Origin of the sequence: Streptomyces sp. NPDC098781, from assembly GCF_044759995.1 — a bacterium.
GTDB lineage: Bacteria > Actinomycetota > Actinomycetes > Streptomycetales > Streptomycetaceae > Streptomyces.
This window is the reverse complement of record NZ_JBIWAK010000003.1, coordinates 1-230,686: the sequence shown is the minus strand read 5'-3', so window position 1 is coordinate 230,686 and position 230,686 is coordinate 1. Positions and strand designations below refer to the sequence as shown.

The following is a 230,686-nucleotide window of genomic DNA, read 5'->3' as shown; positions in this document are numbered from 1 at the left end:
CCGTGTCCTTCGACGCCGGCAACGCCGACATCGGCGCGGCGCTGGTGTCCGGCGCGGACCTGATTCTGGCCACCGACGCGCAGCGCCGCGACCCGGCACTGCTGGCTCCGCTGCTGACCGCCGAGCCCGGCCTGAGCGCGCTGTTCGGGACTCCCAGCGCCGTGCACGCCGCGCTGGCCGACGTCGCCCCCGGCTCCGGCCGGGTACGGCACGTCATCATGGGCGGCGAGGTGCTCACCGGCGCCCGGGTCCGTGAGGCCCGCGCCAAGCTCGGCTGTCGGGTGACCAACGTCTGGGGCGTCACCGAGGCCCCGGCCATCACCACGACGCACACCGCCGACCCGGACACCGACCCGGAGCTACCCGGCATCGGTACGCCCGTCCCGAACACCCGGGTCCACCTGCTCGGCCCGAATCTGGAACCGGTGCCGGACGGAGCGGTCGGCGAACTCCACATCGCCGGCGTCGGGGTCGCCGCCGGATACTTCGGCAGCCCCTCCTTGACCGCGCGGCGCTTTCTGCCCGATCCGTGGTCCGAGATCCCCGGCGCCCGCATGTTCGCCACCGGCGACCTGGCGGTCCTGCGGCCGGACGGCGGCCTCGAATACCGCGGCCGGGCCGACCGGCAGGTCAAGGTGAACGGGAACCGCGTCGAACTGGGCGAGGTCCAGGCGCTCCTGGAGGCGGTGCCGGGCGTGCGAAGCGCGGCGGTGCTCGCCGACCGCGACGGCGACCGCGACCGGCTCGTCGGCTACGTCGAAGTCGACGAGTCCGCCGAGCCGACCGCCGGGCAGGTCCGCACCGCCCTGCGCCGATGGCTGCCCGCGGCCGTCGTCCCCACGTCGGTCCGAGTAGTCGCGGCCATGCCGCGCTCCGCGCACGGCAAGCTCGACGTCGCCGCGCTGCGCTCGGCCCCATGGCGGGAGCCGGCAGCCGCGGCGGACGAGAACGGTCCACACCCGGCGAACCGTTCCGCCGACCACGACCTGTCCGTGCGCCTCTTCGCCCGAGCCCTGGGCCGGGACGAGGAGACCGCCGACTTCGCGGCGGACGCCGACTTCTTCGCCCTCGGCGGCACCTCGATGGTCGCCGCACGGATGATCACCGAGGCCCAGACCCCGGACCGCCCCACCCTGGCACTGCGGGACTTCCTCGCCGATCCGACGGTCGGCGGATTAGCCAAGGCACTGGCCGCCGCGGCCTCCCCGGCACCGGAGGCCGCCGCATCGGGAACCGCCTCGCCCCTCTCTGCCGCGTCGCACGCCGGACACCCCGACGGAGCCGACGACACCTTCCGGGCCGACAGCGCCCAGCGGCGGCTCTGGATCCTCAACCAGGTTCCCTCCTATCGGACCGCCTACCTGATTCCCGCTGTGCTGGAGCTGACCGGACCGGTGGACCCGGAGACGGTGTGCGCGGTGGTGGGGCGGGTGCTGGAACGGCATCCCATGCTGCGCGCCCGCTTCCGTCTCGCCGCCGACGGCCGCGGCGTCGAAGGCCGGCTGGGGCCCCCGCCCGAGGTCGGCCGCCTCGATGCCACAGACCTGGACGACGCGGCGCTCGCCGCCCACATCGACGCCCTGTGCGGCGACCCGTTCGACCTCCGGAACCAGGCGACGGTGCGGGCCGAGGTGATCACCCACGGGACCCGGCAGCTCCTGGTGCTGTGCGCGCACCACATCGCCGTGGACGGGGTGTCACTTCGCCTGCTGCTCGGGGAGATCGCCGCGACCTACCGGGCCCGTCGATCCGGCGCGCCGGACGTGGCGCTGCCCCCGACCCGGCTGCCGGCGCTGTCGACCACGACCCCGGAGCGCACCGACGACCTGCTCGCGTCGCTGCGCGGCGCGCCGACCGACGTGCTGCTGCCGCACGACCGGGTGCGGCCGCAGACCGCCGACACCGCCGCCGCCTCCTGTCCGGTACCGCTGGACGCCGCGGTGTCGGCCCGGATCGCCGAGTTCGCCGCCGCCCACGACGTCAGCGTGTTCATGGTGCTGGCGGCGGCGGTGGCGGTCGCCCTGGCCCGCCGCTCCGGACAACGCGACTTCCTCCTCACCTCACCGTGGGCCGGCCGGGAGGACGCGGACCGGGCCGAGGTGATCGGCATGCTCGTCAACACCCTGGTCCTGCGGGCGGATCTGAGGGGCGCACGGACCTGGACCGACGTCCTGGCCCGCGTGCGAGCCTCGGCGCTGACCGCGTACCGGTACGCCGACGTGCCGTTCGACGACGTCGTGGCCCGCCTCCAACCGGAACGGGACCTGAGCCGGCCGCCGCTGACCCCCGTCGAGATCTCACTGTCCGATGGCGTCCTGCCGCCGATGGACCTCGGCGCCGATGTCACAACCCGCTGGCTGCCCACCGGGTTCGCGCGGGCCAAGTACGAACTCGTCGTCGACGCCCGGACCACCGGCGCCGGACTGGACCTCGCCCTGGGCTACGTGACCGCGCTGTTCGACGACGCCACCGCCGCCCGGATCGCCACCGACCTCGGCGGTGCGCTGACCGACCTGGTCACCGCCCCGACCGCCGGACTCGGACTGCCCGAGATGGGCCCGGCCCTGCCGGTGGCGCTCGGCGCGCTGCCCGGCGCCCCGGACGGCACGGTGCTCATCCACCGCGCCACGCAGCTCACCCGCGCCGAACTCGACGCCTGGGCCTGGGGCGTTGCCGCGCGGCTGCGGGCGGCCGGCATCGGTCCCGGCGACGTGATACCGGTCGTGGCCGGCCGCGGCCCCGCGATGGTGGCCGGCTGGCTGGGCGTGCTGCGCGCCGGGGCCGCCTACACGCCGGTCTCCGCCGACGTCCCGCCGCCCCGGCTGGCGTACATCGCCCGGGAGGTCCGAGCCCGCGTGGTGCTCGTCGACCACGGCGATCGCGTCGCCGTCGACGACCTGGCGACCATCGACATCACCGGCCTGAGCGGTCCGGCGACCGCGCCGCCGCCGGTCACCGGCGCCGATCCGGCCGCGGTCCTGTTCACCTCGGGCACCACGGGCAACCCCAAGGGCGTCGTCGTCACCCACGGAAACCTGACGTCGTACATCGCGGCCATGCACGGGACCTACCCGCGCCTGATCGGCACCCGGCACCTGCTGGCCAGCACCGCCGACACCGACTTCTCCGGCACCGTGGTCCTCGCCCCGATCACCACCGGCGGGTCCACGGTGATCGCCGATGACGCCGAGTGCCTCGACGGCCGTCTGCTGGCCGACCTGATCCGCCGGCACCGGATCGAGGTCGTCAAGCTCACGCCCTCACACGCGGCGCGGCTGCTCGACACGCCGTTCGGCGCCGCGCTGCGCGATGCCGACGTGCTGGTGCTCGGCGGCGAGCCGATCACCGCCCCCCTGGTCGGGGCGCTGGCCGCGGCGCGTCCGCCGGGCACGCTGACGATCAATCACTACGGCCCGACCGAGACCACGATCGGCGCCGTGACCCACGTCCTGGACCCGGGCGTCCCCGAGACGCCGCCGGTGGGACGGCCGCTGCCGGGTGTCAGGGTCCTGGTCCTGGACGAGGACCTGCGTCCGCTGCCGGACGGCGAAGCCGGGATGCTCTGGATCGGCGGCCCCCAGGTGACCGCCGGTTACCTGCGCCGTCCCGCCGAGACGGCGCGCGCCTACCGCCTCCTGGCCGCCGACGCCGGCGCCGGGCCCATGTACCGGACCGGCGACGTGGCGGTCCGGTCGGCCGATGGCACCATCCGCCTGCACGGACGCGTGGACGACCAGGTCAAGATCCGGGGCTTCCGGGTCGAGCCGGGCGAGGTCCGCGCCGCGCTGCTGGCCCTGCCCGAGGTACGGCAGGCCGAAGTGTTCGGCCACGACGGCCGGTTGGTCGCGTTCGCCGTGCTGGACGGCGACCCGGACGCGGGCGGGGCGGACCTCCGGGTCGCCCGCGAGTCGGGTCCCGGGGAGAACGGCGGGTCCGGCGCCGCAGCCGGTCGCCACGTCCTCGACCGGCTGCGCTCGACACAGCCCAACCACCTGGTTCCCGAACTCCTGGTGCCCGTCCCGTCGATCCCACTGGCCCGGACCGGCAAGGCGGACCGGACGGCTCTGCGGTCCCTGCTGACCGGCGAACCGGGCGCGGCGCCCGGGGTGGAGCATCCGGCCTCTGGTTCGCCCAGGACAGCCGCCCCGGCCATCGGCGAATCCGATCCGGAGCAGCAGATCCGCGCCATCTGGTGTGCCCTCCTCGACCGGCCGGACGTCGGGCTCGACCAGCCGTTCTTCGAGGCCGGTGGCAACTCGCTGCTGCTGATCGCGCTGCTGGAGCGGTTGCGCGGACTGGGTGCCCGGGAGGTGGCCGTCGGCGACTTGTTCTCGCACGTGACCGTGCGAACGCAGGCCGCGCTGCTGGCCGAGGGCGACCTTCGGGCCGAAGGCGACCTCCGGGCCGAGGGCGACCTTCGGGCCGATGGCGGGCGACCCGCCACGGCGAGGCGGCGCGACGGCCTGGCGGCCCGGCGGAGCCGGGCGCGAGCGGGGACGAGTCAAGACAACGGGGTGCGAGAGTGACGACTTCACAGACCGACATCGCCGTGACCGGCGTCGCGGGCCGGTTCCCGGACGCCTGGTCGCCGGCGCAGTTCTGGCAGAACGTCCAGGACGGACGGGTCTGCGTCCGCGAACTCGACGACGAGGAACTCCGCACGGCCGGAGTGAGCGAGGACATGATCGCCGCGCCGGACTACATCCGGTTCGGTACGCCGCTGCCCGGCTACGACCAGTTCGCGGCCGACTTCTTCGGCATCACCCCGGCCGAGGCCGAGGTCACCGATCCCCAACAGCGACTGTTCCTCGAAGCCTGCTGGGAAGCGCTGGAGGCGGCCGGGCACGCCGGCCGAAGCCGCGAACGGCTGATCACCGGCGTCTACGCCGGGGCGAGCTTCAGCACCTACGCGATGGCCCAGTACCTGGCACGGGCGCGGGAGTCCGGGTTCTCGGCCTTCTCCGACGGGGACATCCGGCGCGGCAGCCTCCCCGACTTCCTGCCCGCGGTCGTCGCCTACCGCCTCGGCCTGCGCGGCCCGGCGATCTCGGTCCAGACGGCCTGCTCGTCGTCGCTGACCGCTGTGCACCAGGCGGTGAACGCGCTGCTGGCCGGGGACTGCGACCTGGCGCTGGCCGGCGGCACCTCGACGGTGCACCCGCCCGACGGCCACCGGCGCGACCCGGCCGGGATCATGTCGGACGACGGACAGTGCCGCAGCTTCGACGCGGCCTCGACGGGCACGGTCGCCGGCGCGGCGGTGGGTGTCGTGGTGCTCCGGCGACTGGAGGACGCACTCGCCGACGGCGACCCCGTCCTCGCGGTCGTCAAGGGCAGCGCGGTCAACAACGACGGCCCCGACCGCCCGGGGTTCACCGCGCCCAGTCCCGCCGGGGTGGCCGACGTGGTGTCGACCGCGCTGCACACCGCCGACGTCCCGGCCGACCGCCTGATCTACGTCGAGGCGCACGGCTCCGGCACTCCGCTGGGCGACCAGGTGGAACTCCTCGGCCTGACCCGCGGGTTGGGCCGGACCACCGCGCGCTCCGGGTTCTGCGGCCTGGGCTCGGTGAAGGCGAACATCGGCCACTGCGGCTCGGCGGCGGGGATCGTCGGCATGATCAAGGCCTTGCGCATCGTGCAGACCGGCGACATCCCACCACTTCCGCACCTGCGCACTCCCCGCGATCCGGGCCTGCTGGCCGAGAGCCCGTTCGTACTGGACACCGTGGCCCGGCGGAACGCCGTCGGCGACAGGGCCGTACTGGTCCACTCGATGGGACAGGGCGGGACCAACGTCGCCGTGGTGCTGGAGCCGGCGCCGGAGGCGGTCCGGACCGATCCGTCAGGCGCGGCCGACACGGTCGAGCCACCGGTTCGGCTGATCCTCTCGGCGCGCAGCCGGGCCGCCCTGGACGCGGCATCCCGCGAACTGGCGGACGAGTTGGCGGCCGGCCGGCACCGGCTCCGGGAGGTCGCGCACACCCTGCGGGTGGGGCGCCGGTCCTTCGAGCACCGCCGCGTGGTCAGCGGCGACCGGCCGGGACTGATCGCCGCGCTCCGCGTCCCCCGTCCGCCCGCGGCGCGGACCGCGCTGGTCGAGCCACGCTCGGCCCTGGTGGTCCGGACCGGCGACGGCGCCCGGCCGACGCTCATCGCCGACGCCGTGGCCGGGGCGCTGGGCTGTCCGGTGACCGTCGCGGACGCGGCCGCGGAGCAGTTGCCGCCTACCAAGCGCGAGTTCGTGATCGTCGTCGGTCCCGGCGTGGCCGCCGCGCACCGTCACGTCATCCAGTCGGCGACCGACGCGTACGACGACGAGATCGCCGACCTCGTCGACGCGGCCCTCACCGCCGCGTGGCTCGACGGCGTCGATGTCGACTGGTCGACGTCGGCTGAAGCCGGTGCCCGGCGGGTGCCGCTCCCCACCTATCCGTTCCAGCGGCGGCGGTTCTGGGCGCTCGACCGCATCCGACACGTCTTCGCCGCCGGCGGGACGACCGTGCCCGGCGGTTCCGTCGAAGGCGGCGTCCCGGCCGCGGCCGACGGAACCCGCCCCGAGCACCTGGCATCCGCCGTGCCCGCCGCCGACGACGTCGAAGCCGATCTGGTCGGGCTGTGGCAGGAGATGTTCGGCTTCGCCCCGGTCGGCGTGACGGACGAGTTCTCCGCCCTCGGCGGGACCTCCCTCACGGCGACCCGGATGGCGCTGGAGATCGCGCAGCGCCACGACAACTTCCAGGTGAACCTGCACCGCGTCGGCGGAACCCGGACGACGGTGCGTCGTATCGCCTCCGTACTTCGCGCACGCGGGCTCGGCTCCGCCGCCTACGGCTCGACCGACGCCGAAGGCGCCCTGATCGACACGGACCTCGACCTGCCGCTGGGCACGGTGCGCCCGACCCGGCCGGATCCGCGCCGCGCGCTGCTGCTGACCGGCGCGACCGGATACGTAGGCGCGTTCCTTCTGCACGAAGCGCAGATCGCGGGCCACGACGACATCCGCTGCCTGGTGCGCGCCCGCGACGAGGCGTACGCCTGGGAGCGGGTCCGAGCCGCGGCCGCCGACTACGACCTGCCCGCGCCGGATCCCGAACGGGTCCGGATGGTGCCCGGCGACCTGACCGACGTCCGGCGGGCGCTGGCCGGGCCGGGCAGCGGGCCCGACGGTGAGCTCGGGCGGGCCGTCGGCCAGATCCTGCACTGCGCGGCGAGCGTCGTCTTCACCGAGACCTACCGGACGTTGCGCGCGGAGAATTCGATCGCCACCGCCGAACTGCTGCGCTGGGCCCGGGAGAACGGGGTCCAGGACTTCGGCTACGTCTCCTCGCTGGCGGCGTGCTCGCCGACCGGCCCCGGCATGGCGATCGCCGAGACCCGCGCCCAGCCGCTGGCCGAAGGAGCCGGCGGGTACGGCACCGGCAAATGGGTCAGCGAGCGGCTGGCCGAGCGCGCCGAACGGGACGGGATGCGGGTCCGGATCTGGCGACCGGGGCTGATCCTCGGCGACTCCCGTAGCGGCGCCTGCAATCCCAAGGACATGACATGGCGGCTGATCGTCGCCGGCCTGGCCGTGGGAGCGCACCCTGCCGACGACCGGCTGCTGTACTCGGCCCCGGTGGACGTGGTGGCCAAGGCGATCGTGGCCGGGCTGACCGAGCCCGGCGCCGTGGGCCGGGCCCAACACCTGGTCCACCACGAGCCGCTGTCCATCCGCGGCCTGTTCGCGGCGTTGTCCGCAGCCGGGCTGCCCACCGCGCCGCTGCCGCCCGCACGGTGGCAGCAACTGGTCCGCGAGCGGGCACTGGACGTCGGCGACGACGTACTCGCCCCGGTCGCGTTGCTCGGCTTCGACGAGGAACTGGGCGACGTCGTCCGGGTCGAGGCGGAGGCGTGGCGGGGCTGGCTGACCCGGAGCGGACTGAGCTCCGCCGTGGACGGCTCGGCGCTGGCCCGCAGCATCCGGTGGCTGGCCGGCACCGAGGGCGGGATGTACCGGGAACTGCTGGCGGGCGTCATCGGGCACGGAGATTCCCCGCGCCACCCCGTCGGCGCCGCGCTCGGAAGGAAGGTCGTGTGATGGGCACCCCCATCGGTATCGGCGACATCGGCGTTCTGCTGCCGGACCGCTTCGTCACCCCCGCCGAGCTGGCCGAGGCCGAGCAACTGGACAGCGGACACCGGGAGTTCGTGGAACGCACGGGTATCCGGACCGTCGGCGTGCTGGACGAGGAGGCCCGCGTCCTGGCCGCCCGAGCGGTCCGGACGCTGGTCGCGGACACCGGCGCCGATCCGGACGTGCTGGTGCTGGCCGCACCGCGGTCGCCGGACGTGCTGCTGGGATCCGACGTAGCCGCCGTCCAGGCCGCCGCGGGACTGCGCCGCGCCTTCGGCCTCACGGTCGACGGCCTGGGCTGTGTCGGGTCCAGTGCGGCCTGGGCACTGGGCGCCGACCTGCTGCGCGCCGACCCCTCCCGGTCGTCGGTGGTGATCGCGCACGCCAGCCGGCCGACCGGCCTGGACCGGGTCCGGTTCCCGGTCACCGTCGTCGGCGACGGTGCGTGCGCGATGACGCTGGTGCCCGGCGGGCGCCCGGTGCTGCGGGCCCACCGCGCCGAGATGGACGGGCAGTTCCACGACCTGTTCCGGGTGGACTACAAGGCCGGCCCTGCCTACGAGTGGCGCGAGGTCTGCGACAACGTCGACCGGTACCAGTTCCAGCTCGCGCTGCACAGCCGGGACAGGCTCAAGCGGCTGGTCGACCAGGTCCTCGTCGACGCCGGCGTGGACGCCGGGCGGATCGCGGCGACCCTGATGCAGAACATCACAGCGGGCGCCTTCGACTTCTACGAAAGCCTGCTCTCCCTGCACATCGACGACGTCTGCCGCGAGAACCTGCGCCGCTACGGCCACCTCGGCGCCATGGATGTGGTGCTCAACCTGCGCGATCTGCTCGCGGGCGGCGACCTTGCGCGCGGTGACCTCGTGCTGGTCCTGAACAACAGTCAGGTCGCGGCCTGGGCCGTGACCCTGTGGGAGGTCTGATGCGGCCGGATGGTCCCGGTGACGGTCCCGCGACCGCAGAGGAGAACGCGGTGAGCGACGTGGACGACCCGGCGGGCTCGCCCCCGGACACCCCGGACGTCGCCGATGCCGCGGCAACCCCGGCTGACGCCGAGCATGGTGCCATACGGAAACGGGCGCGCGCCAAGGACGGCGGAAACCGGCTGATCGCGGCGGCCGGCGTCTCAGCGCTCGGCGACGGGCTGCGGGCCACCGCGCTACCGCTGTTGGCGGTCACCTACACCACCGATCCCGCGCTGCTCGCGCTGGTCACCGTGGCCGGCACCGTGCCGATGCTGCTGTCGCCGCTGGCCGGGGTGGCCGCCGACCGCTGGCCGCGCCGCGCCCTGATGGTGTGGCTGGACGTGGGGCGAGCGGTGATCGTCGGGCTGGTCGCCCTCATGATCTGGACCAAGTCCGACGACCTGGCCATGCTGTACGCGGCCGCCTTCCTGCTGGGCGTCGGCGAAACGGTGTTCGGCATCACCGCGCAGGCCTACCTGCCGCAGGTGGTGCCCGAGGCGCGGCTGACGTCGGCCAACGGGCGGCTCCAGGCCGTGCAACTGATCTTCCTCGACACCGTCGGGCAGCCGCTGGGCGGCCTGTTGTTCGCGGTGTCCGCGGCGCTGCCGTTCCTCCTGGACGCCGCGTCGTTCGCCATCGGTGTCATGGTCCTGCTGACCGTGCACTCGCTGTCCGCCGCCCCCGCGACCTCCGCGGCGACACCTGCTGCCGGCACCGGCACCGGCCCGGCCCCGAAGCCGCCGGGCTGGGGCGAGATGGTCCGGGACGGATTCCGCTACCTGCGCCGCGACCGGCTGCTGATGCTGCTGGCCCTGATGCTCGGGTGGCTCAACTTCTTCTTCGCCGGGGTCAGCGCGATCCTGGTGCTCTACGTCCTGGAAGTCCTGGACCTGGGCACGACCGCGTACGGCTTCTTCCTCGCCGTCGCCGCGCTCGGCGGGCTGGTCGGCGGGCTGGCCGCGTCCCGGCTGCGGGAGCGGTTCGGGACGTTCCCGGTGGTGTCCACGGCGCTGGCCGCGCTCGGCGCGGCCTGCCTGCTCATGGGCCTGGTGCACCACCCGGTGGCCGGTGTGGCGGGCTTCTTCGCCCTCAACCTGGCCGCGGTGGTGTACCAGGCGCTCACCGTCGCGTTCCGTCAGACGACGGTCGCCCGCGAGGTGATCGGCCGCATCAACGGTGTCTACCGGCTGATCGGCACCGGCGGCGCCCCGCTCGGCGCGGTCTGCGCCGGCCTGGTCGCCGGTCAGGCCGAGATCTGGACGCCGTTCGTGGTCAGCGGGGCCGCGCTGCTGCTGCTCGCGGCCGTCACGTGGCGGCCGCTGCGGCGCCTGGGCGGGCCGCGCGGCGCCGAGGCGGAGGGCTGACCCGATGGCGATGATCACCACGAACTGGTGGAGTCCGGACGACGTGGCCGCGCCGGACCAGCCCCGCGCGCTGCTGTTCCCGTTCGCCGGCGGAGCGGCGCACTCGATGCGGGAGTGGATCGCGGAACTCGCCCCCGAGTGGCGGCCGTTGGTCATGCAGTACCCGGGCCGGGGATCGCGCTCGCGGGAGCCGTTCGCCGCCTCGGTGGCCGACCTGGCCGCCGCCGCGTTCGCCGAGTTCCTCGCCGTCGACGACGGACGACCGCCGCTGGTGCTGGGACAGAGCCTGGGCGGCCACGTGGCCCAGGCGTTCACCGCGGCCCTGGAGACGGCCGGGATCACACCTCGGGCGCTGGTCGTGGTGTCGGTACGGGCGCCGGGCGACGCCGTCGGTCCGCACGGTGCGGACGCCGGCCCGCTCGGACGGGACCGGTGGCACGAGCAGTCGGACGATGACCTGATCGCCCGCCTCCGCGAGCTCGGCGGCGCCGACCTGGACGTGTTCGAGCATCCGGAGCTGCGCGAGGCCCTGCTGCCGATCGTGCGAGCGGACCTCGCGATCGGAGACGACCACATCGCGCACGCCGAGCCGCACCGCGTCCGCTGCCCGGTGCTCGCGGTGCACGGCATCGGCGACCGGCAGGTGAGCGCGGCCGAATCGGCGGCGTGGGCCACCTGGACCACCGGCCCCTTCCAGGCCGTCTCCCTGCCCGGCGGCCACTTCCTCCAGCAGCGGGGCCCGGTCGGTCTGCGCGGGATCCTCGCCGGCCTACCGACTTGACGACGGGAGCACAACGATGACCGACACACCGACCGACGATCAGCGGATGCGGGTCCTGGTCAACGACGAGGAACAGCACGCGATCGTCCCCGAGGACTTCCCCGCCCCGGCCGGCTGGCGGGAGGCGGGATTCGCCGGCGGCGTCGACGCCTGCGAGCGCTGGGTCGAGGAGCACTGGCCGGACATCCGGCCGCGGTCCGTCCGGGAGGCGATCGTGGCCGCGCGGACAGGAACCACGGGGGCGGTATGACCACTGGACACGGGGAGGCCGGGGTGGGCGGGTCGGCCGCGGCGGCAGAGGGCGTCGCGACCGGCGGGTCCGGCCCGGCTGGGGCTGACGCATCCGCCGCGGAACCCGGAACCGGCTCCGGGCTCGACCTGACCCGGCCGCTGGCCCACGTCACCGGCGAGCTCGACCCCTACTTCGCCGAGCGGCGACGGGACCGTCCGCTGGTCTGGCACGAGCCGCCCACCGCCGGCGGGCGGGGCTTCTGGGTGGCCGGCCGGCACGCCGATGTCGCGGTCCTGGCCCGGGACACCACCCGGCTGTCCTCGGCGCGCGGCAACATGCTGGAGACCCTGCTGGACGGTGGCGATCCCGGCGGCGACCGCATGCTCGTGGTCAGCGACCCGCCGCGCCACACCGCGCTGCGCGGTCTGATGAAGTCCGGGTTCATGCCGGCCGCGCTGGAGTCGCTCGCCGAGCGGATCCGTCGCGTCGCCCGTGACCTGTGGATCCGGGCCGCACTGGACGGACGCTGCGACGTGGCGACGGACATCGCCGCGAAGATCCCGCTGGCGGCGATCTGCGACCTGCTCGGAGTCCCGGAGACGGACCGTGCCTACGTGGGCGAACGGACCACCGCGGCGCTCGGCTCGGACCTCGCCACACCCGTGCAGGACGCGTCGCGGCTGGCGCAGGCCGAAATCCTCCTGTACTTCTCGCGGCTGGCCCGGAACGACCCGAGCGCCATGCTGCGGGTGCTGGCCGAGGGGTCGCTGGACGGCGTCCCGCTGACCCGCGACGAACTCGTCCTCAACTGCTACAGCCTCATCCTCGGCGGCGACGTGACGACCCGGCTGTCGATCGTCGGCGGGGTCGCCGCGCTGGCGGCCGACCCGGCGCTGTGGGAAGGGGTGCGCGACGGCGAGTTCGAGATCGGGTCCACGGTCGAGGAGGTGCTGCGCTGGACCACGCCGGTGGTCCACCTGGCGCGCACCGCGGTCGCCGAGATCGACCTGCACGGCCGGCGCATCCGGCCCGGAGACATCGTCACCCTCTGGCCGCGGTCGGCGAACCGTGACGAGCGCGAGTTCGCCGACCCCGGGCGCTTCGATCCGGCGCGCCGCCCCAACCGGCACCTGACGTTCGGGTTCGGGCCGCACTTCTGTCTGGGCGCGCACCTTGCCCGGATCGAGGTGACGGCGGTGCTGGAGGGCATGCGCCATGCCGTCGAGCAGATCAGGCCCGACGGTCCGCCGTCGCCGGTGTACTCCGCCTTCGTCGCCGGCTATTCCGCACTGCCGGTCCGCCTGACGCCCAGCGTCGACGCCTTGCGATTCGCCGCCGGCCGAGCCGGCTGACCGCGCTGCCGCCAACGAGCCTTGCGAAGGTTGCCCATGGACACCCCGGATATACCGGACATCCCGGCCCGCCCGACGACGATCATCGCCCACCCGACGACGGCCACGGCCCGCCCGACGACGATCACCGCCCGCTTCGACGCGGTCGCCACCGCGCACGCCGACCAAGTCGCGCTCCAGGACCGCACCGAGATCGTCACCTACGTCGAGCTGCGGCGGCGGGCCGAGGCGCTGGCGGCGTCGTTCGACCGCGACCTGGCGCCGGAGACCCGGGTCGCGCTGTACCTTCCGCGCTCCGTCGACCTGATCGTCGCGATGCTGGCGGTGCTGAAGGCCGGCGGGACGTATGTGCCGGTCTCGCCGGAGTACCCGGCCGAGCGTGTTCGCCTGCTGCTGGCGGACAGCGGCGCGTCGCTGGTCCTCACCTCCGACGCGCTCCGGCACGACCCGGCGCTGGCCGGGCTGGCCACGGTCGCAGTCGCGGTCGACCATCCGCCAAGGGACGCGACGCCGACGCCGCGCGCCTTCGCGAGCGGAGCCGCCGGTCCGCTGTCGGCCGCATACGTCATGTACACCTCGGGCTCGACGGGACGACCCAAGGGTGTCGTCGTCACCCACCAGGGCGTGCTGAACCTGGTGCTGGACCAGGACTACGTCGCCTTCGGCCCGGACCGGACCGTGCTTCAGATGTCGCCCACGGCCTTCGACGCCTCGACGTTCGAGATCTGGGGTGCGCTGCTGCACGGGGCCCGGCTCGTGGTCGCCGCGCCGAGCTATCAGGCCGTCGACGAACTCGGCCTGACAATCAAGGAGTTCGGCGTCAGCACCCTGTTCCTGACGCCGGCGCTGTTCCACGAGCTGGTCCGCGGCCGTACCGAGGTCTTCGACGGCCTGGCCGAGCTGGTGGTCGGCGGCGATGTGCTGTCCCCGGCGCGCGGGGCGCGGTTCCTGGAGTACGCCGCCCGGACCGGGGGACCGAGGCTGGTCAACGGGTACGGCCCCACCGAGACGACCACGTTCGCGCTGACCCACCAGGTCCGCAGCGCGCCCGCCGAGGGCGGCTCGGTCCCGATCGGCACCCCGCTGCGCAACGTCCGGGTGCACTTGCTGGACGACCGGCTGCGGCCGGTCGGGCCCGGCGAGGTCGGTGCCATCTGGATCGCCGGCGACGGGGTGTCCCGCGGCTACCTGGGCCGGCCCGGCCAGACCGCGCGCAGCTTCCTTCCCGAGCCCGAGCCGGCCCCGCCGGGCGCCCGGATGTACCGCTCCGGTGACCTGGGCCGCCTGTCACCCGACGGGACCGTCGAGTTCCTGGGCCGCCAGGACGACCAGGTCAAGATCCGTGGCTTCCGCGTCGAGCCCCGGGAGACCGAGCACGCGCTGCTGTCTCTGGCCGATGTCGCCGACGCCGCGGTCCTGGTGGTCTCCGACGCGGACGGCGCCAAGCGCCTGTCGGCGTTCGCCGTGCCGCGCTCCGGAACCGGGCTGACGGCGGAGCGGATCAGGACGCTGCTGGCAGACGTCCTGCCCGCGCACCAGATCCCGGCCAAGGTCGCGTTGCTGGACGCGTTGCCGCTGAGCCCGTCGGGGAAGATCGACCGCACTGCCCTGGCCGGAGGCACCGAGCCGGGGCAGTCCGCCGCTCCCGGCGCGGCCGCCTCCGGTCCGACGACGGATCAGCGGCTGCTCGCCGAGATCTGGGCCGAGGTCCTGGACGTGCCCGAAGTGGGGCTGGACGACGACTTCTTCGGCCTGGGCGGCGACTCCATCCTGGCGATCCGGGCGATCGCGGACGCCGAGGTCCGCGGTCTGGAGATCTCGCTGACCGACATGTTCGCCACGCCGACCGTCAGGGATCTCTGTCCGGGCTCGGGCGGTGCCGGCGACAGCGGCCCGGCGACCAACAGCACCGCAGATGACACGACCATCGACGGCGGCCGGCGCGACAACATCGCCGCTGACGGCCTCGCCGCCGGCGCCCCCGAGACGCCCGGCATCGCCGAATCGGCCCACGCCGACGCCGCCGAGAGGCCCGCCGCCGAAACGCCCGACGCCGCCGAAGCCGCTACAGCCATCGAGCCGTCCGACGACCTACCCGCCGACATCGCCCGCGCCTATCCCGCGACGCTCCTGCAACTCGGCCTGGTCTACGAGGCCGCCGGCAGCTCGGACGAGTCGCTCTACCACGACGTGGCCGCGTACCGCGTCGAGACCGCTCTGGACCCGGAGGCGCTGCGGACCGCGCTGCACCACGTCGCCGCCGCGCATCCGACGCTGCGCACCCGCCTGGATCTGGCCGACCCGGCCGGTCCGCGCCAGCTCGTCGAACGCGAACCGCGGCTGCCGCTGACCGTGCTCGACTGGCGCGACCACGACGGCGCCACGCTCACCGCGGCGTTGGAGGAGCTGGCCGCCGAGGCGGGCCGGCCCTTCGACGTCGAGGCCGGACCCATGATGCGGGTGTACGCGGCAGCGGTCGACGACACGTCCTTCTGGCTCGTCCACGGCTTCCACCACGCGATCATCGACGGCTGGAGCGAGTCCGTCTTCCTGGTCGACCTGCTCGCCGCCTATGCCCGCGCCCGCGACGGCGCCCCGCCGCCAGAGCGCCCCGCGTGGGCCGACGGCGGACGGCATGCCGAGTTCGCCCGGCTCCAGGCCGCCGCCATGGAGTCGGAGGACACCCGCGAGTTCTGGCGCGGACGCCTGGCGCGGATCGGCTCGGACTCCCCGCCCCCGGCGCAGCCGCACTTCCGGAGCGTCGAGCGGGTCCGGGTCGGCGCGGATCTGCCCGTCGGCCTGCGCCCCCGGCTCGAAGCGGTCGCGGCCGAGCTCCGCCTCCCGGTGAAGTCCCTGGTGCTGGCCGCCCACCTCGCGGCGCTCGGCCGACACCGTGACACCGCGCGGCCGGTGACCGGGATCGTGCTCAACGGCCGTCCGGAGACCGCCGACAGCGATCGGCTGATGGGCCTGTTCCTCAACGTCATGCCGCTGGACGCGGACCTGGACGCGCCGAGCTGGGCGGTGCTGGCCCGCAGGCTCTTCGAGGCCGAGACGGCGATACTCCCGCACCGGCGCTACCCGTATCCCGCGCTGCGCCAGATGGCCGGGCGGCCGCTGTTCGACACCGTCCTCAACTACGCCCACTTCCATGTCCGCAACCGGCTCGCCGACACCGGCCTGCGGGTCGGCGATTCCCGCATGTGGGACAAGTCCAGCCAACCCCTGCTGGTCGAGGTGATCGCCGACGCGGCGTCCCGCGAGCTGAGGCTGGACCTGGCCGGCGACGCCGGCGTCTGGGACCAGGCCGAGCTGACCCGCTTGTGGGGTCACCACCACGACGCCCTGGTCGCGCTGGTCGCCGATCCGTCCGGCGCGGTGCTGCCCGCCGGGTCCGAGGACGGCGTGCCGCTGACGCCGATGCAGCGGTCGATCTGGACCCAGCAGCACATCACCGGCGACCCGACGCTGTACCGGGAGCACATCGGCTACGAGATCCGAGGACCGGTGGACGCCGACGACCTCGGCCGTGCCGTGGAACGCGCGCTCGCCGAACACCCGGGCACCGGCGCGACGCTGGCCCTCGACGGCGGCGTCCCGGCGCTGTTGCCGGGCCGGCACACCATCAGGGTCGAGCACGTGCTCTGTGACGGTCCGCCGGACCCGGTCCGTCTCACCGCCCTGGTCGAGGAGCAGATCGAGGCCGGAGTCCGGGTGCCCGACGGACCGCTGTTCCGCTGTGTGCTGATCACCGTGAGCCGCGAGCGGCACCTGCTGCTCTTCGTCTGGCACCACCTGGTGATGGACGGGTTCTCCTTGCGCGTCCTGCTCGACGACGTCGCCGCGCACTTCGCCGATCCGGCCCGCGGACCACGGGAGCCGGGTGTGAGCCTGGCCGAGGTGCACCGCCGCCATCTCGCGCACGCCGCAGACCCCGAGGTCGACGACCGAGCCGCGGCCCTGGCCGAGCGTTACTCCGGTCTCGACCCGGTGCCGCTGGGCGCCCGGGTCGACGGCGCCGGGCGGGCCGAGGTCGTCGTCATCTCCGACCGGCGCGGCCGGCTGCCCGGCCTGCGCGCGGCGGCGCGGGCGGCCCGGGTGACCGAGCCGGCGGTGCTGGCCACCGCCTATCAGCGCGCCGTCGGGGAAGTGCTGGGCCTGCGCGAGTTCCTGATGGGGTGTGTGGTCGCCGGGCACACCGCCGAGGACGAGGAGCGCGTGGTGTCCTGTCTGCTGAACACCGTCCTGATGCACGGTAGTGGAGCGGCCGAGACGGAAGCCGCCGACGCCGCGGAGCTTATGACGACCGCCAAACGCCTCGTGGGCGCGGTCACGGACCAGGACATCCCGTTCTCGGCGGTGGCGAACCGCCTGCTCCAGGACGTGCGGCCGAGGCCGCGCCAGTTCCCGCAGCTGTACCTGAGCATGGACGCGCTGACCCCGCTGGACCTGCCCGGCCTGGACTGCGCGGAGTACGTGATCCGGCTGCCGCAGCCCAAGTTCGACGCGGCGCTCATCGTGCACTACGGCGAGGCCGGGGTCCGCGGCATGTTCCAGTACCACACCTCGGTCCTGCCCGCCGCCGTCGCGCACGACCTCGTCGACTCCTTCCTCGATCACCTCGCCGACCTGTGCCGGGAGCATCCATGAACAGTCCTGACTCGGACCGTCACGTCACCACATCGGAGAACGAAAAGACCCGGGACGGCAGGGATTTGATTCGATGAGGAATCTGCTCACCACCGAACAGTCCGCGGGGCGGCAGCGGTTCCACGCCTTCGCCGCCGACGCGATCCGACCCCGGGCGGCGGAGGCGGACGCCCGGCAGGCGCTGTCCCGTGACGTCATCAAGGCGTTGGCGGCCGAGGGACTGCTGTCCGCGATGATCCCGGGCCCCGGCGGCGAACCGGCCCTCGATGCGGTCGAGTACGGACTGTTCACCGAAGAGATCGGCTGGGCCTGCCAGAACGTCCGCAACTTCGTCGCCGTGTCGGACATGGTGGCGCACTCCGTGTGGCGGTGGGGCACCGACGCCCAGCGTGCCCGCTGGCTCGCACCGATCGCCGCCGGCGAGGTGATCGCCGCGTTCGCGCTCACCGAGCCCGACGTCGGCAGCGACGCCAAGAGCGTCACGACCACGGCGGAGCCGGCGGGCGACGAGATCGTGCTGCGCGGCCGCAAGAAATGGATCAGCTTCGGCGCGATCGCCGACGTGTTCCTGGTGTTCGCGCAGTACGACGGGAAGCACACCGCGTTCCTGGTGGAGCGTGATGCGCCGGGCCTGGACATCAGCCCGATCGTGGACCTTCTGGGACTGCGCGGCTCACAGCTGGCGGAGCTGACGTTCACCGGCTGCCGCATCCCGGCCGCGAACCTGGTCGGCCGGCCGGGGACCGGTCTGACCTTCGTCGCGTCGTCCGCCTTGGACGTGGGGCGGTACAGCACCGCCTGGGGCTCGGTCGGTCTGGCGCGCGCCTGCGCCGAGGATTCCGCGGCCTATGCGACCCGGCGCTCGCAGGGCGGCGGGCCGATCCGGGACCACCAGCTCGTCCAGGCGATGCTCACGGACATGCACGTCGACACCACAGCGGCCCGGCTGCTGTGCCACCGCGCCGGCCTGGCCCGCGCGGCCCGCGATCCCGAGGCCATCAACCAGACCCTGGCGGCGAAGTACTTCGCGTCCAGGGCGGCGATGCGGGCGGCCACGGACGCCGTGCAGATCCACGGCGCCGTCGGCATCGGGAGCGAGGCTGCGGTCCAGCGCCATCTGAGGGACGCCAAGGTGATGGAGATCATCGAGGGCACCAGCCAGCTCCTCCAGTCCATCCTGGGCGCCGCCGCGACCGGGGCGGGCTTGTGATGCCCCGTGAAGAAGGGAGGCCGACACCATGACAGGGGATGACCACAACCACATGAGCATGCGAACGATCGGCGTCGTCGGCGCCGGAACCATCGGGCGCGGCGTCGCGCACACCTTCGCCGAGCACGGCTTCGACGTCGTCCTGGCGGACATCTCGGAAGCGCAGCTCGCCGACGCTCGCAAGTCGATCGCCGACCTCCAGCGCCTTCAGCGGTTGTACACCCAGCGCGAGACGGTCGCCGACCCGGCCGCCGTGCTCGACCGCATCACCTTCGACACCGGTCTGGAGCTGCTGGAGCGCGCGGACTTCGTGGTGGAGAACGTCACCGAGGACTGGGACGTCAAGCACGACGTCTACCTCCGCCTCGACCGGATCTGCAAGCCGGACGCCCTGTTCGCGGTCAACACCTCGGCGATCTCGATCACCAGGGTCGCCGCCGCGACCGGGCGTGCGGAACGGGTGCTGGGGATGCACTTCATGAATCCGGTCCCGCTGATGCCCATGGTGGAGGTGATCAAGGGGTTCCACACCTCCGAACAGACCATGGCCGCGGGCCTGGAACTGCTGGGCCGGATCGGCAAGGAGGGCGTGGTGGTGGCCGACCTCCCGGGCTTCATCACCAACCGGGTCCTGATGCTGACCGTGAACGAGGCCGTGTTCTGCGTCCAGGATCAGGTCGCCACGGCGAAGGACGTGGACCGGATCTTCAAGGGCTGCTTCGGCCACAAGATGGGTCCGCTGGAGACCGGCGACCTGATCGGCCTGGACACCATCCTCAACTCTCTGACGGTGCTCTTCGAAAGCTACCGGGATCCCAAGTACCGACCGGCTCCGCTGCTTCAGAAGATGGTCCACGCCGGGCTGTTGGGCGTGAAGAGCGGCCGAGGGTTCTACGAGTACGCACGCTGAGACGCCCGATCTGTCCCGCAAGGAGGCCTACATGTCGCGCAACGACGTCATCGCCCGTATCCGCACCTTCCTCGCCCCGCACATGGGCGAGCACGTCCTGGCCGACGAGGAGGACATCTTCGCGGCCGGCATCGTCAATTCGCTCTTCGCCATGCAGCTCGTCGTGTTCATCGAGGGGGAGTTCCAGGTGACGGTGGCGCCCGAAGACCTGGACATCGACCGCTTCCGGTCGATCTCGGCGATCGCGGATCTGGTGCTGGCGAAGACCGGTGCCGTACGCCATGCCTGAGGCGAACCTGATCCTGCCGACGCCGTTGCCGGTGGCGCTCGCACCGGAGATCGCGCGCCGGGTCCACTTCGTGGACTCGCGGATCTCCGACTTCTCGCTGGTGGAGCAGGACGGGCTGATCACGTCGATCGAGGTGAGGACCGACACCGCGGTCGACGTGGAAGAGCTCGCGGCGCGTGCCGCCGCGGTCGTCGAATCCGAGGTGCTGCCGCACGGGGTGCTCCGGCAGAAGGTCATCTGGGAGTCGGGCGTACGGCGCCCGGCGCGCCCCGAGGTGTTCGACGATCTGGTCGTCGCGGGCGAGGCCTGCTCGCTCGGCGAGGGTCAGGTCGGCATCGGCGGCAACCTGCTCGCCCTCATGGACTGCCTGGACGACCTGATCCGGGACCTCGTCGTCGGGGAGTTCGGGGCCGTGGAGTTCCGGTATCCGACCCTGATACCCACCCGCGTTCTCGAGAAGTGCGACTACTTCGCGTCCTTCCCGCAGTTCCTGATGTTCGTGACGAGGCTGCACAGCGACTCACGCACCTACGGAGCGTTCCGCGAGTCCTACGCGGCGCGCCGCCGGGTGTCGGCCGACATCCTGGCCGACTGCGACAACGTCGACTACTGCCTCCCGCCCACGATGTGCTTCCACACCTTCAGCCAGTACGAGGGGACACGACTGCCCGGCTCGGGAGACGGGGTCGTCACAGCCAAGGGGAAGTCCTTCCGCTTCGAATCGCGTTACGCGACGACGCTGGAACGCCTGTGGGACTTCACGATCCGCGAGATCGTCTTCATGGGCACCCGCGACTTCGTCACCGAATCCCGCCGCCGCTTCATGGACCTGGCCTTCGAGCTCATCACCGACCTGGGCCTCGAAGGCCACGCCGAGGTGGCCAACGACCCGTTCTTCGCCGCCGAGGACGGGATCGCGAAGACCGTGTCCCAGCGGCTTCTGGAGCTGAAGTACGAACTGAGACTCAAAACCGGCCCCGACCGAACCGTCGCGGCCGCCTCCTTCAACTTCCACGACAAGTTCTTCACCGAGCGCTTCGACATCCGCGAACCCGACGGCGCCACGGCCCACAGCGGCTGCGTCGGCTTCGGCCTCGAACGGCTGATGTTCGCCTTCCTGTGTCAGCACGGCACTGATCCGACGGCGTGGCCGGACCGCGTGCGCGAGCGGCTGGGCGGGGCGAGGCCTTCGCCGAGGGGCCGGTGACCGTGGGGCGCCGTTGAGTCCGGGGCACGTTCCCTCGCGTCGTCCCAAAACCGCGCGCACGATGCGACCGGGGCCGCCCGATCAGGGCATCCCCGGCCGAGAGCCCGGCCGTAGCGCCCCGCCGACTCCTTCCGTACTCTCCCGCAGCACCAACCGATGCGCCACCACAAGATCCTGAGGCGACCGCACACCCGTCGAAGCGGCGTCCGCCGACGCGGACCCCGCGGCCTCGTCCATCCGGCGCTGGAGGAGTGCCACGGCGACCTGGGCGACCGCGGCCTTGTCCGGGGCGACCGTGCTGAGCGTGGGGACGCTGAAGCGCCCGGCCTCCACGTCGTCGAAGCCGACGACGGCGACGTCCTCCGGAACCCGGATGCCGTGTTCGTGCAGGGCGCGCAGCGCGCCCAGCGCCAACTGGTCGTTGAGGCACAGCAGGGCGTCCGGGCGGGCGCCCGCGCTCAGTGCACGGGCCACCGCCTCGGCGCCGTCGGGCATCCGGAAGGACTCGACGGCGAGGAGGGCGGCCGGGTCGTAGGCGATGCCGGCCTCCGCGAGGGCGGCGCGGTAGCCGCGGGTACGGGCCTCGGCGGTGCCCAGGCCCGCGTCGTCGCGTCCGCCGATGACCAGGATGGAGCGACGGCCGAGGCCGAGCAGGTGTTCGGTCGCCTCCCGCGCGGCCTTCTCGTTGTCGATGGCGACGTGGTCGGCGCCTTCCTCCAGCAGTTCGCCGATCAGCACAGTGGGCGGGGAACCCGCACGGTCGCGCAGGTCGTCGGGGGAGAGGGCGAGCGGGCTGAGGATGACGCCGTCGACGAAACTGGAGCCGAACCCCGTCAGCGCCGCCAGCTCGTGCTCGCGATCCGCGCCGGTCTGGTGGATCAGCACCGTCAGGGAGCGCCGCTCCGCCTCGCGGATGACGTGCCGGGCGAGTTCGGCGAAGTACGGGACGTCCAGTTCGGGGATGACGAGGGCGATGATGCCGGTGCGGCCCTGGCGCAGATGCCGGCCGGCCAGGTTCACCTTGTAGCCGAGTTCCTCGATCGCGTCGCGGACGGCGCGTCTGGTCCGGTCGGAGACGTGCGTGTAGTCATTGATGACGTTGGAGACCGTCTTCTCCGACACGCCCGCGAGCCGCGCGACGTCCTTGATCCTGGGTCGTGCCACCGGAACCTCCCTGCCCCTCAGCGCTGCTGAGTTTATGTCCCGGCAGGTCGCGGACCCGCAGCGAGTCGTCCCTGCCCGTCGGCCCTCGTTCTCCACCTGCGATTCGCCCCTGCCCGTGGGCCTTCGTTCTCCACCTGCGAGTCGACCTCCTGCCCGTGGGCCCTCGTTCTCCGGCAGCGAGTCGTCCCTGCCCGTGGGCCTTCGTTCTCCGGCAGCGAGTCGTCCCTGCCCGTCGGCCCTCGTTCTCCGGCCGTGCCTCCTGGCTCTTTACAGCCAATGTACATCGATGTAAAAACTAGCCATCGCATCGGCCCGACCGGTGCGCCCCCGCCTGACCCAGGCGGTGGACCACCCTCCCCGTGGGCGGTCCACCGTCGGTCCGGCATGCGTGTCCGGCCGTCGGAAGGTCCGCGATGTTCACCCGCTTCTCCGCCTCACCACCAGCGCCCGCACCGGGCGCGGCACCTGGTCTCACCCGCCGCCGACTGCTCGGGCACGGCACGGCCGCCGCAGGTGCGCTGCTCGCCGCCGGCCCGCTGACCGGCTGCGCCTCACCGGCCGCCGCCGACGCCTCGGCGCTCAGCGTCTGGGACCTGTTCCAGGGCGGCGACGGCATGCTGATGGACGACATGATCAAGGCCGTCTCCCAGGGCCCGCAGGGCTTCGAGGTGGAACGGACGATCCTGGACTGGGGCCCGTCGTACTACACCAAGCTGGCCATGTCGGCCGCCGGCGGCCGGGCCTCCGACGTGGCGATCCTGCACCTGTCCCGGCTGGCCGGCTACGCGCCCGGCGGCCTCCTCGACCCCTTCGACCTGGACCTGCTCGCCGAATTCGGCGTCACCCAGAAGGACTTCGCACCGGCCGTCTGGAGGCGGACGCAGCACGACAGGACCGTCTACGCCATCCCGCTCGACGTCCACCCCTTCATCGTCTTCTACGACAAGGAGGCCGCCGACAAGGCAGGCCTCCTCGACTCCTCCGGTGAACTCGCCCCGATGGGCTCCCCGGAGGCCCTGCTCGACGCCGGCAAGGCACTCGCCGAGGCGACCGGGCAGAAGGGCATCCTGTTCGGCCACGTCACCGACACGGCCCAGACCTGGCGGCAGTTCGCCGCCTTCTACGCCCAGACCGGCGCCGCCTTCACCCTGCCGGACGGCGGGCCGCCGCAGATCGACGTCGACGCCGCCGTCCGCGTGGTCACCTTCATGCAGCAGCTGTTCGACGGCCGCACCAACCCCAACAACCTGGACTACAACGGCGCGATGGCCGGCTTCATAGGCGGCCGCGGCGGCATGATCATGCTCGGCGAGTGGGAGCTGCCGACGCTGAAGAAGTCCGGCATCCCGCTGGGCGCCGCCCCCTTCCCCCAGGTCTTCGACCAGCCCGGCGTCTACACGGACAGCCACAGCTTCGTCCTCCCGCATCAGGACAACCCCGATCCGGCGAGGCGCCGCCAGGCCCACCGGTACGTCGCCGAGATGGTCAAGCAGAGCCTCACCTGGGCCACCGCCGGTCACCTCCCCGCGTACCAGCCCGTGCTCGCGGAACCGGAATACGCCGCCCTCGACCCGCAGTCCTCCTACGCGGACGCCGGAGAGGTAGCGGTGCTCGACCCGCCGAACTGGTTCGCCGGCGCCGCCTCGAACTTCCAGAACCGGATGTGCCAGCCCCTCCAGGCGGCACTGCTCGGCAACACCTCCGCAGAGAAGGCGGTCCGCCAGATGGTCCGCGAGGCGGACACGCTGCTCCGGCAGCCCAACCCGGTGGCCTGACGAGCAGAAGGAGTGACCCACGTGACCACCACCGCACCCCCCGGCACCGACACCGTGACCGGCCCGGCCGCAGACCGCCCCGCAGGCCTGCGCCGGATCGGCCTCAAGGGCAGCCGGACGACCCAGGGCCCCGGGCTCGTCTTCGTGCTGCCGTTCCTGCTCGTCTTCGCCCTGTTCCTGGTGTGGCCCATCGTGCACGGGCTCTGGATGAGCTTCACCGACAGCTCACTCGCGCTGCGCGACACCGCCTTCGTCGGCTTCGACAACTACGCCGAGGCGTTCGGCGATCCGGACGTCTGGAGCAGCCTCGGCAACACGGTCGTCTTCACCGCCATCTCCAGCGTTCCGCTGGTGCTGATCGCACTGGCGATGGCCCTGCTGGTGCACAGCGGCCTCGCCGGGCAGTGGGCGTGGCGGCTGGCCTTCTTCGCCCCCTACCTGCTGCCCGTCACCGTGGTGACACTCATCTGGACCTGGCTCTACCAGCCCGAACTCGGCTTCGCCAACCAGCTCCTGGACACCCTCGGTATGGCGCCCGTCGGCTGGCTCTCCGACGAAGCCGTCGCGATGTGGGCGATCGCCGCCCTCACCGTCTGGTGGACGGTCGGCTTCAACTTCCTGCTCTACCTCGCCGCGCTCCAGTCCCTGCCCTCGACCTACTACGAGGCGGCGGCGCTGGACGGCGCCGGCGCCTGGCGGCGGCTGTGGTCCATCACCCTGCCCCAACTGCGCCGGACCACCGCGCTGGTCGCGATGCTCCAGATCCTCGCCTCGCTCAAGGTGTTCGACCAGATCTACATCCTCACCAAGGGCGGCCCCAACGGCTCGACCCGCCCGGTCCTGGAATACGTCTACGACGTCGGCTTCACCGGCTACCGGCTCGGCTACGCCTCCGCGGTCTCCTACCTCTTCTTCGCCCTCGTCATCGTCGTGTCGCTCGTGCAACTGCGCCTCTTCCGCCAGGAGGACTGACCGTGTCCGCCACCGCAACACCCCTCCGTCCGCGGCGCCGTCCTCTCTTGGCCGCTCCCGGACCCTCCCTCGTCCTCGGCCACGGCCGGCTGCCGCGCGTCCTGGCCGGCACCGCCCTGGCCGTCCTGGCGGCCGTCTGGCTGCTGCCGTTCGTCTGGGCGGTCGCCACCTCGGTGCAGAGCGAGCAGGACGCGGCCTCACCGGGCCTGTCCCCGATCAAGGGCGCCTTCACCACCGAGGCGTACCGGCAGATCCTGGAACGCGGCAACGTCACCGTCTGGGCCTTCAACAGCTTCCTCATCGCCGGCCTGGTCACCCTGATCACGGTCGCCGTCTCCACGCTGGCCGCCTACGGCTTCTCGCGCGGCACCTTCCGCGGCCGGCGGGCCCTGCTCGCCGTCACCGTCGCCGCGATCCTGGTGCCGCCGCAGTTGCTCGTCGTACCGCTCTTCGAACAGATGCTGCTGTTCAACCTCGTGGACACCTACGCGGCGGTCATCCTGCCGCAGGTCGTCGCGCCCATGATGGTCTTCATCCTCAAGCGCTTCTTCGACGGCATCCCCCGTGAACTGGAGGACGCGGCACGGATGGACGGGGCTTCGGAGTTCCGGGTGTTCCTGTCGATCGTGCTGCCCCTGTCGCGCCCGATCGTCGCCGCCGTCGCGATCTTCGTCTTCATCGGGGCGTGGAACAACTTCATGTGGCCGTTCATCGTCACCAACGACCCCGACCTGATGACGCTCCCCGTCGGCCTGGCCACCGTGAAGGACGCCTTCGGCATCCAGTACGCCCAGTCCATGGCGTCCGCGCTGCTGGCCGCGCTGCCCCTGATCGTGGTGTTCCTCTTCTTCCAGCGCCGCATCGTCGACTCCGTCGCCACCACCGGCCTCGGCGGCTCCTGACCTCACCCCCTCGCCGTACTCACAGGCCCGCGTCACCTCGCGGGCCCCCGATCGACTGGAGCATGTGTGCCCACCCCCTCCGTACCGCGCCCGGAGTACCCGCGACCGCAGTTCGTGCGGCGCGACTGGCTCAACCTGAACGGCGCCTGGCAGTTCGAGACCGACCGAGGGGACAGCGGGCTCGAACGCGGCCTGCTCGGCCGCGCACTGCGCGACGAGATCCTCGTCCCCTTCCCGCCCGAGTCCGAGCTCTCCGGCATCGGCGACACGGACTTCCTTGAGGCCGTCTGGTACCGACGCGCCCTCACCCTGCCCGCCGAATGGGCCGGTCGCCGCGTCCTGCTGCACTTCGGAGCCGTCGACCACGACACCACCGTGTGGGCCGACGGCCGCGAGGTCGCCCGGCACCGCGGCGGCTTCACCCCCTTCACCGCCGACCTCGGCGACATCGCGGGCAGGGGTGAGGAGGTCGTCCTCACCGTCCGGGCCCGCGACCCCAGGTCCGGACCCCAGGCCCGCGGCAAGCAGGCGATCCAGTACGCCAACCACGACTGCAACTACACGCGGGTGACCGGCATCTGGCAGACCGTCTGGTTGGAGCCCGTCCCCGAGCTGCACCTGCGCCGCCCCCGCATCACCCCCGACCTCGCGGGCTCCGCCTTCCACCTGGAGCTCCCGATCTCCGGCAACCGCCCCGGCCACCGGGTACGGGCCGTCCTCAGCGACGCCGACGGCGAGGTGAGCCGCGCCGAGGCGCGGGCCGACCTGGACCTGGCCCCGCGCCTGCACCTGCCCGTCCCCGACGACCGGTGCCGCGAGTGGAGCCCGCAGGACCCGCACCTGTACGACCTGCGCCTTGAACTCCTCGACGCGAACGGGCAGATCGTCGACACCGCCGAGAGCTACGCCGGTCTGCGCGCCGTCGGCCTGCGCGGCAAGGCCGTCCTGCTCAACGGGCGCCCCGTCTTCCAGCGGCTGGTGCTGGACCAGGGCTGGTACCCGGACGGGCTGATGACCGCCCCGACCGACGATGGTCTGGTGCGCGACATCGAACTGGCCATGGCGGCCGGCTTCAACGGAGCCCGGCTCCACCAGAAGGTGTTCGAGGAGCGCTTCCTCTACCACGCCGACCGCCTCGGCTACCTGGTCTGGGGCGAGTTCGGCGACTGGGGCTGCGAGGTCGGCGGCTCCTCGGGCGACAACCAGCGGCCCCACGCCTCGTACGTCGCCCAGTGGCTGGAGGCCGTCGAACGGGACTACTCCCATCCCTCGATCATCGGCTGGTGCCCGCTCAACGAGACATACCAGAAGCTCCACGACCGCATCACCCAGCTCGACGACGTCACCCGGGCGATGTTCCTGGCCACGAAGGCGATGGACACCACCCGCCCGGTGATCGACGCCTCCGGCTACTCCCACCGCGTCGCCGAGACCGACATCTACGACTCACACCACTACGAGCAGGACCCGGCAGCCTTCCGTGAGCTGATGTCGGGGCTGGCGAAGGACGACCCCTTCGTCAACGCCCATGAAAGCGGCGTCCCTTACTCGCTGCCGTACGGCGGTCAGCCGTACTTCGTCAGTGAGTTCGGCGGCATCTGGTGGGACCCCGAGGCGGCCGCCGCCCAGTCCGGCGAGGACCGCACGAAGTCCTGGGGCTACGGCGAACGCGTCCGCGACGAGGAGGAGTTCCACGCCCGCTTCGCCGGGCTCACCGGCGTACTGCTCGAGGACCGTGACATGTTCGGCTACTGCTACACCCAGCTGACCGACGTCTTCCAGGAACGCAACGGCATCTACCGCTTCGACCGCGGCACGAAGCTCGACATCGACCGCGTCCGCGCCGCACAGCGGCGTCCGGCGGCGATCGAGCGCACGGACGACTGAACACCGGGACGACTGACCACTGGTGGGAATTGATGCCGTAGAGACGGGTGCGCTTTCCGTCAATTCCTGGTGCGGGAAATCCGCGGACGGTAGTGAAGTTACCCACAGGTTTCTCGTGACTTATTTCACGCTTCTCAGTAGAACTCGTTTCCATTGTGTGAATGGAAGGAGATCTACATGGACTCTAGACCCCCTAGCACGCAGGAAGGAAGAAATCTTTCCCGTCGTCGCTTCATTGCTGGAACAGGTTCTATTTTTGGTGCCGCCGCACTGGGTGCGATCGACCTTCCGCACGCCGCCGCGCTCCCGCAACAGGCCGAGGTGATCGAACCCGGCGCACAGGTCACCGCACTCGTCATAGGCACCGGATACGGCGGTTCCGTCACCGCACTGCGGCTCGCCCGGGCCGGCGTCGACGTCCACATGGTGGAGATGGGCATGGCCTGGGACACCCCGGGATCCGACGGCAAGATCTTCGCCAACACCACCACCCCCGACTACCGGTCCTTCTGGCTCCGCACCCGCACCAAGCAGCCCCTCAGCAATTTCCTCGGCTTCCCGATCGACAAGGACGTGCCCCGGTACACGGGCATCCTGGACGCCGAGGAGATGGGCGGCATCGTGGTGTACCAGGGGCGGGGAGTCGGGGGTGGCTCCCTCGTCAACGGCGGCATGGCCGTGACACCCGAGCGCAGCCGCTTCCCCGCGGTGCTCCCGTCCGTCGACGCCGACGAGATGTACGACGTCTACTACCCGCGGGCCAACAGCACCCTCGGCGTCACCACGATCGATCCGGCCTGGTTCGAGACCGCGGAGGCCTACAAGTACGCGCGTGTCGGCCGCAAACACGCCCAACGCTCCGGCTTCCGCTTCATGTTCGTCCCCAACGTCTACGACTGGGACTACATGAAGCAGGAGGCCACGGGGGCGGTGACCAAGTCGGCGCTGGCCGGCGAGATCCTCTACGGCAACAACCACGGCAAGAAGTCCCTGCCCAAGACCTATCTCGCGCAGGCCCGCGCCACCGGGCGGGTCACCATCTCACCCCTGCACCGGGTCACCACGGTGACGCCCGCCGCCGGCGGCTACTCCGTCACCATCGAGCAACTGGACACCGGCGGAGCCGTCACCACCACCAAGACCGTACGGGCGCAAAGGGTGTTCTTCGCCGCGGGCAGCGTCGGCACCAGCAAGCTCCTGGTCCGGCTGAAGGCGACCGGCGCGCTGCCCGGCCTCAACGGCGAGGTCGGCAACGGCTGGGGCGAGAACGGCAACGTCATGTGCGGCCGGGCCAACCACCTGTGGGACCCGACCGGAGCGCTCCAGTCGTCCATCCCGACGGCGGGCATCGACAACTGGGCGGCGGGCGGAGCGTTCGCCGAGGTGGCGCCGCTGCCGACCGGAATCGAGACCTGGGCGTCGTTCTACCTGTCCATCACCAAGAATCCGCACCGCGGCCGGTTCACCTGGAACGCGGCGACGGGGAAGGTGGAGCTCGACTGGCAGACCGCGTGGAAACAACCGTCGATCACCATGGCGAAAACGATCTTCGACAAGATCAACGCCACCGAGGGAACCATCTACCGCACCGACCTGTTCGGCATCTACAAGATCTGGGGCGACCACCTCACGTACCACCCGCTGGGTGGAGCCGTCCTCGACAAGGCCACTGACAACTACGGTCGCCTGCACGGCCATCCGGGCCTGTACGTGATGGACGGCGCGCTGATCCCCGGCAACGTCAGCGTCAACCCCTTCGTCACCATCACCGCGCTCGCCGAGCGCAACATCGAGAAGATCATCGCCGAGGACTTCTGACAGTCGCCGCGTCCCTCGGCACGCCGTGCGAACTACTGTGGGCCGTGGCCGACACGCGCCCCGGCCCGCAGCCCTAGGCCCGCCTCATCAGGACCCCTGCGACGACGGCAGCACACACACGCTGTCGAGCCCCAGCACATGATTGAGGCGTCCGAACGCCAGCCACGAGCCGATGCTCATGCTCAGCTCCACGATCTCCGCCTGGCTGTAGTGCGCCTTCATTCGTCCCCAGAACGCGTCGTCCAGGTTGTGATGGTCGACCGCGTAACGCTCCGCGTACTCGGCGGCCAGCCGCGTCCGCGCGTCGAAGGAGTCCGTCGTACGCCACTGCGTGACCGCGTCCAGGAACCCCTCCTCGACCTTCTCCCCGTCCCGTTCGGTGCGCCAGTCCAGACAGAACAGGCATCCGTTGATCTGCGCGATACGCAGTCGGGCCGCCTCGAACTCGCGCAGTCCGAGGGTCGTGTACTGATAGACGGACAAGGAGAAGTTGCTGGCCGCCCGGCCGATCTCGGGGACCAGGTCGCCCCAGACGTACGGGATGGGCTCGGCGCCCGGCGGGATGTCGATCTGCATGATCACTTCTTTCCCAGTCTGCCCACCGCGGGGCGCAGCGGGACGTCGAGTGCGTCGTAGAGACCCGGTCCGGCCTCCACGAGCCAGTCGATCGCGTTCACCAGACGGCCGGCCGCCGTCGCGTTGCCGCCGGCGGCCCGGTTCTCTCCCTCGTCCGTGGCCTCGACGGTGACCTCGATACGGGGGCGGCCTTCGATGATCACTCGGTGCGCGCCCGCTCCGCCGTCCGGCGGTGCCGGCCAGTCCGCGGCGCAGGTGGCGTGGATACGGGTGATGTGCTCGACGACGATGCGCGGCTCGCCCGCCACCACGCCCTGCACCTCCAGCCGCACCGCGCCCTGGGTGCCGGCCGCGAACTCGCCCATCGTCTCGGTGACGACGGACGTTTCGAGAGGGCGGCGTTCCAAGGTCTCCTCGATACCGTCCAGTTCGACGCCCAGGGCCCGCGCCATCATCCGCAGCTGTCCGCCCCAGATCATCGTCGGGATGCCCTCGGCGAGCATCAGCGGTTGGTAGTCCAGCGGATGCCCCATACCGATCAGGTCGCGTACGGCCTCCTCCTGGTCGTACGTGGAGTAGTCGAAGATCTCCTGGCACCGGACCGCGTCGATCTCCGAGCCCAGCCCGCTGACCAGCAGCGGGAGCACGTCGTTGGCCCAGCCGGGGTCCACACCCGACACGAACAGCGAGCCGCCCCCGGCCCGCGCCGCCTCGGCCAGGACGTCTCGGATGTCGTCGGGGGCGTTCGTGCAGTCGTACATGCCGTACACGGAGGGCGTGACGACCACCGCGCCGGCGCGGAGCGCGCGGCCGATGTCCTCGATCGCGCCGTCCGGGCGGACGTCACCGGACGCCGCGTACACGACCGCGCGCGGGCCCGCGGACAGAGCGGACAGAACCGCGTCCACGTCGTCCGTCGCCGCCACCCCGAGGCGCCGGCCGAGATCGCCGAGTTCGCCCGCGTCCCTGCCGACCTTGGCGGGACTCGACACCAGCACGGCCACAAGGCTGAGCATCGGATGCGCCACGACAGCCCTGATGGCCGCACGCCCGACGTTGCCTGTGCCCCAAACAACCGTGGGAATCATGGGCGGAGGGTAACGATGCACCCCAAAACTTCCCATAGCCGTGCACGAGGAATGCCGTGGCATGAGCGGACGGGCGGCGCGGGTGGTCCACGGCGTGACATGACATAGATCACGCCAGATCACGGCCCGATCTTGGAATGCGCGCTGTCCCGGCACTGCTGCACTGTTCATGGGCTCGCCCTGTGTGGGGGTGCGCTGGGCAACGGTGCTCGACGCGGCCGGCCGAGGTGGGTGTCCCCACGACCTCGGCCTTCTCTGCTCCCTCGTCCCCGGACCGCTGTCTTCGAAAGGTTCTTCCGCACCATGCCTCTGGCTCTGTTGGCCCTGGCTGTCGTCGCCTTCGGCATCGGCACGACCGAGTTCGCCACGATGGGGCTGCTGCCCCAGATCGCCGACGGGATCGGGGTGTCGGTACCCCAGGCCGGCAACCTCGTGTCGGCCTACGCGCTCGGTGTCGTCGTCGGTGCCCCGGTGCTGACCGGCATCGGTGCACGCGTACCGCACAAGAAGCTGCTGCTGCTGTTGTCGGGACTGTTCGTGATAGGCAACATCGCCTCCGCGCTCGCCCCGAACTTCGGCCTGCTGTTCGCCGCGCGCTTCCTGGCCGGACTGCCGCACGGCGCCCTGTTCGGCGTCGGCGCCGTCGTCGCGTCCCGGCTGGTCGCCCCCGACCGGGCGGCACGCGCCGTGTCGAAGATGTTCCTCGGTCTTACGGTGGCGAACATCATCGGCGTCCCCGCCGGCACCGCGCTCGGCCAGCAGTTCGGCTGGCGCTCCGCCTACGGCGCCGTGGCCGTCATCGGGCTCGTTGCCCTCGCCGCGCTGGCCGCGTTCGTTCCGCACCAGCCGCGCGGACAGCAGTCCGGCATCCGGCACGAGGTGCGGGCCATGCGCAACCGGCAGGTCGTGATCGGCCTGGCCACGGCGGTGGTCGGGTTCGGCGGCTTCTTCGCCGTCTACAGCTACCTCGTGCCGATGCTGACGAACCTGACCGGCATCTCGGACACCTCGACCACCCTGGTCCTCGCGCTGTACGGCGTCGGCATGACGGCCGGCACGCTCATCGCCGGCCCCCTCACGGACCGCGCCCTGCGCCCGACGCTCTACGCCGGACTCGCCCTGCTCGCGGCCGGGCTGGTGACGTTCTACTTCACCGTCCACAGCACCGTTCCGGCCCTGGTCACCGTCACCTTCATCGGCGCCATGGGTGCCCTCATCACCACCCCCGTCCAGATGCTGCTGATGGCGAAGGCCAAGAACGCCCCGACGATGGCCGCCGCCTCCAACCACTCCGCCTTCAACCTGGCCAACGCGGGCGGCGCCTGGCTCGGCGGACTGGCCATATCGGCCGGCTGGGGCTGGGCCTCACCGAATCTCGTCGGCGCCGCCCTCGCCGTGGCGGGCCTCGCCCTGGCCGTCACGGGCGGCCTCATGGACCGGGGTGGCCGAGGTTCCGAGAGCTCCGAAGTGATCACGTCGTCCGCCTCGGACCCGTTGCCGGAGGCGGCACCCAGCACCTCGGCCCAGGGGTGACCACTGCCCTCGCGGCGAAGGTGGCCTGTGTGAGACACACAGGCCACCGGATCGGGTCGCCCCTCTTCGGTCGTCGAGGAGTCGAGGCGGGGACTCACGCAGCGGGGAAGTCGTCCTGCGACCTGACGCGCTCGCGAATCCAGACTCCCGCGGGCTTCAGCGGCGAGGTGCCGGTCCAGGGGCCGGACCTGTCGCACGTCCCGGTCTTGAAAACGGCCCCGGTGCGGTTGTCGTCGGAGAAGTTCCAGTTCGTCCAGCTGATCTTCTTCGACGCCATGAGGTCGAGGTAGCGCTGCGACATGGCGAAGTCGTTGCTGCCCTCGCCGGCGTAGTTCTGGGTGCCGAACTCGGTGACGAACACCGGGAGCTTGTCGGCCGCGCGGGAGAGGGTCGCCAAGTACTCGTCGCGGTGCGAGTACGCGTAGAAGTGGAAGGTGTACATGATGTTGGACGCCCTGACCGGGTTGTTCACCACCTCCGACTCGTCGGCGCCCTCCGAGACCCCGAACGAGGACCACGCGCGGGTGCCTACCAGCACGGGAGCGTCGGAGTCGATGCCGCGGATGGTCGGGATGATCTGCTCCGCGTAGCTCTTGATCCGCGACCAGCTCACGCCGCTGGGCTCGTTGGCGATCTCGTAGAGGATGTTGTTCTTGTTCTTGTTCCGGTTGGCGATGTCGGTGAAGAACTGACGGGCCTTGCTCAGGTTGGCGTGGGGGTCGCCGGGAGTGAGCATGTGCCAGTCGACGATCACGTACATACCGCGGTCGGTCGCCTGCTGGATGAGGGAGTTCGCGAGGTTGGTGAAGTGCTGGGGGTTCGTCTCGTAGCCGCCCTCCTGCACATAGGTGGAGACGCGCAGGACGTCGGCCTTCCAGTCGCCGGCCAGGGCGTCGAGCGAACCGCCGGTCAGGCAGTGCGGATACCACTGGGTGCCATGGGTGCTCATGCCCCGTAGCTGGATGGGGTTCCCGCGGCTGTTGCACAGCTTGGTGCCACAGACCTTCAGCTGTCCGTTGGCGGAGACCGGCGTGGCGGCCGCGGCACGCTGATGGGCGGTGCTCGCCTGAGCCGAGCCGGTCGGGAGGACGCCGAGGAGCAGCAGCAGGACGCTGCCGAGCACGGTGGCCACCGCACCCTGCCGTAACGACGGAAGGGAAGCCTTCATTCTGCTCATATGAACCTCGTTCACGTGAGTGATTGATAGGAAACTTTCCTATTGGAGGGAAGCAGAGGCTCTCTGGGCCCACAAGAGGCCTGTCGCCATCCACACTCGTGCGGGCATTCACAGGGAGGCGGTTCACCTATGTGACCGGGCCGCGCATCAGGCAGGGGCTTCCGTGGCGCGAGCGCACATGTTCCGCTTTGTCCTCTGGCCAACGCGCGTAGACCGGGCCACTATTCATCCGGCACATCTGAACCACCTGCACAGCCGCCCCACAGGAACCGTGGCCCACCGCAGGAAGGTCCCCACATGAAGGTCACCAAGACCTTGAAGCTCCGCTCGGTCCTGACCGCTCTCGCCCTCTGCGTCGCCCCCGGCGCCGTCGTCATCGGCACCGCCGGCGAGGCGTCCGCCGCCACCAAGATCAGTCACGCCACCGCGACATCGATGTTCCGGCAGGTCGGCATCACCTGGTCGTCGTCAGGTGGCTGCTCCGACCGCAACAACCCGACCTGTACGTCCTTCGAGCAGCTCAACCTGGCCACCGCACAAGGCGCGCAGACCCTCAAGAGCGCCAGTGGCTGCGCCCTGAACATCACGGGCGGCACCGAGACCGGACACGCCTCCGGCACGTACTCGCACTGGAACGGCTACAAGCTCGACTACAGCAAGTACACCTGCCTCGGGAACTACATCAAGAACAACTTCACCTACATCGGCCCGCGCGGTGACGGTGCTCTCCAGTGGCGTTCCGGCTCGGGCAACATCTACGCCGACGAGGGGAACCACTGGGACGTCCTCTACTACAACTGCGGTGGCTGCTGACGGACGGCCAGGTCACTCCGCAGCCGTCAAGGCCTCCAGAGCGCTGGCCTGAGTGCGCCAGTCCGACGGGTTGGGAGCGGCGCCGGACCAGCGCTGGCCCAGGCGGTTGAGGGAGTCCCGGTCGTCGGCCCAGACCGAATCGGCCTGCCTGCCGGCGTACCCCCGGTAGGCGGCCGATCCGGTGGCGTCCGCCAGATCAGCCAGGTTGCGCATGAAGATGCCCTTGAACTGCTTCTGGTTGTCGTCGCAGGTGCCGGCTCCGATGTCGCAGGACTCGGTCAGGACGCCGTCACGTGTGAGGACCGGCGAGGAGATCGCGGCGTCGGCGAGGCGCGTGGCCGTGTCCAGGTAGCGGGCGCTGCCGGTGGATCGCCACAGTTGGGTGAAGGCGCCGATCGCCAGGCCCTGGTTGTAACTCCACACCGTCTGCCCGTTGTTGGCACATCCGCTGGTAAGCCCGTCGTTGACCAGACCCGCCGAGTTGATCATCCCGCTGGCGAGGTACCAGTCGGCCGCCGTGAGCGCCCGGCCGCCCCACACGGTGTCGCCACCGACGCGCTGGTGCAGTGACGTGGCGAGCCACAGATACAGCCCGTTGGTCACGGCGTTCTTGTACGTGCGTTCCCGGTCCCACCACACCCCGCCACCGCAGGTGCCGGGATCCCAGAACTCGTGGACGTAGTCGGTGATGATGACAGCCTCGTCCAGATAGCGGCGCTCGCCGGTGTGGTCGTACGCCCTGATCCAGGCCATCGCCCACCAGGCCGCGTCATCGACGGCGCGGCTGATGAAGTGGCCCTCGACCGCATCCGAACTGCGAACGCCGGCCGGGAAGACGCCACGGTTCTGCTCGAAGGTGCGAGCGATCACCCAGTCGTAGTCGCGCCGACCGGTCCGCTCGGCGAATTCGACGATCGAGGTCAGCGCGACGGCCGAGTTCCACCAACTGCTCCGCCACCAGCCCTCGTTGGTCTGGTACGACGCCACCAGCGCGTCCGCCGCCCCGCGCGCCCGGGTCGGCGCGGGCCTCGCCCAGTCCGTACAACTGCCCTCCTGATGGGCGGCCTCACGGCCGCAGGCGCGGACCGCCCCGCCGTACAACAGGCCGCGCGGGTCCTTGGTGGCGAACATCGCGGTCCTGGTCGAGGCAGCCCCGGACGGCACGCTCCGGCGGCCGAGGGAGGAGCCCTCGGGCCAGCTCGCGCCGGCGTCCCAGGAGCGGTCGAGCCAGATCTCGTCGCCCGCGCCGCCGCTCTCGATCACGCCCCAGGCCATGCCGTTGCGGTGGTCGACGTGCAGGCTGATGCTGCGGCCGAAGAGAGTGGTCGAGGGGACCGGGGTGTCGTCGCCGGACGCGGCGGCGGCGTCGGCGCCGTCGCAGGACGTTCCGTCGCAGACCTGCGGGTACACCCAGTCGGTACAGGAGACGCCACCGGCGTCGCCGCAGGCACGGATCCAGCCGCGCCGGTGCCCGACCGGGTCGGAGATGTTGTACATGAGGGTGCGGGTGCCGGTCCAGGTGTCGGGGATGCTCGCCCTGCCGAGCAGCGGCTCCCAGGTGGCGCCACGGTCCCAGGACCGGTCGAGCCAGACCGAGTCACCGCGCACTCCGTCGTCGATGCTCGCCCAGGCCATGTTGTCGGGGTCGGAGACGTGCAGTCGCAGCACGCGACCGTTGATGTTCCGCTCCGGCACCGGGAACGTGTCCTGCTGCGCCCTCGCCGGGTCCAGGGTGTCGCAGGCCAGCGCGCAGACCACCGGCGCCGCCTGCGAGGGGGTGGGCAGGGCGACCAGCCCGGCCAGGCTGAGCGCCAGGACCAGGAGGCCGTTCCATATGCGGTGTCCGCGTGCTGACATGACGACGTACCGCCCTTTCTCCGTGAGGGTCGGTCGCGCCGGCTACGGCGCGGCGTTCAGCAGGTCGAGGGCGCTTTGCTGGCGTGCCGCGTCCACCTTGTCGATCGGGCCGGACCAGCGCAGTCCGTACTGATCGAGGGCGTTGCGGTCGCCGATGTGGGCACGGTCCGCCTGGCGGCGCAGATAGGCGCTGTATGGACGGTCCGGCAGGGCGGCGTTGAGTGTGCCCAGGCCACGTACATGCGCGCCCTTGAAGGACGGCCCGTCGGCGCCGCAGTCGCCACCCTCGCACGGGTCGCGCAGGATGCCCTCGGCGGTGTGCAGGGAGGGGGCCGTGGTCGCGGCGTCGGCGATCTGCCGCGCCCGGCTGAGCAGTGCTCCGTCCCCGGTTGCCCGGTGCAGCTCGGTGAGGGCGCCGAGCAGGACCCCTTGGTTGTACGACCACACCGGCTGACCGTTGTTGCGGCAAGTGCCCAGATCTATGCCGTCGTTGACGAGATTCGAGCCGTTGATCATTCCGGTGCCCCGGAACCACGACCATCCGGCCGTCGCCCGCTCCCGATACGTCGTGTCATCCGGGATCCGGTTGTGCAGGGCCGCGTTGAGCTGGATGTAGAGGGAGTTGGCGATGGCGTTCTTGTACGTCTTCGCCGTGCTCCACCACACTCCGCCGCCGCAGGTGCCGTCCCAGTACGCCGCCATGTGGTCGGCGTCGGTGCGGGCGGTGTCGAGGTAGCGGCTGTCGCCGGTCAGGTCGTACGCGGCGACCCAGGCGAGCCCCCACCAGCCGGTGTCGTCGATGTAGTCGTTGCGGAACTGCCCGCCCTGGGCGTGGAGGTTCAGGTCGTAGGTGCGGGAGATCGCGTAGGAGTAACTGCCCATCCCCGACACCCGGATGTTGTCGATGACGGCGGTGAGCGCGTTGGCGGAGTTCCACCACCCGGTGGTGTCGAACAGGCCGGTGGAGTTGTTGTAGAGGGTCATCAGCCCGGTGGCCGCCGCGGTGCGTCGGTCGCCGGCGTTCCAGGTCGTGCGTGCCCACGGGGTGCAGGCGATCTCGGCGCGATCGCCTGCTCTGCCGCAGGCGCGCAGGGCGCCGACCCCGCGGTTGTTCCAGTCGTCCACGTTGAACATCAGCGTGCGCCGGCCTCGTTGACCCGAGGGCACGGTGGTGTCGCCGAGCTTGCTGCCGGAACTCCAGGTGCGGCCACCGTCGAAGGAGCGGTCGAGCCACACCTCGTCGCCCGGGTCGCCGTTGGCGATGGACGCCCAGCCCATCGCGTCGGCGTCGTCGAAGTGCAGCGCGATCGACCGTCCGTGGACGGTGGACGTCACGGGGATGCGGTCGCCTGGGGAGAGGGCGGGGTCCCGGGCATCGCAGTACTTGTTGCAGATGGTCGCCGCGGTCGTGGCAAGGCCGGCAGCGGACGCCGACGGCGATGCGACACCCGTGAGGAGCACGAGGGCGAGCGCTGCCGCCGACCCTCCGACGGTGGGGGGACTCGGTCTGCGGAATCTTCGTGCGGGAGCCATGGGGCCTCCCCGTCAGGGCAACGCCCCCAAGCTTCGCAAAGGGTCTGCGGACGCCGGTCGAGGCGACAGCCCGGGGACGTGCTGTGAGTGAAAGAGAGCGCTCTCGGAAGGTAATGACGGGATGACGGGCCGTCAATGGTGCAGGAGGTGCAGCCGGTTGTGGATCGTGATCGTCCGGCACGCCGTCGAACGGCAGCCCAGAGAATTTGGAATTGTTCCATTCCGGCAATTGGCGCGTACATGCTATACAATGCGCCCGGGTAAATCTACAAGAAGAGGAATCGTGAAGAAAGCGCGCATATGTCTCGTGGTGGTGGCGTGCACTCTCTTGGCCGCCTCATGCGGGGGAGGTGACACGTCCGTTGACACATCCCGCCTGACCGACCAGGAGAGGGAATGGGTCGAGTTCTCCTACGCGCACGAGAAGAACAACGAGACCAAACGGGCGTGGGAACAACTCACCGCTGAAGGTGTCAAATCCTATCTTGACCAGCAGCGTCCTCGCCTGTGCGGCGACACGGCGGCACTGATGAAGAGCCTGAAGGAGGCGGGCTACGAGGCAGGTGAAATGCAGGAGTACAAGGAGAAGACCGCAGAGCTCGTCTGCTGAGCCCTTTACAGCGGATTGTCGTCAAGGCGTTCCAGGGCGGAACAGATGCTTTCAGAACGAAGGTCCCTGCCGTCACCAGCAGGGACCTTCGCGTGGGGAAGCCGGCTACTGGGTCCGCGCCACCGCTCCGCCCAGGATTCTCAGTGAGTATTTGTCGTACGCCCGGTGCAGAACCATCGTCACCGGCCCGCCGGCAAACACCCCGCTGACGACGTACTCCTTCTTGTTCCCTGTCTTGGCGACCTGCTTCTCATACAGGGAATCGGTTTCCTTCTTCGCCTGCTTGAGCCAAGACGTCGCCTTGCTGTGGTCGACTCCCGCCACGTCCAGTCCAGTGCAGGCCGCGAGAAAGTCGAAACCATCGGAACGTTTCGTGCTGGTTCTGCACAGCAGAGACGACATGTCCTCGTGATCGGCGTATCCAGCCGAAACCGTCGTCCCGTTCCCGCCGCGCCCGTGGATATAGGTTCTCTTCTTCCCGTCGGGCATCTCCTGATCAACCGGCTTGTCCAGCTTCAGCTTCCAGTCTTTCGCGAGCCCGGCGAGGAAGTCCTTCCCCGTGTATCCGGTGGCCATCGTGTCCGCCGCGCCGAGACCGGGCCGTTTGTCGGCGACCACCGCGTGCTTCGGCAGATCGGCGGCACGCGGCGCAGTCCGCGTCTTGGACGGCTGAGGATGAGGCGCTGCGGCCTCGGGGCGCTCGGACGCTGCCGACCGAGGGCTGTTCTCGCTACAGGAGGCGGCTCCCGCCGTGCCGATGACGACAGTCATCAGCACGGCGGGAACACGGAGCGCGGCGCGCATCACAGACCACCGTCGACGAGGGCACACGGACCGGGATCCTCGTAGTTGAACGGAACGAAGGCGATCGCGTCGAACACCACGTTGTCGTCCCCGGTGCCCCCCTTGTGGATGTTGTCCATCTCGATCCGGCCACCCTTCCAGAAGGAGAAGGTGCCCATCTCGAACCAGGTGTCCTTGCCCGCGCTACGGGTTTTCTGGTTGACGTTGCAGTAGTCGGGCTTGGCGCCCGATGTGTTGTCGCCCGGGATGAAGTCGTACCGGACGACCGCTTCCGCGCCATGGGAGGGCAGGTGGACCCACACCTTGTAGCGCTGGCCGGGCTGGTCTCCGGAGGGGAGCTTGGCCTGGTTGACCTGCCATCGGCCGGTGACCTTGTGGAAGGGCTCGGTGTATTCGTAGCTGTGCGTGAAGTAGACGTGGTGGTCGTACCCGGCGCCGAGCTGGTGGAGGTCGAGGCCGGCGATGTAGGGGGTCGCACGGAACGTGCCGTCGCCCCGATCCATGGTGATGTTGTCGCCCACCTGGAGGGTGAACTTGCCGTCGTCGGCTCCCTCGAAGTCCCCGCATCCGTAGGTTTCCTCGTGCTGGCCGAGGTTGTCGACGATGATGGCGTTGGAATAGACGCTCGGGTGGTCGATGCACGGGCCGTGACCGTACTTGCTCTGGAGTTCGGGCTCTCCTGAGCCGAGCTCGTAACTGAGCTTCTCGGTGCTGGAGTTGGAGGTGTTCTGCGAGTCGCCCATCCAGTTCACCCAGCCGTCCCAGCGGCACTGCTCGTCCCAACTCGGGCACGGGTCGGCCGCGCTCGGGTTGCACGCGTTGATGGCCGGGTCGCAGAACGCGGTGCGCGGGGCAACCTTGATGTTGCCGAGCGGCATGTTCGGCTCGGAGTACGACTCTTCCGCGTTCCAGGTCATCTGCGGGTTCTCGGCCCAGCCGAAGATCTTCTCCGAGTAGTTCCACTCGCCGGGGCGGGAGGCGTCGTCATAGCTGTAGCGCAGGAAAGGCTGCCGGTCGGCGGGGTAGCTCGGGTTGATCGGATTGTTGAAGAACCCGACACCGACGGCCCCGTCGGTGTAGACGCCGGAGTTGTAGCCCCACAGCGCCATGTACCAGTTCTCGATGTAGGCCGGGCTGCCGTTGTTGGTGTTCATGCCCAGCGCCTTGAGCTGGTTCCACTTCTCGGCCAGGATCTGGAGACCGGCGGCGATGTTCGCCGCGTAGTCAGTGGTGACGGCGCCGGCGCGCACAGCGTCGTACTGCGAGTCGTGCTCCCAGGACATGCCGGTCGTCACCTGCGCGATGCCGTAACCGCAGTCGGCCTTGGACCGGTTGGGGTAGCCGTGGATGCCGTTCTCGTTGCCGAACCAGTCCGACCTGGTGACGTTGCCCGAGTCGCCGTTCATGGAGTGCCAGGACGCCTGCTTGAAGTTGGACTCCTGGGCGAGAATGCCCAGCATGACCTGTGCGGGAATCTCGCCTCCGCCGGTCAGTGCCGGCTTGGGGAACAGGCCCTGCGGGGTGTAGGCGGAAAGCCCGGTGTCGTGCCAGTTCTGCGGGCGGGTGACCGTCAGATTGCCGTGAACGGCCTGGTCCACGGCCCACTCGACCTGGTTCGCGCTGGCCTGGAGCGCCTGGCGCTTGGGGTCGTTGCGCTTGACGAGGCAGGGGGTCTCCATCTGCCCGATCAAGCCGTAGACGTCCGCACCGGATCCGGACAGACACTGCGATTCCGGCGCGCCCTCACCGCAGTTGCGAGGATCGTCGTCATCGGCCATGACGAACGCGGCCGGGTCCATCGGCAGCGAGGAATCCGGCTTCGGCCGCTTGCGGTCGGCGTCCACGAGCGTGGTGGCCTCCGCACCGGTCTTGAGCGCGGTCGCCTTGACGGTCAGCGTTCCGGCACCCTTGTTCGAGGGCGAGCCGATGCGGGTGGTGATGCCCTTCATCTGCTCGGAGAACACGGAATGGGTCACCAGGTGGCCGTGGCGCGAGATCCCGGTCACACGCCCGTCCACCGCGTGCTTGGAAAGCCCCGGGGTGTCGCTGGTGTCGATTCCCTTCACGTCGCCGACGACCGCGGCGCCATCGGCCACCGGGAGCAGTTTGACCTTCCCCTTCGGGGCACGGCCCAGCTCGGTGAAGTCCTTGCCGTCGAAGCGGGAGATGACGCTGCTGTTGCCGTCGACCGTGCCGACGTCCACGGTGCCGTTCTTCGTGGCGGTCAGCGCGAACATCGGGCCGGGTACGTCGGCGAGCTTGCGGGCGGACAGCTTCTTGCCGTTGCCCTTCAGGTCGACGAGATCGCCGCCGAGCACGCCGACGGTGCCCTTCTGTGTGGGCGTGACGTGTGTCAGGTAGCCCTTGACCGTGCGGCGGGAGGACACCGATCCGGTGGCAGCGTCGACCGAGATCACCGTCGTCGAGCCGGCGGACCTGTCGGTGGCCGAACTGGAGGTGAACGCCACCTCGTCGCCCGTTCCGCAGCCGGGCGTGAAGTACGCCAGTTTCACCCGGTCGGGAATTTCGGTGACCTTGCCGTCGGAGAGTCGGATCACCGCGGCGAACGCGCCTCTCTCGTACGCGCCGGGCTCGTTGGCCCACATCGACGGGGCGTAGACCGCCGCCGCGTAGTCCTCCGATCCCGTGGTGCAGACGTAGCCCGTCCACGGACCGATGCCCGACAGTTCCTTGCGGTTGAGGCGGGCGATCTCATAGAAGGAGAAGCCGTCGCTCTCCTTCGCCGAGAGGATGTGCAGTCCCTCGGCGTCGCCGGTGGCCTGCACGATCGCGTCCGACGAAGAGGCGTAACCCGATCCCAGGTCCTTGCCGGGTGTCGAGAACAGGCGGGGCGCCGTGCTGTCCGCTGCGGCAGGGGCCGTCTGCACCGTGGTGTCCGAGGAAGCCAGCGGGACCAGGGCGGTGGATGCCGCGACCAGGCTCAGAGCCATCAGCGGGGTCATGGAGAAGTATCTCCTGAGACCTCTTCTACGCATGGTCTTCCTCACAACCAATCCGTGCAGCTGCCGTGTGTGGTCGGGAAGCTCGCGTCAACCGGCTTGTCCTCGGCGGCGGTGGGGTTGTTGATGATGTACCTCAACGGCATGGGGTCGAACAGCGGCCCGACGTCGTTCCAGCACGCCTTCGCCGTCGTGGTCTTCCAGTTCTCCATCACGGTGTAGGCGCCTGCCACACCGTCGGGCAGAACGCTTGTCGTGGTGGGCCGCTGAATGCCGCCGTCCGGATCACGGGTCGCCCACAGCGTCAGGTACACGTAGTCGGGTGAGGTGTCGAGATCGCGTGCGACCTTCGCCCATACACCCTGACACTTCGGTGACCACATCAGCCGCACCACGACCGACGCGTCCGGCTCGGTCACCTGCTGGAGAATCTGGGCGTCGTCGTCACACCCCATCTGAATGGGGTCCTTGCCCGAGCAGCTGGCTCGCCAGCAGTCGGCCGCCACTGCCGGAGATGCCTGGAGTCCCTGAAAGGCTCCCGCCAGCAGCGTCAGGGCAGCCGCCGCCGGCCCCCATCTGCGTATGCCGTGCACACACACCACCTCGGATCCTTCTTCTCCGTGCCGCATCGAGCGCGGCATATCTCGCCATTCGGGTACGGATGTCTACGCCGAGTTGACCGATACATGGCACGCTTGGTCACATGACGTCCGCAGGCCGCCCATCAAGATCCCACAGGAACTTCCAAACTGGTAGCGGATTTGATCAAGGCCTCCGCGGACCATGGCCTGAAAGCAACGGGCTTACGCAGCCTCGTAGTTGACGTTTCGGCATGAAGTGGGAGCGGAGGGCATGTCGCCGGAAACGGACGACAGGGCTCACTCTGCCGGCTTCGACGGTCCGGCCTGCGTGGCCAGCACCTGCCGGCGGGCTTGCTCGACCGCCTGTGTCAGGGCCGCGACGTCATATGCGCCTTTGTGACGCCGTCCGTTGATGAAGAACGTGGGCGTACCCGACACCCCGCTCAAGTCCGCGGAATCCACGTCCTCGGCGACGCGCCGCGCGCCCCGGCGCCGCTCCAGGTCGGCTCGGAACCGCGCCACATCCAGGCCGAGTTCCCGCGCGTACCGCACCAGGTCCTCGCCGCTGAGGGCGTCCTGCCGTGCGAGCAGCAGATCGTGCATCTCCCAGAACTTGCCCTGCCGCGCGGCTGCTTCGGATGCCTCGGCCGCGAGTTCCGCGTCGGGGTGCACATCCGTCAGTGGCAGGTGCCGCCACACGTAACGGACGTCGGAGTCCGTGCCCAGCAGTTCCCGCACGGCCGGTTCGGCCAGTCCGCAGTACGGGCACTCGAAGTCGCCGTACTCCACCACCGTGACGGCCGCGTCCTCGGGCCCGCGGATCCGGTCGTGGCGGACGTCGACGGCCACCGCCAGATCCGTGAGGGTGCCGCTCGTGCCCAGCAGGGCCCGTGCCCTGCGGGCCTCGGGCAGCAGTCTGATGACGCCGGAGACCGCCCAGCTCAGCGCGAACGCGGCGACCAGGGTGGCGAGGACACCGATCCGCGCCTGATCCAGTTCCTCACCCTCGAAGGCATGGGACGCGATCAGCAGCGAGACGGTGAAGGCCGCCCCCGCGATGGCTCCGCCCGCGGTGACGGAACCCCAGCCCACGTTGGGGCGCAGACGACCACCCGTCAGCAGCCGCGCTCCCGCCATGGAACCCACGATCCCGATCACCTTGCCCGCCGCACAGCCGCACAGAATGCCCAACGTGATGGGCGAGGTGAACGCTTCTTCCAGCTTGGCGGCACTCAGCTCGATGCCCGCGTTGGCCAGCGCGAACAGCGGCACGATGCCGTAGCTCACCCAGGGCAGGAACTTCTGCTCCAGGCGCTCGTTGGGGGAGATCGCCGCGGCAAGTCCCTGTACCGCGGAGCGCTGCAACTCCGCGGTGGGCTGTTCGCGGAAGAGACGGAACAGACGGCTCGCCCGTTCCAGGTCGCCGCGCGGCGCCGGATAGGCGACGACCAGGGCCCCGACGGCCAGCCCCGTCACCACGGGATCGACCCCGGCCTCGTACAGCGCCACCCACACCACCACGGACAGCACGGCGCAGTAGGCGCCCTTCCGGATGCCCGCCAACCGCACCACACCGATGAGCAGCAGCCCGCCCAGCGCCACCAGCAGAGCCGCCACCCGGATGCCCTCGCTGTAGAAGACCGCGATCACCAGCAGCGCGAGCAGATCGTCGACCACGGAGATCGACAGCAGGAAAGCGCGCAGGGAGGCCGGCAGCCGTGAGCCGAACACGGCCAGGATGCCCAGGGCGAAGGCGGTGTCGGTCGACATCGCCGTGCCCCAGCCGTGCACCGAGTCACGACCGGCGTTGATCGCGATGTAGATCGCCGCGGGTACGACCATGCTGCCGACGCCGGCCACGGCGCTGAGCATCACCCAGCGGCGGTCCCGCAATTCCCCCATGTCGAACTCGCGCCGCGCTTCCAGACCGACCACGAAGAAGAACAGACTCATCAACCCCGCGTTGATCCACTCGTGCAGATCCAGCGAGAGGTGGTGGGTGTCGAAGCCGATGGTGAAGTGCGCTCCCCACACCGCTTCGTAGGAATGCGCATCGACGTTGGCCCACAGCAGGGCCGCGGCCACGGCTGCCAGCAGCAACGCGGCGCTGCCCGTCTCGGTCTGCACGAACGTCCGCCAGCGGGCCCGGGTCTGGCTGGACAGCGGCTGACTCGACTCGCCGCGGTAGTCGCTGCTCACCTGGCCGATTATCGCCGCCCGCCCGACAGCGGCCGGCCGACAGGTTGCCTCCGCCACCGCTTTCCCCGGAAGGCCCACCCGGACGGCAGACGACACGTACCCCCTCCTGGCGGCGCAGGAGGGCGGTGGCCCGTCAGTCGATGAACAGATCGCCCGTGAGGTACTTGAGCCCGGTGTCCGGGGCGACGGTCACCACGACGTGCCCTTCTCCGACCTCGCGGGCCAGGTGAAGCGCCCCGGCGACGTTGAGCGCGCCGGAGGTGCCGGTGAAGACGCCTTCCCGACGAGCGAGCGGCAAGGCCAGCCGACGGGCCTCCTCTTCGTCGACGGCGCGGGCCTCGTCGTAGGAGCCCTCCGTGAGCAGCGGCGGGACGATTCCGGTGGCGATTCCTTCCACCCGGTGCGGTCCGGCCGTACCGGCGGTCAGCATGGGCGAAGAGGTCGGCTCAAGAGCGACGGTGCGTACCGGACCACCCTCACGCAGCGATGCGGCGACGCCGGCGAACATTCCGGCTGTGCCGACGCCGGCGCAGAACACGTCCACGGTCACACCGTCGCCGCCGGTCTGCTGGAGGATCTCGCGCCCGAGGACCGCATAGCCCGTGAGGGCGTCCACGTTGTGGAACTGATCGGTCCAGAAGGCGCCCTCGCGCTCGATGATCCGGTCGACCTCCTCGCGCATGCGCACGAAGAGGTCGGACGTGATCCGGCCCCCGTCGCTGGGCACCACGGTCACGTCCGCGCCGAACGCCCTCATCGTGCGCAGCTTCTCCGGTGCGAACGCATCCGAGGTCACCACCGACAGCGGATACCCCTTCACCGCGCAGACGAAGGCCAATGAGGACCCCGTACTGCCGCCGGTGAACTCCACGACACGCTGCCCCGGCTCCAGCACCCCACGGTGTTCCGCGCCCTCGATCATGGCCAGAGCCATCCGGTCCTTGTAGCTCCCGGTGGGGTTGCCTCCCTCCACCTTGACCAGAACGTCGGCCGCCCCCTCGGGCACGACACGGCGCAGGCGCACCAGCGGCGTCCCGCCGATCGTCTGAAGGGACGAGGACTGAATACCGGGCAAACCCATGGGCCCCTCACTCACCTCGGTCACCTCGCGACCCGGACGCCGGACCGGCCGTCTCGGCAGCGGCCGTGCACAAGCCAAGGCTAAGGCCGTCCCGTGACGATCGACGGGAGCGCCGTGGGCCGGGCGGCGAGCCTGGCAGGATCGTGCTCATGGGTGGGAGAGACGGGGCAGTCGAACTGCTGGCGCGGGCCGGGTTGTCGGTCGTGGGGGAGTGGCCGGTGCAGGAGGTGGTGCCGCCGTCGTTCGCGTGGCGGCACGTCGTCGCCGGCGGGGAGGAACCGACCGTGGTCGTCGCGGCGGAGCGGCACGATCTCGCGGCGGAGGTCAACGCGCAGTGGTACCGGTCGGCGTCCGAGGTGGGGATCTTCGGTGCGGACGAGGTGTTCCTCATCGACTTCCCCGCCAACCGCACCGGCCGCTGGTTCAGGGTCCGGCTCACCGACAGCTGGGACCTGGCCGGTGCGCTGGGGGAGAGGCGTGGGCAGCCGGAGTTCGTCACAATGTCGCAGGACGGGCACTGCCTGGTGGGGGCCACCACCGGGGACGGTGAGGTGTCGCTCGTCGCCGTCGACCGGCTGGGGGAACGGCGGGAAAGGGAGGCGCGGGCGGCGGCCGCGGAGACTGCCGAGGAGCGGGCGGCCGCCTGGGGATCGTTGTTCGAGGGCCGGGAGCCCACGCACAGGCTGTTGGAAGCCTGGGCACTCGGCCTCTCGCTCAACAAGGCCATCCCGGCGGACCTGCTTCCGCGGCTGCTGGAGAGATCCCACCACGCCATGTACCGCCCCATGCCCGCGGAGGTAGTGGAAGCGATCCTGGCTCACCCGAACTGGAAACTGCGGGCGTTGGCGGCCGAGGTGCAGCCCGACATCACCTCGCAGCAGTGGTCCCGCGTGATCCTCGGCGAGGAGGACGAGCGGCGTCGCTGGGTGCTCACCCTGCTGGCCGCGGACCGCCGGGCCGAACTCGACGAGGACACCTGCCGGAGACTCGCGGCCGACCCGTCCCCCCGCATCCGTTCCGAAGCCGCCCGCCTGAGGGATCTGCCCGTCTCCTCGGTGGCCGCACTGACCGCCGACCCGGACGCAGGTGTCCGCTACGTCGCCTGCCACGCCGCCTGGCCGTACCTCGACGCCCGAGCACGCGAGGCGCTGATGGCCGACCCGGACGCCAAGGTGCGCGGCGCGGCCCGACTACGGCATCACCGGGAGCACCCGATCTCCCGCTCGGCGTACGACACCCTGGATGTCGAACCCCGGACACTGGAGGACTGTCGACTGGAGCACGATCTCGCCGCACACCTGGCGCGCCACGGCGAGGACGACGTGCGCCGGGCACTCGCCCGCAACCACAGCCTCGACGCGGACCTGGTCGCCCTGCTCGGCGATGATCCGGACCCGGCGGTCCGGTTCGAAGTGTCGATACGCGCCGACCTGACGGAGGACCAACGGGCGGCCGTCCGGATCGACTTCGACCCCGGCATCCACCACCACGAGCTCACCTGGATCGTGGCGCTGCACGACGACCCGGATGCCATGCGCCGCCTGGCGGCCTCCTCCCACCCGCTCGTCCGCAGAAGCGTGGCTCGCGCCCGACGCCTTCCGCCGGACGTCGTCGATCGCCTCGCCCGCGACGAGGATCGCGTCGTACAGCTCTTCCTGGCCGAGTCCTGCGACGACGCGCCGGCCGACATGCTCATGCGGGTGTGGCAGTGGTGGACCGGCAGCCTGAGCACCCCCGACCGCCCGCGCGGCCACCCGAACTTCCCCCGCCAGGGCCTGCTGCGGTACGCCGATGACCCGAACCCGCGCATGCGCAGACTGGCCCTCGACGACCCGTTGTCCACACCCGAACTGGTGGAACGGCTCAGCCGCGACCCGAGCGACGAGGTCCGCCACCGGGCCGCCACCGACCCGCGACTGTCACCGATGACCGCGGCACTGCTGCTGGACGACCCGCACGACCGCGTCCGCCATGCCGCCGCCGTGCATCCCCGGCTGCCGGTACGGATCCTCACCCGGCTGCTGCTGGACGCCGACGAGGCGGAGACCGCCGCCCGCAATCCGGCGCTGCCCGGGGAGGTCGTGCAGCGGATGGTGGAGCTGATCAGCGTCCCTGCCGCGGGGGAGGCGTTGTGAGCCGTTCCCGCTGACAGGGCGCTCGCCCTCTCACCCCCTCACACGAATCGCCACAGGTGATCGGCGGTCCCGTTGTCCTCGAACTGGACCACCTGCGCGCTGTCGGCGGTCGACATGCGGTCCACGCCCAGCACCTTGTCGCTGTTCTTGTTGAGGACGCGGTACCAGCCGTCGCCGTTGTCGATCAGCCTCCAGAGATGATCCGCTGTGCCGTTGTCCTCGAACTGCACGACGACGGCGCTGTTCTCGGTCGACATGTGGTCGACGCCGAGGACCTTCCCGCTGTGGCCGTTGCGGATCAGGTACCAGCCGTCGCCCTTGTCGATGAGCTGCCAGGCGTGGTCGCCGGTACCCGTGTTGGCGAACTGCACGACACGGGCGCTGTTCTCCGTGGACATCCCGTCCACCGCGAGGACCTTGCCGCTGTGCTTGTTCGCGAGACGGCGGAAGGGCGGCTCCGGGATCCATTGCCTGCCGTCGGGGGCGGCCGTGGGGAAGGACGTGATGCGAAGCCGGGCCGCACCCGAGGGGATGAGGGTGACCGTTTCCACGGTGGCGGAGCTGCGGGCCGGGCTGTCCTGGAGCGGGGCGACGACGTGTTCGTCGTCCGCGATCCATTCCGGAATGCGCCGGGCCTGCGCCGAGATCCGCACGGGCGCGGCCTCGGGAGTGAAGGGTTGGTCCGGCACACCGGAACCGGCCCGTGTGACGGTGAGGTGTGTGTCCGGGACCAGGCCGTAGTTCCACGGAACCGTCGCGTGGACGTCGTAGGCGGGGAAGGTGTCCGTTCCACCCGTGCGCTCGTAGCGTTCGCCGAGGTCCAGGGAGTAGGTGAGCGGGCCTCGCTCGACGCTCACGGCACCGTGCTGACCGGGCCGGCCGCGCAGCCGGGTCCGCTGCGGGAAGCGGACGCGGACGACGTCTCCCTCGCGCCAGGTCCGTTCCACGCGCGCCCAGGAGGGGCCGTCCGAGGCCGCGATCGCGGCGCCGTTCACGCGGACATCGGGGCCCTGGCACCAGCCGGGGATGCGCAGGTGCAGGGGGAAGCGCACCGGGCGCGGCGTGGAGACGGTGAGGGTGACCGTGTCCCCGAAGGGGTAGTCGGTGGTCTCGGTGACGGTCACGGTCGTACCGTCGGCGACCTGGGTGCGGACCGAGTTGGGTGCGTACAGCGCGGCGGCGAGGCCTCCGTCGGGGGTGGCGAGCCAGAGTTCCTCGGTGAAGTACGGCCAGCCCATGCCGTAGTTGTGGGGGCAGCAGCGGTACTGGTCGACGCCGGCCTGGAAGGCCTGCATGGCGAAGCCGTTCTGGAACTGGCCCTGCGTCTTGGTCCGGTTGTCGAGGTCGACGCTGTTGGCGCTGGTGATGTAGTGGATGGATCTGCCGTGCGGGTCGAGGGACGCGGGGAGCATGTTGAACGCCAGTTCCTCGCAGCGGTCCGCCCACACGGGATCACCGGTGATCCGGGTCAGCAGCTCGTGGCTGGCCATGAACTCGACGATGCCGCAGGTCTCGAAGCCCTGGCGGGGGTCCGTGAAGCCGGGCCGGAAGTTCTCGTCACCGGCCATCCCGCCACCGGGGAACCTGCCGTACTCGGCCATGACGGAGTCGTAGGCACGGTACGTCGCCCGGGTGAGGTCCGCCGAGTCGATCAACTGGGCGTACTGGGCGGGCTCACGGAACCCCTGCGCGATGTTGACGTTGTGCCGGCTCGGGGTGACGCCGGTCCAGTCGGCCCCGTGGGTGTGCATCTTGGCCGCCAGGTCGAGCAGGAACGTCTCCCCCGTACGGCGGTAGAGCCATACGGCGATGTCCAGGCCGTCGCCCCAGCGATAGGACACCCAGCTCGTGTTGAAGGCGCCGGGCCCCTGGGCGTTCATGAAGCGGAGGAAGCGGACGAGGAAGGGCACCACGCGCTGATCGCCGGTGTACTCCTCGTGGCTGCGCAGGGCTTGCAGCAGCGGCAGGAAGGGCCAGAAGTCGGGGCCGCCGTTGAGGGACGTGCGCAAGGCGCGCGGTCCGAAGAACCCGTCGCTCTGCTGTGTGGCGAGGATGGCGTCCACCCACTCGCGCGACCTGGCCAGCGCGCCGGGATCACGCGTGGCGACGGCCAGCGGAATGTAGCCCCGCAACCAGTAGGGAACCTCCTCCCAGGCATTGCGCTCGGGGTGCACCCAGCCGGTCGCCGAGAAGTCCAGGAAGTGGGACCCGGCCTCGAAGCGACCGCACAGACCGTCGAGTTGCAACCGGAGCTGCCCGGCGAGCCAGCCACGGGCGGTGACGCTGCCGGGCCGAAGCCTGCGGAACCTGTCGGGTACGCGCGTCTCCGCCGACGGAGAGGGTGCCGCGGCCGCGACCGCGGCGAACGGGGAGCCGAGAGCGGCGGCTCCCAGCGAGAGCGAGCCCGCGCCGAGCAGTGCCCGTCTGCTGAGGGACATGGGGAACGCCTGCCTTCCGGAAGGGGACCAAGGGCCCGGACAACGTTGTCGTCCTACCGTCTTTCCATCTCTACAACGTTAGAAATTCGGGTCGTTGGCATGACAGCACGCCCGCGCGAACCTGTCCAGGGGTCCTGCCGTCAGTCGAGGATGCCGTGGCCGGTCCGAGGTGTGAGGGTCACGGCCTGGGCGCGCCGCGGCTCGGGTGGCCGGGCCGGGACGCGTTCGAGCACTCCGCCGGCGAAGACGTCGTAGAGCGGCAGGGTTTCGAGGTGGACGTAACCGATGTGGCAGTCGCAGACCTTCAACGGGCAGGGACGGGGGCGCAGGGCGGCGCGGTAGGAGCCGTCGTAGAGGTTGCCCAGTTCGGCTCGGACGAAGTGGCAGCGGCGGACGGTGCCGTCACCGTCGACCGAGATCACGGACTCCCCGGTCCGGCAGGGCAGCCCGGCGCTGGCGTGCGGGTGGCGGCTGTAGGGGAAGAGGGGGTCGAGCGCGGTCCAGTCGTCGGCCTCGGCATCCTGATAGGTGTGGCCCTCGGCGGCGTTGATCCACAGGTACACCTGGGCCGGTAGCTCGGCGCGCAGGCGGCGGGCCGCATCCAGGTGTTCGGGCAGACCGACGATGCCGACGCTGTAGCGGATCCCCCGGTCGGCGAGGTCGTGGCACTTGGCCAGGAAGCGGTCGTAGGGCGTCTGGCCCGGGTGGTAGGTGCACCACAGGGCAAGGGTTTCCGGGTCGGCGTCGGCGAGCCAGTCGGTGCGGCAGCTGAGGTTGGTCTGGATGGCGACGCGGCGGATGTGCGGCAGGTGCGACAGCTCCGTCAGCGCGCGCCGGTACCAGGAGCGGACCAGGCCCTCACCCCAGGGCGTGAACAGCAGGGACAACTGGTCGTCGCTGTCGGCCGCCCAGCCGGCGAAGCGTTCCAGGGCGGCCCGGTCGGCGCGCAGTTGAGCGGTGGAGTCGCGTCGCTTGGCGAACGGGCAGTAGGGACAGTCGTAGTCGCAGGAGGCGAGCGGGCCGCGGTAGAGGACGGTCAGATCCATGGCGGACGCGTCACTTCCTCTCGTACGCGGCCATGGCGGCCTGGACGGCAGGAGAGAACAGCTCGGGTCCGACGGCGTCCGAGTGGGCGAGTCCCTCCGGGGTGAGCCGCAGGTGTGCGGAGGCGGGCTCGACCAGCCAGCCACGGTCGGCCAGGCGACGGAGTTCCGTGCCGAAGTCGTCGAGGGGAGTCCTGCCGAAGCGGGCCCGGTAGTCGTCCACGGGCAGGCCCTCGGCCTGGAGGAGGGACTGCAACAGGTGGCGGCGGCGCGCCTCGTGCGGGTCCATGCGGTAGCCGACCTCGGCGCGGGTGAAGTCGGTGGTGGCGACGTAGTCGTCGATGATCCCGCGGATCTCGTGCATGCCGACCGCGTAGTCGAAGGAGTAGTGCAGGTCGGCCGTGTACGAGCGGGCCCCGCAGCCCAGGCCGATCATGCCATCGCTCTGGCAGGCGTAGTCGTCGGCACCCTGCTGCGGAGCGTCCGTTCGGCGGAACATCCGCATCGACTGCTGGGTGTAGCCCTGGGCGAGCAGGTGGTCGCGGCCCGCGCGGTACAGGTGCAGCCGCTGGGCGTCCCAGTGCGGATCGGGGCCCTCCGCGGCGGCACGGTGACGGTCGAGTCCGGTCAGGGGCCTGACGTAGAGCGGATAGAGGTACAGCTCCTCCGGTCGCCAGGCCAGAGCGGCGTCCAGGGAACGCAGCCAGGTCTGTTCGGTCTGGCCGTCGATGCCGTAGATGAGGTCGATGTTGAGGACCGGGATGGCCGTGTCGCGGATCCGGGCGAGCGCGGCCTCGACATCGGCGCGGCGCTGCGGCCGTACGGCGGCCCTGGCCTCGGAGTCGACGAAGCTCTGGATGCCGAGACTGAGCCGGGTGGTGCCACGCTCGGCCAGGACCGAGAGACGGTCCGCGGTGGCCGTGGCGGGGGAGGCCTCGACGGACAGCGGGATCGCGCGCAGGTCGGCGCCCATGCCCTGCTCGGCGATGTCGCAGAGGCGTTCCAGCTCGGCCGCGGTGAGGAAGGTGGGGGTGCCCCCGCCGAAGGCGGCGGTGGCGAACCGCACCGGCTCGCTGTCACCGAGCGCCTCCCGTACGGCGCCGGCCTGCCGCTGGAGGGCGTCGAGGTAGGCGCCGGTCAGACCGTCGGGGGCGCCGATGCGGGTGAAGAGGTTGCAGAAGCCGCAGCGGACCTCGCAGAACGGTATGTGCAGGTAGAGGGCCAGGGCGCTCTTGTCCTGCGCCGCCCACAGAGAGCTCAGCGCGGGCCGGTCGGGAAGCCGCCGGTAGGCCGTCTTGTGCGGGTAGGCGTAGACGTAGTGCTGGTACGGGCTGGTGAGCTGGGCGGTGGTCATCGCGGCGCCTTGGCGGAGTCGAGGAAGAAGTGGGCGTACGGCACGGTCCACACGGACTCGTGGCCGAGGCGGTGACCGGTGTAGCCGTCGTCGCCGTAGGCGGTGCCGTGGTCGGAGCAGACGATCGCGAAGCAGCGGCGCCGGGAACTCGCGGCGGCGAACAGCCGCCCGATGTGCCGGTCGACGTATTCCAGGGCGGCCGCGTGCGTCTCGCGGGTGTCACCTGCCTCACGGGTCGCGCCGGGCAGGTGGAACCAGTTGGGCTGGTGCAGGGCGGACACGTTCACGAAAAGGAACAGCCGCTGCTCTGCGGGCAGATCGGCGACCACCTTCTCGGCGCGGGCCACCTGGGTCTCGAAGGAGTGCGGCGAGGTCACGCCGAACTCCCGCTCCCAGTACGCCTCCTGGAAGAGCCCGGGCAGTACGGTGCCCAGCGGGCCCTGCTTGTTGAAGAAGCCGACGCCTCCGATGCAGACGGTCCGGTAGCCCTGCTGGGCGAGCCCGGACACGAACTCCGGGGTGTCGTACACGAAAGTGCCCTCCGCCGTCGTCTCGCTGCCCGCGAAGCTCGCCGCGAACAGCCGCGGATGCGGCCCCGGTTCGGCCGGTGTGGGCAGGAAACCGGCGAAGATCGCCTGGTGCGAGGCGTACGTGAAACTGCCCGGCGCGTGCCGCTTCTCCCAACGACCGCCGGGCAGATGCCGGGCGAGATGCGGGATCCGGCCCTGGGCCGCCAGCTCGACGGCCACGTCATATCGCAGCGTGTCGAGGGTGACCAGGAGGATGTCGTCGTGGCCGACGACCTCGTTCATGTCTGGCTCAGGCATGGGATGTTCCTGTTCTGTGCTGGTGGAGCGGGCCGGACGGGGCCGGTGCGCGCAGAGCGGCCGCCACCTGCGCGGCATACGTGTCCAGGCCCTCCGCGCCGCTGCCGGGCAGGCCGGTCAGCCGGGGCAGCAGGTCCCCGAAGGCGTTGACCTCGCCGACGAAGGCCCTGCGCCAGCCGATCGCCGGCAGCAGGTCCACGCCCACGCACAGGGTGCGCGGGAAGCAGGCCGCGGCCCGCTCGCACACCTCCAGTACGTCGGCCCAGCGGCCGCCTGCCCCGCCGACGGCGTGCCGGGCGGTGGCGAGGTCGCCGCGGCTGCCGCCGAGGTGCAGATTGGTCAGCGGCGTACGGCTGGTGCGCACCACGGCATGCGTGGCCCGGCCGGCCACCACGACCACCCGCAGGTCGGCGGCCCGGCCCTGCTGGGACGCCTTGGGCACCCAGCGCTCCAGGTGCAGCCCGTCCGGCGCGAGCGCGTCGACGATGGTGGCGATGTCCCGCTCGCTGTCGTAGCGACGCACCCGGAGGGAGTTGTGCAGCGTTCCGTCCGGGGCGAGTTCGACGGATGTGGTGGCCCTGATCCGGCCCCCGCCGCCCGTCTCGACGGCGAGGACTCCTGACGCCGACGACCCGTGGGCGAGCTTGACGAACAGCCGTGGCATACGGTGCTCGCGCATCAGCGCCCGTACGTCGTCCCAGCCACGTACCGGAGCCCCGCCCGGCCCCGAGGTGGGCGAGGCGGGCACCGGCACACCCGCCGCGTCGAGCACGCCGTGGCAGGCCCGCTTGTCGAACAGCACGGCCAGATCGTCGGGGTCGTCGAGACGGACGCCGCCGCGCAGGGTGCGCAGCGCGGCGGTGAACCGGGCATACCAGTGAGCCGAACCCTCGACCCGGGTGGGATCCGTCGCGCCCCGCAACAGCCGGTCGACCTCGGGATTCTCGCCGGGGGAGTCGACCCGCACGATCTCGTCCGGGGCGAAGTCGGCCCCGCCGTCACGCAGCACGTCCCTCCAGGGGACGACGCGCGGGCCGGGCAGGCCGGCCGCGCGCACCGCGTCCGCGAAGAGGGACACCCGCCGGTTCTCGGGATTGCCGACCACGGCGAACCGCGACCCGGCGGGCCGGGAAACCGGCGGGACCAGGGAGGGTGTGCTCACTCGCCCACCGCGACGTAACGCCAGACCGTGCCGTCGTCCTCCGTGTCCTCGTCCGCGTCGTCGCGATCGAGATCCACCTCGACGCCCACGGCCCCGAACGTCTGGCGCACCCGCTCCTCGACCGGCTGGCTGAGGTAGTGGTGGTGCAGGTCGAGTTTCCTCAGGTGGGTCAGAGGCTGACCGCCCAGCAGCGCACCGGCGCCCTCGTCGGTCAGCACCCCCATGGACAGATCCAGCACCTCAAGGCGCTCCACCACGGGCGCGGAGGCCACCGCCGCGGCCACCGCGTCCTGCATCTCACTGTTGCGCAGCGCCAGATGACGCAGGCGCGGCAGCCGCGCGCCCGACAGGATCGGCTCCAGGTCGGCAGCCTCACTGTCGCCGCCGTAGTCGGGCGTGCCGAGCCACAGGTCGAGGAACTCCAGGGCGGGCAGGTCACTCGCGCCGATGCCGCGCACGACCTGGGCGGGCAGACCGCCGGTCTCCACTACGAGCCTGCGCAGCGCGCTGTGGCTCAGGGCCGTGAACTCCAGCCCCGACCCGCCCCGCACACCGAACTCCTCCAACGCCTCGAACCCGGCGAGCAACGGTGACACGTCCGTCTGGTTGATCCAGGAGATCTCGCACTCCTCCATCACCATGTCACCCAGGAACAGCGCACGCAGCGCGGGGAAGCGGTCCCGGGCGGCCAGCAGAGCCTCGATGACGGGGGACGGGTCGGAGTCGTACGCCTCCTGCCAGGCCCCCACTATCAGCGCCCGCACCCGAGCGGTGTCGACGGCGGCGCAGAAACGGGAGAACGCCTTCTGCCACTCCTCGTCGGCGTCGTAGACATCGCTCGTGATCCGCCAGGCGACGGAGTCCGGCTCGGGCAGGTCGTCCGTCGTCGCGTCCGGGCCCGGAAAGGTGTGCGTGGGCAGCCCGTGGAACAGGTCGAGGTGGTCACCGATGGTCATGCGGCCGCTCCCGAGGAGGAAGAGTGTGCGGTCTGTGATGTCGGAAGTTCTACCAACAGCCACTGACAACGGCGTGCGGCGGGGCGGGATTCGGGGCGTTGTCAGTGGTGCCCCCTAACGTCGTGTTCATGAGGCCGGTGCGCGGTGCACCCGGCGGTGAGGGGACAGCCATGTACCGACAGGGAGACGTGCTGATCGTGCCGGTGACGCAGGACGCGGTCCCGGCGCATGTGGCACACGCCCCCCGGGAGCGGCGAGACGGGCGGGGCCGGCTCGTGCTGGCGCTGGGAGAGGTCACCGGCCACGCTCACGCGATCGTCGGCCCGGGCGAACTGATACGTGAGCCGGGGCCGTTCGGCCCGCTGCTGCTGCACCTGCCCCAGGGCGGCCGGGTCGTCCACGAGGAGCACGCGGCGATCGCGCTGCCCAAGGGCTGGTACCGGGTGATCCGGCAACGAGAGTACGTGCCCGGATCGGTGCGGATCGTGGCGGACTGAACGGCGAAGGCCGGACGGGACAAGAGGTGGACAGAACCAGGGTGGAGGGGCAGCAGATGACCACGACAGACTTCGAGTCAGAGACCGACATCGAGAGGACCGAGGGGGTGGAGAGCATCGCCTCCGGCGAACTGGGGCCCTGGCGTGCGTGGGCCTCGGCGACCGGCCCCGCCGATCGCGCCGCCGCCGAGGACGGCGTCCGCCGGGCCTACCGGCTGGCGGGACTCGCCGAACCGGAGCGCGTGGTGTGGGTGGGTTCGCCGCGAGCGGCGGTCACCCTGCTCCGGGACGAGCTGCCGGACCGGGGGCCGAGCGTACGGGACGCGGTGCGCAACGCCCCCTGGGCCCGGCAAAGACGCTCCCTGCACACCGAGTTGGGTGCCGGGGGCTGGTCCGCGCACTGGGCGGCGACAGGCGGACGGCTCTGGGACTCCACCCAGGCCCTCGTCGACCGCATCCGCGGCGGCGTCATCGAGGAACTCGCCGGCCGTGACACCGGCAAGGAAGCCGCCGAGATCCGGCTGCTCCTCCTGGACGCCGTCCTCGGACAGCACGACGCGCCATGGCTCGCCGCCTTCCCGGCCGCCGACGGCCACCTCGACGCACTGACGACGGTCTGCCGCAACGCCGGCTGGTGGTGGCCGTACGCCCGGGTGGCGGTCCTCTCCGAGCGGCCCGTCGCCCTGCACCGCGACGAGGCCGGCCGACTCGACCACGGCGACGGCCCGGCCCTCGCCTACCCCGACGGGTTCGCCCTGCACGCCTGGCGCGGCATGCCCGTCCCCGCCGCCTTCCTCGCCGAACTGTCCACCCTCACACCGGAACGCATCCGCGCCGAGGAGAACGCCGAACTCCGGCGCGTGATGCTGGAGTACTACGGCTACGACCGCTACCTCGCCGACTCCGGTGCCCGCCCCCTCCACCAGGACGAGACAGGCACCCTCTGGCGCATCGACCTGGTGGACGACGAGCCGGTGGTCATGGTGGAGGTCATCAATTCCACCCCTGAGCCGGACGGCACGCGGCGCACCTACTGGCTACGGGTACCGCCCTCGACGCGGACGGCGCGAGCCGGGGTGGCGTGGACCTTCGGGCTGGAGGAGGAGGCGTACGCGCCGGCGGCGGAGACGTGAAGCCGGTCGGAGCGGGCGGACGATGTGATCGCACTGTCCGGCCCCGGGCAGCGGGGCGCGAGGGGGTCAGTCGGCTGACGTCTCGTTGATGAGAGAGCCCTGACTCAGCCATCGAACGAAGGCGAAAACCCAGGTCGCGGTGAGGAGGAGCAACAGGATGAGAGCGAGGAGCCAGGGGGCGGGCCGGGCCCAGCCGACGACGAGGGCGACGACGGCCGCGACGACGAGCACGGCCTGGACCGACTTGTAGACGGCGGGGAAGCGGTCGTAGTCGGCCAGGGTGGGCAGAAGCACCACGGTGGTGATCAGCATGACGGCCACGGACCCGCCCATCAGCCAGCTCACGGCGGTCGGGGTCCGGTGTTCCGTGGCGTGCTCGACCAGGCCGACCATTCCCGCGCCGGCCGCGGCCACGGCCATGGCCATCGGCAGATGAGTGAAGATCCAGGTCGCCAGGGAATGCCCGCTCTCGCGGGGCATCCGCCGGGACACCAGGTCGGCGTAGTTCCACCAGAAACCGAAGCCGATGGCGAGCCCGAGGAGGCCCGTGGTGGTGACCAGCGCACTGCGTTCGGTGTCCGTGAGCCCGTTCACGACTCCGATGACGACCTCGCCGAGCACGATGATGATGAACAACCCGAAGCGCTCGACCATGGGTTCGGTCACCACCTGATAGCTCGGCCTTCTGCGCCAGGAAATGAGGATGACGCACTCCACCGTGCACCAAGCGACGACGAACACGGCCCAGAGGATCAGACGGGCGTCGGTGGACAGAGGTACCGAAGCGGCGATCATGATGATGCCCCCGACCATGACGATCAAATAGCGGCGGGGTGTTCGGCGCAGCTCCGGCAGGTCCTGCCGGTAGACGGAGTACCACTGGTAGCTCAACAGGGCGAGCAGCAGCACGTAGAGGACCGCGAGGGTGCGGCCGTCGTCGCCGTCGGCGTGACCGACGTAGACGGCCATGAGGCACAGCAGCAGCATCTGCACGAAGATCAGCGAGCGGGTGTGGCCGTCTTCGCGGCCGTGCAGTTCGTAGAACAGTGTGCCGTTCAGCCAGGCGATCCAGATGAGCCCGAAGACCACGGCGAACGTTGCCGTGCCCCGCCAGGTGAAGTGCTCCGCGAGGGTGTGGGCCGCCTGGCCGACCAGAACGACGTATACGAGGTCGTAGAAGAGCTCGAGGAAACTGACACTTCGACCGGTGTCGACCTCGCCGTGGCGCCGCGGCGGGCGGAAGAGCCATCGACGGGCACCGGTGCCCAGGGGGACGGCCTTCGCGGTGGCGGGACGGGGCTCGGGGGCACTGTCGGACATGCGAGCCTCCAGTAGGGCGCGGCCGAACGTGTGACAAGGCGATCGTGACGGCTGCACCACCGCGGTAACCATGGGCACGCCGCAGTAGGTCGCGCGGGTGTCGGGGATTCGGCGGAGCGGAGCAGTGGGGTTGCGAACGCCGCGGCCCGGGCGTCCTGCGGACCGCTGCCGGGTCGTGGATCAGCATTCCGCGTCCTGGAGGCGGAGTCGTGGGGCTCAGAACTGATTCTCGCCGCCGTCGACGTGCAGGGTGGTGCCGAGCATGAAGCTGCTGTCCGAAGAGGCGAGGAAAGCCACGGCGGAGGCGACCTCCTCCGGGCGTCCCCGTCGGCCGATCGGCACTCCCTCGGCGAGTTCCGCCTTGATGGCGGCCGCGTTCTCCTCGCCGATGGCGATGTCGACTCCAGGGGTGTCGATCGCGCCCGGTGCGACCGTGTTGACCCGGATGCCGCTGTCCTTCAGCTCGTTGGCCCAGGTCCGGGCGAGGGAGCGGATCGCTGCCTTCGAAGCCGCGTACAGCCCGAAGGTCTCCCGACCGTCGTCGGCGCGGATGGAGTCGTTCAGGACCACCGAGGCGCCATGGTTGAGCAGCGGAAGCGCCTTCCGCACCGTGAGCAACGTGCCCCGGACGTTGACGCTGAAGATCTGGTCGAACTGTTCCTCCGTTGCCTCCGCGAGCGGTGCGAGCGTGGCCGTGCCCGCGTTGGCGAAGAGCACGTCCAAGCCCTGGCCGCGGTCACGGACCGCGTCGTACAGCCGGTCCAGGTCGGCAGGTTCGGATATGTCGCCCCGCACTGCGGTGACCGCGGGACCGATGGACTCGACGGCCCGGTCGAGTGCGTCCTCTCGCCGGCCGGTGATGAACACATGAGCGCCTTCGGACGCCAGCCGCGCCGCGGTGGCCAGGCCGATTCCCGTACTTCCGCCAGTGACGACGGCCGTCCTGCCTTCGAGCTGTCCCATTGCTTGAACTCCCGAAACTTCGATACCGATCGGTGCAGAACCAGACCGTAGCACTTCTGCACCGATCGGTATCGAAGTGGTAGAGTGAGGCTGTGGAGATCACCCCGAAAGCGCCGATCGGCCGACCGAGAAGCTTCGACGCCGAAGAGGCCCTGGAGCGGGCGATGATGGTCTTCTGGGAGCGGGGCTACCAAGGCGCCAGCCTGACCGACCTGACCGATGCCATGGGCATCACCCGCAAGAGCATGTACGCGGCCTTCGGCAACAAGGACGACCTGTTCCGCAAGGCTCTGGAGCGCTACACCGAAGGCCCCGCCTCCTATGCGGCCCGCGCGCTGGAGGAGCCGAGCGCCCGGGAGGTGGCCACGGCGTTCCTCGCCGGCTCGGTCAGCACGACCACCCGACCCGACTGCCCGGCCGGATGCCTCGGTGTCCAGGGCTCACTGGCGGCCGGTGACTCCGGCCGGTTCGCCCAGGACACCCTGAACGCCTGGCGCGACGACGCCCTTACGCGCCTCCGTCAGCGGTTCCAGCGGGCCGTGGACGAGAACGACCTGCCCCCCGGCGCCGACCCGGAGCTGCTGGCCCGATACCTGATGACCGTGGCGAACGGCATCGCCGTCCAGGCCGCCGGCGGCGCCACCCGTTCCGAACTCCAGCCAGTGGCCGATGCGGCGCTGCGCAACTGGCCGCCCGTCTGACAACACGTCATGGCCCTGTCGCCGCATCGCATCCCGAGCGTCGAACCGCGCCTCGGCCGACAGGGTCACAGTGCCTTTCGTCAGCAAGGCGTCAGGTCCGCCATAACGCCTGGATCCAGCGTGGGATTCGCGGCCGCCGCCTCCGCCACCCGATCGTCGTTGTCCGTGAGGAGCTCCGCGATGACGGTTGGGGGCAGGTTCGGGTGGGCGGCGGCCAGGGGGCGGGCTCGGTGGTCGGTGAGGCAGGTCAGTAGGGCGGGGGCTGTGGTGTGAGGGTGCCGGGCTGCTTCGCGGAAGACCTTCTGGGCCGGTGGCTGGTGCCGGGTCAGTTCTTCCAGCAGGGCGGGGGAGACGTCGGGGTTGGCCGCCACCCTGGCGATCACCTGGACCCCGTGGCGGGCGACCATCGCGCGCAGGTGTGCGTCGGAGAGGCCCGGGTGGGGAGCGATGGACTTGGCCACCTTGGCGTCGGTGTCGCCGGCCAGCGTGTCGCGGATCGCGGCAGGCAGATCCCGTCGTTGGGCCACGAGCATGCGCACGGCCGGATCGGGTGATGCCGCCAGCTGTGCAAGCTCTTGGTGGGAGGCGGCGGCGATCCGCGGCAGCAGCGTGGGGCCGATCCTGGTCGTGCGGGCCAGGTCGGTCAGGACGTCGAGCGGCACGTTCGGGTTGTGGGCCAGTCTGCGCTGCACATCATGGCCTCGGTCGGCGGCGAGCGTACGGATCAAGGCGTCGTCGATCGAGGGGTTCTCGGCGAGGTCGGCCCGGACGCCGGGGGTGGGGTCCTGGGCCAGGTGTGTGCCCACGCGGGACGGCAGGTCGGTTCGGGTCGCGAGGGCGCTGCGCAGCAGCATCGAGGTGTGGTCGGCGAAGGGGACGGCCGCGTCGACCGGCGTGGCCGGGTTGAGCAGCGCCATGCGCTGGATCTCGTGCACGGTCGACTGGTGGGAACCGTCGCAGGCGGCTCCCGAGGGCAGATCGCAGTGCGGCCGTGCGCAGGACCGCTCGTGTACGAACGGCGTCTCCACCTGGTCGCAGACCAGGCACCGCCGGGCGGGCTCCAGCCCTTCGCCGCTGATCAGCATCTCCAGCACGGCCGGCGGTGTCGAGTCGTTGGCCGCCACCGCACGGCGGACTTCGGCGTGCGGGTGCCGCGCGAGCGAGGCGGCCGTGTCGGGAAAGGTGGTCCACAGGGCGAGTTCGGCGACCACCTGGATGTCCGCGTCGGCCGCGAGTGTCCGTACGACGTCGGGTGGCAGGTCGGGGCAGGCGGCGAGTTTCTCCCGGCACCGGGTGGACGGGTGTGCCGCGAGGAAGGGTGTCCACTCCGGCCGGCCGGTCCCTTCGTCGAGGAGGGCGAGCGCGGCGTACGGCTGGGTGGCGGGATCGATGTCGTCGGCGCTCACCCGGCCGTCGTACGCCAGTCGGACGGCTATCTCGTCACCGCGGGCGGCAAGTGTGGTCAGCTGCGCGGGAGTGAGGTCCGCGCGTTCGGCGAGGTCGCCGCTGAGGTCGGTGTCCGCGACGGCGATGAGCCGGTCGAGCAGTTCGGGTGGCAGCGACGGGTTGGCGGCGAGTCCGCGCAGGAGGTGATCCACGGGGACATCCTGGTCGACCTGGGATCGGATGGCTCGTGGATTTTCCGGGGGCCGGCCCGCCGCTCGGTGAGGTGCAGGGGGGCGCCCACCGCCTCGTGGACGCGCCCCCGTTCCTCGCGGTTCTGTTCAGGTCAGTTCAGCGGCTCCACCCAGATGTTGCGGTAGCGCACCTTGTTGGCGTGGTCCTGGAGGCGGATGGCTCCGGCTGACGGACCCTCCGGTCGGCCGCCGCCGGTCGGGCCGTCGATGGTGATGTCGTCGTGGACCTTCTTGCCGTTCCAGACGACGGTGACCCGCGCGTCGGCCGTCTTCGTGCCGTCGGCGTCGAAGCGGGCCGCGCGGAAGGTGATGTCGTACGTCTGCCAAGTCTCCGGCGCTGTGGCCGCGTTGACGTCCGGAGCCTTCTTGAGGTAGATCGCGCCCGCTTCGTTCGTGTCGAGCGTGGTGTCACCGAAGGAGTCGAGGATCTGCAACTCGTAGCGGTCCTGGAAGTAGACGCCGCTGTTGCCGCGGTCCTGGCCGGTCACGTCGTCCGGCAGCAGCGGGACACGGAACTCCACATGCAGCTTGAAGTCCTGGTAGGCCTCCTTGGTGCGCAGGTCCCCGCAGCACACCTCCATCGACCGCTCGTCGGTCAGCGGCCATTCCACGGTACGTCCGTCCGTGTGCTGCCACTGGCTCTGTGAGGCGGCCGTGCCGTCGAAGAGGGTGATCCGGGTGCCGTGCGGCCGGACGGTGATGAGGTCCAGGTTGACGTGGCCGGTGTCACCGGAGTCGAAGCGGTACGTGACGGTGTTCTTGCCGGCGCGCAGGGTGACCCGCTCGGTCCGGGTCGACCAGGTGTCCCAGTCGCCGGTCGAGGCGAGCTCGGTCTGTCTCAGTTTCTGTCCGTTGGCGTACAGGGAGAGGGACTTGGTGCCCTGGAAGGGGTTGGGCCCGTTGGAGTAGCGCAGGTTGACGTCGTAGTCGCCGGCCTTCGGGACAGTCACGTCGAAGGTGGTGGCGGCCTTGCCCTCGGTGCCGTAACGGTCGACGAAGCCGCTGCCCGAGTAGCCGGTGTGGTCCTTGTTGATCCCGGCGGTCCCGGTCAGCCGCGCCTCCTCGGCCTCGTACTGCGTCGCGGGGGGCGGCTGCTTGCCCGGCAGGGCGTTGAGCGTGTACCAGGCCTCCGTGCTCCACAACGTGTCACCGGACGCGGACGCGAAGGGGCGCGGGGAACGGACGTGCACGACTCGGCCCGGCTTGAGCCCGTCGAGGCGCAGAGCGACCGTGCGGCCGTCTTCGGCGAGGGTCGCCGAGCGGATGCCGAGCCGCTCCTCGGCGATCTTCGGACCGCCGTAGTCCGTCGTGGGGGTGTAGCGCCACTGCTCGGCCTGGTAGCGGACGGCCAGCTTTTCAGCCGTCGCCTGGGACAGGGGCTGGGTGTACTCCAGGTCGAAGCCGCCCGGGACGGCGCGCATCTCCTTGATGTCGAAGGTGTTGCCGCCGTTGGGGGTCAGCTTCTGAAGGCCGAACTTCAGCTTCCCTTCCTGGCCCCAGTTGCCGTCCGCGCCGAGCCCGCCCGCGTAGACCGCGCCGTCGGGGCCCATGGTGATCCGGTTGACGCCGGCTTCGAGTCCCTGCGTGTAGCGGAACACGGCGCCCTGGTACTGGCCCTTCACCTTCTCCAGGTAGGCGCGCTGGAGTCCGCCGTAGGTGACGTCACCGAGGAGCATCTGCCCGGCGAACCGGCCCTCGGTCAAGTACAGCGGGGTGCTGGGGGAGTTGGCGATCTCGTTCTGCGGCAGCCACAGCACCGGTTCGGTGACCGACCGGTCGTCGAAGGGGCCCGAGGGCTCGGTGTAGTGGTTGAAGAAGCGGTCCTGCTTGATGTGCACGAGCTTGGACGCGGGCAGCCAGCCGCCCTGATTGTCGGTGGTGAAGATGTCGCCGCCGGGGCCCCAGCCGATGCCGTTGGGGGTGCGCAGACCGCCGGCGACCGGCTGGATCTTCCCCGTCTTCCTGCTGACCTTGTACGTGGTCCCACGGCCGGGTGCCGGCTGCGGAGTCGTGGTCGCGCCCCCGTAGTTGATGGCGACGGACAGGTTCACGTAGAAGTAGCCGTCGCGGTAGAGCAGCCCGAAGGCGAACTCGTGGAAGTTGCCGCCGTACGGCCAGGTGGCGACGGTGCGGTACTCGTCGGCCACGAAGTCCCGGTTCTTGTCGACCAGTTGGGTCAGCTCGTGCTTCTGCGAGACGTACAGCGAGCCGTCGACGTACTTGATGCCCATGGGCTCGCGCAGCCCGCTCGCCACCTTCTTCACAGTCACCTTGTCGCGACTGGTGTCGCCGGTGACGTTGTCGAGGAGGTACGCCTCGCCGGTGGTGGTCTGTGAGCCGCCCCAGGTGGTGATGGCCAGGCGTCCGTCGGGCAGCCAGTCCATGCCGGTGACCTGGGGCTCGAAGCCGTCCGGGCGGAGGTCGGTGAGGGTGAGGTCGGGGCGTACGTCGGTCAGCGGCAGACCGTCGCCCGGGGTGTCCGCTCCCGACTCGCACTCCTTGCGTCCCGGGGCGGTGACCCGGACCACTCCGGCGTCCGTGCTCAGCGCCTCGCTCGGCACGGTGGTGAAGTCGCTCGCGGACGGTGGCTTCCAGGCCAGCGCGAGGCGCTGCTCGCCGCCGCGTTCGAAGTAGTCGATGCGGAACGGGTGGGACCCGGCGGTGAGTTGGACGGATCCGTCCTTGGGCTCGGCTCCGTGCAGTCCGTCGTGGTCGATGACCGTCCGGTCGTCGATGGTCAGGCGGGAGCCGTCGTCGCTGGTCAGGCGGAAGGTGTAGGACCCGTCGGAGGGAATGACGAGGTAGCCGGACACCTCGGCCGAGAAGTTGTCGGCAAAGCCGCCGAAGTCGCCGGTCGTGGACCAGTCCACGGTCGGCATCAGCTTGTCGTGGTTCGGGGTCTGCCCCGGCTTGAGCGTGCACAGCTTGCTGAGCGGCACCTGGGTGTCGAACACCCGCAGGGTCACTCCCGGTTCCTGGGGTGGGATGTCAGCGGAGGCTGGAGCGGCGGCGGACGAGGGCGCTGTCCACACGCCTCCGACGAGGAAGCATCCGAGGAGCAGGGGGGTGAGTCGTCTTCGGGCGCGGCGGAACAACCGTTGATGCATCGGTCCTCCAGAACGGACCGGAGGCCGCCGGATCGCACTCCGGTCGAGTTACCTCTGGGCGGGGAGCGCGCAGAGGTGTTACTCGTGCGGTTGCGCCGACACCGTAGGGGACTTTCGCCGAGCGCGTCCATACTTTGTCATCGGCGAGTTCAAAGTCCCTCGTCGTCAGCGACCACCGGCGCCGAGTGGAATCAGGAGAGGGCCATCCCGTCCAGGGCGCGCTGGAGGCTCACGCCCTTCACATGCGACGCCGACATCATCGACTCGATCCGGCCCTTCTTGCCCTGTGCCTCCCAGTGTCCCTTGGCCCAGTACGGATGGGCGTACACATCGGGGGAGTGCACCCAGACCACGGTGACGGTCGTGTCCGTGTCCGGCTTCGTCCAGCGGTCGATGAACGTGGTGATCCCCTGCCACGACATCTCGGCCGTCTCCAGCGACCACCCCTTGCTCTGGGCGTACTTCTGGGCCGATTCGCGCTCTTCGATCTTCACGACGCCTCCCCTTGCTCCGGGCGAACGAGTCTCCCAGAGATCACGGTGGCGGGTCCGTTCCTCGGGCAGCCGCACTCACGCCTGGCCGGCTCCCAGGCGGGCGTGTGACCGCCTCGCCCTCAACCGGTCACAGTCCGCCGACTTTGCCGACCGCGTCGCGCACCGAGTCGAGCGCGTCCACGACAGAGCCGCGTCGCCTCGCGCGCTCCGCTCGGTCCTCCGGTACCAGCCGGGCGGCGGTCTGCACGGCGTAGGCGTCCGGGTCGCCGAAGGCGGTCCGCGGGTGCTCTCCCGTCTCCGCGCAGTGCACGGAGACCTCCTTGACCGCCTGGAGTACGACGACCCGGTCCACACCCGGCTGCATGGCCAGCCGCACCTGGAAGCGAGCCATCCACTTCTCGCGGTCCTTTTCCTTCGCCGCATCCGTCGGCTGGTCCTTCTTCGCCACGTGCTCTCCCGGGTGATCGCCAACTGTCCGTCGTGGAGTGGGACGTCGGGCCGTCGAACCGGGTTGCGTGACCCGGGACTTTCGACGGAACAGTGAACGCACGGCCGCCCTTTCGTCTCTTGCACGGTGCACCCCCCAACTGAGGAGATACGCGCTGTGCGTTCACACCGACGTATACGTACGAACCCAGCCGGACCGGTGGTCCTCGCGCTCGCCGCGGTCGGAACCGCCCTGGCCGCGCCGCTCTCACCCGCCGCCGCAGCGGAGCCGGCCGCACGGGCCGATCTGCGTGCCGACTCGAACCGCGACGGGCGGGTCGATGTCACCGGCGGCACCGACGCATCGGGTGAGGACACCTGGTCCGTGGGCAGGGGAGCGGTCTACCTGCCCAACCTCGACGACGACACCAAGCGCTGCCCGGTCACCGGACCCGGCGGGAGACCCCTGTCCGACGCCAAGCTGGCCGCCTGCAACGATGCCTCCGACACCCGGGTGAACGGATCGGCCGACGCCGCCGACCTCGCCCGTATCCGATCGGTCCCGATGCGGAACGTGCCGTCCGGCGCCAAGGGCAGTCTCAAAGTCACCACCGGAGCCGACCACACTCGCGTCTACCTCAAGCGTGCGGGCAGCTGGGTCCTGGTCACGTCGCGGACCAGCTTGTCGACGGCCGAGTTGCGCTCCGGTGTGGAACTCGGCGTCGAGGCCACCGACATCATCCGGGACACGCGGAAGTGGGACGGCAGAACGGTCATCCGTCTGACCGTGACGGCGGGCGGCCGCAGCACCACCGACTCCGTCACCCTGCGCGTGGCCCCGCTCCTGACCCACCACCATCTCCAGCAGGCCCAGCAGTTGATGGTGACCAAGCTCAACCGGGAGGCGGACTGGAGCGGGCTTCAGGGCAAGTTCGTCACCGACCTCAAGAGGGAAGCGGAGAAGGCCGGCATCACCCGGCCGCTGGTGACGTTCGACAAGTACCAGGACGCCTGGGCGCAGGACTTCGTCGAGCCGGCCTACGTCAGCATGACCGCGGCCAACGGGCGCCGGCACGTGATGCGCGTGCTGCTCCGCTCCGCGCAGCCGGACCGCGAGGCCGGCCGTGAGCTGTTCGAGAAGGTCCGGGGACGGGACATCGGAGTCGTACAGGCCTTCGACAGGACGCCCCCCGCGGACTGGTCGCTCAACTCCATGGGAAACCTGGAGACCGTCCCGCCGTACGCCCACAACGGCCGCTCGTTCCCGGCCGGACGGATCATCATGGGGTGGCGCAAGGACAGCGGCCAGCGTCCTTCGGCGACGATGCGTACGCTGCTGAAGTCCCAGGGACTACAGGACCCGTTGCTGCTGGACACCTCCTGGCTGGAGGTCGGGCACGTCGACGAGTTCGTGCAGTTCCTGCCCGCCGACACCCCACGCGGCTGGCGGATCGGCGTCGCCGACCCCGAAGCGGGCCTGCAACTGCTGCGCGACGCCCAGCGCGCGGGCCATGGCGGCACCAAGATGTTCTCCGTCCCGGGGCTCGGGGGCTCCCCGCCGCTGGCGGACACCATCGACCAGGCCCTCGCCTCCCGGCACCTGGTGTCGGACAACACGATGGCGGCCGAACGCATCGCGGCCAATCTCCAGGTCCTCAAGCGTGAGACCGGCGTGACCGACGACGAGATCGTGCGCGTGCCGGCCCTCTACACCCGCGGCTCGATGGCCCGTACGGAGGGCGGGGAGAACGTCCGCGTACCGCGACTGACCCGCATGGGCGGCAACACACCTGTGCCGGACGCCCTGAAGGAACAGGGCCAGCAGCGGTGGCTGGCCGGGGCCGGGAACGACGCCGCCGCTGCCGCACCGGCGACCGTCGCCACGAGCGCGTACGTACCCGGAGCGGTCAACGGCATCCTCCTCAGCCGGGACCGCTATCTCGCTCCCCGCCAGTGGGGTCCTGTCATCGGCGGCAAGGACATCTTCACGCAAGCCGTGACGGCGGCCTATGTGCGGGTGGGCCTGAAGGTGTCGTACATCGACGACTGGTACACCTACCACCTCGGCATGGGCGAGGTGCACTGCGGCACCAACACCCTGCGCGACGCGTCCGCCGCCTGGTGGAAGCAGGCCGGACCGACAACGCCGTAACACCGGAACGGCCACCGACCGTCTGACACAGCGTCAGTCCGGGGTAGTCGTCCGGGTGGAGGTTCTGGTGCGGGCGGCGTCATGTGGGCCCCTGTTCGGGTGTTTGTGTGCACGTCGGTGCTACTCGTCCGCGGGGTGGCGGCATACCTCTGGCGAACTGACATCGACCGAAGGAGACGTTCATGCGCGCACCAACCGTGCTGGCCGCCGTCGCTCTCGCCGGGACCGTTCTGTTCGTCGGCGCGGGCCAGGCCCTCGCCGACGAGGATGAAATGGGCAACGCCGGCACCGAATTCGGCACCAGCTCTCCGGCTGCGCCCACGTTCGATCAAGGCGCGTTCGGCTCCGGCCAGGGCGCGTCCGGTTTCGGTGAGGCCGGGTCCGGATTCGGCGACGCCGGGTCTGGATTCGATCTCGGCTGACGGCTGGACCGTGGCTCCATCGCCTGTCCCGCATCCTGGTACTCCGGGGGTGCGGGGCAGGCGTCTTTGCGTCCGGCGGCGATCGGTGCCGTCTGCCGCCTGCCGCCTGCCGCGTGCCCAATCGGCCACTCAGCAAGGCCTCGTGGCGGACTGTGCGGCAAGTCTCTCGGCCGGGAGGCCAGACGGGCAGAATTAGGCTTCGTCGGCTGCCATCGCCCGTGCGGCGGACGCTGTCGTGGAGCAGGGCACGACGCTGATCGTGCAGCTCGGCGGGGTCGTCCTGTGCGGTCGTCGCGTAGACGTTGCTCACCGGTGGCTTCTGTCACGCCTTCCCGGTCCTGACCTACGCCGGCGTGGACCGGCGTGACGGAACCACCACACTCGGGGGGTTCTCCCGTGAGTACGTCGTGCGCGATCGTCTCGCCCACGACCTCCCCGCCGCCCTTGATCCGGCCGCCGCCGCACCTCTGCTCTGCGCCGGAATCACTGTCTGGGAACCGCTGCGCGCCCTCCGCGTGGGCCCGGGGACCCGGGTGGCGGTGGCCGGACTGGGCGGCCTGGGGTATCTCGCGGTCAAGATCGCCTTGGCGCTCGGCGCCCACGGACAGCGCGAGCGGTCGTCACCCGACGTAGTCATACGCCACTGCGCGCTCCCACTCCGCGATCCGCTGCCGTAGGCGAAGCCGTCCCGGGTGTTATTGAATGAGGTGTGCGGTCAGGAATCTCGGGACCCTGTCGCCCGGGTTCCGGTACGGCCCCGGCGCTGTGCCGGGGTTGGCGAGTGAGCTGAGAGAGCCGCATGGACTCCACCCCCTCCCGTTCCTCTCGGTCGCCGTTCGACATGGTCAGCGGCGCTCTGGGGCAGTACATCCCGCGCGGCGCGGCGCCGGCGGCAGCGGGTTCCGCCGACCCGCAGGGTGGCAGCGCCGCCCGTCAACGCGTGCAGACCACTACGCCGCCCGGCCGTCAGGAGCAGATCCTCGGCGCGGTCAACCTGGACCGGGACCTGAGAGTCACCCGCTGCAATCTGGACGCTCCCGTCTTCGCGGGGGTGGAGGTCGCTGCGGGTAGCCCTTTCGTCGATCTTCTGCCTCCCTGGGACGTACCGACGGTCACCCGGCGGTTGCGGCAGGTCCTAGAGACCGGGGAGCCGCACGTCGCCCGCGTCCAGCGGCTGCGGCGCGGCGACGGGTCGGAGCTGGTGGTCTCGATGAGCATCCTGCCCGCCGCGCCACCCCATGAGGGACTGACCGTCACGCTGATCGCCATGGCGAGGAGGCTGCATCTGTATGCCGCCGAGACCGCGATCGGCACCTCGTTGGACATCGGCGAGACCGCGCAGTCGCTGGCGGAGTCCCTGCTGGCCTGGGGAGACGTGGCCGCCATCGACCTCGACCTCGCCGTCTGGACGGGCGAGGTGGTCACCGAGCAGCCGCAGCGGCGCATCCGGCTGCGGCGAGCGGCCCTGGTGCCGGACCGGGTGTGGCCCGACGGCTACGTGACCCCGGGCGACGATCTGCCCACCGACGCGAGTCGCCTCCTCTCGCAGGCGATTCGCCGTGACAATGCCGCGCAGGCCATCGTCCTGCCCGACCGGCAGGCGATCGAACGGGTGCTCGGCAGCGCGCGGCTGGTCCGTTCCCTGGTGCCAGGTGACCGGGCGGCCGGTGTGGCGTACATACCGCTGGTCCTGGACGGCTCACCGCCCGTCGTTCTCGGGGTGGCGGAGGTCTGGCGGCGCTCGGGCCGCCCCTTCGACGACAGCGAGCTCCTCGACTTGCAGGAACTCGTGGCCAGGACCTCCCACCACGTGGACCTGGCCCGTCAGCACCAGCGCGAGCACACACAGGTCCTGGCGTTGCAACGCCGGCTCCTGCCGCGGTCCGGCGGCGACACCATCGAGACCGCCAGCATCTACCAGCCCGCCACCCCCGACAGCGCGGGCGTCGGCGGAGACTGGGTGAACAGCTTTCCGCTGCCGGACGGCCGTACGGCGCTCGTGGTCGGTGACGTCGTAGGGCACGGGCTGGGAGCCGCGGCGACCATGGGACAGCTGAGCATGGAGGCCCGCGCCCTGCTGTCCGCGGGGCTGGCGCCCGACGAGGTGCTGGAGCACCTGGACGAGACCGTGACCCTGCTCGACGACGCGGAGTCCGGGCTGGCGGCCGGCTACAGCGCGCTGGGATCGACCTGCTGCATCGCCGTGTACGACCCGGTCAGCCACCGAGTGGCGCTGTCCAGCGCCGGCCATCTGCCCCCGATCCTGGTGCCACCGGAGGGGCAGGGCGGTCCGGTCGCGGCGCGTCCCCACCCCGGACTGGGGGCCGAGTTCGCGTTGCGCGAGCCGTTCGAGGTGTACGCGTTCGCCGCACCCCCCGGCTCGCTGCTCGCCCTCTACACCGACGGCCTGGTCGAGGACCCCGCCCTGTCGATCGACGAGGGCATCGGCAGGCTGGCCGAGGCCGTGTCCACGGTGCACCCCTGGGACGCCCTGGACCAGGCCGCTCGGCGCGTGGTCTCGGCGCTGGCGCCCGCACGCCAGCGGGACGACATGACCCTGCTGCTCGCCCGCATGATCGGCTACCGCAAGGGGGACACCGCGACCTGGCGTCTGCCCGCCCGCGGTGACGCGGCGGCCCGGGCCCGCACGCTGGTGTCCGAGCTGCTGGGGGAGTGGAGCGTCAGGGACGACACCCGGGACAGCGTGCTGCTGGTGGTCAGCGAGCTGGTAGCCAACGCGGTCCGCTTCGCCGCAGGGCCCATCACGGTACGGCTGATCAGGACCGGTCCCGGACTGCTGTGCGAGGTGGGCGACACGGGCAACGGCAGGCCGCGACTGGGCCGCCAGGGGCTCCTCGGCGACGGTGGTCGTGGTCTGCACGTCGTGCATGGGCTCACCACGAGGTGGGGGGTGCGGTGGACGGACAGCGGCAAGGTGGTCTGGGCGTCGATTGAAAGGTGAAGCGCCTGCGGGGGTGCAGGGGCTCAGGGGCTTGGGGGCTCGGGGCTGTGTGGTTGGGGGGTGACGTGTGCGCGGGGAGGACGTGTGTGGGGGGTGACGTGCGCTCGTCAGGCGGTGCCGCGGCCTGAGGCCGGACGGCGACCGCCGGTGCGGAGAGCGACCGCCGGCATCGGGGCGGTCCGAGCGCGCGCTACAGCCATTCCCCTTCCAAGGCGGTGGCCGTGAGCCCCGGGGCCGCCGCGTACAGCACGGCACGACTGCCCGGCTCCAGCCCGGCGTCATGCGCCCTGCGCAGGATGTCGAACACGGCGGCGCCCCCGCGATTGCCGCTGGTGTAGCTGTCCCGGCTGTGGTCGAGCAGCCCCGAGGGCCAGCTGTCGGGCATCGTCTGCTCCATGTACTCCAGCACCCGCGTCCCGCCGGGGTGGGCGAGCAGGACGTCGGGGTGCCAGGCGTCGGGGTCGTCCTGGTAACGGGCGTGCAGCCACTCCCACATCGCGGTCACCGTCTCCTGCACGGCGCGCGGACCGCGCCGGTCCATCACGAAGTGGGTGCCGTCCGCCTGCGTCTCCAGGCGGTGCAGGTCCTGCGTGCCGGGCAGCGTGTGGTTCCAGGCGGCGTCCAGGCGCAGCACCGACTCGGCCCGCCGGCGGCCCGTGACCACCGCGGCGACCGCGGTATCCGCGAACAGCAGACGGACGATCAAGGACTCCAGCGTGTCGTCCGCGGGCTGGTAGGTGGTGCTCAGCGCCTCCGCGATCACGACCAGGACCACCCGGTCCGGATCCGCGGCCACAAGATCGGCCGCCAGGGCGAGGGAGCGGGTGCCGGCGATGCAGGCCCACTGGGTGGCCGGCAGCAGCATCACGTCGCTGCGGAGGGGGAGCTTGTTGGCCAGGGCGATGTCCAGCCCCGGCAGCGCCGGGGTGGTGGAGTGGCTGGTGATCAAGCAGTCGACGTCCGAGGCGTCCAGCCCGGCTATCTGGAGGGCCCCGCGCGCCGCACGCTCCCCGTAGGACTGCACGGCCTCCCAGGCCGGGGCTGTGCGTTCCTGGACGGTCTGCGGCGCGGGTATCGACTCAAGGGCGGCGATGACGCGGTCCACGTCCTGTTCGGCGAAGCCCTCACCGGCCAGCGCCTCGCGGGTCGCCCCCCTGCCGGCGGTCGGCAAGCCGTTGCCCTTGCCGGGCGCGACGGCGGTCTCCAGCGGCAGCATCCATCCGCGGTTCTCGATGCCCGTACTGGCCGCGATGCTGTCAATGCGCGGCGCCCACGCCGCGTTCGGGTGCCGACCGCGCACGTCCGACACGATCTGGCTCGTCTTCACGGAGTGTTCGCCGTGTATCACGGCAGGCGGGCACAGGTAAGCGGGCATGGTCAGCACCTTTCTACGGAGGGCCAGGAAGAAGGTCACGATCGCTGTGGCATGGATCACTTCGGAACGGCGCACTCAAGTCCATGCCCGTGCGCTCCACTTCGGACTGCGGTGTCCGGTTCGAGCATGGGCGTTAAATGGACATTTGCGCTGTGATATGGGCAACCTGGGTGACTTTTGCATTGCGTGACATGGCGCACAGTGCAGTGGGGGATCGGCTCGGTACGTGATCACCTGGCGCGCCGTCAGTCCGGTTCTGAGGTTTCCCCCGCAACGCGGCACAGGCCGTGCCGCCCACCTCCACCACCGCGGGTCCGTTGAGCAGATGGGTGACCGCGGACAGAACGTGCGGGCATGTGCGCCTCGAACGGCTCGATGGCCTGCATCCTTGCCTGGAGCGGCGGTTGGGTGCGACCAGCAGAAGGTGAGGCAAGACGATGTCCCAGGGCTACGCCCAAGGCCGGACAGCGATCCTCCTCGTGGACCCCTACAACGACTTCCTCGCCGAGGGAGGCAAGGTCTGGCCGAGGGTCGAGGCGGTCGCCACCGAGGTCGGTCTGCTGGACAACTTGCGGACGGTGCTGGCCGCCGGACGGCAGGCCGGCCTGAAGGTGTTCTTCGTCCCGCACCGACGCTGGGAGCCGGGCGACTACGAGGGCTGGGACCATCTCACCGCCAGCCAGCGGGGCGTGCAGAGTCGACAGCTGTTCGCACGCGGCACATGGGGCGGTGAGTTCCACCCGGACTTCCAGCCGCAGCAGGGGGAGGTCGTCGTCAAGGAGCATTGGGCCCAGAGCGGGTTCGCCAACACCGACCTCGACTTCCAGCTCAAGCAGCGCGGCATCACCCAGGTGATCGTCATCGGCCTGCTGGCGAACACCTGCATCGAGTCGACCGCCCGGTTCGCCATGGAGCTCGGCTATCACGTCACGCTGGTACGCGACGCCACGGCGGCCTTCCAGCCCGAGATGATGCAGGCCGCCCACGAGCTCAACGGCCCGACCTTCGCCCACGCCATCCTCAGCACCGCGGAGCTGGCAGGTTCGCTGAGGGACGCGAGTTAGATCCGCTGCGGCTGGGTGTGGGACCAGCTGCAGAATCCAAGCCGTCGAGGTGGCGGGACCGCTTCACATTCCTGTGGCCACCGGTGCTGCGCTCGATCCCGAGATCCGGTCGATGATGGCCGCGGCCTGCTCCGGGTGGCTTGCCAACCAGCTGTCGAGGTGTTCCTGGACGGCCTGAGCGACGCATTCGCGCACTCCGGTGCCGCCCAGCACACTGCGGGTCGCGCCGTGGAACTCGGGTTGGTCCAGCTTCACCGACACGACCGCCGTCAGGCCCTCGCCGATCCGGTCGGTGCCGAGAGGTGCGTCCGACGCTGCCAGTAGCCGCTGCTCACGGGCGTAGGCGTCGATCGCAGCCGTCAACCCCTCCCAGAAACCCGTCTCGTGCGTGCTGCCATGGAGGGTGGGGCGGCAGTTGGCGTAGCTGCGGATCCGCTGCTCTCGAGAGTGGCACCATCGCAAGGCCACCTCCACCGTCCCGGCGATCCGGCGGTCCTCCCATCCGAGAGCGATGACGTCCGGGTGAACGGGTGCCCCGGCCCGCTCGTCCAGGAAAGCGACGAAGTCCCGTGCCCCGCCCGGGAACCGGAACCGCACTGTTCGGGCCTCGACCGGGCGGCGTCGGTCGGTCAGCGAGATGTCCAGCTCCCGATTGAGGAAGGCGAGTTCCCTGAACCGCTCCTCCAGGCCGTCGAACGAGTACGTCGCCGTCCCGAAGATCTCGGCGTCGGGCCAGAAGGTGATGGTGGTCCCGGTTCCTGTCGCCGGCCCCGAACGGGTGGTCGGGGTGACCGCGATGCCTCGCGAGTACTCCTGAACCCGGCTGACCCCTTCGCGCCGTACCTCAGCCGTCAGGCGGCTCGACAGGGCGTTGGTGACAAAGGGACCCATGCCGCAGTAGCCGAGTGCCACGTCGTGGCGGCCTGCGGGCTGCACCCCGGTCTGTATGCGGGTCAGCAGAGTCTCGAGACCAGGAGCGCCGGCGGTCCCGGTGTCCTCGAAGGGGTCACCGGGACCGTCGTCGGCGATGCGCACACCACCGTCTGCTGTGAGCGTGACCTCGACCCGGCTGGCGCGGCCGACCAGGACCTCGTTCACCGCCCGGTCGGCCACGTCGAACACCAGCTGCCGCAAGCCGCGTTCACCGGTGGAGCCGACATACATCCCGGGCCGCTTCCGCACGGCCTCCCTCCCTTCCAGAACCTGGATGTGGCCGGCGTCGTACCTGATGGCGTCGTCACTCACGATGTCCCCTCCGAAGCTGTCCAGCCGAGCTCCCCAGCCTACGAGAATCCGAGGAAAACACCAGGTCAGACCATGTATGCCGGGAGCCTGGGCGGGCGCGTGAGAGCCTCTTGGGAGTCGGGCGGCACCGAGGTCGCGAACTGGCACCGGATGGCGGCCGTCGGCCCGGCAAAGCCGCGTGCGGCCCTGTTTTCGGCGGGCACGAAGGCCCCGATTACAAGTTCCGTCGGTCGAGCGACTCCAGAGCATCCCGCAGGGCAGCCCGCGAGCTGATGCCGAGCTTGGGGAACAGTTGGTAGAGGTGCGTGGACACGGTTCGTGGGGAGAGGAACAGCTTCTCGCCGATCTGCTTGTTGGTCAGTCCCGCTGCCGCGAGGCTTGCGATCTCCCGTTGTTGGGGGGTGAGTGCCGTGCCTTCGGGCCCGGCAGGCATGTCACGGGCCGGACTCCCGCACGCGCGGAGTTCCTTGGCGGCGCGGTCGGCCCACGGCGTCGCACCGAGTCGGGTGAACGTCTGGGAGGCGATGTCCAGGTGCCCGCGCGCCTGGCCCGGGGCGCGGCCGCGCCGGAGCCGTTCGCCGTAGTAGAGGTGGATACGAGCCAGCTCGAACGGCCAGCGTTCGCGGCCCTCCACCGACAGGGCCGCGTCGAAACGGAGTTCGGCTTCCGTGTCGCTCTCGGTGGCCAGGGCGTCGGCGCCGAGGAGGACGAAGTTCAGCCGAGCCGAGGTCCGGTGCAAGGAGGACCGTCGGGCGGCGTCGATGTGTCGCAGCGCCAGTTCGCGGCGCCCGGAGCGTACGGCGGCCTCCACGGTGTCCAGCAGGGCCCACAGCGCCATCCGTATGAAGGGCGGGAACGATCCGGCCGGCGCGATGGTGATCACGTGCCGGTACGCCGCCTCGAAGTCGCCCTGGCCCAACGCGATCAGCGTGCGGACGTGGGCGGCGTAGCAGCGGACGGTGTGTGCGCGGCGGGACCCGGCCCACTGGTCCATCTGGTCGGCGAGACGGCGCGCGTCCTCGAACTCGCCGGCGGCGGCCATCACATCGGCCAAGAGGTACTTCGCGGGCCAGGAGCGCAGGGTGTACTGGTACTCCTCACTCAGATCCAGCGCGTCGCGGGCGACGGTGCGCAGTTCGTCCCACCGTCCGGCGAACCAGGCGTAGTGGCAGAACAGAACCAGGGCCTGGATGGCGGGAAAGACGTTGTCGACCGCCCGTTCGCCGTAGCCGATGCGGCGCAGCGGCGCTTCCAGCGGAGCGAGGCGGTCGACGCACGAGGCGGCGATCCCGACCCGCACGACCTGCACCGGGTCGGACGCGCTGAGCGCCGAGCCGAGCGCGCTGTCCAGGCGGGTGAGGTCGGCGGGGTGGGCGTTGGCGGGGTCGCCGAGGGTGGCTCGGGTCACCTCCAGCAGTTCCGGTGGTGACGTGAAGTTCGCCAGTGCTTCGTCGAAGGCCGACCACAGTTCGGCTCGGCCGCCGTAGAAGCACACCATCAGCAAGGTGAACACGGCGTCCAACAGCGTGGCGTCGGCCGGATCGTGCGGCGTGCTCCGCAGGGCTATCGCGCCGCTGAGCACCCGGTGCGCGGTGTCGATGTCTCCGTAGCTGTTCAGCAGGTGTATCGCGGTGGCGACGGCGGCGTGCAGGGAATCGGGGCCGGGAGCGGCCTGGCGGGCGTTGTCGAGCAGCCGCGGCACGTCGCGCAGGTTCCCGGTGAGCGTGGCACCCACGTACGCGGCCTTGGCCAGGCGACGGGCCTGCGCGGACCCGTCCGGGCTCAGGTCCGCGGCGCGCGCCAGCGCCGCCACCGCGCTGGGCCCGTCGCCTCGTCCGGCGCTCAGTTCGGCCACTTCCTCGAGGAGGGCGGCGATCTGTTCGTCGGGTTCGACCGCGGCGCGGCCGAGGTGCCAGGCACGCTGTTCCGGTACGCCGATCCACGCTTCCGCGAGCGCGTGGTGCACGCTGCGGCGCTGCTCGCCGGTCGACAGTTCCACGACGGCCGAGCGGATCAGCGAGTGCCGGAACTCCAGGCGCCCGGTGGTCTCGTCGGTGTGGACCAACTGGACCCGTTCGGCCGCGGCCCAGTGCTTCATGCCGCACCGGTCCGCCACGGCACGGCGGACGATGTGCGTGTTGCCGCTGCCTTCCAGGGCAACGACGAGCAGCAGGTGCCGGGTGGCCGCGGGCTGGCCCTTGATCCGGGAGGCGAACGCGGACTGGAGGCGCTGGGTCAGTGGCAGACGCGGGGGCAGGGCGTGCGATGTCGCCTGCTGGACGCCGGTGAGGGTGGTCGGGAGTTCCAGCAGCGCCAACGGGTTGCCTTCCGCGTCGGCCATCAAGCGGCGCCGGACCCGCGGAGCCAGCGCCGGGAAACGGCGGGTCAGCAACGTCTCGGCAGCCGCCTCGTCGAGCGGACCGACCTCGTGGAGGGGCAGTCCGCTGTGGTCGAAGAAGCTCTCCTCTCCGGCGCGGGCCGCGGCCAACATCCCGATGCCGGCGCCCAGGAGGCGGGCGACCTGAGCCAGGATGTCCGCACTGGCCCGGTCCAGCCACTGCGCGTCGTCGAGGACGAGGAGCGTGGATCGGTCGCCGGCGCCGTCCGCGAGCAGGGCCACCACCGCTTCGGCCACCGTCTCGTGGCCGGTCCCGCCGGCCGGACCGAGCGCGCCGGTTCGGGCCGCGTGTGCTGCGGTGCCGCGCTCGAATCCGAGGGCAGCCGCGAGGGCGGGGCTTCGGACAGCGGCGGCCCGGGTGTCCGGCGTCGACGTCAGCAACTGCCGCAGCGCGCCGTAACCGGCCTCGGCTCGGTACTGCACTCCGGCCGTCCGCAGCACGCGCACCCCCGCGGATTCGGCCCGGCGGGCGACCGCGCCGAGCAACGCGGTCTTGCCGACCCCCGGATCCCCCAACATCATCACGGCCCCGCCGACGTGAGGAACGTCGTCCAGGAACCGCGCGAGCATCGTCAGGTCGAACTCGCGGCCGATCAGGGATGCGTCCATGCCTCAAGTCAACCTTCAGGGCGGCCAAGGTGTCACGTACGCGGAAAAAGCGGAGGTGTCCGGCGCCCGGCGACCTCAGCGACTGGCGGTTGCGGTCTCCTCGACGAGGCGCTCCACGACGTCGGGGTGGCTGATCATGACGACGTGGGAGGCCCCGGGGACTTCGACCACCCGGCGCGCGCCGGCCCGCCGGTACTCCCACCGCTCCACCGCCGCGGGGATCGCCTTGTCGGCGCCGGCGACCACGCCGTAGGACGGGATGGTGCGCCAGGCCGCGGGTCCGCTGACGTCCTCGAAGGAGGATGCGCTGAAGGGGTGTTGCCCGGCGGCCATCAGCGCCGTCTCCTTCCTCGGCAGGTCGGCTGCGAAGACGTCGCGGAAGCAGTCGGGACGGACGTACAGGTCGGTTCCTGTGGTGCCGTCGGGGTTGCTGAACGGTACGGGGTCGAGGGCGGCCCGGGTCTCGCTGCCGGGGTGGCGGTTGATGATGTCGCCGAGCTTCTCGCCCTGGTCGGGCACGAAGGCGGCAACGTGGACAAGGGCCTTGACGTTGGGATTGCCGGCGGCGGCATTCGTGATGACAGCGCCGCCGTACGAGTGCCCGACCAACACGATCGGTCCCTTGATCGACCGCAGGACGCCGGCGATGTACGCGGCGTCCGTGGGTATCCCGCGCAGGGGATTCGCCGCAGCCATGACCGGATAACCGTCGTTCTGGAGCCTGGCCATGACGCCGTTCCAGTTGGAGGCGTCCGCGAAGCCGCCATGGACGAGCACGACGGTGGGCTTCGGCGGGCGCGTGCCGTGGCGATCGTCGCCGGAAGCTAATGCCGCAGGGGTCAAAGTGGCGAAGGCCGCCGCAGAGGCGAGGACGAGTGCGGCGGCTCCGAGTGTGAACTTCTGGCGCGGGTCTACGGATTCCATGGCGTTCTTTCTCCGGTGACGGCCTGGGCAGCATGGGCCAGCGTCAGTCGCCTGGGCGGCCTGTGCCGAGAGCGCGGGCATACGGCAGCTGCCCCGCAGCCGAGCGCCTTCGGGATGTCAGGGGTCGTGGGGTTGGGGGCCACCGCATGCGTGAGCCGGGGCGGGCCCACTGGGTGAGAGCAGTCGAACGCGCGCCGACCGGGGCCCGCTCGGGGCCAGGCGGCGCGCGCTGCCGCGTTCCCGTGGGTCAGCCGGCCGCTTGCTTGATGAGGTCGGCCACGGCCGCCGGCTGCGAGACGTAGATCGCGTGACTGCCCCCGGCCTCGACGGTCCGGGCGCCGATGCGCTCGGCCATCGCGCGCTGCGCGGGCGGCGGGATCATGTGGTCCTCGGTGGCCACCAGGTACCACGAGGGCTTGGTGCGCCAGGCCGGCGCCGAGACCGCTCCGCCCGCCGCGTCCAGCCCCCACGGCACCTGCGAGTCGGCGAGGAACTCCGCCTGGGCGAGCGGCAGATCACCCGCGAACGCCTCGGCGAACTTGTCGCGGTCCAGATGCAGGAAACCCTCGACCGGCGGCAGAATCGGCGGCACCGCGGCACCGCGGCACCGCGGCTCCGGGCGGCGGGTCGGCGATCAGAGTGTTCACCGACTCGCCCTTATCGGGGGCGAACGCCGCTATGTACACCAGCGAGGTCACCTTCTCGTGGTTGCCGGCCTCGGTCACCACGACCCCGCCGTACGAGTGACCGACCAAAATCACCGGCCCCTGCTGCGCGTCGATGACCTGCCGAGTCGCGGCCACGTCGCCGTCCAGCGACAGCGTGGGGTTCTGCACGACAGCCACGTGGTAACCGTCGGCCTTGAGCGCCTCGTACACCCCCCGCCAGCCGGAGCCGTCCACGAAACCTCCGTGGACCAGGACGACGTTCCCGCGCGGCGCGTTGTCGCTCATCATGCCTCCCCTGTTCCTCGGGCCCGCTGATGCGGCCTTGCGGCGACGATACGAACGCCGCGGATGCCCCGGCTTCCGTAATTTGACGTAGTGCGCAGGGGGGCGTGCGGGCCAGGTTCGGGGAGAGCGAGACGTCGACGGCGCCGGGGTCAGCTCTCGTCGGTCTGGAGGCCGCCGGCCGGGCGGGAGAAGAGCCTTTGCGCGTTCTCATTGAGCTGCGCGAACCCTTCCACCATCTGGGCCGCGACTCGCCAGTCGGCCGGCTCTTCGGCGGGCTGGAAGTCCCAGGCATGGAAGGCCTTGCCGGTGTAGGAGTCGCTGGCCGGTGCTCCCTCGGGCCTGTGACGCAGGAAGAACTCCAGCCTGGTGCGGACGCGCCACCGGCCGTCGGAGAGCTCCTCGGGCACATCCAGCTGCTCGATCGTGTGCGACTCGTCGAAGAAGTCCGACCGGGCCGCGAGAAACTCTCTCAGTCCGTGCTCGCCTTCCCATACGAGGCCGTCGACGAAGCCGGTGCGGAAGTCGTCGGTCAGCACCTCGGCCAGCATCTGCTCCGCGGGCACGTGAGCCTGGAGCAGATCGAAGTACCGCTCGATGACGTCCCACATCAGCGCGGTCGTGGGTGGTGCAGGCATGGCGCCTCCAGGCCGGGGAACATCTGCTGCCCTCACCGCATGGTCACTCGTCAGGCGGGCATCCCGCCATGCGAGGAGTACACACCGGTGCTCCGGGCGAGGGTACGCGTCCCCCTCGTCTTCCGAGCGGTGGCGGACGGCGCCGCCGGCGTGTTCTACCCCGGTGAGCGCAGCGCCGCACTGGCCGAGGGCCGGGCCGCCGAGGGCGTGCCCGTCGTGCCGAAGGTGTGGCGCCGGCTGGTGGAGGACGCGAACAGGCTGGGCATCGCGCCGCCCGGAACCCGCCCGTTCTCCTGCGGTCAGCTGAAGTGGATGTCGCTGAGGTCGATCGAGACCATGACCTGGTCGAGGACAGGACGGCCGTCGGCATCGCGGCGGTAGGCCCGGCGCTTGGTGGGCAGCACGATGCCGTCCGCTTCCACCAAGTCGTAGACGTACTGCGCTGCGGCGAACCCGCCTGCCACATCGACGTGATAGTCGTGTCGGCGCAGCAGCCGGTCGGGGCCGAAGTAGAAGTCCTGGTGGGTGCTGTGGCTGGCGATCTCGGGCGGGAAGGTGGCCCGCAGTCCTCGCCAGAGTTCGTCTCCTTCCCGCCACGGCTCGATCTCGGTGACCGTGAAGCCGGGCATGGCCAGCAGGAACGGCGTGGTGAGGTAGGTCCACAGGGCGTAGCCGTTGAAGTAGGCGCGGTCCAGCGGGTCCCAGGGCGTCTCCAGAGTGTGGCCGCTGAAGGACGACCGTGGGTCCTCCCGTTCGGCCACCACTTGGCCGTCGAGCTTGTCGATGCGCACACGCCCGGGCGTGAAGTCGGTCTTCTGGTCCGGAGCGCCGAACGGTCTGACCGAGGCGTTCTCCTCGTGGAGGAGAACGGTCATCTCGCGTGGAGCGGGATCCTGCGGCATGCCTTTCGCGCTGAACAGATGACCGCCGCTGACGAGGGTGGCCCGCGCCTGGGTCAGTTCGCGCCAGCGTGCGCTCCCGCCATGGGCTTCGATCGCCCCGGTGAGCAGTTCGTTCATGGAGGTCTCCTTGAGTGCGGCGGCCGAGGGACAGTGGAGCGGCGGACGTTGGAGTCTGAGCTCCCCCGACCGGCCGTGACCGGCACCGACCGCTGCCTCCGGCTCGTCATTGCAGTGCCGGGGGGCGCCGGAGGACGGCGCGCAGGGCGCGCTCGACGGTCTCCTGATCTTCGCCGACCGGGGCCACGTAACCGATGACGGCGCGCGCGGCGTCCTCCCCGAGCATTTGGGTGATCACTCAGGTCGCGAGGTGCTGGGAGGCCAGGTGGCCTCCTGCGGTGGCGGTGTTCCCCTCCGCAGTCCAGCCGGGAGAAACTCCACAGGGCGCTGTCCGGGCTCACGTGTCAATCGGCTGGTTCACCAGCGCGGGGCGCCTTCGGCAAGCTGGAGTTCCCCCCGGCCGAAGGAGAAGTTCTCGATCGGGACCGGAATCAACGAGATGAAGATGTCATCGGGCGAGACGCCGAGCGCCTCGACCACCAGCTCGTTGATGGCCGCCACCACCGCCCGCTTGTCCTCCAGAGGCCGGTGGGCCCCGAGCTGAAGCGTGATGATCATGGCATCGCCGCTGCGCTGCATGTCCATGAACGTCGGGTCCAGGAAGAGTTCGTTCTCGCCGTGCTCGCTGATCATGATGAACCGGTCGCCCTCGGGTATTCCGAGGGCCCGGACCAACGACTGGTTGAGCGCATCGGCGAGACCGCGCTTCTGCTGCGAGGAGAAGCGGTTGGCGGGGATGTGGGCGTTGAAGACAGGCATGAGCTGTTCCTCAGGTGGTGTTGGTGCCGGCTTTCGCGGTCGGAGGCGGCGATGCCGACCAGCCGACTTTCCAGCCGACCATCTGAGTCTCCATCTGGAACTCAGGCACCGTCAAGGCTGAGTTCCAAAGCGAAACCCAAGGTACGCTGTCGACATGGAGTGGCGAGAAATCGATCTGGGCAACTGCAGCGTCGCCGCGACACTCGACCTGGTCGGCGAGCGATGGACCCTGCTCATCCTGCGCGAGGTCTTCGCGGGACTGCATCGTTTCGACGAGATGGCCGAGCACCTCGGGATCTCCCGCCGGGCACTCACCGAGCGCCTTCGGCAACTGGTGGAGGCCGGCCTGCTGGAACGGCGGAGCTATCAGGAGGCCGGCCGGCGCACGCGCCATGAGTACCACGTAACTCCGCTCGCTCACGACCTGCAATGGGTCCTGGCCGCGCTGCTCCGGTACGGCGACAGCCACCTCGGCGACCCGGCGGCCACGCCGGTGGTGCTGCGCCACTCCGGCTGCGGCGGCCACGTCCGCGTCGAGCTGCGCTGTTCCTGCGGCGACGAGGTCGCGGGATCCGACGTGGAGCCCGTCCTGGGCCCCGGCGCCGTCCGGATGACCACCTGACGCGGCTGAGCCCCGTCCCGGCTTTCCGCGGCGCCGCGCGACGGCATCGAGGCCGATCGTTCCGCCCAGGACTGCCCCGTGTTCCAGTTGGAGGATTTCATGACCGAGCGCAAGGATGTCGAGTTCGAGGCCGACGGTGCGGTCACGCTTCGCGGCTGGCTGTTCCTGCCGGACGGGCCGGGCCCGCACCCGGCGATCACCATGGCCCACGGCTATGCGGGGGTCAAGGAGCACGGTCTGGAGCCCTTCGCGCGAGCCTTCGCCGAGGACGGGTTCGTCGTCCTGGTACATGACCATCGCAGCTTCGGGGCCAGCGACGGCGACCCTCGGCAGGACGTCGACCCCTGGCAGCAGATCGCTGACTGGCGACGTGCCATCTCGTACCTGGAGAGCCGGCCGGAGGTCGACGCGGACCGCATCGGTCTATGGGGCAGCAGCTATGCCGGTGGCCACGCCATCGTCCTGGGTGCCACCGACCGCCGGCTGCGCGCCGTGGTCTCCCAGGTGCCGACCATCAGCGGTTACGAGCAGGGCCTGCGCCGCGTGGCACCGGACGCCGTGGCCGGCCTGGAGGAGTCCTTCGCGCAGGACGAGCGGGCCCGGTTCCGCGGAGAGGCCCCGCACTCCGTGGCCATCGTCAGCAGCGACCCGGCGGTGCCCGCCTCCTACCGGTCACAGGAGGCCATCGACTTCTACCTTCAGCCCACGCCCGACGGCGCGTGGGAGAACAGGGTGACGGTCCGTTCGACCCGCGCGGCCCGCATGTACGAGCCCGGGATCTGGGTCACGCGGGTCTCGCCCACACCCCTGCTCATGGTGGTCGCCCTGAGCGACGCGGTCACCGTGACCGACCTGGCGCTCGCCGCCTACGAACGTGCCCTCGAACCCAAGCGGCTGCACCTCATCCCTGGCGGCCACTTCGACCCGTACGCCAGCCAGTTCGATCAGGCGAGCGGTGCGGCCCGCGCATGGTTCCGTGAGCACCTCGGCTGAGGGCTGACGCACCGCTTTTACGGCGCTGCCCGGAACCCGCCCTCACACATGCCCTTCCAGGGCGGACGCCGGGCGACGAAGCGCCCCTTTGAGAACGGAAGGCCGCCGACCCCGGCTGGTCTCGGCGCGGACTGCCCGGACGTGCGCAACCGCACGGCCTACTGCGCCTGCACCGGGCCGTCCTGCTCCCAGCCAGGGACCAGTTCCTCCCGGTGGACGTCCTCGCCGTGGACCCGCTCGCCGCAGCTCTCGCAGACCGTATGGGTGACCAGCTCGTGGTCCCGGTGAAGGAGCCGCACGGGCGGCGAGGTGACGGCCCAGCGGTCGCCCCAGCCGATGAGCTCGCGGGTGATGCCCGCCAGATCGCGTCCCGCCTCCGTCAGGTAGTAGCCGCTGTGGCGTGCGTCGTCCGGCAGCGGGCGCTTTTCGAGGACACCGCTCTCCACCAGCGCCTTCAGGCGCGCCGCCAGACGGTCCGTGGGGGCGCCGGTGTTCCTGGCGATCTGCCGGAAGCGGTGGTTGCCGAGCATGACCTCGCGGATCGCCGGCAGGGCCCATCGGTCGCCGACGACCTGTAGGGCGGCGGCGAGCGAGCAGGGGCGTCCGGTCATGCCCTGGGGGTCGATGCGCTTGGTCATACCCCGAGTATCACTCGGGAGAGGTTTGATTTTCAAACCATCCCGTGCTTGGCTTCCGCCATGCCTGCGATGCTTCGATTTTCAAAGCACGGTCGGACGGTCACCGTGGTCGTCCTGGTGGCCGTCTTCATGACCAACCTGGATCTGCTGATCGTCAACGTCGCGCTTCCCGCGATGGGAGATTCCTTCGCCGGGGGCGGCACAGGCGCGACCCTGGGTTCGCTGTCCTGGGTTCTCAACGCCTACGCGATCACCTTCGCCGCGCTGCTGGTGGTGGCCGGGCGTGCCGGAGACCGCATAGGCCAGCGGCCGGTCTTCCTCATAGGGATCGCCGTCTTCACCCTCGCGTCGCTGGGCTGTGCCCTGGCCCCGAACCTGGACACCCTCGTCGCGGCCCGGGTGGTGCAGGCCGCCGGGGCGGCCGCCCAGATCCCTACGTCCCTGGCCCTGCTGCTGGCCTCTGTACCGGCCGAGCGCCGTACCCAGGCAACTCGGAGCTGGGCCGCGGTCGGCGGGCTCGCCGCAGCCGCCGGGCCCGTCGCGGGCGGCCTCCTGACCGAGATCGACTGGCGGTGGGTCTTCGCCGTCAACGTGCCGATCGGCGTCGCCGCGTTCGTCGTCGGCCGATCGGTCCTGCCGAAGCCGGCCGCCCGGGAGACCGGACCGCTGCCCGACCTCCTCGGCGCCGTGCTTCTCATCGCCTCGGTCGCGACGCTGTCCGGGGCGCTGGTGCAGGCCCCCGACCGGGGCTGGACGAGCGACGGGACCGTGCTGCTCCTGGCCGTTGCCGTGATCAGCGGCGCCGCGTTCGTCCTCAGGTCCCTGCGGCACCCCCGGCCGCTGTTCGAGCTGGACCTGCTGCGACTGCCGCGCTTCGGGGCGGCGAATGCGGGCAGCCTCGTGTTCGGCGTCGCCTTCGCGATCATGCTGCTGTCCAACGTGCTGTGGTGTCAGGAGGTCTGGCACTGGAGCGCGCTGCGCACCGGTCTCGCCCTGGCTCCGGGTCCCGCTCTCGTACCGGTCGTCACCCTTCTGACCGCCCGCGCCGCGCAGCGCTTCGGGCACGGTCCGCTGATCGCCGCCGGCGGTTTGCTGTTCGCCGGCGGCATGGTCTGGTTCGCGTACTTCGCGTCCGTCACCCCGGACTATCCGCGTGGCCTGCTGCCCAGCCAGCTGTTGACCGGTGCGGGCGTCGGTCTGGCCCTGGGCACCCTGGTGGCCGCCGGCGTGCACGCCGTGCCCGGGCATCGTGCGGCGACCGGGTCGGCGCTGGTCAACTCCGTCCGCCAGATCTCGGCCACGATCGGCGTCGCCGTCCTGGTCGCGGTGGTCGGCTCCCATGTCGGTGCCGCATCACTTCACGACTTCCGGATCGTCTGGTTCATCGCCGCCGCACTGGGCCTGGCGACGTCGGCGTTCGGTGTGCACCTCACCCGTGGTGGCGGCTCGGGCCGGACCGCGCCCCGGGCGTCCAAGGAGCCAGGGGCCGATGGGCAGGCTTTGGCGGACGCGCCCTGAGCGACCATTTTCCCTTGGCTGCACGGCAGTTGGGCCGCACGTGATGGAGGCGCCCTCCATCGAGGGAGGCACTGAACGATGCGTCAAGAATCGCGGAGCAGCCGGTCCTCCGTGTGGGCCGCGTAGAACTCGGCCTGGCGTGCCATGACCGTGCGCATGGAAGTGCCGCGCGGCACACCGTAGACGGTGCCCGGAAAGTCAAGGTCGCGCTGCTTCTCCCATAGTTCGTCGTGACGATCGGGCGAGAACAGCTCGGCCGGGTCCCCGGCCGCGATCCAGCCGATGGGGAGAACGCTGTCCGGCCGCAGCCTCGAGTTCACATGCAGCACGCTGTTGATGCGCAGCTCGGAGCGGGTCCCGGCCACGGCACCGGGGAACAGTGAAGCACCGGTCGCCACGAAGACTTCGTCCTCGATGGTCGCCCCGTTGACGTGCGCGTGCGGACCGATCAGTACGGCGTCACCCACGAGAGCCGGGTGCCTGTCACGCCCTCGGATCAGTGCGTTCTCCATCACGACCACGTTCGCGCCCGTGCGGATCTCGCCATCCTCAGCAGTGAGCACGGCACCGTGCAGGACGCGCGCTTGTTCTCCCAGGACGACTGCCCCGCACAGGACTGCTGTGGGAGCTACATAAGCAGACTTGGGAACCACGGGCTTCTTACCTCGATGCTCCAGCAACATGCCCGCAGGCTAAGTCGTCGCGCCACCGGTGGCTGCCCAACACCGCGGACGAGTTTCGCGGGCCCGCTGACGCAAGGCAGAGGTGAGACGGGGAGGAGCACTACGGGAGGGCCCAGGCCCGGAAGCCGGAGACGCTCTTACTTGGCCACGCGGGTGCGGTGGCGGGGGGCCAGCGCGTGCCCGGTCGTGACCGCGTACAGCAGCGCGAAGGCTGCGCTCACGGCCGCCAGCAGGACCCAGGAGAGGGCTTGCCAGCCGGGGATCTGGGTTCCCGCCAGCCAGCGGACCAGAAAGGTGGTGCTGGTGGCCATGGGGAAGGAGAAGATCCAGTAGCCGATGTGGAACGCTCGCTGACGCAGGTGCGGCAGCATGAAGGCGATCACGACCAGCGTGAACAGCAGCAGCCCTGCGAACCCGTTGCCGGTCGGGTCCACTTGGCCGTGGTGGGCGGCGGTCCAGGCCAGACCGCCGGTGGCCGGCGGGATGACCAGGATGGTGAGCGTGGGGCGGGCCGGGGCGGGCATGCTGCCGCCGCCGGACAGGAGGCTGGCGAGGACAACCGTGCCGAAGGCCAGCCAGTACAGGATTCCGACGGCGAAGGCCGCCGCAGCCAGCTCCGGCAGACGCAGGGTCGAGGCCGTCGCGCTGGCGATGAAGGGCCCGGAGACCACGGGCAGCAGATACCCGGGGTGCAGCGGCGCGGAGCCCAGGCCGCCCGTGACCCAATGCGCGAGTAGACGCGCGGCGATGACCGCTGCCGCCGCACCGAACAGGACGTAGACCCACCGCGCGCCGTCCAGGCCGAAGCGGGAGAAATGCCCTGCCGCCAGCATGCCGACGATAGGGACATACGCCATGGTGAACCCCTGGCCCGGGTGGTGCAGGTCCTCCAGGAGGTTGCGCCACCGCCCCCCGCCGTGCCACAGGTACCGCCCCAGCAGGACCATCCAGATCAGGCCGGCGACGACGTACAGCACATCGCTCACCCACAGCGGTGCCAGGACGGTCGCCGCCGCGGCCTGCCAGGCCCCGCCGAGGCCTGCGGTGCCGAGGGACACCGACATCAGGCCGATGCTCTGCGCGCGAGGGTTCGGCGCGGATGGCCGCCCACCATTCGCGAGAGCCGCGCCGCCCGCCATCTGTGAGCCGTGGCCGGACGTGGCAGGCCCGTCACTGGCGGGCGCTGCGGCAGCCTGCGCGGATATCCCGGCGGGTGCCTGCGACAGCGCACCGGCGGTGCCCGCCGTCACATCCTGCTGACCTGTCGTGTCTGTCCGTACCGACTCCATCGTGACCTTTCGGGGTGGATCTGTGCGCGAACCGGGCGTCGGGGAGCCGCACGGGTCGACTGCGTGACACAGGGCAGCGCCTTGCGCGATACGAGGGTGGTCGGGTGGAGCGGATCCTCAGCCGACCCAGGCCGGGGGTGGTGCCGACGCACCACCCCCGACCTCTACAGACAGAAGCGTAAGCATTTTGATTATGTCGCGCAAGGTAGGGGAGGTCACGCCCGGTGTCCAGGGTTCGCCGTGGGCCCCAGGGCCCCGGTGACCGGCTCTGGAGGGGGAGGGAGGATGCGGTCAGGACGGCGTTCGTCGGCGACACGGATGGCGTCTGCCTTGTGCCGGAGGAGGAACCGCATCAGGCGCCGCAGCGGCGCGGCGAGGCGCGCGCGACGTGTCCGGTGGGGAGCCTAGGACGCTCTCTGCGTGCGCTGCCTCGCCCGGTAGGCACGAACGTTGGCCGCATTGCCGCAGGACTTGACGTCGCACCAGACGCCACTGCTGTTGCGGGACCGGTCGAAGAACGCGGTCCCGCAGTGATCGTTGCGGCACATCTTCAGACGCTGCCACGTGCCGGCCTGCTGGCCCTGGAAGATTTCGATCAGGACTACGGCCGCCACGCGACGCCATCCGGTACCGCGGGGTTCCAGGTGCACCTGTCCGTCGGCGCCCAGCTGGATCGCGACAGCCGCGGTGTGCAGCGGGGGAACCACGGTCCCGCGGTCCTGGCCGGCCGCCCTGCGCAAGTCGTCGCGGAAGGTGCGGAGCTCATCCTGGTCCTGCGGTTCGAGCTGGACATCGGGCAAGGCGTTGCCGGTGGCCTGGCTCCACTCGGCCAGTGCCTGATCGAGCCAGGCCCGGGCGTCGCCGAGATCAGCAAGCAGGTCCGTCGTGCGAGGCTTGCCGGCCGAGATGGTGTTGATGAGGTCCTGCACGAGGGCGAGCCCGCCAGGGGCCGGCTCCGAGCCGTAGCGAACCGTGGCCGGCCAGGACATTCGGATCACTCTCCCGCGGCTCGTGCGCATGGTGCTGACGACAGAAGTATATGCCTTTCGTTTCTTGCGCCGGGGAGCCTCGGATCGTCATGCGGCACGTGGACATCCTGACGGGCCCGGGGGGCCGGGGGCACAGGGCGCTCGTAGGCGTCGGCGTATGCAGAAGCCGCGCGCAGCGGCAGAGACGATACGCCCGGCTCGATGGATCGGAGTCGGGGTCAGTCCGTGGTGAGCACCATCCGGAAGCGCGCCGCGCCCGACATCATCTTCTGGTAGGCATCGTCGGCCTCTGCCAGCGGCAGGGTCTCCACCGTCGGCCGAATACCGTGCAGGGCGCTGAACGCCATGGTGTCCTGCACGTCCTGCGCGGTGCCGGACGGGTGGCCACGTACGGTCCTGCCCGTCATGATCAGCTGGACGGGGCTGATTCCCATCGGGTCGGGGCTCACTCCGATGACGATGAGCTCGCCGCGAGGCGTCATGCCGTCGACCGTCGCCGCGATGGCGTCGGAGCTTCCGGCCGTGGCGAGTACGGCCTTGGCGCCGCCCAGGGATCGCAGGGCCTCGGCGACCGGTGTCGCCCCCGTGCTGTTGATGTAGTGGTGCGCTCCCAGTTGCTTCGCGAATTCGGCCTTCTCCTCACCTCGGGCGATGGCCACTGTCTCGAATCCCATGGCCGCCGCGTATTGCACCCCCAGGTGGCCGAGACCGCCGATGCCCAGCACGGCCACGAGATCGCCGGGCCGGGCGGAGCTGCGCCGGAGACCGTTGTACGTCGTGACGCCCGCGCAGGCCATAGGGCCGGCGTCGGACGCCTTGAGGCCTTCGGGGATCCGGGCCAGTGCGTCGATCGGCGCGATCATGTTCTCGGCGAAGCCTCCGTCGTAGCTGAGGCCGGGAACCTTGAGGTTGACACAGACGATGAAGTCGCCCTGGCGGCAGGGAATGCAGTGACCGCAGCTCCCTCCGAACCAGCCCACGGTGACCCGGTCCCCGACGTTCCAGTTGTGCGCCTCGGCTCCTTCGCCGAGTTCCTCGATGCGCCCGGCGGCCTCGTGGCCCGGAACCAGCGGGAATCGCACGCCGGGCACGCCGGCGCTGACGAAGACGGCGTCGCTGTGGCAGATTCCGCAAGCCTCGACGGCAATGCGTACATGTCGGGGGCCGGGTTGCGGTACCTCGCGCTCGACGATTTGGAAGGGCCCGTTCGCGGTGTCGACCTGTGCAGCTCGGTAGGTGTTCATGCGCTTCTCCGGGGGACGGCGGCCCCGGCCGGCAGGCTGGATGGAGCCTTCGGCACTCGGGACTGCGGTGATGAGCTCTGGCGTGTCGTTTGGACCCGCTACAAGTATCCGGCGGCTTCGACAGGCACGCACGAGGAGTGGTCGACGGCGGCAGACGCCGAGAGGCCGGGGCCGAGCGTGCCGGGTGGGCCTGCCAGGCATATCTACTGCACGAGGCGCGCCCCGCAGCCCATGGCGCGCGCTACCAGTGGCGCGGCACCCGTTGACCTGCGGATTTGTGCGGCGCGCCCGATGCGAGGCTGGTGCTGAGCGTCCTTGATCTTGGGCGCAGATCATTTCACGAGGTCGCGATGGGCGGTTCCGTACGTGTCTTGTCGGTCGTGTGCTCTGGCGGGGCGTAGGGAGTGAAGCAGGCCGGCGGATGATCGATCGGTAGGTCGGGTCGCCACGCGGCGAGGATCTGAGCGCTGCACTCGAAGAGATCGTGCTGCGGCAGTTGGTCGAGCGCGCACCATCGCCAGTCGCCCACGTTCTCGTCTGGTTGTGTGGCGGGTTCGCCCTGCCAAGCGGTCACGATCGCGCCGACGGTGATGCGTACGACGTCGCCGACGTGATCGAGGAGCGTGCCGAGCAGGACCACATCCTCGGGCCGGGCAACCAATCCGGTCTCTTCGCGAAGTTCGCGGACCACCGTGTCCTGTGGAGTGCGGTCGCTCGATTCCACGCTCCCGCCGGGCAACTCGATCGTTCCGCGACGGTGCCGCCCCAAGAGGAGACCCTGCTCGCCGAGGACGATGGCACCGACCCCCACGGCCGCGTGAGGAGCCGGTGGGCGCGTGGTGCGTGGGCGGCTCGCGATGCGGCGCCGGGCGCGAATGAGCTGGTGGACAACGCGGTTGGTGTTGTCGGGCGCAGCCAGAAGCTGGATGTCAGTGACGGCGAATCCGGCGTCGGTGAGTAGGTCCTCCCAGAGCTGGGGGGTCAGGACCCAGCACTGCACGGGGAGGGGTGGGTCCTGGCGTAGCAGCACTTCCTGCCGGCGCGGTGCCACGGTGTCGGCGGGGCGTTGCCCGTTCATGTCGGTGTGCAGGACGGAGAACACGAGTGGTGCGCCGGCGCGTAGCCCGTCGCGCAGGGCAGGCAGGCACATGTGCGGGTCGATGTACGCGAGGGTGCCGATGGCGTACGCAGCGTCGTACGGTTCGGCCCTCTTGAGGTGATCCAGGACGTCGCCGTGCAGGAAGCGGACTCCGGGCTCGGCGGCGAATCGGTCGGCTGCGCGGCGGTGTTGGGTCGGCGACTGCTCGATGGCTGTGACGCGGGCACCGTGGACACGTGCCAGGTGGACGGCGTGGTGGCCTGCGCCGGAACCGATGTCGAGCACGTGCTTGCCCGCGATGTCGCCAAGGGCCTCGGCTCCCGGGCCTACTCCTGCCCAGGACCCCCAGTGGAGTTGTTCCGGGACCGGTGGCTCGTAGCCGCGGTCGAGCTGTCGCTGACCGTAGATGGTCCAGCTCTCTGCGTTGACCGAGTGGGCGCTCAATGTGTTGCCCCTTTCGACGGGTTGGGGTTTGTCCGGGACCCAGCGGTGGACCGAGCAGCACGTGATCGGGGCGGACTCCGTATCGGTCATCGGCTTGCCCTCGCTTGTGGGACCCGAAGGACCAGCGGCGTAGTCGCGTTGCGGCTCGCCACGACCTGGGTTCGGTGAGCGTTGATCACAGCGGTGGTGCCGGCATCCACGGTCATCCACTGGAGCTCGTCTGCATCGGTCCAGCGCAAGGCAATGCCCTCCCGCAGTTCGATCTCGTGAGCCAGGCCGTCCCACCTGCCGAGGTAGACCTTCACGCTGCCCTGGATGGTGCCGTCCTGGACAACGGTCTCGACCGTGGCGAAGGGGGTGAGATCAGGAATCAGTAGACCGGTCTCCTCCTGGAGTACTCGGGTGATTCCCTCGTCCTCGGTCTCGCCCGGCTCGGTATGACCGCCGAGGAAACACCACATTCCCGCGTGATTGATCGGCTTGTTCGCGTCGCGAAGATGCAGCAGGTACTGACCTTTGCCGTTGACCAGGAGAGCAGCAGTACCTGAAGGAGCGGTGCTGCTTGCCTCAGGCGCGGGCTCAGCCTTGGGCAGGTCTCGGGAGGCGATGCGCTCCATGTGCCGTTCGAACAGGGCTTGGGCGTCGGTGTTCATGCGCATCAGGGCGACCATGCCGGTCGTGATCACGTCGCAGACCTCGGACTCGACGTCGTCCCAGGTGTGGGAGTGACCCTTGCGGGGGTTTTCCCCCATCGCCCCGATCACGGCTTCCGCGACCTCACCCGCTTTCACATGGCCCCGAAACTGGCGTCTGCCAGCGGATTCTTGCCGTGCTTACCCTCGAAGGTGAAGGTGGCCGGAGGAGGAGGGGGCGGCGTCTTCTCGTTGGCAGTCGAGGCGTCAGTCACAGTCACCCGTGGCCCTCCTTGGGGTCGTTGCCGCACCTGGGTGGTTCGGCGGTGCACGGCATAACGACGCGACAGCGGAATCGAACGCGCTCGATTCCGGACGAGCTGGGTGCCTTGCGGCGTAAGGGGTCGTACGTGTGGGCGCAGCGGTGGGGCCGTTCTGCGGGAGTTCCGAATGGCCGAATCGCCGACACTGATACGCCTGTGCCGATCCGTCAGCCGATGCAGCCATACCGGCCCGCCGGCACCGCCGGGGCCAATGTCCCCGAGCGGGCCCCTTTCGCCGAGCCGTGAACCTGCCGCACAGGAGACCGCCCGGAGACGCCCCGAGACGCGGGTTCGCGCCTGCCGCGAAATGACCTCGCGGCACGAGCAGTTAGGTGCGATCGCGGGTCCGATCGAAGCCCCGCGCCGGCGCCGATGACTGACATGACCAGGTTCGCCCTGGAGTGTGTTCCTTGTGGCGGAGGTGGGGAGAAAGATCAGCATGACTCTCACAGTCACATTCACGGGGCGGACGCCGGTGACGGCGCCGGGAGTCCGTACCTGGTACCAGCTCTGGACCTACACCGTGCAGGGCAGCGGGGCAGGCGACCTGTTACCAGGGCAGCGAGTGGCGATCGCGCTGCCCACCGACTGCGGCGTGCGAGATCCGCGGTTCTTCCCCCAAGTGCCGGAACTGGCAGGCACTTTCCTGGAGTCGGACAGCGGTGCCGGACGCCTGTACGTGGGCCGGACGGTCAGCAGCGTCTCCGGAGCCCTGACACTGGCATTCCTCGCGCCGCCGGCCCAGGTCGAGCGCGAGCTGCTCGTGGTGACCCAGGTGCAGAACCGGCCCTGGGTCGTCGTCCCTTTCTCGACCCGGCCGGGCGGCCCCGTCGAGAACACGCACACCCTGCCGACGCCCGCGGCCCGCACGGCCGGGGCCGGCCGACCGGTGGTCGACTTCGCCGGCACTCTTCCGTACGCGAGCGAACTGTTCGGCGTGTACCAGCCGTTGCCCGGCTGGCTCGGCTACTCCAGCACCCAACTGCTGGCAGTCGCCGAGGGAAGGCCGGCACAGCGTGAACTGTTCAGCGGAGCCGAAGCCCGACAGCTGAGCCGGCCGGAACTGGCCGCGCTGCCGAAGCCGCCCACCGAGGGAATCCTCTCTCCGGTCGGGCTGGTGAACCTGTTCCGCCAGTACTTCTTCGAGTTCGACACCTTCCTGGGAGCACCCGTGGGCCATCTCTGGCTCAGTCCGGGCGGCACGGTCGAGGTGGTGGAGACCTCCACCCGCCGCACCCTGGTGGAGCGGACCGCCGAGCAGTCCGAGGAGAGCACCAGAAAGACCGAGGAGTCACTGACCGAGCAGACGGACGTGGCGGATGCGGTCAAGGAGGACAACGCCAACGAGACTTCGCTCGGTGTGACAGCCAGCGCCGGGGCGAACTACGTGGGTATCGCCCAGGCCGACGTGAGCACCAGCTACAGCACGAAGAACACCACGCACTCCTCCTCCGAGGTCACGCACAAGCACACCCGGGCACAGAGCTCCAAAGTCAGCAGCGAGATCACCCGGAACTTCAAGACCACCTTCAAGACGGTGACCGAGACGACGGACACCTCCAGCCGCCGGTACGTCGTCCAGAACACCACCGACAAGCTGGTCAACTACGAACTGCGCCGCAAGATGCGCAAGGTCGGCATCCAGGTCCAGCACATCGGCACCCAGCTGAGCTGGCAGGTGCACGTCCCGGACCCCGGTCGAGCCCTGGGTCTCGGCGAGCTCCTCGACGTCGTGGCCGCGCCGGACCTGACGGGGCTGAAGAAGCCCGAACCGCTGGAGCCGCTCGTTCCGACCACCACCACGGTCACCGAGGTGTACCCCGTCCAGCGAATCGGCTCGAATGGCCCCCACCTCGACCAGGACTGGTTCTACGTCGCGGACGAGGACCACCTGTCGCACGGCCACTCGGACGAATACCTCGTCGCGCACTTCGACTACACCGCCGTCCCACCCGGCCCGGGCTGGACCGTCGACACCTCGCAACCGGAGCCGATCCGGGTGGTGGAGGCCAAGGCGAGCAACGGCAGCGGCACCAAGTACCTGGGCAAATGCAAGATCCTGGACCTGGCGAGCAACCGGTACCAGATCCGCACCGAACTGGTGAACTTCGCCAACGGCAACTGGATCTCGTTGTCCGTGCGGATCATGTGGAAGCCCCCGTCGACCCACCCCGGCCAGGACGCCTACGATCGGGCGCTGGCCGAGTACCGGGCCGAGGTGGACCGTCTCCAGCGCACCGCGTACGTCGAGGCCGTACGCGAACGCGTCGAGACGGTGAGCGGCCTGCGCCGCCGGCCCGCAGGGGATCTGCGCAAGGAAGAGCGCTACTGCGTCTTCGAGCGGCTGATCGCCCAACTCGACCTGTACGACGGCCGGCAGCCGCAGTTGAGCGCCGAGCTGATCCGGCAGATGTTCGACGTGGACCGGATGCTGTACTTCGTCGCCCCCGACTACTGGCGGCCCGGGGGTGTCTCGACCGGCAAGGCATCACTTGGCCGGCACCCGGTGCCGCAGCACCAGTGGGATCCCGCCCCCGGGGACGAACCCCTCCAGGGCGCCACGGTTCCCGGCCACTACTCCCACACCGCCGCGAACAACCCGCCCAACGCCGTCGCCCCGGTATCCGACGAGGCGTTGGAGTGGCGGATCAACTACCCCCTCACCGAGGGCAGCCAGCCCGCCCCGGTGGGCAGTTCGCTCGGCTGGCTGGTGCAGATCGACGGCGACGAACGCCGCAACGAATTCCTCAACTCCTCCTGGGTGAAAGCCGTCCTGCCGATCCGCCCGGGCCACGAACCGGCCGCGCTGGGCTGGCTCCAACAGGCCGACGTGGAGGGCGAAGCCGCGCTCGACAAGCCCTATACCTGGCAGACCGGAGACCCGGACGGGTACCAGAACAAGACGATCGGCCAGGTACTGGAACTCCTCGCCGCCGAACTCCAGCGCAAGAACACCGACATCGGCACCACCCTGGCCACGGAGACGGTCTTCGAGACCGGCTTCGACCCACTGGACGGTGGCTTTCGCCCCGCCGAGCCGTACCAGGTCTTCGACCAGTGGACCGAGGTCCTGCCGACGGACCAGGTGGTCGCTGTAGAGGTCGAGTACGACCCGCGGACGGGACAGCAACGGTGACGGCTGGATGAGCACGCTCACTATCCGGTGGCGCCGTCCTGGCGAGCAGGAGCACTTCCTGCTCCGCAGACGGTCCGGAGCGGCCGCCGACGGCTCGGTCGAGCTGAACCTGGATGCCCTTGCGTCAAGAGAGGAGGTCGAGGACTGGACCGACCCGCACAAGGGGCGAGCCTGTCCGCAGAGCGCCGCCTCGAACACCCAGGCCACCTTCGAGGTGCCCCAGGACGCGCAGCACCTGCGGCTCTTCTTCACCGTCACCCCGCGGATCGAGGGGAAACAGGCCGAAGCCCTCACCGTCTACCAGCGCCTGCGGGTCGTGGGGAACCGCACCCTCCCGGACGCCTACGCGGTGCCCGCCCACACCCTGCGGATCGACAGGCGCGGCAACGGCGACGAGGTCGCGCAGAACGTGCCGTCATGGAGGCTGAGCGGGATCCGCCGCTTCCTGGGCTGCCACCCACTGCTCACCGTGGCGGCCCGGGGCGACACCCTCGACATCGACACCGAGTTCCTCGACCTGACCGACCTCTGGTGGCAGCTGCACTTCAAAAGAAGCCCGAAGAACCGCGAGGCCGGCTTCAACCCCTGGTACCTCTCACCACACCTCACCGACCGGCCGGGCAGACTCCGGGTGCTGGCCAACACCCGCACCGCCCCGCTGCTCTGGTTCGCCAGCGTGCCACGCACCGCAGGCGGCAACAGCGATCCCGGCCCCCCGCCCCCGCCGCCCGACGGCACCACGATCGGCGCGTACGTCTTCTTCCGACCCGTAGCCAGCTCTTACCCATACGCCCAAGATCGCCCCACGGGAATCACCGACCCCAAGCACGCCGTACGGGGCATGCGCGCCCTGTGCCGGTACCTGCTCTCCGGGCAGACGAGGGCACAGCAGGCAGCGATCGGCGAACTGCCGGACTTGCACGAGTTGCTGGACCACGCCCTCAACCGCGAACTGCCGCTGAACAGCCACGCGTTCCTGCCCTGCGGCATGGACGCGGCCCTGGACCGTACAGCGCCCAGGTTGCTCAAGGAGACCCAGACGCTGCGTGTGCTGTTCCTGCCGCTGTCGACCGGGGGAAGCTACGGCGGCGCCACAGGGCCCCATCTGCCCGACCGGATGGTCACGGCCCTGCGCCTGCTCTGGACCCGCGGCGCACTCGGCGGCCCGGGCCAGCAGTTGGTCCAGCGGGACGGCACGATCTTCCCCGTGCTGCCGCAGAACGTCGCCGGCGGCACGGTGACCGGCACCTTGCGCCTCGCCCCCGACATCTGGGCCGGGGGATACAGCAGCGGTGGCGAGGCGCTGTGGGGCCTGCTCAGCGTCCTCGGCAACCGGCAGCGCGTCAGCCGCGCCATCGTGATGGACCCCAACGGCTTCCGGGCCCGGGGCGCGGACCGCCTGAGGACAACAGCCCGGGACCGCCAGGGCGCTTTCCAGGCACGAGTCGTATGGAGTCCGTACGACATGGGCGGTCCACCCGGCGCGGACCTGGTCAGGGCGATCAGGGCCACCGGCGCCGAGATCACCGTGCTGCCCCACTCAGCGGACTACTACAGGCCACCACCCAACCCCGCAAACCCCTGGGCGGAATACGTGTTCGAGGACGCGAAACCCTGGCGTCCCGAAATGTTCCCGCGAGGCCAGATGGCCGACTGGTGGCACCAGTTCGCGGTCTTCGCGGGAGAACGACTGGCCGCCGACCCCCAACACAAGGACTCGGTCGGCTTCATGGAGGCGACCATGGGTCCCTGACCCGTCAGTGCAGTGCCTTGGAGTGCCTTGAGCTGGTGGCCTGTCTGGCGTCCGCAGCACGGGTGCAGCGGAGTTCCTGCACTTCGAGAATCCTCGTGCGCATCTGGCGGTGCACAGCCCGCGCTTCCCGGCCTTGCAGATGACTGCCTGAACTGCCAGGAGCGGTAGGCGTTGCTGGAGGGTCAGGCAGATTTGATCGGTCAGCTCGGATCCGAACCGGTGAGCGCCTTCCCGTGCCGCAACTTGCATTTCCCTCTAGTGAATGCAAGACAGGGTTGCGGACAGGAAGAAGGGCGTGCTTCACTTAGTCCAATCCCGCTGAGTGGATGCCATGGCTAACGCATCCGACGAGCCGATTTCGTAGACAGTTGGAAGAAACACCGAAGTGTCCGCGCCGGACATCCGGAGCGCTCTGATGGGTCGACAGGTGTCCACTGCATGAGGTATTATTAGCGAAGAACGAAGACGAGGCGCGCACAAGTCGTGAGGCGTGTCTCGCAATGATGTGTCGTGTAACTGCCGGAGGTGAGCACCCTCCGGCAAAAATATGCCCAATTTAGACTACGGAGAGTGACTAATCAACGACAGATGGCTATGAGAGAAGGGATAATGCAGGTCAGAGTGATGGACATGGGAGTCAAGAGAGGTGGAGGAGGTCGCGAACGCTTCGTTTCGCGCGTATCGCCTACGGTGTGACAAGCGCTGTGGGCAACATCGTTAGGGTTATCAAGTTCTTCATGGAGCTGTGATATATCGCTGGTTTTGCATTTTTTGAGTGATGAGGGCCCATGGATTCCATGAGGCCCATTTGTATTTGTCTGAAAAGGTGCTCCTTTAAGGAAGGTGGAGGCTGTCAATGGTGGAACTCTGGAGGGAAGGTGAGGCTGCCATGCAAAAAGGGAACTTAAGGTTCTCTGAGGCAGTGGCAATTTAAGGCAGTGGCCGCCTTCGGTAATCGCGTGCGCGAGGCCAAGGGTGGCCGCCATGGTGGAGTTTGTCCGCTGGCCTGCGGGCCAGCGGCCGTCTGGCTGCGCCTTCAGTCAGGGCGAAGGAGAGGCAAGAGCGGCCGACGGCGGCCACTGCGATCCCGCACGGCAGGTCGGACACTTGCGACCTCGGCCAGGGTTTCGTAGTGGTCACTACCGCCCGCCAGGCTTCGGGCGAGCCCGCGCACATAGTCCAGGGCGCGGCCCAGCCGGTGCGCTGGGCGTGCCGCAGCGCGTCGCCGCGATACTGGCCGACACCGTCGGGGCCGCCGAGGAGGGCTGCCGTTGTCTCGCGGTCGAGTACGTGTCCGCGACCCGGCCCACAACGCGGCGAGTGCGGTGCACCGGACGCGGACGGCCTCGTACCAGGCCTGCCAAGGGTAAGCCCGTAATGATCAGAGATAGAGGAAGTCTTGGCCGGTGCCTGACCTTCTGATCCCCAAGGCTGCCAGCGATTTGTCGCGCTCCTCGCGTTGCTCGAACTCGTGAAGTGCCGCCAGTCCGACAGGCGGCAGGAGGGCCTTGACGTCGTCGATGACTTCTGCGAGAGACGTGCCGATCAGGGAAGCACTGTCATGGACGGCAGCGAGTACGAACAGATTGTCCCGGCGATCCTCGAGGAACCCTTCGGCCAGGGCAACAGCCACGGCCCCGCGTCGCAGGGCGTCGACGGAGCGGATGCGAACCGCTACCGATGCCATACGTTGCCCGTACGCGCTCAGAACCCCAGCGGCTCGTTCGCCCAGTCCATCGATCAGGGCCTGCCGAGTGGAGGCAGACCCTGCCACATAGGCCGTGACCACGGACTCGACCTCGGCATCCAGAGCGTGCGGGAGCTTGATCCTCAGATAGCCGTTGAAACGTCTGTCTCGCAAGACGGAGCTGCTGGCGGGCTCCCCGTCTCGCTCCTCGGCATGCCGATGGGCCAACGTAGCCACCCTTCTGTCTGTGGCCGGCCGGAAGGAGTTGCCGACTTCTCCGAGGGAGCATGCTGGGTCCTGGCAGGCTGTCTTCCGACGTGCCTTCTAGTGGGAACGCAAGGTACGCCTTCCCGCGCCACCGGACCATGGCGCTGCCACGGATGTGTCGGACCGAGGCCCGATCCTCGGATCCGCAGCAGGGGTGCCCCGCCGACCAGGGCAGACCCGACCTGGGCGAAGCCGCCCCATGGTCGCCGCGCTGAACTGGCATCATCGCAGGATGACTTCGTCGATATTCGGGTCGTGGATCCGTATTGAGGCGTGGCTCGCCCAGCGCGCGCCTGGCACGTTCGCTGCTCTAGCACCCCCGGCGGAGCGTTCGGCGATCGCTCAGGCTGAACAGTCGATCGGGCAGGCCTTTCCGGAGCCGTTGGTGGAGTCCTTGCTGCGGCACAACGGCATGGGCCACTGCGATCTGCTGCCACCTTTCTGGTCCCTGCTGGAGGTGGAGAACATCACCAGCGCCTGGCAGACACGGATGCGGATCTACGGAGATCAGCTTGCGGGAGCTGAGGAAGGCGACCCGGAGGGGGAGTACGGGCCGTGGTGGCATTCCCGGTGGATTCCCTTCGCCTTCGACGGCGCGGGGGACTACCTCGTCATCGACCAGCGACCCCACCGCCGCCGCGGACGGATCGGCGATGCCGATCACGAGACGGGATGCACCTTTTCGTCCCACCCCATGTGGGCGTCGCTGGCGGCTCTCCTCGATGCGACAGCTACGGCCCTGGAGACCGGCGAGGCGGTGGACGGCTACGTGCCTGTTGCAGTCGATGAGTATGAACTGGACTGGGACTTCTGAGCGTCGGGCCGTGGCGACCGCCTCGGTGACACCAAAAGATCTCCTGCGAGCCGCACGTGCCGTGCCGTACCACCTCAGAGTTAGGGTCATCAATTGCTCGACTGGATTGGCCGACTGGGGGGCGCATGGTTCTGGGGCATTCGCTGCGTTCGAAGGTTGCTGGGTTGGTGTTGGTTCTCGCTGTCGGGCCCGGGTGCTCGGGAGCGAACGCGTCACCTCCAGGGGTGGGAATGTCTGACGAGGCTCGGTCCTACCTGTCCACCGCGTTGACCGTCATGGAGGACAACGCACTTCGCCGCGACGATGTCGACTGGGCTGAGGCACGGCGAACAGCCTTCACCGAGGCCGGCGGCGCGCGCCGTCCTGGCGATACCTATCGGGCCATTGAGGCAGCCCTGGGCAGATTGGGAGACGGGCACAGCGCCTTCTACGACCCGAAGAGGGCGAAAAAGCTGTACGGAGACGAGCAGATCCGCAACCCTGTGGACGGGCGGGCGCTGGCCGGCCGCATGGGGTATCTGTCGCTCCCTGGCGTCCAGGGATCTGAGAAGGTCCTTGAGCAGTACGTTCGGGAGGGGCGAGATGCCGTGGCGACGGCCAACCGTCCGAACGCCTGCGGCTGGGTGATCGACCTCCGCCGCAACCGCGGTGGCAATATGTGGCCGATGCTTGCCGTCGTAGGACCGATCCTCGGTGAGGGCGACGTCGGGTCGTTCGTCGATGCGGACGGCGAGAAGACGGTGTGGTCCATTGATAAGGGCAGCCCTCGTCTGGACGGTGAATCCACCGGCTGGGGAACGAGTCCTCCCGTAGGCCGCGGATCAGCCCCTGTTGCGGTGCTCACCAGCCGTTCCACCGCCAGTTCCGGTGAGGCGGTGACTGTGGCCTTTCGCGGGCGACCTGATACGCGCTCCTTCGGCGAGGACACAACAGGCGTCCCAACCGGCAACGAACAGCATCGCCTGTCCGACGGGGCGGTCCTCAACCTGACGGAGGTGATGGATGCCGACCGCACGGGACGTACATATGAGAGCCCCATTCCGCCCGACCAGCCAGTCGTCCACAACCTCGGGCGCGGCGGAAGCAAGGATCCCGTCCTGGAAGCGGCGACGGAATGGTTGTCCGAGCAGCCCGGCTGCGCGTAGGCGGTCTGGTGATCAGCTGAGCGGTGCGGATGAGGGGCGAGCGCCGCTGGGGCGCGGGATCTGCCGCTGCCGAGCCAAGCGCGACGCGACCTCCTCGGCGGATCGCTGACGCACGTTCACTCCGGGCATCCTGGCCGGCGCAACACCACCTCACCCCTCCACCGCCCGTCCAACCTCAGCCGGACACCGCCCGATCAAGCAACGTCTGGAGATAAAGCCCGCGCCGCGCATCGAGCTCGGCAGGAGTGTGCGTGCGCACCGCCGTCGCGAAGTCGCGGCGCAGGACGGGCCAGCACTCCTCATGGTCGATGTCGGCCGTGTCGTAGACCAACGGCTCGGCGGCGCCGAAGAGTTCGACGCGGGTCAGGACGCGGGGCACGGCCACGGCGCCGGACAGGGACGCCTGGCTGACGGCTCCGTTTTCGTGTTCGCAGGTCAGCTCTATCCAGCGGCGTGGGTCGCCGGTACCGCGGACGTGGGCGATCGGGCCGATGGAGGCGTCGAGCAGGTCGAGCAGATGCGGGCCGAGGTCGAGCAGCGCACCGTGTTCGAGGCGCCAGCCCGTGGCGAAGTCGCCGCCGCGGAAGGCGCCGTGGAGGTAGCAGGCACGCGCGCCGGTCACGTCGAGGGCGCGGGCGGCCGCCAGGAAGGCGCGGGTGGTGGGGTGGTAGCGCTTGGTGAGGACGAGCTGTGAGATGACGCCGGCCTCGGCGATGGCGTCGGCGAGTCGGGTCGCCGCCTTCAGATCCGGGCCGAGCGGCTTCTCCAGCAGCAGTGCCTTGCCGCGCTCGGCGGCGCGGACGGCGAGGTCCGCCTGGACGGCCGGCGGAACGGCGAAGGCGACGGCCTCGCAGCGGTCGAGGAGTTCGTCGAAGTCGGCGGCGATCTGGGCGCCGTAGGGCGCGGCGGCCTGCTGCGCGGCCTCGGGGCGGCGGGCCCAGACGGCGGCGAGCCGAGTCTCCGGTCCGGCGGCGATCATCCGGGCGTGCATGGCCCGGGCCCAGGGGCCGGCGCCCACGAGACCGACCTCGACGGGCCGGTGTGTCCAGGGGGCGGTAGCCACAGGACCGACCTCGACGGTCCGATGGGTCGAGGTCGCGGAGGGTGGGGTGGTCACGGGTGGTCCTGTCTGTGCGGGAGGCCGCAACATGCGGGTGCGGCGGGCGCGGTCAGGCCCGGAGGCGGGAGTCCGCGCGGGCGGGGGAGTAGAGGAGGTCGACGACCATGGAGCAGGCGCCGATCAGGCCGGCGTGGTCGCCGAGGCGGGAGGTGACGATCTGGAGGTGTGCGGTGCTGCGGGGCATGGCGCGCTGGTAGAGCAGTTCACGCACACCGGTCATGAAGGGGACCCCGGCCAGGTCCCCGGCCAGCATGAGCACACCCGGGTTGAGCAGGGAGACGACGGTGACGAGGACCTCGCCGACGCGTCGGCCCGCGTCGCGGGCGAGCCGGAGGGCGTCCGGGTGGCCTTCGGCGAGCAGTCGACCGACGTCGGAGCCGGACGTGGCCTCCATGCCGAGGGCGGACAGTTCCTTCGCCAGCGCGCGCCCGCTGGCCACGGCCGCCAGGCAGCCGTGCGAGCCGCACATGCACAGCGCGTCGGGCCGGTCGTGGAGCCGGATGTGGCCGATGTCGCCGGCGCCGCCGTCGATGCCGCGGTAGACGCTGTTGCCCACCACGACACCGGCGCCGATGCCGGTGGACACCTTGACGAGCACGAACGCCGCACAGTCCCCGTGATTGGCCTGGTGCTCTGCGAGCGCCATGAGGTTGGCGTCGTTGTCGACGAAGACGGGGACGGGGCCGTCGTCCATGCAGGCACCGACGGAGGCGGCGTAAGCCTCCTGGAGCCGTTCCCGGATGGGCTGTTGGTCCCAGCCGGGCATGATCGGGGGCTCCACCACCCGGCCGGTCTCCCAGTCGACCGGGCCCGGGACCGAGAGGCCGATTCCGGCGATGTGCGTGGCCGCGACGCCGGCGGCGGTGATCAGTTCCGGGAACCAGCCTGCCAACTGGTCGAGCACCCGGTCCGGGCCGTCGTTGATGTCCAGGGGCGCGGTGTGTTCCGCGAGGATGGTTCCGGCGAGGTCGAGGACGGCGACACGGGCGTGCCGGGTCTCCAGGTCGACGGCGATCACCGACGCGTGCGTCGGGTCGAACACGATGCGCTCGGACGGTCGACCGCCGGTGGAGCTGCCGGTGGTGTGGCGCAGCCACCCGGCGCGGTTGAGCACATCGAGCCGCTGGCCGACGGTGGAACGGGACAGGCCGGTGACGCTCTGGAGGTCGGCACGGGTGTTGGCGCGGCCGCTGCGGATCAGGTGCAGCAGGTCGCCCGCGCTGACCTGGCTCGGCGTCGTCATCGGTTCCCCCATGGTTTCAGCTCTTGTCGGCGCCGCTGGTCAGTCCCTCGGTGAGGAGACGTTCGGCGGAGAAGAACAGGAGTACCACGGGGATGGTCAGGACCACGGAACCCGCCATCAGGATCGTCTTGGGCACCTCGATGCCGTTCGCGAGCTGGGCCAGCCCCAGGGAGACGGTCCACTTGTCGGGGTCGGCGGCCAGGAACAGCAGCGCGAACAGGAACTCGTTCCAGGCGATCATGAACACGTACAGACCGGTCGCCATGAGCGAGGGCAGGGCGAGCGGCAGGATCACCTTGCGGACGGTCTGGAGCCTGGTGCAGCCGTCCAGGGCCGCGGCCTCCTCGACCGAGGCGGGGATGGTGACGAGGTAGTTCTTCAGCATGTAGATCGACACCGGCACGGTCTGGGCGACGTACACGATGGCGAGTCCTACGAGGCTGGAGGACAGGTGCAGCTTCGCGAAGACGACGAACAGCGGGACGGCCAGCAAGGTCGCGGGGAAGAGGTACACGGCCAGGAACAGGGCGCTGACCTGGCGGTGGCCGAAGAACTTCAGACGGCTGATCGCGTACGCGCCGGGCACGGCCGCCAGCAGGGTCAGGGCGACGGTGCCGAGCGAGACCAGCGCCGAGTTGACGAGGAACTTCACGAAGCCCTGCCCGCCGGCGTCGGTGGAGCGCAGCACGTCACGGTAGGTGGTCAGCGTGAAGTCCTTGGCGGAGATCCACAGGGAGCCGGGGTCCAGCAGCAACGCGTCGATGGGCTTCAGCGACAGCAGCAGCATGTAGTAGAAGGGCAGCAGGGTGATCACCGCGAGGAACGCGATGACGACCCAGCGCAGCACGCCGAACAGTCTGTCCTCGAACTGAGCCCGCGTCAGGGCGGCCTTGCTCACGACTCCTCCTGCACCTTGTTGGCGAAGAACTTGAAGTAGAGGCCCAGCAGGACCATCAGGACGACGGCCAGGACCAGGGCCTGGGCGGCGGCCGCTCCCACGTCGTAGCGGGCGGTGAGGAAGTCGTAGACCCGCACGGCGGCGACATCGGTGCCCGCGCCGCCGCCCGTCAGCAGGTACACGTCGTCGAACTTGTTGAAGGTCATGATGAACCGCAGCACGCACAACAGCGCGATGACGGGCATCAACTGCGGCAGCAGGATGTGCCGGAAGCGCTGGGTCAGCGTGGCGCCGTCGACCGTGGCCGCCTCCTCCAGCGTGTCCGGTACGGCCTGGAGGCGGGCGAGGATGAACAGGAAGGCGAAGGGGAAGTAGCGCCAGCACTCGAAGGCGATCACCGTCAGCAGGGCCAGCGGAATGCTGAAGTGGGCGCCGAGGAAGCTGACGTCGTACTCACGGGTGGACAGGAAGGCGATCGGGTCGTCCCAGCCGAACAGGCGCCGGCCCCAGTCGTTGACGATGCCGTACTGCGGGCTGAGCGCGACCTCCCAGACGAAGGCGACGGCCACCACGGGGGCGACGTAGGGCAGCAGCATGGCCGCGCGCAGCAGTCCCCGGCCCTTGAAGGGCTTGCGCAGGGCGAGGGCGGCGACCAGTCCCAGCAGGATGGAGCCGGCGGTGGAGCCCGCCGTGTAGAGCAGCGTCGTGGACAGGCTGGACCAGAAGCCGGCGGAGTCGAAGACCTGGGCGAAGTTGTCCCAGGTCCAGTTCCCGAACAGGCCCATGCCCTGGATGTCGACGAGCTTGGCGTGCTGGAAGGCGAGCAGCACGGTCCAGGCGATGGGCAGGACGACCACCACGAGGACGACGACGAACGTGGGGGAGACGAAGGCGAGCCCGGCGCGGCTCGCGCGGCGGCTGGCGGTCATCGGCCGGCGGCGGGATGCAGGGGCGTCCGGCGGCGGCAGGTCGGGTGTCCGGCGCGGCGGTGCGCCGGAGGGGGCTGTGGTCATGGTGAGACTTTCGTGACGGGCAGGCACGCGGCTACTGCAAGGACTTCTTCAGGGCGGCGACCTCGTCGTCGGCTTCGCTCGCCGCCTCGGAGGGGGAGATCTGTCCACTGGTCATGGCGCCGATGGCCTTCGGTACGGGTAGTTCGCCGTTGGTGGCGCCGACGAGGGCTCCCTCGCCCTGGGTGATGCCCCAGCGGCGCATGTCGCTGACGCCGTCGGCGAGTTGGTTGAGCAGGCGAGCGGGATAGACCTGGTCGAACGGCTTCTTGGTGTCGACGCCGATCTCGCTGTGCCGCCAGGCGTCGAGGTAGCGCTCGGGCTGCGCGGCCGTACCCTGCCGGACGGGGATCTTGCCCTCGGGCGCCATGCCGAACCAGGACTCGTAGCCGCTGCCCATCATGTACTCGATGAACTCGCGGGAGGCGGCCGTCTCCGCGGTCTTGGTGGTCACCCACGAGGTGATCTCGCCGAACTGGGCGGGCTCGGCGGCGTCGGGTCCCTTCAGCGCGGTGACGATGCCGCTGTTGTCCGACAGGTATCCCGCATCCTGCTTGCACTGGGGGCAGCTGGGCAGGGCGTCCTTGCGCAGACCGGCGAGTTCGTCGAGCAGGAACGACGACCAGATCATCATGGATGATCTGCCCGCGAAGTAGGTGGCGCGGGTGGAGTCCACCGTCTGCGTCCCGGCCGCGCCGTAGTCGCGAGCCAGCTGGTCGTAGGTGCGGAAGGCGGTCTCGCACTGCGGGGACTTCAGCGCGACGGCGTGGGCGTCGTCGACGAGCTGGCAGTCGTTGGCGAGGGCGAGGCTCTCGAAGCTCTGGGAGGTGAAGACGTCTCCGGGGTCGGTGGCCGCGGAGATGCCGTAGTTGCCCTTGGCGGTGAGCGCCTTGGCGGCGGCCACCGTACGGGCGTAGGTGTCCGGCGCGGCCAGGTTCTCGCGGTCGAGTTGGTCCTTGCGGTAGACGAGCAGCTGGAGCCAGGCGTCGGACGGCACGCCCAGGCTCGTGGTCCCGTCCGACGTCAGGTCGAGCGCGTTGGCGTTGAAGGTGCCGCGGCCGAGCTCGTCGATGATCCGCCGGGGCATGTCCGTGTTGAGCAGGCCGTTGCTGTACATCTGCCAGACCTGGCCCATGGGAGCCGCGCCGATCACGTCGGGCAGGGTGCCCGAGGCCGCGGCGGACATGATCAGCTGGGGCATCTGGCCCTCGTCGACGCCGACGAGTCGGACCTTGATGCCGGTCTTCTTCTCGAACCCGTCGATGATCTTCTGGGTGACCGCGATGCGGTCGGGGAGGTTCTCCTGGGACCAGACGGTGATCTCCCGGTCGGCTCTGCCGGGCCCGGTGCTGCCGCTGCCGCAGCCCGTGAGCAGCCCGAGTCCCAGGGCTGCGGTGAGGCCCACCGCGGTCATCCGTGACCGCCGGCTCTTGGTGCGCATTGCGTGTCCTCGTTCCGACTTACGTCTACTGGCAACGCATCACAGCATCACTTTTGCTGGTTGACAAGACATAAGTCGGAGCTATTGTCGACGCAACCCGCATTCGCACCCGCATCGTTACGGAGCCTCCGTGGAACGCGTCGTCCAGTTCACCGCCCCTCGCCAGGTGGAGGTCGCCGAGCACGCCCCAGCCGAACTGCCCCCCGGGCACCTGCGTGTCCGCACCCGCTACTCGGGCATCTCCGCCGGCACCGAGCTCACCGCCTACCGCGGCACCAACCCCTACCTGACCAGGACCTGGGACCCCGAGGAGCGGCTGTTCCACGACGGAGCGGCCGGCATCCAGTACCCCGTGGCGGGCTGGGGCTACTCCGAGGTCGGCGAGGTCGTGGAGATCTCACCGGAGCTGTCCGGCACACCCGGCCTGCCCGCGCCCGGCGACCTGGTCTGGGGCATCTGGGGCCACCGCAGCGAGGGCATCGTCCCGGCCGAGCGCATGATCGGTCACACCCTGCCGGCCGGGCTGGAGCCGCTGGCCGGAGCCTTCGCCCGCGTCGGCGCCATCGCCTACAACGCCGTCCTGGCCGGCGACATCCACCTCGGCGAGGACGTCGCCGTGTTCGGGCAGGGCGTCATCGGCCTGCTCACCACCCGCCTCGCCCAGCTCAGCGGCGCGCGCGTCACCGCCGTCGACGCACTCGACGGCCGTCTGGAAACCGCCAAGCGCCACGGCGCCCACCACACGCTCAACGCCCGCACCGACCAGGTCGCCGAACGCATCCGGGAGGCCACCGCCGGCCTCGGCGCCGACCTCGCCATCGAGATCAGCGGCGCCTACCCCGCCCTGCACCAAGCCCTGCGCTCCGTCGCCGTCGGCGGACGCGTCGTCGCCTCCGGCTTCTACCAGGGCGACGGCATCGGCCTGCGCCTGGGAGACGAGTTCCACCACAACCGCGTCCAGCTGATCTGCTCCCAGATCGGCGGCGTGCCCCCGCAGCTGTCGCACCGCTGGAGCGTCGAGCGCCTCCAGCAGACCTTCCTGCGGCTGGCCGCCGAAGGCCAGGTGGATGTGACCTCCCTGGTCAGCCATGTCGTCCCGGCCGCCGACGCCGCCGACGCCTACGTACTGCTCGACGAGCGTCCCGCCGACGCGCTCCAGGTCGTCCTGGAATTCTGAAAGGCCCCCACATGCTCAACATCGCCGCACAGGAACAACTCCTGCCCGGAGACACCCTCCAGGCCAAATGGGAGTTCGCCCAGCAGGCCGGATACGACGCCATCGAGCTGCGCGCCAAGGGCGACTTCCACTTCGCCTCCCGCCTGGAGGAGCTGAAGCGGGCCCGCAAGGACGGCGTCGTCATGCCGACGGTGTGCGTGGACATGCTGCACTTCTTCGGCGCCTTCGACGAGGAGCTGCGCCGTGACGCCCTCGCGCAGATGAAGTCGCAGCTCACCGTGATGGCCGAGATCGGCGGCGTCGGCGCCCAGACGCCCGCCTCCTACGGGATGTTCTCGCGCCGCCTGCCCCCGTTCGAGCCGCCGCGCTCGGAGGAGGAGGACCGCGAGGTGCTGCTCACGGGACTCGCGGAACTGGGCGAACACGCCCGCAAGGAAGGCGTGACCCTCTTCCTCGAACCGCTCAACCGCTACGAGGACCACATGGTCAACCGCCTCGAGCAGGCCGCCGACCTGATCCGCGCCACCGGTCTGGACTCGATCAGGATCGGCATCGACAGCTACCACATGAACATCGAGGAGAGTGACCCCGCCGCCGCGATCCTGGCCCACGCCGACGTCATCGGACACGCCCAGGTGTCCGACTCCAACCGCTTCCAGCCCGGAGCCGGCCACCTCGACTGGCCGGCCTGGCTCGGCGCCCTGCACACCGTCGGCTACGACGGCCACCTCGCCCTCGAATGCCGCCTGACCGGCGACGCCACCCAGGCCGTCGGCGCCGTTCCCGCCTTCCTCAAGAGGTCCGGCGCGTGACGGCGATCCTGAAGCGGCCCGCGCCCACCGCGCCCAGCCCCCTGACACTGCGGCGCGGTGCGGCGCGGGTCCTGCTCGACAACTGGACCGACACGTCCACCGTCCCCTCCCGGACCCTCTACCCCCACCAGTGGAGCTGGGACTCCGCCTTCATCGCCATCGGACTGCGGCACCTGTCGGCGCGCCGCGCCCAGCGCGAACTGGAGTCCCTGCTGTCCGCACAGTGGGCGGACGGACGAATACCGCACATCGTCTTCAACCCCGCCCTGCCCCTCGACGCCTACTTCCCGAGCCCCGACTTCTGGCAGTCGTCCAGCGCGGGCCGCACGGCGGGCGCACCGGCGATGCCCGAGACCTCCGGGATCGTCCAGCCCCCGGTACACGCTCTCGCGGCCTGGCTCGTGCACCGGGCCGACCCCGAGCTCTCCGAGCGCCGCGGCTTCCTCGCCCGGATCCACCCGCGGCTGGTGGCCTGGCACGACTACCTCCTGACCCGCCGCGACCTCGGCGGCCAGGGCCTCGCCGCCGTCGTGCACCCCTGGGAGCCCGGCATGGACAACAGCCCCTGCTGGGACCGGGCGCTCACCCGCGTGGAACCCGCCGACCCGGCCCTGTTCCACCGCGCCGACCTGGACCACGGCCACCCCGCCGACCGCCCCACCGACCTCGACTACGGCCGCTATGTGCGCCTGGCCACCGACTACCGCGAAGCCGGCTACGACGACCGCACCGCGCGGCACGGCTTCGCGATGGAGGACCCCGCGTTCAACGCGCTGCTGATCGTCAGCGAGCTCGCCCTCGCCGACCTGTCCCGGCAGCTGAACCGACCGGACCAGCCGCACCGGGCACGCGCCGCCGACCTCACCCGCCGGCTCGTCGCACGGCTGTGGGACCAGCGGGCCGGCCAGTTCATGGCCCGGGACCTGACCACCGACACACTGGTCCCCGAACGCTCCGTCACCGGCCTGATCCCCCTGATCGTCCCGCACCTGCCCCGCGACCTCGTCGACCAGCTGAACGCCACCCTCACCGGCGCCCACTTCTCCGCGCCGGGCACCCGGCTCGTGCCCAGCTACGACCTGACCGGCCACGCCTTCGACCCCACGCGGTACTGGCGCGGCCCGGCCTGGTTCAACACCGCCTGGCTCATCCACCGGGGCCTGCGCACCCATGGCCTGCACACCCAGGCCCGCCGGCTCCGCAGCGGCTTCCTGTCCGACGCGGGCCGGTCGGACTTCGCCGAGTACATCGACCCGACCACCGGCGTCGGCCGCGGCGCACGCCAGTTCTCCTGGACCGCCGCCCTCACCCTGGACCTGCTGTGCGCCCCCGACGAGGAGCCCGAATCATGACCACGGCCGGCGACCACGTACAACTGGTCCGCGACGCCACCTTCGTCCACCTCCAGCCCGACGGGAACATCGGCCCCCGCCACGGAACCGTCCCGGGCGGCATGTTCCTGCGCGACGCCCGCCACCTCAGCCACTGGCACCTGACCGTCGACGGCGCCGCCCCGCTCACCCTGATCCCGGCCGAGACCGAAGGGGACGACACGGCCACCTGCGCCCTGACCCCACCGGGCACCCGGGACAGGCCCCCCGCCTACACCCTCTTCCGCCGACAAACCGTCACGGCGGGAACGCTCACCGAACACCTGCGCCTGGTCAACAACCTCCCCGAGGCCGTCACCGCCCGCCTGGACATCACCGTGGACGCCGACTTCGCGGACCTGTTCGAACTGCGCGGCGACGACCGCGCGTACGACAAGAGCGACGGCCGCCGCGAAGTCCAAGCCGGTGACGACACCGTGCGCTTCGACTACCGGCGGGCGGACTGGCACTCCCGGACCACCCTCACCTGCCGCCCCGCCCCCGACACCGTCGACGCGGACGCGAAAGCTCCGGAGTCGACCGCCCGCACCCTCACCTGGCACCTCCGCCTGGAGAGCCACGGACAAGCCGAACTCGACGTGACCGTACGAGCACACCCCCACGGCCTCCCACCGCACACCCCGGCGGCGCCCCGCCCCTCACGTGGTGAGCGACCCGCTCCCCGCACCGACCTGGACCGCGCCTGCGAACAGGGCCTCGCCGACCTCGACCTGCTGACGATCGCGGCCACCGGCGTGGACGGCGAGGACGTGTTCGTCCCCGCCGCCGGCATCCCCTGGTTCCTCACCCTCTTCGGCCGCGACTCCCTGCTGACGTCGCACTTCCTGCTGCCGTACCGCCCAGGCACCGCGGCCGCCACCCTGAGCGCCCTCGCCGCCGTCCAGGGCGAGCGCCACGCCGCCGCCGGAGAACAACCGGGACGCATCGTCCACGAGACCCGCCACGGCGAACTGGCCCACTTCCGCCAGGTCCCCTACGGGCGCTACTACGGCACGGTCGACGCCACACCCCTCTTCCTGACCCTGCTCCACGCCCACCACGAGACCACCGGCGACCCCACGTGGGCCACCCGACTGGAGCGGCACGCCCGGAAAGCCGTCGACTGGATGTTCACCGACGGCGGCCTGGACGACCACGGCTACCTGACCTACACCCCCGACCCCGACGGCCTGCTCAACCAGAACTGGAAGGACTCCGAGGGCGCCGTCTGCTTCACCGACGGCACCCAGGCCGAAGGGCCGATCGCCGTCTGCGAGGCCCAGGGCTACGCCTACGACGCCCTCGTACGCACCGCCCAATTGGCGCGGCACATCTGGGCGGACGACCCCTACGCCCGCCGCCTGGAGGAGGAGGCCGACCGCCTGCGCCGCCGCTTCCTGACCGACTTCTGGATGCCGGGGGCCGACTTCCCGGCGCTGGCGCTGGACGGCAGCGGCCGCCAAGTGGACGCCCTGGCGTCGGACGCGGGGCACCTGCTGTGGTCGGGCATCCTCGACGACGAACACGCACGACGCGTCGGCCGACGCCTGCTGGAGCCGGACTTCTTCTCGGGCTGGGCGATCCGCACCCTGGCGGCCGGGCAGAAGCCCTACCACCCCCTGTCCTACCACCGCGGCAGCGCCTGGCCGCACGACAACGCGGTCATCGCCCTGGGCCTGGCCCGCCACGGCCTCGCCGACGAACTGGCCACGCTCACCGAGGGCCTGGTCGCGGCCGCCACCCACCACGGCTACCGCCTCCCCGAGGTCCTCGCAGGCTACGACCGCTCCGTAACACCCCAGCCGGTTCCCTACCCCCACGCATGCTCACCCCAGGCATGGGCGGCAGCCACACCCCTCGCCCTGCGGACGGCACGCCGTAGCGGAACGGTGCCGCGGCCGGCGTGAAAAGCTGCGGCACAGGACGCTCGATCGCGGCGCCCTATTCGACCGGATGCCCGGGGCTGATCGAGCGCACGTCACCGAGCCGCAGGATGGGCTGACCGTCGGCCTTGCCCCGCTCGCCGCTCCGCACGGGGTCCAGGACGAAGCCGACATGGTCGCCCCCCTCGCATTGCTGCTCGACCCTGCCGACGAACCATGCGCACGCGTCCCGCAGCACGGCGGCACCACCGTGCCCGCGGACCCAACTGGCGCGGGCGAATTTGTCCACCCGGTGGCCGGTCTCGCCACCGAACAACTCGGCCAGCTCGTGCTCGTCCGGGGTGAGCAGATGTACGGCGAGGAACTCGGCGTCACGGGCCACCTCATAGGTCCGGTTCACCTTCGACAGCCACACCATGAACCGCACCGGCCGGATCGAGCACTGCGAGGCGAACCCGACGAGACAGCCGGCGCGTTCGTCGCCGACGGTGGCCGTGACGACGTACATGTCGGGGTTGAGCCGGTCGGTGAACGCGTCCATGACCACCATGGTGGCGCATGGGCGGACCGCCCGGCATGTTTCAGCCCAGCACTTGCCCGACCTATCGATATTCGATAGATTCCCATCGTAGCTCGATGGGAGGACAGGTTATGGGAATGCTGGCAGTGCGCGCGCTGCGCGCCGTGCTGGTGGTGGTGCTCACCGGCACCGTGCTCGTACAGGCGTTGATGGTCTGGGTGTTGGTCAGTGGGAACGATCCGGAGGACGGTTCGCTCCCACTGACCGCGCTACGCCTGATCACGATCCTGGGCCTCGGGACGGCCCAGGTCGCCCTGGTCTGTGTATGGCGGCTGGTGACGATGGTGCGACGCGGAACCGTGTTCTCCGACGCCGCCTTCCGGTACGTGAACGGCATCATCGGCGCGATCGTAGGGGCCGCTCTCGTGTGGTTCGCGGTCACGGCCGTCAATGCGCCAGGCCAGCGGGAGGACCCGGGGGTCACCCTCATCATGGGCGGGATCGGCGTGGCCATCCTGGGAGTCGCGCTGATCGTGCTCGTGCTGCGGATGCTGCTTGAGCAGGCCGTCGCCCGCGATGTCGAAGCGGCCCAGATGCAGGCCGAGTTGGACGAGGTGATCTGATGCCGATCGCCGTCGACATCGACGTGATGCTGGCCAGGCGGAAGATGTCCGTGGGCGAACTCGCAGACCGCGTAGGGATCACGCCCGCCAACCTGGCGGTCCTCAAGAACGGCCGCGCCAAGGCGGTGCGCTTTGCGACACTCGCCGCGCTCTGCGAGGTGCTCAAGTGCCAGCCGGGCGATCTGCTTCGCTGGGAGGCCGAGGACATGGCGGGCGAAGGAGGGGATCGGGAAGTGTCGGTTCGCGGTCCCGGGTGAAGGTGCTGTGCCGGTAGAAGGAGTAGGCCTTGCTCACTGCTTGGAGGAGGTTGGCAAGGGTGAGAGCCGTCCACAGGGCGGCTAGCCCTCCGGCTGCGGCAACCGGGGCGGCGACGGCGGCCAGGACTCCGTAGCAGACGAAGGTCGACACGAAACTCGGCACGGTGCGCTTGAGACCGATGAGGCCGAAGCCGACGACTGCCTGGAGTGCGTCGGTCACGACCACGGCCAGTACCAGCGGCAGAAGGTCCGTGATCTGTGGCCGCACACCGACATCCTGGGTGAACAGCGGAACGACCCACGAACTCAGGACAATCACCGTCGTCGCGATGAACCCCACAACGACCAGAGCAAGCCACGTCCCCGCCCTGACGCTGCGCCGAATACGCGCGCTGTCATGCTGCGCCGCGTAGTCGGAGATCAGCGGGATGGTGGCCTGGCCGACCGCCACCGCAGCCGTGAAGATGAGGTTGACCAGGGAGATGCCGACGCTGTGCACCGCGGCGCTGTCCGTACCGATCCTGGCCGCCGCGAAGGTCAATACGCCGAGGACCGCGAACTTGACGAGCACGGTGCCGGCCAGCGGAATCCCCACGGTGCCCAATGCCCAGACCTGCTGCACGTCGGGCCGGCCCGGATACAGAGAGCGGCCGCGGAGCACGGTACAGCGGCGAATGGTCACCTGATTGACACAGGCACTGACCAAGCCGGAGGCGAGCATGGCGATGCCTGCCCCGGTCAGGCCGTAACTGGGCAGCGGCCCGGGACCACCCACCAAGAGGACGGACAGCGTGGTAGACGCGGCGGTTGCGAGCAGTCCGGCCCGCATCACCAACTTCGAATGACCCAGTGCAACCAGGACGGATGTGGCCGACGAGCTGACCGCGATGGCGAGCACGCTGCCCGCCAACAGAAGCGGAAAGATCCCCAGTTGGTCGAGGGTGGTACGGGGAACGCCTGCCGCTTGGCCGATCAGAGGAACGGACGCCACTGCCGCAGCGGCGATGCAGCCGACGGTGATCGCGAGCCACGTCCCGCTGCGCACCACGGGCAGGAGACGGTCAGGATCCGCCTTGCTCGGCGTGACGAACGGCATCACCCCGCGCAGCGCGCCCGCCACCGTGGCGGTAGCCGGGCTGAACACGGCCAGGGCGACGGCGAAGGCCGCGAGGGTGGCGGTGGCGTGGTTGCCGAGCAGCGCGGTGTCGACCAGAGCGCCGGCTGAGGCAGCGATCATCGTCAGGTACAGCGGGAGCGCTGCCGCCGCTATCTCGATCCACGTACTACGTCTGGCTGGTCCGGTCCCCTGACTGATCACGAGTTTGATCATCACACTGCGCGAGCGGCGGGTCAGCGGAAGTCGCGAACTCGCTCCTGCTACTGAACTTGGACGACTCGTGATGCCGGGCCCTCGCGGGCTGACATGCGTCAGATGTGGGCCCTGACTTGCTGCACCGGATGCCCGAGTGCGTCCCCGATGGCGCTCAATTCCTCCTCGCTGAACCAGATTCGCTCCGGGTTCCAGATGGCGATCTCGAAGCGGGCAAAACCACAGGGCCAGTCGTACTCCAGCGCGTCCAGCGAGGTCGCGGCCCCGCAGCAGGGAACCATCACGTCGAGGGTCCGGAAGCCGCTGTCGCAGTGCGCTTCGAGCAGGTCAGCCCACCACTCGGTGTCGATCGACCCGCCGCATCGGGGACAACCGATCTTCTGAAGGTTCTGACCACAGTCGACAACGGTGACTACGTGGTGCCAGGTGACGTCGATCTCGACGTCGACGCCGTCGGGGAGCCCGGGGGACAGGTCCTCCACGAGCGACGCAGCACGCTCCGCCGCGGCCGGCTCGGGCTGCCAGTGCGGGTCGGTCGGAATGACAGAGAGGACATCGTCACTCACGGGCTCACTCGATTCGTCAGGCGAAACCTCAGCCGGGCGACGGAATGCTACCGAGCGCGCCCTCGGGTGACGGGTCCTCCGGCCGACTCACGCCCAAGGGCGCTCTGTCAGTGCCGAGTGCTTCCATAACCTCCTAGGCATGTGAGAGGAGAAACGGATGACGCGTACGACGCCCCCGCGCCCTTTGGAACTGACCGCGGTGTTCCCGGAGTTGGCCACGATGTCGAGGAACGTCACTCGGCTGCATCCACGGTCGGGTTCACCCACCGTTGACGACAGTTCGGTCGGTGGCCCGCTGCTGTGGCCGCAGGACGAGCCGTGGCCGACCTGCACGCGGTCGCACGAGGTGTACGAGGTGGTGGAACTGGAGGCCCTACGAGCCGCACATCACGTCATGGTCGCCCGGTGGGCACGGTCGGAGGATGAACCGATCACGCCCGAGGAAGAGGCGATACATGACCGGAGCAGGCCGAAGAAGATCGCCAGCCCCTACACGGATCCGGTGCCGCTCCTGCCCGTGGCTCAGCTCTATGCTCGGGACGTCCCCGGCTTGCCCGTCCCCGATGGCGCGGACCTGCTCCAGATCTTGTGGTGTCCGTTCATCGACCACGAGGGCGATATCCCGGCCATCCACATGCGTTGGCGCTGTGCCGACGAGGTCACCGCCCGACTCTCGCCCTCGCCGGAGCCGACCGTGATCGAGCTGGACGACTACTGGCCCGCCCCCTGCGTCCTGCATCCGGAACAGGTGACCGAGTATCCGGCGCCCGACCAACTGCCCGATGCCGTGGCCGCGCGTGTGCACGCGTGGCAGGAGGAGACGGGGCATCATTACACCCACTTCGCGGTGGCTCCGGGCTGGAAGATCGGCGGCTGGGGTGCTGTCCCATCGGATGCACCCGACCAGGCCGACCCGCCGCGTTGTGAGTGCGGCACGGTGACCGAGCCCCTGTTCACTGTGGGGCTCAGTGAATGGAACGGGGACAACGAAGGCGGCTGGCGTCCGGTTGAGGATGCCGATGCCGATGACCGGCGAAGCTACCCACCGGCGGGGGACCCGACCCAGATCGAGCTGGGAGACGAACAACTGCAGATCTACCACTGCCCGGAATCCCACGAGCACCCGCCTGTGATCGTTCGGGTGTACCAAACGCTGTAGCGCGCCGGGGTGGGGCGCCGTCCGGTGTTCCCTCGCGAGCTCCGCGGACTTGAGTCTCCCGCAGGGGGAGACAGGAAGGTCGGCTCATGGAAGGCGGCACCCTGTTCTCGATCGGTGAACTGGCCCAGCGCACCGGGCTGACAGTAAAGACGATCCGGTTCTACTCCGATCGCGGCATCGTGGCGCCTGCCGACCGCACCCACGCCGGCTACCGACGGTACGCCCCGGAGTCCATCCCTCGCCTTGCCCTCGTGCGGACACTGCGAGAACTGGGACTTGGCCTCGAGGTGATCCGGCGGGTCGTGGATCAGGAGCTCACGCTCAGCGAAGTCGCCGCGGAGCACGCTTCGGCGCTGGACGCGCAGATCAGCATTCTGCGTCTGCGACGGGCGGTGCTGAGGGCCGCGTCCCGACGCGAGCCCACCCCCAAGGAGATGGAATTGATGCACCAGTTGGCCACACTGTCCGAAGCCGAACGCCGACACATGATGGACGACTTCCTCGACACCGTCTTCGACGGTCCGCACGGCGGCTCCCACTATGCGGCAGCTCGGCGTTCCATGACACCCGAGCTCCCTGACAACCCCACCGACGAACAGGTCAGGGCCTGGGTAGAGCTGGCCGAACTGTCCCTGGACCCGGACTTCCGCGCCAGTGTGCGACGCCTGACCGAAGACCACACGGCCGGCCTGCCGGACGACACCCCCACGCCACCTCGCCCGGACATGTTCGCCATCGCCCGTGACCTCGTAGGGCCAGCCATGGCGTCCGGCACGAGCCCGGATTCGCCCCAGGCCGCTTCTGTCGTCGCGGTGCTCACCGCCCGGTGCGCGCTCGCCCACGGCCGCCCCGATGACCCCGAACTACACCGATGGCTCCTGCACCGCCTGGAAGCCGCGAGCGATCCACGCAGAGACCACTACCTCCAACTGCTCGCGCTGATCAACGGCTGGCCGCCACCGGAACGACTCGCCCCGCTGATCGAATGGTCCGTCACGGCCCTGCGTCTACGGGCGGCTCCGGAACTCGGGTGAATGCCAGCCCGGAAGAGAGTGACGGCGCCTGTTACACGGACGCAGCCAACGTCAGCCGTGAAGCGCGGGCGAACCGGCGGGTGCTCGGTGACGCGCTGTCCGCTGCTGGCCTGGTGAACTATCCAACCGAGTGGTGGCACTGGTCCTACGGCGACCGCTACTGGGCCCTTGCCACCGCAGCCGACAGCGCGTTGTACGGCCCGCGGGAACTTGAATGAGCAGTAGGCGAGCAGCATGGTGTGACCCCAGCCCCAGCGCCAGGCCTCGCCCTCAGCCGTGCAGCGTGCGAGACGGGCTGGTGCCGTACATGTCCCGGTAGAGGGCGGAGAAGCGTCCGGGGTGCGGGAAGCCCCAGCGGGCGGCGATGGCGCCAACCGTGGTGTCGCCGCCCGGCCGCGCCTCCAGCAGATCGCGGTGGGCGTGGGCGAGGCGGACCCGGCGTACGTAGCCGAGGGGTGTGGTGTCGAGCTGGCGGCGGAAGGCGTACTGCAACGTGCGGACCGTGACATGGGCGGCGGCAGCGATCTCGGCGACGGTGATGGGCTGGTCCGCGTGGTCCTCTATGTAGGCGACGGCGCGTCTGAGGGTCGCCGAGTGGGCGTCGGCACGGTCGCGGGCGGTGGGATTGGTGCTCGCGTTGCTGGGGAACGCGGCGAGGACGCTCGCGGCCAGCAATTGGGTGCCGGCCGAGACGACCAGCGGTTCGGCCGCGGCGGTCTGGTCGCCCAGGACGTGGTCGCGCACGTAGATGATCGTGCGCTTCAGGCGCTCCGCCGCGGCCGGTGAGTGGGGCCGGTGCCCTGTGAGCCGGACGGGCTCCAGAAGCGGTTTTTCCGCGCTGGAGGCGACGTGGTCGAGCAGCCGGGGATCGAGCATCGTGATGTTGTACCGGGCTTCGCAGATCCGCCCCGCGTACGGCAGATCGTGGGGCGCGAACATCACGGCGTCGCCGGGGCCGAAGGCGTCCCGGACGCCCTGGAAGACATGGTCCTGGATGGTGCCCTCGTGAACGACGCACAGGCAGATCTTGCCGAGCGGGGCCACCGAGTACGTCATCTCGAAGTTCAGGTCGAGCTCGTCCACGCTCACGGACTCGGTGGCGTCCCGCCGCACACGCGCCCGGCTGGCCTCCGGTGTGCTGCTGCCGATCCTCATGTTGGCGTAGGCGCGGCAGAGGAACTCCTCGGTCTCTTCGAGGTCGTCACTGTCGAAGATCAACGAACCCATGAGGCCCTCCTGCCAGGAATCACGCTCACGAAACAGGTCCGGTGACGGATGCTACTCAGTCCCGCAGCCGCATTTCGTTTTCTGGACAGTCGGCCTGGTGACGATTCGCTGGGGGCACCCTCGCGCGCTCCCATCGGGGGCAGCGTGTCAGTAACGGCACGACTGACCTTCGAAAGAGTGTTTCGCCATGTCAGACCAGGTCGACAGCGACCAGACGATCGCGGCACTCCAGGAGGAGGTCGCGCAGCTTCGGCAGGCCGTTCTCTCGCACGCGATCGTCGACCAGGCGATGGGTGTGGTGATCGCGTATGGCGGGGTGCGTCCGGAGACGGCCTGGGATGTGCTCAAAGAGGTGTCGCAGAACACCAACATCAAACTGCGCGAAGTGTCGGAGCACATCGTGCGGTGGCCGCGCATCGGACGGCTGCCCGATGACTTGCGCCGCGCCCTCACCGCCGCGGTGACCCGCGCGGCGCCGGCCACCGAACCCCAACGGGCGAGCCACTCTTGACCACCTAGCGCAGCCGGCGGGTCGGCGATGCTGTTCAGGCCCGCCCGGCCATCGTCGGAGTACTGGCGGCGTGGTGCTCAGCCAGTGGTGCGTGAGGTGTTCAGGGACCGGGCGAAGTCGGCGAGTGCGTGGAAGTCGCTCTCCCGCAGGCCGATCCGTGGGTTGACGTGGTGGAGGAGCCCGGGCCCTTGGTGGTGGGCGGTCATGTACGTCTGATCCAACTCGCTCTGCTCGTCGTCCACCCAGGCGAATGGACGGCCGTTGGCGTAGTTCACCAGCGGTCCGGTCTTCCAGTGGACTCCATCGGGGCGTTCTCGGAGCAGGGCGTCGCCGAAGCCGACGAAGGGAAGTTCCGGAAGCCCGAGGACCGGTGCGATCCAACGGTTGGCGTCATCCAGCCAAGTGGTGGCCCAGCACAGCTCGAAGCCGAGTTGGAGCAGGATTCGTCCGTGCCCTGGGTTGAGCCAGACCCGCAGGGGGCGCCGTCGGGACGAGAGGCCCCTGTCGTCCCCCTGGGCGCCATTCTGGGGAACTCTGAGTGTGGTGTAGCCGTCGGGACGCCTCTCCGGCTTCGCCGCATAGGGGTTGAGCGGCCCGTCCACGTCGACGAACAGCAGTGGTCGGTTCACGTTTTCCCCCGGGTCTTGCTCATTGTGGACTGCCCCCGATCAGCGTAGCTCTGCCCATTGACTGTTGACCGCGCTGCGGCGCGGGTGTTGCTGGGCACGGCCACCCACGCTCGGCCCTCGCAGTCGCCACACGCGTCACAGACAACGCGGGATTCCCCTTTACGTCCGAGGCGACCTCAAGATCTTCAAGCGACACCCCTTAGAGCTCGTAACAGGATCTTGCCGATGAGCCCTGGTCAGGCGTGACCAATGTGTTGATCCGTCCGCTCGCGTCGTGTGACGACTCGGTGCCGCCTGAACGATCGGACTGTGGTAGTGCATATCTGCACCAGTGTCAGTGGCTGCTGGCAGCATCACCTGCTATGAAGATCACGCGTACTACGCCGCCGCGTCCGCTCGACGTGACCACGCTCTTTCCCCAACTGGCCCCGCTGGCACGGACGGCGACCCGGTTGCACCCCGTTCCCGCATCCCCGTCCCTGCGTCACAGCTCGGTCGGCGGTCCGCTGTTGTGGCCCACCGATGAGCCCTGGCCGCACTGCGACGGACCGCACGAGTGGTACGGAACGGACCCGCTCATCACGCTTGCGGACTTGCGACTGCTACGCCGGATTCGCGCCGCCGCGCAGGGCCGGGACTTCACCCCGCAGGAACGGGAGACCCTTGCCCGCATCGAACCCTCGAGGACCTATCCGAGACCGAAGCCGAGCCTGCGACCGTACGACGGGTCGATAGCGCTGTTGCCGTTGGCGCAGCTCTACAAACGGGATATCCCAGACCTGCGCACCCCCGCCGGCAGGGATCTGCTCCAAGTGCTGTGGTGTCCTTTCGATCATCCTCCGAAGAGCTACATGCCCAGGACCGTGCTGGTGTGGCGAAACGCAGCCGAGGTCACCGACATCCTCACCGCACCCCCGGAACCGACCGCGGTACAGCGCGCCGACTATCTGCCCGAGCCGTGCCTGCTTCTGCCGGAGCAGGTCACCGAGTACCCCAACCCCTTGGAGCTGAGCAAAGAACTGCGGAGCATGGTCGAGGACCGGAGCAGATGGGAAGCCGCCAGTGACGTGGTGGACAGCCGGTACGCGTCGTATCCGAGCGAGTTTTACTCGACCAACCTCTCTGTCGCGCCCGGCTGGAAGGTCGGCGGCTGGGCCTCCTGGGGTCTGACCGATCCGATTGCCCAGTCCTGCCGTGCATGCGACACCGCGATAAGCCCCTTGCTGACCATCGCCACCAATGAATGGGACAGCAGTAACCACAGCTGGATCCCTCATGAGATGCAACAATCCACGGCACCCACCTGGGGAGGCGAGCCTCGCCCGAATCAGCCAGCAGCCATCCAGATCGGCCGCGGTTACAGACAACAGCTCTACGTCTGCCCAGCCTCACCCGAGCACCCTCACACTGAGCTGATGCAGTAGACGCCCCAACGGCAGCCCATCGCACGTGGTCTGGGGCTGCAGCGCGATCGTGTGACATCTTGTCCTGCCCCACCATGTGAGCTCCTGACGTGATCATGATTCGGCCTTCTTGAGGCGCCGCCAGCAGATAAGGCTGCAGCCCAACGCGACGAAGGCGTAGTGGAGTTCGAGGCGTCGTTCCCAGCGGATGGCCAGGCGTTTGAACTGGTGGAGCAGGGCAATGGTCTGGTCGACGACGTAGCGCAGCTCGCCCAGGCCCTTGATGTTCGGGGCACCGCACCCTTGCGGGAGATCACCGGCAGGATCCTGCGGCACCGCAGTTGTCGGGCGTACAGCTTTGGAGTCGTACGCCTTGTCGCCCAGGACGGACTCGGGTCGCCGGCGTGGTCGGCCGGGCCGTCCGGCTACGGGCGGGATGCCGTCGACCAGGTCGACGGCCTGGGTGATGTCGTTAACGTTCGCCGCGGTGGTGATGACATGCAGCGGGGTGCCCTTGCCGTCGCAGATTAAAAGTGCTTGCTGCCCGTCTTCCGCCGATCGACCGGCGACGGACCAGTCGCAGCTCCCCCCTTTTGGCGCGGACGTGAGAGCCGTCTACGCACGCACGCGACCAATCGAGTTCGCCGGCCGCGTTCAGCTCGGCAAGCGGGAGGCGGTGCAGTTTCTCGAAGACTCCGGCCTGTTGCCAGCGACCCAGACGCCGCCAGCAGGTCTGTCCGGAGCCGAACCCCAGCTCCAAGGGCAGAAGTTGCCAGGCGATGTCCGATGCAGGACGTACAAGATGCCCTGCAAGCACAGCCGGTCGTCCACCGGCTTCGGTCCCGGTGACCGCTCGGGCCAGGGCGGGTGCAGCGGTTCAATCCGTGCCCACAAGCCGTCGTCCACAATCCAAGGCCGCGTCGTCACACGACGTAGACGGCCAACGATCGTATCGGTCACGTCCGAGCAGGACACACCGACAAGATCTTGTTACGAGCTCCATGGGAAACGGCGAACCGGTGTCGCAAGACAGGGTAAGAGCTAGCGAGTTGTTGACCGAGCACGAGGTCGAACTGCTGACTCGTGCGCTCCTGGAATGGGGCAGCCCTGCACATTGCAGCGCTGAACTCGCCGTCGGCATGGGGTTCGCCGACGCGCAGGACCTGTTCGACCAGTGCCAAAGGCTCCGGAAGGCTCTTGGCGAAGACGCCCCGCTCGGCGCCACGGACTGGGCAAGGACACTTCTGGCCACAGAGATCGTCTTCGTTAGCGACCTCGCTGGTTCGGGCGTCGATTGGTCAACGACCACGGGGCGTGACGATGCGGAGACGACTAGGATGTTGCGGGTGATCCAGCGGAAGCTGGCCCGGACTGTCCGTCCCCACTACGGAAAGCGACCGAGCGAGTAGCCCAGAAGGCCACTCCGTCAGCTTCCACGACTCGAAGATCTCTCGACCGCTGCACTTTGCCTGTAGCCGGGTCAACGCACAAGATCCTCTTACGAGCTCTTGGGGGGGGCGCCCAGCGCATTCCGTCGACCACCGGCACGCCCTTCCGCCCTATGCGCTCCCCGCCCCCACACAGAAGTGAACGAAGAGACACTGGAGTCTCGACGGCGGCGCCGGAGTACGGGGTTACAGTCCGCAGCAATGTGTATTTGTGCTTGTGCCGGTCAACGCCGCAGGGATACAGTCGGGTCGATCACGAACTAAAGGGCTCCCGGCCCCAGCGCCGGTAGAGCGTTTAACGTGAACGGGGGATTCTGGAATGGTTGACTTCTGCTTAGATCCGAGAACCAGCGCCAACCCACGGGTGACCGATCACGGTTGGTGACAACAGCGTGATCTGGACATTCGTGGACAGGTTTGCTGTCAGTCGAAGTGGCGCCGGACTGCTGTTCGTCGGATTTATCGATGCTGCGGGAACAGGCCTTTACTTGGCCGGATCGGCGCTGTTCTTCACCAAGATCGTGGGTCTCAGTCCAGCGCAGGTCGGGTTCGGTCTGTCGTTGGCCGGGTTCCTCGGCATCTTCGGGCCGATCCCGTTCGGCAAGCTGGCCGACAGATGGAGCCCACGGCTGGTGCTCATGCTGCTGCACGCATGCTGCGCCGTGGGGTTCGCCGCCTATCTGTTCGTGGACGGCTTCCTCTCGTTCCTCTGCGTCGTCGGTCTGCTCGGCGTGGCGGAGCAGGCGGCCCGGCCCATGAGCCAGGCGCTCGTCGAGCAGGCGGTCGGCACGGAACGGCGCGCCGAGATGGCGGCCAGACTCCGCGTCGTCTACAACGTCGGCTACACCGTGGGCGCCCTGCTCGCCGCGGTCGCCCTCGAGATCGGTACGCGTACGTCGTTCCTCGCCATCATGCTCGGCGACGCGGTGTCGTTCGCCCTGTCCGCCACCCTCCTGGCCTTCCTGAGGTTCCGTCACGTCGAGCGGTCCCCGCGGACCGGCAAGCCCTCCCGCCCGCTGTTTCCGGCCATCCGTGACCGGTGGTATGCGGCGGCGGCCGGCGTCAACGCCCTGCTGATGCTGCACATGGCGCTGCTCAGCGTCGGCGTTCCGCTGTGGATCACCCTGCACACCGCCGCCCCGGACTCACTGGTGGCCATCCTCCTGGTCGTCAACACCGTGCTGGCCGTCCTGTTCCAGGTGCGCGTGGCACGCGGCACGGAGAAGGTCGCCGAAGGGGCCAGAGCCCTGAGAAGAGCCAGCGTCGTGCTCGCCCTGTGCTGCGTCTGCTTCGCCGCCGCCGGATACATGGAGTCGACGGCGGCCACCATCGCGGTTCTGACCCTGGCCATGATCCTGCTCACCGGCGGCGAGCTGTTGCAGTCCGCCGGACAGTGGAGTCTGTCCTTCGGGCTGGCGCCCACCCAGTCCCGAGTCGAATACCTCGCCACCTTCCACCTCGGATCCAGCGTCCAGGTGGCGGTGGGGCCGGTCCTGATGACGGTGGGCGTCATCGGCAACGAGACGGTCGGCTGGGCGGTGCTCGCCTCGGTGTTCCTGGCAGCGGGCCTCTGCGTGCGCCCAGTGGTGTCCAAGGCTGCGCGGCGGCCGCAACTGCGTGACGCGGCGCCGGACGAACCCGGACTGGGCGTGCCCAGTCACTAAAACGCCCCATCCACACAACGCCCCATCCAATGAATTCAAGGGGTACCCGCATGCGCAAGAACGACAGCCGTCACTACGGCTGCCTCGGCGTGGGAGTCGGGCCGGCCAATCTGAGCCTTGCCTCTCTCCTGTACGGTGACGAGACCATCGCGAGTCTTTTCCTCGAACAGAAGGAGAGCTTCACCTGGCACGATGGGCAACAATTACCCGGGACCACGCTTCAGGTCTCGATGCTCAAAGACCTGGTAAGCCTCGCGGACCCGACCAACCGGTTCTCCTTCCTTTCCTATCTGCATTCCCAGGGAAAGATCTACCATTTCATCAACGCGCAGTTCGACGCCATGCCGCGCCACGAGTACCGCAATTACCTGCGGTGGGCGAGCGAGCGCAACGAGAACATCGTCTTCAACGAAAAGGTGCTCTCCGTCGATTTCGACGACACCTTCGTCGTGGAGACCGACCGGCGGACGCTGACCGCCGACAACATCTCCGTCGGCATCGGCACCTCCCCCTGTGTTCCGGCCGTGGCACCGGCCCCGCTGTCGGACGATCAGTTCCACGTCTCGGACATCCTGGACAAGGGCCGCAACCTCGGCGGCAAGCGGGTGTGCGTGGTGGGCGGCGGCCAGTCGGGGGCGGAAGTCTTCCTGGACCTGATCTCCAGGCCGAAGGCCGAACGGCCCCGGCGGGTGTCCTGGGTCTCGCGCCGACGCAACTACTTCCCGATGGACGACTCACCGTTCGTCAACGACTTCTACATGCCGAGCTACTCGGACTACTTCGCCCAGCTGGACCGGGCGACCCGCGAGCAGTTGAACACGCAGCACGTCCTGACCAGCGACGGCATCTCCGAGGCGACCCTGCGCGAGGTGTACCAGCAGGTCTATGTGCAGAACTTCGTCGAGGGCAACCGGGACCTCGTGGCGCTGTATCCGGGCCACGAGGTCACCCGGGTCGAGCGGGGCACCGTAGGCGACTGGTCGATGGAGATGCGCAGCGGTGACCACCCGGGCACGGCCACCCGGTTCGACACCGACGTCATCGTGTGGGCGACCGGCTTCCGACCGGCCACGCCGACCTTCCTGGAGCCGCTCGCTCACCGCCTGGAGCGGGAGGGCGGCGAGTACCGGATCGACGACAGCTTCGCCGTGCGCTGGGACGGCCCGGCCACCCACCGCATCTTCGTGCACAACGCGGCACAGCAGCAGCGCGGCCTGGCGGACCGCAACCTGAGCCTGGTGGCGTGGCGCAGCCAGCGGATCGCCGACCGGATGCGCGGTGTCCGCACCGACGAACAGACCGAGTCCTTCATCGACTGGGCGCCCAAGTCCCATCCGTCCGAGTCGGCGCAGGGGGTGCGGGGATGAACGACGTGGACATCGCCGTGGTCGGCGGGGGCATCATCGGGTGTCTCGTCGCCCGGGAGATCACGGACCGCGATCCCCACTGCCGTGTGGCGCTGCTGGACCGGGACGTCGTGGCCGGCGGAGCCAGCAGGCGGTCGGCCGGGCTGCACTTCCCCCGCGGGGGGACGGAACGGGTCAGGCGCATGTCGGCCCACAGCCAGGCCGTCTACGCGCAGTTGGCGCAGGACGACCCGACGCTGCCCATCCACGCGCTCACGATGCACATGCTGACGGCCGACGCCGACCGTGTCGAGCGCACCTATCTGCCCTCAGCCGAGCCGGAACGGGTCGGACAAGTCCCCGGCGACCTGATCGCCGTACCCCAAGGAACCGGCGTCTGGACCGGGCGGGGCTGCCAGTACGCCGACGTCGGCGCACTGACCGAAGCCCTGGCGAGGCGACTGCGACGCCGACTCGCCCTCCGCGAGGCGATCCGTGTGACCGCCGTCGACGCCGGACCGTCCGGGGTGAGTCTGGGGCTGTCCACGGGAGGGGTGTTGAACGCGTCCCGGGCGGTCATCGCGCCCGGGCCGTGGATCGCGGACCCCGCATGGGAGCCGTTGGTCAAGCCGCTCGGAGCACGGGTGAAGAAGATCGTCGCCCTGCACGTCGACCAAGAGCCCGGCGAGGACGACGGCGTGACCGTGTTCGAGGACGAGGACGCGTTCCTCCTCCCGCTGCGCCATCGCGGCCACTGGCTCTACAGCTACACCTGCCAGGAATGGGACGTCGACCCCGACGGCCTCGCTCAGGGGCTCTCGGCGAAGGACCTGACGGAAGCGGTCGAGAGCCTGCGCCGGTACGCACCTTCCCTGGCCGGACGTACCACGGCCGGGCGGGTCTTCTGCGACGCCTACAGCCCCACCCGCGAACCGCTGGTGCGCACGCTCGACGACGGGGGACGCATCGTGTTCGCGGGCGCCGCCAACGGCTCCGGATACCGGCTGGCCCCCGCCATCGCCGCCGAGACCGCCGACCTTCTGCACATCCCCTCGTCACGAAGGAACGCAGCGTGAAGATCACTCACTTCGACCGCGACGACCTGTCCGCCGCGTTCGGCATCGAGATGAGCTCGGAACCGGAGTTCGGCCCCGGCGCCGGCTGGGGGAGGGTCCGGCCCGGCGGGCGCAGCGATCCGCACCAGCACGACGAGATCGAGGTCTTCGTCATCGTCCAGGGCACCGGTCACCTCGTGGTGGACGGTGAACGGATCCCTGCCTCACCCGGCACGGTCGCCCAGTTCGAGCCGTTCGAGACCCATGTGATCGAGAACTCCGGCAGCGAAGACCTCGTGTTCTTCGACCTCTACTGGCGCGATCCGCGCAGCGCGGCACAGTCCGCCTCGGCCGACGCGGCGGACCGCAGGCGGTTCGGGGAGCGCCCCGTGTTCGTCTTCTCCACTCCGCCGACCCCCAACGGCGACCTCCACCTCGGCCATCTGTCCGGCCCCTACCTGGGTGCCGACGCGTTCGTCCGCTTCCAGCGTCTGAACGGCGTCGAGGCCTGGCATCTGACCGGCAGTGACGACTACCAGAGCTATGTCGCCGAACGAGCCCGGCGCGACGGGCGTGAACCGGCCGAGACGGCCGCGCACTTCTCCGCGGAGATCGCCGCCACGCTCGCACTGATGGACATCCGGCCGGACCAGTACACCGTGACCGACGCGGATCCGTCGTACCCGGACGGCCTGCGGGCGTTCTTCTCCCGGCTGGTGGACTCCGGATCCGTGGGCCTGCGCAGCACTCCCGCGCTCTTCGACGAGGAGACCGGCGACTACCTGTACGAGGTGGACGTCTCCGGCGGCTGCCCCGCCTGCGCACAGCCCACCAGCGGCAACATCTGTGAGGAGTGCGGTCAGCCGAACCTGTGCGAGGACCTCACCGACCCGCGCACCCGACGCTCGGGACAGCGGCCGCGACGCGGCGAGATCGCCCGCTACTGTCTGCCGCTGCACGACTTCCGCGCCAGCATCACCGCCCACCACAACCTGGGCCGCGTGCCCGCGCGGCTGCGTGAACTGGCCCACCGCGTGTTCTCCGGCCCTCGCCTCGACCTGCCGCTGACGCATCCCTCCGTGTGGGGAGTGGGACCCGCGCAGAAGGACGCGGACGGTCAGGTCATCTGGGTGTGGCCGGAGATGTCGTACGGGTTCCTGCACGGCATCGAGGTGCTGGGCCGCGGCCTCGGCAGGAAATGGCGGGCCGACGCGCCGCACCAGGACTGGAAGATCGTGCACTTCTTCGGGTACGACAACAGCTTCTACCACTCCCTGCTCTACCCGGCCCTGTACAAGCTGGCCTTCCCCGGCTGGGACCCGGACATCGACTACCACGTCAACGAGTTCTATCTGCTGGAGCACCAGAAGTTCTCCACCAGCCGCAGGCACGCGGTGTGGGGCAAGGACATACTGACCGCCGACAGCGTCGACGCCGTGCGCTTCTTCCTCTCCCGCACCCGTCCCGAGGGCCGGCGCACCAACTTCGACCGCGAGTCGTACGACGCCACCCTCACGGACACCCTGATCGGCACCTGGCAGCGCTGGCTGAACGACCTGGGCGGCCGGATCGACCAGTGGTACGACGGGCAGGCGCCCGACGCCGGGATCTGGACACCCGAGCACACGGCGTTCCTCGGCCGACTCGACGTCAGGCTGGCGGCCGTGACCCGGAGCCTCGGACAGGACGGTTTCTCCCTGAACCAGGCCGCGGACGAACTGAACGGCATCGTGGAGGACGTCACCCGGCTCGTCGAACGCGAGTACGTCCTGGCGGATCTCCCCCTGTGGAAGGACCAGACACGCACCACGGTCGCCCTGGAACTCGCGGCGGCCCGGCTGCTGGCCCGGTGTTCGGCCCCCGTCATGCCCCGGTTCGCCGGCCGCCTGGCCGCGGCGCTCTCACTGACCGGACCGGAGGAGTGGCCCGACACACCGGAGTTGCTGCCCGCCGGCACCAAGGTGGCACTGAGCGACGCGGTCTTCTTCCGGGCGGCCGCAGACAGGGCGGCGGCCGATGCCTGAACCGGCGACCACACCGGACCCCGCCGAACCCGTCACCGACGTCGTCAACGCGCTGGCGAGCGGGACCTGCACCGACACGCGGCACCGCATCCACTACCGCGGTGGCGACGGTGAGGTGTGCTCCCTCACCCTGGCGGAGCTCGACGCGCGGGCCGCGAACGTGGCGCGTCATCTGCGCGCCCTCGGCGTCCGGGAGAAGGACCGCGTCGGCATCCTCGCCCCCAACAGCCTCGAATGGGTGCTGCTCGATCTCGCGGTGATCAAACTCGGCGCGGTCACGGCCGGGTTCGAACCCGGCCGCTTCGCCCCGGAACGCCTGCCGGGGGACTACGGTCTGCGGCTGCTGTTCACCGAGGAGGCGCCGGAGACCGGCGACGTGCGCACCCTCGACTCGGTGGCGACCTGGGCCGAGGACTTCTCCGCACCAACGCCACTCGCGTTCCACGGGGGTTACGACCCCGCCGACATCCTGGCCGTCAAGTTCACCTCGGGCAGCACCGGCGTGCCCAAGGGCCTCGAGGCCACGGTGGCAAGCGTGAACAGTTCCCTCCACGAGGTCCAGCGGATGTTCGCCCACGGCGACGGGGACAACCTCCTGGTCTTCCTGGGCAACTGGTTCCTCCAGCAGCGCTACTGGATCTACTCGGCGCTGGTGCACGGACACGACATCACGCTGGCCCGGATCGATGACGCCCTCGACATGGCCCAGCGCACGTCACCCACCGTCGTCATGGGCGTCCCCGGGTTCTACGAAGAGGTCAAAGCCCGCCTGGAGAAGGTGAGTCCGCCCCCCGATCCCGGCGAACGCCGCGAGCTGATCCAGGCCGAGTTCGGCGGACGGATCCGCTACCTCTGGACCGGTTCCGCGCCGGCGAGCCGGACGGTCCTGGAGTTCTTCAACGACGCCGGAGTGCCGCTCTACGAGGGCTACGGCCTCAACGAGACCTGCATCGTGGCGAAGAACCACCCCGGCGCCTTCCGCCTGGGCAGCGTCGGAAAGGTCCTCCCGAACAAGACCGTCCGGTTCGACCGAGACGGAATCCTGATCGTCGGCAGCCGGCATCCGGTCAACCACCGCTACACGTGGTGCGCACCGGGCACCAACGAGAAGATGTTCCTGCCCACCGGCGAAGTCAGGACGCACGACCTCGGCCACGTCGACGAGGACGGCTTCCTCTACATCCACGGCCGGGTCGACGACGTCCTGACCCTCGGCAGCGGCTACAACGTGCTCGCCCCGGTCGTCGAGGAAAGGCTGCGTCAGCACCCCGCCATCCAGGACTGCGTGCTGTACGGCAACGGCAGGGAGTTCCTGACCGCCGTCGTCTCCATGGCGTCGCCCGGCCTGGACGCCGCCTCGCTCAGCGCCCATGCCGCCACGGTCAACGAACGGCTGCTCACGGAGCAGCGCGTGCACGCCGTGGTCGTCGCGACGGAGCGCTTCACGATCGGGAACGGACTGCTCACCGGCCAGTTCAAGCCCGTACGGCGAGCAGTCCACCAGCGGTACGAGCGCGAACTGTCGGACATCCACCAGGGGACCCACACCCCTGCCCCGTCGGCGGACAGGCCGCTGGTGGTCGTCGCGTCCGCACCCCTGACAGCGGCAACACAAGGGAGTACGAAGTGAGCTGGCACAACCTGTCGGACACGGTGCTGTCCAACTCCAGGGTCGAACTGCGGCGCATTCGCGTCACGGACCGCGCCGAGTTCGAGCGCGTGGTCTACGACGAGGCGATCTGGCGCTACTTCGTCACGAGGATCGAGACACCGGCCGATCTCGACGCCTTCATCGAGACCGCGATCAAGGACACCCTGACCGGCACGCGCATCGTGTTCGCCATCGTCGACCGGAACAGCGGACACATCATGGGCAGCAGCGCGTACGGAAACCTGGCACCCGCGGACCGCAGACTGGAGATCGGCTGGTCCTGGGTGGCCACCGAGGCCCGCCGCACGGGCATCAACCGGGCCGCCAAACTCGCCTTGCTCGACCACGCCTTCGACGTCCTGGAGTGCGAGCGCGTCGAGTTCAAGACGGACGTGCTCAACACCGTGGCACGCACGGGCCTGGCCGCGCTGGGCGCCCAGGAGGAAGGCGTGCTGCGCAGTTTCAACTACATGCCCGGCGGCCGGCGGCGCGACGTCGTCTACTACAGCATCCTCCGCGACGAATGGCCCGCCCTGCGCAAGGAGCGGTTCGCCGCGGTCACCTCGGAGGCCGGGCGCTGACCATGTCCCTCGACAACCACGACATGCCGTCCGCCGCCACCCTGCCGCGGAGCGAGGACCTGTTCCTGGACACGGCCGGACAGCGGCTGGCGATGACCAGGATCCACGCACCTGACGGCGCCGCCCCCGACGTCGTGCACCTGCACGGCTTCGGCGCCACCGCCTCCCGGCACGGTGTCCGCTATCTGCTGGACGACCTGGCCGCGCACGGCAACTCCTCGCTGACCTTCGAGTTCTCGGGCAACGGGGACAGCACCGGCGTACTGGAGGAGGCGACCCTGCGACAACGCCGGCAGGAGTCGCTGGCGGTGGCCCGGCTGCTGGACCGCGACCGGCGGCCCGTGCTCATCGGCACCAGCATGGGCGGCCATCTCGCCGCGTGGACCGTGCCGGAACTGCGGCCGCGTGCCCTCGCCCTGTTCTGCCCCGCCGCCTACCCGGACAGCGAGGCGGACGTCGCCTTCGGCCAGGAACGTGCCCGGCCCGGCCCCTACACCGACTCACCGGCCTTCGCGGGCCTGCGCGACTTCGACGGCGACCTGCTGCTCATCGCCGGCACGCACGACCAAGTGGTGCCCGCGTCCGTCATCGACGCCTATCTCAGCCACTCCGTCAAGGCGCGGTCCCGGAAAGTGATCCGGCTCGACTGCGACCACCTCATCCACCGGTGGCTGCCCGATCGGGCGGAGCCGCGGCGCGAGGTGCTGGGGGCCCTTCGCGCGCTGGTGACCGAAAGCCTCCGTTGACCACCGACCGGCGGAACGACCGCCGCTTCACTGGGGAGGAATCCCATGCACGTTGAGCCGAACATTCTCCGGCGGCACGACCTGGACAGCCTGGCGGCCGTGGAACGCGCCTTCCACACCGGTCCGCTCTCCGAAGTGGTGGCGTCCGCCCCGCAGTTGGAACGACGCAGCGGACTGACGGTCGAGGAGTTCCAGCGCGAGTACCGGGGACCGCTGCGCCCCGTCATCCTGGAGAACCACGTCGCCGACTGGCCCTCGGTGCGGACGTGGTCCTTCGACCATCTCGCCGACCGCTGCGGCTCGGTGCGCGTCGTGGTGGACAGTTACAACACGAAGGCGGCCCGCGAGGCCACCGTCGCGGAATTCGTCCGGATGCTGAAGGAGAACCGCGGCGAGGACGCGACGCCGATCTATCTCCAGGAGTGGTACTACCAGACCACGGCGCCCGAACTGGCCGCGGACATGCCGGAGATGGAGATCGCCCAGTACGACTTCCGCCGGAACCTGTACGGCGAGGCGGCGTCCACCAACCACCAGCTGTGGCTGGGGCAGCAAGGCGGCATCACCCGGCTGCACCAGGACTCGTACACGGTCGACGTGATGCACGCGCAGATCGTGGGCGAGAAGCTCTGGTACGTCATGGGGCCCGAGGCCATCCTGCACACCGACACCGAGGAGGACTGGACCAGGCTGTGCAAGGCGCCCGAGACCCAGCTGATGCAGTGCGTGCTGAAGCCCGGTGACGTGCTGTATCTCCCGGCGAACTGGTACCACCGCATCGAGTTGCTGACCGACTCCATCGGCCTGGGCCGCAAGTGCCTGGACGAGGTGAACCTCCAGGCACACATCCGCCAGCGCATGACCGAGCTGCTCGCCCTGGCCCTCAACCCCGACGAGGTCAAGCAGACGCACCCCGAACTCTTCGACGTGGTGCTGATGCGCAGCCGCGCCTGGGCGAACCGCATGAATATCGACCTGTCCAGGCTGCGGCCCTGACGAGTCGGCGACGAGGATCGAGGCGATGATGCAGAAGCACGTGCTGCTGGTCGGTGGACCCGGCAGCGAACTGGACAAGCTTCAGCGGCTCGGCGTCCGCTACTCCATGATGCAGATCCCGGAGCGGGTGACCGAGCGGCAGTACACGAACGCGTCCCACTACGCGGTCCTGGACTACCGCGACCTGGACGAGGTCCTGGCCGTCGCACAGGCCTGGCACCGGGTGGACCCCTTCGACGCGGTGGTCTCGTTCACCGAGTACGGGCTGTACCCGGCCTCCCGCTGCGCCAGGGAACTCGGCCTGCCGGGCGACAACCTGACCGCCGTGGAACTGACCCGGGACAAGGCGAGAACGCGCGAACTGCTCGACCGGCACGGCCTCAGCCCGGTACGACACCGGCTGTGCGCCGACATCGACGAAGCCCGTCGTTTCATGGCCGACCTCGGGGGTGCTCCCATCGTGCTGAAGCCGCGCGACGGCGGACTCAGCGAAGGGGTGTTCCTGGTCGGCGGCGATGACGATCTGGTCGAACGGTGGGGATGGACGCGGTTGACCACCGATGGCCCGCTCCTCGCGGAGGAGTTCCTGTCCGGGCCCGAGTTCAGCGTCGAGTCCCTCTCGACCGGGGGCCGGCACGAGATCGTCGCGATCACGGAGAAGGTCACCACAGACCTGCCCCGATTCGTCGAGACCGGGCACCACGTACCCGCCCGGCTGAACCCCGCGTCCGCCACGGCGATCGAGGAACTCGTCACCCGTTTCCTCGCACTCATCGAGCAGAAGGACGGCCCGGTCCACACAGAGCTCCGGCTCACGGACTCCGGGCCGAGGCTCATCGAGGCCCAGACCCGCGTCGGCGGCGACCAGATCTGGGAGCTGTGCGAACTGGTGACCGGAGTCGACCTGATGACGGAAACCTTCACCACGCTGCTCGGCCTGCCCCGGCCCCGGCGCACACCTGCCGCCGGTGCCGCCGCGATCCGCTTCTTCTCCTACGAGGATGCGCGCGTCGTCGCCGTCGACGGCCTAGACCGAGCTCGGAACGCGCCCGGCGTGCACCGCCTCCACTGCACGCTCGAAGCCGGGCAGGAACTGGGCGGACTTACGTCCTCCACCGCCCGCCAGGGCTACGTCCTGTGCACCGGCGCCGACACGTCCGAGGCGATGGGCAACGCGGAGCGGGCCCACGACCTCGTCGAGGTCAGGACGGAGCAGCTCTCGGGGGCGCCGGCGCCGGTGCGCTGATCGCCTCTCTCTGCACCCCCGGGCTCACCGTCGGGCGTTTCTGCACGTCCGCCTGTGCCGGGATGGCCGCCGTCGCCCCGTCCCGTCGGAGGATCGCGTCCAGGTCGCCGAGGAGGCGGGGCGCCGGTGGGTCCCGGGGTGGCGGGGTCGCGGAGTTGCCGGGCTGTCGGTGAGGTCGGTGCGGGCCGGGGGCGTCGGGTGGCGCGTTGCGCTGGCAGGCCGCTTGGGTGAGGGCGGTGAATCGGTGCCGGCGGCGCAGATGCAGGGCGAGTCGGACGAGGTGATCTGATGCCGAAGCACGGCCGCGCCAAGACGGTCCGCTTCGCGACACTCGCCGCCCGCTGCGCGGTACTCAAGTGCCCGCCGCGTGACCCCTGTCTCACCCGACCGGCGCCCCTTGGCTATGCAACGAGTTGCATAAGAAGATCGAGGCATGGCGCTCGAGCACGCGATCCTCGTCTCCCTGCTGGAAAAGCCGGGCACCGGCTATGAGCTGGCCCGGCGGTTCGACCGGTCCATCGGATACTTCTGGACCGCCACGCACCAGCAGATCTACCGCGTGCTCAAGCGCATGGAGAGCGACGGCCTCCTCACCGTCCGCGGGTTGCAGCAGCAGAGCCGGCCGGACAAGAAGGAGTACTCCGTCGTCGGCCCCGGCCGCGCGGCCCTCTCCCAGTGGCTGCACGAACCGATCGAACCCGAGAGCATCCGGCACGAGCTCGCCGTGAAGATCCGCGGCGCGGCCTTCGACGACCCGTCCGCGCTGATTCGCGAGGTCGAACGGCACCGCCAGGTGCACAGCGACCGCCTCGCGCACTACCTCGCCGGAGAGCTGCGTGACTTCACCGGTCCGACGGCCCCCACCCCGCTCGATGCCGGTCAGGAACTCCAGCATGTCGTGCTGCGCGGCGGCATCGCCTACGAGGGGATGACGATCGCCTGGCTGGATGACGTACTCGCCACCCTGCACCGCCTCGGAACACCACACCCGCACCCCTGAGCCGCGGGCCCCGGCCGCCCGCGCTCCACGCGGCCCGCGCTCCGCGACGTTCTTTCCGACACCCTCACCCTCAACCAACGGAAGGCGGACCTCCATGGCCGACTCCCTCCTCTTCAACCCGCGCACGTACGACCCGGCGCAGTTCGACCCGGAGACCCGCAGGCTGCTGCGTGCCACCGTCGACTGGTTCGAGGACCGCGGCAAGCGCAGGCTCATCGAGGACTACCGCACCCGCACCTGGCTGGGCGACTTTCTCGCCTTCGCCGCCAAGGAGGGGCTGTTCGCCACCTTCCTGACACCGGCGTCCGCCGCCGGCCGCAAGGACCAGCGCTGGGACACGGCCCGCATCGCCGCCCTCAACGAGATCTTCGGCTTCTACGGCCTCGACTACTGGTACGCGTGGCAGGTGACCATCCTCGGTCTCGGACCGGTCTGGCAGAGCGACAACAGCGCGGCCCGCACTCGGGCGGCGGAACTCCTCGCAGAGGGTGAGGTGTTCGCATTCGGCCTCTCCGAGAAGAGTCACGGCGCCGACATCTACTCCACCGACATGCTGCTCACGCCGGACGGTAGCGGTGGCTTCAGCGCGACGGGTTCCAAGTACTACATCGGCAACGGCAACGCCGCCGGGCTCGTCTCGGTCTTCGGCCGACGCACCGACATCGAGGGCCCCGACGGCTACGTCTTCTTCGCCGCCGACAGCCGCCACTCGGCGTACCACCTCGTGAAGAACGTCGTCGACTCCTCCAAGTACGTCAGCGAATTCCGCCTCGCGGACTACCCGGTGGGCCCGGACGACATCCTGCACACGGGCCGCGCCGCCTTTGACGCCGCCCTCAACACCGTCAACGTCGGCAAGTTCAACCTCTGCACCGCCTCGATCGGCATCTGCGAGCATGCGATGTACGAGGCGATCACCCACGCGCACAACCGCGTCCTGTACGGCCGCCCCGTCACCGCCTTCCCGCACGTGCGCCGCGAGCTCGCCGACGCGTACGTCCGCCTCGTCGGCATGAAGCTGTTCAGCGACCGAGCCGTCGACTACTTCCGCTCCGCCTCACCGGACGACCGTCGTTACCTGCTCTTCAACCCGATGACGAAGATGAAGGTGACCACGGAGGGCGAGAAGGTCATCGACCTGATGTGGGACGTGATCGCCGCCAAGGGCTTCGAGAAGGACACCTACTTCGCCCAGGCCGCCGTTGAGATCCGAGGGCTGCCCAAGCTCGAGGGCACGGTCCACGTCAACCTGGCGCTGATCCTCAAGTTCATGCGCAACCACCTCCTGAACCCGGCCGAGTTCGCGCCGGTACCGACCCGTCTCGACGCGGCCGACGACACCTTCCTCTTCGAGCAGGGACCGGCCCGAGGACTCGCCTCCGTACGCTTCCACGACTGGCGCCCCGCCTACGACGCGTACGCAGCCGTCGCCAACGTCGCCCGCTTCCGGGAGCAGGCCGACGCCCTGTGCGAGTTCGTCACCACCGCGGCCCCCGACGAGGAGCAGAGCCGTGACCTCGATCTTCTCCTCGCCGTCGGCCAGTTGTTTGCTCTGGTGGTACACGGCCAGCTGATCCTGGAGCAGGCCCGCCTGACCGACCTCGACGAGGACGTGCTCGACGAACTCTTCTCCGTCCTTGTCCGCGACTTCTCCGCCTTCGCCGTCGAACTGCACGGCAAGGACTCCGCCACTACGGCTCAGCAGACCTGGGCGCTCGGCGCGGTCCGGCGTCCCGTCGTGGACGAAGCGCGTTCGGCGCGGGTCTGGGAGCGGGTCGAGGCGCTGTCCGGGGCCTACGAGATGGCGCTCTGACACTGCGCCCGGGGGACGCCGACAGACGTGACGGTCATGCGCCCCCGGGGCCGGTGATGTCTGCCTTGTGGCCTCCGCGCGACCTGCTGCGCGGAGGCCACGACGGTCGGCGCTGCCTAACGTCGACAGGTACGCAGGCTCTACGGCCAGACACCGGAGAAGTCGATCTCGCGGGCCCACTCGGGATGGTCTATCAACGGATTCCGATTGCCTTGGACCTCCGCGATGGCCGCATTGCGGTGCCGTTCGTACTCGGTGACCGCCTCGTTCTCGTGCCACCGCAGCAGGACGGGCAGCCGGTCCTCGGGGAACTCCCGTGCGACGTCGCCGACCTGCCCGGGATAGCGAAGCAGGAAGTACAGGGTGGCACGGGCGACCGCGCCCTTGCCCCTCTCGGGTTCGAATCCCACGCTCTCGCGCATCCCGCACTCCTCGCGGACCGCTTCCTCGAAGTCGGGGAAATCGAAGTACGGGAAGTTGCCGCGGAAGCTGTTGCAGCCGACCTCACAGGTGAACAGATGATGCAGGTCGCCTCGCATCGGCTCCCTCTTCTCGAACCACGACTGCGGCACCACATGCTCACAGTTGAACGGCATCGACGCCTCCAGCGTGTCGAACTCCTCCTCGAACTCGGCCGGCCCCGCTGTGCTCTCCAGCAGCAGGAGTTCCTGCACGTGAGCAAGCCGGGCCTGAGTCACGGCTGCGTCGGCCCGTATGAGCTCCTCGGCTGAGAAGTCCTTGCCCGAGTAGATGCTGCGCAGTCGCCCGTCCTCACGCAGGTCGACCCACGGATAGACCAGCCTCATCGGCTTGTACCTCGGCTGGGGTTCGTGACTGTCCGCCAGCAGCGTTGTCAGCGCGCGGCGCAGTGCGTCACCGGTTTCGGCGCGGATGTCCGCGTAGTACGCCTCGCGTTCGGCCGCGTCCGCGACGCGGTCGTAGTAGGGACGCTCCCGAGCGACTCGATGGTTGGTGAGGGCCGCGTCGACGTCCTTCTCGACCGCCGACACGACGTCCGAACGCCCGGCCGGGGGCTGCGGTGCGACCTGTGGGAGCGGCGCGGGAGGTGCCGGCGGGGCCAGGACGGCGGCCGACGAGAACGAGGGGGAGTCGAAGCCGATGCTGATCCGCAGGGGCAGCAGGAACTGGGCCGCGCTGCTCGCCTCCTGAGCCCTTGTCCGTGCCGGGGAGCCATTGGGCCGCGCCAGGGTGGACTCGCCGTCGAAGGGGGCCGGCGGCGGGGCGCTCGGCACGAGGGGCGGGGTGAGTCCAACGGTGAACACCTCGTCCCGCAGCCTTGCCGTGTCTCCGGTCAGGGGTACCTCGTGCAAGGCCCCCAGCACGCGGCTGATCCGTACCCCTTCGTTGGCCTGCCAGGCCAACTGCTGCTCGCCCATCTCGGGTTGCCACACCACGCCGTCGACACTCAGCGGCCGGCCCTCGGCATCGGTCTTCGGAACGGCCGAGTGGTGCAGGGCGACGACCTCCCACTGGTCATTGAAGACCGGAGAGCCCGAAGAACCCTCACGGGTGTCGCACTCGTAGTGCAGGAACCGCTCCAGGACGTCGACGATCTGATTGTCGCGCAGCGCGATCTGCTTCGGCTCGCCCCTCGGGTGCTGAATGATGTTGACGAACTCCCCGATAAGGATCTTCCCTTGTGCCTCGCTGAGGGTCAGCCGGCCGAACGACGACAGTGCCTCTCCCTGTGCGCCGCGCGGGGCCACAGCGACGAGGCTGTAGTCGAGTGCCCGGTCGGTCACGAAGAACCGTAGTGGCTCCAGCTCGAACACCGCGGGGACGAGCGGGCTGCCGTCGACGCCGTCCTGGAACGCGAAGGCGACCTTGCTGCGACGTGCCTCTTCCGTGCCGCGCAGCACGTGGTTGTTGGTGAGCAGCAGGGAGGGGGAGACCATGAATCCGGTCCCGTGCCCGCCCCCGGGGCCGGTGATGGTGATCCGGCCGACCGAGCGCGAGGCCTGGACGCCCTCCTCCAGGAACGTGACCGGCGTGAGGTTGTTGCGCCCGATCAGACGCTCAAGCCCCAGCGCGCCACTGGTGAAGGTCTCGGGGGGCAGTTGCAGGGTGCTGCCCGCACTGGCGGCCGGTTCCGTCTGCGCCCGCTCGATCGCCCGCGCCATGGCCCAGTCCGCACCCAGGCGCGCCAGCCGCTTCTCGACCCGCTCGGGGGTGTCCGCGTACAGCACGCCACGCGAGTCCAGAACGGACTGGTTCTCCTCACGCCGTTCGGTGCGGTTCGCATAACGGGCTGCGGCCATGGTCAGTTGTGACAGATAGTCCGACTCTCGTTCGGAAGCGAGTTCCGCCGTGGCCATGATTCGCCTCCAGGCTTTTCGTGATGGTGATCGTGATGGTGGCGGTGGTGTCGGAGACACGTGTTTCCGGGGAAGACCGACCCGTCCTGCGCATTTCCGCGCGCTTCGAACCTTCCGGCTCTCCGACGCGTTTCGCTCAGCTCAGGCGCTCCGGCGGCAGCCGTCCGCCCACCGGCAGCAGGTCGATGAAATTGTGTTCAGCCGCGGGCGCGTACCGTACGAGGCCCGTGTTGTCGGGGCCGGGGACCGTCACCTGCGACGCTGCCTGGCGAGCGACGTCCTCCAGGGTCTCGGCCACTGTTCCGTGCCAGTAGCCCCTGTCACGCAACGGGTCGCCCGTCGGCTCCTCCGGGGACGGCGAGGGGGAGAGGCTGACCGGCAGGTACAGCTGCCGGACGCCTTTGTCCGCGCAGGCCTTCGCGAGCAGCCGACCGGTGAGACCGTCGCCGCCCCTCTCGCCAGGAGCGAACTGTTCCAGCATGACCAACAGCGTCTCTTCGCCGACGCACGGCCAGGCTTGAGGCAGGGAGAAGGGCATCTCCTCCGGTTCGCCGCTGTCCCGCGGCCCGTACCGGCCGTCGGCCTCGCTCTTGGGCTCGGGGCGCACCTGGCCGTCGAAGTAGGCCCAGCGCCAGCCCTCGGTTCGCCCGTCGGCATGGCCGGCCAGAGCACCCTGTGTCCAGGCATCCGCGTACTCGGTGTCGCGCACGAGCGGAGTCCTGGGCACGTTCGGTGGCGAGCTGATGGCCTTGTCGTAGCCGTCCTGCCAGCCCTCGACACCGATCGGCACGAACACGCCGGGATCGGTCGGCACCGTATGCGGATTGTGCTGAGTCATCACCGATCTCCCTTCACCAATTGGGTTTGGCGACATTGCCGTAGGACCAGGTGGAGCTCCTCGACATCTCGAAGTGCAGATGCGGGCCTGAGGAGTTGCCCGTACTGCCGACCAGCCCGAGCTGCTTTCCGGCGCTGACCTTCTGACCGGTCCTCACCTGCCGTCGTGAGAGATGGCAGTAGGTGTACATGTGGCCGTTGTCCGCACGCAGCCCGATCCATTGCCCGTACGCTCCGCCGTCTTTGTTCGACCACGCGATGGTGCCGTTGCGCACGGCGACCACCGGTGTGCCGGGATCGGCGGCGAAGTCCTGACCTGTGTGGCGGCCGATCCCGTCCGGCTCCGGTTTCCAGGCATACCGACCGCGCGCGTAGAAGCCGAAGGTCACCCTGTGTCCGGGCACGGGCGACGGGACCCGCTTCCGGGGATGAGGAGCAGCGGGCGCGCCCTTGCAGTTGACCTTGAAGCGGGCGTGACGCCCGAGGGTGGTCAGGGAGGCACAGCCGGGATTGCCGTCGGCGTCGGCCCCTTTGAAGCCTTGGGCGAGTTGCTCGGCGCGGTAGGCGGCTTTGGTCTGGGTGCCGAAGAGGCCGGTGGGTCCGTCGGGAATCTTGCGGCCGCGGGCTATGAGCGCCTTCTGTACGGTGCGTACGTCCGCGTTCCGTTTCCCGAACTGGACGTTGGACAGGGCCACCATGACGGCTCCTAGTACGGGTGGGGAGGTCGGTGCGGATCGGCCTGCTGGACGCGGGCGGCGAAATTCGATCCGGACTTGTTCACGTGGTAGCGGGCGCGTACGTAGTTGACCGTGGCGCACATGTCCGCGACCACGTCATACGGAGTGGTCGCCGTATCCGCCTGATGATGGGTGGCGAACGTGGGAGGAATGCACTGCGTGGCGCCTCGGGAACAGTTCCGCGGATGGCCGTCGGACATGATGGGGCCGTGCGCGTTCACATCCGTTCGGTTCACCCGGAACTTCGGATGATTCGACGCGGACTCACGTTTGGCGATGGTGGCCAGAGCCGGAACTCCGAACCTCGGGTCCATTCCCGTCAGCACACACGCCTTTTCGGCGTATCGCCGCATGGCCGTCTCGCCGGAGTCGTCGTTGGGATCGAAGTAGGTCACCTTGGCAAGGGCCAGTTTGCCGTTCGCGGTGGCCGGGGCTCCTGCGCAGTTGACTTTGAAGCCGGCGTGGCGGCCGAGGGTGGTGAGTGACGTACAGCCGGGATTGCCGTCGGCGTCGGCCCCTTTGAAGCCTTGGGCGAGTTGCTCGGCGCGGTAGGCGGCTTTGGTCTGGGTGCCGAAGAGGCCGGTGGGTCCGTCGGGGATCTTGCGGCCTCGGGCCATGAGGGCTCTCTGTACGGTGCGTACGTCCTCGTTCCGTTTGCCGAACTGGACACTGGACAGGGCCACCATGGGAATTCGCCTTCTCTCGTCATGCCCTGCGGGGTCAGGGGCCGCATCCAAGCGTTGGCGCGGAGAGGCAGAGCGAGGGTGCCGGGCGCGTCGACCCGGTGGGTCCGGACACAAACCCGTCGTCCTCCCGTCCGCGCCGAAGCTGGTCAATTCGACGCTACGGAACCGCCGTCAGCCCCGCGTCACCCTGGCGTCATCCCGCCCGTCGGGGTGGGAGCATGCGGGCGAACGCGGGAGAGGGCTCGACGCCCAACTCGTCGTGCAACAGGCATCGAAACGCGTGATAGTGACGCAGAGCTTCCGCGAGATTGTCCTCGGCGAGATGGGCCGAGACGACCGCTCGGTGGGCGCTTTCGCGGAGGGGCTCGCTGCGGACGCTCGCCCATGCGGCCTCCAGCGCCAGCGCAGGCTTCCCCTGCCGGGTCAAGGACTCGGCGAGCGCGTCGAGCGCATGCAGGCGCAACTGACGCAGGCGCTCACGTTCCAGAAGCACCCAGTCCTCGTCCCAGCCCGGCAGCAGGTCCTCGCCCGACAGCATGGTCAGCGTCGGGCCGCCCTTGAGCGGAGGCTCGCACTCCTGTATGAGATCGAGTGCCGTTTCGGCGAGGGCGTGCACGTCCACAGACAGGCCCGCCGCGGGCAGCAGGTAGTCGCCGCAGCAGCGCATCAGCGGCGGGTCGCCGCGGGGCAGTTTCCACAGGGTGGTGCGCAGGCTGCCTCGGGCGTGCTCCTCGGAAACCTCCGGCCACAGGCTTCCGGCCAGGACGGTGCGCGACACCCGGCCTCGGAGCCCCACGAACGCCATCAGCCTCTGGCCGTTGCGGCACAACTCGACAGCCTCGGATCCGCATTCGAGGCGGAACGGGCCGAGCAGGCGCAACTGAGGGGGAGACACCAATGTGATCGCCTGGCGTGCGGGCGCGCTACGGCGCGGAATCATGCCGTGCACTTCGAGGGACGGACGCGTGCCCCGAAGAAGCACGCAGTTATCAGTTTCAGGCGTTTGAACACGTGGTGCAACCTGGCAAAGGTCGAGGCCCAGGCCTGCTTGGCTGTGGGCCTCTACGCGTGGACCTGGACCAAGGCGGCCAGGACGCGGCGGGTCTTGTTCTCGGGGTTCTCGGAAAGCGTCACGCCCCGCTCCCGCACCGCGTCACTCAGCTTTCGCTGCTTGCGCTCGGCCCGCGTTTCGAGCTCCTCGGCGTTGTCCTCGTCCTTGGGCTTCACCCGGATCGACGCCTCCAAGAAGTCCAGACCGGCCACCGACCATGCCTCCAGGTCCACGTCCAGGCCGTCGAGCGGAACGTCGTCGAACTTCGTCGAGCGAACCGGGCCCAGCGCGACCAGCCCATCGAGCCGAAGAGAGGGAGTGCAGGCGTGCAGGAACTGGTCCTGCACGGCGTCGATCGCCGCCGAGGGATCGCCACCGGGTGCCACCGCGCCGGACAGCACTCCGGGGGCGTGACCGTGCACCAGAGAGGCGGCCAGCACGCGTCCGTTGCTGGACCAGTCCTCCTCGATCTTGTACGTGAACGGCTGCGCCTCGAACGGATCGGAGAAGCGGCCGACGAGCTGCTCCCGGCGGCATGGCCGCAACTTGACGGTCAGGTCGTCCGGTCCGCCACCAGTCCTGAAACGCAGGATCGCGCCGCCGTCCAGGAGGGGCACCCGCCCCTCGGCGATGCCCTCCCGGTCCTCCGCGAACCAGATACGACGCACGGTCATCGCACGACCGGCTGTGCCGAGGGCCGACAGCGCCGCTGCCACGTTGCCCTCGACGTTCACCTTTATCTCGATCGGCAACAAGTCCATGGCGTTGCTCCCGCCTGCTCCCGGGATGCCGTGGCGACCGATTCGGTTCGAACGCGTCGGGCCGTCGCCGACAACCCCCGAAGTGCGACGCTCCAAATGGTGGATCTCATCCGGGACGTGCCGGCTGCCCGACGGTGCTCGGCATCCGTCCTGTTCCGAGGCTATCCACACCACGCTCGAGTCGCAGTCCGGGCGCCGACCGCCCGGATTGGCCCCGCCGCCGATCCGTGTCGAGATGACCGGCCGGTGTCCCTGACGAGTGGTCAAGGCCCCGGACCCGGTGACGTCGGCCTCGATCACAAAGGCTTCGGCAGTGGACGTGCAAGTCGTAGTCGGGCTGTTGCGCAGAGTGATGGAGTGCGCAGAGTGTGGTTGAACGCGAGACCGAAGGGGAGGCGGAGGGGCCCTGCACGGCCCAGTCCTGATGCGACGTCAGCCGAAGCCGAGATGCGGTCGTCACCCCCGCGGCCTACGCTTCAAGAGGCGGCAGTCATATGTCAACAGCACCTCTGGCCATTTCGTCCGAGAGGGCTGCCGGCAACGCCGCACTCGACGACTCCGCGTCGGCCGACCGGCCGGGGAGCGTCCCCTTCACCAGTTCTCCGCTCCCGTTGCGGCCTGCTTGACACGTCGGAAGCAAGACATGAATGGATTCGCCGACCGGCTCATGATCCGGTATCAGGATCCGGTCAAACTCGACGAGCTTCTGGTGCCCCTCGACGATGCCGGTATGACCCGGATCAAGACCCTGCTGGCCGCGGTCTACGAACCGGGGGTTCTGGAGGTCCGGTCAACGGGGGCGCCCTTGGTGACGGCGCGTCATTTCCAGGTCCCCGTCACGGTGCCGCTCACGGTCCGGGGCAGTTGGGAGAAGGTTCTGCCCGCGGCCGAACGGGCCCGGACCGATTTCGAGATCCCGTCGACGACGCCTGCGCACTGGATCGACCTGGCTCTGGACATGTTTGTGCCGACGCAGGTGGCACCGACATCCGGCGCGCTCGAAGCGATCGGCTCCGAGACGGTGGCCCGGCTGACCGAGGACGACTTCGTGGCAAAGTTCGGCCGGACGGGACTCGACGAACTGCTGCGCCTGACCGGCGCTGCCGACTTCCGGGAGCTCCAAGCCAACTCGGCACGCCTGTACGAGTTGCGCTACGCCGATCCGCCGCCGTTCGACCCGGCCGCGCCGGCTCGCCGCTTCCGGCTACGAGTCTCGGTGCTGTTCTTCGCGGACTTCGATCTTGCGGCCGCACTGCGCAGGTTGGTCAGCAGCAGGCACGCGGTGGAGCAGGTGAGCGCTCGGCCCGACGCGTACGACGGGGGCGAACTGCTCGCCGCCAGTGCCTGGCTCGCGGTGTTCCCCGCACCGCCCCGGACGCCGGACCCGGCTTCGGTGACCGAGGAGCAGGTATCCGACGTCCTGGCCGCCGAGGGCTTCGTAGCCGCGTTCGAAGACCTGACCGCCCAGTGAGGCCAGGCGGCGCGGACAGAAAGACACAACTCACGTGAGGAGCGGTCGATGCCGGTCAAGTACATCACCGTCGAACCCAGGAGCGATCTGTTCGCTCCTGCCACGAGAGCCTTCGGCGACATCGCCGTCGTGGGCAAGGGCGGCATCGGTACCGACAAGTCGCCCGCCAGGGACTTCTCATCGCCCGACGAGGCGGCGAAGGCGTATCCCGGCGGCACCACCAAGCTTGCGGTGAAGGCCGAAGTGGGCAAGAACACGATCGTCGTCCCGCTCGCAGTGTCGAGCGTGCCCGCGGGCACGGTGCTGCGCATCGGGGCGGAGGCGGACGAGGAGGAGCGCACGGTCACGAAGGCTGCCGCTGCGGCGGCACCCCCCAACACCTCCGAACTCACCCTGGACCAGGCGTTGAAGAGGGACCACGAGGCTCAGGCATCGGTGCGCCAGCGAGGTACCGAGCTGGAACGAGCCATCGGCATCGCGTTCCGGCAGTCGCCGCCACCCACCAAAGTGTGGGGCGTCCAAGTGGACTTCGATACGCCGCAGTGGGCGGAGGCGTTTCGCGACGAGGTGGCGAAGCTGGATGTCCAGATCGTGGCCCTGGCCAACACCCCGCTCAACGACGGCAACAAATCGGCGGTGGAAGAACTGGCGAAGCACGTGGCCGGGCCTCAGGGGGACGGGAAGGAACGGATCGGAGTGGCGATGCTCGACCGCTCACTCACCGCGGAGCAGGCGGTCCGGCTGAACCAGCAACCCGTGAAGAACGAGCGGATGTTCCTGGTGGCCCACAAGTCCGACGACGATGTGGCGGCAGCTGCCGCCGGGGTCATCGCCGGGCAGCGGCCGCACATCTCGATGCTGCTGAAACCGATCAGTGTCTCGATGCCCGACACCTTCTCCGAGTCCGACATCGACAAGTTCATGGACGGCCGGATCAACTGGATCACCAGGCCGGTGCTGGTCCCAGGCGGCGCGCTGTACTTGGGTGAGGGCCTCACCGCCGACAGCAGCGGCAACAAGGCCTACATCGACACGGTCCGCACGCTGGACGACGTCAACTTCCGGATCAAGGCATCCCTGATCCAGGGCATCGGGAACCTGCGGGTCAGCCGGGTCGGGCTGCGCTCCGTCCAGACACTGGTCGAATCGGTCCTGTCGCCCCTGGTGCTCCAGGAGGTCATCGAGGACTTCAGTGTGGTCATTCCGCTGCTCACGCTCTTCGACCGGGACGAGTCGACGCTGACTCCCGCCGAGCGCCAACAGATCAAGGAAGCCCGCGGCAGCCGGGTCGTGCCCATGAGCGTGGTCGTCGTCTACGCGGGTGCCATTCACCGGCTGACCATCGGCCTCGTCTTCACCGGGTGAACAAGGGAGCTGACAGATCATGCCCGGAGCCAAGTGGGACACCCGACTGGCGGTGACGCGGGACGGAGAGCCGGTCACGCCCATCGACTCGTTCAACCCCACCTTCAACGTCCCGGTCCAGCCGCTGCACTCGCTCGAAGCGGACAACGTCGCCTACGTGGTCCAGCCGAAGGCCTTCACGTTCACGATGGCCGTCAAGGCGATCGGGCCACCGGTCGCGACCCTCACCGACATGGCGTTGCAACACACCAAGTTCGCCATCAGTGTCCAGCAACAGACCGGCGACGACTGGTCGTTCCAGTCCATCGCCTTCACCGACTGCTACATCACCTCGGCCGCCAGCACCGTAGTGGTCGACGGCGTGCCCACCACCACCTTCAGCTGCATCTGCCTGCAGACCACTGCCAGTCGTAACTCCTAGCGCGGCGCGCGGAGGCCGTCATGTCGATCCCCGACGAGGAACCTGTCCCAGCTCCCCAGGACCCCGACACCCTCGTGGCGGAGTCCCAGGTCGACTACTACTTCCCGGTCGAGGTGGTCCTGGTCGGGGACAGCACGCAGGAGATGAAGGACGACATCGTCCAGGACGTCTGGAACGCGCTCTACCGCGCGCTGGGCTGAGCCGGGGGCCGGAAGCCGAGGAGCAGGGATGCCGCGCAAAGTGTGCTACTTCCCGATCAAGGTGAGGGTCGGAGAACTGGCGGAACCACGGCTCGAGGAACTCGGGCGAGCCGTCAGCGCGGCACTCACCGCCCGCTTGGACGCGGCGCGACACCAACTGGCCGCCGAAGCCGCGGGGCGGGCTGACGCACAGGTCACCGTCCGGCCGCACCTGCCTGAGTCCGTGCAGTTCGACGGCGACCCCGGCGAGGCCCGGCGGGGTGCGCTGGAGCGCGTACTGCTGGAAGCCGTCGCTCGCGCTGTTGCCGCTCTGCAGCCCCCCGAGGGGCTGCCCACCGCGGCTTCGCCACCCGGAGCACGGGCGCCGGCGGGGCCTGCTCCGACGGTCGCCACGGATATCGAGGACTCCACGACCGTCGGTGACGTCGGTGACGCCTGCGCCGACGGCACTGCAGGCCGCGTGGAATGGATTGCCCCTTCGAACGCCGAGGACGCCGAGGTCACGCACGGACACCACGGCACCAGCCTGCGGCTCGCGATGTCCCTGTCGGGCGATCTCGTGGACGCTGAGGACCTGCCGAAGGCCCCGACCGGACAAGGGCCGCAACAGGCGCGCCTGTCGGCGCCTGCCGCGGTGCCCACGGCATCGGCCCCGTCGGCCGCGCCGCCCACCGGGCCCGCGCCGACCGGGCCGGAGCAGTCCGGTGCAGCGCCGCCCCCACCCGAGCCCACGACGTCGGCCCGATCGGACCGGCCCGAGGAGCCGGGCAAGCCACCAGCAGCCGAGCCGGAGACTCCTGAGCCGGCGAAGGACGAAGTGGCCGCAGGTCCCAGCGTGTTCGAGGGGCACGTCGTGATGCACCTTCTCGGCGGCCGGGTGGTGACCGTCGGAGGAGCCGACCGCCATGTCAGGGCGTCAAGCATGATCAGGGCGGTCCAGCTCGGCGCGGGCATCTTCGGCACCCAGTCGTTCGTCATTCTGGAGGGTCCGGTGGGGGAGCCGGACAGCCGGCTCTGGGCGGTCGCCACCACCCCCTCGGTCTCGGACCGGGAGCTGAAACGCATCGCCGAGGGGTGGCCGCTCAAGGGCGGCGACCTGCAGATGGTCACCGTCGGCGGCGGTGAGGTTCTCAGAAGCGTGATCGACGATGCCGGCCGACGTTACGTCGTTCACACCGTGGTCTCCCAGGAAGGGAACTTCCTGACCCCCGACCCGGCTGCAGGCACCCGGCTCGCCGAGCGACTGCGCACGGGTGGACCGAAGCTCGCGCCGGCGAAAGCCCGGGAGCTGGTCTTCGGCGACCTGGACGACCTGGTCGAGCAGGTGCTGGAGGGTGCGGACGACCGCCTCCAGGAAGCGGCCGACCGCCTGGCGCTCCTCGGCGTGGTCGCCTTCTCCCTGGTCGACTGGCAGACGAAGGCCCGCTACCTGGAGGTCCTGGTCCAGGCCTGGACATGGGAGAAGCACGAACACGCGATCGTCGAGATCATGCGGTCGCTGGAGAGCATCGCGGAACTGGACGCCGTACGAGCCGTGCTGGCCCAGCACAAGATCGACGAGCAGCTCTTCCGGGACATCGGGGACACCCTGTGGAGCCTGCTCACGACGGTCGGCGAGCGCTTCGGGAACCAGCGCCGGTTCACCGTGGCCGAGCTGTCGACGCTGTTCGACGAGGCATTCCAGACCCCGCCCGAGGTACGCGAGTCGCTCAGGCGCAGCCTGCTGGAGGGCGGCACGCTACGGCTGGGCATGTCGGTGCTGCTGCAGATCGAATCCGCGGCGGTGGCGGTCGTGGACATGCTCCTCGGGATGATCGAGGGCCTGGCGCTGATGGTGACCAGGCCGGCCCAGATGATCGAAGGGCTCGGGCAGCTCGTACGGCTGCTGCTGATGTTCGAACTGGCCGGACTCGGCTACCGGCCCGCGCAGGCGGAATGCGCCGCGGTGGTCAAGCACATCGGCCCCCAACTGGTCCATGGACTTCAGGGCGCCGCACTGCTGCACATCGGGGAGAGGGTCACGGCCAAGATCAAGTGGGCCGTCGTGGTCGAGGTGGCATCCTGGTTCGTCGGCTTCGGAGAGATCAAGGCGGCGGCTGCCGCGGTCGGACTCACCGAGAAGCTGGCGCTGGTGCTCCGCATCCTCGCCGCCCTCGGCAAGGTGGCGGAAACGGCCGAGGGCGAGGTGGTCGCGACGCGACTGGTACGGCTCGCCACGGCGATGCGAGCCGGCAGCGACGTGTTGCGGGTCGTCAGGGAGGACAAGGATGTCCTGGCGCTGCTCTACCACCTGCCGGTCGACGACCAGCGCCGGCTGGTCTCGATGCTGGAGCGGTTCGAGGTGCGAGAGGGCAGCACACTGGCCGAGCTGGCCGCTCATCCGGACCTGGGACCCGCCCTTGAGGCAGTGCAGCGCAAGACCGAACTCCTGCACACCTTCGCCATGCAGTCCGGCGGCCTCTCGGAGGAGCTGGGCCGCTCCTTCCGACACCTGGCGGGCCCGCAGGGCTTCGACACGCCGGAACTCGCCCGGCTCGCCGACGTGCTGGAGGACGGTGAGGGCCGCGTGCTGCTGGCGACCATGGAGCACATCGGACTTCCGCGGATCGGGCCGGGCCGCGAGGTCGACATGGACCTCCTGACCGTGCTCGCGGCCAAGGGGATGCGGATGGACGCCGTCCGCGAAGTCGGCTTCGACGTGGTGCGGGCAGCCGTCAACAGATCCGCGGGCGACGTCCGTCTGCTGGACACCATCCTGCTGGACCTCGCACGCCTTCAGAACGAAGCCCGTGAGGGCAACCGCATGGCCGAATACGCCGAACTGCTGTCCCGGCTGACCCAGGACGAACGGGCGGCCTGGAGCCGCGTCGCCGGCGGTGCGGCCCTGCGGGCGGGCGACGCAACCGTCGTGGCGCAGCGAGCGGTCGTGCTGGAGCGGATCACCGCCCTCAGGGCCCGCTATCAGCACGGCGTGGCGGAATCCGCCGTCGTCAAGAGGCTCCTGGACGGACTGGTACGGCGCTCCCGCAAGGATCCCTGGCTGGTGACGGAGATCCTCGACCGGTTCGAGGCCCGACGCCTGGACCGCGCAGGGAGCTACGCCGACGAGGCGGACCTCGCCGCGGCCTGGAAGGACGCCGAGAAATGGGCGGGTCACGACGAGCGGGCACTGCTCCACGAGCCGGACGAGGTACCGCCGGATGCCCTGAGCCTGAGCGAGCAGCGGCACCAGCACACCGCTCAGGGCGGCCGGCCGTCGCAGGAACTGGCGGACAACATGGCGCGGGCCCACAACCCGCGTCCGCCGGGCCACGAGACGCATCACATCGTGCCGGAGGGCGACCCGCGTGCCGAAATCGCCCGCCGCATCCTCGAGGACGCGGGGATCCAATGGCGCAACGCCGCCGAGAACGGCATCCACCTGCCCCGCACGTCCATGGACCCCCGCACCGTCCCCCAGGCCTACACACGCCACCCCACACTGCACACCGATGCGTACTACAAGGAACTGACCCTCCGGCTGATCGAGGCCAAGCACAACAGCACCGTTCGCGAGACCCTCGCCGCGATCGGGGAGGAACTGCTGAACGGTCAGTTCTTCCATGTCGAGGACAACGCCACCAAGGGGCAGCGGTTCGCCGAGCTGCTCATGGAGCGACGAGCGGACATCGACTGGCTGACGGACGAAGAGTTCCTCGACATCGTCGAGGCCGCCGAGCGCCGTACCACGAGAGCCGGCAGGAGCAAGCCATGACAGCCGGAGTGAACGTCCCCGTCCTGATCGGCCCGGTGCCGCTGCTCACCGTCACCAGCCTGACCCTGAACGAGGGCTACCAGGTGGCCCGCATCGCCGGCAGCAAACTCGCCCAGCTCGTCTCGCCCACCACCCGCACCATCGAACTCCAAGCGGTGCTGGTCGGAGGGAGCCGGCTCATCTTCAAGAAGCTGCTGGAGGCGATGGCGCTGACCTCGCGGGCCCTGGCGCCGGCCACCGCACCCATGATGAACCTCGCCGGTCTGCCCGTGGTCTGTGGCATGACCGTTTGCCTCGACATGCAGATCACCAGCCTGCGGTTCACCCAGTCCAACCAGAAACGCGATGCCCTCGACGTCAGCATCACCCTGGAACACGTACCGCGCTCCACGCTGACCGCCGTCATCGGCGAGGCCCTGGACATCGCACTGGCCGCCGGCATGGCAGCCGTCCCCAGCGTCAGCGGAATGGTGCCGGTCGAGCGCCAGCTGGGAGGCACCCTGTGAACGCCCTCGCATTCCACCGGCTGCCCGTCGCCCCTGACGAGGGTCTGCCCCAGGCGTTCAGCTGCGTCGTGGGCGGAACAGGGTACGACTTCGGACTGTACGCCGTCGTGGACAACACCGGCGACGATCCGCCGGGGACGCTGTACGACCTCGCGTCACCGGGCAGCATCACCGCGCCGGCCTCGCCCCCGGGGTACCTGGTGCTGCGGGTGGCACGCCGAGGACCCGACGGCGCCCGGGTGGTCTTCCTGCGCAAACTCGTCCCCGAACCGGACCTCGTCCACCACGCCGACCGGCTGGCGATCCGTCTCCTGGAGGCGAAGCTGGCCAGGGGAAACCTGAACGGCCGTGGCCACTACGGCAGCAGCATCGTGCTGGGGGTGGCGCAGCGATGGGCGTGATCCTCTGGTACGGAATCAACTTCCCCACCCTCGGGCTGAAGGTGTCCAACGACGTCTCCGGCGGCATGATCCTGTCCGACGCCGAGATCACGGTGAACTACGGCCTCGGGCAGCCGGGGGACTTCGACGTCCACCTGTCCGCCCTGCCCCTGTCCGCCCACCGGAAACTGACCGGAGCGCTCACCGGAGAGCGCGGCACCGCCGGCGGCATCCCCATCGAGATCACTCTCGGCTATCTGGAGAACCCTCTCTCGCGCAAGCCCGTTCTCGTCGGGCGGGTGGACGCCATTACCGCCTCCACGCGCTTCCCGCCCCTGGGCATCAGACTCACCGGGTACGAGGAGGCGTCCTTCCGCCTGATCACCGTGAACGTGGACAGGAAGAGCGGCAAGCGGGAACCGGCCCGCTTCTCCCAGCAGAAATGCACGCCGGCCGCCGCCGCGAAGGCCATCGCTGAGGCTGCCGAGGTGCAGCTCGTCGGTGACGTGACCCCCACCGGACCCGAGCAGCCGAGCATCAGCGCCGACGCGCCGCACACCTTCGGGCTGCTGGAGCGGATCGCCGACCGCTTCGGCGCGGAACTCCTGGTGCAGGACGGCGAGGCCCAGTTCGGGACGGCCGTCACCCACCCGCAGACGAGTGGACTGCCGACGGTGCCCGACCTGCCGGCCCTCCTGTCCCTGATCATGCGGGAGGACAGCCTGGTCACCCTCAGCACGAGCACCCGCCTCGCGGAGTTTCAGCCGGTGCGCATCGGAGCCACCGGAAAGCAGCGGGTGACCGCCGACCCGCCGGCCGAGAGCCCGGTGCCGGCCTTCGACTTCACCGCGCTGGGAGTTCCCGGGCTGCGAGCCGGGGAACTCGTCGCGGCGAGCGTCGAGGGTTACCAGAACCCGCTGAAGGGCTACCGCATCATCCAGCTCACCCACTCCTTCTCCCCTCGCACCGGCTATGTGTGCACCGGCCGGGCCGCACCTTTCAAGAAGGGCGAAGGGAACCGGGGTACGACCGAAACCGTGCGCAAGGGCAGCCCCCTGGCCATCGCCGACGCCATCGCCGCCAAGATCCGCGACGACCACACCATCACCCCCTCGGTCGACATCGGCCAGATCCGGTCCGCCGACCCCGCCGGACGGGTGGCCACCGTGACGTACGGCCAGGAGCCGGGCAAGGCCGTGGCCGCGCCGAGCGTCGACCTGCCGATCGAGCCCAACGGCCCGGCGCTGTACGACAAACCACTCGCCACACCCTTCGCCTGGCACAAGGTCGGCCTGTCCGTCCCGGTGTACGCGGGCATGCGTACGCTGCTCAACCAGGTGCACGACGACCGCGAGGACGCCGTGATCACCGGTTTCCTGTGGGCCAACGACGCGGCGATGGACCGCCCGGCGGCCCAAGCCGACGATTGGTGGCTCTGCCTGCCCACCGAACTGTCGGCCGGTCCGGACCCCCGGCCCATCAACAAGGGCGTCAACGACCTCACCACCGCCGACGGGCACCGGGTGGTGGAGGCGATCGGGCTGAAGATCTCCGTCGGCGCCGACGAGTGCTCCGATGTCGGTCACCGCCCCACTCCCGGACCCGCCGAGGAAATTCTGCTGAACCACAGCTCGGGAGCCCAGGTCCGATTCGACAAGGACGGCAACATCACCGTGTCCGCGGGACCCGGCAAGGACGTCGAGGTCTCGGCGAGCGGCGGCGCGATCTCGCTCAGCGCCGGCGGCGCGACCCTCAAAGTGGAGAAGGGAAAGGTGGCGATCAGCTGATGGCCCTCGTCCTCGTCGAAGGCGCCGTTCTCACGTGCTCCCACGGCGGCCGGCTGCGACTGACAGGCGGCAACCCGCACCTGACGGTACGGAACAAAGGCGTGCTCACCGTCGGATCGGAGGTCGGCGCCGCCTTCGGCTCCGCCGCAACCCCGGTACCCGGCATGGTCGCTCCCTGCGCCTGCGCCGACCCCACCGGCCGACCGGCGCCCTGCGTCACCACGGCCGCCCTGCCGCCCGGCCAGTCGCTCAAGCTGTCGGTCGGCGGCACACCGGTGTTGCTGTCCACCGCACGGGGCGTCACCCTCCCGCCCGGGGCCCCACCGGGCACCTGGAGCGTGGCCGACCCCGGGCAGAACCTCTTGGAGGCGATCTGATGAGCATGCCTGGCACGGGCTCGGCTCCAGGCGCCATCCCCGGATTCGGCCAGGACCTCGGTCTCGACCTCGGCGGGCTCGGCTTCACCGTGCCCGGGGCAGCGCTCCCCGACCCGGCGGGCGCGCCAGGGCTCGGCCGCAGCCTCGCCGTGGACGAGGGTGACCTCGTCATCGACAGCACGACCGGCAATCCCGCGACCGTCGAAGGACTCGACGCCCTCAAGCAGGCCCTGACGCTGACCGTGGAGACCCAGTTGGGCAGCGACCGGCTCCACAGCACCTTCGGCTTCGACCGTCTCGCGGTAGGCCGCTATCCGATGAGCCGGCTCGCCCGCAAGGAGTACATCCGGCTGGAACTCGTCCGCTGCCTGGCCGCCGACCGTCGCGTCACCGACATCCGCGAGGTCTTCTTTCAGGACGACCCCCGCTTCTTCGAACTCCGGCCCCGCGTCCAGGGGTTCCCCGCCGCGCACCCCGCGCGCGACGGCCCCTCCAGTCGGTCCTACACGGCCTACGTGATCATCGAAACCGTCGCCGGCGACACGCTGACGCTCAGGTCAGGAGGACGCCTTGAATGACCACGACACCTTTGGCGTGACCCCGGACGGATTCGTGGTCAAGGGCATCGACCGCATCGTCGCCGACCAGCAGAGCCGCGCCCGCGCCATGTTCGGCGACGACGTGGACCTCACGTCGGGCAGCCCGCTGCGCAAGATCCTCGATGCCGCCGCCGTACACGTCCATGAACTGTGGCAGGGCCTGGAGTCCCAGTTCTACGCCGGCTTCGGCACCACCGCCCAGGGCGCGGCGCTCGACCTCCTCGGCACCGACCTCGGAGTGCCCCGACGCATGCTCCAGGCCACCGGCGAGGTGGAACTCACCCTCAGTGGCACCCCGCCCGACCAGACGCGGGTCCTGCCGCCCGGCACCGTCGTCGAGACCGAGGAACCGCCCAGGAAGAGTCTGCGCCTGCTCACCCCGGTCGTACTGAGAGCCGGCGTACAACCGGTACGCGCGCTCGTCCGTGCCGTCGAGCGCGGCCCCGACGGTGAACTGCCGGCCGCCCGGAAACTGCGGATCGAACCCCTCTGGGCTCGTACGCACCTCAACCTCGGACCCGCCCAAGTCGACGTCACCAACCCCGAGGCCATCACCGGAGGGGAACTGCTGGAACCCGATGACGTCTATCGCGCCCGGTTGCTCGGCGTCCCCCGCACGCTGTGGACCCAGGACGCCCTGGTCGCCCGGATCCTGGACCTTCCGGGCGTCCGCGACGCCGCGGTCTTCGACCCGCTCGGCGGCGTGGACCCCTCGGACAGCCGGTTCAGCAGCTACCGCTTCGGACAACGCGTGTTCTCCGGCAGCAGCCAGACCGGCTCCCCGTACCACTTCGACGTCGTGGTGGCCGTCGAACCCGGCTGGCCGTGGTTCAGGGAGGAAGGTGACATCCCGGCCGTACACGACGCCGTGATGGACACCGTGCGCCAGTGGCGGCCCGTATCCGTCTTCCCCCGCGTCAAACCGGCCAACCAGGTCGACGTAGGCATCCGGGCCACTTTGGTGACCGACGCCGGACACAACGCCGACGCCATCAGAGGCCAACTCCTGGCCGCCCTGCACGAGGGCGTCGACCGGCTCCGGCTCGGCCGCGCCGTGCTCCACTCGGACGTCGTCCTGACCGCCCGGTCGACCCCGGGCGTGGTCGACGTGCAGAACCTGCGAATCCGCCGCGAAGCCCCGGTGTTCGGCGGCGTCATCCACCGCGGCGCGGTGTTCGGCAGCGCCCAAGAGCTCTCCGTCGGCGAGAACCTGCGGCTGGCGGCCGACGAGGTCGCCCGGTTCGCGATAGACAGCCCGCTGATCGACATCCAGGTCTCGAACCCATGACCATCGACTTCCTCGGCATCATGCAACGCGGCCTCACCCCGGCATACGACCGCGGTATGGAGCGGCTCGACATCACGCTCGAACCGGTCCCCGGGACGCGGACACTGCTCGCCAGATACGGCTTCGAGGAGTACCTGAACCGGTACGGGCGGTTCCCGGACTCACCCCGCTACCTGCTGGCCCCTCGGCAGGAACCCGCCGAACCGCTCACGGTCCGCGTCTTCTTCACCCGGGGCACACCACAGGGCGCCGCGCCCGAAGACTCCGTCGACGTGCCGGTCCCCGTGGGCTGGCCCGCCGGCCGGACCATAGCCGTGCCCCTTCCCGCCCGGGCCGGCGAACGGACGCACCAATGGACACTCACCCGAGTCGAGCCCCTGGCCCCCGCCCGGCCGACGTCCGACGCCTGGCGTCTGACCGCACTGCTGGGCAACCTCGCCAAGGCCCTGTGGGTGATCGGGCACGACTACGAGGACCTGACCGGACGCCTCGCCGAGATCGCCGACCAACGCAGTGCCCGCACCGCGCGCGGCGCGAGCCTGGACCTGCTGGGCCTGGACCTCGGCGCGCCCCGCTTCCCTCCCCGGCCGCACACCTGGGACGAGGACACCGTGGCCCTCTACCACCTGGACGAGGCCGCCGGGGACGACGCCGCCGTGGTCAGCGTGGGCGAGCGGTTCGGCGCCCCCAGCCACCGGTGCACCAACACCGGTGCCCGTGGCGGGCGTACGGGCCGGTTCTCACGAGCCTTCTCCTTCTCCGGCGCCGCCCGCGTCACCCTGGACACCGACAGCCCGGACTTCGCCGCGGGGACGGAGACCTCACTCACCGTCGAGGCGGTCGTCCGTCCGGAAACCGGCACCACCACGACCGGCGCGGTCGTCGCCAAACGCGCGGTGCTGAACACGGCGGCCTCGCCCGGCTGGGCCCTGACCATCGGCCCGTTCAGACAGGTCGACCACAATCTGCGCCTGACACTGGCCGACGGCGACGGCCGGACGGTGGAGCTGTACGCGGACCGGGACCTCGGCGACGGCTCCTTCCACCATGTGGCCGCTGTCGTCGAGCGACTGCCATCTCCCGCCGGAGCGCCTCCGGGTCCGCCGCCGGCCCTCACCACCCTGCTCCTCGACGGCCGCGAGACGGTCAGGCAACGCGTGGCGCAGCTGGGCTCCCTCACCAGTCCACAGCCGCTCACCCTCGGCCAGGGACAGGAATCGGCACCCGACGGCACCACCGCCCTCGCCCAGTTCACGGGCCTGCTGGAGGAGGTGCGCATCTCGCGCACCGCGCGCACCTCGTTCGCTCCGGTGACGGGGGAGGACGACGCGCACTACCGGGCGCGCCTGCACCTCTTCCAACGCTGGCTCGTACCCACCAGGGACGGCCTCCAGCACGCCCTCAACGAGACCCTCAAGGAGGCGGGGCCCCTCACGGACGACCCTCGCCTGACCGCCGACCCGGCTCCGTTCGAGGTACACGAGGCGCAGGGCAGCCCGACGGGCGGCTCGCTGGTACTGCGCGTACTGCCCGACTCCCTGCGCAGCGGCCAGAGCATCGCCGCCGACGGCGACCGCGGCTGCGACGAGGCCCAGGCCGTCGGGACCGCCGACGAGGAGGGCGACTTCGACGACTCCTGGCTGTGCCGGTACACCGGCGAGGACGAGGCACGTCTCGCCTTCACCCCCGGCGAGCACAGCCGCCTGATGCAACTCGGCGTGAAAGAAGCGCTGGACAGCCTCGTGGAGCGGACCGAGTCAGCCCTGTCGGGCAGGCCGGGCATACTGCACGTCCTGCGGGCCCACGAGCCGGCCGCCACCAACCTGTACGCGGTCGGACGGGCGCTGCTCCTGCGTCACGACACCCTTGCTCCCGGGGAACTCGCCGTGCACGCTCACGCGGCCGGATTCGGCTGGGTGCAGCACACGCTGGACGGCCTGGTCCACGTCGCCCAGCCGGCCGGGTCGGCCTTCGGGATCGTCACCGGGCCGGCAACGCCCGAGGCGGCCCTGCCGGGTACGGACGTGCCGGCCGGCGGCCATCTGTTCCTCGACCTGGAGCCGAGTCCGCCCCCGCTGGCCGGTGCGGAGGTCCGATGGACCGTCACCCGCTCCGGCGCGGGGCACGCCGAGGTCACCCAGGGCGCCCCGGCCCGCCTGGACGCTCGCGCCGCGGGAGAAGTGACGGTGCAGGCCGAGGTGAAACAGGGTGGCCACACCCGAGGGACCTGTCGGGTCGTGCGCATCGGCCTCCCCGCCGCCGGGCTCGCCGCTGGGCAGTCGATCAGCCGCGTGGGCTTCGTCGGCGCCGACGCGCAGGCCACGGGCGGACCGTCCGCGGACAGCTTCGACCCCCTTCACCTCGTCACCCGCACCGACGACCTGACGGTGTCCCCCCGCCCGATCGAATACGGCACCGGTGTCGCCGACCGGCGGATGCAGGCCGGAGCCTCTCGCGCCCTCGACCGGCTGCTCGACCAGTTCGAGGGCATCCCCGACTCCCTCCAGGTCCTCAGAGCCTTCGACCCTGAAGGCCCAGGCCCCTTCCGCGAGGGCAGAGCTCTGGAGCTGCGCAGCTCCGCCTTGACCGGATCGGCCCTGGCAGCACGTGCTTTCGCCGCGGGATTCGACCACATCGCCGTCCCGGCCGACGACACACCCCCGGCACCCGGCACCGAGAACCGCATCGTCGCCACGGTCGCCCCCGGCGACCAGGTGGAGCTCAGCGGCCCCACCGAGATCCGCGTCGACGAAGCCGCGACACTCACCGCACTCGGCCACGCCGAACCCGTCGACGCCTGCTTCGACGACGGCGGCGGCCGGCTCTACCTCTCCCTCCAAGGCAGTCACCGCGTGACGTCCTTCACCGTCGAGGCCGAACGCGAGGAAGACGCGCCCGTGCCGACCCTGGCACGGTCCGAACCCGTGATGCCCTTCCCCGGCCCGCTCGCCTTCGTCGGCGGACGACTCCACGTGGCCCATGAGCGGTCCGACACGGTCCAGGCCCTCCACCCGGTGACGCTCGCTGCGGAATCCGTCACCCTGACCGGGCCGCGTCCCGTGGCACTGGGCACCGACGGTGAACGGCTCTATGTCGCCTACGCGGGTGACGACTCGGTGCGCGCCTACGACCCGGACAGCGGCCAGGAGACCGGCGGGGCGTCCCTGCCGGGAACCCCTTGTGCTCTCGCGGTCGCGCCGAACAGCCAGGGGCTCGCAGTTCTGCTCGACGGCGGGCGGATCCAGTGGCTCGACCGCCCTGGTCTCGCCCCGCACGACGGCCCCGTCGACACCGGTGCCGTCGACACGCCCGCCGCGGTCTTCTCACCCGATGGAAGCCGGCTCTACGTCGGGTGCGTCATCGATGCCCCGCCGACGGGACGCACCAGCGCCGTCCAACGGTATGCGGCCGACGCACGCACACCGGAGGCGACCATCGGCCGCTTCCCGCACGGCACCTCGCCCCTCGCGCTGCGGACCGTCCCGAACGCCGCCTTCGTGTACGTCGCCACCGCCGGAACCGGCTCCGTGACCGGGCGCGTCCATCTGATCGACGCGGCGAGCGGCACCCTGCTGCCCACCGTGTTCGCGACGGGCGGTGACTGCCCGGCGCTGGCGCTCAGCCCGGACCAGGCACCGTACCGGCCGTGTGTGCTGGCCGCGCCGCGGACGGAGGCAGCCGTGCTGCTCGCCGACCCCACTCCCGTGACCGAGCATCCAGCACGGCCGCCACGTCTGGTCTCCCGACGCTCGCTGGGGCCTGGGGGTGAGCAGGAGCTGGCCTGGTCGGTGCAGCCGGAGGGCCCAGGGCGGGCCGATCTCCCTCCGACCAGCCGCCCCTCCGTTCGCATCAGGGCTCTGGCACCGGGTCTAGTTCCGGTACGCGTCGGCTACTTCGACGCGAACCGGCTGCGGCCTCATCAGTGCGAGGTGCGGCTCAACCCACGGCTTGAGGCGCTGCCCGACCTGCGGATGAGCAAGGACCGCTACGACCTGCTGTTGAACATCTTGAACTGGTTCCACCCCGTCGGAGTGGAGATGCGGACCGCGCGCCTGCGCCGACACGTCCCGGAACTTTCCGGTGCCGACGGCGACTTGACGCCCGCCTACACCTTCCCCACCTACCGCACGGCTGACCGGCACCCCTCCCGACTCACCCACCCGGACAAGGACAAGGACAAGGGCGATGACCACTCCGTACGTCCCTAACTTCTCCCACGTCGACTGGATCGACAACCAGGACCGGGTCCAGGCAGGCGGCACGAACGGGTTCAACGCCCGGTTCCACGACCTCACAGCCGAGTTCGCCTCCCTGGCGGACGTCATCAACCCGTGGATCGAGGCGCTGTCCCCTTCCGAGTCCTTCCTGACCCTGATGCCGGTGCTCGCTCCTCGCCGCCTCCCCCTCGGGGCACCGGGAACGGAGGGCGGCTGGGAGTTGGTCGGCGACCTCGCGCAGAAGCCGGAGGGCCCACGGGAGGCCCACGGCATCATGAACGTCGCCCTCCCAGAAGGCGCGGAGATCAAGTCCCTCAGGGTCCTGGGCGAGGAGGGAACGAGGACGGGAGCTCTGCCCACCGTCCGTCTGCAGCGGCGTGCGCTGGAAGGCAACACAGCGGCCGAGATCGTTGTCGCTACCGCCTTCGACCAGGTCTTCGCGGCCACGGACGAGACCGTCGTCAGGAACCGGACGCATCGGCACTTCATCACGGTCGACATCGTCGACGCGCCCGACGACGCGGTGAAGTTGCACTGTTTCCAGATCATGTACCGGTCCCGGACGAACTGAAGGAGGAGAGCACGATGGCGTCCATCGGTCCCCCCAACACTCAGGAAGGTGCCAGCGGTTACGACCCGACGGGGGAGAACCCGCCCGTCAAGTTCGGCGTGTGGGGGGATACGTCCAAGGGTCACGCGGTCATCGGCAGCAGCGGCAGGCCCGGCACCGGCGCAGGCGTGTTCGGTGTCAACGTCACCACCAGTGGCTTCGGGGTGCTGGGCCAGGTCAACGGCGACACCGCGGTCGGGGTCGCGGGCCTCGGCTCCACGGGCACGGGTGTGTCGGGTACGAGCAAGAGTGGTACGGGTGTCAGGGCTTCGAGCCCGGCGGGTGTGGCGGTCCGTGCGGAGGGCGACACGGGCATCGTCGCGTCCGGGACTCGGACAGCGGGTGAGTTCTCCTCCGCGGGCACCGCTGTGTCGGGTACGAGCACCAGTGGTACGGGTGTCATGGCCTCGTGCCCGGACGGGGTGGCGATCCATGCGGAAGGCGATGCGGGCATCGTCGCCTCAGGAACGCGGATCGCCGCTCAGTTCACCGGCGATGTCGGTATCGGCACCAGCACCCCCGAGGCCGCACTGGAGATAGACCGCGGCGAGTCCGACGCCGTCGCTCTGCACCTGCGGTCCTCCGGCCCCGGGTGGGGCTCCGGTCTGCGACTGAGCAACTCGGCCGACGTGGAGGGCCTCTATGGCACGTTTGCCGGGGAGGACGGTGGATGGCACTTCACCGACGTGCTTGAGGACTCCGACCGGATGGTGATCGACTCCCAGGGTTTGATCGGCATCGCCACGGATGAACCGCGGGAGCCCCTGCATGTCCACGGCACCATACACAGCTCGGGAGACCTGGCAGGGCTGTCGTTCATGGACCGCCAGGTCGACGGCTACATCGCGAATCCCGGTTCCCAGGGAAGTCGCTGGATGTGGTACGCGTTCGAGGGCGGTGCGCGGCTCTGGTCGGGATCGGATCGGCTGTCGGTCCACTCCGGGGAGGGCGGCGGCCTCGATGTCGCCCGCCGCATGCGCATCCGGAAGGGCAATGACGGCTCCGCGGGACTCTGGTTCCACCAGAACGAGGCAGGGGACCGAGCGTTCGTCGGCATGTCCGGCAACGACACGGTCGGGTTCTTCGGGGTCGGCGCAGTCCAATGGGGCATGGAGATGCACGTGGAAACCGGCGTGACGAGGTTCATCGGCCGACTGGACAAACTCGGCGGCGGCTTCAAGATCGATCATCCGCTGGACCCGACCGGCAAGTACCTGTCGCACTCCTTCGTCGAGTCACCCGGGATGACCAACCTCTACGACGGAACCGTCGTCACCGATGAGAACGGCGACGCGAAGGTGGTCCTGCCCGACTACTTCGAGGCGCTCAACCGTGATTTCCGCTACCAGCTCACGCCGGTGGGCGAGCCGGCCGTCGCCGCAGTGACCGGGGAGATCCGTGACAACAGCTTCACCATCCGCACGGACAGGCCGGGAGTCAGGGTCTGCTGGCAGGTGACAGGCGTGCGGCAGGACGCGTGGGCCGTCGCGCACCGCATTGTCCCGGAGGAGGAGAAGCCGGAGGCCGAGCGGGACCGTTACCTGTGTCCAGCAGTCCACGGACAGCCGGCCGACAGGAGTGTCCTCGCCACCGTCACGGCGGGCAGGTGACTCCGGGAAAGGATGAAGACCATGCAGGTGAAGATGCAGGAGCGGCTCGCCGGACTCAAGCAGGACTTCGAGAAGGGCGAGTACCAGTTGCACAGCCTGGTTCAGCAGGAGACGGCGCTCAAGGAATCCCTGCTGCGTGTCAGCGGTGCGATTCGCGTGCTGGAAGAACTGCTGTCCACCGACCAGGAAGACACCGGGAGCGAGGGAATGGCCGGTGTCCATGAGGCCCGAGGTGACGGGCAGCGATAGTGGGCCGCCTTTCCCATGGAAGGGTCATCACGATGGACAACGACGGGGACGTGGCCGGTCAGATGCGGTCCGCCTGGTGCGCACGGCTCGGCGCCCACATCGCGGAACTGCAGTCACAGATCAACAGGGTAGTGAAACTGGGACTGTCACCCGCCGACGCCGAAGTGGCGGCGAAGGCCGATGAGCAACTCGCGGCGGCGCGGCAGGTCCTGAGCGAGAAGCACACCTTCGTCAAGCGGATCACCGGACTCTACGCGGACGCGGCCCTGGCCAACGTCCATGAGGCCGAGGTCGCTCTTCTCCGGCTGCTGCCGCCCGGCGAGCTGGGATGGCGCGGGCCGCGGATCATCACGCAGGCCCGCCTGCATCTGGCCGCGGACGACCAGCGCCTGGTGAACCTGGAGGCCGCGCTGAAGCGGAACAGCAACCTCCTCACCCCTGACCTGCGGGAGCTGGCCGTGAGCACCCTCCATGCGGCACAACAGGCAGAGGAGGCCGAGCGAGCCAGAGCGCGCAGTTTCTGCCAGATCATCGCCGCCTCCGTCGTGATCATGACCGTCATTGCCGTGCTGTTCGCCGTGTGGGGCTACGTCGTCCCTGGAGTAGCGGAAAAGTTCTGTTTCACCCCACCGAAGGGAAGGGTCTGCCCCATCGGCCACTCGGCCCAAGGCGGCGACCTGCTCCTGGTGTTGTTCATCGGCGCACTCGCGGCGGCGCTCGCCGGCGCCGTGTCACTGCGATCCATGCACGGCACGTCGGGGCCTTACCGCATCGCGGTGCTCTTGCTCGTACTGCGCCTGCCGGTGGGAGCGTTGAGCGCGGCCCTGGGAATTCTGCTGATCAGCGGTGAATTTCTGCCGGGTCTGAGCAGCCTGGACAGCGAAGCTCAGATCGTCGCCTGGGCGGCGGCCTTCGGAATACTCCAGGAGACGGTGACGCGGGCGGTCGACAAACAGGGCCAGCTCGTCCTGGACAACGTCAGGACTCCCAACCGGGGATTCGAGCAGTGATCACCGATTCAGATCCCGTCCGGGAGGTAACCGCGGGAAGGCGGGGAGGGGACGCGAGGTGGCCCTCCCGGTCAGCAGCTCCCGGGCGACCGTGGCTATCACCTCGTGGATGATCGTGACCGGATCACGCTCGTCGGTGTCGGGACACATCGAACAGCGCGGCTGATCCCTGCGGTCCCGCAAGGAGATGCGCCGGATGTTTCCGCAAGCGGTGCATTCAGTGGTCTCCTGGCCGCAGACCGAGCAGCACCAGTCTTTGTCCACGACGCTGGAAAGTGCGCAGAAGCTTGCCGCACTCTGCGTAGACCGGCGGCGGGATCGCCGAGGCGCCAGCCTTGCGAAGCTCGATGAGCAGGTCACCTTTGGCCCGAGGCGCAGGGGACCAACCGTCGGTCAGGACGGCGGGCCGCCCCGCCAGGGCCTGCGCGAGGCGACGCGACTTCGCTCGGCCGCCCGCGACCGTGGTGACCATGGCCCGGATGGTGTCAGGATCGCCGCAGTCCGCCGCGTCCCTCCGAGTCGGGCGTCGTGCTGCCACCGGCGGCGGCCTTCTACGGCTGCCTTACGGCCCCGGCCACCGCGATGGGCTCGATGAGGTCATCCATGGTGCAGTCCAGGATGTCGAGCAGGGCCATGAGGATCTTCAGGCTCAGTCGCTCGGGTCGCTCGGGTCGCTCGCCGACGAGCCGGTAGACCTGGCTGGAGGACAGCGTGATGTCGCGTTCGGCGAGCGGCGGGATGAGGTCGGTGGTGGAGAACATCCCGCGGTCCGCCGTGACCTTGCGCAGAGCTGTCGCAGGGTTCACGAGGGTGCGGGGCCTGACGCGGAGTGACGGGACTGCCCGACTCCCTGATCGCGTTCGCAGGCCGCAGCCTGCTGCTGAGCACGGTAGCGGTGGAGTGCCGGCTGGTCGCCGATGTGTTCGGCAGCCGCGATTGCGGCGTCGAGGACTCCGTCCATCCAGAGCCGAGGAATCCCGTGCAGGTCCTGCTCGCTGGCGGCGAGCAGCCGGTGGCCTGTTGAGTCGTCGGGTGCGATCGGGACGAGGAGGAAGCACTCCTTGACGAAGTGCCGCCATATTCCTTGGTCGAGGCCGTGCTTGTCGGGAGGCAGGCTGCGCTGGGCCTCCTGAAGTGTTTGCCATGCGCCCGCATAGTCGTCGGTTCGGCGTTGCAGCCGAGCCAGGGTGAGCAGTGTGCTCACCCTGGCTCCCGACCACGACGCATCACTGATCGCGACGGCTTCTTTCTGTACTTCCACGGCTTCGGCGAGGTAGCCGAGATGAGCGAGGTGGAACTGCAGTGTGTTGAGCGTGTTGTCGGTTCGTGGCTCACCTGCCGCCCACTCGATCATGAACAGGCGGGACGCCTCGCGCTCGCCGAGGCGCGCGGCGTGGTAGGCCCACGATTTGAGTCCTTCGTCGGCCGGATCAGAAGGGAATCGTGTGCGTTGCTGGTCCAGCCACTCCGCGACGGCGGCATCGGTGTGCCGGGCCGATCTGATGTCGCCCAGGATGCGGTCGCGGTCAGGATGGGAGCTGGCTTGCACCATCTCCGTGGCGGCGGCGATACCTGCGGTGAGGAGATGGTAGAGGTGGTAGCCCAGCGCCGTATCGAAGCTGATGTTCTTGGCGTCCCAGTGCAGCCATAGGTCCTCCACCTGCTGGTGTTCGGCGACCAGGAATCCCGCCAGTGTCAGGTCGGGGGCCATGCCCCAGGGGACGGCCTCGCGGTAGTAAGTGGTCTGTTGCTGGAGGAGAAAGCGCAGCAGCGGCAGGTCCTTTGGGCGGCGGTCGTATTGCAGTGCCCACAGAACTGCGAAGCGAGCTGCTCTGTTGCGGTCCTCCATGGGGCCCTCGTCGGTGACCTGGGCGCAGTAGGCCAGGTCGGCCCACGTCGCCGGGTCCTGCCGTGCTCGTTCGAGAGCGCTCCTGGGTCCCCGCAGGAGCCGGTTCTGCTCTTTGGCGGTACTCATCGTCTCCCCTTCGCTTGTTCTTGCGTAATTCTCCCGGCTCGTCGCTCGCCCACCGCGCTGGCGAGTTGGTCGCGGTGGCGCCGGTTCTCCTCGGTGAGTTTTCCGGACACGGGTGTTCGCGGCTTCGAGTCGCCGCAGCAGAGAGGCGTCGGAGGTCCGTTGGCGAGCCGGAACTTGGGGACGCGGGCCCTCGGTGGTGTGCCGCTCGCAGGCGTTCGACTTCTGCCCGCAGGTCCGGCTGGGCATAGAGCCATGACCGGGAGCAGCCCGCTTGCTTCGCCACGGTCTCGAAAATGACGGGCTCCCCAGCCGCGTCGAGGGAACGGAGGGCCTGGACGGCCTTGGCGCGGGTGTACTCGCTGCGGCGACGGGCGGCTTCAACAATGTGCTGGCTGTTGTCAGCTCGCATCGGCGGTCACCTCCGACTGCACGGGTTCGTCTTCCAGACCGGTGATGATCTTCTCCAGATTGCGGAGGACCTGGCGGTTCATCTCGGCCACGCGCGCTTGGCCGCGGGCCTCGGCGGCGGAGACGATCTGCAGCAGCTGCTGCCGTTGCTCACGGTGCTGCGCCAGGAACTCCGGGGTGGTGACGAACATGCGGCAGGTCAGGCAGGCATTGGCATGCGGGCATGTCCGTTGCATCGGCAGTCCGCAGGAGCCGTTGGGCAGAGCCTGGGTCACGCGCCCGAGTCGCTGCTTGACCCAGGTGGCCTCGGCCAGAGGGCCGTCGGGAAGTTCCCAAAGAGTGGCGCCACTGATGGGGCGTCAGATAGACTGCCCGGCCGTGTTCGTCCTGGACGTCACACCATTCCAGCCAGCGATCGAGCTGGCCGCGGTAGGAGTGCGTGGTCAGTGGCCGAGTGCCATCGGGGTTCATCCGCGGCGCCGGAAACAGCCACCGGCTGCCGCCGGGCCAACGCTGCAGGACAGGCTGCTGCTGGGCCGCGATCCCGTCCTCGACCTACTCATCAATGGGGACCAGGGCTTATAGAAATCACCGGCATTTGAGGTGGACGGTCGTGAACCAGTCCTGACAGTGGTTGGCTACGCCCTTGCAGGGGACGGAGCGGTGGCACACTCAACCGGGACAGGTGAGTGGATCGGACGGTGTCGGGGGCAGGATGCCGGGGGAAGCAGTGACGGCTTGGATTGCCGCCGGGTCCGCGGTGGCCGGTGCCCTCGCCGGCGGAGTGGTGACCGGGTGGTTCACCTTGGCAGCTGCCCGGAAGCAGGCGCAGGGCACGGTCGATGCCGCGGCCCGTCAGGCGGATGCCGCCTGGGCGGCTGGCCAGCGTCAGGCGGATGCCGCCTGGGCGGCTGGCCAGCGTCAGGCGGATGCTGCCTGGGAGGCCGGACGCCTGCAAGCCGACGCTCAGCTCGATGTCGCCCGTCAGACCCTCACCGCACAACACCTTGCCGCCCAGCGTGAGGTGCGCCGGGCCGCCTACGCGGCTTTCCTCACCGCCACCCACACCACCGACCAGCACCGCAGGGAATGGCAACAGGGGCTGGGCACCTCCGAAGCAGCAGGGCGTCGTGATCGCTACCGGACGGCCCGGATCGCCGTCACCGAGGCCCTCACCCCGGTTCGTCTCGAAGGTCCCGACCCGGTTGTCCTGGCTGCCGAAGCCCTGGAACGTTCCCTCGAGGTGAACGCGCCCCAGGACGACTACCAGGTCGCCCACACCGCCTTCCTCGACGCCGCACGTACCGCCCTCACTGCCTGACCTGTCGCCCCGGGACCCGTCCGGCAACCCGGCACCGTCCCCCTTCCCCCGGCCCGGCCGGCGGCGACTTGGCACCAGGGTCCCGCAACATGCCCCTGAGGGGAGCGGGGCGAGGGCAGCGCCCTTGCTGCGGGACGTCCGGCGCCCGTCGCGTGCCCAGGGGCCCTACGACCAGGGTGGGGTGGGCGTGCCGTCGGGGTCGAGGCCATGGGGCCACTGATGTTGTGGGGACGCGCGGCGGGTATCGAACTTCAGGACGTGGCCGGCATCGACGGCCTGCCGGGCGAGTGCTTCGGCGCTGTCACGGCTGCCGGTGCGGCTGCGCACCGCCACCAGATGGAGCAGGGCGTAGGCGTTGTCCGCGTCCGCGGCCTGCCAGGCGAGTGCTTCGGCCCCGACCGGGTCGCCGGCTCTCTCGTGCAGTGCGGACAGCGCAACGAGAGCCGGGGTGTGACCCGTGCCGGCGGCCTGCCGATAGAGGGCTTGCGCGCCGGGCAGATCACCGGACTTGTCGCGCAACCGTGCCACCGACAGCACTGCGTGGGAATGGCCGGCGCTGGCGGCCTGCCGGTAGAGGGCCTCTGCACCCTCGAGATCACCCGCCCTTTCCCGGAGCTCGGCCAGCAGGATCAGGCCGTGCGGATAGCCGGCATCGACGGCCCTCCGGCACAGCGCTTCGGCTCCGGCTGGGTGACCGCTCCGGGCACGCAGCCCGGCAAGGAGCGTCAGAGCACGCATGTGTCCGGCTTTCGCAGCCTGCAACGCCAAGTCATCGGCGGCGCCGGGACAGCCGGCCTCTTCGCGCAGTGCCGCCAGGCAGACCAGGGCATAGGTATGGCCGCCGTCGGCGGCCTGCCGATAGAGGGCGCATGCACTGCCAAGGTCCCCGGCCGCCTCTCTCAACCCTGCTAAAAACGCCAGCACTTGAGGATGGCCCCTGTCGGCGGCGAGCCGGGCGGCCTCTTCGGCGTCTTTGCGCCGGCCGCACCTCTCCTGCAGTGCGGTCAGCCCGACCAGAGGCTGAGCATGGCCCCTGTCGGCGGCCTGCAGCGCCAGGGACTGGGCCACGCCGCGGTCGCCGGCCTGTTCCCGCAACACCGCGAGACGGGCAAGCGCCCGTGGATGGCCCGCCTCGGCAGCCTGCCACGCCAGGGACTGTGCCGTCTCAAGGTCGGCGGTTCGTGCATGCACTTCCGCCAACAGGGCCAGGGCCCGGGTGTGACCGGCGTCTGCGGCCCTGCGGTACAGCACCTTGGCCCCGGCCCAGTCCGCGACCTGCTCGCACTGCGCCGCTTGCGCCAGCAGCGCTCGGGCATGGCCGGCCTCGGCGGCCCGACGGCGCAAATGGTCAGCCCACTGCAGACGGCACCGGGCGTGAGCGGCACGGGCCAGGCTGTTGAGATCGTCCGGGTGCGACAGATGAAGAGAGGCGGCTTGCCAGAACGAGGCCGGCGGACACAGTCGCCGACGCATGGAACGCCCATGCTGTTCCAAGTAGTCGGCCAGCTGGAACAGCGGATGCGGCGCGCGGGACGCAGGACTCACGGCAGGCGCCGGCGCCCTGGCCGGGGAGGCGGAGGCGGAACGCACGATAGTGCGACGCAGCGGCGCCTGCTTGCCGTGGACCAGCCGGGTGAGCTCGGCGAACGCCGACTCCACCCAGTCCTCGCCGAGTTGCCCGTAGTCGACCTCGCTCAGGTAGTCGACAGCGGCCTCGGCCAGGAAGGCCTGCGGCAGATGCGGGCCCACCCCCAGGCGCCTCGCATCCATCGCCGCGTTGAGGATGGCTGCGGCGGCCGGCGAGCCCTGCTGATAGCGACGCAACAACTCGGGGGCCCCGGCCAGGTCCTGAGCGATCCGCCCGGAACCACTCGCCCTGGCGAGCGCATCGGCCAGCAACATATCCCCCTCGTCGGCCAGAACAGCTGCCGCGCGCAGGGCCTGACCATCGAAGGTCTCGGGCACGGACAGGGTCCGCGCGGCGAGAAGTTCCCGCACCCGGCTGTGCAGATCCTCCTCACCCGGCCGCGGCAGAGCCATGTACTGCCGGGCGAACTCCGGCCACAGCGTTCCCAGTACCACAACCGGTCCACGACCGGCGTCCGTCAACAGAGCATGCAGCTCTGCGGCGATACGCTCACCCAGCTGAGGATCGCCGAGATAGTGCTGGGCCTCATTCAGCCACACGACCGTCTCCGGCTGCACCTCGCGCAGACCCGCAAGCGCCGCCTCCGCACGCATCGGGGCGAAGGGATGCCACAGCCGCCACCCCCACGATCCCAGCGGCTGGACAGCCTCCCAGCACGCCCGCGTCTTCCCGGTGGACGACGAGCCGACAAGCATCACCAGGCGACTTCGGCCCTGCGCAGCCTCACGCACCACCTCGGCCAACACTCTGTCGTGCTCACGGCACACATAACCCGGCAGCACCGTCTCGCGCTCGTTCTGCCCGCCGGCGCGGTGCACGGGGGAACCGGCCGGGTGCACCTCCAAGTCGTGCGGGCTGCATTGCGTGATCAGCCGACCGGTACGGTCCGCCCTCTGCGCAGTGTGTCCCGACGCAGCCCGCTGTGTCCGCTCGTCCGGCACCTGATCGGCCTCCCGCGGATGTCATGGAGTCAGCTCGTCTTCATCTTCGCCCCCAGCGCTGCACGCAGCACACGCACTGCCGGCTACCTCTTCGAGCAAACCCTCGGGCCACGCCTTCACGAGTACCTGCGCGTGCATCCGCCGCTCCCAAGAACACGTCCGCGCCCACCGCCAGATGGCCACCAGGCACGCACCGAAGCCCCCGCCCCCGCCGAGCCCCTTCGCCGCATGAACGAGGGGACACGCAGCACCCGGCCTGGTGCGCAGCCCAGGGATCGAGGGCCTGCGTACGCGCTGTCCCGGACCGGACATCACGCGGCTGGGCTAGCCTGCATTCGTCAGGCTCGGGGAGCAGATCGTACCGCTGTGGTGATGACGAGCCCAGGTAGCACGAGCGTGACTGCGGCGAGTGTGTAGACCAGCCATGCGGGCATCGAAGTCCAGTGGTTCCAGGTGATCCCTACGACGCAGCCGCCTGCTACGGCAAGAAGACCGCCGACCGCCACGGCAGTCCTGGCGGCAATCTGAACGCGACGGTTCAGATGGATCTCGTCGCGCCAGTGCGCCGGCCACCCGGCTGAGGTGACTCCATGGGGCAGCGAGCTGGGTGGTGGCGGGGCCGGGGGGAGGGGCTTCCACCAGAAATAGAGGATGGCCGCCATGAAGGCGACGCCGCCGCCGTACACGAGTGAGGTGACCCAACCGGCAACGGGCCCCTCGATCATCGAGTTGTTGAACCCGTCGGCCGACACCACGACCATCAGCATGGAAAACTGCGCCGCGACCTGGATCAGGCCACGGAAGAAGCGGACTTCACCATTCTTGTTGCGATCGTAGGCCGGCAACAGCCAGGCGAGCGCGACAATCACGATCAGAGCGTCCGTGGCGAGGATGGATCCCGAGAACAGCTGCTCCGTAACGGCGCGGGCGCACACCAGCTCCCCAGAGGTAAGGGCGTACAGATACGACGCCGTTGCGAGCCCGATGAAGCAGGGTAGGAAGAGCTTCAGGCCGCGTGAGGCATGCCCGTCCCCGCCTGCGGGGTTCTTCTGGCCGATGACCGTGACCAGGCCGGCGAAGACGAAGCCCGCCATGATGCCGCAGAAAGCGCTCATCGCCTCCGCCGACGCTATGGAACTCCAGTCGATGCCGTCGGTGCCCAGCACACAGGTGTCGGGCGTGAAATGGGTTGGGTCCCCGAGGAAGGTCATAGCGGCCGATGGTGACATTCCGGCACCGCCCCTACATCCCAGTCGGCGTACATTGTGACGATCTATCGGGTCCCCGGGAAGCGCACACCAGACACGCAGAGAACAGGCCCGGCGGGCGCTGGGGCCGGCGAGAACGCTCGGCGGGCAGGCTCGTGGGTCACTGTCTGGTGGGGTACCGGTCTGACCCTGACCTGTTGGCGTCGAGTTCAGTAGGGCTGGCTTGAGGCCGCCGAAATCGGCGGCCTGTTGTGGGAGGGCTACAGCACCTTCCTGGTCCCCTGCCTCTTCCCCGGGTATCGGCTAGCCGTGTCAAGGCGTAGGTGATGCCGTGGTTGGCGGCATGGAGACAGTCCCTGCTCGCCTTCCACCGGCCACGTTCACTGCCCTCGCCTCGAGGCAACGACCGCACGATCACCGTCGCCGTCCCAGTCCCCGAGACGCCTGGCCGCCTACCTTGACCCCGCCGCCGGCACCGGCCCGCCACCGCCCACCCGCACCCGCACCCGCACCCCCCCGCTCGTGCACGTCCGAAGTCCCAACGGCACCGCCCACGTCGGCGAACCGGTGGACCAACCTGCACCTCGGTCCGCACCTGACGTGCCGCGCCCTGCGCAACGACCGCCTGCCGCACGAAGCCGCCGCCACCGACGGCGTGCGCACATGGCGGAAGCCTCGCAGGGCATGGCCGAGCCGACGTTCATGCTGCGCGAGCCGCCCAGGACGGCCGTGCTGTACCCCATTGACCGGTCGGGCCCCGGAAAAACCGCTTGAAGCAGGGCCGGGTGGACATGGCACGCTTACGCGGTGATTGTCGAAGTGTCTCCCCGCTTCCTGACCTGGGATGATGTCGACCCCGCCCAACATCCCTTCGACAGCGCGTCGGTGGCCGAGGTGGTGCGGTCCCTCAGGCCCGCCCGCAGCGTGCCCCTCCGCCCCGACATCCCCTTCGGTGACCCGGCGATGAGTGCCTGGAGCTGGGATGTCGCCGGACCCTGGGCCGACGCCATGTCGCACGCCCTCGCCGAGCGGTACGGCAGCTGGACCGTGGGCTGGCGCTGGGGGCACGACGAAGGAGACTTCGACGGAGGCCCGGTCGGGCACTGGTGCTGCCCGCGCGACTCGGTCACCACTGGGCAGGAGACGCTCGATCGCGTGGTCGCGGCACTGCGCGAGTGGCGTGAGTGGCTGGAGAGCCTCGCCCGTTGGTTCGATACGCACCCGCTGGACCTGGCCGAACTCGACGACCAGAGGATCCTGTGGGAGCGCGTCGCCCGGAACCTGATCTTTCACGTGACTGACCGCACCGGCTGCGGCAGCGGCTGGTACGGGCACTGCCACCAGGTACTCGGGTGGTTCCTCAGCCGCTGGGGCGTCGACCCCGACACGGCGGAGGACCTGGTCCACCAGGCGATCGGCGGCCGGTTCAAGAGCTGGACCGGGCCCGACCCGGTACTGATCGAGGACGTCGCGGAGAAGCTCGCGCTGTCGCTGCGACCCGAGAGCGGCGTACGGCCCACCAAGTCCCTGCCGGACCACCTGCGGCACTGGATCGCCCTACGCGAGACCGTGCCGTGGCATCAGGCCCCGGACGGCGGCGGGGACGACCCGGTGACCCCGTCGCAGGACGGCGCGGCGGAGGACATCCGCGCCTTCGACGGCTCCCTGGACCCCGCCCGCGCACAGGGCTTGCTCGCCGCACTGGAACTGCTGCGGGCCGACGCGGCACGCGGCGCCCGTCTCGACTTCGAGCTGATCCAGGGATGGCAGCAACACGTCCTGGGCACGGCACAGCCGCCGCCGTTCCGGCACCTGCCCGCCTTCGCCAAGCGGGGCAGGGAACGCTACGGGATCAGCGCGGACACCCGGGCCCGCCTCGACGCCTGCCTCGCCGAAAGCGCGCCGGACGCCGGGCAGCCAATGCCCCTCACCGTCCGGGCCGCACGCGCCTGTCTCGACGTCTGCTTCTTCCATCCCTTCGACGAGGGCAACGCCCGCTCCGCCTTCCTCACCCTGGTCTTCGTCCTCGCCCGCGAGGGCGTCGCCCTCGACGGGGTCCGCCTGCTGCGCCGCGTCAGCTTCCAGGCCGACGAACCCGACGACGCGCTGATCCTCACCCGCTACATCGACGTTCACCTCACGGAGACCCGGCGCAACGCCGTCGCGGCCGGTTCCTGACGGGCCGCCGCCATTACCCTGCACCTGCGGCAGCCGACTCCGAGCATCCCGGCCGTGCCCGTTCGTGAGGATCCCGCATGACCGTCGACCGGAAGAAGGACGAAGTGGCCGACTACACGCTGAGGCTCAATGACTCGGAGGTCGAGCGCTACCGGCTCATGGCCGCGCTCGCCGAGGAGCGGGAGCGGGACAAGTGGACCGCCGCCGGAGCGGTACCCGGTGCGCGGATCGCCGACGTCGGATGCGGACCGGGCGCGATCGCCGTACGGCTGGCGGACATCGTCGCTCCGGACGGCGCCGTATGGGCGGTCGACCGGGACGACGAGGCGCTGGCGGTCGCCTCGGCACTCGCCGAACGAACCGGTGTCCCGGTGCACACCTCCGTAGGACCGGCCGATGCCACCGGACTGGACGAGGGTTCCTTCGACCTGGTGATGCTGCGGCACGTCCTGGCCCACAACGGCGGCCGGGAGCAGGCGATCGTCGACCACCTCGCCGAGCTGGCGAAGCCGGGCGGGGGCACGGTGTATCTCGCCGATGTCGACATGAGTTCGTTCCGTCTGCGGGGAGCGCCTGCCGTGTACGACGAGATGGACGAGCGATACCGCGAGATGCACCGACGCCGGGGCAACGACCTGACCATCGGCACCCGGCTCGACGAACTCCTCACCGCCGCGGGACTGGAAGTCGTCGCCTACGAGGGGCACATCAACGTCATGGCGCCACCGCCCGGCATGCGCGGCCCCGCCTGGGCCGCCCGTGACGCCCTGCTCGCGGAAGGCCTTGCCACACCGGAGGACATCGCCCGCTGGGACGACGCCTTCCAGAAGACCGAGGAGATCAGAAGCGGACTGCGCTTCTTCGGCGCCACGTTCGTCGCTTTCGGTCGGCGGGCGGTCTAAAGAAGCCTTGTCGCGTAAATGATCTACGGCATGTTGGCGGACTGTCGGGGGATCCGCCGATCTCCCGCTGAGGAGGTCCCAGTCGGCACTCACCTGTGCCCAGTGTGACTGAGTACTACTAGGGTGCCTCCGTGACTGCCACCCTGAGTTCCACGAAAGTCCGCGCCGCGCTCCGCACCTCGGCGCGCGTCGCCGCGGAGTTGCTGCTGATATTCGTGCTGCTTGCGGTGGCGCTGTGGCTGCTTGGCCGGATGTGGTCGGTCGTGTGGCCGCTCGTCGTCGGCCTGCTGCTGACCACGCTGACCTGGCCCCTGACTCGTTTCCTGCGCCGTCACGGCTGGAAGCCCGCCCTCGCCGCGTCGGCGGTGACCGTACTGTTCCTGCTGGTCGCCGCGGGCGTCGTGGCGTTGATCGCGGTACCGGTGGCGTCCCAGTCCGGTGAGCTGACCGACGGCGTGGTGGAGGGCATCCAGAAGCTGCGCGAGTGGGCCGCCGGTCCGCCCTTGAACATCGGGGACGCCCAGATCAACAAGGCCTTCGACTCCGCCGTCGCCCGTGCTCAGGAGGGCATCGGAAGCATGGTCGGTGTCGTCGTCACGGGAGTGAGCACCGTGGTGAACGGCCTGGTCACCGCCGTGCTGGCCCTGTTCCTGATGTTCTTCTTCCTCAAGGACGGTCCGCGGTTCCTGCCGTGGCTCGCCCGTCAGCTGCCCGGCCGCCTCGCCACCGACATCCCGACCGTGGCCGCGCGCAGTTGGGACACTCTGGGCGCGTTCGTGCGCTCGCAGGCAGCCGTCGGCCTGCTCGACGCCGTTCTGATCGGCCTGGGCCTGTGGATCCTGAAGGTGCCGCTGGTGCTGCCACTGGCGGTGCTGACCTTCGTCTCCGCGTTCGTGCCGATCATCGGCGCCCTGTTCGCCGGTTTCGTCGCGGTGCTCATCGCGCTGGTCTCCAACGGACTGACGGACGCACTGATCGTGCTGGCCATCATCGTCGTGGTGCAGCAGCTCGAGGGCAACGTGTTCCAGCCGATGATCCAGAGCCGCGGGCTCGGCCTCCACGCGGCCGTGGTCCTGCTGGCGGTGACGCTGGGCGGCAGTCTCGCCGGCATCGTGGGCAGTCTGCTCGCCGTACCGATCGCCGCGCTGATCGCGGTGGTCTGGAACTACGTCCGCGAACAACTCGGCGAGCCCCCACAGGAACCGGGGACTGACGAGTCGGACATGGGCACCGCCGTCGCGTCGTAGGGCTACGTGGGTGCGGCTCCGTCGCTGCCTGCTGTGCCCGACGGGCCGACAAACACCGCCAGGTCAGCGGCCAATTTCGACACCCCAAACAGCAGCGCCGGCTGCCGCAGCGTCAGGTTCGTCCGCTTGGTCCGTGACCGCAGCGACCTCGACGAGGCCAGCTAACCAGGGACCTTTTTCCTCTCGGCATGGAGGGGACCCTTGCCCACCCCGAGCGGCAGGCAACTGCCCCCGCAGACGTGGGCGATGATCTCGGCCGCGATGGCGACGGCCGTCTTCTCGGGGGTTGCGGGCGCCGAGGTCGAGGCCGATGGGGGAGTGGTGTGCGGCCAGTTCGGGCTCGGTGAGGCCCGCCTCGCGCAGGCGGGCCAGACGGTTCTCGTGGGTCCGTCGGGAGCCCATCGCCCCGATGTACGCCACCGGCAGCTGCTGGACAAGCTGCGGTCGTACAACCAACTGGTCGCGGGCGGTGATCGAATCCTCCCGCGTCAGGGCCGCACGCAGAGGCCCCAAAGCGGACCCAGTCCGGTCGGCCGAGCGCGTCCGGGCAGCACGCACCACCTCATCACCGACGGGCAGGGCATCCCGCTCGCGGTGTCGTTGACCGGCGGCAACCGCAACGACATCACTCCGCTCCTGCCGCCGTTGGACAAGGTTTCGGCCGTGGCCGGAGTCGCCGGCCGCCCGCGCAGGCGGCCCGACATGCTCTTCGCCGACCGCGGCTGCGACTACGACAAGTACTGCCGGCTCCTGGGGGTCGGCCGCACAGAGGCCGCTCCAGACTGCTGGCGTCGAGCGCGGCGGACTGCGTGCCGACGGTTACGGCTGTCGTCTTCTGCATGTTGCGGCCGTCCGACGTGCGCAGCGGATCGCACCGAACCCGGCCGTGCCGCCGACACGGCGGGGTTCGATGCGGAGCAATCCCGGAATCAGGCCGCGACGAGTTCCTGCTCGCGGTCCGGCGTTTTGACCGTGGGCTTCTTGTTCGGCAGCGAGAGCCGGAAGACCTTGTGCCACGCGGAGAACACCTGCTTCGGCAGGGGCCCGGTGACGTACTCCAGCTCGTACTTTTCGAACAGCGCGCGCACCTTCACCGCGACCTCGGCGTACCGGTTGCTGGGCAGGTCCGGGAACAGGTGGTGTTCGATCTGGTGCGAGAGGTTTCCGGTCATGAAGTGCATGGCCTTGCTGCCGCTGATGTTCGCCGAACCCATCATCTGGCGCAGATACCACTGGCCGCGCGTCTCGCCCTTGATCGACCGGCGCTCGAAGACCTGTACGCCCTCGGGGAAGTGCCCGCACATGATCACTGAGTGGGTCCAGAGGTTGCGGACCAGGTTCGCGGTGAACGTGGCGGCGAGCGTGGTGAGGAACGACGGGCCCGACAGCAGCGGGTGGATCACGTAGTCCTTGAGCACCTGCTTGCGGATCTTGCGGCCCACCGCCTTGGCCCGCGCGCGGAACTCCGGGTTCTTGCGGCGGTGCTTGGACAGGTTCGCGCCGAGTTCCAGGTCGTACGCTGCGATGCCGTATTCGAAGAAGCAGGCGTTGAGGAAGTTCCACAGCGGCTGGCCGAGGTGGAACGGGTGCCACTTCTGGTCCTCGTCGACGCGCATGATGCCGTAGCCGAGGTCGTTGTCCTTGCCGAGCACGTTGGTGTACTTGTGGTGCAGCTCGTTGTGCGAGTGCTTCCACTGGTCGGCCGGCGAGACGTGATCCCAGTCCCAGGTGGTGGAGTGGATCTTCGGGTCCCGCATCCAGTCCCACTGGCCGTGCAGGATGTTGTGACCGATCTCCATGTTGTCCATGATCTTCGCCACGGACAGCCCGGCGGTGCCGATCAGCCACGCGGGCGGGAAGAACGAGAACAGCAGCACGCCCCTGCTGACCAGCTCGAGCTTGCGCTGCGCCGAGATCACCTTGCGGATGTAAGCGGCGTCTTTCTCGCCGCGGCTGGCGATCACCTCGTCGCGGATCGCGTCCAGCTCGCGGCCGAGCTCCTCGATCTGCTCAGCGGTCAGGTGGGCGGTGGGGTCGATGGCGGTCAAGGTGCTCCTACCGTTCGATGTCGCAGGGGCCCGCGGCGGCGGACACGCAGGTCTGGATGAGGACGCCGGGCTCCGCCTCGGTGATCTCGCCGGTGCGCAGGTCGCGGACGGCGCCTGCCTTGAGCGGCGAGGTGCAGCCGAAGCAGATGCCCATGCGGCACCCGGAGGGCATGAGCACGCCGGCCGCTTCGCCGACGTCCAGCAACGGCGTGGCGCCGTCCGCGTCGACGGTCTTGCCGGTGGCGCTGAAAGTGACCTCGCCGCCGTCGCCGGCGACGACGATGCTGGGGCGGAAACGTTCGGTGTGCAGGCGCTCTGGGACGCCGTGCTCGGCCCAGTGCTTCTCTGCGGCGTCGAGCAGGCCCGCGGGCCCGCAGGCCCAGGTCTCGCGCTCGGCCCAGTCGGGTACGAGTTCGTCGAGACGGGCGATGTCGAGCATGCCGTCCGTGTCGGTGTGCACCTCGGTGAGCTTCAGCTTCTTGCCCGCGACCAGGTCGTGGAGCTCGTTGCGGAAGATCACGTCGTGCGGCTGGGGCGCGCAGTGGACCATGACGGCGTCGTCGAACTCGGTGTCGCGCAGCATGCCCATGACGGGCGTGATGCCGCTGCCGGCCGTGAGGTAGAGCACCTTGGCGGGCTTGGCCTGCGGCAGCACGAAATCACCGGTCGCCTGGTCGAGCTGGATCAGCGTGCCCGGTTTCGCCCGGCGGACCAGGTGGTTGCTGACCTTGCCGTCCGGGATCGCCTTCACGGTGATCGTGACGCGGCCGTCCTGGCGGTCGGTCGGTGAGGTGAGCGAGTAGGCACGCCACAGGCGCACCCCGTCGACATCGACGCCGATCCGCACGTACTGACCGGCTCTGTGCCCGCGCCAGCCCCGTCCCGGCCTGATCACGACGGTCGCGGCGTCACCCGTCTCGGGGTGCACGGCCTCGATGCGTCCCCGCAGGTCAGCGCCCGCGCGCAGCGGGCTGACCAGGTCGAGGTAGTCAGACGGCAGCAGGGGCGTCGTGACCATCTCCAGTAGTTTCCACGCCCTGCTGCGGAGGGCTGTACTCGTCATAGCCCCAGCTTGCTGCGCCGCAGGGCGTAAAGTCCTGACCGAAGGACGTAAATCTAGTCAGCTGAATTGTTCGCAAGGAATAAAAAGTGAGCCATGTGATCCGCAGGGCCAGTGAACTGGCGCTGGATGAGACGACGGTCACAGCACTTCGGGCAGCGCTGAAGGCCACCGCGGACGAGGTCGTCCAGGCGATCATCGATGAGGTCCCTCCCTACGCCAACGCCCTCTCAGGCCACATGGGCGCCACCATCCGCCGAGCCGTCCGCACCGCCTTGGGGCACTACCTGGACGTTGCGAGCGGGAACGCCACGGCCGGTGGCGGCGGTGATGCGGCCTATGAGCTGGGCCGCGGCGAGGTCCGCGACGGCCGTTCGATGGACGCCCTGCTCAGCGCCTACCGCGTCGGTGCCCGCGTGGCCTGGCGATGCCTGGCCGAGGGGGCCGTACCAGCGGGTCTGCCCGCCGCCGAGGTCGCCAAGTTCGCCGAGCTGACCTTCGCCTACATCGACGAGCTCTCCGCCGCGAGCGCCGCGGGCCACGCCGACGAACTGGCCGCACGGGGCAGGGCACACGAGCGCCACCTGGAACTCCTGGCCCGCGACCTCCTCGCCGGCGCGAGCCCGGACGTGCTGCTGGCCTCTGCTCAGCGGGCGGGGTGGCAGCCTCCGGTCTCGCTGACCGCGGTCCTGTTGCCCGCGGCCCAGGCCCGGCCTGCCTACCGTACGGTCGACCCGAGCACCCTCGTCCTCGACGATCTGCCGGACGCCACCGGTGTGCTGCTCGTCCCCGATGCCGACCGGTCACATCTCCTACGGCAGCTGACCGACCGCACTGCCGTGGTCGGCCCGGCCCGGCCATGGACTCGGGCGTCCGCCTCGTACGCTCGAGCCGTACGCGCCCGCTCCTTCTCCGCTGATATTCGCGACACCGAGGACCACCTGCCCGAGCTGGTGCTGAGCGCCGACGCGGACGCCTTCGCAGACCTGCGCGCCCGAGCACTCGCACCGTTGCGGACCTTGCCTGTCGGGACCGCGCGGCGGCTGGAGGAGACGTTGCGTGCGTGGCTGCTGCACCAGGGCAGGCGGGACGAGGTGGCGGCGGCGTTGTTCGTCCATCCGCAGACCGTCCGGTACCGGATGGGCCAGCTGCGGGAGCTGTTTCCGGATCTCGCATCGCCGAACCGGGTCCTTGAACTGACGCTGGCGGTGGGTCTTGGAGTCAGCTGACGCGTATGACGCGTACTTCGACCGCCCATGACCGCGTCCGTGAATGGTCCAGGAATTTTGCCAGGTCACAGCACTAGCCCCGTCGGGGGAGTGCCCCTATGTGTGTGTTTGGTCAAGGGCTAAGGGGCGTGGCATGCACGGCGGCCGCGGCACAGCAGGCGCCGTCTCCCGCCCAGGCCCCGTCGGAGTCCCTTCCGCAAGCATCGACCCGCCGGATGCCGGTGCCGGGGGCCCTGCGTGTAAGTACGCGGGCCGGTTCGCCGGCGCGTGGCCGAGGGGCGATTCGGCGGGCCAGGAGCAGGGATTCGGTGGCGGCGGCGCTTTGAGGTCGAAGTAGCTGCCGGTCCGCTAGCTGAGGAAGACGCAGCGGGTCTCGTCCCGCGCTGCGGGCAGGAGGCGTTCGCCTTCAGTGAGGAGCTGGTGGACGCGGGCCGGCCGCCACGCGCCTTCATGATCAACGGCGCCGAGATCGACATCTTCCCCGGTGGCCGGGGCGACCTCGACCAGCCGCTGGTCTCAGGTCCCGCATCCCTATCCTCCTTCACCGGAGTACCCGCGAAACCAGGGCCTCGGCGAAGTCTCGTGATGCCCGGTTTGTGTTCGCGAGGTCCCAGGGGGTGAGGTGTGCCGAAGGCCGCAGGCCCACGAACTCGCGTGCTGATAGCTTCGCGTCCATGATCGTGTATCCGCTGTGGCATGTCGGCCACCAGAACCAAGCAGGCGACGACGGCTCGACAGTGCACGTCGATGAGAGCGGCGTGTTCTGCGACGAGGCGGACGGCGACGACGTGAAGCTGCTCGGTATCTACTCAACCCTCGAACGGGTTGAAGTACGTATACGTCAGGCTCGACTGCTACCAGGCTTCCGTGATGAACCGGAGTGCTTCTACTTCGACGCCTGCGAGCTCGATGAGGACAGTTGGACCGAGGGCTTCGTTCGAGTTCCGCCGGGCGAGTAGGCCGGTGAGCAGAGTCCCGACGGGATGCCGTTCCGTGGTCACGTCAGTCGTCTGACGGGCAGGCATGTCTTCGCCTTGCATGGCGAGCGGGATGGCGTCACTTCGCCCGCCGAATCCGCCGCGTGTGTGGGCCGGGCGGAGGTCATGGCAGGGCGGGCGGGCGTGGGCCGTCGTGTGCGGGGGCGACCATTCGATGCTGCTCCGGCACCGCTTCTGGCACCGAACGGCGGTGGCCGTCGTCGCCCGCCTGCTCGACCCGGACGAAGCTTCCGACCCGCTGCCCCAAGAGTGCTACGACACCGTGGACTTCCCCGTGCTGTGACCCCGGGTCCTCGCGAGTTCCGCGGCGAACTGTGCTCCCGCCAGCAGCGCCAGGTTCGACAGCCACAGCCAGACCAGGAAGACGACGATGCCGGCGAGCGAGCCGTACAACCGGTTGTAGGCGGCGAGCGTCGAGGCGTACAGCGAGAAGCCGGCGGACACGGTCAGCCACAGCACAGCCGCCAGCACCCCACCGGGCAGGCTGTGGACGCGGCGACGGGCCGACACCGGTCCGGTGTGGAAGACCACCAGGACCAGCAGGGCGACCAGGCACACCAGCAAGGGCCAGCGCAGCAGCCCCCCCGCCCAGGCCGCGGTGGTGCCCACGCCGAGCGAGCGCCCCACGGCCTGCGCCAACGGGCCGCTCAGCAGCAAGGTCAGCGAGCCGACCAGGAGCAGTCCGAGCAGCGCAAGAGCCGTGAGCACGATCCGGTGCGCCGTGCGCAACGGCGAGCGGCGGTCCTCGACGCGGTGCATGCGGTGCAGGGCGCGACGGAACACAGCCAGATAACTGGCCGCCGACCACAGCGCGCTGGCCGCAGCGACGACCATCAGGGACCACGCCGCGCCGCCCCTGCCCAACGCCCGGGCGAGCACGGCATGCAACTCGGAACCGGACTGGGCCGGCGCATACGCGGTGACGTGGGTGACGAACTGCTCGGCGGTGTCGGGGCTGATCATTCCGAACGCCAGGACGGTGGCGGGCAACGCCGGAAGCACGGCCAGGATCGAGTAGTACGTCAGCGCCGCGGCGTAGTCCGACACATCGTCGTTCCACAGGGACACCGGAGTGCGCCGCAGGGCCTGCCACCAGTCCGTGTGCGCGCGTGTCCGGCGGGCACCGGCAGCGCCGGCTTCAGCGGACATGGGCCGTACGGTGCGAGGCGGGACGTCGCCGACATTGGCCACGCGCAGGAAGGTTCCGAACCCGCCGAATCCGCCGAAGAAGCAGGCGAACGCCAGAGCCATGCCCGCGATCATCCCCCACGCACGGTGTGCTCACGCCGAAACACCTCTCACCCGTATCCGTTCCTGTCAGCCCTCGTGCCCCGGTACCGCCACTCCACGCGGGCCGCGACCGTGGTTCCTGGCTCTTCACCGGCGGGCAGCCTGACGTCGATGATCGTGAGCTCGCGCCATGGCCGTGACGCGGACAGCGCGGGCCGGTTGAAACTCAGCAGGGGAGGCCGGCCGGCCCATGCTGTCCAGGCCATGCGCAGGTCGGCATGGCCGTGCGCGCGCTCGTCGTCGGCGACACGGAAATGTGGCCCTCCCGGGGCCGGCTTCCGGAGCGCCGGAAACTCAGCGCGACAAATGTGGACGATCGCGAAATGCCCCTGGCGGAAGTTCAGGTAATTCCCCAGCTACTGATGTGAGCTGACGGCGAGGCAGTCCGTGAGCTGTTTCCAACCTCCGCTTGAGCAGGTCAGATGCAAGGTGAGGACGGGCTGCAGGCGGTCGCGAGCCAGCAGGTCGGCAACGACAACGACGAAAGGCGGATCAGCGCGCCGGCTCAGACGTGCCTCGCGCCTGGTCGCGGCTGGCGACCACCAGGTATCCATCGCTCTCGGGGTCAAAGGTGGTGGACTGCACCGTGAGCCCGACGCTCCGCAACTGCGCCACGAGGTCCTCGTACCGGTAGGGCCAGATGGACAACCGCTCCGAGCAGGCTCGCACTGCCCCATCCGGCTCGATCTGGGCGACCACGATCTCGAGGAAGTGTTCCTGCTCCCAGTGCTGCTCGATCTGCCAGTAGTAGCTGACGACCGCATCGCGGTCGTTGCGGCGGATGAGTCGATCGCGGACGTCTACCCGTGAGCCGGCGGAGCGCGCGAGCTCCCAGTTGCGTGAGTGGAGCACAAGGCGTCCGCCCGGATTCAGCAGCCGCGACATCGCTTCCAGTGCGGTCAGGCGCCCGGCTGCGCCCTTGGCGTGCCCGAGGGAATTGCCGACGCAGAACACCAGATCGAACGCGGAGTCCTCCAGGTGGTCGGGCAGCTCGTCCCAGCTCGCGCGGAGGGCTCGAAGCGAGACACCCTGCTCGTCGGCGGCCTTCTCGGTCCGGCGAACCATCCCGCTGCTGGCGTCTGCGGCGACCACGTCAAGGCCAAGACTCGCGAGACCGACGGCGAGCTGGCCGGTTCCACACGCGCAGTCGAGGACGCGCGCGTTGGGTGGCAGAGAGCCCACTACATCGCTGTAGTAAACCGCGGCTGCCTTGGCGGGGGTCAACCTGTCGTCCCCGATCAGCCACTCGTATACGTCGGAAAGTGCCCCATAACCAGCCACCGCGATAACCTCCATCACTCGACGACACGCGGGTTAGACTGCGCCTGCGATTCGGACCTTGCGCCTCGCACTGTGCCGGGCCGTGTCAGCGAAGCATTGAGCAGGACCCAACCACTTCCGGCCGCTGAGACTCCACCGGATTTCGTGGGAAACCGCGGCACGCCGCACCGACGCAGGTCCCCACTCCATCGGCCCCCCGTCGGCCACGATGGGGACCGCGGTCGGCAAGCGCGCGTTCCTGCGGAGCGCTTTAGGCACAGCCATCCAAGCTGAATGCCGAAACGCCGCGTCCGGATGAAGGACCGCCAGCGACCGCCTCTACTGTCAAGTATTCCGACGTCGTCCGCCGGTTTTTCCTACTTGGTCTTGTCGGTGGGGTTCCTGGGCCGCTTGTTCGGGCGGTAGCTCGGCCCGTTCATGATCACCTGATGGCTGGTGTTGATGAGCCGGTCCAGGAGGGACTCGGCGACGACGGGGTTGGGGAAGAGGGGATACCAGTCGCTGGGCGCCCTGTTGCTGGTGATGATCATCGAGCGTCCCTGCCGCTCGGAGACGAGTTCGTAGAGGTCGTCGGCCTGGGCGGCTGACAGCTGGCGCATGGCGAAGTCGTCGAGGATGAGGACGTCGGGGCGAACGAGTTCGCGGACGCGTTTCTCCCAGGTGCGGTCCGCGTGGCCGCCGGCGAGGTCGTCGAGGATGCGGCTGGTCTTGGCGAAGCGGACGTGGGCGCCCTGGCGGACGGCGAGGTGGCCGAGGGCCTGGGCGATGTGGGTCTTGCCGACGCCGACGGGGCCGAAGAGGATGACCGACTCGCCGGCATGGAGCCAGCGCAGGGCTCCCAGGTCGCGGATCTGGGCGGCGGGCAGTTTCGAGGAGGCCGTGAAGTCGAACTCCTCCAGGGTGACTTGCTGCTCGAACTTCGCTCGGTGCAAGCGGCGTTGGAAGGCGACGGTCTCGCGACGGGTGATCTCGTCCTGACAGAGGACCTGGAGGAAGTCGAGGTGGCCGAGCTCGCCGCCATGGCCTGGACGAGGCGAGCGTCGAGGGTTTCGAGCATGCCGGACAGTCGCAGGGCCTTGAGCGACTCCCGCAGGGCGGCGTCCATCACAGTCATCGGGCTTCCACCTCGGCTTCGTCGTGGACCTGGTCGTCGTGGTCGTCATCCGTCGTGTCGGGGGTCGCGACGGTGGCGAAGAGCCGGGCGGGACCGTGGAGGAAGGCCGCGGCCCCGGCATCACCGCTGGTCTCGGGCTCGGGGTCGGTTTCGGTGCCGGCGATGAGGATGCCCTTGATGGTGCGGTAGGACGGGTCGCCAACCGCGATGGCCCTCGCGCAGGCGGCCTCCAGACGTCTCTCGCCGTACTTCTTCCGCAGCCCGAGGACCCCCCTGGGCAGCGCGGAGCCTATAGAGGACGTTGACCTCCAGCAGCTGGTCGACGACTTCGCGGCAGGCGTCGCCGACCTCGGACGCCTGGCTGCGGCACCAGACCGGCGTCCGCATCTGAAAGGCGATCTTCTCTGGTGGATAGTCGCTCTTGTCGGTGCGTTTGCCCTGGTCAAGGGCTGCGTGGGTCTTGACGAGCTGGGCGTCGTGGAAGACCTGGACCATCGTGGCGGTCGAGCGGACGTCGACGCGGCGGCCGATCAGCTTCCACGGAACCGAGTAGAGGGTGCGGCCGACCTTGATGTGGATGTCCGGGCCGACGGTGGCCGTCGACCAGCGGGCCAGCACGAACGGAGTTGGCGGCAGAGGCAGCAGTTCGGCCGCCTCCAACGCGTCGAACACGGTCATCGGAGCGGCCCCGCCCAGCGGCCGGCACTTCCGCCGCCCGGCGACCTGCTGGCTCCAGGTCACGGCCTCGGCCTGCATGTGCTCGATCGAGGTGAACTCCCGGCCTCGCCAGAACGAGTCGCGGACATAGGGCATCGGCCGCTCGACCCGCGGCTTGTCCTTCGGCTTCGCCGCCCGGGCCGGATCGACCAACGCTCCGTAGTGCGTTGCGAGTTCGGCATACGCCTTGTTGATCTTCGGGTCGTAGAGGTCGGGCTTGTCGACGCCGGTCTTGAGGTTGTCCGGGACGAGCCGGCGCGGGACGCCGCCGAAGTAGCGGAAGGCCGCGACGTGCGCTTCCGTCCACGCGTGCTGGTCCAGGTGCAGCACCGGCCAGACAAACATGTGCCGCGAGCACGGCAGCACCATCACGAACGCCCAGACCCGGTGGCGTTTCCCGGTCCGCGGATCGATCCACTGCCCGAGGAATCCGTAGTCGATCTGAGCCTCCGAACCGGGCTCGATGTCGTCGCGCAACACTGTGACCTGCGACTTCGCCACCTCGTCCGGAAGCGTCGCGTGCACCCAGCGGCGGAACGAGGAGATCGACACCTGCAGTTTGTGTTCGTCACGCAGGCGCTGGTGGATCGTCGAGACGGTCACCGTCCCGAGCAGGCTCTTGATGTAGTCGCGGTGCTGGTCGATGTCCGGCCAGGTCACCTGCCTCAGCCTTCTGTCGATGAGCCCCGGGAACCACTCCTTGATCAGCTTCGACCAGTCGGACTCGCTCATCGGCGGGCCGCCCGGGCAGATCCCGGACGCTTCCGCCGGCGCCAGGTACTTCCTGACCGTCTTGCGGTCCACCCCCAGCGACGCAGCCAGCTCGCTCTTCGAGCGGCCCGCGTACCAGTGGACGTAGATCTCGGTGATGTCGACCACGACGAACGTTCTCCTCGCCATCCGGGCTGCCCATCGGCCATCCGAACCACGGGACGAGGAACTTGACCAGCTCCGCGACGACCAGGTCCCTCGATCCCGACCTCCGCGCTACCCATGGCCAATTAGGAGAATTCGGGATGGGGAATTACATGACGCTCAAACCGCCCAACCTGGGGAAAAACTTGATCGTCGACAACAATTCCCGGCAGCAGCGCGAAAAGGGCCGGCACTGCCGAAATTCCGAGCTCGAGAACGAGTTTGTCGTCGGTGCCGAAACTGCGGATCGCCCAGTCCTTCACCGCGGCAGGCGTCCGGTCGGTCGCGGCGCCGCCGACCGCCACGGCCGGGCCGGCCTGCGGGCGGATCGCACCTGCCACCAACTTCGGCGACCGCGAGCGCGGCGAAACTCGCCGGCAGACCCCGGAGGGCACCCAGCACCACCACCAGGCCAGGTCGGATCCGGTGCTTGCCGTTCCGGCTACGGATGACCGGGGGCGCCGGAGGTAGGGACGAGGATGCCTTCGCTCTTCTCATCGGTCCTCAGCCGGGCGGGCGGGACCGGATCGGCCCGGCGTTGGCCGCCGGCCTGTGAGCGGGGCGCCCGGGAGGCTTGTCAGCGTGAGGCCGGTTCCGGTACGTGAGCGGCTTCGTGAACTGCCGGTAGGGGCAAGGCCAGAGCCTCTGCCAGTTCCGCCAGTTCCTCTTCCGTCGGCCGGATGGGTCCGCGCGCGCCGTCCTCGGCGAAGACGCGGATTCGCGGAGTGCGAATGCCGGTACGGTCGGCGAGCGCCTGCGCGTCCAGGTGCCTGCGCTGCATGGTCTGTCGCAGTAGCTGTGAAAGTTCGGCCATGATGTTCGTCTGCCCTCGGCCGGATCGTTCAGCCCTCCGCATTCGGGTGGCTCCGAGGACTGTTCCGGCCTACGCGTCACAGGGCCAGGATCGCGCGCACCCTCTTGCCGCCGCTGCTGACCGGAGCAACCTCGAAGCGGTGTGCCAGACAGCGCACCATGGCCAGGCCCCGCCCGCCTTGCCTGTCGGTCGTCAGGGGCCGGACGCGAGGCTGGGCAGGGTTCCCGTCGTAGACCTCGACGGTCACGTGCGCGTCGGTCACCCGCAGACGCAGGCGGCACGCGGTGCGGCCATGGCGCGTGGCATTGGTGACCAGTTCGGACACGATCAGTGTGGCGTCGTCGATGAGCCCGGCATCGACTCGAACCATCCCGTCACGTGACCGGGCGAGAAACTGCGTGGTCAATTTGCGTGCTCTGCCCGCCGATGCGACCTCGTCGGGCAGCAGGTACTCCACTTGCATGGAACGCCGATGGGTACGCCGATGCGTACGCATGGCGGATCACTTCCCCTCCTGAGTCATTCGGCACCCGGCCATCCGGCCACTCGCCGTGCCGCGGGATCTCCAGCGCGGCCCCCCTCGACTTGTGATGCCCGGTGCTCGTGATCGCCAACCGGACAGGACTGCGGTCCTGCTTGACCGTTCACGCTCGCTCTTGGCCCCGGACTCCCGTGACCTGGGGGCATCGTGCAAATGGGGGGGAAACGGTATTGCTCATTGGCGGACCGGGTAACGGGAGGTCAACCCACTCCAGGGAGGAGGCGGTTCTCATGACCCCGCCCCAGGATGTCGTCGAGGTGATCCTCAAGGACCACCGGAGGATGGAAGATCTGCTCCGCCTGATGCGGAGCATCGAGGCCGACCGTCCGAGCGCGCTGAACGACTTCGCCCACCTGATGATCGCCCACGGCGAAGCCGAGGAGACGTCGGTGCACTCCGTGCTCGAGTCCTTCGAAAGCACCGACACCGTCGAACACCTCGAGGCAGGCCACCGGGAAGCGCTCAAGGTCCTTCTCGCCCTGCTGGAGGTGCGGGAGATCGGATCCCCGGAATGGGACTGGAGGCTCAGGCAGCTCGCCTCGGTCACCGGTCGCCACATCGAGCAGGAAGAGCGCATCGTCGTCAACCAGGCGTGCGAGCGCCTCAGCCACGAGTGCCGGGCGGAACTCGGCGCGGGATTCGCCAGGACACGCGCCGACCTGCTCCAGCAGCGATGCGGCAGCGTCGCCAACGTGCACCGCATGGTTCACGCCGGCGCACCCGCATGACGTTCCGCTTCGCGACGCGCCGCCCCGGAAGGCGACCGTGGAGCACCGCACAGAGCACACACCAACGACGGGAGCCGTCATGGACGACAACCTGGACACCTTCCTCGCCCAGGTCGCAGAACGCGCGGGCTACGACGGGCCACCACAGGCGGCCAGGGCCGTGCAGAACGTACTGGAGGTCCTCGGCGCTCACCTGGTGGGCGACGACCGAACGGACCTAGCCCGACTGCTGCCCAAGCAGTGCCGGCCGCTGCTGACCGCGACCGAGCCGGCCACCCAGCCCCTGACACCCGACTCATTCGTCCGAGCGGTGACCGACCTCGGCAGCGACGACCTCGCCGAGGCCAAACGGGCGGTCGATGCCGTACTGCCCACGCTCGCCGAAGTCGCCGACGACGCGTTGCTGCGCCGCATCCTCACCCAACTGCCACCGGGCCACGCAGGCTTGTTCGGCCGCGCCGACCCGACCTGACGGTGCCGGGGCAGGCTGCCGGGACCCACGACCGCCCTGTGGCCTGCGGCGGCCACAGGGCGGTCACGGCGCCGAGGGCCTGAAAGGAGGCATAGAGGTCACTGCGGCTGCCGCGCGGCCCGGATCGGGGAAGGGATCTGCCATGCACTGGCTCGTCGGTGATCAGCTCGGGCCGCACTTCCTGCGCCCCAGGGGAGAGCACGGCCCTCACCCGCGGCACGCCCTTGGTGATGATCGAGGCCCGGTCGGTGTTCCGGCGCCGGCGCTTCCATCGGGCCAAGGCACACCTGGTGCTCTCGGCCATGCGCCACCGCGCCGCTGAACTGGGCGACCGGGTCACCTACGTCCGCGCCGACACCTACCGGGACGGCCTGGCCCAGGCGGCGGGCAACGACGCGGTGACCGTACACCACCCGACCTCGTACGCGGCTCTGCGGCTCCTGCGGGCGCTGCCGCAGGTCACGGTGGGGCCCGCGCGGGGCTTTCTCGTGTCGATGGAGGACTTCGAACGTGGGCGGACGGTCACGGCGGCGGACGCCTGCGGCAGGAGGACTTCTACCGCTGGGTCAGGCGCGATCTGCAGCTGCTGATGGACGGTGACCAGCCCGCGGGCGGCCGTTGGAACCTTGATCACGACAACCGGCGGCCTCCACCCCGTGACGCGGAGGTGCTGCCGGTGCGCCGGCCTTACCGGCCGCAGGAGGACGAGATAGACGACGAGGTCCGCCACGACCTCGACCACTGGGAGAAGGACGGCGACGTCTCCTTCGTCGGCCGGGACGGGCCGCGCCTGTTTCCCGCGACCCGCACCGAGGCCCGGGCCGCCCTGCGGCGCTTCGTCGAGCACCGGCTCGGCATGTTCGGGCCGTACGAGGACGCCATGCTCGCCGACGACCCGGTCATGAGTCACAGTCTGCTGTCGTCCTCACTCAACCTGGGCCTGCTCGATCCCGCCGAGTGCGTCGAACAGGCGGATACGGCGTGGCGCGAAGACGCGGCGCCGCTGAACAGCGTGGAGGGCTTCATCCGGCAGATCGCCGGCTGGCGAGAGTACGTGTGGCAACAGTACTGGTACTTCGGCGAGGACTACCGGCACTCCAACACGCTCCACCACACCGACCCATTGCCCACCTGGTGGAACGACCTGGACACGGACGCCGTGCGCGCACGCTGCCTGAACACGGTCCTTGCCCAGGTACGCGATACGGGCTGGACCCACCACATCCCGCGGATGATGATCCTGGGCAGCTATGCCCTGCAGCGCGGCTGGGATCCGGCCGCCGTCACGGACTGGTTCCACCGCTGCTTCGTGGACGGCTGCGACTGGGTGATGGTGCCCAACGTCGTCGGCATGTCCCAGTACGCCGACGGCGGCCGCATGACCACCAAGCCCTTACACGTCCGGCGGCGTGTACGTGAACCGGATGAGCGACCTGTGCGGGCCGTGCGTGTACCGGCCCGGGGATCGGACCGGCGCACACGCATGCCCCTACACGGCGGGCTATTGGACCTTCCTGGACCGGCATCGGTCCGCCCTCCGCCACAACCACCGCATGACCCAGGCCGTGCGCGGCCTGGACCGGCTCACCGACCTTGACGACGTCAGACGACAGGAACGATCCCGCGGCGACACACCGCCGTAGCGGCTCCGGCACCAAGGGCCCGGCTCGGCATGCCGGAGCAATCGGCGGTCACGCGCCTCCCGCGGCGCCGGGGCATGACCATCCAGCGGCTTCGACGCAGGTCAATCGGTGGGCCGGGGCCCCGCGGCGCGGCGGAGCCGGTTGGCGATCGCCAGTCCCAGACCGTCCTCCGACGGCAGCGACGCGACGATGAGGTCGCACCCCTGCTGGTCGAACTCGCGCAAGTACGCGTACAGCCCACGTGCGTACGCGGGCATGGAAGCGGGAATCGCCACCACGGCGTGCGCCTTGACCGGGGTGCCGGCCTGGGGGGCGGGAAGGAAGACGCCCACCTGGTGCCCCTTCTCCTGCGCGAGCTCCGCCTCGGCGACGACCCTCTCCGGCTCGACGAGGACGACCCGCGCCCGTGGCGCGTAGTGCGACGGATGCTGGCCGGGGACCCGGACAGGGCTCGTCGAAGGAACCGCGAGCGGGTATCCCAGCGCCGCTTCGAGGTCCTCGCGCGTCACCCCGCCGGGCCGAAGCACGCTCGGCAGATCGCCCGTGGCGTCGACGATGGTCGACTCGACGCCCACCGAGCAGCGGCCGCCGTCCAGCACGAAGTCGACGGCATCGCCGAGTTCGGCGCGGACGTGGTCCGCCGTGGTGGGGCTGACCGCTCCGAAACGGTTGGCGGACGGCGCGGTGACACCGCCGCCGAAAGCCGTCAGCAGTGCGAGTGCGACGGGGTGGTCGGGCACGCGTACAGCCACCGTCTCCAGTCCGCCCGTCGCTTCGAGCGGCACCCGTCGGCCGCGCCGCAGGACCAGAGTCAGCGGCCCCGGCCAGAAGCGTTCGGCCAGCAACCGTGCGGCTGGGGGCACCTCTTCGACCCAGTCGTCGAGGTGTTCGGCGCCGCCGATGTGGACGATCAGAGGGTGGGAGGGCGGACGGCCCTTGACCTGAAAGATGCGGGCGACGGCGGCGGGATTCTCCGCGTCGGCGCCCAGGCCGTAGACGGTCTCAGTCGGGAAGGCCACCAGCCCTCCGGCGCGCAGCACACCGGATGCCTTCTCGATCTCAGTGGTTCTTTCCATCACCCGCGTAATGCTCCCACTTCTCCGGACCCGTCCGTGCCGACGGGATAACGGGCCTGATGCGGAGAGGCGGGCCCGGGCAGCCGCAGGAGCGCTCTGGATGCTCCGCCTGGCTGCTCGTTGTCTCCTCTGCGCTGGTCGCGGTGAAGGACACCTTGAATTGGCTCAATGGGGTGCAGGACGAATTCGGCGAGAAGGCCAAGCCCGCGCTGCTGGGTGCGCTCGCCGCGCTCCCGGAGACGGTGGGTATCGGGATCTTCGTCGTCGGCGTCATCCAGGCGCTGTGACGCGCGGCTCGCGACAGCGCGTCGGTCAGGCTCCGAGCGAGCCATCCACGGCGAGCGAAGCGCATCGCCCAGCGAGCCGAAGGCGCCCTTGGCGGGGCGACACGGCCCCGACACTCGACAAGCGGGCGGCTCCGGACCCCCGTTGATCGCTCAACTGAGTGGGGAACGAAGAGCGGTCCTGGCCGATTCAAAGATCGTCATCAGCGTCGGTGAGGATGCGGGCCCCGCCGTTGATCCGCAGGACTTGCATGTAGCCGGGTACGAGAACACCAGGCCCGCGTGCGGGTTGTTGAGGATGTTGTGGAAGCTGTCGGCATAGCGGTTGCCGGGGCGGTCGGGCAGGGCGATCGTGCCGGTGTCGACGATGTGCGTGAAGCCCGGGCCGTCGCCACGGTGAGACGTCGCAGTTGCCGTCCGCGCCCAGGTGACTCAGCCGTCCGAGTCGCCTTCTACCTGAACGCATTGAGGCCCTTGGAGCGTGGCGGCGGGGGCTGCGTGACGAACTCGATGAGCGTGGGGACCAGGTGACGGAACGTCTGACGAACTCGTTCCAAGGCGCTCTGCGACCTGTCGAGCTGAATACGGACGATCAGTTCAACAAGGTCCGCGAGTACATCGAAGGTTCGCGCCGACCGTCTGGGGGAGTGGCAGGGCCCCGGTCGTCCTTGCAATCGGCATCACGGTCGGTGATCGGCAAGTCCTTCTCCGGCCGCTGATCCCCGCTCCGAGCAGAATCATCTGTCAGTCCCTGCCAGTCCCTGACAGGCTGTGCGTGACGCGTCGCCCCGTCTGACCCGGCTCTGGCATCCCACGGACGCATCGGCTGCGGCCGACCATGCCCCCGAGTGGGTCGGGCGAGGCTTCCGGTGTTCGTTGTGTGGGGTGTCGGGTGTGGTCTGGGCGACCCTGACACTTGTCAGGGTCCTTTCCTGTCTGCGGGTTTCTAGTCTTGCGCTTGGAGAACGGTCCAGTGACACATCGCGGGATTCCAACTGAGGAGGACGAGGGACGTGATCTCGAAGCGGGAGAGAGGAACCGGCCGGACCGGCGGGCGGGGGCGGCGTGCGCTGCTCGGCGTGGCCTTCGCGTTCGGCCTGGCGGCGCTCACGCCGCTGCAGGCTCAGGCGGCTCCCATGCAGAGCGCCAGCTACGGCAACCTCCCCAACGAGGGCCTCTACCCCGAGCAGACGTCCTGCTCGGGAAGCTACTACCAGCCCAACGTGCCCGGCGGGGCGACGAAGACGGCAGTCTACGCCGGGCGCACCATCACCCTGAAGTACTTCTACAGCCCTGGGTGCGGCTCGTTCGCCCGGATCGAGAACGCGCCTGAGGGCTGCGCCGCACACAGCAACCGCCTCACGGACACCAGCACCGTGTGGGTGCTCGAAACAGTCGACCCGGGGATCAACTACGCCTACACCAAGGTGATCAACAACCTCGACGGCCGACTGAGCAAGGCGGTGCTCTTCTGCGGCAACCAGCGTCTGGCCGAGACCGCCTGGTACTAGGGTCCGTCTTCAAACGGATCTTGCTCGGAGCAGACACGACGCGAGTGTGACCGCTGCCTCGTATGAGGTGGCGGTCTTCTCGTATCCGGGTGTTGAGATCCTCGAAGCCGTCGGGTCCGGCGTCGGGCAGGATCGCCTGTTTCGAAGACGAGATCCCGGTTCGGCGCGGTCCGCGAGGCGTGAATCGGAAATGCCTGATGAGAATGACGGAGAGCCCGTTCGTGATCCAGAATGATTGGATGGTCACGCTTGAGACTCCTCGTTTGATCCTGCGTCGCTGGCGCGAGGAAGACGTTGTACCCATGGCTGCCGTTAATGCCGACCCAGAGGTCATGCGGTGGATCCGTGACGGAAGCGTCCGTGACGAACAGCAGACTCGCGACGGGGTTCAGGCATGGGAGAGCGAGTGGGAGTCCCAGGGCTTCGGCCTGTTCGCCGTGGAGATCCGGTCCACTGGCAAGCTGGCCGGGTTCACCGGCCTTTCGGTGCCGCACTTCTTGCCTGAGGTACTGCCGGCGGTTGAGATCGGCTGGCGGTTGGGACGCGCCCACTGGGGGCAGGGCGTGGCCACCGAGGCCGCTACGGCCGCTGTACGGTTCGGGTTCGAAGAGCGCGGGCTGGAGCGGATCGTCAGCATCACTCAAGTAGGCAACGACGCCTCCGAACGGATCATGACCAAACTGGGGATGCATCCGGTCCGCGAGACCGTCAATCCCACCTGCGGCCGGCAAGTACGGGTGTACGAGTTGTCGTCGAACCAGTACGTCACAACCACTCGTCGAAGGCGGCAACCAGGACTGTCGCCTCGTAGCGGACCGCGACTTAGTCATACTTGGTGGCCTCGGCTCGATGTCTCCGTGCGGCCCCCTCTCCTGTAACGGCCAAGACGCCTGCCATGATCGTCACCATGGGGATACACATCGCAACGGCCGGGGTGGCCGACTTCCATCAGGTCTTGGCTGATCACCCGCGTTACTGGGGCGAATGCGACCTTCGGTCGCTACACCTACTTGCATGGTGCAGGAATTCGGTTCGACCTGCTTGGTTGCCCGAGCCGAGGACGGAATCCGTGGGTACATCTTCGGGTTCGTCACTCGAGGCGGCACCGGGTACGTGCATCTGATCGCCACGCGGTACGACGCCCGTGGCACCGGTCTCGGGCGTCGTCTGTATACGGCGTTCGCCGAAGCGGCGGAACGTCACGGTGCACGGCAGTTGAAGGCGATCACGTCCATCGAGAACACCGGCTCAATCGCCTTCCACCGCAGCCTCGGCTTCAACACGAAGATCGTCGATGACTACAACGGCCCTGGCCAGGCTATGGCCGTCTTCCACCGAGACCTGCCGCTCAACGTCTCGTAGCCTGACCAACCATCCGTCAACAGCGACAATGGCTGTCCCCGTGCAGCCAGAACGGCTGCAACGCGATCCCTGCCACCTGCGGATCGGCGTCCACAAGGAGCAGCCAGTCCCGTTCGAGTCACGACTCGGAGCCGATGTGCTCGCCCGTCGCTGTGCAGATGAGGCAGTGTGAGTGCCTGACCTGGGGTCTCAGTTAGAGCGAGACGGGGGCGGATTGGCTGTCTCGCTCAATCCTGTTGGCGCTCTTTGAATTCCCCACCCGCACTCGCCGTGTTCCACCAGAGCTGCTCATCTCATGTCCTCGCGCTGGATGGCATGAGGCTTGCTCGGCCCCGCCGGCCCCGCCCCGCTCAGCTCTCCTCGGGCAGCGGGTGTTCCTTGAGGAAGCGGCGGAGCTCCGCGGTGAGGCCCACCGGGTTGTCGAACTGGACGAGAGTGCGCGCGTCGGGTATCTCCACGTAGCGGGCGTTGGGCAGCAGCTCCGCGAGACGGCGCCCCGTGGCGGGCGGCATCATACGGTCCTCGGCGCCCCAGGCGACCAGTGCTGGGCGAGTGAAGGAAGGCAGGTTTGCGGCGGCCTTCAGATAGCAGTCCGGGTCCGCGCTGCGGCAGAACTTGGCAAAGTCGCGCCGGATGTCGCGGCTGCTCAGCAATGGGGCGTACCAGCGGGCGATCAGCTCATTCGGGAGGCGCTTCTTCGCCATCCCGCCGAGTGACGTCTGCATGCGAGCCAGGGCCGGGAAGCGGAAGGACTGGAGGAGGAGGAAGAGGCCGCCGGGAATCTTGCTGGCCCGGTGGAGTGTCCTGCCCTGAAAGCCCGGTGGGTAGTTGTCCAGGGCCTCGCAGGAGGTGAGGACGAGCCGGGCGATGCGATGGTCTCGTACGCCGACGAGGAGTTGAGCCGTTCCGGTGTCGTTCTGGACGAGAGTGACATCACGGAGGTCCAGACAGTCCATGAACTCGGCCAGAAGCGACGCGATGCCGTGCGCGGACAGGTCGGCGTCCGGCCGCATCGGCCGCCGGTGGCTGCCGATCGGCAGTACGGGGACCAGCACACGGAAGTCGGGCCGGAGGTCGGAGACGACCTCGCTCCACACCGACTCGTCGAAACCGAGGCCGTGAGCCAGGACCACGACGGGGCCGTCACCGCCCGTGTCCTCGTAGTCGATCGTCCCTGCGCTCAACTCGATCTCGGGCATGGCACTGCCTCCGGCTCGGTCGCACATTTCTTGATGCATCGTTGTGGTGAGAGATATGGCCCGTTGTTCGAGATCCGTGTGGCCTGACTGCATGGGGGCAGCGGCGACCAGCAGCGCGGCTAACACGATGGGTGCGGCTGTCTGATACCCCATCCAGACTTCACCTCCGGCGCTGCTGCCCTGCTGCGCCATCAGGAGGCCGGTCAGGGCCGCCAGCACCCAGCCGCCGTCGTAGGCGATCATGAGCTGCGTGTAGGTGCGCATCGACCGGCCGCGCGTGTATCTGATCTCGATGCCGCCGCCGATCAGGAGGGCCACGCCGGAGGCGACCATCAGCCAGGCTGGCGTGCCGAGTAACCGGCCGAGCGTGGCAGCGCCTGCGATGTAGACAACAGCGAGCAGCACCTTGAAGGCACCATCGGCGATGGCCCCCATTGTCTGGCGGGTCACCCGTGATGCCACGACCTTGGTCATGAGCGTCCTCCTCAAAGCTCGTCCTGAGCTGGTTCCGTAATCAGATTACGGTAATAATGAAATTATGAGAATGACGAGAGCGGAGGCCAAGGAACGCAACCGCCGGGCCTTGCTGGATGCTGCGTTCCAGGTCGTTTCCCGGGACGGGTACCGGGCCAAGCTTGATGAGATCGCCGAACGCGCCGACTTGACCACCGGCGCCGTCTACTCACTGTTCGGGAGCAAGAACGGCCTGGTGGTCGCCCTGGTCGCCGACTACCTGCGGCCGTACTACGAGGAGATCGAGCAGGCGGTTCCCGCTGGACTTGATCTGCTGGAAGCGGTCGACACCTTCGCCCGGTACTACCGGCGTAGTTGTGACGCCCCGGACGCGCTGTCTCGCCTGTCGCTCCAGATCACATTGCTGGACATGGCCCTGCATCTCCCAGAGCTGGGAGCCCAGCTCGCCACGTCCATCCGGGCGCAGGAGAGCCATCTGGTCGCGCTGTTCACCGGAAGGTCGCACAACGGAAGCGCCGTGACGTCGCAACAGGCGCAACGCCTGACCACCGCGCTCAGGGCACTGTTCGTCGGTCTCAGCCAGGGCGTCCCGCTCGGACTTGCCCCCGGTGCCGACGAGCAGTACTTCGCCGACACCGCCCGCGCTCTGGCATCCGGGATGTCCCTCATCGATCACGTTGGGGATGCTTCGTGATGGGCAGTCAGCATGAGGTTTCGTCGGGTTCACCGTCGTGAGTCAGATCTGCGACGACTTCCACCAGGCCGACAAGGCTGTTGCGGAGCCATGGGAGTGATGCCTCGGGGGTGGTGGTCCAGGGAGAGGTCTGTTCGAACTCGATCTGGGCGGTGCCGGTGAGGTGCGCGACTTTGCGGTCAGTCTCCGGTCGAGGTGCCAGGCACGGCCGCGGTGCAGCCCCCCTCGAAATACACCTGAAGCGTCCGCAGCAAGGGCTCGGCACCGCCGCGTGCCTTCTTGAGCGGCCCGAGCGCGCTGAGCACGAGGTCGGCCATGGCCTGCCGGTCGCGGGTGAGGACCGGGTAGACCAGCAGGTCGGCGGCGCGTACGACGGGCCCGTCCAGGCCAAGGCGGCGTGCGAGTTCGAGCGTTCCGAGCGCCTCTTCGTAGGAGTGCACCACGCCGTCGGCGCCGGGCTGGGGTCGGCCGATGGCCACCCGGCTGCCGTCCTTGGCGGCGTGCGCCTGCTCGGCGAAGTGGGTGAGAACGTCGTCCTGGTCGCCGGGCGCGATGCAGACCAGCTACCCGTTCTTGGTGGTGAGCAGGATGCGCCGGTCGCTGAAGCGCGCTGTCAGCGCGGACTCCCCCCGGCGGGTGACCGGTGCGGTGTCGTCGTACGCCTCCGGTCCCTCTGCCACGGCGACGGCGCGCGCGGGACAGCACGAGGCCGAAACGCTCAGCGCGTTCGGCGAGGCGCCCCAGGTCGCTGCGCCCGCAGCCATGCCGTTCTCGCCCGAACGGATTCACCCTGGCTCTTCCCCGGCGGTCAGCCCGGCCGCCCGATCAGTGTCTGGGCCATGGGTGAACGTCTCCGCAAACTCGGCATCCGGCTCGCAGAGACCCGATCAACTGCCCTGTTCCAGCTCGCCACCAAACTGCCCGCCGCGGTCCTCGCCCGCACCCTCGGCATCGACATCACTGTCGCCGTCAAATGGCAGCGGGCCGCCGCCGGGGACTGGGGTTCCTACGCGGCGGAGGTCAGTCGCCGGAACAGTTCGTGACGTGATGGAGGACCAACCCGGCACGGTCAGTCCGGAACACTGCTCTGCCCGCCCTGGTCTCATCCACCGACTGCGGGGCAAGCAGGCTCACTGATCGAATGCCGTTGGGTGAACTCGTCAGCGAGCATGCCCATCACGACGAGATCACGGTGCCGGCCGGCAAGGAACACGCGATCGCGGAGGCAACCCTCCTCGACGAAGCCGAGCCGATGATGGAGTGCGAGCGATGCCTCGTTGTGAGCGAAGATCCGGGCTTCGCACTTGTGATAGCGCCGCTCGGTGAACATGAAACGCAGCAGCATCACCACGGCTTCCGCCGCATAGCCCTTGCGCCGGTGATCAGCGCCGATCGTGACGCCGTACTCGAACCAGCCCGCACGCGGACCAGCCTGGTGCGAGCCGACAGCACCGACTATTTCCCCCGCGTCGACGTCCTCGATCGCCAACTGGAAGCAGTCGTCATCGGACTTGGCAGCGGCCTGTTCCGTCGCCCAGGCACGAAATCCTTCGAAACGGAGCGAGGCGGGTTCCGCAGGTCGCCCATCTGCTCTTCGTCCACGGCGAACCGCATGAATGCGGTCCAGTCGTCAGGCTCGATACCGCGCAGGCGTATCCGATTGCCGGTCCAGAACGATGTCATCCCCCATTCGATCACGCCGCAGAGTGCGAAGTACAGACCACTCGCCAACCCCAGCACGCCATGTGACCTGGCACTTCGACGTCGCCGACCGCTCACTTCAGCGCGATCAGATCCCTCTCGGAGAACCTTTCGTTCCAGAGGCATTCAGGCAGTTCCAATACCCGACTCCACCATTACTGACTGCCCAGGGCGATCCGGAGCAGGCAGCGCGGAGGACGGCTGCCGAGAGGGCAGGGCAGCGTCTCGTCGCTAATACAGGGAGCCTTCTGTGAAGTGGAACCTGCGTTGGGTGGCGGCGCGTCAGGACATCTGGCGGCCAACGGACCTGCCCGTGGCCACGGCCTAGATTGTCGGCGACGTCCTGGGCGCTCGTGGCCGACCTGTTGTTCACTCGGTGAGGTCGAGTGTGTAGCTGACCTCGATGGCCGGCCCCTGGTTGTCGTAGGGGGAGTGGCTCATCTGCTGCTGACGTATGTCGAAGTGGCCGTCTGGGATGAGGTCGTCGCCGTTCCAGTACCAGCGGGCCAGACGGTCGGCGGCTCCGGCGAACTTCGTCCGTGTCGAGCTGGCACTCACGGTGATGCTTTGGATCGACGCCCCGTCGGGGAGTTGCTCTTTCCAGGACTTCATCAGGGCTGGAACAGCTTGCAGTTGGGACTTGAGGTCGGCGACGACGTCGGCCGCCACCGTCTGCCGAGGCGGCGGCATCCACCCCCGGCGGCCGACGATGACGCCTGCGACGAGCTCGGGGGGTGATATCCAGTTCTGGGGTCTGCGTGGGGCCGTAGCACAGCCGCCACTCCCGCTCGAACAGCCAGTCCGACCGGCCCCGGGCGGCGTCCGGCTCGTACACCACGCACCGGTTGTAGGTGCGCTGCGGCAGCTCCGCCTTCATGTGAGCCTGCTCGGTACGTGATACGTACAGCGCCGGCCGGGCACCGGTGGCAATGAGTTGCTGGCGATCGAGCACGAGACCCCAGGGCGGGTAAGGCCCCCGGCGGACACCCTGGCGCAGCATCACCCGGCGGGCTTCCTCGGTGACCTCGCTGAAGCAGATCACCGGCGCGTCGGTCCAGAAGGTCGTGTTCCCGTGCAGCACGCCGCTGTGCAGGATATTCACCAGCCGCTCCTCGGCGCTGCCCTGAGCGAAGTCCGGTACTTCCTCGTCCTGCCCCCGCGGGCGGCCTGTGAAGTGGACCAAGTGGTCAGGCAGGTCGGGGTGCGTGCTCATGGTCGGTTCCTCCGCTTCATCCCGACGCGCCTGGCCGACAGGTCGTCATGCCGTTTTCCGGCGTCGGGCAGGGAGAAAATATCCGACGCCCCACGCGGACTCGGAGCAAGGCCGCCGAGGTGCACGGGTGCCACCAACCGCTCACCCGCTTCAAATGCCAGGCTGCTCCGATGCGGGTTCCAGTCGGGGACCTCAGATGAGGTGTAGGCGGTCCCAAAGCGAACATCGCCCTGATGCACGGAAGCATCGCTCCCATTGACCAAGGCGACCAGCCAGTGGTCCGTAACTGGAATGCCTTGCCCGTCAGTCGTGCTTGCCGACTCCATTGCCCTCATGGACACCTGTCGAGCCTGAGCCCACTTACGATCGTCAGCGGCGGCCCGGAGTTCAATCCTCTCAAGCTCCAAGTTCTGCCGCGGCCCGTCCATGAACCGCAGTTGCTCGCCGATGAACTCCCGCTGCTCGCCGATCTGCTACCGCTGGCTCGTGATCGTCTGGTAGGCGTACCAGGCAGCGGCCAACGCACCAGCCCTCCGACCCAGCTAGGCACATCGCCCTACTGCAAAGGCCCCACGCCCCACCTCCCACTCCATGTGCGGTCTGTCCAGGCAGACGCTCCCGCTCCCTTCACAGTTCCCGCACATCAGCTGCCAGGTCTGCGGCATGATGCCCCCTCAGCAACCACCCAGGGGGGACTCATGCGTATCCGCCACACCGCCACCGCCACCGCCATCGCCGCACTCGCGTGCGCGCTCACCGCCTGCTCCAGCAGCGACAGCGGCGGCAACAGTGACCAGGACAAGGCCAAGCCGAAGGCGTCGGCCAGCGAGCAGGAGCAGACGCAGGAAAAGCAGAAGGACGATGCCCTCGCGGCCGCCGGCATCCCGGCCGAGCCCACCGGCGCCGATCGCGCGCGGCTGCTCCGTGCCTTCACCGCGATCAACCCCGCCCTCGTGATGTACGAGGACAAGGCCATCGACGCAGCCCGCAACCAGTGCACGGCCATTAACGGTGGTGGTCAGCGACTTGATTGGGCTGCGTCGCAGCGGTTCACGTACAAGGACGTCACGACGACCGAGGCGCAGGGCAAGCTGATCAACGAGGCGCTGAAGGGGCTTGAGTTCTGCAAGGTCTGACCGTGACGTAGATGCATCCCGGGACCACATGATCCATCCTGGGGCCAAAGATCCGATATCTGGTCCTGTCCGCGACGGCCGCCCGCCGCCAGGCGGTGCGGCATCTATACCCAGACCTGCAATCGCCCGTGCGGCATGAGGAGACAGTTTCGGTCGCGGTCGCCCCGGCGTGCTGAGGCGATGGAGCGAGCTACGAGCGCGTCCTACGCTGCGGATCAGTGTGAACTGAGCAGCGGTTCATTCTGACCTGGCTTTTGCTCAAGCTTTAGACCGTGTCCTATGTGGCGAGGCGGGGCCTGATCCTTGGCATTCCTCGGATCGCTTCGCAACCCCCGAATCCGGGCCATCACCGCTCCGCAGGACGCGCGTCTGCCCCAGGGCCGTAGTCAGAGCCGCCATTGTTGATTGTTTCCACCCACGTAGTCCCATTGAATGATCGCGGAGCCGTCCGCGGTGAAACCCCCACTGACGTCCAGGCATTTACCGCTGTGCTTTGCGATCAATTTGTAGTAGCCACTGCCAGTGGAGACCGGCTTGAACTTCTGATTATTGCCACCCACATACTCCCACTGCTGAACCCGGGCACCGCTTGCCGTAGAATTTCCGGCCACATCGACGCATTTCCCAGAGTGTTCTACCAGAATCCGGAAATATCCCTCGCCGACAGGGTCCAGTCGGAACCTCTGGTTAGGCGCATTTTTGTAACTGTATTGCAATAGCGGAGCACCATTGTTAACAGCAGCACCTTGGACATCCATGGTGCGGCCGGCATGTCGCGAAATGATCGGTGCATGACCGAGCCGCCACTGCTGATTGCCACCGCCTACCCAATCCCATTGGACGACTTTCGCACCGAATGCCTGGGAAACGCCGCTTACGTCTAGGCACTTGCCGCTACTCTTCGCGACGATCCGATAGTATCCGTCACCGACCGGGTCGAGACGGAACCGCTGGTTATCACCCCGCCACCAGTCCCACTGATGAACCTGCGCACCATTCGCCAACGACATTCCTTCGACGTCGAGAACGCGGCCACTGTGGTCCGCGACCAGCATGTAGTGGCCGTCTTCATTGAGATATTCCACGAGAAATGTTTGGTTCCGCCCTCCCACGTATTCCCACTGTGTCGCGTCTGCTCCGTTCACCGCCGAGGCCCCCTGAATGTCCAGGCAAAGGCCGCTATGCCGGGCAAAGATCGGCCCTACGGTCGAGTAGTGCCGTCGGATTCCCCCAAGGTCGTCGGATGTGAGCGTGATATGCCTAGTGCTCGACGGAATAGTAGAGAACATGACCGCTGTCGGGGCTTCGGAATGATCCATCCCGAGAATATGCCCTATCTCGTGAAGGGCGACCGTCTCGACGTCCCACCGGTTGCTTACCAGTCCTCCCACGGACCAGAAGGTCTCCTGGTTGTCGAAGTGCACCGGCCGGGGCAGCGTGTTATTCAGAGCTCCGCAACCTGGAGGGTAGTCAGCGTGCGCGATCATAGTGCCGGTCATGTCTGCGTCGCCACATTTGGCAGACGTCCACGCGAACCTGATGTCTGGACTGTCTCCGGACTCTCTGAAAGCGATCGGTACCGCTGCCGACCATGTCGCGAGCGCCCGTCGGACCGCAGTCAGTTCGTCGTCTCCAGGGACGTCAGAGGTTCCACTGGAAAAGGCGTACTTGAGAGTGTTTTGCTTCCAGCGACATTTGAGCGCGAAGCGGAGTCCGGTTGCCGGGTCCAAATCTGGGACGCCGCAGCGTGGACGGGACATCATCTCCCGGGTGGATTCATCGAAGTTACCGGTCAGGGACAATGCGTGCATAGACTGGTACTTCAGCAGCGCCATTGCGGTACTCTCGTCAAGCGCAGTCGACGACTCTACCCCTGCGGCATTTCCGATATAGCCAAACCGCGCTAGGAACCTTTTAACGTCCTGGAACCCTTCGGCGGACGATCCCAATTCGACCGTGGGCAAGGCGGCCAATTTTTTCCCTGCCTCCAATGTGCGGCTCTCCATGATTTCCCCTTCAGGCTGACGCGTTAGCCGCTTCGGCGAATGATGCAATCAAGCCGTCCGCCAATGACGAAAAGCTGCACTTTTGCCAGCGAAAGGCCAGAATGAAGTGAGGTGCGACCGAAAAGCCGAGGCGGGAAGGCCGTGATTCCGGCTATGGCACCGCGAATCCGCGACGAGCAAGCTTCCGCCTGCTTGGCGTCCTAAATCCACCGTAATGAGCGGAGTGCAGCCTGTCCACTTATGATCTAGAGCGCTTGGCGCCCCCACGCAGCTCTGAACAGCCAGGACCGTGTCCTATGGGGTGAGGCGGACGAGTCGTTTGTAGCAGCAGATGGCGGCTGCGAGGCCGAGAAATGCCAGGTAATTGCGGGGATGGCGTTCGTAGCGGTGGTTGAGTCGGCGGTAGCCGGTGAGCCAGGACCCGTCTCATCAGGAGTGTCCTGCGTTCCGCCACCCTGCGGCCGCACTCGGGAAGGCGGGATCAGCGGCTTCGCGATCTCCCACAGCCCGTCCGGAACAATCCAACTCCACGTACCCCGCCCCATGGCCTGCCCAACGAACGATCACCACATAGGACACGGTCTAAGTCCGGTACACCGCCCAGGATTTAGGCATCGGGCGCCCCGGCTCTGTCCCACTGAGATCGTTTCATCCTGAATTAGCAGGTCGCGGTACTGGTGTGAGTTCGTGACGGGGTGCTCGTGCAGGCCGGAGGCGTGATCGTCTTGGGGTGATCGTTCGTCACCGTCGGACTTCGGAGTTCGCCAGGACGAGCAGGGCCCGCAGCAGGGTAGTGACGTGACGGGCGTTCATGCGGACGCCCAGCGGCGCTGACGCCGGGACACCGCCCGCAACCAGCGCGGGGCGTGAGTGGTCCTGATGTGTATGAGCCCTCAGCTCCCTCACCGTCGGCGCCAAAACGAACAGCGCGGCTTGCGCCTATGGCACGTATGGGTCGTCTTGCCCACGACATTCGCTGGTGCGATCGCCGTTGCCGGTGCCGTGTTCTTCATCGTCTGGGTCCTCCTCGGCGCCCAGGGCCTCAAACCCGAAGCGAAGCTCACCTCACAGACCCTGTTCGACATAGTGAAGCTGTCATTCGGGGTGGTGGCCGGAGCCGGCGCCCTGGTGGCCCTGATCGTGGCCTATCGTCGCCAGCGCGTCGACGAGGACGCCGCACTCAGGGAGGCCACCCGGCTGCACACCGAGCGGTTCACCACCGCCGTCTCCCAACTCGGCGACGACTCCCCAGCGGTCCGCCTGGGCGGCGTCCACGCCCTGGCCCACCTCGCTGACGACGCCCCCACCCGAGCACTCCGCCAGACGTGCATCGACGTCACGTGCGCCTACCTTCGCCTGCCCTACACCGCCGAGGCGAACCTCCCGCCCGAAGACGCGGCCGCCCGACACGCCTACCTGGCTTTGCGGGAAGTCCGGCACACGATCATCCGTCTCATCCGCGATCATCTCCGCCTCTCCACGGAGCATGCACACTCCTGGCAGGGACACGACCTGGACTTCACCAACGCCGTCTTCGACGGCGGCAACTTCGACGCCGCGAAGTTCTCCGGCGGCACGGTCTCCTTCGACGGTGCGATCTTCTCCGGCGGCACGGTCTCCCTCGACGGCGGGAGGTTCTCCGGCGGCACGGTCTCCTTCGACGGTGCGGACTTCTCCGGCGGCACGGTCTCCCTCGACAGCGCCGTGTTCTCCGGCAGTGAGGTCACCTTCAACGCCGCGACGTTCTCCGGCAGCGTGGTCACGTTCAACGCCGCGACGTTCTCCAGCAGCCCGGTCTCGTTCAGTCACGCGAAGTTCTCCGGCGGCAGGATCTCCTTCAGCCACGCGGAGCTCCTAGGCGGCTCCAGATACGTCCGCGGCACGATTGACAACGGCGGCTTGGGCTTCGGCGGCGCGACGTTTTCGGGCAGCGAGGTCACCTTCACCCGCGCGAGGTTCGGTGGCAGCACGGTCTCCTTCGCCGGCGCGAGGTTCTCCGACGGCACGGTCTCCTTCGACGCCGCGGCGTTCTCCGACGGATCCATCTCCTTCGACGACGCAACATTCTCCGGTAGCGAGGTCAACTTCAACGACGCGGCATTCTTCGGCAGCCTGGTGAGCTTTGAGCATGCGCACGGTGAGGCGCCTCACGGACTGGTGCCTTCGTCTGGAGAGTCACTGGCGCAAGGGCTGACCCTGCCACCGACATGGTTGCCATAAGCCAGGGCGTCACTGTCGGCGTACGGGCCCAATTCCCCAGGTGCGTACGGACGAACGTCAGGGCGCCCATCGAAGGCCATGAGGCGGTTCTTCAGCCTCGCAGGCTAGCCATACTCGTCCGTACGTAGGCGGGGACGTTCATGTGTACGCCGGCAGTGGCCGACCCACTTGACCGCCGCCACGTTGTAGCGGGGGCCGGTGCCGGTGGTCAGCCCGGCTTCCGTCATTGGTCGCCCGCACTCTGGAGGCCCGCTGGGAGGCGCGGCTGGCCGCGGTCCAGGCGCAGGCCGCCCTGGTCGCGGCCCGCGAGGCCCGTCCGGCACTGCCCGACCGGAGATCGACGCCGAGCTGGTCCGGCTGGAGGCGGCCGAGGTGGTGTTCGGGCAGTGGGCCGAGGCGACGGACGGGGGACGGCGACCGTCGGGCATCGTGGAGCCGGAGCCGGAGCCGGAGCCGGAGCCGGAGCCGGAGCGAGTAGTGGTGACGCCGGGGGCGGCCGGGATGCGGTTGGTCCCCGACCGTGAGGAGGGCATTGGGGTGGAGGTGCTGACGCCGGAGTACCGGCGGATCATGGAGATCGTCGTGAAGGCGTCGGGGCCGGTGATGGCCAAGGACGTCGCGCTCGCGCTGGGCCGGGAAACACCCAGCAAAGGTCGAGCCGGTCCGCGGCCAGTTGCGCAAGCTGTCCGACCGGGGTTGGCTGACCCGGAACGGCTCCGGACGCTACCTGCCGCGCTGACCACAACAACGTCGGGCGGAGCGGCCGGTTCCAGCCGTAACATGAGGGCCCCCGGCAGGAGTTGGCGCCTGTGTGGAAGAAGCAGCCGTCCGCCGGGGGCTCTCCCGGTGTTGTCTACCAGGTACGGCTTCCCGTGTCGAAGCGGACCGTCGATCTCGTCGCCGGACTGATACGACGGCGCCGCAAACAGCTGGGCACGCGCTGGCGGAAGGCCGCCCCCGGCACCCAGGCGATCGTCGTGCTCGCCGTCCTGCGCCACGATCAGCGCCTGGCCGACATGGCCGGCGGCAACGACGTCTCGGCCGCCACCGTCCGCCGCTGGGTCCTGGAAGTATTCGACCTGCTGGCCGCGAAGGCCCCGCGTCTGGACCGCGCCCTGAAGAAGATCGCCAAGCGGGGTGGCACGGTGGTTCTCTTGGACGGCACTCTGGTCCGCACCCGCCGCCGCACCGGGGCGGCCAACCGCAAGAACTACAGCAGGAAACACAAGGCCCACGGCCTGCTCTTCCTTGCTCTCACCGATGAGAAGGGCAACCTGATCTGGATCTCCTCCGCCCGCCCCGGCCGGGCCAGCGAGATCACCGCCGCCCGCTACGACCACATCACCGTGCATCTGCGCGAGGCCGGCCTCGGTGCCCTTGCCCACCTCGGCTTCGTCGGCCTGGACGACGACCCCGACGACAACCCCGTGATCACCACCGGCCGTAAGGCGACGCGCTCCCGCCGCCTTACCAACGCCGAGAAGGAGGCGAACCGACTGGTCAGCCGCGAACGCGCCGCTGTTGAGCACGGCTTCGCGAACCTGAAGACCTGGCGCATCCTGACCAAGGTCCGCATGAACGCCCGTCACGTCACTACCCTGCTGCGGGCCCTGCTCGTCTTGGCGAACTCCGAAGTCCGACGGTGACGAACGATCACCCCAAGACGATCACGCCTCCGGCCTGCACGAGCACCCCGTCACGGACTCACACCAGTACCGCTACCTGCGAATTCAGGGTGAAACGATCTCACTGAGGCTGGGGAGACGCACATGCACACGAAGCGGCGCTTAGGCTCCGTACGGTGGAGACGTTCTCGATCACCGCGGCGGCTGTCCTGTGGGGTGCCAGCGCAGGTCTGCTCATACCGCGCGCCGCGTACCGGTTTTCCGTGCCGCACGATGAGCCGTGGCGGGCAGCGTGTCCTGCCGGGCACTCCCTCGCCGGTGCCCGGCGCGGGTGGCTCGGGCGTGCCCGCTGCGCCGACGGGGACGCCTTCGGCCCGAGCACGCCTGCCATCGCCGTCGTCGTGGCCGTGGTCTGTGCTGTGCTGGCGGCCGCGACGGGAGCGCGCCCCGAGCTGGTGGTCTGGCTGGTGCTCGCTACGGTCGGCGTGCTGCTCGCTGTCGTCGACTTCGCGGCGCACCGGCTGCCCGACGCGCTCACCCTGCCGCTCGCCGCGGCCGCGCTCGTGCTGCTCGGCGGTGCCTCGGTGGTGCCCGGCGCCGGCGGCAGCTGGACATCCGCGCTGCTCGGCTCTCTCCTTCTGGGCGCCTGCTACCTCATGCTCTTCCTCATCAGCCACGGCTTCGGGTTCGGCGATGTGAAGCTCGCTCTCAGCCTGGGCGCCGTCCTGGGCTGGTACGGCTGGGCCATCGTCCTCATCGGAACCTTCGCGGGCTACCTGCTCGGCGCGTTGTACGGCATCGGGCTCATGGTCGCGGGCCGGGCCGGGCCGGGCCGGGCCGGCCTGGCGTCCAGGATCCCGTTCGGCCCGTTCCTGCTGACCGGGGCGTTCGTCGGCGTACTCCTGGGCTCCTGCGCCTACTGAACAGGGGGCAGACTGCGAGGGCTCCTTGAACAGCAGTGGTGCGGGCGGTGAGGCCCAGGCGTTCGACGCGGGCCGGGGTGTCAGTGGCCGGCCCTGCGTGCAGCTCATGCACGTGGCGGCCGAGTTGGCGCTGACGAGGGTGATGAGTCTGGCGTTCGTGGAGCGGGTATTGCAGGAAGTTTTGCACCGACCCTGCGGCCGTCACGCGGATGCGGCGCCGGATGCCTCTACGGGGGGCGGCAGGGTGCGCAGGCGTTCCTGCAGATCGGCCACGTACTCGGCGGGGCGAGCGGCGAGCAGGCCCTCCAGGCGGCCGAGCCGGGTGCGGGCGGTGGCGCGCAGGCGGCTCGGCGGCACCTCGTCGAGGACATCCAGGGCGCGCTGAGCGGCGTCGGACGGTTGGTCGGAGGCCTCGGCCTGGGCGAGGACGAGGGTGGCGGCGGCCCATCCGGGGGTGCCGTGGGTGCAGGCGGCCGCGGCGGCTTCGGCGCGGGAGCGGGCCTGTTCGGTGCGGCCCAGCGTGAGGTGTGCCTCGGCTTGGTGCAGGGCGAGTTCGGGCTCGTCGAAGCCGAAGCGCCCCGGGGCCTGTCCGGCCGGGTCGGTTTCGAGTCCGGTCAGTGCCACGTCGAGGGCGGCGCTTGCCTCCCGGTCGCGGCCTTGCTGAGTGAGTGTGGGCAGCAGCGCCCAGGCGTGGAGCTGGGCGCGGACCAGGCCCGCGGGGGCCGTGGCAGCGCCGCGCTCGGCGTACCCGAGCGCGGCGGTCAGGTTGCCGGTGTGGCGGGCCACCATGCTCTGTGCCCCGTATGCCCACGCGGCCAGCGCGGTATCACCGCACCGGTTGGCGTACGACACGGCGGTGCCCAGGTGGGTGCGTGCGCCAGTCGGATCGTCGAGGTGGAGGGTCAGGTTGCCCAGCAGCCCCGACAGGCGCCCGACCTGGCGGTGCAGCTCGGTGCCGTCTGCGCCAGCAGCGAGCAGCCTGGTCAGCAGGGTGCGGGCCGCGCGGACCTCCCGGAACAGCACCGGGACGGGGTGCTTGTTGTAGTTGAGGTGGTAGTGGTCGGCGGCGGCTTCGGCGAGTTCGCCCAACAGCGGGCTGCCTTCGGGTTCCGCCAGGAGCGCCAACTGGAGCGACTCTCTGACCGAGGGGAGCCCAGCATCGGTGGTCATCGGATCCGCCCCTTCCCGCCGGCCGGGTGCGGCGACGTCGGCGTCGTTGCGACCGTGGCGAATCGTTTGCGTTGGCGTCAGGAAGGACTGTTCACGCGGCGGCGAGTTGGAAGAGTTCCGGTACGCCTTGGGCGCGGGCGTAGGGTTGGAAGCGGGGGAGCAGGGCTTCGACGAGACTGACGCAGCGGGGTGCTCCGGTGCGGCGGGCCAGGAGCAGGGACTCGGTTGCGGCGGCCGCCGCGGGCTCGGGTTCTTTCAAGTCGAGATAGCTCGCGGCCTGGTAGGTCAGGAAAACGCCTCGAGTCTTGTCCCGGGCGGCGGGGAGCAACCGTTCGCCTTCGGTGATGAGCTGGTGGGCGCGGGCGGTGTCGCCGAGGTCGAGGAGGGCCTGGCCGGAGTCCACGGCGAGGTCGGCCTCGGAAACCCAGGCGCACCAGGCGGGCCGGTCGGTGCCGGCCTCGTTGAGGTGCTGCTCCGCTGCGGCCAAGGCACGCAGAACGGCGCGTTGTTCGCTGCGGTCGCCGCGTGCCGCCAGGTCGCGAGTGACGCGGGCCGCCGTCTCATCGGCGCTTCACTCGAATTCGGCGGCAGGAACGCCATGATCGTCCTCGATGGCGCAGACCTCGAGAAGGCCGCCGACGGCGCTGTCGCCGCCTGCTTCCCCTCCGCAGGACAGCTGTGCGTCTCCATCGAGCGCCTGTACGTGGCCGAGTCCATCCGCGACAGGTTCGTCGCCGCATTTGTCGCCCGCACCAGGAAGCTCAAGATCGGCGGTGCGTACGACTACAGCATGGACGTCGGCAGTCTGACGACCCCCTCCCAGCTCACGACCGTCACCGCACACGTCGACGAGGCCGTCGCCAAGGGCGCCACCGTCCTGGCGGGCGGCAAGGCGCGGCCGGACCTCGGGCCGCTGTTTATGAGCCGACCATCCTCACCGGCGTGACCCCAGACATGACGCTCTACGACCACGAGACCTTTGGCCCCGTCGTCTCCGTCTGCTCCTACCGTGATGTCGACGAGGTGATCGCCCTGGCCAGTTCCACGCTCTACGGCCTCAACGGCAGCGTGTGGTCGCGCGACGGTGCGCGTGCCCGCGCCGTGGCCGCCCGGGTGCATGCGGGCACCGTCAACGTCAACGAGGCCTTCGCCGCCGCCTGGGGAAGCGTCGGCGCACCGATGGGCGGCATGGGCGACTCGGGCCTCGGCCGCCGCCGCGGCGCCGACGGCATCCTCAAGTACACCGAGCTCCAGACCGTCGCCCATCAGCGCATCCAAGGGTTCACCCCGCCGGCTCGCATCTCGCCCCAGACCTGGGCCACTCTCCTGAGCGGCGCACTCAAAGTCATGAAGGCAGCCGGCATGCGCTGTGCACCGATTGACGATGCAGCCCCGGCCCCGATCGGGCCGCACCGCGAGAAGAGGGTGGCCCGTCCACACGACGGGCACGCCCTCTTCGCTATTGCCGGCCCTCTGCCGCGCCACGGTGGGACGACCTTCCTGGGCCTGGTGTGGGCACGGCAGCACGGCGTGGAGCCGTGGAGCAGTCTTGGACAGCTCCGTTGAGCAAGCTGAGCCCGCGTCAGTCAGCAGTATGGCCAACCGCGCGCCGGGCGCGGCGTCCGGGCGATGCCGCTGCAACCGACGGCGTACGTGTTGTCCCGGCCTGGGCGAATAGGCTGGTCCCTCGTTGAGCACATGCCCCGGGAGCAGTCAGCGGATGTGCCGAGTGTGCCGGGTGTGCCGGACTGATCCGGCCGCATTGGCGCATGTGAAGGGGATCGCCAAGGGGTGGGTCAACGGACCGGGGTGCTCTGGGCCTTGGAAAGCCAGGTGCGGTAGCCGCGCAGGGCCTTGCGCTGCTGTCGCTGCTCGCACATCAAGGCGATCGCGGGGTGGGTGCCGGGCTTGGCCGTGCGACCACTGGCGAGGCGGCGCATCTGATGGCGGACTTTTGCCATGCCGGCAGCCGAGGCGAGAGCCTTGTCCGACCAGGTCACCGGTTCCATCTGGCGGTCCGCCTCCCGGTTCTGCTGCCAGCGGTGGGGGAGGTCGGGGGTGACCGACAGGGCGGTGCCCATGCCGACGACCGCCACGCCGCTGTCGAGAACCTTCTCGGCGGTGACGCGCTGGGTGATGCCGCCGGTGAGCATGAGCGGGAGGGGGCTGGTCTTGACCAGGTCCTTGGCGAGGTCCAGGAAGTAGGCTTCCCGGGCCTGGGTGCGGTCGTCGGCGGGGCGGCCGGTCATCGCAGGGCTCTCGTAGCTGCCGCCGGACAGTTCGACCATGTCGACGCCGAGCGGTTCGAGCATCGCGATCACCTGGCGCGCGTCGTCGGCGTCGAAGCCGCCGCGCTGGAAGTCGGCCGAGTTGAGCTTCACCGCGACCGCGAAGGACGGCGGGACGGCGGCGCGGACCGCCCGCACGACGTCCAGGAGCATCCGGGCCCGGTTCTCCAGTGATCCGCCCCACCGGTCGGTGCGCTTGTTGACCAGCGGGGAAAGGAATTGCGACAGAAGGTAGCCGTGCGCGGCGTGGATCTCGACGCCGTCGAAGCCGGCCTGCTCCGCGCGATGGGCCGTGACGGCGAACCGGGCCACGGTGTCCTCGATCTGCTGCGCGGTCATGGCCGTCGGGCGGCCGAACCGGCTGCTGTGCTTGCCCAGGGAGACGCCGAGGTCGGTGGGGCCCCACACGACACCGGGCATGTCGGACGCCACCTGACGGCCGGGGTGGTTGATCTGCATCCAGATCGATCCGCCGCCGGACTTGCCGGCCTTCGCCCACTCGGTGAACGGCGTCAGGGGTGCGTGCTCGTCGAGCACGACTCCGGCAGGGCCGGTCAGCGCCTCGGCGTGCACCATCACGTTCCCGGTGATCAGCAGTCCGGTGCCGCCGTCTGCCCAGCGGCGGTACAGCGTGAAGAGCCGCTCGTCGGGAAGCTGGCCGTCGCCGGCCATGTTCTCCTCCATGGCGGCCTTGGCGATCCGGTTGCCGAGCACCTGCCCGGAGCTGAGGAGCAGGGGTGAGAACAGCTCGGTGATCATCGTCGTTTTCCTCTTTCATGTCGATCACTTACGATGTATGCACCACTCACATTAAGGCCCGATGTGAGCACTGTAAACATGGGGGAGTGTGACCTATGCCGCAAAGCAGTACCTACCATCACGGCGACCTGCGCGCCGCGTGTCTGCTGGCCGCCCGGGAGCTGCTGGAGGAGGACGGCAGCGCGGCCCTTTCGCTGCGCGCGGTCGCCCGCCGGGCAGGCGTGTCGCCGACCGCTCCCTACCGTCACTACCCGGACCGCGGTTCGCTGGTCTCGGCGGTGGCCGCCGAGGGGTACCGCGAGCTCGCCGAGCAGCTGGCGGCGGTCCACGCCGCGCCTTCGACACCGGATGATCTGGCCGAGGTCGCGGTGGTCTACGTCCGGTTCGCGCTGGATCACCCTGCCCTGTTCCGGGCCATGTTCGCCGAGCCCTGCGACCCGACCAGCGCGGAACGGGTCGCCGCGACGGCCGTGATCACCGAGTACGTGCAGGGCATCGTCCGCGATGCCTTCCCGGGGGCGGACAGCTCGGGCGCCCTGGCGACCACTGTGTGGGCCCTCGTCCACGGTCTGGCGTTCCTGCACCTCGACGGGAAGCTGGACAGCTCCACACCCGAGGTGGTCGCGGACCAGGTACGCGCGTCCGTCTCCGCGCTCTTCGCCGCGGCACCGGCCCTGTCCCAGGGGGCGGCGCCGGTGACCGAGTGAGCGTCTGGCCCGGCGGGCGGCGGCGGTGGGGAACGTGACCGGCAGATCAGCCGCGCGCGGTCACCTGCGAGGCGAGGCGAGGCGAGGCGAGGCGAGGCGACGCGAGGCTCGGCAGGGGCACCTGTCGAGCCTCGCTTGAGCCAACGGATCACCCTGGCAGCCTGCCGGCGCGCCCGGCTGGAGCTGGTGGCGGAGGGCGTGTGGGAGCCGGTGGGTTTGAGCGAGGAGGGCTTTCCGGGTCCTGGGTGGTGTCCTGCGTGTCCTGCGCGGGCGTGTCCTGCCACATCGTGGGGCTGCGGTCGATCGGATGCTGGGCTTGCGTCGGGGCCGGGTGGGGGCGGGCTGCTGGACGGTGTTCCGGTCGCTGCCGCTTCTGGTCCGTTGTGCCGGCCAGCGGTGTAAGGACGCTGCCGCTGTGCCGGCTGCGGCCTGCGGCGCTGTACCGGGCGGGACGTTCACCGCTGCCCGGCAGATGTTGGTACGCGTTGCCCTTGCCGGTCGGCGGACGCCGAAGTGCCGGCCGAGGACCCTGCTACCGGGCACCGACGTGATTCCGGACGCCAAGAAGACCACGCCTTGTGGCCCTTCGCCGTCGTCGAGGTGCTGCGGGTCACCGGCATCCTGGTCGAGGAACTTGCCGAGCGTGCCCACCAAGGCCAGATCCAGTACCGGCTGCCCACCACCGGCGAACTGCTCCCTCTCCTGCTGGTTGTGGTGGGTTATTGTCCGCGCATGCGTGGACAGTTCACGGGCTGGCCGGAGCAGGCCATGGACGTGTTGTGGCAGCTCCAGGGCGAACCGGCCCACGCAACCCGCGAGCGCTGCCGCGCGGACCGCGAGCGCCTGGTCCGGCTGCCGATGATCGCCCTGCTGAACGAGATCGCGGACGCCGACCCCCGGTACGAGGACTTCTCCGTATGGCACTACCGCACCGACTCCTGGTGGTGGCAGCACCAGGGCGCGGTGATCCGGCTCGGCCGCAAGATCGAGATCGGTCTCCGGTTCGACCTGGACGGTCTGCGGATCCAGGGCGCCTGGTGGTACCCCGATCCCGGCCAGGTGGACATGTTCCGCAGGGCCGTGGTCTCCGAGGGGAGCGGCCGCGAACTGTCCGCCATCGTCGAGGACGTGCGGAGGAAGGGCTACAACATCTCCGGCGACGTGATGAAACGTCCCCCGCGCGGCTATCCGGCAGACCACTCCCGCAGTGACCTGCTGCGCCACCGTTCGCTGGTCGCCGCCCGTCTCCTCGGCTGCGAGGAGTGGCTGCACACCCGTGAAGCGGTCGACCGGGTCCTCTCGGCCGCCGCCGATCTGGACGCCCTGCTGATGTGGCTGGTCCGCCACGTGAAGCGCGCCGCCTGACATCACGGGGTTGCCGCGCGGCACGGGAGGAACCACGTCCCGTGCTGTTGGGGGTGGGCATCGGTGTTCTTTAGTCGTCGTCGGGTTGGGTTTCGGGTGTGTTTTCGCGTGTGTTTTCGTGGGGGTGGGGGTGGTGGAGTGTTTGGTAGATGGTCCAGGTGACGGCGACGGTGGGGACGGCGACGATGGCGCCGATGAATCCGGCTGCGACGGCTCCGGCGATGACAGAGAGTGCGACGACGAGGGGGTGCAGGCGCACGGCCCAGCTCATGACGAGGGGGTGCAGGAGGTGGCCTTCGATCTGGCCGATGATGACGATCAGGACGACGACGATCAGAGCGGTCAGCGGCCCCTTCGTCGCCAGTGCCACGACAGCGGCCACGGCAAGGGCGACGGGTGAACCGATCAGGGGGATGAACGCGGCTGCGAATTCGAGCAGGGCCAGGGGGAGGGCGAGGGGGACACCGAGGGCGGTGAGCGCGATGCCGACCAGAGTGGCGTTCGTGGCGGCGACCAGAAGGATGCCGTGGGTGTAGCCGGTGAAGGTGTGCCAGGCGGCGCGGCCGGCGGCGGTGAAGCGGGGCCGTGCTGCCGGGGGAAGTTGGTCGCACAGCCATTGCCACTGCCGGTCGCCGGAGTGGGTGAAGAACACGGCGCAGAACAGGGCGAGGGCGAGGACGGTGAGCACTTCGAGGAGGCGGCTTGCGCCGCTGAGGGCTTCGCTGATGAGGGTGGAGCGGTGGCTGGAGAGGAGTTGGCCGATCCGGGACTGAAGGTCGTCGAAGGTGCCCGGGGCCAGGCGGAAGGGCGCCTCTTCCAGGCGTCGTTCGATCCGGTCGGTGCCGGCGGTGAATTCTCGTGTCAGGGTGGTGCGCTGGTCTGCCACGATCTCGCCGATCAGGGCGAGGATGCCGAGGACGGCGGCGATGCCGACGGTGAGGGCGGCGGCGACGGCGAGCGGGCGGGGCATGCGGCGGGCGAGGAGACCGGCGACGGGGCGCAGCACGGTGGTGAGGACGAGGCCGAGGAAGACGGCGACGGCGATGCGGTGGAACTGTCCGAGTACGGAGAACGCGGCCCGGACGACGATGCCGATGGCGATGATCCGCCAGGCGTAGGCGGCGGCGGTCCGCAGTGGGCCCGGTACCCGTGATTCCGCGCCGCCCGGGGTTGGGGGCGGCGTGGCGGGTGGTTCGGGGGGCGCGGGCATCTCCATCCTCGGTACCACCCGGCGCCCCCTAGGGCGCGCGGCCGGCCGGGAATTCCTCCTGAAGGCCGGTACCCGGGCTCCGGGCCGGGGGAAAGGGGAGGTTGCCCCGCCGGGCGTTACGGCGTTCGTGAGGCACCCCCGCCCGTGCTCCCTTCCTCTTGGCGGCGGCGGCAGCAGCGGTGGTGGTGGTGTGGGGCTGTGCTTCGCGTGTCGCTGCGCCGCCGGGGACAGGTCCGGCCGGGGGCAGGTCCGGCCGGGGGACAGGTCCGGCCGGGCCGGGGCGGATGTGATGGCCGCAGCAGGCTGCCCGTCTGCCGCGGACGCGCCGCCCGGGGAACGAGTCACGAGCAACGGCACGGCACGGCCTGTACGGGCAATGCGGGTCGGGTCAGGCGGGGCGTGCGGATGGCGGAAAGGCCGATGAGTTTCGATGTCGTCGGGGCGCTTCTGGTGTCGCGTCAGCAACGCGCCTGCCCTGTGGCGTTGACATGAGCGGTTCGCCGGGTGCCCCGCCGGATCTGTGTGCCGATCGGGTGTGTCGGCCACTGCGAGCGGTGGATATCAGGTGAGATGCCGGGAGAAGAACCGCAGCGAGTTGTCCAGCTCCGATGCCGGCAGGTCACCGTGCTTGCCGGGGTTCGCGTGGAGTGTCTTGTCGGCCGAGGCGAAGGCGTCGAACAGTGCCAGGCTCCGGTCTCGCGGCACGCGTTCGTCGTCCCACTGCACCAGGAACTGCACCGGGACCGTGATCCGCGCGGCGTCTGCGGCCGAGGCCGGGTTTCCGCCCAGGCCCAGCACGGCGGCGCGGATGCGGGGTTCGGCGGCGACGAAGGGGACGCCGAGTCCGCATCCCAGCGAGACTCCCCAGTAGCCCACCGGGCCGACGCCGACCGGTTGGAGCTGCTGGACGGCGTCCAGAACCGCCTGCCATTCCGGGACGGTCTGGTCGGCCACGAGGGCGTGGAAAGCCGCGATGAGTGGTGCCAGTTCTTCTCCAGCTTCCAGGCGTGCCTGGTTCTCGATCGCGATGCGGTGGTACTTCTCGTCCGCAGGCCGGTCACCATGGTTCGGCACGTCGACCGCCACCACGGCAAAACCGCACTCGGTGACGAAGCGGCGGGCACGGCCCCAGATGTCGGGCGCCTTCTTGTGCTGACCACCGCCGTGGCCCATCACGATGAGTGGACGAGTACCGGCAGCATCTTCTGGCGTCCACAGAACGCCGGGAATCTCGTTGAGGACAAAGAGCTGTTCCAGACGCCGTCGGAGGAACTGGTTTTATCGGTGAGTCCTGACACCGGTTGTCGATCGGCGGCGACACCGCGCGGTGTTGGCGGAGAGTGATATCGCCGAGTTTTGACACCACTTGGGGGCTTGCGGTGGGAAGCTGGGGGTGCTCTGCGTGGTGAGGGGGCGCCGGTGCCACCGAAGTCCAAGGTCGATCTGTACGCGGCGATACGCCGCGATGCCCGGGCGGGGATGTCGAACCGGGCCTTGCAGCGCAAGTACGGGGTGGGCTTTCGGACGGTGAGGGCGGCCATGGAGTCCGTCTGGCCGGAGCCTCGCAAGCAGCTGCCGCCCCGCAAGACGCGGCTCGACGTCGTTCAAGCCGGCCATCGATCAGATGCTGCGGGCGGATCTGGACGCGCCGCGCAAGCAGCGGCATACCGTCAAGCGGATCTTCGACCGGCTGCTGGACGAGCACGGTGCGGTGGAGGTGACCTATCCGATGGTGCGGGCCTATGTCGCTGTTCGCCGGCCGCAGATACGGATCGAGGCGGGACGCGGGCCGCTGAACGCGTTCATCCCCCAGACCCACATGCCGGGGACGGAAGCCGAGGTCGACTTCGGCGACGTGACGATCCGTCTGGCCGGCGAGCAGGTCAAGGTCTACCTGTTCTCGATGCGCCTGTCGTACTCCGGCAAGGCGGTGCACCGCATCTTCGCCTCGTGCGGGCGGGAGGCGTTCTTCGAAGGCCACGTCCACGCTCTCAGCGTGCTGGGCGGCGTCCCCTGCGGCAAGGTGCGCTATGACAACCTGCGGACCGCGGTCGCCCGGGTGCTGGGCCTGTCGAGAGCGCGGGTGGAGAACGAGCGGTGGACCGCGTTCCGTTCGCACTACGGAATCGAAAGCATGTACTGCCGCCCGGGCCTCGAAGGAGCCCACGAGAAGGGCGGAGTGGAAGGCCAGATCGGCTGGTTCCGCCGGAACCACCTCGTCCCCATCCCGGAAGTCGACTCCCTCGCCGAACTCAACGCGATGGTCGAGCGGTGGGACGCCCAGGACGACGACCGCCGCATCCGGTCACGGCCCAGGACGATCGGCGAGTACTTCGCCGCCGAACGCCCACTGCTGCAGCCGCTGCCCGACGAGCCGTTCGAGACCGGTCGGCTGTTCAGTCTCCGGGTGGACAGATACGCGCAGGTCAGTGTCCGCACGAACCGCTACTCGGTGCCGGTGGGACTGATCGGACGCACCGTCCGGGTGATGCTGCACGCCTCCGAAGTCGTCGTCTACGACGGACGCAAGGAGGTCGCCCGGCACGAGCGGCTCATCGCCAAGGGCCAGGCCCGCCTCGAGCTGGACCACTACCTGGAGGCCCTGGTCCGCAAGCCCGGCGCCTTCCCCGGCGCGACCGACTGGAACAGGCCCGCTCCGCAGGCAAGTTCACCCCCGTCCACGACGCCTGGTGGGCGGCCGCCTGCAAGGCCCACGGTGACCGGGACGGCACCCGCGCTCTGATCGAGGTCCTGCTGCTGGGACGGCATCTTCATCACGAGTACCTGGTGACCGGGCTCGCCGCCGCCCTGCGGGCAGGCGCCCTGACCGCGGATGCGGTCGCACTGGAAGCCCGCAAGGCCGCCGAGGCCGACGAAGCCCTGTCCGTCACGGTAGATCCACAGCCGGACCGGGCGAGTGTGACGTTCCTGACCGAACGGCGCCTGGCCCACCTGCCGCCCGACAACCGGCCGCTGCCGTCGGTCGCGGCCTACGACCAGTTGCTGCGGCCGAGGCGGCCGGCCGACCACTCCGCCGTCGAGGGAGAAACGCCATGACGACGTTCAAACGCCACCGCGGGCTGACCGAGCAGGCCGCCGACGCTGCTGTCGACCAGGCATGCCGGATGCTGCGGCTGCCGACCATCCGGGCCCAGTTCCCCGAGCTGGCCGAAGCCGCCGCCCGTGACCAGATGTCGTATCGCGGCTTCCTCGCCGAGCTGCTGATGGCCGAGTGCGACGACCGGGCCCGCCGCCGTTCGGAACGGCGGATCAAGGCCGCCCAGTTCCCGCGCGAGAAATCGCTGCGGGCCTTCGATTTCGAGGCGAACCCCAGCGTGGACCCGGCGGTCATCCACACCCTGGCGACCTGCGAGTGGGTCAAGAAGGGCCTGCCGCTCTGCCTGATCGGCGACTCCGGCACCGGCAAGTCGCACCTGCTGATCGCGCTGGGCACCGAAGCCGCGATGGCCGGCTACCGGGTCCGCTACACACTTGCCACCAAACTCGTCAACGAGCTGGTCGAGGCCGCGGACGAGAAGGTGCTGACCAAGACGATTGCCCGCTACGGCCGAGTCGATCTTCTCTGCATTGATGAGCTGGGCTATATGGAGCTGGACCGCAGGGGCGCTGAGCTGCTGTTCCAGGTGCTGACCGAGCGCGAGGAGAAGAACAGCGTCGCCATCGCCTCGAACGAGAGTTTCAGCGGCTGGACCAAGACCTTCACCGACCCCCGGCTCTGCGCGGCCATCGTCGACCGGCTCACCTTCGGCGGCACCTCATCCAGACCGGCACCGACTCCTACCGCCTCGCCCTCACTCAAGTCAGGGCCGCCGCTCAGGACACTACCGCAGGCTGACCCGTATGCCTCGCCCTGCTGGTGGTGTTCCAACAAGAAGCTACCGCCGGTCGACGGAGAGGCTCTTGATCATCTCGCCGTTGACCAGGACGACGAGACAGCCGCAGCCGCCGACGCAGTATTCGACCTCACCTTCAGAAGTGCGGTGGTGGGACCTTAGCGTCCACAACTGCGTTTCCGCCGGAGTCGGCTTGTGGCAGACGGGGCAGCGGTCGTCCGACGGCGTCACTGCGGATGCGGGAGTCATGCCACCAACATGACGTCACCGTCTAAAGCACTTCAACCATTACATTGGGCGGGACTCACGTGGGACGAGCGCCGGAGCGATCGGCAGGTCCGACGCGCTGAGCGGCGCGGCGCACCGACCAGGCGCCAGCCAGGACTACCAGCGCCATGGCACACAGTTGACGTGCTGTGAGCTGCTCGCGCAGCAAAACGAAACCGACCCCTGCCGCCACGGCTGGGCTCAGTGTGAGCAGCACGCCGAAGGCGTGCACATCGATGCGCCGCAGGACCGTCATATCCAGCGAGTACGGGATCAGGGAGGACAGGAGGGCCACCGTGAGCCCGGTGCCGAGGACGGCAGGGTGGGCCGCCACCGTGCCACCGTCTGTGAGGGCGGTGATCGGGGTCAGCATGCAGGCGCCGCAGGCCAGCGCCAGGGTCAGGCCCGTCCAGTCGGGGAACAGGTGCCCGACCCGCTGACTCAGGACCACATACCCGGCCCGGCACAGCGCGGCGGCGCCCCCCAGCAGCAGCCCGGCGGTGGAGAGCGAGGCTCCCGGGGTGGCCAGCAGGAGTACACCCACAAGCGCTAGCAACGCCACCGCGAGGTGCTCAAACCGACGGGACAGAACGATCGACAAGGCGAGCGGCCCGAGCAGCTCCAAGGTTGCGGCCACCCCGATCGGCAGGCGGCTGATGGCCTGGAAGTACGCCAAGTTCATGGCCGCGAAGACCAGACCGAGTGAGATCGCCGCCCGCCACTGCACGGCCGTGACCTCCCGCAGTCGCGGCCGGACCAGTATCCACAGGATCGCGGCCGAGAAGAAAAGCCGCATACCGGCCAGCACCGTAGGGCCGGCTGTCCCATAGGCGTCCTTGGCCACGGCTGAACCCGCTTGAAGGCTGACGATCTGAGCCAGCATCAACGCCGGAGCCGTCGCGGCGCCCTGCCACGGTGCGCGGGGGATCTTCACCATCGTGCTCCTCCGGGTCCTCTCCGTGGTCGGCACCGCCAGGCTCTGCCTGACGACCGTGCTGGCCACCCGGCCTGCCGCCGCGCACCACTACGGCTCGGACGCATACGATGATGTAATTGCCTTATGCATTTCAACCATTACGGCGGGGAGGCCGCCCGGCTGGCCGCGGACCTGGTCAACCTGACCGCGCCACCACCTCCTGAGCACCTGGAACCACTACTCGCCACGCACGGCGTGGTGCACCGCACGCTTACCGCCGCGCAGGCCGAGATGATCTGGACATGGAGCCGGCGCCTGGCCGCGTGCTTCGGGCCGCAGGACCTCGAAGAGCGGTGCCAGGCAGTCAACACACTTCTCGCCGACGCCTCCAGCAGTCCCCGGATCTCCCTGCACGACGGCCGACCTCATCTGCACTACAGCGCCACTGGCGCCGACGCAGCCGCGCACATCCGAGCCGTCACCGCAGCCGGACTCGCCTACGTCGTGTGCTCCGCCGGCGCCGAACGGCTGGGGCGCTGCGCGCGCCACGACTGCGGTCTGGCGTTCGTCGACACCTCCCGCAACGGCCGACGCGTCTACTGCTCCGTGCGCTGCGCCAATAACGACGCCGTGGCACGTCACCGCAAGCGGGTCCACGGTGACGCCCCGCCGTCAAATGCACGCAAGACCCGGCGAACGTGACCGTCCGGGACGCCGCCATTTCACGTCCCACAGCAAACGGCGCCGCTGGCCTCACCCACCGACAACACACCCCTCCCCAGAGCGGGTGGTGTCAGTTCTCATCAACATTTAGCGGTCCGGTGATCGACAAGTGCTGCCCGAAGTCGTCGATAACCGGTGTCGGCTCTCACCTCCAAAGCCAGAGGACGTCTCAGAGATGAGGCGCAAAGCGTTTCAGGCCTTTCGGGGTGCCTTGCGGGCGCTCCCAGGGCCATGCGGGGGAGGGAGGCCCGATCTGTCACAGTGTTGATCGGTCTCACCTCCCTGAGTTCGCGGCGATGCACGGCGGCACGGAAACGATCACGGAGCCTTCAGCCGGGTCCGGTCACGTAGGCCGCCGGAACGAACCTGCCTGACCGGGCGTAAGCCGCCAGGCTGCTCCTCGTATGACGCTTGCTCACCTGAAACACCAGCTCTTCCCGCGCCCGGCCGGGCTCCCCGCAGCCGAGCTCATCAGACCGTGAGAGGCCGGCGCGGCAGCAGCGGGCGATGGTCTTGGACAGCAGCCTTCTCGACTGGGTCCCGGCCAGGGCGTTGACGAGCTTGGTGGCCGGCTTGAGCGAACGCGGAACCCTGCATGGCGGCCTGATGTCCGGTGCGATCAGCAGAGGGGAGTTGCTGGTGGCACGATCCGCCGTTCCACCGCAACAGCCTGGGCGACGTCAGAACGAACGGCACTGCCCACTCGGTCAGCAGGCGATTGCTATCGGCAACTCGAAACGACTCGCGCTGCCGAGGCACCAAGCCGGCTCACTGCGGCCAGGGCCGGACATGGGTGCTGGCCGCACCGACGGCGGCTCTCGCCGCGCGTTCGACGAGTGTGATCCCGTTCTCCATGGTGGTGTTACCGCTGCTGAGGACGGATACCAGGTACCGGTGGCCGTGGACGGTGGTCTGGCCGGTGCTGTTGATGACCCACCGGCCGGTGGTGTTGCGCTGGATCCAGCCGTTCTTCAGCGCCCAGGAGGAGCCGGGGGAGCCGGCCGCGGACACTCCCCAGGCCTGGTCCTCGTCGATCTGGGCCATGAGTTCGCGGATGTAGGCGCGCGATGACGGGTTCAGGCCGCGGGGCGGGGGCGGGGAGGTGAGGGGTCCGTGGGTGAAGACGGCCCGCAGCAGGCGGACCTGGTCGGTGGCGGTGGTCTGGGTCAGGCCCCAGCTGCGGCCGGGACCGCCCCGGGTCGAGTCCAGGCCCAGCCGCTCGTGCGCGGCGTCGAGCCCCTCGGCTTGTCCGATCACCTCCCACAGGCTGTCGGCGGCGGCGTTGTCGCTGCTGCGGATCATCTCGGCGGCTTCCTGGCGTTCGGCATCCGTCAGGTCCCGCTGCTGGTCCTGCGCCTGGAGCAGCAGCGCGGCGAGGATGCCCAGTTTGCTGATGCTGGCTGTGGCGAATGTCCCCTTGGGACCGTAGGAGGCGATCTCCCGGTCGGCGCTGTCGAGGTCGAGCACCGCCACCGCCAGCCGTGTCTCACCGTCCGCCGTCAGTGGCCTGAGCGCCCGTGCGAGCGTCGCGCCCCGCTCCTTGCGCGGCGCCGCCGGGCCGGGAGCCGCCCGCAGCGCGGGGTCCGGCGCCCTGGGGAGTGTGGGTGTTGCGGTGGGGGAGCAGGCGGCCAGCGACGCCAGGACTGCGGCGGCCGCGCACGCGGCGCAGGCCCGCAGCGTGAGCGCGCGCAGGCCGTGCAGGGCGGGCGTACGGTTCGGTCCGTCGGACATGAGCGGGGCAGGCCTTGGCAATCCGTGAGCGAAACAACAGCAAACAGACAGAAAATATGGCAAGCCGCCGGTGATGGCGGACACCTGCCACCCCGCCAGCGCGTGTCGTTCCCCCAAAAGAACACCCCGCCCGGCCATCCGGACGACCACCCGCCCGGCCGAAATGGCCGCTACCACCCACCCGAACACCCGCCTGGCCGCACCCCTCCCGATCTGACGCGACCCGGTACTGCCCCGCCACCCGAGCACCCGTCCGGCCCGGCGGCTCCACGTCCCGGCACGCCCGCCCGGGCCGCCGCGTCATCTGTCCCGGACCGCGGCCCGGGCGGCACCGTCCGGCGGCCGGCCCGAACGGGACCAGAGCCTGTGCAGGGCCCGGCCACGGGGTGCCTGCCCACCGCTGGCGGATGCCGCCAACCTCTCACCCCACCCCCTGAACGCCACCCGCCCACTCCTGAACGCCACCTGACGGACACTCACCCCGACCAACGCCGCCCACCTCGACACTCACACCAGCCACCCCTGCCGGGCGGCGAACCGAGACCAAGCCGTACGACCGCCCTCCCACGGAGGGAGAGCGATCAACCCCGCGTACGACGCCGCCCCGCCGCGGTCAATGTCACGCTCGCGCCATGACCGCGGACGACCAGACACCCAGGCACTCACCATCCCGACGGCCGGCCGGACGCTGATCGTCACGGCGCGAGCCCGCTCCAGGGCCGACCTCTTGTTTTCATCCGCGACCCGGCGAGCCCCGCGCAGACAGGCCGAGCCCCCGGGGTGAGCTGGTGTCGCCAACGGCCACTGAGACGGCGGACCTGTGAGTCCTGGGATCAAGACGCCGTGTGCCCCGCATGCGCTCGTGACCTGCATGAATGAACGGACCTGGGAGGATGGCTTGACCGTGTTCTGCGGTATCGACTGGGCGGAGCGCCATCACGCCGTCGCTGCCGACGTCGCCGTCGGCAGCGACACCGGCACCCTGCTCGCCAAGGCCCGCATCAGCGACGACGCGGCCGGCTACCACAAGCACCGGACCCGTTGGCCGAACACGGCGACAGCCCGGAGACCCCCATACCCGTGGCCATCGAGACCAGCCGCAGCCTGCTCGTGGCCGTCCTGCGCACCGGCGTAACCGCAAGGTCTTCGCGATCAACCCGTCGGCCGCCTCCTGCTACCGCGACCGACACGGCGTCAGCCGCAGGAAGTCCGACCCGAACGACCCCTGATCCTGGCGGACATCCTGCGCACCGACCTGCACGCCCACCGGCAGCTGCCCGCCGACAGCGAGCTCGCTCAGGCCATCACCTGCGGGCCCGAGCCCAGCAGGACGCCGCCTAGAGCCGCCAGCAGGCCGCCAACCAGGTCCGCTCGCTGCTGCGCGAGTACCACCCAGCCGCCCTGCACGCCCTCCAGGGCAAGGAAGGTGGCCTGACCAGAGCAGACCCTCGGATGGTCCTCACGCTCACCCTCACCCTCGCCCCGACCGCGGCGAAGCCGCGAACTCACCTCGCCCCGGCTGCGTGCCACCCTCACGCGCAGCGGCCGCACCCGCAGCTTCGACACCGAGACCGCACGGCTGCGGGAGATCTTCCGCTCCGAGTACGCCCGGCATCGCCCGGCCGTCGAGGACGCGTTCGGTCACCACCTTCTGGCCCTGCTCAAGCAGCTGGATGCCACCTGGCCGGGCCGCGGACGACCTCACCGCGGCTGCCGAAGCCGCGTTCAAGCAGCACGCCGACAACGAGAATTCTGCTCAGCTTTCCCGGCCCGGCCCGGCCCGGCCCCAGCCCCGGCCCCAGCCCGGAGCCAGGGTGCTCGCTCGCGAGATCGGCGATGACCGGACACGTTTCGCTGACGCCACAGCCCTGAAGCCGTACGCAGGCTCGGCACCGACCATCCGCGCCTCCAGCAACAAACACTTTCGCCGGCCGGCGGCTCGTCAAGAACAACCAGCCCACGCACGCCGGCTCCCTCAAGGCCTTCTCAGCCCTCACCGCCGCACCCGGAGCCAACGCCCACCACCACCGTCGCCTGCGCGAGCACGGAAATGGCACAACGCCGCCCAGCGCCACCTCCTCAACCGCTCCCTCGGACGGACAGCTCCACCATGCCCCCAGACCCGCCAGCCGTCCGACGAACAACGTGCCTTCTCCCCGCTCCTTCAACCACCAGCGTGACCCACAAGCCCGGACAACCGGCCATGTCAGCGCCCCGGCCTAGATTCACCGCGTGAGTGAGCCTTCCTACCGCGCCGCGGTCCGGGAGTCATACGACACCGTGGCCGACGACTACGCCGCCCTCGTCAAGTCCCCGTCCGAACTGGACCCGTTGTCCCGCTCGATACTGACCGCGTTCGCCGAACTCATGCAGACATCCGACCGAGGACCGGTCGCCGACCCGGGCTGCGGACCCGGAAGAGTGACGGCGCACCTGGCCGGACTCGGGGTACCTGCAATCGGCATCGATGTGTCCCCAAAGATGATCGAACTGGCCCGACGTACCTACCCGGACCTGCGCTTCTCCGTCAGCTCCATGACCGAACTGGAGATCGAGGACAACACGCTCGGCGGCATCCTGGCGTACTACTCCACCCACCACACACCTCCAAAGCTGCTGCCGGCCGTGTTCGCCGAGTTCCACCGCACCCTGGCACCCGGCGGACATCTCCGCCTCGCCGGCCACGTAGGCGCCGGTGAGCACCGCCTTCCGACACACGGCCATGGCGGCCACCCCGTGTCCTACCGCGTCGTATCGGCTGCCCACACACCAGCTCGCCGACCTGCTGAACCAGGCCCGTCTCACCATCACCGCTCAGCTGGTCCAGGAGCCCGACGAGGAACTGAACTGGAAGTTCGCCAGTTTCCTGGCCCACAAGCCCACCACCGGGGAACCGGCCTGACTTCCCAACCCCCCGAGACGTCTTGGCCCGGGCGGCACACGAAGTCTCAACCCAGCCCTCATCGCCGGGTGAGACACTCACCCCGTGAACGCATCAAGGGCTTCATGGGCCAACACAACACACGACTGGTCCAGCTTCGTCGATGCCGACCACCTCTCACACATCCGCCATAAGCCCGACGAATTCGCTCCCGAAGGGCCTTGGCACCTCGCCCTCGAGGTACTCGCCTACGCCGCCGACGAAGCAGCAAGCAGGGGCCAGGGGCGATGCGTCGTTGTCCTCCATCCCGACGGCTCCCTCTCCGTGCGCGACGACGGACGGGGCACCGACACCCGCATGGACGAGCACGGCCAGAGCGTGAAGAAGCCCGTCATGGCCACGAAAGATCTCCGGTTCTTCGACTTCCCGCAGGCCCAGATACTGCCTGACGGCTACCCGCGGCGCGGCATGTCCGTGGTTGCGGCACTCAGCACATGGCTCGTCCATACCAACCGCCGCCTCAACGGCGCCTGGACCCAGCGCTACGAACACGGCGTTCCCGTCAGCGACCTTCACCCCATCGACGTCGACGGCACAACCGGGACACTGGTCCATTTCAAGCCGGACGACTCGCTGGGCCCGGTGCCCCTGCCAGCGGACGGTGATCTTTCGCGCCTGACCACAACCTGGCCGCACCTGGACGTTCACGTCAATGACCAGCGACTGCGGCCACACGAGCCGAAGTCCCCCAACCAGAGCCGGCAACACTGATCAGCCCCCTGACTCTCCCGCTCGCCGAGGAAAATGACACAAAAGCGGAACCGCGTCACCGACACGACTGCGGAACTCGGCCAGGGCAACCTAGCGCCGGCCCACATGGTTCAGCACCCTCTCCTCGGCCCGATGCCTTCGACCCTGGTCGCAGTTCCGTCCGGGGCGAACGAGTCGTGGAAGGTGAAAGCGTGCGGCGCGGAGCCGTGGTCGCGCAGATGCTCCAGCCTGGAAACCCCGTCCCGCCAGGTGGGAGTCACCCCGTCAGAGATCCACCAGAACACGTAATTCGGGTGCCCTGTCCTCTCGAACCAGTCGTAACGCCTGTTCAACGCCTCACGATGCAGACCCCTATAGATGGCCTCAAAGGCGGGGCGCAGGCCGTTCCAAAGCGAGAGGGTCGCAGCCAGGGCGGTAGTTTCCCGCGTACGGCCCTTCACGTACCAAGCCGGTACGGTGAACTCTCCCCACGCACCCCAGTCCGCCTCGAAGAACTCACCCCGATCACCGCCCGCCGCTTCAGCACGCGCCAGGAATCCCGGCTGCTGACCTATCTCCCGATAGACGGCCTCACCGATGCCGTAGAACTCACGCGTGACAGGTCCGGAATCGGCGAGAGGTGACTTCAGGACACCGAATGTGTACAGCGCAAGACGGGACATGCATCTCTCCCTAGTTGGGTGCCCGGAAATGGACCCGGTTCGATGGCTTATGCATGCGAACGAACATGCGTGGAGCGTGACCAACTCATCCCGTCGCAGACGGCTCAGCCTGAACGAACTCCTGTGCGGCCGCGAGCGATCGCCGAAGACCAGGCGAAGGTAGCTGCCTCCACGGGCCATGTCGAAGTTGCACTTTCCCAGTCCAAGTGGCCTCTTGCACCGGTCATTGCGGAGGCCGGGCAGGGACGGGCGGAGCATGCCACGGGCCACCAGCGATCCGACTCGCCCAATCGGTTCACCCATACCCGACCGCACCCCCCGTCCGATCGCCCGGGAGACGGGGCCCTGTACTGGCATGCCGGGCAGCCGTCCCCGGAGTCGTTGGCCGAGTCCTTGCTACGGCACAACGGCATGCGCCACTGCGATCTGCCGCCGCCTTTCTGGCCCTTGCATGAGGATCCACGAGGGTCAGCTCGTGGGAGCTGAGGAAGGCGACCCGGATGGGGAACACATGCCCTGGTGGCATTCCCGGTGGATTCCCCTTCGCCTTCAACGGCTCGGGAGACTATCTCAACAGGATGCTCCTTCGCTTCCACTGAACTGGGCTGGGCTTTCTGATCGTCAGCCCGTTGCGATGGCCCCGGTGAGACCGAAAGGTCTCCTGTCAGCCCCACATGCGATACCACCTCAAGCTCAGCTCGACTTCTTGGCGAGTTCGGCGAGGAACTGCGGCATTCGGCCGGCACCGAAGTCGTAGAACCGCGCCCAGCGCGGCTCGAGCGCGATACGCGCCATCCGGTCGTACATGGCCCGGCAGTTCCGCTCGAACTCGGCCGCGTACTCGGCATCGAAATTCTTCCGCGCGGCTGCGAGATACTCCGGTACCACCCCGTCGACGATGGTCAGATGCACCACACCGCGCACCGACAGCGTCCTGGCCGAGCCCGGACCGTCGCCGGCCTCGATGGTCAGTGCGACTTCGGGGCGGGCAGACAGCGCCTTCACCTTGGGCGCCGTGGCCGCGGTGGACATGACGATCTCCTCGCCGGTCCAGAAGATGCCGATCGGGACGACGCGCGGCAACCCATCGAGTCCGTTGTAGGCCAGCCGCGCCATAGACGCCTGGTTCAACAGCTCCTGTGCGTCGGCCAGCTCCTGCTCCATCTGGCTGGGGTCCATGATCGCTTTCCTCCTCTGCCGGGTGGCCCTTAGCAGCCGCTCATGTCCCTGGGACGAAACCGTCCGACCGTTCTCGACATCGCGGCCGGAACACCGTCCACTTGCCGCCCACTGACACCAGGTAACCGTGCCGCACGCGACCGGTCGCACAACCGGATAGGGGTCCCAGCGCCACGCACCCGCTTCGATCAGACTCGCCCGCCTCCGACTGCCCACTCACCACCTCACCTTCCCCTCACTTCACCGCCCCCGGCGTCTGCGCCGACGCTCCTGAGCCTGACCCGGCCCGTCAGCCCCCGTGAGGCAGCACGCCGACGTATCCGCAGCATCGAGGCTCATGGTCGTGCAGGTGTAGACCTTTCGGTGTGGGGCACTTGGGGACTGTTCGTCGCTGTTCGGCATGCAGCAGTGGCGTGAGAACGCTGCTGGCAGCACGTACCTCCTGGTGGCACCTCCCTCGAAGGTGCGGGGCTGTGGTCGGGGAGAGAGGAACCGTCATGATCCTTCCGGCTGAGCGGGAGCGGCGCGCTGCGCTGGCCCGATTCGCTTCCGCGCGCATCGAACACGACGCACGCCCTACCGGCAGCACGAGCCGCGCGCTCGATGACGCCACCTACACGCTCTGCGTGATGACCGCATCCCGCAGCCGCGAGCAGGCGCTGCTCGCGGCAGACGCCCTCCTGCAGCGATACCGCACCGACCACCATGAGAGGATCGCCCGGCAGGACGAGACACCCGCCGACACGCCGCGTAATGGACGACCTGTCGAGGCAGCCCCTGACACCACACGGCTGCAATCAACAGGCGCATGACACACACAACAGCTCTCCGCGATCCGGCGCGGGTCAAAACCCGCATGGCACGGGGGCGGAGCCTGCCTGCACTACGGCGGTCCAGCTCCCAGCAGATGAACTCCATCCGCTGCAGTGGTACCGCGCCGGCCGTACCGAAGACGGGCAAGGCCCAGGCGCTCCTCGCCCGTCAGCTAGTGTCCCTGTCCCTCGGGGACCAGACGGACCGAGCAAGCAGCGGCACACGGTCACCCGGATCCTCCAACGATTGGCCGAGGAACATGGTGCCAACGCCTGCTCTCGATGCCGTGGTGCAATTTGAGCGCGATCCACACGCCGGATAAGTTCCAGCCGACGTTCAGCTAATTTGGTGGCAATGCGCGCGCCCCGTCAGACTAAAACGTAACTAAATTCCGCCCTCGGCGCGGGCCTTTTTGGTAAGCCGGCCGTCAACACCTAGGCAGAGAATATCAGTTCATGGAAAATCAACGATGCCTACCCAAGCAGGTCGGTGTTGACTGGAAACGACGGTTATCTAAGGTGAACTCGTGCTCTTACCGCGGCCTTACAGTAGCAGTAGCAATAATTTCGGCAGCTCTTACGAATTGCAATATGAGCGATATGGATCTAATTATGTTACAGGAGAGGGGGATAATGAAGGATGCATAGAATACGAATTGAGGCAGCGTCAGTTTCGGTTCAAGCCGCGGCAGTTCCGCGTTCCGGGGGCACCGCTCAGGCGCGTTTTTGGGAATTCGCGGAGCGAATTCCTAGCAGAATTGCGGAGCAATTCGACTGATCGTCACGGAGTGACGATCAGTCAACTCGCTTGCGAAGCAAGCGTGTTGCCGTTGCGTAGCAACGGCGCGTCGTGTCT

General features: G+C 69.4%; 178 protein-coding genes and 22 pseudogenes (1 of these 200 cut by a window edge). 107 read left to right on the top strand and 93 right to left on the bottom strand.

Annotation, left to right across the window (positions count from 1 at the left end; all coding sequences use genetic code 11):
- The 12 genes from ACIQWG_RS12880 to ACIQWG_RS12825 form a co-directional block, all read left to right on the top strand.
- On the top strand, positions 1–4,526 hold the 3' portion of the coding sequence (locus tag ACIQWG_RS12880) for an amino acid adenylation domain-containing protein (protein ID WP_404094024.1). The gene continues 643 nt to the left of window position 1, outside the view; the window shows 4,526 of its 5,169 coding nt (coding positions 644–5,169); its start codon lies off the left edge, out of view; the stop codon is at positions 4,524–4,526.
- Positions 4,523–8,080: a beta-ketoacyl synthase N-terminal-like domain-containing protein gene (locus ACIQWG_RS12875; protein ID WP_404094022.1), complete on the top strand. Its 3,558-nt coding sequence runs from the start codon at positions 4,523–4,525 to the stop codon at positions 8,078–8,080. Before ACIQWG_RS12880 ends, ACIQWG_RS12875 begins: the two co-directional genes overlap by 4 nt.
- The gene (locus ACIQWG_RS12870) at positions 8,080–9,045 is read left to right on the top strand and encodes a 3-oxoacyl-ACP synthase (RefSeq protein ID WP_404094021.1); all 966 of its coding nucleotides are present in this window, start codon (positions 8,080–8,082) and stop codon (positions 9,043–9,045) included. The genes ACIQWG_RS12875 and ACIQWG_RS12870 overlap by 1 nt, the downstream gene beginning before the upstream one ends.
- Positions 9,046–9,095: 50 nt before the next feature.
- Entirely contained in the window at positions 9,096–10,451 is a 1,356-nt protein-coding gene (locus ACIQWG_RS12865; protein WP_404094017.1) for an MFS transporter, read from the top strand.
- A 4-nt stretch (positions 10,452–10,455) separates the two neighbouring features.
- Complete coding sequence (locus tag ACIQWG_RS12860; RefSeq protein ID WP_404094014.1) at positions 10,456–11,232, top strand: thioesterase II family protein; 777 nt, start codon at positions 10,456–10,458, stop codon at positions 11,230–11,232.
- Positions 11,233–11,248: 16 nt separating this feature from the next.
- Positions 11,249–11,482: an MbtH family protein gene (locus tag ACIQWG_RS12855; RefSeq protein ID WP_404094011.1), complete on the top strand. Its 234-nt coding sequence runs from the start codon at positions 11,249–11,251 to the stop codon at positions 11,480–11,482.
- On the top strand, positions 11,479–12,816 hold the full coding sequence (locus tag ACIQWG_RS12850) for a cytochrome P450 (protein WP_404094008.1): 1,338 nt from the start codon (positions 11,479–11,481) through the stop codon (positions 12,814–12,816). Before ACIQWG_RS12855 ends, ACIQWG_RS12850 begins: the two co-directional genes overlap by 4 nt.
- Before the next feature lie 36 nt (positions 12,817–12,852).
- Positions 12,853–17,466 carry an amino acid adenylation domain-containing protein gene (locus tag ACIQWG_RS12845; RefSeq protein WP_404094005.1) on the top strand — a complete coding sequence of 1,538 codons (4,614 nt, stop codon included), beginning with the start codon at positions 12,853–12,855 and terminating at the stop codon, positions 17,464–17,466.
- 73 nt (positions 17,467–17,539) lie between these two features.
- Positions 17,540–18,676, top strand: coding sequence for an acyl-CoA dehydrogenase family protein (locus ACIQWG_RS12840; protein ID WP_404094002.1), 1,137 nt, complete (start codon positions 17,540–17,542; stop codon positions 18,674–18,676).
- 52 nt (positions 18,677–18,728) lie between these two features.
- Positions 18,729–19,586: a 3-hydroxyacyl-CoA dehydrogenase family protein gene (locus ACIQWG_RS12835; RefSeq protein ID WP_404094000.1), complete on the top strand. Its 858-nt coding sequence runs from the start codon at positions 18,729–18,731 to the stop codon at positions 19,584–19,586.
- A 31-nt stretch (positions 19,587–19,617) separates the two neighbouring features.
- Positions 19,618–19,875 carry an acyl carrier protein gene (locus ACIQWG_RS12830; protein ID WP_404093997.1) on the top strand — a complete coding sequence of 86 codons (258 nt, stop codon included), beginning with the start codon at positions 19,618–19,620 and terminating at the stop codon, positions 19,873–19,875.
- Positions 19,868–21,082, top strand: coding sequence for a hypothetical protein (locus ACIQWG_RS12825; protein WP_404093994.1), 1,215 nt, complete (start codon positions 19,868–19,870; stop codon positions 21,080–21,082). Before ACIQWG_RS12830 ends, ACIQWG_RS12825 begins: the two co-directional genes overlap by 8 nt.
- 81 nt (positions 21,083–21,163) lie before the next feature.
- Here ACIQWG_RS12825 and ACIQWG_RS12820 read toward each other — a convergent pair whose 3' ends face one another.
- Positions 21,164–22,246: a LacI family DNA-binding transcriptional regulator gene (locus ACIQWG_RS12820; protein ID WP_404093992.1), complete on the bottom strand. Its 1,083-nt coding sequence runs from the start codon at positions 22,244–22,246 to the stop codon at positions 21,164–21,166.
- 413 nt (positions 22,247–22,659) lie between these two features.
- On the opposite strand from ACIQWG_RS12820, the gene ACIQWG_RS12815 reads away from it, so the two are divergent.
- The 5 genes from ACIQWG_RS12815 to ACIQWG_RS12795 all read left to right on the top strand — a co-directional run bounded on the left by ACIQWG_RS12815 (position 22,660) and on the right by ACIQWG_RS12795 (position 29,600).
- Positions 22,660–24,021 (top strand): extracellular solute-binding protein, encoded by a 1,362-nt coding sequence (locus ACIQWG_RS12815; protein WP_404093989.1) that lies wholly within the window; start codon positions 22,660–22,662, stop codon positions 24,019–24,021.
- A 21-nt stretch (positions 24,022–24,042) separates the two neighbouring features.
- A complete protein-coding gene (locus tag ACIQWG_RS12810; protein ID WP_404093986.1) occupies positions 24,043–24,993 on the top strand; it encodes a carbohydrate ABC transporter permease in 951 nt (316 codons plus the stop codon).
- A 2-nt stretch (positions 24,994–24,995) separates the two neighbouring features.
- Positions 24,996–25,895, top strand: coding sequence for a carbohydrate ABC transporter permease (locus ACIQWG_RS12805; RefSeq protein ID WP_404093983.1), 900 nt, complete (start codon positions 24,996–24,998; stop codon positions 25,893–25,895).
- Positions 25,896–25,961: 66 nt separating this feature from the next.
- The gene (locus ACIQWG_RS12800; protein WP_404093980.1) at positions 25,962–27,782 is read left to right on the top strand and encodes a glycoside hydrolase family 2 protein; all 1,821 of its coding nucleotides are present in this window, start codon (positions 25,962–25,964) and stop codon (positions 27,780–27,782) included.
- A 177-nt stretch (positions 27,783–27,959) separates the two neighbouring features.
- Complete coding sequence (locus ACIQWG_RS12795) at positions 27,960–29,600, top strand: GMC oxidoreductase (RefSeq protein WP_404093978.1); 1,641 nt, start codon at positions 27,960–27,962, stop codon at positions 29,598–29,600.
- Between the two features lie 87 nt (positions 29,601–29,687).
- Here ACIQWG_RS12795 and ACIQWG_RS12790 read toward each other — a convergent pair whose 3' ends face one another.
- Both ACIQWG_RS12790 and ACIQWG_RS12785 read right to left on the bottom strand, forming a co-directional pair.
- Complete coding sequence (locus tag ACIQWG_RS12790) at positions 29,688–30,176, bottom strand: carboxymuconolactone decarboxylase family protein (protein ID WP_404093975.1); 489 nt, start codon at positions 30,174–30,176, stop codon at positions 29,688–29,690.
- Positions 30,177–30,178: 2 nt separating this feature from the next.
- Positions 30,179–31,264, bottom strand: coding sequence for a dihydrodipicolinate reductase (locus tag ACIQWG_RS12785; RefSeq protein WP_404093973.1), 1,086 nt, complete (start codon positions 31,262–31,264; stop codon positions 30,179–30,181).
- Between the two features lie 303 nt (positions 31,265–31,567).
- Here ACIQWG_RS12785 and ACIQWG_RS12780 point away from each other — a divergent pair, with 303 nt between their 5' ends.
- Entirely contained in the window at positions 31,568–32,797 is a 1,230-nt protein-coding gene (locus ACIQWG_RS12780; RefSeq protein WP_404093970.1) for an MFS transporter, read from the top strand.
- Between the two features lie 94 nt (positions 32,798–32,891).
- Here the strand turns inward: ACIQWG_RS12780 and ACIQWG_RS12775 are convergent, their stop codons facing one another.
- Complete coding sequence (locus ACIQWG_RS12775; RefSeq protein WP_404095815.1) at positions 32,892–33,965, bottom strand: glycoside hydrolase family 5 protein; 1,074 nt, start codon at positions 33,963–33,965, stop codon at positions 32,892–32,894.
- A gap of 306 nt (positions 33,966–34,271) precedes the next feature.
- Here ACIQWG_RS12775 and ACIQWG_RS12770 point away from each other — a divergent pair, with 306 nt between their 5' ends.
- Entirely contained in the window at positions 34,272–34,787 is a 516-nt protein-coding gene (locus ACIQWG_RS12770) for a hypothetical protein (protein ID WP_404093969.1), read from the top strand.
- A gap of 12 nt (positions 34,788–34,799) precedes the next feature.
- On the opposite strand, the gene ACIQWG_RS12765 is transcribed toward ACIQWG_RS12770, so the two are convergent.
- A complete protein-coding gene (locus tag ACIQWG_RS12765; protein WP_404093967.1) occupies positions 34,800–36,644 on the bottom strand; it encodes a glycoside hydrolase family 76 protein in 1,845 nt (614 codons plus the stop codon).
- 42 nt (positions 36,645–36,686) lie between these two features.
- Positions 36,687–38,177, bottom strand: coding sequence for a glycoside hydrolase family 76 protein (locus tag ACIQWG_RS12760; RefSeq protein ID WP_404093965.1), 1,491 nt, complete (start codon positions 38,175–38,177; stop codon positions 36,687–36,689).
- Between the two features lie 283 nt (positions 38,178–38,460).
- On the opposite strand from ACIQWG_RS12760, the gene ACIQWG_RS12755 reads away from it, so the two are divergent.
- A complete protein-coding gene (locus ACIQWG_RS12755) occupies positions 38,461–38,787 on the top strand; it encodes a hypothetical protein (protein ID WP_404093961.1) in 327 nt (108 codons plus the stop codon).
- A 105-nt stretch (positions 38,788–38,892) separates the two neighbouring features.
- Here ACIQWG_RS12755 and ACIQWG_RS12750 read toward each other — a convergent pair whose 3' ends face one another.
- From ACIQWG_RS12750 to ACIQWG_RS12730, 5 genes are all read right to left on the bottom strand, one after another.
- The gene (locus tag ACIQWG_RS12750; protein ID WP_404093959.1) at positions 38,893–39,591 is read right to left on the bottom strand and encodes a hypothetical protein; all 699 of its coding nucleotides are present in this window, start codon (positions 39,589–39,591) and stop codon (positions 38,893–38,895) included.
- Positions 39,591–42,554, bottom strand: a complete 2,964-nt coding sequence (locus tag ACIQWG_RS12745) for a hypothetical protein (protein ID WP_404093956.1) — start codon at positions 42,552–42,554, stop codon at positions 39,591–39,593. The genes ACIQWG_RS12750 and ACIQWG_RS12745 overlap by 1 nt, the downstream gene beginning before the upstream one ends.
- A gap of 41 nt (positions 42,555–42,595) precedes the next feature.
- Positions 42,596–43,180, bottom strand: coding sequence for a DUF2690 domain-containing protein (locus tag ACIQWG_RS12740; RefSeq protein ID WP_404093953.1), 585 nt, complete (start codon positions 43,178–43,180; stop codon positions 42,596–42,598).
- 249 nt (positions 43,181–43,429) lie between these two features.
- The gene (locus ACIQWG_RS12735) at positions 43,430–45,331 is read right to left on the bottom strand and encodes a Na+/H+ antiporter NhaA (protein ID WP_404093951.1); all 1,902 of its coding nucleotides are present in this window, start codon (positions 45,329–45,331) and stop codon (positions 43,430–43,432) included.
- Positions 45,332–45,464: 133 nt separating this feature from the next.
- Positions 45,465–46,427, bottom strand: coding sequence for a PLP-dependent cysteine synthase family protein (locus ACIQWG_RS12730; RefSeq protein ID WP_404093948.1), 963 nt, complete (start codon positions 46,425–46,427; stop codon positions 45,465–45,467).
- Between the two features lie 134 nt (positions 46,428–46,561).
- On the opposite strand from ACIQWG_RS12730, the gene ACIQWG_RS12725 reads away from it, so the two are divergent.
- Positions 46,562–48,547, top strand: coding sequence for a PE-PGRS family protein (locus ACIQWG_RS12725; RefSeq protein ID WP_404093946.1), 1,986 nt, complete (start codon positions 46,562–46,564; stop codon positions 48,545–48,547).
- A gap of 38 nt (positions 48,548–48,585) precedes the next feature.
- On the opposite strand, the gene ACIQWG_RS12720 is transcribed toward ACIQWG_RS12725, so the two are convergent.
- The 6 genes from ACIQWG_RS12720 to ACIQWG_RS12695 form a co-directional block, all read right to left on the bottom strand.
- Positions 48,586–50,985, bottom strand: a complete 2,400-nt coding sequence (locus tag ACIQWG_RS12720; RefSeq protein WP_404093944.1) for a beta-L-arabinofuranosidase domain-containing protein — start codon at positions 50,983–50,985, stop codon at positions 48,586–48,588.
- A 140-nt stretch (positions 50,986–51,125) separates the two neighbouring features.
- Positions 51,126–52,031: an STM4011 family radical SAM protein gene (locus ACIQWG_RS12715; RefSeq protein ID WP_404093941.1), complete on the bottom strand. Its 906-nt coding sequence runs from the start codon at positions 52,029–52,031 to the stop codon at positions 51,126–51,128.
- 10 nt (positions 52,032–52,041) lie between these two features.
- A complete protein-coding gene (locus ACIQWG_RS12710; RefSeq protein WP_404093939.1) occupies positions 52,042–53,382 on the bottom strand; it encodes an STM4012 family radical SAM protein in 1,341 nt (446 codons plus the stop codon).
- Positions 53,379–54,194: an STM4013/SEN3800 family hydrolase gene (locus ACIQWG_RS12705; protein ID WP_404095813.1), complete on the bottom strand. Its 816-nt coding sequence runs from the start codon at positions 54,192–54,194 to the stop codon at positions 53,379–53,381. The genes ACIQWG_RS12710 and ACIQWG_RS12705 overlap by 4 nt, the downstream gene beginning before the upstream one ends.
- Positions 54,195–54,201: 7 nt before the next feature.
- Positions 54,202–55,371, bottom strand: coding sequence for an STM4014 family protein (locus ACIQWG_RS12700; protein ID WP_404093936.1), 1,170 nt, complete (start codon positions 55,369–55,371; stop codon positions 54,202–54,204).
- Complete coding sequence (locus ACIQWG_RS12695) at positions 55,368–56,327, bottom strand: STM4015 family protein (RefSeq protein WP_404093935.1); 960 nt, start codon at positions 56,325–56,327, stop codon at positions 55,368–55,370. The genes ACIQWG_RS12700 and ACIQWG_RS12695 overlap by 4 nt, the downstream gene beginning before the upstream one ends.
- A 170-nt stretch (positions 56,328–56,497) precedes the next feature.
- Here ACIQWG_RS12695 and ACIQWG_RS12690 point away from each other — a divergent pair, with 170 nt between their 5' ends.
- Both ACIQWG_RS12690 and ACIQWG_RS12685 read left to right on the top strand, forming a co-directional pair.
- Entirely contained in the window at positions 56,498–56,824 is a 327-nt protein-coding gene (locus ACIQWG_RS12690; protein ID WP_404093933.1) for a hypothetical protein, read from the top strand.
- A 56-nt stretch (positions 56,825–56,880) separates the two neighbouring features.
- On the top strand, positions 56,881–57,957 hold the full coding sequence (locus tag ACIQWG_RS12685; RefSeq protein WP_404093930.1) for a DUF6745 domain-containing protein: 1,077 nt from the start codon (positions 56,881–56,883) through the stop codon (positions 57,955–57,957).
- A gap of 66 nt (positions 57,958–58,023) precedes the next feature.
- On the opposite strand, the gene ACIQWG_RS12680 is transcribed toward ACIQWG_RS12685, so the two are convergent.
- Both ACIQWG_RS12680 and ACIQWG_RS12675 read right to left on the bottom strand, forming a co-directional pair.
- The gene (locus ACIQWG_RS12680) at positions 58,024–59,277 is read right to left on the bottom strand and encodes a low temperature requirement protein A (RefSeq protein ID WP_404093928.1); all 1,254 of its coding nucleotides are present in this window, start codon (positions 59,275–59,277) and stop codon (positions 58,024–58,026) included.
- A gap of 216 nt (positions 59,278–59,493) precedes the next feature.
- Positions 59,494–60,240, bottom strand: a complete 747-nt coding sequence (locus ACIQWG_RS12675) for an SDR family NAD(P)-dependent oxidoreductase (protein ID WP_404093926.1) — start codon at positions 60,238–60,240, stop codon at positions 59,494–59,496.
- A gap of 92 nt (positions 60,241–60,332) precedes the next feature.
- Here ACIQWG_RS12675 and ACIQWG_RS12670 point away from each other — a divergent pair, with 92 nt between their 5' ends.
- Positions 60,333–60,941 (top strand): TetR/AcrR family transcriptional regulator, encoded by a 609-nt coding sequence (locus ACIQWG_RS12670; RefSeq protein WP_404093924.1) that lies wholly within the window; start codon positions 60,333–60,335, stop codon positions 60,939–60,941.
- A gap of 80 nt (positions 60,942–61,021) precedes the next feature.
- On the opposite strand, the gene ACIQWG_RS12665 is transcribed toward ACIQWG_RS12670, so the two are convergent.
- From ACIQWG_RS12665 to ACIQWG_RS12650, 4 genes are all read right to left on the bottom strand, one after another.
- Entirely contained in the window at positions 61,022–62,539 is a 1,518-nt protein-coding gene (locus tag ACIQWG_RS12665; RefSeq protein WP_404093922.1) for a hypothetical protein, read from the bottom strand.
- 131 nt (positions 62,540–62,670) lie between these two features.
- Entirely contained in the window at positions 62,671–65,685 is a 3,015-nt protein-coding gene (locus ACIQWG_RS12660) for a family 16 glycoside hydrolase (RefSeq protein ID WP_404093920.1), read from the bottom strand.
- Positions 65,686–65,876: 191 nt separating this feature from the next.
- Positions 65,877–66,179 (bottom strand): hypothetical protein, encoded by a 303-nt coding sequence (locus ACIQWG_RS12655; protein ID WP_404093918.1) that lies wholly within the window; start codon positions 66,177–66,179, stop codon positions 65,877–65,879.
- Positions 66,180–66,306: 127 nt separating this feature from the next.
- Complete coding sequence (locus ACIQWG_RS12650; RefSeq protein WP_404093917.1) at positions 66,307–66,627, bottom strand: hypothetical protein; 321 nt, start codon at positions 66,625–66,627, stop codon at positions 66,307–66,309.
- Positions 66,628–66,783: 156 nt separating this feature from the next.
- Here ACIQWG_RS12650 and ACIQWG_RS12645 point away from each other — a divergent pair, with 156 nt between their 5' ends.
- The 4 genes and pseudogenes from ACIQWG_RS12645 to ACIQWG_RS12630 all read left to right on the top strand — a co-directional run bounded on the left by ACIQWG_RS12645 (position 66,784) and on the right by ACIQWG_RS12630 (position 72,141).
- Positions 66,784–68,757 (top strand): protein-arginine deiminase domain-containing protein, encoded by a 1,974-nt coding sequence (locus tag ACIQWG_RS12645; protein ID WP_404093915.1) that lies wholly within the window; start codon positions 66,784–66,786, stop codon positions 68,755–68,757.
- Positions 68,758–68,939: 182 nt separating this feature from the next.
- Positions 68,940–69,179: a hypothetical protein gene (locus ACIQWG_RS12640; RefSeq protein ID WP_404093912.1), complete on the top strand. Its 240-nt coding sequence runs from the start codon at positions 68,940–68,942 to the stop codon at positions 69,177–69,179.
- Positions 69,180–69,496: 317 nt separating this feature from the next.
- Positions 69,497–69,808: pseudogene (locus ACIQWG_RS12635) on the top strand (NAD(P)-dependent alcohol dehydrogenase); the annotation flags it as partial.
- 170 nt (positions 69,809–69,978) lie between these two features.
- Positions 69,979–72,141, top strand: a complete 2,163-nt coding sequence (locus ACIQWG_RS12630; RefSeq protein WP_404093909.1) for a SpoIIE family protein phosphatase — start codon at positions 69,979–69,981, stop codon at positions 72,139–72,141.
- 190 nt (positions 72,142–72,331) lie between these two features.
- Here the strand turns inward: ACIQWG_RS12630 and ACIQWG_RS12625 are convergent, their stop codons facing one another.
- Positions 72,332–73,516 (bottom strand): type III polyketide synthase, encoded by a 1,185-nt coding sequence (locus ACIQWG_RS12625; RefSeq protein ID WP_404093907.1) that lies wholly within the window; start codon positions 73,514–73,516, stop codon positions 72,332–72,334.
- Positions 73,517–73,953: 437 nt separating this feature from the next.
- Between ACIQWG_RS12625 and ACIQWG_RS12620 the strand changes: the two genes are divergently transcribed.
- On the top strand, positions 73,954–74,580 hold the full coding sequence (locus ACIQWG_RS12620) for an isochorismatase family cysteine hydrolase (RefSeq protein WP_404093905.1): 627 nt from the start codon (positions 73,954–73,956) through the stop codon (positions 74,578–74,580).
- A 63-nt stretch (positions 74,581–74,643) separates the two neighbouring features.
- On the opposite strand, the gene ACIQWG_RS12615 is transcribed toward ACIQWG_RS12620, so the two are convergent.
- The 5 genes and pseudogenes from ACIQWG_RS12615 to ACIQWG_RS12595 form a co-directional block, all read right to left on the bottom strand.
- On the bottom strand, positions 74,644–75,825 hold the full coding sequence (locus tag ACIQWG_RS12615) for a DNA gyrase subunit B (protein ID WP_404093903.1): 1,182 nt from the start codon (positions 75,823–75,825) through the stop codon (positions 74,644–74,646).
- Between the two features lie 214 nt (positions 75,826–76,039).
- The gene (locus tag ACIQWG_RS12610) at positions 76,040–78,832 is read right to left on the bottom strand and encodes an AAA family ATPase (RefSeq protein ID WP_404093900.1); all 2,793 of its coding nucleotides are present in this window, start codon (positions 78,830–78,832) and stop codon (positions 76,040–76,042) included.
- 75 nt (positions 78,833–78,907) lie between these two features.
- On the bottom strand, positions 78,908–79,756 hold the full coding sequence (locus tag ACIQWG_RS12605) for an alpha/beta fold hydrolase (protein ID WP_404093897.1): 849 nt from the start codon (positions 79,754–79,756) through the stop codon (positions 78,908–78,910).
- Positions 79,757–80,003: 247 nt separating this feature from the next.
- Positions 80,004–80,709: pseudogene (locus ACIQWG_RS12600) on the bottom strand (alpha/beta fold hydrolase).
- A 149-nt stretch (positions 80,710–80,858) separates the two neighbouring features.
- Entirely contained in the window at positions 80,859–81,344 is a 486-nt protein-coding gene (locus tag ACIQWG_RS12595) for a hypothetical protein (protein ID WP_404093894.1), read from the bottom strand.
- 39 nt (positions 81,345–81,383) lie between these two features.
- Here ACIQWG_RS12595 and ACIQWG_RS12590 point away from each other — a divergent pair, with 39 nt between their 5' ends.
- Positions 81,384–81,725: a hypothetical protein gene (locus tag ACIQWG_RS12590; protein ID WP_404093892.1), complete on the top strand. Its 342-nt coding sequence runs from the start codon at positions 81,384–81,386 to the stop codon at positions 81,723–81,725.
- Here the strand turns inward: ACIQWG_RS12590 and ACIQWG_RS12585 are convergent.
- Both ACIQWG_RS12585 and ACIQWG_RS12580 read right to left on the bottom strand, forming a co-directional pair.
- Complete coding sequence (locus tag ACIQWG_RS12585; RefSeq protein ID WP_404093890.1) at positions 81,644–82,363, bottom strand: hypothetical protein; 720 nt, start codon at positions 82,361–82,363, stop codon at positions 81,644–81,646. The genes ACIQWG_RS12590 and ACIQWG_RS12585 overlap by 82 nt on opposite strands.
- Positions 82,364–82,720: 357 nt before the next feature.
- Positions 82,721–83,122, bottom strand: coding sequence for a tautomerase family protein (locus ACIQWG_RS12580; RefSeq protein WP_404093887.1), 402 nt, complete (start codon positions 83,120–83,122; stop codon positions 82,721–82,723).
- Between the two features lie 154 nt (positions 83,123–83,276).
- Here ACIQWG_RS12580 and ACIQWG_RS12575 point away from each other — a divergent pair, with 154 nt between their 5' ends.
- Positions 83,277–83,744 (top strand): winged helix-turn-helix transcriptional regulator, encoded by a 468-nt coding sequence (locus ACIQWG_RS12575; protein ID WP_404093885.1) that lies wholly within the window; start codon positions 83,277–83,279, stop codon positions 83,742–83,744.
- 99 nt (positions 83,745–83,843) lie between these two features.
- Positions 83,844–84,737, top strand: a complete 894-nt coding sequence (locus ACIQWG_RS12570) for an alpha/beta hydrolase (RefSeq protein ID WP_404093882.1) — start codon at positions 83,844–83,846, stop codon at positions 84,735–84,737.
- A 158-nt stretch (positions 84,738–84,895) separates the two neighbouring features.
- Here ACIQWG_RS12570 and ACIQWG_RS12565 read toward each other — a convergent pair whose 3' ends face one another.
- Entirely contained in the window at positions 84,896–85,375 is a 480-nt protein-coding gene (locus tag ACIQWG_RS12565; RefSeq protein WP_404093880.1) for a winged helix-turn-helix transcriptional regulator, read from the bottom strand.
- 69 nt (positions 85,376–85,444) lie between these two features.
- Here ACIQWG_RS12565 and ACIQWG_RS12560 point away from each other — a divergent pair, with 69 nt between their 5' ends.
- Entirely contained in the window at positions 85,445–86,893 is a 1,449-nt protein-coding gene (locus ACIQWG_RS12560; RefSeq protein ID WP_404093877.1) for a DHA2 family efflux MFS transporter permease subunit, read from the top strand.
- A gap of 83 nt (positions 86,894–86,976) precedes the next feature.
- Here the strand turns inward: ACIQWG_RS12560 and ACIQWG_RS12555 are convergent, their stop codons facing one another.
- The 6 genes from ACIQWG_RS12555 to ACIQWG_RS12530 form a co-directional block, all read right to left on the bottom strand.
- Positions 86,977–87,576, bottom strand: a complete 600-nt coding sequence (locus ACIQWG_RS12555; RefSeq protein ID WP_404093874.1) for a gamma carbonic anhydrase family protein — start codon at positions 87,574–87,576, stop codon at positions 86,977–86,979.
- Positions 87,577–87,713: 137 nt separating this feature from the next.
- Entirely contained in the window at positions 87,714–88,640 is a 927-nt protein-coding gene (locus ACIQWG_RS12550) for a hypothetical protein (RefSeq protein ID WP_404093872.1), read from the bottom strand.
- A gap of 629 nt (positions 88,641–89,269) precedes the next feature.
- Positions 89,270–89,854: a CGNR zinc finger domain-containing protein gene (locus tag ACIQWG_RS12545; protein ID WP_404093869.1), complete on the bottom strand. Its 585-nt coding sequence runs from the start codon at positions 89,852–89,854 to the stop codon at positions 89,270–89,272.
- A gap of 218 nt (positions 89,855–90,072) precedes the next feature.
- Positions 90,073–91,098, bottom strand: coding sequence for an alcohol dehydrogenase (locus ACIQWG_RS12540; protein WP_404093866.1), 1,026 nt, complete (start codon positions 91,096–91,098; stop codon positions 90,073–90,075).
- Between the two features lie 337 nt (positions 91,099–91,435).
- Positions 91,436–92,641, bottom strand: coding sequence for a bifunctional class I SAM-dependent methyltransferase/NUDIX hydrolase (locus tag ACIQWG_RS12535; RefSeq protein ID WP_404093863.1), 1,206 nt, complete (start codon positions 92,639–92,641; stop codon positions 91,436–91,438).
- 86 nt (positions 92,642–92,727) lie between these two features.
- Positions 92,728–93,405: an NUDIX domain-containing protein gene (locus ACIQWG_RS12530; protein WP_404093861.1), complete on the bottom strand. Its 678-nt coding sequence runs from the start codon at positions 93,403–93,405 to the stop codon at positions 92,728–92,730.
- A 756-nt stretch (positions 93,406–94,161) separates the two neighbouring features.
- Between ACIQWG_RS12530 and ACIQWG_RS12525 the strand changes: the two genes are divergently transcribed.
- Both ACIQWG_RS12525 and ACIQWG_RS12520 read left to right on the top strand, forming a co-directional pair.
- Positions 94,162–96,732, top strand: a complete 2,571-nt coding sequence (locus ACIQWG_RS12525) for a hypothetical protein (protein ID WP_404093858.1) — start codon at positions 94,162–94,164, stop codon at positions 96,730–96,732.
- 7 nt (positions 96,733–96,739) lie between these two features.
- The gene (locus ACIQWG_RS12520) at positions 96,740–98,485 is read left to right on the top strand and encodes a hypothetical protein (protein ID WP_404093857.1); all 1,746 of its coding nucleotides are present in this window, start codon (positions 96,740–96,742) and stop codon (positions 98,483–98,485) included.
- A gap of 1,381 nt (positions 98,486–99,866) precedes the next feature.
- Here ACIQWG_RS12520 and ACIQWG_RS12515 read toward each other — a convergent pair.
- Complete coding sequence (locus ACIQWG_RS12515; protein ID WP_404093855.1) at positions 99,867–100,409, bottom strand: hypothetical protein; 543 nt, start codon at positions 100,407–100,409, stop codon at positions 99,867–99,869.
- Between the two features lie 229 nt (positions 100,410–100,638).
- On the opposite strand from ACIQWG_RS12515, the gene ACIQWG_RS12510 reads away from it, so the two are divergent.
- Together ACIQWG_RS12510 and ACIQWG_RS12505 are read left to right on the top strand one after the other, a co-directional pair.
- On the top strand, positions 100,639–101,253 hold the full coding sequence (locus ACIQWG_RS12510) for an SMI1/KNR4 family protein (protein WP_404093853.1): 615 nt from the start codon (positions 100,639–100,641) through the stop codon (positions 101,251–101,253).
- 230 nt (positions 101,254–101,483) lie between these two features.
- Positions 101,484–102,398 carry a S41 family peptidase gene (locus tag ACIQWG_RS12505; RefSeq protein WP_404093850.1) on the top strand — a complete coding sequence of 305 codons (915 nt, stop codon included), beginning with the start codon at positions 101,484–101,486 and terminating at the stop codon, positions 102,396–102,398.
- Between the two features lie 175 nt (positions 102,399–102,573).
- On the opposite strand, the gene ACIQWG_RS12500 is transcribed toward ACIQWG_RS12505, so the two are convergent.
- The 5 genes from ACIQWG_RS12500 to ACIQWG_RS12480 all read right to left on the bottom strand — a co-directional run bounded on the left by ACIQWG_RS12500 (position 102,574) and on the right by ACIQWG_RS12480 (position 108,110).
- A complete protein-coding gene (locus tag ACIQWG_RS12500; protein ID WP_404095811.1) occupies positions 102,574–103,461 on the bottom strand; it encodes a Gfo/Idh/MocA family protein in 888 nt (295 codons plus the stop codon).
- Positions 103,462–103,567: 106 nt separating this feature from the next.
- The gene (locus tag ACIQWG_RS12495) at positions 103,568–104,773 is read right to left on the bottom strand and encodes an ROK family protein (protein WP_404093847.1); all 1,206 of its coding nucleotides are present in this window, start codon (positions 104,771–104,773) and stop codon (positions 103,568–103,570) included.
- Positions 104,774–104,777: 4 nt separating this feature from the next.
- Positions 104,778–105,644, bottom strand: a complete 867-nt coding sequence (locus ACIQWG_RS12490) for a carbohydrate ABC transporter permease (RefSeq protein WP_404095808.1) — start codon at positions 105,642–105,644, stop codon at positions 104,778–104,780.
- A gap of 11 nt (positions 105,645–105,655) precedes the next feature.
- Positions 105,656–106,672 (bottom strand): carbohydrate ABC transporter permease, encoded by a 1,017-nt coding sequence (locus ACIQWG_RS12485; RefSeq protein ID WP_404093844.1) that lies wholly within the window; start codon positions 106,670–106,672, stop codon positions 105,656–105,658.
- A gap of 31 nt (positions 106,673–106,703) precedes the next feature.
- Positions 106,704–108,110 carry an ABC transporter substrate-binding protein gene (locus ACIQWG_RS12480; protein ID WP_404093841.1) on the bottom strand — a complete coding sequence of 469 codons (1,407 nt, stop codon included), beginning with the start codon at positions 108,108–108,110 and terminating at the stop codon, positions 106,704–106,706.
- A gap of 130 nt (positions 108,111–108,240) precedes the next feature.
- Between ACIQWG_RS12480 and ACIQWG_RS12475 the strand changes: the two genes are divergently transcribed.
- The 4 genes from ACIQWG_RS12475 to ACIQWG_RS12460 are packed head-to-tail and all read left to right on the top strand — an operon-like array spanning position 108,241 to position 113,376.
- On the top strand, positions 108,241–109,287 hold the full coding sequence (locus tag ACIQWG_RS12475; RefSeq protein WP_404093838.1) for a zinc-binding alcohol dehydrogenase: 1,047 nt from the start codon (positions 108,241–108,243) through the stop codon (positions 109,285–109,287).
- A gap of 11 nt (positions 109,288–109,298) precedes the next feature.
- A complete protein-coding gene (locus tag ACIQWG_RS12470) occupies positions 109,299–110,099 on the top strand; it encodes a sugar phosphate isomerase/epimerase family protein (protein ID WP_404093835.1) in 801 nt (266 codons plus the stop codon).
- The gene (locus tag ACIQWG_RS12465; RefSeq protein WP_404093832.1) at positions 110,096–111,451 is read left to right on the top strand and encodes an MGH1-like glycoside hydrolase domain-containing protein; all 1,356 of its coding nucleotides are present in this window, start codon (positions 110,096–110,098) and stop codon (positions 111,449–111,451) included. The genes ACIQWG_RS12470 and ACIQWG_RS12465 overlap by 4 nt, the downstream gene beginning before the upstream one ends.
- Complete coding sequence (locus ACIQWG_RS12460) at positions 111,448–113,376, top strand: glycogen debranching N-terminal domain-containing protein (protein WP_404093829.1); 1,929 nt, start codon at positions 111,448–111,450, stop codon at positions 113,374–113,376. The genes ACIQWG_RS12465 and ACIQWG_RS12460 overlap by 4 nt, the downstream gene beginning before the upstream one ends.
- Positions 113,377–113,410: 34 nt before the next feature.
- On the opposite strand, the gene ACIQWG_RS12455 is transcribed toward ACIQWG_RS12460, so the two are convergent.
- Entirely contained in the window at positions 113,411–113,902 is a 492-nt protein-coding gene (locus tag ACIQWG_RS12455; RefSeq protein ID WP_404093826.1) for a flavin reductase family protein, read from the bottom strand.
- A gap of 101 nt (positions 113,903–114,003) precedes the next feature.
- Between ACIQWG_RS12455 and ACIQWG_RS12450 the strand changes: the two genes are divergently transcribed.
- Together ACIQWG_RS12450 and ACIQWG_RS12445 are read left to right on the top strand one after the other, a co-directional pair.
- Positions 114,004–114,495, top strand: coding sequence for a DUF2975 domain-containing protein (locus tag ACIQWG_RS12450; protein ID WP_404093824.1), 492 nt, complete (start codon positions 114,004–114,006; stop codon positions 114,493–114,495).
- On the top strand, positions 114,495–114,752 hold the full coding sequence (locus tag ACIQWG_RS12445) for a helix-turn-helix domain-containing protein (protein ID WP_404093821.1): 258 nt from the start codon (positions 114,495–114,497) through the stop codon (positions 114,750–114,752). Before ACIQWG_RS12450 ends, ACIQWG_RS12445 begins: the two co-directional genes overlap by 1 nt.
- On the opposite strand, the gene ACIQWG_RS12440 is transcribed toward ACIQWG_RS12445, so the two are convergent.
- On the bottom strand, positions 114,658–116,082 hold the full coding sequence (locus tag ACIQWG_RS12440; protein WP_404093818.1) for an MATE family efflux transporter: 1,425 nt from the start codon (positions 116,080–116,082) through the stop codon (positions 114,658–114,660). The two genes, ACIQWG_RS12445 and ACIQWG_RS12440, sit on opposite strands and share 95 nt — an antisense overlap.
- 98 nt (positions 116,083–116,180) lie before the next feature.
- On the bottom strand, positions 116,181–116,648 hold the full coding sequence (locus ACIQWG_RS12435; RefSeq protein WP_404093815.1) for a hypothetical protein: 468 nt from the start codon (positions 116,646–116,648) through the stop codon (positions 116,181–116,183).
- 157 nt (positions 116,649–116,805) lie between these two features.
- Here ACIQWG_RS12435 and ACIQWG_RS12430 point away from each other — a divergent pair, with 157 nt between their 5' ends.
- From ACIQWG_RS12430 to ACIQWG_RS12420, 3 genes and pseudogenes are all read left to right on the top strand, one after another.
- The gene (locus ACIQWG_RS12430; protein ID WP_404093812.1) at positions 116,806–117,807 is read left to right on the top strand and encodes a hypothetical protein; all 1,002 of its coding nucleotides are present in this window, start codon (positions 116,806–116,808) and stop codon (positions 117,805–117,807) included.
- Positions 117,808–117,893: 86 nt separating this feature from the next.
- Positions 117,894–118,841, top strand: coding sequence for a MerR family transcriptional regulator (locus ACIQWG_RS12425; RefSeq protein WP_404093809.1), 948 nt, complete (start codon positions 117,894–117,896; stop codon positions 118,839–118,841).
- Positions 118,829–119,059, top strand: a pseudogene (locus ACIQWG_RS12420) (M15 family metallopeptidase); the annotation flags it as partial. The gene ACIQWG_RS12425 and the pseudogene ACIQWG_RS12420, both read left to right, overlap by 13 nt.
- Positions 119,060–119,111: 52 nt before the next feature.
- Here ACIQWG_RS12420 and ACIQWG_RS12415 read toward each other — a convergent pair.
- Entirely contained in the window at positions 119,112–120,068 is a 957-nt protein-coding gene (locus ACIQWG_RS12415) for a helix-turn-helix transcriptional regulator (RefSeq protein ID WP_404093807.1), read from the bottom strand.
- Positions 120,069–120,255: 187 nt separating this feature from the next.
- Between ACIQWG_RS12415 and ACIQWG_RS12410 the strand changes: the two genes are divergently transcribed.
- Entirely contained in the window at positions 120,256–120,579 is a 324-nt protein-coding gene (locus ACIQWG_RS12410; protein WP_404093804.1) for an ANTAR domain-containing protein, read from the top strand.
- 77 nt (positions 120,580–120,656) lie between these two features.
- Here ACIQWG_RS12410 and ACIQWG_RS12405 read toward each other — a convergent pair whose 3' ends face one another.
- Positions 120,657–121,208 carry a hypothetical protein gene (locus ACIQWG_RS12405; protein ID WP_404093802.1) on the bottom strand — a complete coding sequence of 184 codons (552 nt, stop codon included), beginning with the start codon at positions 121,206–121,208 and terminating at the stop codon, positions 120,657–120,659.
- A 362-nt stretch (positions 121,209–121,570) separates the two neighbouring features.
- Between ACIQWG_RS12405 and ACIQWG_RS12400 the strand changes: the two genes are divergently transcribed.
- The gene (locus ACIQWG_RS12400; RefSeq protein WP_404093799.1) at positions 121,571–122,632 is read left to right on the top strand and encodes a hypothetical protein; all 1,062 of its coding nucleotides are present in this window, start codon (positions 121,571–121,573) and stop codon (positions 122,630–122,632) included.
- A 93-nt stretch (positions 122,633–122,725) separates the two neighbouring features.
- Here the strand turns inward: ACIQWG_RS12400 and ACIQWG_RS12395 are convergent, their stop codons facing one another.
- Together ACIQWG_RS12395 and ACIQWG_RS12390 are read right to left on the bottom strand one after the other, a co-directional pair.
- The gene (locus tag ACIQWG_RS12395; RefSeq protein WP_404095806.1) at positions 122,726–123,139 is read right to left on the bottom strand and encodes a transposase; all 414 of its coding nucleotides are present in this window, start codon (positions 123,137–123,139) and stop codon (positions 122,726–122,728) included.
- Positions 123,084–123,517 (bottom strand): annotated as a pseudogene (locus ACIQWG_RS12390) (transposase). Before ACIQWG_RS12390 ends, ACIQWG_RS12395 begins: the two are co-directional and overlap by 56 nt.
- A 146-nt stretch (positions 123,518–123,663) precedes the next feature.
- Between ACIQWG_RS12390 and ACIQWG_RS12385 the strand changes: the two are divergent.
- The 12 genes from ACIQWG_RS12385 to ACIQWG_RS12330 all read left to right on the top strand — a co-directional run bounded on the left by ACIQWG_RS12385 (position 123,664) and on the right by ACIQWG_RS12330 (position 138,181).
- Positions 123,664–124,020 (top strand): hypothetical protein, encoded by a 357-nt coding sequence (locus ACIQWG_RS12385; protein ID WP_404093796.1) that lies wholly within the window; start codon positions 123,664–123,666, stop codon positions 124,018–124,020.
- Between the two features lie 431 nt (positions 124,021–124,451).
- A complete protein-coding gene (locus ACIQWG_RS12380; RefSeq protein ID WP_404093794.1) occupies positions 124,452–125,723 on the top strand; it encodes an MFS transporter in 1,272 nt (423 codons plus the stop codon).
- A 50-nt stretch (positions 125,724–125,773) separates the two neighbouring features.
- Positions 125,774–127,090 carry a lysine N(6)-hydroxylase/L-ornithine N(5)-oxygenase family protein gene (locus ACIQWG_RS12375; protein WP_404093791.1) on the top strand — a complete coding sequence of 439 codons (1,317 nt, stop codon included), beginning with the start codon at positions 125,774–125,776 and terminating at the stop codon, positions 127,088–127,090.
- Entirely contained in the window at positions 127,087–128,145 is a 1,059-nt protein-coding gene (locus ACIQWG_RS12370; RefSeq protein WP_404093788.1) for an NAD(P)/FAD-dependent oxidoreductase, read from the top strand. Before ACIQWG_RS12375 ends, ACIQWG_RS12370 begins: the two co-directional genes overlap by 4 nt.
- Positions 128,142–130,148: a class I tRNA ligase family protein gene (locus tag ACIQWG_RS12365; RefSeq protein WP_404093785.1), complete on the top strand. Its 2,007-nt coding sequence runs from the start codon at positions 128,142–128,144 to the stop codon at positions 130,146–130,148. The genes ACIQWG_RS12370 and ACIQWG_RS12365 overlap by 4 nt, the downstream gene beginning before the upstream one ends.
- Positions 130,141–131,778, top strand: a complete 1,638-nt coding sequence (locus ACIQWG_RS12360; RefSeq protein ID WP_404093782.1) for an AMP-binding protein — start codon at positions 130,141–130,143, stop codon at positions 131,776–131,778. The genes ACIQWG_RS12365 and ACIQWG_RS12360 overlap by 8 nt, the downstream gene beginning before the upstream one ends.
- Positions 131,775–132,380, top strand: coding sequence for a GNAT family N-acetyltransferase (locus tag ACIQWG_RS12355; protein ID WP_404093779.1), 606 nt, complete (start codon positions 131,775–131,777; stop codon positions 132,378–132,380). Before ACIQWG_RS12360 ends, ACIQWG_RS12355 begins: the two co-directional genes overlap by 4 nt.
- 2 nt (positions 132,381–132,382) lie before the next feature.
- On the top strand, positions 132,383–133,126 hold the full coding sequence (locus ACIQWG_RS12350; protein ID WP_404093776.1) for an alpha/beta hydrolase: 744 nt from the start codon (positions 132,383–132,385) through the stop codon (positions 133,124–133,126).
- A 45-nt stretch (positions 133,127–133,171) separates the two neighbouring features.
- Positions 133,172–134,122, top strand: a complete 951-nt coding sequence (locus tag ACIQWG_RS12345; protein ID WP_404093773.1) for a cupin-like domain-containing protein — start codon at positions 133,172–133,174, stop codon at positions 134,120–134,122.
- A gap of 25 nt (positions 134,123–134,147) precedes the next feature.
- Positions 134,148–135,368 (top strand): ATP-grasp domain-containing protein, encoded by a 1,221-nt coding sequence (locus ACIQWG_RS12340; RefSeq protein ID WP_404093770.1) that lies wholly within the window; start codon positions 134,148–134,150, stop codon positions 135,366–135,368.
- Positions 135,369–135,801: 433 nt separating this feature from the next.
- Entirely contained in the window at positions 135,802–136,368 is a 567-nt protein-coding gene (locus ACIQWG_RS12335; RefSeq protein WP_404093767.1) for a PadR family transcriptional regulator, read from the top strand.
- A 94-nt stretch (positions 136,369–136,462) separates the two neighbouring features.
- Positions 136,463–138,181 carry an acyl-CoA dehydrogenase family protein gene (locus ACIQWG_RS12330; RefSeq protein ID WP_404093764.1) on the top strand — a complete coding sequence of 573 codons (1,719 nt, stop codon included), beginning with the start codon at positions 136,463–136,465 and terminating at the stop codon, positions 138,179–138,181.
- Positions 138,182–138,321: 140 nt separating this feature from the next.
- Here the strand turns inward: ACIQWG_RS12330 and ACIQWG_RS12325 are convergent, their stop codons facing one another.
- From ACIQWG_RS12325 to ACIQWG_RS12300, 6 genes are all read right to left on the bottom strand, one after another.
- A complete protein-coding gene (locus ACIQWG_RS12325) occupies positions 138,322–140,517 on the bottom strand; it encodes an endonuclease (RefSeq protein ID WP_404093761.1) in 2,196 nt (731 codons plus the stop codon).
- A 136-nt stretch (positions 140,518–140,653) separates the two neighbouring features.
- A complete protein-coding gene (locus ACIQWG_RS12320) occupies positions 140,654–141,355 on the bottom strand; it encodes a hypothetical protein (protein ID WP_404093759.1) in 702 nt (233 codons plus the stop codon).
- Between the two features lie 13 nt (positions 141,356–141,368).
- Positions 141,369–142,052, bottom strand: coding sequence for a M23 family metallopeptidase (locus ACIQWG_RS12315; protein WP_404093756.1), 684 nt, complete (start codon positions 142,050–142,052; stop codon positions 141,369–141,371).
- Positions 142,053–142,060: 8 nt separating this feature from the next.
- Positions 142,061–142,777, bottom strand: coding sequence for a peptidoglycan-binding protein (locus ACIQWG_RS12310; protein WP_404093753.1), 717 nt, complete (start codon positions 142,775–142,777; stop codon positions 142,061–142,063).
- 193 nt (positions 142,778–142,970) lie between these two features.
- A complete protein-coding gene (locus tag ACIQWG_RS12305; RefSeq protein WP_404093751.1) occupies positions 142,971–143,717 on the bottom strand; it encodes a BTAD domain-containing putative transcriptional regulator in 747 nt (248 codons plus the stop codon).
- A 122-nt stretch (positions 143,718–143,839) separates the two neighbouring features.
- Positions 143,840–144,589 carry a hypothetical protein gene (locus ACIQWG_RS12300; RefSeq protein WP_404093748.1) on the bottom strand — a complete coding sequence of 250 codons (750 nt, stop codon included), beginning with the start codon at positions 144,587–144,589 and terminating at the stop codon, positions 143,840–143,842.
- Between the two features lie 643 nt (positions 144,590–145,232).
- Here ACIQWG_RS12300 and ACIQWG_RS12295 point away from each other — a divergent pair.
- The 16 genes from ACIQWG_RS12295 to ACIQWG_RS12220 all read left to right on the top strand — a co-directional run bounded on the left by ACIQWG_RS12295 (position 145,233) and on the right by ACIQWG_RS12220 (position 164,433).
- Positions 145,233–146,060 (top strand): hypothetical protein, encoded by an 828-nt coding sequence (locus tag ACIQWG_RS12295; protein WP_404093745.1) that lies wholly within the window; start codon positions 145,233–145,235, stop codon positions 146,058–146,060.
- Between the two features lie 48 nt (positions 146,061–146,108).
- On the top strand, positions 146,109–147,425 hold the full coding sequence (locus ACIQWG_RS12290) for a hypothetical protein (RefSeq protein ID WP_404093742.1): 1,317 nt from the start codon (positions 146,109–146,111) through the stop codon (positions 147,423–147,425).
- Between the two features lie 19 nt (positions 147,426–147,444).
- Positions 147,445–147,846 (top strand): hypothetical protein, encoded by a 402-nt coding sequence (locus ACIQWG_RS12285; protein ID WP_404093740.1) that lies wholly within the window; start codon positions 147,445–147,447, stop codon positions 147,844–147,846.
- A gap of 20 nt (positions 147,847–147,866) precedes the next feature.
- A complete protein-coding gene (locus tag ACIQWG_RS12280; protein ID WP_404093737.1) occupies positions 147,867–148,046 on the top strand; it encodes a hypothetical protein in 180 nt (59 codons plus the stop codon).
- Between the two features lie 28 nt (positions 148,047–148,074).
- Positions 148,075–151,800: an AHH domain-containing protein gene (locus ACIQWG_RS12275; protein ID WP_404093734.1), complete on the top strand. Its 3,726-nt coding sequence runs from the start codon at positions 148,075–148,077 to the stop codon at positions 151,798–151,800.
- Complete coding sequence (locus ACIQWG_RS12270) at positions 151,797–152,306, top strand: hypothetical protein (protein ID WP_404093732.1); 510 nt, start codon at positions 151,797–151,799, stop codon at positions 152,304–152,306. The genes ACIQWG_RS12275 and ACIQWG_RS12270 overlap by 4 nt, the downstream gene beginning before the upstream one ends.
- A complete protein-coding gene (locus ACIQWG_RS12265; RefSeq protein WP_404093729.1) occupies positions 152,303–152,707 on the top strand; it encodes a hypothetical protein in 405 nt (134 codons plus the stop codon). The genes ACIQWG_RS12270 and ACIQWG_RS12265 overlap by 4 nt, the downstream gene beginning before the upstream one ends.
- Positions 152,698–154,473: a hypothetical protein gene (locus ACIQWG_RS12260; protein ID WP_404093727.1), complete on the top strand. Its 1,776-nt coding sequence runs from the start codon at positions 152,698–152,700 to the stop codon at positions 154,471–154,473. The genes ACIQWG_RS12265 and ACIQWG_RS12260 overlap by 10 nt, the downstream gene beginning before the upstream one ends.
- Positions 154,473–154,850 (top strand): hypothetical protein, encoded by a 378-nt coding sequence (locus ACIQWG_RS12255; RefSeq protein ID WP_404093724.1) that lies wholly within the window; start codon positions 154,473–154,475, stop codon positions 154,848–154,850. Before ACIQWG_RS12260 ends, ACIQWG_RS12255 begins: the two co-directional genes overlap by 1 nt.
- Positions 154,850–155,428 carry a hypothetical protein gene (locus tag ACIQWG_RS12250; protein ID WP_404093721.1) on the top strand — a complete coding sequence of 193 codons (579 nt, stop codon included), beginning with the start codon at positions 154,850–154,852 and terminating at the stop codon, positions 155,426–155,428. The genes ACIQWG_RS12255 and ACIQWG_RS12250 overlap by 1 nt, the downstream gene beginning before the upstream one ends.
- On the top strand, positions 155,421–156,737 hold the full coding sequence (locus tag ACIQWG_RS12245) for a baseplate J/gp47 family protein (RefSeq protein WP_404093719.1): 1,317 nt from the start codon (positions 155,421–155,423) through the stop codon (positions 156,735–156,737). Before ACIQWG_RS12250 ends, ACIQWG_RS12245 begins: the two co-directional genes overlap by 8 nt.
- Positions 156,734–160,945, top strand: a complete 4,212-nt coding sequence (locus ACIQWG_RS12240) for a LamG-like jellyroll fold domain-containing protein (RefSeq protein ID WP_404093716.1) — start codon at positions 156,734–156,736, stop codon at positions 160,943–160,945. The genes ACIQWG_RS12245 and ACIQWG_RS12240 overlap by 4 nt, the downstream gene beginning before the upstream one ends.
- The gene (locus ACIQWG_RS12235; protein ID WP_404093714.1) at positions 160,923–161,525 is read left to right on the top strand and encodes a hypothetical protein; all 603 of its coding nucleotides are present in this window, start codon (positions 160,923–160,925) and stop codon (positions 161,523–161,525) included. The genes ACIQWG_RS12240 and ACIQWG_RS12235 overlap by 23 nt, the downstream gene beginning before the upstream one ends.
- Positions 161,526–161,539: 14 nt before the next feature.
- Positions 161,540–163,174 carry a hypothetical protein gene (locus tag ACIQWG_RS12230; protein WP_404093711.1) on the top strand — a complete coding sequence of 545 codons (1,635 nt, stop codon included), beginning with the start codon at positions 161,540–161,542 and terminating at the stop codon, positions 163,172–163,174.
- Between the two features lie 21 nt (positions 163,175–163,195).
- Complete coding sequence (locus ACIQWG_RS12225; RefSeq protein WP_404093708.1) at positions 163,196–163,423, top strand: hypothetical protein; 228 nt, start codon at positions 163,196–163,198, stop codon at positions 163,421–163,423.
- A gap of 62 nt (positions 163,424–163,485) precedes the next feature.
- Positions 163,486–164,433 (top strand): hypothetical protein, encoded by a 948-nt coding sequence (locus ACIQWG_RS12220; RefSeq protein ID WP_404093705.1) that lies wholly within the window; start codon positions 163,486–163,488, stop codon positions 164,431–164,433.
- Between the two features lie 217 nt (positions 164,434–164,650).
- Here ACIQWG_RS12220 and ACIQWG_RS12215 read toward each other — a convergent pair whose 3' ends face one another.
- The 5 genes and pseudogenes from ACIQWG_RS12215 to ACIQWG_RS12195 form a co-directional block, all read right to left on the bottom strand.
- Positions 164,651–164,905 carry a hypothetical protein gene (locus tag ACIQWG_RS12215; RefSeq protein ID WP_404093702.1) on the bottom strand — a complete coding sequence of 85 codons (255 nt, stop codon included), beginning with the start codon at positions 164,903–164,905 and terminating at the stop codon, positions 164,651–164,653.
- Between the two features lie 79 nt (positions 164,906–164,984).
- Complete coding sequence (locus ACIQWG_RS12210; RefSeq protein ID WP_404093699.1) at positions 164,985–165,239, bottom strand: helix-turn-helix domain-containing protein; 255 nt, start codon at positions 165,237–165,239, stop codon at positions 164,985–164,987.
- Positions 165,236–166,408 carry a hypothetical protein gene (locus ACIQWG_RS12205; RefSeq protein WP_404093697.1) on the bottom strand — a complete coding sequence of 391 codons (1,173 nt, stop codon included), beginning with the start codon at positions 166,406–166,408 and terminating at the stop codon, positions 165,236–165,238. The genes ACIQWG_RS12210 and ACIQWG_RS12205 overlap by 4 nt, the downstream gene beginning before the upstream one ends.
- Positions 166,409–166,619: 211 nt before the next feature.
- A pseudogene (locus ACIQWG_RS12200) lies at positions 166,620–166,817 on the bottom strand (DUF6262 family protein); the annotation flags it as partial.
- Positions 166,807–167,091: a hypothetical protein gene (locus tag ACIQWG_RS12195; protein WP_404093694.1), complete on the bottom strand. Its 285-nt coding sequence runs from the start codon at positions 167,089–167,091 to the stop codon at positions 166,807–166,809. The gene ACIQWG_RS12195 and the pseudogene ACIQWG_RS12200, both read right to left, overlap by 11 nt.
- A 440-nt stretch (positions 167,092–167,531) precedes the next feature.
- Here ACIQWG_RS12195 and ACIQWG_RS12190 point away from each other — a divergent pair, with 440 nt between their 5' ends.
- Positions 167,532–168,137, top strand: coding sequence for a hypothetical protein (locus tag ACIQWG_RS12190; RefSeq protein ID WP_404093691.1), 606 nt, complete (start codon positions 167,532–167,534; stop codon positions 168,135–168,137).
- Between the two features lie 165 nt (positions 168,138–168,302).
- Here the strand turns inward: ACIQWG_RS12190 and ACIQWG_RS12185 are convergent, their stop codons facing one another.
- Positions 168,303–170,603 carry a hypothetical protein gene (locus ACIQWG_RS12185; RefSeq protein WP_404093689.1) on the bottom strand — a complete coding sequence of 767 codons (2,301 nt, stop codon included), beginning with the start codon at positions 170,601–170,603 and terminating at the stop codon, positions 168,303–168,305.
- Positions 170,604–171,064: 461 nt separating this feature from the next.
- Positions 171,065–171,937, bottom strand: a complete 873-nt coding sequence (locus tag ACIQWG_RS12180; RefSeq protein WP_404093686.1) for a hypothetical protein — start codon at positions 171,935–171,937, stop codon at positions 171,065–171,067.
- Between the two features lie 804 nt (positions 171,938–172,741).
- Here ACIQWG_RS12180 and ACIQWG_RS12175 point away from each other — a divergent pair.
- The 3 genes from ACIQWG_RS12175 (at position 172,742) to ACIQWG_RS12165 (ending at position 176,261) form a co-directional block, all read left to right on the top strand.
- Complete coding sequence (locus ACIQWG_RS12175) at positions 172,742–174,112, top strand: cell filamentation protein Fic (RefSeq protein ID WP_404093683.1); 1,371 nt, start codon at positions 172,742–172,744, stop codon at positions 174,110–174,112.
- A gap of 77 nt (positions 174,113–174,189) precedes the next feature.
- Positions 174,190–175,014, top strand: coding sequence for a class I SAM-dependent methyltransferase (locus ACIQWG_RS12170; protein ID WP_404093681.1), 825 nt, complete (start codon positions 174,190–174,192; stop codon positions 175,012–175,014).
- 143 nt (positions 175,015–175,157) lie between these two features.
- The gene (locus ACIQWG_RS12165; RefSeq protein ID WP_404095804.1) at positions 175,158–176,261 is read left to right on the top strand and encodes an AI-2E family transporter; all 1,104 of its coding nucleotides are present in this window, start codon (positions 175,158–175,160) and stop codon (positions 176,259–176,261) included.
- Between the two features lie 161 nt (positions 176,262–176,422).
- On the opposite strand, the pseudogene ACIQWG_RS12160 reads toward ACIQWG_RS12165, so the two are convergent.
- A pseudogene (locus tag ACIQWG_RS12160) lies at positions 176,423–176,690 on the bottom strand (XdhC family protein); the annotation flags it as partial.
- A 52-nt stretch (positions 176,691–176,742) separates the two neighbouring features.
- Here ACIQWG_RS12160 and ACIQWG_RS12155 point away from each other — a divergent pair.
- Positions 176,743–177,014, top strand: a pseudogene (locus tag ACIQWG_RS12155) (transposase); the annotation flags it as partial.
- 176 nt (positions 177,015–177,190) lie between these two features.
- Here ACIQWG_RS12155 and ACIQWG_RS12150 read toward each other — a convergent pair.
- Both ACIQWG_RS12150 and ACIQWG_RS12145 read right to left on the bottom strand, forming a co-directional pair.
- Entirely contained in the window at positions 177,191–178,309 is a 1,119-nt protein-coding gene (locus ACIQWG_RS12150; RefSeq protein WP_404093678.1) for a fatty acid desaturase family protein, read from the bottom strand.
- A gap of 7 nt (positions 178,310–178,316) precedes the next feature.
- The gene (locus tag ACIQWG_RS12145) at positions 178,317–179,372 is read right to left on the bottom strand and encodes a ferredoxin reductase (RefSeq protein WP_404093677.1); all 1,056 of its coding nucleotides are present in this window, start codon (positions 179,370–179,372) and stop codon (positions 178,317–178,319) included.
- 86 nt (positions 179,373–179,458) lie between these two features.
- Between ACIQWG_RS12145 and ACIQWG_RS12140 the strand changes: the two genes are divergently transcribed.
- From ACIQWG_RS12140 to ACIQWG_RS12130, 3 genes are all read left to right on the top strand, one after another.
- Positions 179,459–180,598 carry a PucR family transcriptional regulator gene (locus ACIQWG_RS12140; RefSeq protein ID WP_404093675.1) on the top strand — a complete coding sequence of 380 codons (1,140 nt, stop codon included), beginning with the start codon at positions 179,459–179,461 and terminating at the stop codon, positions 180,596–180,598.
- A 674-nt stretch (positions 180,599–181,272) separates the two neighbouring features.
- Positions 181,273–181,557 (top strand): hypothetical protein, encoded by a 285-nt coding sequence (locus tag ACIQWG_RS12135; protein ID WP_404093673.1) that lies wholly within the window; start codon positions 181,273–181,275, stop codon positions 181,555–181,557.
- Positions 181,558–181,750: 193 nt separating this feature from the next.
- Complete coding sequence (locus tag ACIQWG_RS12130) at positions 181,751–181,879, top strand: hypothetical protein (RefSeq protein WP_404093670.1); 129 nt, start codon at positions 181,751–181,753, stop codon at positions 181,877–181,879.
- Here the strand turns inward: ACIQWG_RS12130 and ACIQWG_RS12125 are convergent.
- From ACIQWG_RS12125 to ACIQWG_RS12095, 7 genes and pseudogenes are all read right to left on the bottom strand, one after another.
- Positions 181,849–182,745 (bottom strand): YihY/virulence factor BrkB family protein, encoded by an 897-nt coding sequence (locus ACIQWG_RS12125; RefSeq protein WP_404095802.1) that lies wholly within the window; start codon positions 182,743–182,745, stop codon positions 181,849–181,851. The two genes, ACIQWG_RS12130 and ACIQWG_RS12125, sit on opposite strands and share 31 nt — an antisense overlap.
- A gap of 633 nt (positions 182,746–183,378) precedes the next feature.
- Positions 183,379–184,182: a class I SAM-dependent methyltransferase gene (locus ACIQWG_RS12120; protein WP_404093667.1), complete on the bottom strand. Its 804-nt coding sequence runs from the start codon at positions 184,180–184,182 to the stop codon at positions 183,379–183,381.
- A gap of 341 nt (positions 184,183–184,523) precedes the next feature.
- Positions 184,524–185,330: an IS21-like element helper ATPase IstB gene (gene istB / locus ACIQWG_RS12115; RefSeq protein WP_404093663.1), complete on the bottom strand. Its 807-nt coding sequence runs from the start codon at positions 185,328–185,330 to the stop codon at positions 184,524–184,526.
- A pseudogene (gene istA / locus ACIQWG_RS12110) lies at positions 185,278–186,877 on the bottom strand (IS21 family transposase). The gene istB (ACIQWG_RS12115) and the pseudogene istA (ACIQWG_RS12110) overlap by 53 nt, the downstream one beginning before the upstream one ends.
- A gap of 197 nt (positions 186,878–187,074) precedes the next feature.
- Positions 187,075–187,411 (bottom strand): annotated as a pseudogene (locus ACIQWG_RS12105) (hypothetical protein); the annotation flags it as partial.
- 79 nt (positions 187,412–187,490) lie between these two features.
- A complete protein-coding gene (locus ACIQWG_RS12100; RefSeq protein ID WP_404093661.1) occupies positions 187,491–187,727 on the bottom strand; it encodes an XRE family transcriptional regulator in 237 nt (78 codons plus the stop codon).
- A 76-nt stretch (positions 187,728–187,803) separates the two neighbouring features.
- Positions 187,804–188,190, bottom strand: a complete 387-nt coding sequence (locus ACIQWG_RS12095) for an ATP-binding protein (RefSeq protein WP_404093659.1) — start codon at positions 188,188–188,190, stop codon at positions 187,804–187,806.
- A gap of 308 nt (positions 188,191–188,498) precedes the next feature.
- On the opposite strand from ACIQWG_RS12095, the gene ACIQWG_RS12090 reads away from it, so the two are divergent.
- The 3 genes and pseudogenes from ACIQWG_RS12090 to ACIQWG_RS12080 all read left to right on the top strand — a co-directional run bounded on the left by ACIQWG_RS12090 (position 188,499) and on the right by ACIQWG_RS12080 (position 191,111).
- Positions 188,499–188,996, top strand: coding sequence for a hemerythrin domain-containing protein (locus ACIQWG_RS12090; protein ID WP_404093656.1), 498 nt, complete (start codon positions 188,499–188,501; stop codon positions 188,994–188,996).
- Positions 188,997–189,075: 79 nt separating this feature from the next.
- Positions 189,076–189,468 carry a DUF2267 domain-containing protein gene (locus ACIQWG_RS12085; protein ID WP_404093654.1) on the top strand — a complete coding sequence of 131 codons (393 nt, stop codon included), beginning with the start codon at positions 189,076–189,078 and terminating at the stop codon, positions 189,466–189,468.
- Positions 189,469–189,610: 142 nt separating this feature from the next.
- Positions 189,611–191,111: pseudogene (locus ACIQWG_RS12080) on the top strand (cryptochrome/photolyase family protein).
- A gap of 101 nt (positions 191,112–191,212) precedes the next feature.
- On the opposite strand, the gene ACIQWG_RS12075 reads toward ACIQWG_RS12080, so the two are convergent.
- The gene (locus tag ACIQWG_RS12075) at positions 191,213–192,187 is read right to left on the bottom strand and encodes an L-threonylcarbamoyladenylate synthase (RefSeq protein WP_404093652.1); all 975 of its coding nucleotides are present in this window, start codon (positions 192,185–192,187) and stop codon (positions 191,213–191,215) included.
- A gap of 143 nt (positions 192,188–192,330) precedes the next feature.
- Between ACIQWG_RS12075 and ACIQWG_RS12070 the strand changes: the two genes are divergently transcribed.
- Positions 192,331–192,474 carry a hypothetical protein gene (locus tag ACIQWG_RS12070; protein WP_404093650.1) on the top strand — a complete coding sequence of 48 codons (144 nt, stop codon included), beginning with the start codon at positions 192,331–192,333 and terminating at the stop codon, positions 192,472–192,474.
- A 202-nt stretch (positions 192,475–192,676) separates the two neighbouring features.
- Here the strand turns inward: ACIQWG_RS12070 and ACIQWG_RS12065 are convergent.
- Positions 192,677–192,892 (bottom strand): annotated as a pseudogene (locus tag ACIQWG_RS12065) (pyridoxamine 5'-phosphate oxidase family protein); the annotation flags it as partial.
- A gap of 592 nt (positions 192,893–193,484) precedes the next feature.
- Between ACIQWG_RS12065 and ACIQWG_RS12060 the strand changes: the two are divergent.
- The 3 genes and pseudogenes from ACIQWG_RS12060 (at position 193,485) to ACIQWG_RS12050 (ending at position 195,344) form a co-directional block, all read left to right on the top strand.
- Positions 193,485–193,982, top strand: a complete 498-nt coding sequence (locus tag ACIQWG_RS12060; protein WP_404093648.1) for a hypothetical protein — start codon at positions 193,485–193,487, stop codon at positions 193,980–193,982.
- 239 nt (positions 193,983–194,221) lie between these two features.
- Positions 194,222–194,761, top strand: a pseudogene (locus ACIQWG_RS12055) (GNAT family N-acetyltransferase); the annotation flags it as partial.
- Between the two features lie 116 nt (positions 194,762–194,877).
- Positions 194,878–195,344 (top strand): annotated as a pseudogene (locus ACIQWG_RS12050) (GNAT family N-acetyltransferase).
- 350 nt (positions 195,345–195,694) lie between these two features.
- Here ACIQWG_RS12050 and ACIQWG_RS12045 read toward each other — a convergent pair.
- A complete protein-coding gene (locus ACIQWG_RS12045) occupies positions 195,695–196,543 on the bottom strand; it encodes an alpha/beta fold hydrolase (RefSeq protein ID WP_404095799.1) in 849 nt (282 codons plus the stop codon).
- 84 nt (positions 196,544–196,627) lie between these two features.
- A pseudogene (locus tag ACIQWG_RS12040) lies at positions 196,628–197,017 on the bottom strand (hypothetical protein); the annotation flags it as partial.
- Positions 197,018–197,087: 70 nt separating this feature from the next.
- On the opposite strand from ACIQWG_RS12040, the gene ACIQWG_RS12035 reads away from it, so the two are divergent.
- Positions 197,088–197,711 (top strand): TetR/AcrR family transcriptional regulator, encoded by a 624-nt coding sequence (locus ACIQWG_RS12035; protein WP_404093645.1) that lies wholly within the window; start codon positions 197,088–197,090, stop codon positions 197,709–197,711.
- Positions 197,712–197,917: 206 nt separating this feature from the next.
- Here ACIQWG_RS12035 and ACIQWG_RS12030 read toward each other — a convergent pair.
- A pseudogene (locus ACIQWG_RS12030) lies at positions 197,918–198,467 on the bottom strand (PucR family transcriptional regulator); the annotation flags it as partial.
- Positions 198,468–198,550: 83 nt separating this feature from the next.
- Here ACIQWG_RS12030 and ACIQWG_RS12025 point away from each other — a divergent pair.
- Positions 198,551–198,754 carry a hypothetical protein gene (locus ACIQWG_RS12025; protein ID WP_404093642.1) on the top strand — a complete coding sequence of 68 codons (204 nt, stop codon included), beginning with the start codon at positions 198,551–198,553 and terminating at the stop codon, positions 198,752–198,754.
- A gap of 59 nt (positions 198,755–198,813) precedes the next feature.
- On the opposite strand, the gene ACIQWG_RS12020 is transcribed toward ACIQWG_RS12025, so the two are convergent.
- A complete protein-coding gene (locus ACIQWG_RS12020) occupies positions 198,814–199,329 on the bottom strand; it encodes a GNAT family N-acetyltransferase (RefSeq protein ID WP_404095797.1) in 516 nt (171 codons plus the stop codon).
- Positions 199,330–199,781: 452 nt separating this feature from the next.
- Entirely contained in the window at positions 199,782–200,102 is a 321-nt protein-coding gene (locus ACIQWG_RS12015; protein WP_404093639.1) for a hypothetical protein, read from the bottom strand.
- A 1,221-nt stretch (positions 200,103–201,323) separates the two neighbouring features.
- On the opposite strand from ACIQWG_RS12015, the gene ACIQWG_RS12010 reads away from it, so the two are divergent.
- Positions 201,324–201,761, top strand: a complete 438-nt coding sequence (locus tag ACIQWG_RS12010) for a hypothetical protein (RefSeq protein ID WP_404093638.1) — start codon at positions 201,324–201,326, stop codon at positions 201,759–201,761.
- A 386-nt stretch (positions 201,762–202,147) separates the two neighbouring features.
- On the opposite strand, the gene ACIQWG_RS12005 is transcribed toward ACIQWG_RS12010, so the two are convergent.
- Together ACIQWG_RS12005 and ACIQWG_RS12000 are read right to left on the bottom strand one after the other, a co-directional pair.
- On the bottom strand, positions 202,148–203,767 hold the full coding sequence (locus ACIQWG_RS12005; RefSeq protein ID WP_404093635.1) for an RICIN domain-containing protein: 1,620 nt from the start codon (positions 203,765–203,767) through the stop codon (positions 202,148–202,150).
- Between the two features lie 422 nt (positions 203,768–204,189).
- Positions 204,190–204,312, bottom strand: a pseudogene (locus ACIQWG_RS12000) (IS5/IS1182 family transposase); the annotation flags it as partial.
- Positions 204,313–204,727: 415 nt separating this feature from the next.
- Between ACIQWG_RS12000 and ACIQWG_RS11995 the strand changes: the two are divergent.
- The 3 genes from ACIQWG_RS11995 to ACIQWG_RS11985 all read left to right on the top strand — a co-directional run bounded on the left by ACIQWG_RS11995 (position 204,728) and on the right by ACIQWG_RS11985 (position 208,535).
- The gene (locus tag ACIQWG_RS11995) at positions 204,728–205,987 is read left to right on the top strand and encodes a pentapeptide repeat-containing protein (protein ID WP_404093633.1); all 1,260 of its coding nucleotides are present in this window, start codon (positions 204,728–204,730) and stop codon (positions 205,985–205,987) included.
- Positions 205,988–206,859: 872 nt separating this feature from the next.
- Positions 206,860–207,633 (top strand): transposase family protein, encoded by a 774-nt coding sequence (locus ACIQWG_RS11990; protein ID WP_404093631.1) that lies wholly within the window; start codon positions 206,860–206,862, stop codon positions 207,631–207,633.
- A gap of 155 nt (positions 207,634–207,788) precedes the next feature.
- Positions 207,789–208,535 (top strand): prepilin peptidase, encoded by a 747-nt coding sequence (locus tag ACIQWG_RS11985; protein WP_404093628.1) that lies wholly within the window; start codon positions 207,789–207,791, stop codon positions 208,533–208,535.
- 201 nt (positions 208,536–208,736) lie between these two features.
- Here ACIQWG_RS11985 and ACIQWG_RS11980 read toward each other — a convergent pair whose 3' ends face one another.
- Positions 208,737–209,705 (bottom strand): Twin-arginine translocation pathway signal, encoded by a 969-nt coding sequence (locus ACIQWG_RS11980; protein ID WP_404093625.1) that lies wholly within the window; start codon positions 209,703–209,705, stop codon positions 208,737–208,739.
- Positions 209,706–209,796: 91 nt separating this feature from the next.
- A complete protein-coding gene (locus ACIQWG_RS11975; RefSeq protein WP_404093623.1) occupies positions 209,797–210,192 on the bottom strand; it encodes a hypothetical protein in 396 nt (131 codons plus the stop codon).
- 42 nt (positions 210,193–210,234) lie between these two features.
- Here ACIQWG_RS11975 and ACIQWG_RS11970 point away from each other — a divergent pair.
- Positions 210,235–211,073, top strand: a pseudogene (locus tag ACIQWG_RS11970) (aldehyde dehydrogenase family protein); the annotation flags it as partial.
- Between the two features lie 428 nt (positions 211,074–211,501).
- Here the strand turns inward: ACIQWG_RS11970 and ACIQWG_RS11965 are convergent.
- On the bottom strand, positions 211,502–212,752 hold the full coding sequence (locus ACIQWG_RS11965) for an NADH:flavin oxidoreductase/NADH oxidase family protein (protein ID WP_404093621.1): 1,251 nt from the start codon (positions 212,750–212,752) through the stop codon (positions 211,502–211,504).
- A 95-nt stretch (positions 212,753–212,847) separates the two neighbouring features.
- Here ACIQWG_RS11965 and ACIQWG_RS11960 point away from each other — a divergent pair, with 95 nt between their 5' ends.
- Both ACIQWG_RS11960 and ACIQWG_RS11955 read left to right on the top strand, forming a co-directional pair.
- Entirely contained in the window at positions 212,848–213,459 is a 612-nt protein-coding gene (locus ACIQWG_RS11960) for a TetR/AcrR family transcriptional regulator (protein ID WP_404093618.1), read from the top strand.
- Between the two features lie 576 nt (positions 213,460–214,035).
- Positions 214,036–214,824 (top strand): DUF2461 family protein, encoded by a 789-nt coding sequence (locus ACIQWG_RS11955; RefSeq protein WP_404093615.1) that lies wholly within the window; start codon positions 214,036–214,038, stop codon positions 214,822–214,824.
- Between the two features lie 70 nt (positions 214,825–214,894).
- On the opposite strand, the gene ACIQWG_RS11950 is transcribed toward ACIQWG_RS11955, so the two are convergent.
- Together ACIQWG_RS11950 and ACIQWG_RS11945 are read right to left on the bottom strand one after the other, a co-directional pair.
- Positions 214,895–216,034, bottom strand: a complete 1,140-nt coding sequence (locus ACIQWG_RS11950; protein ID WP_404093614.1) for an AI-2E family transporter — start codon at positions 216,032–216,034, stop codon at positions 214,895–214,897.
- A gap of 561 nt (positions 216,035–216,595) precedes the next feature.
- Positions 216,596–217,332: pseudogene (locus ACIQWG_RS11945) on the bottom strand (dienelactone hydrolase family protein).
- Between the two features lie 181 nt (positions 217,333–217,513).
- Here ACIQWG_RS11945 and istA (ACIQWG_RS11940) point away from each other — a divergent pair.
- Positions 217,514–219,091 (top strand): annotated as a pseudogene (gene istA, locus ACIQWG_RS11940) (IS21 family transposase).
- Positions 219,088–219,890, top strand: a pseudogene (gene istB / locus ACIQWG_RS11935) (IS21-like element helper ATPase IstB). Before istA (ACIQWG_RS11940) ends, istB (ACIQWG_RS11935) begins: the two co-directional pseudogenes overlap by 4 nt.
- Before the next feature lie 40 nt (positions 219,891–219,930).
- Here the strand turns inward: istB (ACIQWG_RS11935) and ACIQWG_RS11930 are convergent.
- Both ACIQWG_RS11930 and ACIQWG_RS11925 read right to left on the bottom strand, forming a co-directional pair.
- On the bottom strand, positions 219,931–220,137 hold the full coding sequence (locus ACIQWG_RS11930) for a hypothetical protein (RefSeq protein WP_404093612.1): 207 nt from the start codon (positions 220,135–220,137) through the stop codon (positions 219,931–219,933).
- Between the two features lie 55 nt (positions 220,138–220,192).
- On the bottom strand, positions 220,193–221,092 hold the full coding sequence (locus ACIQWG_RS11925; protein WP_404093609.1) for an EamA family transporter: 900 nt from the start codon (positions 221,090–221,092) through the stop codon (positions 220,193–220,195).
- Between the two features lie 123 nt (positions 221,093–221,215).
- Between ACIQWG_RS11925 and ACIQWG_RS11920 the strand changes: the two genes are divergently transcribed.
- The gene (locus ACIQWG_RS11920; RefSeq protein WP_404093606.1) at positions 221,216–221,773 is read left to right on the top strand and encodes a CGNR zinc finger domain-containing protein; all 558 of its coding nucleotides are present in this window, start codon (positions 221,216–221,218) and stop codon (positions 221,771–221,773) included.
- A gap of 789 nt (positions 221,774–222,562) precedes the next feature.
- Here ACIQWG_RS11920 and ACIQWG_RS11915 read toward each other — a convergent pair.
- On the bottom strand, positions 222,563–223,525 hold the full coding sequence (locus ACIQWG_RS11915; RefSeq protein ID WP_404093604.1) for a serine hydrolase: 963 nt from the start codon (positions 223,523–223,525) through the stop codon (positions 222,563–222,565).
- 871 nt (positions 223,526–224,396) lie between these two features.
- Between ACIQWG_RS11915 and ACIQWG_RS11910 the strand changes: the two are divergent.
- From ACIQWG_RS11910 to ACIQWG_RS11900, 3 genes and pseudogenes are all read left to right on the top strand, one after another.
- Positions 224,397–225,705 (top strand): annotated as a pseudogene (locus tag ACIQWG_RS11910) (transposase).
- A 52-nt stretch (positions 225,706–225,757) separates the two neighbouring features.
- Positions 225,758–226,427 (top strand): annotated as a pseudogene (locus tag ACIQWG_RS11905) (class I SAM-dependent methyltransferase).
- An 84-nt stretch (positions 226,428–226,511) separates the two neighbouring features.
- Positions 226,512–227,177, top strand: a complete 666-nt coding sequence (locus tag ACIQWG_RS11900) for an ATP-binding protein (protein WP_404093602.1) — start codon at positions 226,512–226,514, stop codon at positions 227,175–227,177.
- A 110-nt stretch (positions 227,178–227,287) separates the two neighbouring features.
- Here the strand turns inward: ACIQWG_RS11900 and ACIQWG_RS11895 are convergent, their stop codons facing one another.
- Positions 227,288–227,839 (bottom strand): DUF3291 domain-containing protein, encoded by a 552-nt coding sequence (locus ACIQWG_RS11895; protein ID WP_404093600.1) that lies wholly within the window; start codon positions 227,837–227,839, stop codon positions 227,288–227,290.
- Positions 227,840–228,532: 693 nt separating this feature from the next.
- Positions 228,533–229,018, bottom strand: coding sequence for a pyridoxamine 5'-phosphate oxidase family protein (locus tag ACIQWG_RS11890; protein WP_404093598.1), 486 nt, complete (start codon positions 229,016–229,018; stop codon positions 228,533–228,535).
- 497 nt (positions 229,019–229,515) lie between these two features.
- Here ACIQWG_RS11890 and ACIQWG_RS11885 point away from each other — a divergent pair, with 497 nt between their 5' ends.
- Positions 229,516–229,830 carry a DUF5133 domain-containing protein gene (locus tag ACIQWG_RS11885; protein WP_404093596.1) on the top strand — a complete coding sequence of 105 codons (315 nt, stop codon included), beginning with the start codon at positions 229,516–229,518 and terminating at the stop codon, positions 229,828–229,830.
- The last annotated feature ends 856 nt before the right edge of the window (positions 229,831–230,686 follow it).

What these genes read in the sequence shown, in the direction of transcription:
- ACIQWG_RS12145 (WP_404093677.1), bottom strand. Translation starts at nt 179,372, where the DNA reads ATGACGAGTACAGCCCTCCGCAGCAGGGCGTGGAAACTACTGGAGATG.
- ACIQWG_RS12870 (WP_404094021.1), top strand. Translation starts at nt 8,080, where the DNA reads ATGGGCACCCCCATCGGTATCGGCGACATCGGCGTTCTGCTGCCGGAC.
- ACIQWG_RS12680 (WP_404093928.1), bottom strand. Translation starts at nt 59,277, where the DNA reads ATGTCCGACAGTGCCCCCGAGCCCCGTCCCGCCACCGCGAAGGCCGTC.
- ACIQWG_RS12625 (WP_404093907.1), bottom strand. Translation starts at nt 73,516, where the DNA reads ATGCCCGCTTACCTGTGCCCGCCTGCCGTGATACACGGCGAACACTCC.
- ACIQWG_RS12290 (WP_404093742.1), top strand. Translation starts at nt 146,109, where the DNA reads ATGCCGGTCAAGTACATCACCGTCGAACCCAGGAGCGATCTGTTCGCT.
- ACIQWG_RS12075 (WP_404093652.1), bottom strand. Translation starts at nt 192,187, where the DNA reads ATGGAAAGAACCACTGAGATCGAGAAGGCATCCGGTGTGCTGCGCGCC.
- ACIQWG_RS12510 (WP_404093853.1), top strand. Translation starts at nt 100,639, where the DNA reads ATGGTCGCCGCGCTGAACTGGCATCATCGCAGGATGACTTCGTCGATA.
- ACIQWG_RS12765 (WP_404093967.1), bottom strand. Translation starts at nt 36,644, where the DNA reads ATGTCAGCACGCGGACACCGCATATGGAACGGCCTCCTGGTCCTGGCG.
- ACIQWG_RS11890 (WP_404093598.1), bottom strand. Translation starts at nt 229,018, where the DNA reads ATGGACCCCAGCCAGATGGAGCAGGAGCTGGCCGACGCACAGGAGCTG.
- ACIQWG_RS12410 (WP_404093804.1), top strand. Translation starts at nt 120,256, where the DNA reads ATGTCAGACCAGGTCGACAGCGACCAGACGATCGCGGCACTCCAGGAG.
- ACIQWG_RS12855 (WP_404094011.1), top strand. Translation starts at nt 11,249, where the DNA reads ATGACCGACACACCGACCGACGATCAGCGGATGCGGGTCCTGGTCAAC.
- ACIQWG_RS12630 (WP_404093909.1), top strand. Translation starts at nt 69,979, where the DNA reads ATGGACTCCACCCCCTCCCGTTCCTCTCGGTCGCCGTTCGACATGGTC.
- ACIQWG_RS12315 (WP_404093756.1), bottom strand. Translation starts at nt 142,052, where the DNA reads ATGGTGGCCCTGTCCAACGTCCAGTTCGGGAAACGGAACGCGGACGTA.
- ACIQWG_RS12350 (WP_404093776.1), top strand. Translation starts at nt 132,383, where the DNA reads ATGTCCCTCGACAACCACGACATGCCGTCCGCCGCCACCCTGCCGCGG.
- ACIQWG_RS12310 (WP_404093753.1), bottom strand. Translation starts at nt 142,777, where the DNA reads ATGGTGGCCCTGTCCAGTGTCCAGTTCGGCAAACGGAACGAGGACGTA.
- ACIQWG_RS12590 (WP_404093892.1), top strand. Translation starts at nt 81,384, where the DNA reads ATGGTCACTCGTCAGGCGGGCATCCCGCCATGCGAGGAGTACACACCG.
- ACIQWG_RS12180 (WP_404093686.1), bottom strand. Translation starts at nt 171,937, where the DNA reads ATGACCTTCCTCGGGGACCCAACCCATTTCACGCCCGACACCTGTGTG.
- ACIQWG_RS12545 (WP_404093869.1), bottom strand. Translation starts at nt 89,854, where the DNA reads ATGTCCTGGCCGGCCACGGTTCGCTACGGCTCGGAGCCGGCCCCTGGC.
- ACIQWG_RS12100 (WP_404093661.1), bottom strand. Translation starts at nt 187,727, where the DNA reads ATGGCCGAACTTTCACAGCTACTGCGACAGACCATGCAGCGCAGGCAC.
- ACIQWG_RS12215 (WP_404093702.1), bottom strand. Translation starts at nt 164,905, where the DNA reads ATGGTCACCACGGTCGCGGGCGGCCGAGCGAAGTCGCGTCGCCTCGCG.
- ACIQWG_RS12620 (WP_404093905.1), top strand. Translation starts at nt 73,954, where the DNA reads ATGTCCCAGGGCTACGCCCAAGGCCGGACAGCGATCCTCCTCGTGGAC.
- ACIQWG_RS12505 (WP_404093850.1), top strand. Translation starts at nt 101,484, where the DNA reads ATGTCTGACGAGGCTCGGTCCTACCTGTCCACCGCGTTGACCGTCATG.
- ACIQWG_RS12230 (WP_404093711.1), top strand. Translation starts at nt 161,540, where the DNA reads ATGGCGTCCATCGGTCCCCCCAACACTCAGGAAGGTGCCAGCGGTTAC.
- ACIQWG_RS12570 (WP_404093882.1), top strand. Translation starts at nt 83,844, where the DNA reads ATGACCGAGCGCAAGGATGTCGAGTTCGAGGCCGACGGTGCGGTCACG.
- ACIQWG_RS12745 (WP_404093956.1), bottom strand. Translation starts at nt 42,554, where the DNA reads ATGACCCCGCTGATGGCTCTGAGCCTGGTCGCGGCATCCACCGCCCTG.
- ACIQWG_RS12690 (WP_404093933.1), top strand. Translation starts at nt 56,498, where the DNA reads ATGTACCGACAGGGAGACGTGCTGATCGTGCCGGTGACGCAGGACGCG.
- ACIQWG_RS12270 (WP_404093732.1), top strand. Translation starts at nt 151,797, where the DNA reads ATGACAGCCGGAGTGAACGTCCCCGTCCTGATCGGCCCGGTGCCGCTG.
- ACIQWG_RS12035 (WP_404093645.1), top strand. Translation starts at nt 197,088, where the DNA reads ATGACGAGAGCGGAGGCCAAGGAACGCAACCGCCGGGCCTTGCTGGAT.
- ACIQWG_RS12280 (WP_404093737.1), top strand. Translation starts at nt 147,867, where the DNA reads ATGTCGATCCCCGACGAGGAACCTGTCCCAGCTCCCCAGGACCCCGAC.
- ACIQWG_RS12715 (WP_404093941.1), bottom strand. Translation starts at nt 52,031, where the DNA reads ATGGATCTGACCGTCCTCTACCGCGGCCCGCTCGCCTCCTGCGACTAC.
- ACIQWG_RS11965 (WP_404093621.1), bottom strand. Translation starts at nt 212,752, where the DNA reads ATGATCACCGAGCTGTTCTCACCCCTGCTCCTCAGCTCCGGGCAGGTG.
- ACIQWG_RS12740 (WP_404093953.1), bottom strand. Translation starts at nt 43,180, where the DNA reads ATGCGGCACGGAGAAGAAGGATCCGAGGTGGTGTGTGTGCACGGCATA.
- ACIQWG_RS12540 (WP_404093866.1), bottom strand. Translation starts at nt 91,098, where the DNA reads ATGAACACCTACCGAGCTGCACAGGTCGACACCGCGAACGGGCCCTTC.
- ACIQWG_RS12015 (WP_404093639.1), bottom strand. Translation starts at nt 200,102, where the DNA reads ATGCCGCCGCCTCGGCAGACGGTGGCGGCCGACGTCGTCGCCGACCTC.
- ACIQWG_RS11950 (WP_404093614.1), bottom strand. Translation starts at nt 216,034, where the DNA reads ATGCCCGCGCCCCCCGAACCACCCGCCACGCCGCCCCCAACCCCGGGC.
- ACIQWG_RS11930 (WP_404093612.1), bottom strand. Translation starts at nt 220,137, where the DNA reads ATGACTCCCGCATCCGCAGTGACGCCGTCGGACGACCGCTGCCCCGTC.
- ACIQWG_RS12125 (WP_404095802.1), bottom strand. Translation starts at nt 182,745, where the DNA reads ATGTCCGCTGAAGCCGGCGCTGCCGGTGCCCGCCGGACACGCGCGCAC.
- ACIQWG_RS12430 (WP_404093812.1), top strand. Translation starts at nt 116,806, where the DNA reads ATGACGCGTACGACGCCCCCGCGCCCTTTGGAACTGACCGCGGTGTTC.
- ACIQWG_RS12840 (WP_404094002.1), top strand. Translation starts at nt 17,540, where the DNA reads ATGAGGAATCTGCTCACCACCGAACAGTCCGCGGGGCGGCAGCGGTTC.
- ACIQWG_RS12260 (WP_404093727.1), top strand. Translation starts at nt 152,698, where the DNA reads ATGGGCGTGATCCTCTGGTACGGAATCAACTTCCCCACCCTCGGGCTG.
- ACIQWG_RS12675 (WP_404093926.1), bottom strand. Translation starts at nt 60,240, where the DNA reads ATGGGACAGCTCGAAGGCAGGACGGCCGTCGTCACTGGCGGAAGTACG.
- ACIQWG_RS12560 (WP_404093877.1), top strand. Translation starts at nt 85,445, where the DNA reads ATGCTTCGATTTTCAAAGCACGGTCGGACGGTCACCGTGGTCGTCCTG.
- ACIQWG_RS12815 (WP_404093989.1), top strand. Translation starts at nt 22,660, where the DNA reads ATGTTCACCCGCTTCTCCGCCTCACCACCAGCGCCCGCACCGGGCGCG.
- ACIQWG_RS11915 (WP_404093604.1), bottom strand. Translation starts at nt 223,525, where the DNA reads ATGTCCGACGGACCGAACCGTACGCCCGCCCTGCACGGCCTGCGCGCG.
- ACIQWG_RS12470 (WP_404093835.1), top strand. Translation starts at nt 109,299, where the DNA reads ATGCTCAACATCGCCGCACAGGAACAACTCCTGCCCGGAGACACCCTC.
- ACIQWG_RS12555 (WP_404093874.1), bottom strand. Translation starts at nt 87,576, where the DNA reads ATGTTGCTGGAGCATCGAGGTAAGAAGCCCGTGGTTCCCAAGTCTGCT.
- ACIQWG_RS12780 (WP_404093970.1), top strand. Translation starts at nt 31,568, where the DNA reads ATGCCTCTGGCTCTGTTGGCCCTGGCTGTCGTCGCCTTCGGCATCGGC.
- ACIQWG_RS12285 (WP_404093740.1), top strand. Translation starts at nt 147,445, where the DNA reads ATGCCCGGAGCCAAGTGGGACACCCGACTGGCGGTGACGCGGGACGGA.
- ACIQWG_RS12370 (WP_404093788.1), top strand. Translation starts at nt 127,087, where the DNA reads ATGAACGACGTGGACATCGCCGTGGTCGGCGGGGGCATCATCGGGTGT.
- ACIQWG_RS12250 (WP_404093721.1), top strand. Translation starts at nt 154,850, where the DNA reads ATGAGCATGCCTGGCACGGGCTCGGCTCCAGGCGCCATCCCCGGATTC.
- ACIQWG_RS12460 (WP_404093829.1), top strand. Translation starts at nt 111,448, where the DNA reads ATGACCACGGCCGGCGACCACGTACAACTGGTCCGCGACGCCACCTTC.
- ACIQWG_RS11980 (WP_404093625.1), bottom strand. Translation starts at nt 209,705, where the DNA reads ATGACCACCGATGCTGGGCTCCCCTCGGTCAGAGAGTCGCTCCAGTTG.
- ACIQWG_RS12190 (WP_404093691.1), top strand. Translation starts at nt 167,532, where the DNA reads ATGCCGGGGGAAGCAGTGACGGCTTGGATTGCCGCCGGGTCCGCGGTG.
- ACIQWG_RS12565 (WP_404093880.1), bottom strand. Translation starts at nt 85,375, where the DNA reads ATGACCAAGCGCATCGACCCCCAGGGCATGACCGGACGCCCCTGCTCG.
- ACIQWG_RS12580 (WP_404093887.1), bottom strand. Translation starts at nt 83,122, where the DNA reads ATGCCTGTCTTCAACGCCCACATCCCCGCCAACCGCTTCTCCTCGCAG.
- ACIQWG_RS12610 (WP_404093900.1), bottom strand. Translation starts at nt 78,832, where the DNA reads ATGGACGCATCCCTGATCGGCCGCGAGTTCGACCTGACGATGCTCGCG.
- ACIQWG_RS12760 (WP_404093965.1), bottom strand. Translation starts at nt 38,177, where the DNA reads ATGGCTCCCGCACGAAGATTCCGCAGACCGAGTCCCCCCACCGTCGGA.
- ACIQWG_RS12400 (WP_404093799.1), top strand. Translation starts at nt 121,571, where the DNA reads ATGAAGATCACGCGTACTACGCCGCCGCGTCCGCTCGACGTGACCACG.
- ACIQWG_RS12595 (WP_404093894.1), bottom strand. Translation starts at nt 81,344, where the DNA reads ATGCCTGCACCACCCACGACCGCGCTGATGTGGGACGTCATCGAGCGG.
- ACIQWG_RS12750 (WP_404093959.1), bottom strand. Translation starts at nt 39,591, where the DNA reads ATGCGCGCCGCGCTCCGTGTTCCCGCCGTGCTGATGACTGTCGTCATC.
- ACIQWG_RS12835 (WP_404094000.1), top strand. Translation starts at nt 18,729, where the DNA reads ATGAGCATGCGAACGATCGGCGTCGTCGGCGCCGGAACCATCGGGCGC.
- ACIQWG_RS12135 (WP_404093673.1), top strand. Translation starts at nt 181,273, where the DNA reads ATGATCGTGTATCCGCTGTGGCATGTCGGCCACCAGAACCAAGCAGGC.
- ACIQWG_RS12025 (WP_404093642.1), top strand. Translation starts at nt 198,551, where the DNA reads ATGGGTGAACGTCTCCGCAAACTCGGCATCCGGCTCGCAGAGACCCGA.
- ACIQWG_RS12330 (WP_404093764.1), top strand. Translation starts at nt 136,463, where the DNA reads ATGGCCGACTCCCTCCTCTTCAACCCGCGCACGTACGACCCGGCGCAG.
- ACIQWG_RS12045 (WP_404095799.1), bottom strand. Translation starts at nt 196,543, where the DNA reads ATGCCCGAGATCGAGTTGAGCGCAGGGACGATCGACTACGAGGACACG.
- ACIQWG_RS12375 (WP_404093791.1), top strand. Translation starts at nt 125,774, where the DNA reads ATGCGCAAGAACGACAGCCGTCACTACGGCTGCCTCGGCGTGGGAGTC.
- ACIQWG_RS12440 (WP_404093818.1), bottom strand. Translation starts at nt 116,082, where the DNA reads ATGATCAAACTCGTGATCAGTCAGGGGACCGGACCAGCCAGACGTAGT.
- ACIQWG_RS12495 (WP_404093847.1), bottom strand. Translation starts at nt 104,773, where the DNA reads ATGGGGGAACCGATGACGACGCCGAGCCAGGTCAGCGCGGGCGACCTG.
- ACIQWG_RS11920 (WP_404093606.1), top strand. Translation starts at nt 221,216, where the DNA reads ATGCATTTCAACCATTACGGCGGGGAGGCCGCCCGGCTGGCCGCGGAC.
- ACIQWG_RS12585 (WP_404093890.1), bottom strand. Translation starts at nt 82,363, where the DNA reads ATGAACGAACTGCTCACCGGGGCGATCGAAGCCCATGGCGGGAGCGCA.
- ACIQWG_RS12335 (WP_404093767.1), top strand. Translation starts at nt 135,802, where the DNA reads ATGGCGCTCGAGCACGCGATCCTCGTCTCCCTGCTGGAAAAGCCGGGC.
- ACIQWG_RS11885 (WP_404093596.1), top strand. Translation starts at nt 229,516, where the DNA reads ATGATCCTTCCGGCTGAGCGGGAGCGGCGCGCTGCGCTGGCCCGATTC.
- ACIQWG_RS12720 (WP_404093944.1), bottom strand. Translation starts at nt 50,985, where the DNA reads ATGTCCCTCAGCAGACGGGCACTGCTCGGCGCGGGCTCGCTCTCGCTG.
- ACIQWG_RS12085 (WP_404093654.1), top strand. Translation starts at nt 189,076, where the DNA reads ATGGACGACAACCTGGACACCTTCCTCGCCCAGGTCGCAGAACGCGCG.
- ACIQWG_RS12295 (WP_404093745.1), top strand. Translation starts at nt 145,233, where the DNA reads ATGAATGGATTCGCCGACCGGCTCATGATCCGGTATCAGGATCCGGTC.
- ACIQWG_RS12235 (WP_404093714.1), top strand. Translation starts at nt 160,923, where the DNA reads ATGACCACTCCGTACGTCCCTAACTTCTCCCACGTCGACTGGATCGAC.
- ACIQWG_RS12130 (WP_404093670.1), top strand. Translation starts at nt 181,751, where the DNA reads ATGCTGCTCCGGCACCGCTTCTGGCACCGAACGGCGGTGGCCGTCGTC.
- ACIQWG_RS12790 (WP_404093975.1), bottom strand. Translation starts at nt 30,176, where the DNA reads ATGCAGATCGACATCCCGCCGGGCGCCGAGCCCATCCCGTACGTCTGG.
- ACIQWG_RS12225 (WP_404093708.1), top strand. Translation starts at nt 163,196, where the DNA reads ATGCAGGTGAAGATGCAGGAGCGGCTCGCCGGACTCAAGCAGGACTTC.
- ACIQWG_RS12320 (WP_404093759.1), bottom strand. Translation starts at nt 141,355, where the DNA reads ATGACTCAGCACAATCCGCATACGGTGCCGACCGATCCCGGCGTGTTC.
- ACIQWG_RS12575 (WP_404093885.1), top strand. Translation starts at nt 83,277, where the DNA reads ATGGAGTGGCGAGAAATCGATCTGGGCAACTGCAGCGTCGCCGCGACA.
- ACIQWG_RS12325 (WP_404093761.1), bottom strand. Translation starts at nt 140,517, where the DNA reads ATGGCCACGGCGGAACTCGCTTCCGAACGAGAGTCGGACTATCTGTCA.
- ACIQWG_RS12785 (WP_404093973.1), bottom strand. Translation starts at nt 31,264, where the DNA reads ATGATTCCCACGGTTGTTTGGGGCACAGGCAACGTCGGGCGTGCGGCC.
- ACIQWG_RS11960 (WP_404093618.1), top strand. Translation starts at nt 212,848, where the DNA reads ATGCCGCAAAGCAGTACCTACCATCACGGCGACCTGCGCGCCGCGTGT.
- ACIQWG_RS12695 (WP_404093935.1), bottom strand. Translation starts at nt 56,327, where the DNA reads ATGACCATCGGTGACCACCTCGACCTGTTCCACGGGCTGCCCACGCAC.
- ACIQWG_RS12825 (WP_404093994.1), top strand. Translation starts at nt 19,868, where the DNA reads ATGCCTGAGGCGAACCTGATCCTGCCGACGCCGTTGCCGGTGGCGCTC.
- ACIQWG_RS12640 (WP_404093912.1), top strand. Translation starts at nt 68,940, where the DNA reads ATGCGCGCACCAACCGTGCTGGCCGCCGTCGCTCTCGCCGGGACCGTT.
- ACIQWG_RS12770 (WP_404093969.1), top strand. Translation starts at nt 34,272, where the DNA reads ATGAAGGTCACCAAGACCTTGAAGCTCCGCTCGGTCCTGACCGCTCTC.
- ACIQWG_RS12340 (WP_404093770.1), top strand. Translation starts at nt 134,148, where the DNA reads ATGATGCAGAAGCACGTGCTGCTGGTCGGTGGACCCGGCAGCGAACTG.
- ACIQWG_RS12275 (WP_404093734.1), top strand. Translation starts at nt 148,075, where the DNA reads ATGCCGCGCAAAGTGTGCTACTTCCCGATCAAGGTGAGGGTCGGAGAA.
- ACIQWG_RS12775 (WP_404095815.1), bottom strand. Translation starts at nt 33,965, where the DNA reads ATGAAGGCTTCCCTTCCGTCGTTACGGCAGGGTGCGGTGGCCACCGTG.
- ACIQWG_RS12255 (WP_404093724.1), top strand. Translation starts at nt 154,473, where the DNA reads ATGGCCCTCGTCCTCGTCGAAGGCGCCGTTCTCACGTGCTCCCACGGC.
- ACIQWG_RS12095 (WP_404093659.1), bottom strand. Translation starts at nt 188,190, where the DNA reads ATGCAAGTGGAGTACCTGCTGCCCGACGAGGTCGCATCGGCGGGCAGA.
- ACIQWG_RS12830 (WP_404093997.1), top strand. Translation starts at nt 19,618, where the DNA reads ATGTCGCGCAACGACGTCATCGCCCGTATCCGCACCTTCCTCGCCCCG.
- ACIQWG_RS11925 (WP_404093609.1), bottom strand. Translation starts at nt 221,092, where the DNA reads ATGGTGAAGATCCCCCGCGCACCGTGGCAGGGCGCCGCGACGGCTCCG.
- ACIQWG_RS12415 (WP_404093807.1), bottom strand. Translation starts at nt 120,068, where the DNA reads ATGGGTTCGTTGATCTTCGACAGTGACGACCTCGAAGAGACCGAGGAG.
- ACIQWG_RS12120 (WP_404093667.1), bottom strand. Translation starts at nt 184,182, where the DNA reads ATGGAGGTTATCGCGGTGGCTGGTTATGGGGCACTTTCCGACGTATAC.
- ACIQWG_RS12170 (WP_404093681.1), top strand. Translation starts at nt 174,190, where the DNA reads ATGACCGTCGACCGGAAGAAGGACGAAGTGGCCGACTACACGCTGAGG.
- ACIQWG_RS12425 (WP_404093809.1), top strand. Translation starts at nt 117,894, where the DNA reads ATGGAAGGCGGCACCCTGTTCTCGATCGGTGAACTGGCCCAGCGCACC.
- ACIQWG_RS12550 (WP_404093872.1), bottom strand. Translation starts at nt 88,640, where the DNA reads ATGTCGGTGTCCCTCGGCACCGCAGGCCTCGGCGGGGCCTGGCAGGCC.
- ACIQWG_RS12850 (WP_404094008.1), top strand. Translation starts at nt 11,479, where the DNA reads ATGACCACTGGACACGGGGAGGCCGGGGTGGGCGGGTCGGCCGCGGCG.
- ACIQWG_RS12660 (WP_404093920.1), bottom strand. Translation starts at nt 65,685, where the DNA reads ATGCATCAACGGTTGTTCCGCCGCGCCCGAAGACGACTCACCCCCCTG.
- ACIQWG_RS12445 (WP_404093821.1), top strand. Translation starts at nt 114,495, where the DNA reads ATGCCGATCGCCGTCGACATCGACGTGATGCTGGCCAGGCGGAAGATG.
- ACIQWG_RS12605 (WP_404093897.1), bottom strand. Translation starts at nt 79,756, where the DNA reads ATGGAATCCGTAGACCCGCGCCAGAAGTTCACACTCGGAGCCGCCGCA.
- ACIQWG_RS12485 (WP_404093844.1), bottom strand. Translation starts at nt 106,672, where the DNA reads ATGACCACAGCCCCCTCCGGCGCACCGCCGCGCCGGACACCCGACCTG.
- ACIQWG_RS12705 (WP_404095813.1), bottom strand. Translation starts at nt 54,194, where the DNA reads ATGAACGAGGTCGTCGGCCACGACGACATCCTCCTGGTCACCCTCGAC.
- ACIQWG_RS12240 (WP_404093716.1), top strand. Translation starts at nt 156,734, where the DNA reads ATGACCATCGACTTCCTCGGCATCATGCAACGCGGCCTCACCCCGGCA.
- ACIQWG_RS11895 (WP_404093600.1), bottom strand. Translation starts at nt 227,839, where the DNA reads ATGTCCCGTCTTGCGCTGTACACATTCGGTGTCCTGAAGTCACCTCTC.
- ACIQWG_RS12725 (WP_404093946.1), top strand. Translation starts at nt 46,562, where the DNA reads ATGGGTGGGAGAGACGGGGCAGTCGAACTGCTGGCGCGGGCCGGGTTG.
- ACIQWG_RS12345 (WP_404093773.1), top strand. Translation starts at nt 133,172, where the DNA reads ATGCACGTTGAGCCGAACATTCTCCGGCGGCACGACCTGGACAGCCTG.
- ACIQWG_RS12005 (WP_404093635.1), bottom strand. Translation starts at nt 203,767, where the DNA reads ATGGAGAGCCGCACATTGGAGGCAGGGAAAAAATTGGCCGCCTTGCCC.
- ACIQWG_RS12860 (WP_404094014.1), top strand. Translation starts at nt 10,456, where the DNA reads ATGGCGATGATCACCACGAACTGGTGGAGTCCGGACGACGTGGCCGCG.
- ACIQWG_RS12010 (WP_404093638.1), top strand. Translation starts at nt 201,324, where the DNA reads ATGCGTATCCGCCACACCGCCACCGCCACCGCCATCGCCGCACTCGCG.
- ACIQWG_RS12480 (WP_404093841.1), bottom strand. Translation starts at nt 108,110, where the DNA reads ATGCGCACCAAGAGCCGGCGGTCACGGATGACCGCGGTGGGCCTCACC.
- ACIQWG_RS12305 (WP_404093751.1), bottom strand. Translation starts at nt 143,717, where the DNA reads ATGATTCCGCGCCGTAGCGCGCCCGCACGCCAGGCGATCACATTGGTG.
- ACIQWG_RS12205 (WP_404093697.1), bottom strand. Translation starts at nt 166,408, where the DNA reads ATGAGTACCGCCAAAGAGCAGAACCGGCTCCTGCGGGGACCCAGGAGC.
- ACIQWG_RS12845 (WP_404094005.1), top strand. Translation starts at nt 12,853, where the DNA reads ATGGACACCCCGGATATACCGGACATCCCGGCCCGCCCGACGACGATC.
- ACIQWG_RS12220 (WP_404093705.1), top strand. Translation starts at nt 163,486, where the DNA reads ATGCGGTCCGCCTGGTGCGCACGGCTCGGCGCCCACATCGCGGAACTG.
- ACIQWG_RS12450 (WP_404093824.1), top strand. Translation starts at nt 114,004, where the DNA reads ATGGGAATGCTGGCAGTGCGCGCGCTGCGCGCCGTGCTGGTGGTGGTG.
- ACIQWG_RS12685 (WP_404093930.1), top strand. Translation starts at nt 56,881, where the DNA reads ATGACCACGACAGACTTCGAGTCAGAGACCGACATCGAGAGGACCGAG.
- ACIQWG_RS12360 (WP_404093782.1), top strand. Translation starts at nt 130,141, where the DNA reads ATGCCTGAACCGGCGACCACACCGGACCCCGCCGAACCCGTCACCGAC.
- ACIQWG_RS12795 (WP_404093978.1), top strand. Translation starts at nt 27,960, where the DNA reads ATGGACTCTAGACCCCCTAGCACGCAGGAAGGAAGAAATCTTTCCCGT.
- ACIQWG_RS12300 (WP_404093748.1), bottom strand. Translation starts at nt 144,589, where the DNA reads ATGGACTTGTTGCCGATCGAGATAAAGGTGAACGTCGAGGGCAACGTG.
- ACIQWG_RS12710 (WP_404093939.1), bottom strand. Translation starts at nt 53,382, where the DNA reads ATGACCACCGCCCAGCTCACCAGCCCGTACCAGCACTACGTCTACGCC.
- ACIQWG_RS12090 (WP_404093656.1), top strand. Translation starts at nt 188,499, where the DNA reads ATGACCCCGCCCCAGGATGTCGTCGAGGTGATCCTCAAGGACCACCGG.
- istB (WP_404093663.1), bottom strand. Translation starts at nt 185,330, where the DNA reads ATGACGACCACGACGACCAGGTCCACGACGAAGCCGAGGTGGAAGCCC.
- ACIQWG_RS12455 (WP_404093826.1), bottom strand. Translation starts at nt 113,902, where the DNA reads ATGGTGGTCATGGACGCGTTCACCGACCGGCTCAACCCCGACATGTAC.
- ACIQWG_RS12520 (WP_404093857.1), top strand. Translation starts at nt 96,740, where the DNA reads ATGAGCACGCTCACTATCCGGTGGCGCCGTCCTGGCGAGCAGGAGCAC.